At 68.9% G+C, this 222,414-nt stretch carries 239 protein-coding genes, 4 tRNA genes and 3 pseudogenes (2 of these 246 running past the window's edge); 87 read left to right on the top strand and 159 right to left on the bottom strand.

Features of this window, described 5'->3' with window-relative positions; translation table 11 throughout:
* The 13 genes from ABD830_RS42180 to ABD830_RS42120 all read right to left on the bottom strand — a co-directional run.
* A protein-coding gene (locus tag ABD830_RS42180) for a phage tail protein (protein WP_345000014.1) crosses the window boundary here: on the bottom strand, nt 1-2,663 show its 5' portion. Its footprint begins 1,255 nt before the window's first position; the window shows 2,663 of its 3,918 coding nt (coding positions 1-2,663); it begins with the start codon at nt 2,661-2,663; its stop codon lies beyond the left edge, outside the window.
* Between the two features lie 44 nt (nt 2,664-2,707).
* A complete protein-coding gene (locus tag ABD830_RS42175) occupies nt 2,708-2,905 on the bottom strand; it encodes a hypothetical protein (RefSeq protein WP_319708270.1) in 198 nt (65 codons plus the stop codon).
* A gap of 32 nt (nt 2,906-2,937) precedes the next feature.
* Entirely contained in the window at nt 2,938-3,429 is a 492-nt protein-coding gene (locus ABD830_RS42170; protein WP_345000011.1) for a hypothetical protein, read from the bottom strand.
* A 3-nt stretch (nt 3,430-3,432) separates the two neighbouring features.
* Nucleotides 3,433-3,987, bottom strand: a complete 555-nt coding sequence (locus ABD830_RS42165; RefSeq protein WP_345000009.1) for a phage tail tube protein — start codon at nt 3,985-3,987, stop codon at nt 3,433-3,435.
* A gap of 2 nt (nt 3,988-3,989) precedes the next feature.
* Nucleotides 3,990-4,247, bottom strand: a complete 258-nt coding sequence (locus tag ABD830_RS42160; protein WP_345000008.1) for a hypothetical protein — start codon at nt 4,245-4,247, stop codon at nt 3,990-3,992.
* Nucleotides 4,244-4,570: a hypothetical protein gene (locus ABD830_RS42155; protein ID WP_345000006.1), complete on the bottom strand. Its 327-nt coding sequence runs from the start codon at nt 4,568-4,570 to the stop codon at nt 4,244-4,246. Before ABD830_RS42155 ends, ABD830_RS42160 begins: the two co-directional genes overlap by 4 nt.
* Nucleotides 4,571-4,572: 2 nt before the next feature.
* Nucleotides 4,573-5,010, bottom strand: a complete 438-nt coding sequence (locus tag ABD830_RS42150; RefSeq protein WP_345000004.1) for a hypothetical protein — start codon at nt 5,008-5,010, stop codon at nt 4,573-4,575.
* A 3-nt stretch (nt 5,011-5,013) separates the two neighbouring features.
* Nucleotides 5,014-5,448 (bottom strand): hypothetical protein, encoded by a 435-nt coding sequence (locus tag ABD830_RS42145; RefSeq protein ID WP_345000002.1) that lies wholly within the window; start codon nt 5,446-5,448, stop codon nt 5,014-5,016.
* Nucleotides 5,449-5,458: 10 nt separating this feature from the next.
* Entirely contained in the window at nt 5,459-5,908 is a 450-nt protein-coding gene (locus ABD830_RS42140; RefSeq protein ID WP_345000000.1) for a hypothetical protein, read from the bottom strand.
* Nucleotides 5,909-5,981: 73 nt separating this feature from the next.
* Nucleotides 5,982-6,335 (bottom strand): hypothetical protein, encoded by a 354-nt coding sequence (locus ABD830_RS42135; protein WP_344999998.1) that lies wholly within the window; start codon nt 6,333-6,335, stop codon nt 5,982-5,984.
* Between the two features lie 6 nt (nt 6,336-6,341).
* Entirely contained in the window at nt 6,342-7,277 is a 936-nt protein-coding gene (locus ABD830_RS42130) for a phage major capsid protein (protein ID WP_319708280.1), read from the bottom strand.
* Nucleotides 7,278-7,295: 18 nt separating this feature from the next.
* Nucleotides 7,296-7,676, bottom strand: a complete 381-nt coding sequence (locus ABD830_RS42125; RefSeq protein WP_344999995.1) for a capsid cement protein — start codon at nt 7,674-7,676, stop codon at nt 7,296-7,298.
* Nucleotides 7,677-7,679: 3 nt separating this feature from the next.
* Nucleotides 7,680-8,975 (bottom strand): head maturation protease, ClpP-related, encoded by a 1,296-nt coding sequence (locus ABD830_RS42120; protein WP_344999993.1) that lies wholly within the window; start codon nt 8,973-8,975, stop codon nt 7,680-7,682.
* 132 nt (nt 8,976-9,107) lie between these two features.
* Here ABD830_RS42120 and ABD830_RS42115 point away from each other — a divergent pair, with 132 nt between their 5' ends.
* Nucleotides 9,108-10,505, top strand: coding sequence for a pentapeptide repeat-containing protein (locus ABD830_RS42115; RefSeq protein ID WP_344999991.1), 1,398 nt, complete (start codon nt 9,108-9,110; stop codon nt 10,503-10,505).
* A 108-nt stretch (nt 10,506-10,613) separates the two neighbouring features.
* Here the strand turns inward: ABD830_RS42115 and ABD830_RS42110 are convergent, their stop codons facing one another.
* From ABD830_RS42110 to ABD830_RS42085, 6 genes are read right to left on the bottom strand one after another with little or no spacing between them, the layout of a single operon-like run.
* Nucleotides 10,614-12,716 carry a phage portal protein family protein gene (locus ABD830_RS42110; protein WP_344999989.1) on the bottom strand — a complete coding sequence of 701 codons (2,103 nt, stop codon included), beginning with the start codon at nt 12,714-12,716 and terminating at the stop codon, nt 10,614-10,616.
* Between the two features lie 46 nt (nt 12,717-12,762).
* Nucleotides 12,763-14,310, bottom strand: a complete 1,548-nt coding sequence (terL, locus tag ABD830_RS42105; protein WP_344999987.1) for a phage terminase large subunit — start codon at nt 14,308-14,310, stop codon at nt 12,763-12,765.
* A gap of 4 nt (nt 14,311-14,314) precedes the next feature.
* Nucleotides 14,315-14,734 (bottom strand): hypothetical protein, encoded by a 420-nt coding sequence (locus tag ABD830_RS42100; RefSeq protein WP_344999985.1) that lies wholly within the window; start codon nt 14,732-14,734, stop codon nt 14,315-14,317.
* A gap of 12 nt (nt 14,735-14,746) precedes the next feature.
* Nucleotides 14,747-15,034: a hypothetical protein gene (locus tag ABD830_RS42095; protein WP_344999983.1), complete on the bottom strand. Its 288-nt coding sequence runs from the start codon at nt 15,032-15,034 to the stop codon at nt 14,747-14,749.
* Between the two features lie 16 nt (nt 15,035-15,050).
* Nucleotides 15,051-16,289 (bottom strand): LamG-like jellyroll fold domain-containing protein, encoded by a 1,239-nt coding sequence (locus ABD830_RS42090; RefSeq protein WP_344999981.1) that lies wholly within the window; start codon nt 16,287-16,289, stop codon nt 15,051-15,053.
* Between the two features lie 11 nt (nt 16,290-16,300).
* On the bottom strand, nt 16,301-16,738 hold the full coding sequence (locus tag ABD830_RS42085) for a hypothetical protein (RefSeq protein ID WP_344999979.1): 438 nt from the start codon (nt 16,736-16,738) through the stop codon (nt 16,301-16,303).
* A gap of 122 nt (nt 16,739-16,860) precedes the next feature.
* On the opposite strand from ABD830_RS42085, the gene ABD830_RS42080 reads away from it, so the two are divergent.
* Nucleotides 16,861-17,202 (top strand): hypothetical protein, encoded by a 342-nt coding sequence (locus ABD830_RS42080; protein WP_344999977.1) that lies wholly within the window; start codon nt 16,861-16,863, stop codon nt 17,200-17,202.
* Here ABD830_RS42080 and ABD830_RS42075 read toward each other — a convergent pair.
* From ABD830_RS42075 to ABD830_RS42065, 3 genes are all read right to left on the bottom strand, one after another.
* Nucleotides 17,199-17,450, bottom strand: a complete 252-nt coding sequence (locus tag ABD830_RS42075; protein WP_344999975.1) for a hypothetical protein — start codon at nt 17,448-17,450, stop codon at nt 17,199-17,201. The two genes, ABD830_RS42080 and ABD830_RS42075, sit on opposite strands and share 4 nt — an antisense overlap.
* Before the next feature lie 186 nt (nt 17,451-17,636).
* Entirely contained in the window at nt 17,637-18,431 is a 795-nt protein-coding gene (locus tag ABD830_RS42070) for a very short patch repair endonuclease (protein WP_344999972.1), read from the bottom strand.
* A 4-nt stretch (nt 18,432-18,435) separates the two neighbouring features.
* The gene (locus tag ABD830_RS42065; RefSeq protein ID WP_344999970.1) at nt 18,436-19,785 is read right to left on the bottom strand and encodes a DNA cytosine methyltransferase; all 1,350 of its coding nucleotides are present in this window, start codon (nt 19,783-19,785) and stop codon (nt 18,436-18,438) included.
* Nucleotides 19,786-20,039: 254 nt separating this feature from the next.
* On the opposite strand from ABD830_RS42065, the gene ABD830_RS42060 reads away from it, so the two are divergent.
* Entirely contained in the window at nt 20,040-20,696 is a 657-nt protein-coding gene (locus tag ABD830_RS42060; RefSeq protein ID WP_344999968.1) for an Eco29kI family restriction endonuclease, read from the top strand.
* Nucleotides 20,697-20,861: 165 nt separating this feature from the next.
* Here ABD830_RS42060 and ABD830_RS42055 read toward each other — a convergent pair whose 3' ends face one another.
* Together ABD830_RS42055 and ABD830_RS42050 are read right to left on the bottom strand one after the other, a co-directional pair.
* Nucleotides 20,862-21,506, bottom strand: a complete 645-nt coding sequence (locus tag ABD830_RS42055) for a hypothetical protein (protein WP_344999966.1) — start codon at nt 21,504-21,506, stop codon at nt 20,862-20,864.
* Nucleotides 21,507-21,788: 282 nt separating this feature from the next.
* Nucleotides 21,789-21,953, bottom strand: a complete 165-nt coding sequence (locus ABD830_RS42050; RefSeq protein ID WP_344999965.1) for a hypothetical protein — start codon at nt 21,951-21,953, stop codon at nt 21,789-21,791.
* A gap of 469 nt (nt 21,954-22,422) precedes the next feature.
* Between ABD830_RS42050 and ABD830_RS42045 the strand changes: the two genes are divergently transcribed.
* Complete coding sequence (locus tag ABD830_RS42045; protein ID WP_344999963.1) at nt 22,423-22,599, top strand: hypothetical protein; 177 nt, start codon at nt 22,423-22,425, stop codon at nt 22,597-22,599.
* Nucleotides 22,600-22,874: 275 nt separating this feature from the next.
* Here ABD830_RS42045 and ABD830_RS42040 read toward each other — a convergent pair whose 3' ends face one another.
* The 37 genes from ABD830_RS42040 to ABD830_RS41860 form a co-directional block, all read right to left on the bottom strand.
* Nucleotides 22,875-23,291 carry a helix-turn-helix transcriptional regulator gene (locus tag ABD830_RS42040; protein WP_344999960.1) on the bottom strand — a complete coding sequence of 139 codons (417 nt, stop codon included), beginning with the start codon at nt 23,289-23,291 and terminating at the stop codon, nt 22,875-22,877.
* Nucleotides 23,292-23,461: 170 nt separating this feature from the next.
* Nucleotides 23,462-23,806, bottom strand: coding sequence for a hypothetical protein (locus ABD830_RS42035; RefSeq protein WP_344999958.1), 345 nt, complete (start codon nt 23,804-23,806; stop codon nt 23,462-23,464).
* A 187-nt stretch (nt 23,807-23,993) separates the two neighbouring features.
* A complete protein-coding gene (locus tag ABD830_RS42030; protein WP_344999956.1) occupies nt 23,994-24,542 on the bottom strand; it encodes a hypothetical protein in 549 nt (182 codons plus the stop codon).
* Entirely contained in the window at nt 24,539-24,841 is a 303-nt protein-coding gene (locus tag ABD830_RS42025; RefSeq protein WP_344999954.1) for a hypothetical protein, read from the bottom strand. The genes ABD830_RS42030 and ABD830_RS42025 overlap by 4 nt, the downstream gene beginning before the upstream one ends.
* The gene (locus ABD830_RS42020) at nt 24,838-25,146 is read right to left on the bottom strand and encodes a hypothetical protein (RefSeq protein ID WP_344999952.1); all 309 of its coding nucleotides are present in this window, start codon (nt 25,144-25,146) and stop codon (nt 24,838-24,840) included. Before ABD830_RS42020 ends, ABD830_RS42025 begins: the two co-directional genes overlap by 4 nt.
* The gene (locus tag ABD830_RS42015) at nt 25,143-25,949 is read right to left on the bottom strand and encodes a hypothetical protein (RefSeq protein ID WP_344999950.1); all 807 of its coding nucleotides are present in this window, start codon (nt 25,947-25,949) and stop codon (nt 25,143-25,145) included. Before ABD830_RS42015 ends, ABD830_RS42020 begins: the two co-directional genes overlap by 4 nt.
* A 54-nt stretch (nt 25,950-26,003) precedes the next feature.
* Nucleotides 26,004-26,249, bottom strand: coding sequence for a hypothetical protein (locus ABD830_RS42010; protein ID WP_344999948.1), 246 nt, complete (start codon nt 26,247-26,249; stop codon nt 26,004-26,006).
* The gene (locus ABD830_RS42005) at nt 26,246-26,437 is read right to left on the bottom strand and encodes a hypothetical protein (protein WP_344999946.1); all 192 of its coding nucleotides are present in this window, start codon (nt 26,435-26,437) and stop codon (nt 26,246-26,248) included. Before ABD830_RS42005 ends, ABD830_RS42010 begins: the two co-directional genes overlap by 4 nt.
* Before the next feature lie 3 nt (nt 26,438-26,440).
* Nucleotides 26,441-26,602, bottom strand: a complete 162-nt coding sequence (locus ABD830_RS42000; protein WP_344999944.1) for a hypothetical protein — start codon at nt 26,600-26,602, stop codon at nt 26,441-26,443.
* 119 nt (nt 26,603-26,721) lie between these two features.
* Nucleotides 26,722-26,934: a hypothetical protein gene (locus ABD830_RS41995; protein ID WP_344999942.1), complete on the bottom strand. Its 213-nt coding sequence runs from the start codon at nt 26,932-26,934 to the stop codon at nt 26,722-26,724.
* Nucleotides 26,927-27,634, bottom strand: coding sequence for a hypothetical protein (locus ABD830_RS41990; protein WP_344999940.1), 708 nt, complete (start codon nt 27,632-27,634; stop codon nt 26,927-26,929). The genes ABD830_RS41995 and ABD830_RS41990 overlap by 8 nt, the downstream gene beginning before the upstream one ends.
* A 6-nt stretch (nt 27,635-27,640) precedes the next feature.
* Complete coding sequence (locus tag ABD830_RS41985) at nt 27,641-28,597, bottom strand: hypothetical protein (RefSeq protein WP_344999938.1); 957 nt, start codon at nt 28,595-28,597, stop codon at nt 27,641-27,643.
* Nucleotides 28,594-29,940, bottom strand: coding sequence for a putative antirestriction adenine methyltransferase (locus tag ABD830_RS41980; protein WP_344999936.1), 1,347 nt, complete (start codon nt 29,938-29,940; stop codon nt 28,594-28,596). The genes ABD830_RS41985 and ABD830_RS41980 overlap by 4 nt, the downstream gene beginning before the upstream one ends.
* Nucleotides 29,941-29,971: 31 nt before the next feature.
* Nucleotides 29,972-30,042: transfer RNA gene (locus tag ABD830_RS41975), tRNA-Gly, on the bottom strand.
* Nucleotides 30,043-30,222: 180 nt separating this feature from the next.
* A complete protein-coding gene (locus ABD830_RS41970; RefSeq protein WP_344999934.1) occupies nt 30,223-30,474 on the bottom strand; it encodes a hypothetical protein in 252 nt (83 codons plus the stop codon).
* Between the two features lie 172 nt (nt 30,475-30,646).
* Entirely contained in the window at nt 30,647-31,063 is a 417-nt protein-coding gene (locus ABD830_RS41965) for a hypothetical protein (protein WP_344999932.1), read from the bottom strand.
* Nucleotides 31,064-31,172: 109 nt separating this feature from the next.
* The gene (locus ABD830_RS41960; RefSeq protein ID WP_344999930.1) at nt 31,173-32,261 is read right to left on the bottom strand and encodes a DUF6744 family protein; all 1,089 of its coding nucleotides are present in this window, start codon (nt 32,259-32,261) and stop codon (nt 31,173-31,175) included.
* Between the two features lie 92 nt (nt 32,262-32,353).
* A complete protein-coding gene (locus ABD830_RS41955) occupies nt 32,354-32,827 on the bottom strand; it encodes a hypothetical protein (RefSeq protein ID WP_344999928.1) in 474 nt (157 codons plus the stop codon).
* A gap of 28 nt (nt 32,828-32,855) precedes the next feature.
* Entirely contained in the window at nt 32,856-34,517 is a 1,662-nt protein-coding gene (locus ABD830_RS41950) for a vWA domain-containing protein (protein WP_344999926.1), read from the bottom strand.
* Between the two features lie 10 nt (nt 34,518-34,527).
* Complete coding sequence (locus tag ABD830_RS41945; protein WP_344999924.1) at nt 34,528-35,757, bottom strand: AAA family ATPase; 1,230 nt, start codon at nt 35,755-35,757, stop codon at nt 34,528-34,530.
* 331 nt (nt 35,758-36,088) lie between these two features.
* Nucleotides 36,089-36,499 (bottom strand): hypothetical protein, encoded by a 411-nt coding sequence (locus ABD830_RS41940; protein ID WP_344999922.1) that lies wholly within the window; start codon nt 36,497-36,499, stop codon nt 36,089-36,091.
* 86 nt (nt 36,500-36,585) lie between these two features.
* Nucleotides 36,586-37,761 (bottom strand): N-6 DNA methylase, encoded by a 1,176-nt coding sequence (locus tag ABD830_RS41935; protein ID WP_344999920.1) that lies wholly within the window; start codon nt 37,759-37,761, stop codon nt 36,586-36,588.
* Between the two features lie 62 nt (nt 37,762-37,823).
* The gene (locus ABD830_RS41930) at nt 37,824-38,666 is read right to left on the bottom strand and encodes a hypothetical protein (protein WP_344999917.1); all 843 of its coding nucleotides are present in this window, start codon (nt 38,664-38,666) and stop codon (nt 37,824-37,826) included.
* Nucleotides 38,663-39,079 (bottom strand): hypothetical protein, encoded by a 417-nt coding sequence (locus ABD830_RS41925; protein ID WP_344999915.1) that lies wholly within the window; start codon nt 39,077-39,079, stop codon nt 38,663-38,665. The genes ABD830_RS41930 and ABD830_RS41925 overlap by 4 nt, the downstream gene beginning before the upstream one ends.
* 63 nt (nt 39,080-39,142) lie before the next feature.
* The gene (locus ABD830_RS41920) at nt 39,143-39,961 is read right to left on the bottom strand and encodes a DUF4192 family protein (protein ID WP_344999913.1); all 819 of its coding nucleotides are present in this window, start codon (nt 39,959-39,961) and stop codon (nt 39,143-39,145) included.
* A gap of 68 nt (nt 39,962-40,029) precedes the next feature.
* Nucleotides 40,030-40,587, bottom strand: coding sequence for a hypothetical protein (locus tag ABD830_RS41915; RefSeq protein ID WP_344999911.1), 558 nt, complete (start codon nt 40,585-40,587; stop codon nt 40,030-40,032).
* Nucleotides 40,588-40,730: 143 nt separating this feature from the next.
* Complete coding sequence (locus ABD830_RS41910) at nt 40,731-41,267, bottom strand: DUF6349 family protein (RefSeq protein WP_344999909.1); 537 nt, start codon at nt 41,265-41,267, stop codon at nt 40,731-40,733.
* A complete protein-coding gene (locus tag ABD830_RS41905; RefSeq protein WP_344999906.1) occupies nt 41,264-42,067 on the bottom strand; it encodes a GP88 family protein in 804 nt (267 codons plus the stop codon). Before ABD830_RS41905 ends, ABD830_RS41910 begins: the two co-directional genes overlap by 4 nt.
* Nucleotides 42,068-42,303: 236 nt before the next feature.
* Nucleotides 42,304-42,855: a hypothetical protein gene (locus tag ABD830_RS41900; protein WP_344999903.1), complete on the bottom strand. Its 552-nt coding sequence runs from the start codon at nt 42,853-42,855 to the stop codon at nt 42,304-42,306.
* Nucleotides 42,856-43,262: 407 nt separating this feature from the next.
* A complete protein-coding gene (locus ABD830_RS41895; RefSeq protein ID WP_344999901.1) occupies nt 43,263-44,363 on the bottom strand; it encodes a ParB/RepB/Spo0J family partition protein in 1,101 nt (366 codons plus the stop codon).
* Nucleotides 44,364-44,526: 163 nt separating this feature from the next.
* Nucleotides 44,527-46,053, bottom strand: coding sequence for a DNA polymerase III subunit beta (dnaN, locus tag ABD830_RS41890; RefSeq protein ID WP_344999898.1), 1,527 nt, complete (start codon nt 46,051-46,053; stop codon nt 44,527-44,529).
* A gap of 359 nt (nt 46,054-46,412) precedes the next feature.
* Entirely contained in the window at nt 46,413-46,790 is a 378-nt protein-coding gene (locus ABD830_RS41885) for a helix-turn-helix domain-containing protein (protein ID WP_344999896.1), read from the bottom strand.
* A gap of 105 nt (nt 46,791-46,895) precedes the next feature.
* The gene (locus ABD830_RS41880) at nt 46,896-47,420 is read right to left on the bottom strand and encodes a hypothetical protein (protein ID WP_344999894.1); all 525 of its coding nucleotides are present in this window, start codon (nt 47,418-47,420) and stop codon (nt 46,896-46,898) included.
* Nucleotides 47,417-47,836 (bottom strand): hypothetical protein, encoded by a 420-nt coding sequence (locus tag ABD830_RS41875; protein ID WP_344999892.1) that lies wholly within the window; start codon nt 47,834-47,836, stop codon nt 47,417-47,419. The genes ABD830_RS41880 and ABD830_RS41875 overlap by 4 nt, the downstream gene beginning before the upstream one ends.
* A 3-nt stretch (nt 47,837-47,839) precedes the next feature.
* Nucleotides 47,840-48,163 carry a hypothetical protein gene (locus tag ABD830_RS41870; protein WP_344999890.1) on the bottom strand — a complete coding sequence of 108 codons (324 nt, stop codon included), beginning with the start codon at nt 48,161-48,163 and terminating at the stop codon, nt 47,840-47,842.
* 243 nt (nt 48,164-48,406) lie between these two features.
* Complete coding sequence (locus tag ABD830_RS41865) at nt 48,407-48,733, bottom strand: hypothetical protein (protein WP_344999888.1); 327 nt, start codon at nt 48,731-48,733, stop codon at nt 48,407-48,409.
* Nucleotides 48,734-48,871: 138 nt separating this feature from the next.
* A complete protein-coding gene (locus ABD830_RS41860) occupies nt 48,872-49,333 on the bottom strand; it encodes a hypothetical protein (protein ID WP_344999886.1) in 462 nt (153 codons plus the stop codon).
* A 424-nt stretch (nt 49,334-49,757) separates the two neighbouring features.
* Between ABD830_RS41860 and ABD830_RS41855 the strand changes: the two genes are divergently transcribed.
* Nucleotides 49,758-51,200: a multicopper oxidase family protein gene (locus ABD830_RS41855; protein WP_344999884.1), complete on the top strand. Its 1,443-nt coding sequence runs from the start codon at nt 49,758-49,760 to the stop codon at nt 51,198-51,200.
* A gap of 196 nt (nt 51,201-51,396) precedes the next feature.
* Here ABD830_RS41855 and ABD830_RS41850 read toward each other — a convergent pair whose 3' ends face one another.
* The 15 genes from ABD830_RS41850 to ABD830_RS41780 all read right to left on the bottom strand — a co-directional run bounded on the left by ABD830_RS41850 (nt 51,397) and on the right by ABD830_RS41780 (nt 64,155).
* The gene (locus ABD830_RS41850) at nt 51,397-52,239 is read right to left on the bottom strand and encodes an LLM class flavin-dependent oxidoreductase (protein WP_344999882.1); all 843 of its coding nucleotides are present in this window, start codon (nt 52,237-52,239) and stop codon (nt 51,397-51,399) included.
* A gap of 468 nt (nt 52,240-52,707) precedes the next feature.
* Complete coding sequence (locus ABD830_RS41845) at nt 52,708-53,175, bottom strand: hypothetical protein (protein ID WP_344999880.1); 468 nt, start codon at nt 53,173-53,175, stop codon at nt 52,708-52,710.
* Entirely contained in the window at nt 53,172-54,521 is a 1,350-nt protein-coding gene (locus ABD830_RS41840; RefSeq protein WP_344999878.1) for a recombinase RecT, read from the bottom strand. Before ABD830_RS41840 ends, ABD830_RS41845 begins: the two co-directional genes overlap by 4 nt.
* A complete protein-coding gene (locus tag ABD830_RS41835; protein WP_344999876.1) occupies nt 54,518-55,462 on the bottom strand; it encodes a YqaJ viral recombinase family protein in 945 nt (314 codons plus the stop codon). The genes ABD830_RS41840 and ABD830_RS41835 overlap by 4 nt, the downstream gene beginning before the upstream one ends.
* A gap of 334 nt (nt 55,463-55,796) precedes the next feature.
* Nucleotides 55,797-56,567, bottom strand: a complete 771-nt coding sequence (istB, locus tag ABD830_RS41830; RefSeq protein WP_344999873.1) for an IS21-like element helper ATPase IstB — start codon at nt 56,565-56,567, stop codon at nt 55,797-55,799.
* Nucleotides 56,567-57,946, bottom strand: coding sequence for an IS21 family transposase (istA, locus tag ABD830_RS41825; protein ID WP_344999871.1), 1,380 nt, complete (start codon nt 57,944-57,946; stop codon nt 56,567-56,569). Before istA ends, istB begins: the two co-directional genes overlap by 1 nt.
* Nucleotides 57,947-58,418: 472 nt before the next feature.
* Nucleotides 58,419-59,372: a hypothetical protein gene (locus ABD830_RS41820; RefSeq protein WP_344999868.1), complete on the bottom strand. Its 954-nt coding sequence runs from the start codon at nt 59,370-59,372 to the stop codon at nt 58,419-58,421.
* Between the two features lie 416 nt (nt 59,373-59,788).
* The gene (locus tag ABD830_RS41815) at nt 59,789-60,847 is read right to left on the bottom strand and encodes a zinc finger domain-containing protein (RefSeq protein ID WP_344999865.1); all 1,059 of its coding nucleotides are present in this window, start codon (nt 60,845-60,847) and stop codon (nt 59,789-59,791) included.
* Nucleotides 60,847-61,146 (bottom strand): hypothetical protein, encoded by a 300-nt coding sequence (locus ABD830_RS41810; protein ID WP_344999863.1) that lies wholly within the window; start codon nt 61,144-61,146, stop codon nt 60,847-60,849. The genes ABD830_RS41815 and ABD830_RS41810 overlap by 1 nt, the downstream gene beginning before the upstream one ends.
* A gap of 7 nt (nt 61,147-61,153) precedes the next feature.
* Nucleotides 61,154-61,504, bottom strand: a complete 351-nt coding sequence (locus ABD830_RS41805) for a hypothetical protein (RefSeq protein ID WP_344999861.1) — start codon at nt 61,502-61,504, stop codon at nt 61,154-61,156.
* A gap of 76 nt (nt 61,505-61,580) precedes the next feature.
* A complete protein-coding gene (locus tag ABD830_RS41800; protein WP_344999859.1) occupies nt 61,581-62,108 on the bottom strand; it encodes a RusA family crossover junction endodeoxyribonuclease in 528 nt (175 codons plus the stop codon).
* Nucleotides 62,109-62,230: 122 nt separating this feature from the next.
* On the bottom strand, nt 62,231-62,800 hold the full coding sequence (locus ABD830_RS41795; protein ID WP_344999857.1) for a hypothetical protein: 570 nt from the start codon (nt 62,798-62,800) through the stop codon (nt 62,231-62,233).
* Nucleotides 62,801-63,008: 208 nt separating this feature from the next.
* Nucleotides 63,009-63,452 carry a hypothetical protein gene (locus ABD830_RS41790; RefSeq protein ID WP_344999855.1) on the bottom strand — a complete coding sequence of 148 codons (444 nt, stop codon included), beginning with the start codon at nt 63,450-63,452 and terminating at the stop codon, nt 63,009-63,011.
* 258 nt (nt 63,453-63,710) lie between these two features.
* Nucleotides 63,711-63,887, bottom strand: coding sequence for a helix-turn-helix domain-containing protein (locus ABD830_RS41785; RefSeq protein WP_344999853.1), 177 nt, complete (start codon nt 63,885-63,887; stop codon nt 63,711-63,713).
* A 10-nt stretch (nt 63,888-63,897) separates the two neighbouring features.
* On the bottom strand, nt 63,898-64,155 hold the full coding sequence (locus ABD830_RS41780; RefSeq protein WP_344999850.1) for a helix-turn-helix domain-containing protein: 258 nt from the start codon (nt 64,153-64,155) through the stop codon (nt 63,898-63,900).
* Nucleotides 64,156-64,414: 259 nt separating this feature from the next.
* Between ABD830_RS41780 and ABD830_RS41775 the strand changes: the two genes are divergently transcribed.
* Both ABD830_RS41775 and ABD830_RS41770 read left to right on the top strand, forming a co-directional pair.
* Nucleotides 64,415-64,900, top strand: a complete 486-nt coding sequence (locus ABD830_RS41775) for a hypothetical protein (protein ID WP_344999848.1) — start codon at nt 64,415-64,417, stop codon at nt 64,898-64,900.
* A gap of 697 nt (nt 64,901-65,597) precedes the next feature.
* Nucleotides 65,598-66,149: an NUDIX hydrolase gene (locus ABD830_RS41770; protein WP_344999846.1), complete on the top strand. Its 552-nt coding sequence runs from the start codon at nt 65,598-65,600 to the stop codon at nt 66,147-66,149.
* Between the two features lie 171 nt (nt 66,150-66,320).
* On the opposite strand, the gene ABD830_RS41765 is transcribed toward ABD830_RS41770, so the two are convergent.
* A complete protein-coding gene (locus ABD830_RS41765) occupies nt 66,321-66,974 on the bottom strand; it encodes a GNAT family N-acetyltransferase (protein WP_344999844.1) in 654 nt (217 codons plus the stop codon).
* 251 nt (nt 66,975-67,225) lie between these two features.
* Between ABD830_RS41765 and ABD830_RS41760 the strand changes: the two genes are divergently transcribed.
* Nucleotides 67,226-67,756, top strand: a complete 531-nt coding sequence (locus tag ABD830_RS41760; RefSeq protein WP_344999842.1) for an NUDIX domain-containing protein — start codon at nt 67,226-67,228, stop codon at nt 67,754-67,756.
* A 66-nt stretch (nt 67,757-67,822) separates the two neighbouring features.
* On the opposite strand, the gene fxlM (ABD830_RS41755) is transcribed toward ABD830_RS41760, so the two are convergent.
* The 8 genes from fxlM (ABD830_RS41755) to fxlM (ABD830_RS41720) form a co-directional block, all read right to left on the bottom strand.
* Entirely contained in the window at nt 67,823-69,052 is a 1,230-nt protein-coding gene (gene fxlM / locus ABD830_RS41755; protein WP_344999840.1) for a methyltransferase, FxLD system, read from the bottom strand.
* 243 nt (nt 69,053-69,295) lie between these two features.
* A complete protein-coding gene (locus ABD830_RS41750; RefSeq protein ID WP_344999838.1) occupies nt 69,296-70,321 on the bottom strand; it encodes a serine hydrolase domain-containing protein in 1,026 nt (341 codons plus the stop codon).
* A 147-nt stretch (nt 70,322-70,468) separates the two neighbouring features.
* Nucleotides 70,469-71,584 (bottom strand): hypothetical protein, encoded by a 1,116-nt coding sequence (locus tag ABD830_RS41745; protein WP_344999836.1) that lies wholly within the window; start codon nt 71,582-71,584, stop codon nt 70,469-70,471.
* Between the two features lie 4 nt (nt 71,585-71,588).
* Nucleotides 71,589-72,557 (bottom strand): thiopeptide-type bacteriocin biosynthesis protein, encoded by a 969-nt coding sequence (locus ABD830_RS41740; RefSeq protein WP_344999834.1) that lies wholly within the window; start codon nt 72,555-72,557, stop codon nt 71,589-71,591.
* The gene (locus ABD830_RS41735; RefSeq protein WP_344999832.1) at nt 72,539-73,714 is read right to left on the bottom strand and encodes a lanthionine synthetase C family protein; all 1,176 of its coding nucleotides are present in this window, start codon (nt 73,712-73,714) and stop codon (nt 72,539-72,541) included. Before ABD830_RS41735 ends, ABD830_RS41740 begins: the two co-directional genes overlap by 19 nt.
* On the bottom strand, nt 73,711-76,761 hold the full coding sequence (locus ABD830_RS41730) for a lantibiotic dehydratase (RefSeq protein ID WP_344999830.1): 3,051 nt from the start codon (nt 76,759-76,761) through the stop codon (nt 73,711-73,713). Before ABD830_RS41730 ends, ABD830_RS41735 begins: the two co-directional genes overlap by 4 nt.
* 81 nt (nt 76,762-76,842) lie before the next feature.
* A complete protein-coding gene (locus ABD830_RS41725) occupies nt 76,843-77,040 on the bottom strand; it encodes an FxLD family lanthipeptide (protein WP_344999828.1) in 198 nt (65 codons plus the stop codon).
* A gap of 55 nt (nt 77,041-77,095) precedes the next feature.
* A complete protein-coding gene (gene fxlM, locus ABD830_RS41720; RefSeq protein WP_344999826.1) occupies nt 77,096-78,328 on the bottom strand; it encodes a methyltransferase, FxLD system in 1,233 nt (410 codons plus the stop codon).
* 2 nt (nt 78,329-78,330) lie between these two features.
* Here fxlM (ABD830_RS41720) and ABD830_RS41715 point away from each other — a divergent pair, with 2 nt between their 5' ends.
* On the top strand, nt 78,331-78,816 hold the full coding sequence (locus ABD830_RS41715) for a hypothetical protein (RefSeq protein ID WP_344999824.1): 486 nt from the start codon (nt 78,331-78,333) through the stop codon (nt 78,814-78,816).
* Nucleotides 78,817-79,157: 341 nt separating this feature from the next.
* Here the strand turns inward: ABD830_RS41715 and ABD830_RS41710 are convergent, their stop codons facing one another.
* From ABD830_RS41710 to ABD830_RS41695, 4 genes are all read right to left on the bottom strand, one after another.
* Nucleotides 79,158-79,460, bottom strand: a complete 303-nt coding sequence (locus tag ABD830_RS41710; RefSeq protein ID WP_344999823.1) for a hypothetical protein — start codon at nt 79,458-79,460, stop codon at nt 79,158-79,160.
* A 313-nt stretch (nt 79,461-79,773) separates the two neighbouring features.
* Complete coding sequence (locus ABD830_RS41705) at nt 79,774-80,598, bottom strand: SAM-dependent methyltransferase (protein ID WP_344999821.1); 825 nt, start codon at nt 80,596-80,598, stop codon at nt 79,774-79,776.
* Nucleotides 80,595-81,095 carry a hypothetical protein gene (locus ABD830_RS41700; protein ID WP_344999819.1) on the bottom strand — a complete coding sequence of 167 codons (501 nt, stop codon included), beginning with the start codon at nt 81,093-81,095 and terminating at the stop codon, nt 80,595-80,597. Before ABD830_RS41700 ends, ABD830_RS41705 begins: the two co-directional genes overlap by 4 nt.
* Nucleotides 81,096-81,204: 109 nt before the next feature.
* Nucleotides 81,205-82,407: a helix-turn-helix domain-containing protein gene (locus ABD830_RS41695; protein WP_344999818.1), complete on the bottom strand. Its 1,203-nt coding sequence runs from the start codon at nt 82,405-82,407 to the stop codon at nt 81,205-81,207.
* Nucleotides 82,408-82,502: 95 nt separating this feature from the next.
* Here ABD830_RS41695 and ABD830_RS41690 point away from each other — a divergent pair, with 95 nt between their 5' ends.
* Both ABD830_RS41690 and ABD830_RS41685 read left to right on the top strand, forming a co-directional pair.
* Nucleotides 82,503-83,219: an HAD family hydrolase gene (locus ABD830_RS41690; protein WP_344999816.1), complete on the top strand. Its 717-nt coding sequence runs from the start codon at nt 82,503-82,505 to the stop codon at nt 83,217-83,219.
* 1,015 nt (nt 83,220-84,234) lie between these two features.
* Nucleotides 84,235-84,993 (top strand): GntR family transcriptional regulator, encoded by a 759-nt coding sequence (locus ABD830_RS41685; RefSeq protein ID WP_344999814.1) that lies wholly within the window; start codon nt 84,235-84,237, stop codon nt 84,991-84,993.
* 18 nt (nt 84,994-85,011) lie between these two features.
* Here the strand turns inward: ABD830_RS41685 and ABD830_RS41680 are convergent, their stop codons facing one another.
* On the bottom strand, nt 85,012-85,407 hold the full coding sequence (locus tag ABD830_RS41680; RefSeq protein ID WP_344999812.1) for a hypothetical protein: 396 nt from the start codon (nt 85,405-85,407) through the stop codon (nt 85,012-85,014).
* A gap of 84 nt (nt 85,408-85,491) precedes the next feature.
* Between ABD830_RS41680 and ABD830_RS41675 the strand changes: the two genes are divergently transcribed.
* Nucleotides 85,492-86,247 carry a GntR family transcriptional regulator gene (locus ABD830_RS41675; RefSeq protein ID WP_344999810.1) on the top strand — a complete coding sequence of 252 codons (756 nt, stop codon included), beginning with the start codon at nt 85,492-85,494 and terminating at the stop codon, nt 86,245-86,247.
* 87 nt (nt 86,248-86,334) lie between these two features.
* Here the strand turns inward: ABD830_RS41675 and ABD830_RS41670 are convergent, their stop codons facing one another.
* From ABD830_RS41670 to ABD830_RS41650, 5 genes are all read right to left on the bottom strand, one after another.
* Nucleotides 86,335-87,693 carry a tyrosine-type recombinase/integrase gene (locus tag ABD830_RS41670; RefSeq protein ID WP_344999808.1) on the bottom strand — a complete coding sequence of 453 codons (1,359 nt, stop codon included), beginning with the start codon at nt 87,691-87,693 and terminating at the stop codon, nt 86,335-86,337.
* A gap of 160 nt (nt 87,694-87,853) precedes the next feature.
* Nucleotides 87,854-87,940: transfer RNA gene (locus ABD830_RS41665), tRNA-Ser, on the bottom strand.
* Between the two features lie 10 nt (nt 87,941-87,950).
* The gene (locus ABD830_RS41660; protein ID WP_345002237.1) at nt 87,951-88,388 is read right to left on the bottom strand and encodes a nucleoside deaminase; all 438 of its coding nucleotides are present in this window, start codon (nt 88,386-88,388) and stop codon (nt 87,951-87,953) included.
* Nucleotides 88,389-88,464: 76 nt separating this feature from the next.
* Nucleotides 88,465-88,941 carry a tRNA adenosine deaminase-associated protein gene (locus ABD830_RS41655; protein WP_344999806.1) on the bottom strand — a complete coding sequence of 159 codons (477 nt, stop codon included), beginning with the start codon at nt 88,939-88,941 and terminating at the stop codon, nt 88,465-88,467.
* Between the two features lie 17 nt (nt 88,942-88,958).
* Complete coding sequence (locus ABD830_RS41650) at nt 88,959-89,474, bottom strand: tRNA adenosine deaminase-associated protein (protein WP_378521118.1); 516 nt, start codon at nt 89,472-89,474, stop codon at nt 88,959-88,961.
* Between the two features lie 184 nt (nt 89,475-89,658).
* On the opposite strand from ABD830_RS41650, the gene upp reads away from it, so the two are divergent.
* The 7 genes from upp (at nt 89,659) to ABD830_RS41615 (ending at nt 94,204) form a co-directional block, all read left to right on the top strand.
* The gene (gene upp / locus ABD830_RS41645) at nt 89,659-90,297 is read left to right on the top strand and encodes a uracil phosphoribosyltransferase (RefSeq protein WP_344999802.1); all 639 of its coding nucleotides are present in this window, start codon (nt 89,659-89,661) and stop codon (nt 90,295-90,297) included.
* A 71-nt stretch (nt 90,298-90,368) separates the two neighbouring features.
* Nucleotides 90,369-90,644 (top strand): hypothetical protein, encoded by a 276-nt coding sequence (locus tag ABD830_RS41640; protein ID WP_378521117.1) that lies wholly within the window; start codon nt 90,369-90,371, stop codon nt 90,642-90,644.
* Between the two features lie 72 nt (nt 90,645-90,716).
* The gene (locus ABD830_RS41635; RefSeq protein ID WP_344999800.1) at nt 90,717-90,899 is read left to right on the top strand and encodes a hypothetical protein; all 183 of its coding nucleotides are present in this window, start codon (nt 90,717-90,719) and stop codon (nt 90,897-90,899) included.
* A complete protein-coding gene (locus ABD830_RS41630; protein WP_344999798.1) occupies nt 90,896-91,429 on the top strand; it encodes a PH domain-containing protein in 534 nt (177 codons plus the stop codon). Before ABD830_RS41635 ends, ABD830_RS41630 begins: the two co-directional genes overlap by 4 nt.
* Nucleotides 91,430-91,524: 95 nt before the next feature.
* On the top strand, nt 91,525-92,868 hold the full coding sequence (locus ABD830_RS41625; RefSeq protein ID WP_344999796.1) for a helix-turn-helix domain-containing protein: 1,344 nt from the start codon (nt 91,525-91,527) through the stop codon (nt 92,866-92,868).
* A gap of 101 nt (nt 92,869-92,969) precedes the next feature.
* Complete coding sequence (locus ABD830_RS41620; protein WP_344999794.1) at nt 92,970-93,644, top strand: FadR/GntR family transcriptional regulator; 675 nt, start codon at nt 92,970-92,972, stop codon at nt 93,642-93,644.
* Between the two features lie 107 nt (nt 93,645-93,751).
* Nucleotides 93,752-94,204, top strand: a complete 453-nt coding sequence (locus ABD830_RS41615; protein ID WP_344999792.1) for a universal stress protein — start codon at nt 93,752-93,754, stop codon at nt 94,202-94,204.
* 139 nt (nt 94,205-94,343) lie between these two features.
* On the opposite strand, the gene soxR is transcribed toward ABD830_RS41615, so the two are convergent.
* Together soxR and ABD830_RS41605 are read right to left on the bottom strand one after the other, a co-directional pair.
* Complete coding sequence (gene soxR, locus ABD830_RS41610; protein ID WP_344999790.1) at nt 94,344-94,892, bottom strand: redox-sensitive transcriptional activator SoxR; 549 nt, start codon at nt 94,890-94,892, stop codon at nt 94,344-94,346.
* Nucleotides 94,893-94,901: 9 nt separating this feature from the next.
* Nucleotides 94,902-95,333, bottom strand: a complete 432-nt coding sequence (locus ABD830_RS41605) for an Lrp/AsnC family transcriptional regulator (RefSeq protein ID WP_344999788.1) — start codon at nt 95,331-95,333, stop codon at nt 94,902-94,904.
* Nucleotides 95,334-95,389: 56 nt separating this feature from the next.
* Here ABD830_RS41605 and ABD830_RS41600 point away from each other — a divergent pair, with 56 nt between their 5' ends.
* Nucleotides 95,390-96,304, top strand: coding sequence for an SMP-30/gluconolactonase/LRE family protein (locus ABD830_RS41600; protein ID WP_344999786.1), 915 nt, complete (start codon nt 95,390-95,392; stop codon nt 96,302-96,304).
* A gap of 2 nt (nt 96,305-96,306) precedes the next feature.
* Here ABD830_RS41600 and ABD830_RS41595 read toward each other — a convergent pair whose 3' ends face one another.
* Entirely contained in the window at nt 96,307-97,035 is a 729-nt protein-coding gene (locus ABD830_RS41595) for an ABC transporter permease (protein ID WP_344999784.1), read from the bottom strand.
* Nucleotides 97,032-97,937, bottom strand: a complete 906-nt coding sequence (locus ABD830_RS41590) for an ABC transporter ATP-binding protein (protein WP_344999782.1) — start codon at nt 97,935-97,937, stop codon at nt 97,032-97,034. The genes ABD830_RS41595 and ABD830_RS41590 overlap by 4 nt, the downstream gene beginning before the upstream one ends.
* A 109-nt stretch (nt 97,938-98,046) precedes the next feature.
* Here ABD830_RS41590 and ABD830_RS41585 point away from each other — a divergent pair, with 109 nt between their 5' ends.
* The 3 genes from ABD830_RS41585 (at nt 98,047) to dnaN (ABD830_RS41575) (ending at nt 101,340) form a co-directional block, all read left to right on the top strand.
* Complete coding sequence (locus ABD830_RS41585; protein ID WP_344999780.1) at nt 98,047-99,477, top strand: sensor histidine kinase; 1,431 nt, start codon at nt 98,047-98,049, stop codon at nt 99,475-99,477.
* Nucleotides 99,477-100,124, top strand: a complete 648-nt coding sequence (locus tag ABD830_RS41580) for a response regulator transcription factor (RefSeq protein ID WP_344999778.1) — start codon at nt 99,477-99,479, stop codon at nt 100,122-100,124. The genes ABD830_RS41585 and ABD830_RS41580 overlap by 1 nt, the downstream gene beginning before the upstream one ends.
* 118 nt (nt 100,125-100,242) lie before the next feature.
* Nucleotides 100,243-101,340 carry a DNA polymerase III subunit beta gene (gene dnaN, locus ABD830_RS41575; RefSeq protein WP_344999776.1) on the top strand — a complete coding sequence of 366 codons (1,098 nt, stop codon included), beginning with the start codon at nt 100,243-100,245 and terminating at the stop codon, nt 101,338-101,340.
* 4 nt (nt 101,341-101,344) lie between these two features.
* Here dnaN (ABD830_RS41575) and ABD830_RS41570 read toward each other — a convergent pair whose 3' ends face one another.
* Complete coding sequence (locus tag ABD830_RS41570; protein ID WP_344999774.1) at nt 101,345-101,812, bottom strand: MarR family winged helix-turn-helix transcriptional regulator; 468 nt, start codon at nt 101,810-101,812, stop codon at nt 101,345-101,347.
* A 58-nt stretch (nt 101,813-101,870) separates the two neighbouring features.
* Here ABD830_RS41570 and ABD830_RS41565 point away from each other — a divergent pair, with 58 nt between their 5' ends.
* Together ABD830_RS41565 and ABD830_RS41560 are read left to right on the top strand one after the other, a co-directional pair.
* The gene (locus ABD830_RS41565; RefSeq protein ID WP_344999772.1) at nt 101,871-102,707 is read left to right on the top strand and encodes an SDR family oxidoreductase; all 837 of its coding nucleotides are present in this window, start codon (nt 101,871-101,873) and stop codon (nt 102,705-102,707) included.
* Between the two features lie 96 nt (nt 102,708-102,803).
* On the top strand, nt 102,804-103,214 hold the full coding sequence (locus ABD830_RS41560) for a DUF4267 domain-containing protein (protein ID WP_344999770.1): 411 nt from the start codon (nt 102,804-102,806) through the stop codon (nt 103,212-103,214).
* Nucleotides 103,215-103,277: 63 nt separating this feature from the next.
* On the opposite strand, the gene ABD830_RS41555 is transcribed toward ABD830_RS41560, so the two are convergent.
* Complete coding sequence (locus ABD830_RS41555) at nt 103,278-105,911, bottom strand: replicative DNA helicase (protein WP_344999768.1); 2,634 nt, start codon at nt 105,909-105,911, stop codon at nt 103,278-103,280.
* A gap of 285 nt (nt 105,912-106,196) precedes the next feature.
* Here ABD830_RS41555 and ABD830_RS41550 point away from each other — a divergent pair, with 285 nt between their 5' ends.
* The gene (locus tag ABD830_RS41550) at nt 106,197-107,498 is read left to right on the top strand and encodes an MATE family efflux transporter (protein ID WP_344999766.1); all 1,302 of its coding nucleotides are present in this window, start codon (nt 106,197-106,199) and stop codon (nt 107,496-107,498) included.
* Nucleotides 107,499-107,562: 64 nt separating this feature from the next.
* Here the strand turns inward: ABD830_RS41550 and ABD830_RS41545 are convergent, their stop codons facing one another.
* From ABD830_RS41545 to rpsF, 7 genes are all read right to left on the bottom strand, one after another.
* Nucleotides 107,563-108,306 (bottom strand): amino acid ABC transporter ATP-binding protein, encoded by a 744-nt coding sequence (locus ABD830_RS41545; RefSeq protein WP_344999763.1) that lies wholly within the window; start codon nt 108,304-108,306, stop codon nt 107,563-107,565.
* Entirely contained in the window at nt 108,303-109,166 is an 864-nt protein-coding gene (locus tag ABD830_RS41540; RefSeq protein WP_344999761.1) for an amino acid ABC transporter permease, read from the bottom strand. Before ABD830_RS41540 ends, ABD830_RS41545 begins: the two co-directional genes overlap by 4 nt.
* Nucleotides 109,167-109,176: 10 nt before the next feature.
* Entirely contained in the window at nt 109,177-110,028 is an 852-nt protein-coding gene (locus tag ABD830_RS41535; protein WP_344999759.1) for an ABC transporter substrate-binding protein, read from the bottom strand.
* A 197-nt stretch (nt 110,029-110,225) separates the two neighbouring features.
* Nucleotides 110,226-110,672: a 50S ribosomal protein L9 gene (rplI, locus tag ABD830_RS41530; protein WP_344999756.1), complete on the bottom strand. Its 447-nt coding sequence runs from the start codon at nt 110,670-110,672 to the stop codon at nt 110,226-110,228.
* A 14-nt stretch (nt 110,673-110,686) separates the two neighbouring features.
* On the bottom strand, nt 110,687-110,923 hold the full coding sequence (gene rpsR, locus ABD830_RS41525) for a 30S ribosomal protein S18 (protein ID WP_020543048.1): 237 nt from the start codon (nt 110,921-110,923) through the stop codon (nt 110,687-110,689).
* A gap of 63 nt (nt 110,924-110,986) precedes the next feature.
* Nucleotides 110,987-111,529: a single-stranded DNA-binding protein gene (locus ABD830_RS41520; RefSeq protein ID WP_344999754.1), complete on the bottom strand. Its 543-nt coding sequence runs from the start codon at nt 111,527-111,529 to the stop codon at nt 110,987-110,989.
* Between the two features lie 77 nt (nt 111,530-111,606).
* The gene (gene rpsF / locus ABD830_RS41515) at nt 111,607-111,897 is read right to left on the bottom strand and encodes a 30S ribosomal protein S6 (RefSeq protein ID WP_080044189.1); all 291 of its coding nucleotides are present in this window, start codon (nt 111,895-111,897) and stop codon (nt 111,607-111,609) included.
* Between the two features lie 265 nt (nt 111,898-112,162).
* Here rpsF and ABD830_RS41510 point away from each other — a divergent pair, with 265 nt between their 5' ends.
* A complete protein-coding gene (locus tag ABD830_RS41510; RefSeq protein ID WP_344999751.1) occupies nt 112,163-112,405 on the top strand; it encodes a hypothetical protein in 243 nt (80 codons plus the stop codon).
* Nucleotides 112,406-112,449: 44 nt separating this feature from the next.
* Here ABD830_RS41510 and ABD830_RS41505 read toward each other — a convergent pair whose 3' ends face one another.
* Nucleotides 112,450-112,629, bottom strand: coding sequence for a hypothetical protein (locus ABD830_RS41505; protein WP_344999748.1), 180 nt, complete (start codon nt 112,627-112,629; stop codon nt 112,450-112,452).
* 152 nt (nt 112,630-112,781) lie between these two features.
* Between ABD830_RS41505 and ABD830_RS41500 the strand changes: the two genes are divergently transcribed.
* Nucleotides 112,782-113,525: a deoxyribonuclease IV gene (locus ABD830_RS41500; protein WP_344999746.1), complete on the top strand. Its 744-nt coding sequence runs from the start codon at nt 112,782-112,784 to the stop codon at nt 113,523-113,525.
* Between the two features lie 63 nt (nt 113,526-113,588).
* Here ABD830_RS41500 and ABD830_RS41495 read toward each other — a convergent pair whose 3' ends face one another.
* The 4 genes from ABD830_RS41495 to ABD830_RS41480 all read right to left on the bottom strand — a co-directional run bounded on the left by ABD830_RS41495 (nt 113,589) and on the right by ABD830_RS41480 (nt 119,056).
* Complete coding sequence (locus ABD830_RS41495) at nt 113,589-114,653, bottom strand: mannosyltransferase family protein (protein WP_344999744.1); 1,065 nt, start codon at nt 114,651-114,653, stop codon at nt 113,589-113,591.
* Nucleotides 114,650-115,972, bottom strand: coding sequence for a glycosyltransferase family 87 protein (locus tag ABD830_RS41490; RefSeq protein ID WP_344999742.1), 1,323 nt, complete (start codon nt 115,970-115,972; stop codon nt 114,650-114,652). The genes ABD830_RS41495 and ABD830_RS41490 overlap by 4 nt, the downstream gene beginning before the upstream one ends.
* On the bottom strand, nt 115,969-118,437 hold the full coding sequence (locus ABD830_RS41485; protein WP_344999740.1) for a transglycosylase domain-containing protein: 2,469 nt from the start codon (nt 118,435-118,437) through the stop codon (nt 115,969-115,971). The genes ABD830_RS41490 and ABD830_RS41485 overlap by 4 nt, the downstream gene beginning before the upstream one ends.
* Before the next feature lie 232 nt (nt 118,438-118,669).
* Nucleotides 118,670-119,056 (bottom strand): DUF5318 family protein, encoded by a 387-nt coding sequence (locus ABD830_RS41480; protein WP_344999738.1) that lies wholly within the window; start codon nt 119,054-119,056, stop codon nt 118,670-118,672.
* 133 nt (nt 119,057-119,189) lie between these two features.
* Between ABD830_RS41480 and ABD830_RS41475 the strand changes: the two genes are divergently transcribed.
* Nucleotides 119,190-119,780 carry a PadR family transcriptional regulator gene (locus ABD830_RS41475; protein ID WP_344999736.1) on the top strand — a complete coding sequence of 197 codons (591 nt, stop codon included), beginning with the start codon at nt 119,190-119,192 and terminating at the stop codon, nt 119,778-119,780.
* A 13-nt stretch (nt 119,781-119,793) separates the two neighbouring features.
* Nucleotides 119,794-120,873 (top strand): inositol-3-phosphate synthase, encoded by a 1,080-nt coding sequence (locus ABD830_RS41470; protein WP_344999733.1) that lies wholly within the window; start codon nt 119,794-119,796, stop codon nt 120,871-120,873.
* 50 nt (nt 120,874-120,923) lie between these two features.
* Here ABD830_RS41470 and idi read toward each other — a convergent pair whose 3' ends face one another.
* Complete coding sequence (gene idi / locus ABD830_RS41465) at nt 120,924-121,508, bottom strand: isopentenyl-diphosphate Delta-isomerase (RefSeq protein ID WP_344999731.1); 585 nt, start codon at nt 121,506-121,508, stop codon at nt 120,924-120,926.
* Nucleotides 121,509-121,615: 107 nt separating this feature from the next.
* On the opposite strand from idi, the gene ABD830_RS41460 reads away from it, so the two are divergent.
* A complete protein-coding gene (locus ABD830_RS41460; RefSeq protein WP_344999729.1) occupies nt 121,616-122,920 on the top strand; it encodes an MFS transporter in 1,305 nt (434 codons plus the stop codon).
* Here the strand turns inward: ABD830_RS41460 and ABD830_RS41455 are convergent.
* Nucleotides 122,871-124,271 carry a CCA tRNA nucleotidyltransferase gene (locus tag ABD830_RS41455; protein WP_344999727.1) on the bottom strand — a complete coding sequence of 467 codons (1,401 nt, stop codon included), beginning with the start codon at nt 124,269-124,271 and terminating at the stop codon, nt 122,871-122,873. The two genes, ABD830_RS41460 and ABD830_RS41455, sit on opposite strands and share 50 nt — an antisense overlap.
* 151 nt (nt 124,272-124,422) lie before the next feature.
* On the opposite strand from ABD830_RS41455, the gene ABD830_RS41450 reads away from it, so the two are divergent.
* From ABD830_RS41450 to trxA, 8 genes are all read left to right on the top strand, one after another.
* Nucleotides 124,423-124,953, top strand: a complete 531-nt coding sequence (locus tag ABD830_RS41450) for an aminoacyl-tRNA deacylase (protein WP_344999725.1) — start codon at nt 124,423-124,425, stop codon at nt 124,951-124,953.
* Nucleotides 124,954-125,003: 50 nt separating this feature from the next.
* Nucleotides 125,004-127,121, top strand: a complete 2,118-nt coding sequence (locus ABD830_RS41445; RefSeq protein WP_344999723.1) for a DUF6049 family protein — start codon at nt 125,004-125,006, stop codon at nt 127,119-127,121.
* Nucleotides 127,118-128,722: a murein biosynthesis integral membrane protein MurJ gene (gene murJ / locus ABD830_RS41440; RefSeq protein WP_344999721.1), complete on the top strand. Its 1,605-nt coding sequence runs from the start codon at nt 127,118-127,120 to the stop codon at nt 128,720-128,722. Before ABD830_RS41445 ends, murJ begins: the two co-directional genes overlap by 4 nt.
* 166 nt (nt 128,723-128,888) lie before the next feature.
* On the top strand, nt 128,889-130,400 hold the full coding sequence (locus tag ABD830_RS41435; protein ID WP_344999719.1) for a protein kinase family protein: 1,512 nt from the start codon (nt 128,889-128,891) through the stop codon (nt 130,398-130,400).
* Between the two features lie 15 nt (nt 130,401-130,415).
* Entirely contained in the window at nt 130,416-131,051 is a 636-nt protein-coding gene (gene sigM / locus ABD830_RS41430; protein WP_344999717.1) for an RNA polymerase sigma factor SigM, read from the top strand.
* A complete protein-coding gene (locus tag ABD830_RS41425) occupies nt 131,041-131,952 on the top strand; it encodes an anti-sigma factor family protein (RefSeq protein WP_344999716.1) in 912 nt (303 codons plus the stop codon). The genes sigM and ABD830_RS41425 overlap by 11 nt, the downstream gene beginning before the upstream one ends.
* Nucleotides 131,953-132,087: 135 nt before the next feature.
* Nucleotides 132,088-133,020, top strand: coding sequence for a thioredoxin-disulfide reductase (gene trxB, locus ABD830_RS41420; protein ID WP_344999714.1), 933 nt, complete (start codon nt 132,088-132,090; stop codon nt 133,018-133,020).
* 14 nt (nt 133,021-133,034) lie between these two features.
* Entirely contained in the window at nt 133,035-133,349 is a 315-nt protein-coding gene (trxA, locus tag ABD830_RS41415) for a thioredoxin (protein ID WP_344999712.1), read from the top strand.
* An 85-nt stretch (nt 133,350-133,434) separates the two neighbouring features.
* Here the strand turns inward: trxA and ABD830_RS41410 are convergent, their stop codons facing one another.
* Nucleotides 133,435-134,052 (bottom strand): GNAT family N-acetyltransferase, encoded by a 618-nt coding sequence (locus ABD830_RS41410; protein ID WP_344999710.1) that lies wholly within the window; start codon nt 134,050-134,052, stop codon nt 133,435-133,437.
* A gap of 176 nt (nt 134,053-134,228) precedes the next feature.
* Here ABD830_RS41410 and ABD830_RS41405 point away from each other — a divergent pair, with 176 nt between their 5' ends.
* From ABD830_RS41405 to ABD830_RS41395, 3 genes are all read left to right on the top strand, one after another.
* The gene (locus ABD830_RS41405) at nt 134,229-135,554 is read left to right on the top strand and encodes an aminotransferase-like domain-containing protein (protein ID WP_378521115.1); all 1,326 of its coding nucleotides are present in this window, start codon (nt 134,229-134,231) and stop codon (nt 135,552-135,554) included.
* Nucleotides 135,555-135,699: 145 nt separating this feature from the next.
* On the top strand, nt 135,700-136,656 hold the full coding sequence (locus tag ABD830_RS41400) for a D-alanine--D-alanine ligase family protein (RefSeq protein WP_344999708.1): 957 nt from the start codon (nt 135,700-135,702) through the stop codon (nt 136,654-136,656).
* A gap of 396 nt (nt 136,657-137,052) precedes the next feature.
* Nucleotides 137,053-138,099: a threonine aldolase family protein gene (locus ABD830_RS41395; RefSeq protein ID WP_344999706.1), complete on the top strand. Its 1,047-nt coding sequence runs from the start codon at nt 137,053-137,055 to the stop codon at nt 138,097-138,099.
* A 211-nt stretch (nt 138,100-138,310) separates the two neighbouring features.
* On the opposite strand, the gene ABD830_RS41390 is transcribed toward ABD830_RS41395, so the two are convergent.
* The 8 genes from ABD830_RS41390 to rpmH form a co-directional block, all read right to left on the bottom strand.
* Complete coding sequence (locus tag ABD830_RS41390; protein WP_344999704.1) at nt 138,311-139,273, bottom strand: ParB/RepB/Spo0J family partition protein; 963 nt, start codon at nt 139,271-139,273, stop codon at nt 138,311-138,313.
* A 1,068-nt stretch (nt 139,274-140,341) separates the two neighbouring features.
* The gene (locus ABD830_RS41385) at nt 140,342-141,268 is read right to left on the bottom strand and encodes a ParA family protein (protein WP_378521114.1); all 927 of its coding nucleotides are present in this window, start codon (nt 141,266-141,268) and stop codon (nt 140,342-140,344) included.
* 137 nt (nt 141,269-141,405) lie between these two features.
* The gene (gene rsmG / locus ABD830_RS41380) at nt 141,406-142,077 is read right to left on the bottom strand and encodes a 16S rRNA (guanine(527)-N(7))-methyltransferase RsmG (protein WP_344999700.1); all 672 of its coding nucleotides are present in this window, start codon (nt 142,075-142,077) and stop codon (nt 141,406-141,408) included.
* A 315-nt stretch (nt 142,078-142,392) separates the two neighbouring features.
* A complete protein-coding gene (locus tag ABD830_RS41375; protein WP_344999698.1) occupies nt 142,393-142,881 on the bottom strand; it encodes a Jag family protein in 489 nt (162 codons plus the stop codon).
* Nucleotides 142,882-142,901: 20 nt separating this feature from the next.
* Nucleotides 142,902-143,825, bottom strand: coding sequence for a membrane protein insertase YidC (gene yidC, locus ABD830_RS41370; protein ID WP_344999696.1), 924 nt, complete (start codon nt 143,823-143,825; stop codon nt 142,902-142,904).
* A gap of 4 nt (nt 143,826-143,829) precedes the next feature.
* The gene (yidD, locus tag ABD830_RS41365) at nt 143,830-144,111 is read right to left on the bottom strand and encodes a membrane protein insertion efficiency factor YidD (protein WP_344999694.1); all 282 of its coding nucleotides are present in this window, start codon (nt 144,109-144,111) and stop codon (nt 143,830-143,832) included.
* The gene (rnpA, locus tag ABD830_RS41360; RefSeq protein WP_378521113.1) at nt 144,108-144,449 is read right to left on the bottom strand and encodes a ribonuclease P protein component; all 342 of its coding nucleotides are present in this window, start codon (nt 144,447-144,449) and stop codon (nt 144,108-144,110) included. The genes yidD and rnpA overlap by 4 nt, the downstream gene beginning before the upstream one ends.
* Nucleotides 144,450-144,529: 80 nt before the next feature.
* Complete coding sequence (gene rpmH / locus ABD830_RS41355) at nt 144,530-144,667, bottom strand: 50S ribosomal protein L34 (RefSeq protein ID WP_020547366.1); 138 nt, start codon at nt 144,665-144,667, stop codon at nt 144,530-144,532.
* Nucleotides 144,668-145,112: 445 nt separating this feature from the next.
* Between rpmH and dnaA the strand changes: the two genes are divergently transcribed.
* The 9 genes from dnaA to ABD830_RS41310 all read left to right on the top strand — a co-directional run bounded on the left by dnaA (nt 145,113) and on the right by ABD830_RS41310 (nt 156,863).
* Complete coding sequence (gene dnaA, locus ABD830_RS41350; protein ID WP_344999689.1) at nt 145,113-146,690, top strand: chromosomal replication initiator protein DnaA; 1,578 nt, start codon at nt 145,113-145,115, stop codon at nt 146,688-146,690.
* A gap of 533 nt (nt 146,691-147,223) precedes the next feature.
* Nucleotides 147,224-148,363, top strand: a complete 1,140-nt coding sequence (gene dnaN / locus ABD830_RS41345; protein ID WP_344999687.1) for a DNA polymerase III subunit beta — start codon at nt 147,224-147,226, stop codon at nt 148,361-148,363.
* A 45-nt stretch (nt 148,364-148,408) separates the two neighbouring features.
* Nucleotides 148,409-149,356 (top strand): phosphogluconate dehydrogenase (NAD(+)-dependent, decarboxylating), encoded by a 948-nt coding sequence (gene gnd / locus ABD830_RS41340; protein ID WP_344999685.1) that lies wholly within the window; start codon nt 148,409-148,411, stop codon nt 149,354-149,356.
* Between the two features lie 35 nt (nt 149,357-149,391).
* Nucleotides 149,392-150,636 carry a DNA replication/repair protein RecF gene (gene recF / locus ABD830_RS41335; RefSeq protein ID WP_344999683.1) on the top strand — a complete coding sequence of 415 codons (1,245 nt, stop codon included), beginning with the start codon at nt 149,392-149,394 and terminating at the stop codon, nt 150,634-150,636.
* Nucleotides 150,626-151,123, top strand: coding sequence for a DciA family protein (locus ABD830_RS41330; protein WP_344999681.1), 498 nt, complete (start codon nt 150,626-150,628; stop codon nt 151,121-151,123). Before recF ends, ABD830_RS41330 begins: the two co-directional genes overlap by 11 nt.
* Before the next feature lie 315 nt (nt 151,124-151,438).
* Nucleotides 151,439-153,382: a DNA topoisomerase (ATP-hydrolyzing) subunit B gene (gyrB, locus tag ABD830_RS41325; RefSeq protein ID WP_378521112.1), complete on the top strand. Its 1,944-nt coding sequence runs from the start codon at nt 151,439-151,441 to the stop codon at nt 153,380-153,382.
* A gap of 12 nt (nt 153,383-153,394) precedes the next feature.
* Nucleotides 153,395-155,893 (top strand): DNA gyrase subunit A, encoded by a 2,499-nt coding sequence (gene gyrA / locus ABD830_RS41320; protein ID WP_344999679.1) that lies wholly within the window; start codon nt 153,395-153,397, stop codon nt 155,891-155,893.
* Between the two features lie 3 nt (nt 155,894-155,896).
* Complete coding sequence (locus tag ABD830_RS41315; protein WP_344999677.1) at nt 155,897-156,661, top strand: DUF3566 domain-containing protein; 765 nt, start codon at nt 155,897-155,899, stop codon at nt 156,659-156,661.
* A gap of 128 nt (nt 156,662-156,789) precedes the next feature.
* A tRNA-Ile gene (locus ABD830_RS41310) sits at nt 156,790-156,863 on the top strand.
* Here the strand turns inward: ABD830_RS41310 and ABD830_RS41305 are convergent.
* From ABD830_RS41305 to ABD830_RS41265, 9 genes are all read right to left on the bottom strand, one after another.
* A complete protein-coding gene (locus ABD830_RS41305) occupies nt 156,845-157,120 on the bottom strand; it encodes a hypothetical protein (protein ID WP_345002233.1) in 276 nt (91 codons plus the stop codon). The two genes, ABD830_RS41310 and ABD830_RS41305, sit on opposite strands and share 19 nt — an antisense overlap.
* 57 nt (nt 157,121-157,177) lie before the next feature.
* Complete coding sequence (locus ABD830_RS41300) at nt 157,178-158,647, bottom strand: hydrogenase large subunit (protein WP_344999675.1); 1,470 nt, start codon at nt 158,645-158,647, stop codon at nt 157,178-157,180.
* Between the two features lie 14 nt (nt 158,648-158,661).
* Nucleotides 158,662-160,134 carry a proton-conducting transporter transmembrane domain-containing protein gene (locus ABD830_RS41295; protein WP_344999673.1) on the bottom strand — a complete coding sequence of 491 codons (1,473 nt, stop codon included), beginning with the start codon at nt 160,132-160,134 and terminating at the stop codon, nt 158,662-158,664.
* Nucleotides 160,134-160,793, bottom strand: coding sequence for a hypothetical protein (locus ABD830_RS41290; RefSeq protein WP_344999671.1), 660 nt, complete (start codon nt 160,791-160,793; stop codon nt 160,134-160,136). Before ABD830_RS41290 ends, ABD830_RS41295 begins: the two co-directional genes overlap by 1 nt.
* Nucleotides 160,794-160,807: 14 nt before the next feature.
* Nucleotides 160,808-161,749 (bottom strand): respiratory chain complex I subunit 1 family protein, encoded by a 942-nt coding sequence (locus tag ABD830_RS41285; protein ID WP_344999669.1) that lies wholly within the window; start codon nt 161,747-161,749, stop codon nt 160,808-160,810.
* Entirely contained in the window at nt 161,749-163,770 is a 2,022-nt protein-coding gene (locus ABD830_RS41280) for a proton-conducting transporter transmembrane domain-containing protein (RefSeq protein WP_344999667.1), read from the bottom strand. Before ABD830_RS41280 ends, ABD830_RS41285 begins: the two co-directional genes overlap by 1 nt.
* The gene (locus tag ABD830_RS41275; protein WP_344999665.1) at nt 163,767-164,249 is read right to left on the bottom strand and encodes an NADH-quinone oxidoreductase subunit B family protein; all 483 of its coding nucleotides are present in this window, start codon (nt 164,247-164,249) and stop codon (nt 163,767-163,769) included. Before ABD830_RS41275 ends, ABD830_RS41280 begins: the two co-directional genes overlap by 4 nt.
* Before the next feature lie 284 nt (nt 164,250-164,533).
* A complete protein-coding gene (locus ABD830_RS41270; RefSeq protein ID WP_345002232.1) occupies nt 164,534-164,881 on the bottom strand; it encodes an ArsR/SmtB family transcription factor in 348 nt (115 codons plus the stop codon).
* On the bottom strand, nt 164,881-165,081 hold the full coding sequence (locus ABD830_RS41265) for a hypothetical protein (RefSeq protein WP_344999663.1): 201 nt from the start codon (nt 165,079-165,081) through the stop codon (nt 164,881-164,883). The genes ABD830_RS41270 and ABD830_RS41265 overlap by 1 nt, the downstream gene beginning before the upstream one ends.
* 254 nt (nt 165,082-165,335) lie before the next feature.
* On the opposite strand from ABD830_RS41265, the gene ABD830_RS41260 reads away from it, so the two are divergent.
* Nucleotides 165,336-165,509: a hypothetical protein gene (locus ABD830_RS41260; protein WP_344999661.1), complete on the top strand. Its 174-nt coding sequence runs from the start codon at nt 165,336-165,338 to the stop codon at nt 165,507-165,509.
* Here ABD830_RS41260 and ABD830_RS41255 read toward each other — a convergent pair.
* The gene (locus ABD830_RS41255; RefSeq protein WP_344999659.1) at nt 165,506-165,700 is read right to left on the bottom strand and encodes a hypothetical protein; all 195 of its coding nucleotides are present in this window, start codon (nt 165,698-165,700) and stop codon (nt 165,506-165,508) included. The two genes, ABD830_RS41260 and ABD830_RS41255, sit on opposite strands and share 4 nt — an antisense overlap.
* Nucleotides 165,676-167,979: a phosphoketolase family protein gene (locus ABD830_RS41250; protein ID WP_344999657.1), complete on the bottom strand. Its 2,304-nt coding sequence runs from the start codon at nt 167,977-167,979 to the stop codon at nt 165,676-165,678. The genes ABD830_RS41255 and ABD830_RS41250 overlap by 25 nt, the downstream gene beginning before the upstream one ends.
* Nucleotides 167,980-168,347: 368 nt before the next feature.
* Between ABD830_RS41250 and ABD830_RS41245 the strand changes: the two genes are divergently transcribed.
* The 3 genes from ABD830_RS41245 (at nt 168,348) to ABD830_RS41235 (ending at nt 170,644) form a co-directional block, all read left to right on the top strand.
* A complete protein-coding gene (locus ABD830_RS41245; RefSeq protein WP_344999655.1) occupies nt 168,348-168,665 on the top strand; it encodes a hypothetical protein in 318 nt (105 codons plus the stop codon).
* A 322-nt stretch (nt 168,666-168,987) separates the two neighbouring features.
* Nucleotides 168,988-169,281 carry a DUF1330 domain-containing protein gene (locus ABD830_RS41240; RefSeq protein WP_344999654.1) on the top strand — a complete coding sequence of 98 codons (294 nt, stop codon included), beginning with the start codon at nt 168,988-168,990 and terminating at the stop codon, nt 169,279-169,281.
* A gap of 985 nt (nt 169,282-170,266) precedes the next feature.
* Nucleotides 170,267-170,644: a hypothetical protein gene (locus tag ABD830_RS41235; protein ID WP_344999652.1), complete on the top strand. Its 378-nt coding sequence runs from the start codon at nt 170,267-170,269 to the stop codon at nt 170,642-170,644.
* Between the two features lie 125 nt (nt 170,645-170,769).
* Here ABD830_RS41235 and ABD830_RS41230 read toward each other — a convergent pair whose 3' ends face one another.
* From ABD830_RS41230 to ABD830_RS41220, 3 genes are all read right to left on the bottom strand, one after another.
* Complete coding sequence (locus ABD830_RS41230; protein WP_344999650.1) at nt 170,770-171,315, bottom strand: GNAT family N-acetyltransferase; 546 nt, start codon at nt 171,313-171,315, stop codon at nt 170,770-170,772.
* A 130-nt stretch (nt 171,316-171,445) separates the two neighbouring features.
* Nucleotides 171,446-172,798: a M20/M25/M40 family metallo-hydrolase gene (locus tag ABD830_RS41225; RefSeq protein ID WP_344999648.1), complete on the bottom strand. Its 1,353-nt coding sequence runs from the start codon at nt 172,796-172,798 to the stop codon at nt 171,446-171,448.
* A complete protein-coding gene (locus ABD830_RS41220; RefSeq protein ID WP_344999646.1) occupies nt 172,788-173,957 on the bottom strand; it encodes an MFS transporter in 1,170 nt (389 codons plus the stop codon). Before ABD830_RS41220 ends, ABD830_RS41225 begins: the two co-directional genes overlap by 11 nt.
* Before the next feature lie 93 nt (nt 173,958-174,050).
* Here ABD830_RS41220 and ABD830_RS41215 point away from each other — a divergent pair, with 93 nt between their 5' ends.
* The 4 genes and pseudogenes from ABD830_RS41215 (at nt 174,051) to ABD830_RS54485 (ending at nt 179,717) form a co-directional block, all read left to right on the top strand.
* Complete coding sequence (locus ABD830_RS41215; RefSeq protein WP_344999644.1) at nt 174,051-176,846, top strand: helix-turn-helix transcriptional regulator; 2,796 nt, start codon at nt 174,051-174,053, stop codon at nt 176,844-176,846.
* Nucleotides 176,847-177,080: 234 nt separating this feature from the next.
* Nucleotides 177,081-178,169 carry a MerR family transcriptional regulator gene (locus ABD830_RS41210; protein ID WP_344999642.1) on the top strand — a complete coding sequence of 363 codons (1,089 nt, stop codon included), beginning with the start codon at nt 177,081-177,083 and terminating at the stop codon, nt 178,167-178,169.
* Between the two features lie 114 nt (nt 178,170-178,283).
* Nucleotides 178,284-179,177 (top strand): annotated as a pseudogene (locus ABD830_RS54490) (aminoglycoside phosphotransferase family protein); the annotation flags it as partial.
* A 69-nt stretch (nt 179,178-179,246) separates the two neighbouring features.
* Nucleotides 179,247-179,717: a GNAT family N-acetyltransferase gene (locus tag ABD830_RS54485; RefSeq protein ID WP_378521125.1), complete on the top strand. Its 471-nt coding sequence runs from the start codon at nt 179,247-179,249 to the stop codon at nt 179,715-179,717.
* 55 nt (nt 179,718-179,772) lie between these two features.
* On the opposite strand, the gene ABD830_RS41200 is transcribed toward ABD830_RS54485, so the two are convergent.
* The 3 genes from ABD830_RS41200 to ABD830_RS41190 all read right to left on the bottom strand — a co-directional run bounded on the left by ABD830_RS41200 (nt 179,773) and on the right by ABD830_RS41190 (nt 182,214).
* Nucleotides 179,773-180,630 (bottom strand): DMT family transporter, encoded by an 858-nt coding sequence (locus ABD830_RS41200; RefSeq protein ID WP_344999637.1) that lies wholly within the window; start codon nt 180,628-180,630, stop codon nt 179,773-179,775.
* Nucleotides 180,631-180,856: 226 nt separating this feature from the next.
* Nucleotides 180,857-181,699, bottom strand: a complete 843-nt coding sequence (locus tag ABD830_RS41195) for an oxidoreductase (RefSeq protein WP_344999635.1) — start codon at nt 181,697-181,699, stop codon at nt 180,857-180,859.
* 179 nt (nt 181,700-181,878) lie between these two features.
* Nucleotides 181,879-182,214, bottom strand: a complete 336-nt coding sequence (locus ABD830_RS41190; RefSeq protein ID WP_344999633.1) for an alpha/beta fold hydrolase — start codon at nt 182,212-182,214, stop codon at nt 181,879-181,881.
* Here ABD830_RS41190 and ABD830_RS41185 point away from each other — a divergent pair.
* From ABD830_RS41185 to ABD830_RS41165, 6 genes and pseudogenes are all read left to right on the top strand, one after another.
* Complete coding sequence (locus tag ABD830_RS41185; RefSeq protein WP_344999631.1) at nt 182,213-182,380, top strand: hypothetical protein; 168 nt, start codon at nt 182,213-182,215, stop codon at nt 182,378-182,380. The two genes, ABD830_RS41190 and ABD830_RS41185, sit on opposite strands and share 2 nt — an antisense overlap.
* A gap of 24 nt (nt 182,381-182,404) precedes the next feature.
* Nucleotides 182,405-182,956 carry a TetR/AcrR family transcriptional regulator gene (locus ABD830_RS41180; protein WP_344999629.1) on the top strand — a complete coding sequence of 184 codons (552 nt, stop codon included), beginning with the start codon at nt 182,405-182,407 and terminating at the stop codon, nt 182,954-182,956.
* 234 nt (nt 182,957-183,190) lie between these two features.
* Nucleotides 183,191-184,816, top strand: a complete 1,626-nt coding sequence (locus ABD830_RS41175) for an ABC-F family ATP-binding cassette domain-containing protein (protein WP_344999627.1) — start codon at nt 183,191-183,193, stop codon at nt 184,814-184,816.
* Nucleotides 184,797-184,922, top strand: a pseudogene (locus tag ABD830_RS54480) (hypothetical protein); the annotation flags it as partial. The gene ABD830_RS41175 and the pseudogene ABD830_RS54480, both read left to right, overlap by 20 nt.
* Before the next feature lie 46 nt (nt 184,923-184,968).
* Nucleotides 184,969-185,211: pseudogene (locus tag ABD830_RS41170) on the top strand (hypothetical protein); the annotation flags it as partial.
* Between the two features lie 58 nt (nt 185,212-185,269).
* Nucleotides 185,270-185,695 (top strand): Ohr family peroxiredoxin, encoded by a 426-nt coding sequence (locus tag ABD830_RS41165; RefSeq protein WP_344999625.1) that lies wholly within the window; start codon nt 185,270-185,272, stop codon nt 185,693-185,695.
* A gap of 57 nt (nt 185,696-185,752) precedes the next feature.
* Here the strand turns inward: ABD830_RS41165 and ABD830_RS41160 are convergent, their stop codons facing one another.
* The 3 genes from ABD830_RS41160 to ABD830_RS41150 form a co-directional block, all read right to left on the bottom strand.
* Entirely contained in the window at nt 185,753-186,316 is a 564-nt protein-coding gene (locus tag ABD830_RS41160) for a carboxymuconolactone decarboxylase family protein (protein WP_344999623.1), read from the bottom strand.
* Nucleotides 186,316-186,915: a TetR/AcrR family transcriptional regulator gene (locus tag ABD830_RS41155; RefSeq protein WP_344999621.1), complete on the bottom strand. Its 600-nt coding sequence runs from the start codon at nt 186,913-186,915 to the stop codon at nt 186,316-186,318. The genes ABD830_RS41160 and ABD830_RS41155 overlap by 1 nt, the downstream gene beginning before the upstream one ends.
* 79 nt (nt 186,916-186,994) lie before the next feature.
* Nucleotides 186,995-189,784: an ATP-binding protein gene (locus tag ABD830_RS41150; protein WP_344999619.1), complete on the bottom strand. Its 2,790-nt coding sequence runs from the start codon at nt 189,782-189,784 to the stop codon at nt 186,995-186,997.
* Nucleotides 189,785-189,959: 175 nt separating this feature from the next.
* On the opposite strand from ABD830_RS41150, the gene ABD830_RS41145 reads away from it, so the two are divergent.
* The 3 genes from ABD830_RS41145 (at nt 189,960) to ABD830_RS41135 (ending at nt 191,522) form a co-directional block, all read left to right on the top strand.
* Nucleotides 189,960-190,310: a VOC family protein gene (locus ABD830_RS41145; RefSeq protein ID WP_344999617.1), complete on the top strand. Its 351-nt coding sequence runs from the start codon at nt 189,960-189,962 to the stop codon at nt 190,308-190,310.
* Between the two features lie 71 nt (nt 190,311-190,381).
* On the top strand, nt 190,382-190,993 hold the full coding sequence (locus tag ABD830_RS41140) for a VOC family protein (protein ID WP_344999615.1): 612 nt from the start codon (nt 190,382-190,384) through the stop codon (nt 190,991-190,993).
* A 64-nt stretch (nt 190,994-191,057) separates the two neighbouring features.
* Nucleotides 191,058-191,522 (top strand): iron chaperone, encoded by a 465-nt coding sequence (locus ABD830_RS41135; RefSeq protein WP_344999613.1) that lies wholly within the window; start codon nt 191,058-191,060, stop codon nt 191,520-191,522.
* 6 nt (nt 191,523-191,528) lie between these two features.
* Here ABD830_RS41135 and ABD830_RS41130 read toward each other — a convergent pair whose 3' ends face one another.
* From ABD830_RS41130 to ABD830_RS41120, 3 genes are all read right to left on the bottom strand, one after another.
* Entirely contained in the window at nt 191,529-192,137 is a 609-nt protein-coding gene (locus ABD830_RS41130) for a flavin reductase family protein (protein WP_344999611.1), read from the bottom strand.
* 384 nt (nt 192,138-192,521) lie between these two features.
* Nucleotides 192,522-193,475: a CehA/McbA family metallohydrolase domain-containing protein gene (locus ABD830_RS41125; RefSeq protein WP_344999610.1), complete on the bottom strand. Its 954-nt coding sequence runs from the start codon at nt 193,473-193,475 to the stop codon at nt 192,522-192,524.
* Nucleotides 193,476-193,515: 40 nt separating this feature from the next.
* Nucleotides 193,516-193,848, bottom strand: coding sequence for a hypothetical protein (locus ABD830_RS41120; protein WP_344999608.1), 333 nt, complete (start codon nt 193,846-193,848; stop codon nt 193,516-193,518).
* Nucleotides 193,849-194,012: 164 nt separating this feature from the next.
* Here ABD830_RS41120 and ABD830_RS41115 point away from each other — a divergent pair, with 164 nt between their 5' ends.
* Nucleotides 194,013-194,606, top strand: coding sequence for a TetR/AcrR family transcriptional regulator (locus tag ABD830_RS41115; RefSeq protein ID WP_344999606.1), 594 nt, complete (start codon nt 194,013-194,015; stop codon nt 194,604-194,606).
* Nucleotides 194,607-194,678: 72 nt separating this feature from the next.
* Nucleotides 194,679-194,882, top strand: a complete 204-nt coding sequence (locus ABD830_RS41110) for a heavy-metal-associated domain-containing protein (protein ID WP_344999604.1) — start codon at nt 194,679-194,681, stop codon at nt 194,880-194,882.
* Here ABD830_RS41110 and ABD830_RS41105 read toward each other — a convergent pair.
* A complete protein-coding gene (locus tag ABD830_RS41105; RefSeq protein WP_344999602.1) occupies nt 194,864-195,592 on the bottom strand; it encodes a GbsR/MarR family transcriptional regulator in 729 nt (242 codons plus the stop codon). The two genes, ABD830_RS41110 and ABD830_RS41105, sit on opposite strands and share 19 nt — an antisense overlap.
* A gap of 215 nt (nt 195,593-195,807) precedes the next feature.
* On the opposite strand from ABD830_RS41105, the gene ABD830_RS41100 reads away from it, so the two are divergent.
* The 7 genes from ABD830_RS41100 to ABD830_RS41070 all read left to right on the top strand — a co-directional run bounded on the left by ABD830_RS41100 (nt 195,808) and on the right by ABD830_RS41070 (nt 203,085).
* Nucleotides 195,808-197,004: a cytochrome P450 gene (locus tag ABD830_RS41100; protein ID WP_344999600.1), complete on the top strand. Its 1,197-nt coding sequence runs from the start codon at nt 195,808-195,810 to the stop codon at nt 197,002-197,004.
* A 27-nt stretch (nt 197,005-197,031) separates the two neighbouring features.
* Entirely contained in the window at nt 197,032-197,850 is an 819-nt protein-coding gene (locus ABD830_RS41095) for an oxidoreductase (RefSeq protein ID WP_344999598.1), read from the top strand.
* 23 nt (nt 197,851-197,873) lie between these two features.
* Nucleotides 197,874-198,767 carry an ABC transporter ATP-binding protein gene (locus ABD830_RS41090; protein ID WP_344999596.1) on the top strand — a complete coding sequence of 298 codons (894 nt, stop codon included), beginning with the start codon at nt 197,874-197,876 and terminating at the stop codon, nt 198,765-198,767.
* Nucleotides 198,764-200,389: an ABC transporter permease gene (locus ABD830_RS41085; RefSeq protein WP_344999594.1), complete on the top strand. Its 1,626-nt coding sequence runs from the start codon at nt 198,764-198,766 to the stop codon at nt 200,387-200,389. The genes ABD830_RS41090 and ABD830_RS41085 overlap by 4 nt, the downstream gene beginning before the upstream one ends.
* 20 nt (nt 200,390-200,409) lie before the next feature.
* Nucleotides 200,410-200,892 carry a GNAT family N-acetyltransferase gene (locus ABD830_RS41080; protein WP_344999592.1) on the top strand — a complete coding sequence of 161 codons (483 nt, stop codon included), beginning with the start codon at nt 200,410-200,412 and terminating at the stop codon, nt 200,890-200,892.
* Nucleotides 200,893-200,932: 40 nt separating this feature from the next.
* Nucleotides 200,933-202,297: an SUKH-4 family immunity protein gene (locus tag ABD830_RS41075; RefSeq protein WP_344999590.1), complete on the top strand. Its 1,365-nt coding sequence runs from the start codon at nt 200,933-200,935 to the stop codon at nt 202,295-202,297.
* A 62-nt stretch (nt 202,298-202,359) separates the two neighbouring features.
* Entirely contained in the window at nt 202,360-203,085 is a 726-nt protein-coding gene (locus ABD830_RS41070; RefSeq protein ID WP_344999588.1) for a hypothetical protein, read from the top strand.
* Between the two features lie 239 nt (nt 203,086-203,324).
* On the opposite strand, the gene ABD830_RS41065 is transcribed toward ABD830_RS41070, so the two are convergent.
* On the bottom strand, nt 203,325-203,780 hold the full coding sequence (locus tag ABD830_RS41065) for a GbsR/MarR family transcriptional regulator (RefSeq protein ID WP_344999586.1): 456 nt from the start codon (nt 203,778-203,780) through the stop codon (nt 203,325-203,327).
* Nucleotides 203,781-203,844: 64 nt separating this feature from the next.
* On the bottom strand, nt 203,845-204,465 hold the full coding sequence (locus ABD830_RS41060; protein WP_344999584.1) for an FMN-binding negative transcriptional regulator: 621 nt from the start codon (nt 204,463-204,465) through the stop codon (nt 203,845-203,847).
* A 34-nt stretch (nt 204,466-204,499) separates the two neighbouring features.
* On the opposite strand from ABD830_RS41060, the gene ABD830_RS41055 reads away from it, so the two are divergent.
* Complete coding sequence (locus ABD830_RS41055; RefSeq protein WP_344999582.1) at nt 204,500-205,831, top strand: aminotransferase class I/II-fold pyridoxal phosphate-dependent enzyme; 1,332 nt, start codon at nt 204,500-204,502, stop codon at nt 205,829-205,831.
* A gap of 52 nt (nt 205,832-205,883) precedes the next feature.
* Here the strand turns inward: ABD830_RS41055 and ABD830_RS41050 are convergent, their stop codons facing one another.
* Entirely contained in the window at nt 205,884-206,594 is a 711-nt protein-coding gene (locus tag ABD830_RS41050) for a TetR/AcrR family transcriptional regulator (protein WP_344999580.1), read from the bottom strand.
* 102 nt (nt 206,595-206,696) lie between these two features.
* Here ABD830_RS41050 and ABD830_RS41045 point away from each other — a divergent pair, with 102 nt between their 5' ends.
* Nucleotides 206,697-207,605, top strand: a complete 909-nt coding sequence (locus tag ABD830_RS41045; protein ID WP_344999578.1) for an FAD-dependent monooxygenase — start codon at nt 206,697-206,699, stop codon at nt 207,603-207,605.
* 76 nt (nt 207,606-207,681) lie between these two features.
* Nucleotides 207,682-207,951, top strand: coding sequence for a hypothetical protein (locus tag ABD830_RS41040; protein WP_344999576.1), 270 nt, complete (start codon nt 207,682-207,684; stop codon nt 207,949-207,951).
* 100 nt (nt 207,952-208,051) lie between these two features.
* Here ABD830_RS41040 and ABD830_RS41035 read toward each other — a convergent pair whose 3' ends face one another.
* On the bottom strand, nt 208,052-208,510 hold the full coding sequence (locus ABD830_RS41035; RefSeq protein WP_344999574.1) for an SRPBCC domain-containing protein: 459 nt from the start codon (nt 208,508-208,510) through the stop codon (nt 208,052-208,054).
* A gap of 89 nt (nt 208,511-208,599) precedes the next feature.
* On the opposite strand from ABD830_RS41035, the gene ABD830_RS41030 reads away from it, so the two are divergent.
* The gene (locus ABD830_RS41030; protein WP_344999573.1) at nt 208,600-209,301 is read left to right on the top strand and encodes a hypothetical protein; all 702 of its coding nucleotides are present in this window, start codon (nt 208,600-208,602) and stop codon (nt 209,299-209,301) included.
* On the opposite strand, the gene ABD830_RS41025 is transcribed toward ABD830_RS41030, so the two are convergent.
* Genes ABD830_RS41025 through ABD830_RS41015 form a run of 3 tightly spaced genes read right to left on the bottom strand, consistent with a single transcriptional unit; the run spans nt 209,298 to nt 215,341 of the window.
* Nucleotides 209,298-211,901 (bottom strand): LuxR C-terminal-related transcriptional regulator, encoded by a 2,604-nt coding sequence (locus ABD830_RS41025; protein ID WP_344999571.1) that lies wholly within the window; start codon nt 211,899-211,901, stop codon nt 209,298-209,300. The two genes, ABD830_RS41030 and ABD830_RS41025, sit on opposite strands and share 4 nt — an antisense overlap.
* A gap of 48 nt (nt 211,902-211,949) precedes the next feature.
* Nucleotides 211,950-212,111, bottom strand: a complete 162-nt coding sequence (locus ABD830_RS41020) for a hypothetical protein (RefSeq protein WP_344999569.1) — start codon at nt 212,109-212,111, stop codon at nt 211,950-211,952.
* 35 nt (nt 212,112-212,146) lie between these two features.
* Nucleotides 212,147-215,341: an AfsR/SARP family transcriptional regulator gene (locus tag ABD830_RS41015; RefSeq protein WP_344999567.1), complete on the bottom strand. Its 3,195-nt coding sequence runs from the start codon at nt 215,339-215,341 to the stop codon at nt 212,147-212,149.
* A 111-nt stretch (nt 215,342-215,452) separates the two neighbouring features.
* Between ABD830_RS41015 and ABD830_RS41010 the strand changes: the two genes are divergently transcribed.
* Complete coding sequence (locus tag ABD830_RS41010; protein ID WP_344999565.1) at nt 215,453-215,971, top strand: universal stress protein; 519 nt, start codon at nt 215,453-215,455, stop codon at nt 215,969-215,971.
* On the opposite strand, the gene pdxR is transcribed toward ABD830_RS41010, so the two are convergent.
* The gene (pdxR, locus tag ABD830_RS41005) at nt 215,927-217,408 is read right to left on the bottom strand and encodes a MocR-like pyridoxine biosynthesis transcription factor PdxR (protein ID WP_344999562.1); all 1,482 of its coding nucleotides are present in this window, start codon (nt 217,406-217,408) and stop codon (nt 215,927-215,929) included. The two genes, ABD830_RS41010 and pdxR, sit on opposite strands and share 45 nt — an antisense overlap.
* 67 nt (nt 217,409-217,475) lie before the next feature.
* Here pdxR and ABD830_RS41000 point away from each other — a divergent pair, with 67 nt between their 5' ends.
* The 5 genes from ABD830_RS41000 to ABD830_RS40980 all read left to right on the top strand — a co-directional run bounded on the left by ABD830_RS41000 (nt 217,476) and on the right by ABD830_RS40980 (nt 220,481).
* On the top strand, nt 217,476-217,925 hold the full coding sequence (locus ABD830_RS41000; RefSeq protein WP_344999560.1) for a carboxymuconolactone decarboxylase family protein: 450 nt from the start codon (nt 217,476-217,478) through the stop codon (nt 217,923-217,925).
* A gap of 4 nt (nt 217,926-217,929) precedes the next feature.
* Complete coding sequence (locus ABD830_RS40995) at nt 217,930-219,135, top strand: MFS transporter (RefSeq protein WP_344999558.1); 1,206 nt, start codon at nt 217,930-217,932, stop codon at nt 219,133-219,135.
* Nucleotides 219,136-219,529: 394 nt separating this feature from the next.
* Nucleotides 219,530-219,649, top strand: coding sequence for a DLW-39 family protein (locus ABD830_RS40990; protein ID WP_218154143.1), 120 nt, complete (start codon nt 219,530-219,532; stop codon nt 219,647-219,649).
* 15 nt (nt 219,650-219,664) lie between these two features.
* On the top strand, nt 219,665-220,393 hold the full coding sequence (locus tag ABD830_RS40985) for an HAD-IA family hydrolase (protein WP_344999555.1): 729 nt from the start codon (nt 219,665-219,667) through the stop codon (nt 220,391-220,393).
* Nucleotides 220,394-220,408: 15 nt separating this feature from the next.
* Nucleotides 220,409-220,481 (top strand) — tRNA-Ala (locus tag ABD830_RS40980).
* 18 nt (nt 220,482-220,499) lie between these two features.
* On the opposite strand, the gene ABD830_RS40975 is transcribed toward ABD830_RS40980, so the two are convergent.
* From ABD830_RS40975 to ABD830_RS40965, 3 genes are all read right to left on the bottom strand, one after another.
* Nucleotides 220,500-221,279 carry a tyrosine-type recombinase/integrase gene (locus ABD830_RS40975; protein WP_344999553.1) on the bottom strand — a complete coding sequence of 260 codons (780 nt, stop codon included), beginning with the start codon at nt 221,277-221,279 and terminating at the stop codon, nt 220,500-220,502.
* 70 nt (nt 221,280-221,349) lie between these two features.
* The gene (locus ABD830_RS40970; protein WP_344999551.1) at nt 221,350-221,739 is read right to left on the bottom strand and encodes a hypothetical protein; all 390 of its coding nucleotides are present in this window, start codon (nt 221,737-221,739) and stop codon (nt 221,350-221,352) included.
* Between the two features lie 154 nt (nt 221,740-221,893).
* Nucleotides 221,894-222,414, bottom strand: the 3' portion of a protein-coding gene (locus ABD830_RS40965; protein WP_344999549.1) for a DUF6461 domain-containing protein. It continues 304 nt past the right edge of the window; the window shows 521 of its 825 coding nt (coding positions 305-825); its start codon lies beyond the right edge, outside the window; the stop codon is at nt 221,894-221,896.

Below are 222,414 nucleotides of genomic sequence, written 5' to 3'. Positions count from 1 at the left end.
GCCTGCACCAGCTGGAGTAGCGGAGGCAGCACCGCCTGCACGAGCGGCATGAACGCCTGGACGACTTGCAGCAGCAACGGGGCCAGCGGCGTCAGCACCTGCATCGCGAGCTGGATGAGGACGCCGAGGACCGGCGTCAGCGCCGCCAGCAGCTGGCCGACCACGCCGATCACGCCGGTGATGACCGGCGCGAGCGCGCCGAGCAGCTGTGAGAACAGCGGCAGGTACGTGACCGCCAGCGGGACGATCGCCTGCACGAGTTGGGCGACCATGCCGATCAGCGGGGTGAGCGCCGGTAGGAGCCCGACGACGGCCTGGACGATCGCCAGGAGGGCGGGGGCGGCGGCCTGCAGCGCGGCGAGCAGCGCCTGCCCGATCTGCTGCGCCAGCGACACGATGATCGGCAAAACGGGCGTTACAGCCTGGACGAGGGTCGTGATGCCCTGCACGAGGACGCCGCCGATCTGCCCGGCCACCTGCGCCACCAGCGTGATCAGCGGCGCGAGCACCGGCAGCAGCTGCGCGATCGCCTCGGCGACGGCGACGATCAACGGCGCGACGGCCTCGACCGCGTCCGCGAGAACCTGCCCGATCGTCACGGCCAGCTGCCCGAGCGGCCCGAGCAGCGGCGTGACCGCCTTCAGCAGGCTGCTGATGACCGACAGCAGCGTCTGCCCGATCACACCCGCCAGCTGCACGACGATCGGCAGCAGCGGCGCGAGCGCGACCAGCAGCGTCCCGAACACCGTGACGAGCTGGCCGAGCACCGGCACGGCCGCCTGCACCAGCTGCACCATGATCGGCAGCGCGGCCGTCACGACCTGGCCGAGGATCGGTGCCAGCCCGGCGACCGACTGCCCGAAGGCGACCAGGTGCGGCACAATCCCCTGCACGGCTGCCAGCAGCGGGCCGCCGATCTGCTGCCACGCCTGCCCAACCGAAGCAAGGACGGGCGACAGCGCGGATACCAGGCCAGACAGAGCGGCCACGGCCGCGCCGCCGATCGTGGACGCCAGCTGGACGATGACCGGCAGCAGCGGTGTGATGGCCGGCAGCAGCGCCCCGGCGAGCTGGGCGACCAGTTGCGCGAGCTGCGGAAGCAGCGGCGAGATCCCGGCGGCCAGCTGCGCGATCGCGGCCACGAGCGGCGTGAGCGCGGGCAGCACGGACTGCACCGCGCTGGCCAGGCCGCCAGCGGTGATGGCGACGAGCTGGCCCAGCGCCGGCAGAAGGGGCGACAGCGCGACCAGCAGCCCGGACAGCGCCTGGCCGACCGGCAGCAGCGCTGGCGCGATCGCGGCGACCGCGCCGCCGAGCCCCTGAACGACGGCGACGATGCCGGGGCCGAGGGCAGCGATCGCCGGCGCGAGCGCGGCGATCGCGGACGTCAGGACAGGGCCAAGCGCGGTCGCAATGGCCGCCGCCTGCGGGGCGATCGTGGCCAAGGCGCCCGCCAGCGCGGTGATGACCGGCAGCAGCGCGGCGCCGACCTGGTGCAGCGCCTCGAAGACGGAGACCAGCACTTCCTGACCGGCGGCGCTGTTCACCCACGTGTTCAGGGCGCCGGTGAGCTGGCCGAGCACGCCCAGCGCCGAACCGCCCGCCGCCGCTGCCGCGTCGAGCAGCCCTGTGAAGGTGCCCCACACGTCCAGCGCCAGACGGCCCAGCTGCTGCAGCGCGCCGGTGGCTTCCTGCAGCCACGCCAGCGCCTGCCCGCTGGAAGCGATCTGCGACATCCACGCGCCGAACGTCGACAGCACGTCCCGCAGGCCCGTGGAGAACCCTCCGAGCCATGTGCTGCCAACCACGCCGAGATCCGTGAACCCCTGCAGCAGCGGGTTCAGGGAGTCCCGGACCGCGCCGACGAGGTCGCGGGTGACGGCGAAGACACTGTTGAACTGCGCGAGCGTGCCCGCGCTGGTTGCGAACGCGAGGGCTTGGTGGACGATCGCGCCGAAGTCGGCTCCCAGGCCGGCCACGGACGGCCGGAGCGCGTCGAGCGCCGACACGAACCCGGCGAGGCTGCCCGCGAGCTGGCCGGTGAACGCGTCCTGGGCGGCAGCCTGGAAGTCGCGAAGGGCCGGTACGGCCTGCTCAAACTCGCTGATGAATGCGCGGCCGCCTTCGGAAAGGCTGCCCAGTGCGGCGGCGAGCGCCTCGGCGTTGCCGGCGAGGGCAGCGCTCATCGCGTCGGCGAGCCCGCCGGTGGCCAGCCGCCAAGCCGCGAATGCGGCGGCGCCGGTCAAGGCCACGCCCGGCAGCCCAGCGAGAAGCCCCGACAAGGGGGCGATCGCGGCGGCCAGCTCCACCGTGGCCGCGGCGGCGCTCGCCGCAGCGGCCCCGACCGTTGCGACGCCGGCCGCCAGCGTCGACCACTTGGCGACGCCGGCGAGGAGCCCGCCCGCCGCCGTCGCCGCCCTCGTGAACCCGGCGGCGAGGTCGCCCAGCGCTGGCAGCATCGCCGCCAGCGCTCGCCGCCCCACATCGCCGAGCTCGGACAGGCTGCCGCCCATCCCGGACGAGAACCCGTCTCCCCACTCCCGGCCGGCGCGGCGGCCGTGCCCGTCCGCATCGACGCCGTCGAACCCCTTGCGAACGTCGTCCCTGACGGAGGAGGTGTCGGCGCGAACGCGCACGAACGCCTCGGCGAGCGGGGTTGCCATCGCACCCCCCGCCGAGCGGCCCGTCCGTGGCTATGCGGGGCGGCTTATCCGCCGGCGGCTGCTACCAGCTCAGCGATCATGCGGCGACGCTCCTCCGGGTCCTGCCGGTGCGGGGATCCGGACTTGCAGGCCTCGTCGAACGCCTCGTGGGGGTCGGCGGCGACGTCGTCAACACCCGCCAGGGCCAGCAGGGCCTGCGTCTGCACGAGGTCGGTGCGCCACTCAATCCAGAGGGCATGCATGACGTCGAGCGCGTCAGCCAGCGGCAGATCGGTCAGCCGTAGGAGACCATCCGCGGCTGGTCTTCCTGCGTCTGCGGCTCCTCCGCCGTCGGCGCCGGGCTCAGGGATTGCACGCTGACAACGCCCCGCGAGAGCGAAACGACCTTCGACGTAGCCTCCTCGGGCGGCGGCCCATCGAACGAGTCCGAGGGCCTCTGTGTAGGGCGCTGCGCGGCGTCCGAGATCAGGTCGCGCAGGATCTCCACCAGCACCCCGGGCTCTGTGCCGTTCTTGCGGCAGTGCAGCCTGAACCTCTGGTAGTTGTTGCCGAGAAGCCCGGAGAAGACATCGGCGAGGATGGCCGCCCCTTCAGAGCTTTCAGCGGTGACGCCCTGCTGGGCGAGCCGCGCGTACTCGGACAGGTCGAGGACACTGACGTTCGACTCGCACACCCAGGTGATGTCGTCGAGGTCGAACTCCTGCGTCGGCAGGCCAGCTGAGCCGCTCTGCTGGTTCTTCCTGGAGGTGTAGGAGCGTTTCGTCATCGGTTAGGCCCTCCGCGGGTGTTCGAGCATCGCCTTGAAGGGCGTCAGGCCCTCCGGCTTTGTCATGAGAAATTCACAGTTGATCAAGGCTTTTTCGGCCCCCTTGCGACGCGGAATGCCGATCTGGCCCTGGCTCAAGCACTGCCGATAGATCCACCTCTCGCTGTGGTCTTCGCTCTCGAACCCGAGCTTCACGTTGGTTTCCTGACCGAGCTCCGGCGGCTCGAAGGTCACCACACCGGTGCCGATCGTGATGGTGCCGCCGTTCATCGCGACCCGCAGGTTCGTGGCCGTCACCTCCGCGAGGGCGAAGTTCAGGCCCAAGTTTCTGCCGGTCAGCGCGATGGCGATCGGGTCGAGCTCCTCAGCGACCTCCACCGGTTCGCTCGACAATTCGTACGTGAACTCCGAACCTTCGTTCGTATATCCGAGGCCGGTCCATGCTGGATCAACCGCCGCCCACGGCGTGGTCAGATCCATCGGCTCGGCAGCTCCGAGCGTGGCCAGGTACAGATACCCGGGGCCGAGACTGAGTGCGCGCGGCTTGCCACGGGCCATGGTCACCTCTCCTTTTCTGTCGTGGCGGCCTGACCCTCGTCGGTCGCAGGCTGGTCGGAGGGAACGGCGGGCGGATCGTCCGGGGGCCGCACCTTGTCGGCCCAGCCGAACCTGTCGACGTGGGCGGGCAGCACCTGATCTCCCGGGATGTGCGCGCGGGCGGCGCCGATGTACAGGGCCGCTGTTGCGATGTAGTACGGCGGCCGGTCCGACTTCTCCTGCTCGGCGGCCGGCCTCTTGGCCGGGCGGGCGGCCGTCATGACGTGTACCTGAAGACGCCGACCCGCAGGTCCGTCGGCGCGTCGTACGTGATCGAGGCGCGGCCGTTCGCGCCCGCGTAGTCGCCGCTGGCGGGCACCTTCACCGTCGAGTTCGCCGGGATCGGCACTGCGCGGTCGGCGATCGCCAACCCCCGATAGGCGCCGGGTGTCACCAGGGTCACGGTGCGAGCCTGGGCGCCGGCGTTGATGAACTCGATCCAGACGCCGTCTCCGCAGGGGCAGGTGTCACCCCCGCCCGACGCCGGATCGAAGCTGGATACCGATCCCGCCGGGACCAGCACCTGCAGGGGCAGAGCCGCCATGTTCACACTCCAGGGATGAGAGGCACGAGGAAGAAGGTCGCGTCGACCTGGTAGGCGTGCTCGCCGCGGGTGCCGGCCCGGTTGTCGACGAGCTGGGGGCCGACGATGTCGTCGGTGACGAGGCAGGTGGCGACGTCGCCCATCGCCGTCGGCGTCCCGGTCAGGGCGGCGACAGCGTTGGCGTACGCAGTGGCGGCGCGCTCGGTCGCCTCGTCGTCCGGCCCGCACACGAGGCCCCCGATTCGGGCCTCGTCGGCTGGTTCTTCGGCGGTGAGCGCGTCAGCCCCGTCCAGCCGGTACAGCACTAGGTAGCAGCCGGGCGCGGGCGACCGGGGCAGTTCGCGGAACGCGCCGCGGTCGAGCGGCCGGCCGCGGCCCGTCAGCGTCGGATGGCCGTTGACCCACTGGAGCACCGCCGTGACGGCGGCGACCCGCGGCACGGGTCACGCCCCGCGCAGGCTGGCCAACGCCCGCCGTAGGTAGGCTCGCGGTTCGGTGCCGGGATGGCGGGCCACCTCGGTGAAGTGGACGCGCCCGTCGGGCCCCCACCAGCGCAACCACCCGTCAGGGCGGCGCGCCCGGATCGGATGCGGCCTGGTGCCGACCTCCATGAACAGGCCGTACGGGGCGCCGTTGGCGGTGCGAGCCGGTGACGAGATGTCGGCGTACACGCCGATGAGGTCGCGGCCCATGTCCCAGCGGATCTTCGCCCGCAGGTAGCCGGGCGGTCGGCCCGCGCTGCCGTCCGCAGAGACGGGCGCATACCGTTGCGCCGTACGGGTGACCTGGCGTGCCAGCTTGGCGACGTGCAGCCCGACCGGCCCCGTCTCGCTGTGGAACACGCGCTCGAACTCCGGCTCATTCCAGACGATCAGCACCGGGCCTCCCTTACAGCAGGTAGTCGCCCCACCAGGGCGGTTCCGGCATCGACCAGACCGGCAGCAACGACGACCCCGAGGTGCCGTGGCCTTGGTCGTTGATCGCCTGCACCAGCCGTTCGAGCTTGGCGTTCGCCAGCTCGTTGAGCTGCTCGTACACGGCCACGTCGGCGTCGCGGTCGGGGTAGGCGATCTCTATGTCAGCGGCTGCACGCAACGCAGCCGCCTCACGGGCGAGGATGGACAGGAACATGGGTGCGGCCGGGACGACTCCGCCCACCGCCCCGAGCACCGTGACCACGGCGTCTTCGATGTGGCGCTGCGCCTGCACGTCGGTCGGGGTGGTCTCCGACGTGAACGTGTTGAGATACCGGGTCTCGCCCGGCGGTTCGATCGGCCGGGTCCGAGTGGGGATGTGGTCGGCGACCATCTCCAGGCTCGGTGTCCACGGCTCGGCCACCACTGCTCACCTCCCCTTGCGGATCGCGACGGTGGCCCGGCGCGGGCGGGGGGCGAGCGCCGGGCCACGTCGGCTACTGCTTGTCCGGCTGCCGCACGTACTTCGCGATCAGCTGGTCGCGGGTCAGCTTCTCCAGCTCGGCGCGGTCCTCGCCCCGGGCGACGCCGTACGCGACGAGATCCGGCTTGGAGGAGCGGGCGGTCACCGCGGGCTCGGGTTCGCCGCTGGGCGCCGCCGCTGCTTCGGCCGGCTCCGTCGACTCGAGCTCCTTGATTAGGCCGACCGACAGCAGGTGCTGGATCCGAGCCTCGGGGACATCGGCGGGGAGGACCTGGCCCGTGTAGAAGGTCGACAGCTGGGTCCCCTGGCTGGTGGAGACCGGGACGTTGGTGACACATGCCCCGATCACCTGGTACGTCTTCGCCATGATCGGCTAGTCCTTCGTGTTGGTGATGCGGACAGCGGCGCCGGGCTCCTGGACCACGGGCACCGTGAGGCGGCGCGCCCAGATGTCCCAGGCGTTCGCTCTCGCGATACGTTCGGACTGGACCTGCACGCCCATCTCGGCCATCACGTAGCCCGGATCGGCACCGACCTCGTCGGCCATGCCGCCCAGTTGCCGGCTGTCGAGGACCCAGACGTCGGCGGCGGGCAGGCGCGCGGCCGGAGCCTTCACCACGACGAGGTCGTCGATCATCTCGACGTCGCCACCGTAGATCGGGTTGTCGGTGGTCTCCCGTCGCCTGAGGTTGTTGACCCGGTCGTCGCTGACCATGATCGCGTACATCTCGCTGGACAGCAGCACGGTGTCCGGCTCGTACCCCATGTCCAGGTCCGCGATGAACGCCTTCGCGGCCTCCAGGGTGCGCAGGATGTTCGGCGTGGTGCCGTTCCACGCGCCACCGTAGGTGTCGGCGTTGACGGTGTTGGTCACGGCGGACGCCACCGCGGCGATCGCCAGGGCGTCGATCTTGGCGATGACCGTGTTGAGGATCTTCCGCAGCACGCGGTCCAGCTCGTCGCCGCCGCGGACACGCCGCTTGATCGCCGCGTCCGTGAGGCGGGACGCCTGGCCCCAGTCCTGCACGGCCGACAGCCCGGCGGCGCCGTCGGCCGTCGGCGCGTACGGGTAGGTGGAGCCTGGCGACACCGGCTCCACCGGCCGGGACGTCATGATCGGCTCAGACACCTCGAACAGCACCGCGCCGCCGCTGGAGCGCCAACGCTGCGTGAGGATCTGGTCCGCGACGAACCGCATGTCGTCCAGCGTCCGGAGGCGGCGCCGCAGTTGCTCGGGCGACTGGAGCAGCCGGTGGATGGTGAGCAGGTCGCCCGCAAGGGTCGGCGCGCCCGGGGGGTTGACAGGCATGGTGCCTTGTCCTCTCTGTTAGCGGCCGATCCAGCGGGCCTTGGCACCCGCGCCGGCCGTGGTGAGCGCGGTGCCGATGTGGGTGCCCGCAGCGGCGATCGAGGCGAGCGTTCCGGAGTCGATGCCGCCGGACGTCGATGAAGTGAGGGCCGCGCCGGCGGCCACGCCGGCGGGACTGGTGGACTCGTGGACCACACCGGATAGGGGCCACACGGTGACCAACCCGCCCGTGGGGGCGTCGTTCTGGGCGATACCGATCGCGGCACCGCTGGGCCCCGCGGTGGGGGCGACGGTGCCGACGCCGGAGGCGGCCAGGACCTGCCCGCCGGTGACGGGAGCGCTGGCGGTCATCGTGAACGGCTCGACACCGTTGAGGTAGACGGGAAGGTAGTCGGCCATCGGTTACCCCTTTCCGGGGGTCGTGAAGATGCGGTCGTAGACCTCGTCTTCCTCCGTGCTGTGCGGCTCGCCGCCGGGCTCGCCGATCGGGTCCAGAGGGACCAGGCCCTCGGCGAGCGAGTCGAGCAGCTGGCGGGTGCCGTCCGGGTCGGCGTCCCACGCCTTCGCGTAGTGCGCACGCCGGGCGGGAGGGAACTTCCCGAGGCGGATGGCCTCGTTGAGCGCCTGGTCGCGGGCCTCGGCGCGCTGCTGCGCCCGTGCCGCGACGCCCTCGGCGGCGTTGGAGCGCAGCTCGTCGAGCGTGGCCTCATCGATGAGCACCATCCCGTCGGGCACGCGCGCCGCCACCGGCTCCGGCTCTGGGACGGGCGGGGCAGGTTCGTCGTCGGCGCGCTCGGCCAACGCCTCGTCGAGCGCCTCCAGCAGAGCGGCGTCGTCGAGCTCGGCGTCGCTGGCGATGCCGAGCCGCTCACGCAGCCCCTCGGCGAGAGTGGACATGCTGTCCTCCTCCTGTGTTTTCTGGGGCCCCGCGGCCGGCCCGGCCGGGGGAGCATGCTTGGCCTGGCCGATCACCGGCAGGCGGGTGTTGCGGACGGCGGTCAGGTTCGGGGCGGGCGCCTCCGCGCGGCCGGCGTACCGGAACACGCTCAGGTCCCATGCGCGAGCCCTGGCCTTGGCGTCGTCATCGGGGGCGTCCTGTGGGGCGTCGTCGGGGTTGCCGTGCTCGGCCACCTCGTCGGCCAGGCCCGCAGCGACCGCTTCGGCGGCGCTGAACCATGTCTCGGCCTGCATCAGTTCGCGCCAGTGCTTCACGTCGCCGCCGGCGCGTTCGGCGTAGACGGCAGCGAGGTTGTCGGACTGGCGGTCGAGCCGCTCGGCTGCGTCCCGCATGTCGGCGGCGTCGCCGATACACATCGCCCACGGGTTGTGGATCATCATCTGCGAGTGCGGCTGCATGATCACCTGCTCGCCGGCGAGGGCGATCACCGACGCGATTGACGCGGCCAAACCGTCCACCCACGTCGTGACCTTGGCGGGGTGCGACCGGAGCAAGTTGGCAATCGCGATCCCGTCGAACACCTCGCCACCCGGCGAGTTGAGCCGCAGCCGTATCTTGCTCGCGGTGATCTCTTTCAGCTCGCTGATGAAGTCCTGTGCGGAGACTCCCCACCAGGAGATCTCGTCGTAGATGTAGACCTCGGCGGGGGCTCCGTCGTCGCCGGCTGCGTTGCGGATGCGGTACCAGTCGGCGCGCTCCTCCCGCTGTCGGGCGCGTGGCCGCGCGGTTGTATGCCTCACCCGTCAGTCCTCCTTGCTCAGAATCGGGCCCAGCTGGAAGCCAGCAGGAAAGAGGTGTACCGAGGCTCACGGGCCCCGTCACGACTTGATTACTCGGGCTGGCAGGCGGCGCATGGCGCGGTCAAATGAGTCATGGGCTTCCTCCTGCGGCCTTCCAAGTCACCTGCTCGCCCACCCGAGCTGCGTCCGCCGCGCTCGATGTGGTGGTGGGCACTCCCCGCAGCGCTGTTGATCGGCGTGGCAGCTTGGGGGACCACCTCATGGCTGCTTCAGGACCTGGACAAATTGCCGGTTGCCGAGCAGGTGTCCGCCCGGATTGAAGCCGTCCGCACTGCGTTGGCGGCTGCGGCCGGTGTTGGCGCTGCCGTGACTCTGCTGCTCGCCGTACGCCGACAGCGTCACCAGGAATTGGCCGCGGCGCACACCACTCATGACGCCACGGAACGCCGGGTCACCGAGCTGTACACCAAGGCCGCTGAACAGCTCGGCAATGATCAGGCTCCAGTCCGTCTCGCTGGCCTGTACGCCCTGGAACGCCTCGCTCAGGACACCCCGGCACTACGGCAGACCATCGTGGATGTGATCTGCGCCTATTTGCGCATGCCGTACACCCCGGCCTCGGGTCGGACCGAGACTCCCGAGTCCGCCGTCCCACGTGCCGCCGTGGCTGGCATCTCTACGCCCCCGGCCGGACGGGACCCGCGCGAGGAACGCCAGGTCCGACTCACCGCCCAACGCATCCTGGCCGCGCACCTGCGTTATCAGGCCTCACCGCCCAAGTCCCGGTGGCGGCCCGCACGGGCCAAGCCCAACCCGCAGCATTGGCCCGGCATCCGGCTCGACCTCACCGGCGCCACGCTCATCGACCTCGATCTGAGCTGTTGCCGCATCGGCGATGCCCAGTTCGACGGCGCGACCTTCGACGGCGTCGCCAGATTCGACGAGACAGCCTTCACCAGCACCGCGTGGTTCAGCGAAGCGCACTTCACTGGCGCGGCCTGGTTCGCCAAGACGACCTTTGCCACCATTGCCTGGTTCAACAAGGCGATTTTCGACAGCGCAGCCCGGTTCGATGAGGTGGGCTTCAACGGCGATGTCGGGTGGGCTGATGTGACCTTTAACGCTGACGCCACGTTCAGTGATGCCAGCTTCACCGGCAGCAGCTGGTTCGGCGAGACGACCTTCAATCGAGACGCCTGGTTCGCCGGGGCTGCCTTCAACGGAGACGCCTGGTTCGACGAGACGACCTTCAATCGAGACGCCTGGTTCAACAAGACGACCTTCAATCGAGACGTGATGTTCCAAAAGACGACTTTCAATAGAAGTGTCGTGTTCGAGGGAGCAACGGGCCTAGACGGGGCGAATCTCACTGACGTGCGAGCGGCGCCGGCCGAGGGCGCGCAGCGGGAATGGCCGCTGGCATGGCGGGTGAAGATAGGCGCGGACGGGTGGCATACCCTCCGCCACGGAGCCGACACGGGCGAGGACAGCGGAGCGCAAAGAGGGTTCGGCGTCGAGCGATCGACATGAGAACCCACCGGGCAACTCCGCCTGCGAAACGCCCAAGAGATCCTTATCCTGCGGCGCCGTGATCGAGCCGAATCGTTCGGCATGCAAGATCAGGCGGCTCTTGTCTGCCTATGCCGGATCCCAAATGGCGATCACCGTGCCGCGGCACCGCAATCGGCCCTGGCAGTCGATGTAGCCGCCCGGCGCGTAGGCGGCCTTGGCCTCCCCCAGGCCGTCGAACAGGCGGCCGTCAACGTCCCGGCACGGCCCGCACGTGTTGCTGTCGAGCACTTCCAGCCCTTGGTATCGGGCTGGAGGTGCGGCCTCAAGCACGGCGATGCGGCCAGCCATCTGCGCCGTCGACAGCGCGCCGCCGAGCTGTTCGCGCAGGAAGGCGTCAGACAGGCCCTCCAGGTGTTCGATGACGGCGTTGGCGACCTGGTCTCCGCCGACGCCTGGGACGGCCAGCCGCAGCGCTTCCCGGGCGGCGGCCCCGGCCAGCCACGCCGCGAGCAGTACGGAGAGGGCTGCGGCGATCGCGCCCAAGTGGTCCTCATCGACCGGCGGCGGCTCCACCTCCACCTGCTGGGCGGCGGCCTCCGCTGCCATCTGCTCGGCGGACGCCGCTGCGAGGTCGGTCATGGCGTCGGTGAGGAGCTGTTCGGCGTCGCCGGTGTCGAGTTCCATGCGGGCGAGCGATGGCAGATCCCCGGCATCAACGACCGTTTTAACCTGGTCGGCCAGGGCGTCACGCCACGCCTGCGAGACCGCAACCCACGCGGCGATCAACGTGTCCAGAGCCTCCTGCCACAGGGACTGGATCGCGTCGGGATCGACGCCTGAGTCCGCTTCGTCCAAGGTCAGCTGACGCCGCGCCCCGGCCGCGGCCTGGGGCCCGCGCTGACGTGCCAAAGACCGACGCCGCGGGACTGCCCGGCGCTGCTGGTCTTCCTCCTGCTCCAGCCCTGGTTCGGGCTCTGGCTCGTCCGGACCGGGGCGGCGAGGTGGCGGGGGCGCGTCCTCCGCCTTCTCCGGCAGACGCATCGCCTGCCGTACGTACGCCTCCAGCTCGTCATCGGCGGTGATCGCGCCAACGGAGAGCAGCATCTGCAGCGCCTCGGCCGTCACCTCATGCCGCGTGCCGACGTCACTCGCGATCACTCGCGGTGCAGGCTCGTCCTCGCCGAAGTTGAAATCCACCAACTGCGTCACAATGCCGGGCAGCGCCGGATGCCCGGAGGTGGCCACGTCGGCGATCTCGTCGGCGACCGCCTGCAGGGACAGCAAGAACAAGTCCAAGAAGCTCTGGCCGAGCGCCCGGGAACCATTCGGCGTGTTCCCGAGATCCATCAACCCCGCCAAGGCTGACCTGCTCATCTGCTGGTCGAGGTAGGTGATGTACGCCAGTGCGTCCGGCGCCGACCCGGTCATGCCCGTCAGGCTGAGCTTGAAGTTGGGCGGCAGCCCGATCCCGGCCTGGTCGCCCGCCCGCATCGAGGAGGCGAGCCGTTGCGCCTCCGCCACCTGGTTGGCGGTCGCACCGGACGGCGCCTCCACGCTCGGGATGCCCATCCCGAAACGTCTGATGCTGGTCGCGTGAACCCTCCACAGCTCGTGCTTCAGCAGCCACGGCCCGTACGACGCTCGCATGACCGAGCGGCCCGCCCAGTTCGCTCCCTCCCGGGCGTGCACGTACCAGACGAGCCGGTCAGCCGGGATGGGGCGGCCACTGCCAGCGACGTCCTGTGACACCCACCGGACGGTGCCGTCCCGTGCCAGCTCGATTTCGTCGATGGTGTGCGGCATCCGCTCGCCCAGCGACACCAGCCGTGCCTGGCCGCGCCGGATCTCGTACCTCCGCTCGAAGACCATGTGGCCGAACACCAGCGACAACAGCGCCATGCGCACGTGCTCGGACCAGCTGACCCCACGCCGCCGCGCTGGCCCCGGCTTCTCGTCCGCGCCCTTGATCGGCAGGCCCAGGTCGTCAGCCACCATGGCCACGACCTCGTCCCGGCATCCGGCCGGATCCAACTGCCACACCGCCCGCCTGATCGGCAGCGTGTAGGCGGCCAGGACTCCGGCGAGCTGCGGGTCATGACGCATCCGCGCGTAGGTGTGGACGCTGAGCGGCCACGTCAGATCCGGCAGGACCTCCAGCCAGTCGTCGATCCACCATCCGCCGACGATCGAAGCGAGCCCGCCGATGTCGCTGGTCGGGATGCTGGCCATCGCTCACCCCGCTCCGTGGTCATGGCGGGCCGTGGCCGGCCGCAGATCAGTAGTCGAGGGACATGAAGTCGATGCCGCCCGTGTCGCCGCCCGTGGCCGCGGTGTACGCCTGCTCGATCGCCGCGCCCGCGGACGCGGCGGCATCGCCGTCCGGCCCGGCGGCGTCCTGACGCACCCAATGCATCGTCACCACGCGCGCCGCGTACGCCAGGGTGTCCACCTGGTCGTCGTGCTGAGCCGAGGGGAACCCGGCCAGCTCGTCGCACCACTCATCCAGCCACGGCACGCCGGCAGGGAACCACACGCGGTGCGCTTTCACCCTCGACGTTGCGGGCAAGGCACGGGTCAGCTTGTCGGTGTCGGCGGTGAGCGGCTGCACCGGCACGCCGCTCGCGGTCGCGTCGATCACCAGCGTGGTGCCGATCCACCCGGCCTCCACAAACACGGTGTCGGCCGCCCACCGCTCGCGTAGTGGACGGACCAGATCCCAGTGCTCGGCCTCCTCGATCCGGCCGCGCCGCCGGTCCAGCAGGATCAGGTCGCCGTCCGGGGAGATTCCCCACACGCTGGCGACCGTCCAGTCCGCTGACGTTTTTGTCGACGCGGCCAGGTCGACGGTGAGGAACCTCCACAGGTCGTCGAGCGGGACTGCCCGGCCGCCGAGGTCGATTCGGCCGCCGGACAGCGGGCCGTGCCTGGACGGGTCGGCGGGCAGCTGGTGCCAGTACCTGAAATCCGCCCTCCGGAAAAGGTTGCCTTCGGCCACGGTGGGCGCCTGCTGGTAGATGCCGCTGAACACGTACGCGCTCCGCAGCTCCTTCAGCTGGTGGAAGTACCCGCGACGGCGCTGCTGCACCGATGCGAGTTCTTCGCCTGGACGGCGGCCAAGCGGGTCGCCTTCCTCGGCGATCGCCGGGATTCGCAGCACCCGCCACCGGCCCGGCTCCCGCGCCAGCAGCCGACCCGCGAGATCATCTTCGTGCCATCGGGTCATCATCAGCAGCACGCGGAACCGGGATGACTGGCGGGTGGACGCGTTGCTTTCCCACCAGTCCCAGGCTGCCTCCCGGTAGGTGGCCGACTCCGCCTCAGCGCGCCCTTCCACCGGGTCGTCGATCACCATTACGTCCACGGGCTCGCCCGTGATACCGCCCTGGATGCCGACGCAGAACAGGCGCCCGCCTTGTTCGGTCTCCCACCGGCCCGCCGTCTGCGCGTCCTTGCGCAGGACGATCCCGAGTTCGGGGTGCGCGCGGACGTCCCGCAGGATTTGCTTGCCCCACCTGACGGCCTTGTCCGCCGAGTAGCTGACGATGGCGATCCGCAGCGTCGGATCGTGCGCCAGCAGCCATGCCGGTGTCCTGCGGGAGACCCGCTCCGACTTGCCTTCCTGCGGCGGCGTGAAAATCATCAAGCCGCGGTCGTCCTTGCCGTCGAACAGCTCGACCAGCTCCTGGTCGATGCGGGCGAGCATCGCCGTCTGCCGGTGGCCGCGATCGATCGCGGACGCCATCGCGCCTGGACTCGCCCACTTGCGCGGCTTCGGCCGGAAGCGGTTGGCCGCCACCCTCCAGGGCGACAGCGTCGCCGTCACCGGGTCACGGCTCGCTTCCGGGCATCGTGATCGTGCCGGAGTTGATCTGCACGGTCACGCCGGGAGAGATCGTGGCCGTGTTCAGGATGAGCTGCGTCCCCGACGTGCCCGCAGAACCGTCCAGCACCGTGCCGCCGTCGCGGTCCACGATCCTGAACCATCCGGCGGTCCCGGCGGCCAAGCCATCCGTGGTCAGCGGGACGCCGAGCAGCGTTGCCACGCCGTTGCTGGCCGCCGTGAACGCCGGGAGAGCCAACGGCACCTCGGCCAGCAGCGTGCCGGTGGCCGCGCTGTTGGCCGAAGCGGGCTGCGACCCGCTGTAGATGCGCAACCGGCCGGCTGGGTTGGTCGTCCCGACGTCGACCCGGTCCACCACCGCGTCGCAGGCGGCCGAACGGACGCCGTCGGGGATGCGTGTAACCATCGTCGGCCCTCCTTAGGTGATGTGCAGCGGGAAAGGCCCGAGGACGGGCATCTCCGGAGCGGACGTGACTCTGACCCAGATGCCGTAGGTGAGCCCCTTCTCCAGCGGCAACCCCGTCCCGGGCCCGATCAGCACAGACGCCCTGATGCCGATCCACGCCGCCGGCTTCCAATCACCGGGGCTGGGATCTTGGCCCTTCGGCAGGATCGCCATGTGCACAGGCAGGTCGGTGAGCTCGGGCGGCCCCGTCGTGATCGGCACCTTGACGAACTCGACCGACAGCCACGGAATCCGCAGCACGCCGTCCCCCTCCCGGTCAGGTCGTAGGCCGGCCTGCGACCCAACCACGGGCGACGCCGCTGGTATCGATCGGCCGGGCAGGCGGTAAAGCCGACCAGCCCTGGTCAGGCCCCGGCGTGTCCACGGTCACGTCGTAGATGACGTCGGCCGCCATCTCGGATGAGAAGCCGGGGAGGGCGGCATCCGCCGCCCCCTCCACAACCGCGGCACCGGCCAAAGCAGCGTTGAAGGGCGACAGCGTGGCATCGACGGCGCCGAACAGGACTTCGCCTTCCGCCGCCGCGCCGAGCGGCGGCAGCGTGCCGACCAGCTCTCCCGGCAACGGGATGAGGCCCTCCGCCACGGCGGAGAGCGCGGGCAGCGTACCGGCCAGTTGCCCCGGCGAGTGGGTGAAGCCGTCGACCGCAGCCGAGAACGCGGGCAGCGCGCCATCGACGTCGCCAGAGACCTCGACCGAACTCTGAACGGCCGCGGACATGCTGGGCAGCGCGGACGCGGCCTGGCCGGACACTCGGGCGGCCCCAGCCGCCGCCCCGCCCAGCGGCGGCAGGCTGCCAGCCACCTGCCCGGCGATGCCGGGGCTGGCGGCGCTGACGACGATTCGACGTCGTCCTCGCTGCCACGGGATCGGCGGCCCGTCTTCGAGTGTTGCCCCGCTGCCGCCCGTCAGGACCTGACTCTGGCCCGAGTAGTCCACAGTCTCGACCCGCGTGAACGGATACCAGCCGCGAATGCCGGTTGTCCTTTGCGGCATGTACGTCCACGATTCCAGTTCGAGTTCCTCTAGCGTGAGCGGCGCGTTCCACACCTTGACTGCCGCCAGCGACCCGTTGAGGAACTCGTTCGCGGCCTGCCCATCGCCGAGCCGCAGCGTGTTGGCGCTGATCGTCACGTTGGCCTGGGCCGGGTTCCCTCCGCCCCACGTGGCGCTTCCCGCCGCCCTTACTCGGACTCTCACTAGGCCCGGGTTGGCGTCGGCCGAGATGCCGATGTAGTACCAGGTGCCAACCGTCATCGTCTGCCCGGCCAGCCCGAACCAACCGCCATCGTCGGTCTGATACGTCAGCGCTGCGCCATCCCAGGCGTTACATCGCAGCCGGCTGGTCCCCGTGCCGTTGTCGATCTGCCACAGCACGGTCGTCGTGCCGCGGTTGACTGCCAGCCGCGCCCAGCAGGTGACTGTCCAGCTCGCCACACCGGCCAGGCCCGTGACCCGCGTGTAGCTTTCGCCGTCCACGTCGAACCGGACCGACACGAGACCGCCTCCTACGTGTCCGGGTAGGAGATCCGGACGCTCGTGAGGATCGCGTCGGCAGTCAGCGTGTCCACCGCGGGATTGCGCATGACGCGCAGCCAGCACTCATCGCCGACGGTCATGCCGTCCTGGTCGGTGATCGTGACGACGGTTCTGTGCAAGCGGCGCGCCGTGGTGCCGAGATGGCTGCTTGTCACTGTTGGCATGCTGGCGAACGCGGCGGTCTCCACGTCTTCGGTGTCCACGCCTGGCGTGATAGAGGCGATGGCCGCCCCCCAGTTGACGGTGCCGCTGGTGCCGGAGGCGGCATACCAGATGATCTCCACGGACACGTCCGCGTCGGTCACGTACCCGAACGGCGTGAACTTCCAGTACGCGTACTCCTGAGCGGTGCCAGCGCCGTCGAACGCCAGACCGGTGACCGGGAAGACCGATCCCTGATTGATCACGAACTGAGGGAAGCCAGCCGTGGTCCGGAGAGCCGCCTCCTCCGGAGGGAGGTATTGGAAGACGATCCCCACATCCACCCCCCGACCTGACAGACATCGAACGCACGTACGAGAATCGGGGCATGGAGGAGTCGCACGTCGTACTGCAGAACTGGCCCTACGACAAGGGCGCTGGCGGCTGGGTGGCACCCCATGGCGACCCGATCCGGCACTGGGTCGTCGCCAAGGTGTACGCACGCTACGAGGCGCCGCGCGTACCGTTCGACGCCGTCGACGACAACGGCCGTCCGCTCAAGCGCCGGCCGGAGCTGCACGCCTATCTCGTCGATCTGACGGGCGACTTGGGCCTGCCCGATCTCGACCACGTGCTGCTCCACCAGGTGCCGCCCGTCGCCACCTGGATGATCAAACCAGCCGACGACGAGATCCTCGCCAAGATCGAGCGGTACCGGGTCGGCGACTAGGCCGCACCCTGCCAGCGTTCACGCAGAGACGCGCGCAGCGCGTCACGCTGCTCCGGTGTCGCTGGCACCTCCTCCCCACGAGCGATGCAGCCGTCGATCGTCGCCAAGTCGTGCCAGTCGAAGTAGTCCCGCCGCTGCTCGCGGCCGACGATGCGGGCGCCGTAACGCTCGCGCCACTTCCGGACGGTGGCTGGCCGACGGCGAAGACGGGCTGCGGCGTCTTGCGCGCTGATCGGTTCGGGGTCCATGCTCACCCCCGAAATGCGCGATGCCCCCAGCCGGCCTGGCTGAGGGCATACGTGATCTGCCTGCGGGAAGTGTGACACGCCGCTGATCAGGGGCGCAAGCCGAGCCATTCGCGAACCGTTAGGCCGAGCGCGATCTCGGGGATGTGGAGGGGAGGATGTGAAGGGCCTACTGGGGAGAGCGTCGCCTCAAGTGGACGCTGTAGCAGTCGTAGCAGCGTCCAGCCTCAGTCGTGTGATCACGTGACCGACTTTGTCTGCGGCCGCAGCAGGGTCTTCATGCTCCCAGATCCGGATGACCGTCCAACCAGCTGCCACTAGTTGCTCGGTGGTCTCCGCGTCTCGGGCCTTGTTGCCTTCGATCTTTTCACGCCAGAACTCCGCGTTCCTCGTTGAAGGACGATAGTGCTCTGGGCATCCGTGCCAGAAGCAGCCGTCCACAAAGACCGCGACTCGATCGGCAAGGAAGACTACGTCCGCCTTGCGTCGAATCTCGGCGAGCGGCTGGGCGTTGACCCGGTAACGCAGGCCACGCTGATAGAGCAGCTTGCGAAGGGCCAGTTCCGGCTCCGTATCCTTGCCGCGGTTGCCCCGCATGGAGGCACGGACCTCTGGTGAAGAAGCTGTTGACTCAGGTGGTAGGGGCTCTTCAGCCAAGAATCCCTGCGCCCAAGCTTGTCGCCATGCCTCGACAAGGTTCTCCCGACGGGAATCGCGCTCCACTTCACAGACGTACCTCTCCTCCGTCTTGCCGTTCTGCGACCAGCGCAGGTATGCACGGATGCGCCGTGTGCGCTTGTATAGCCGAAGCGTGATTGAGGCTCGCGCGAAGCGGCCGCCGCTGAGGGCGACGCTGCGGCGGCTGCGGCCACCAGCAGCACGATCCTGCTCCACAGATGGAGCTACGGCACCAGCGCGACGCTTGTACGCACGCTCTGCGGGCAGCCGTTCCTTCCAATGTCCCTCGTCGCCTTTCCGCGCCATGACATCAGTGTCCTGCGGCTGCGAGCGCTTCGGCGACGGCGTTGGCGAAGAACTCGCCTAGGACGACCGGAACCGCGTTGCCCAACTGCCGCATCTGCTCCCCCCGTGGACCGGCGCCGAGCCACGCGTCGGGGAAGGTCATCACGCGAGCAGTCTCACGAACGGTCATGTAGCGATGCCGATAGGTCCACCCATCAGGAGAATTGGAATCACGGTACCTGCTGTCCAACAGCATCACCGATTCGCCGCCTGGCACACCGTGCACGCCAGCCTTGACTGTTTTGGCAGGCCGGTCGAGCTCGTTCGGGGTATGCCCCTTGTAGATCCGGGCACCGGGCCAGCCGATGTGGTCGGTGACGTCGATCCTCTCGCCGAAGTCGAACTTCTCGTCGAGTCGTTTCAGATTCACTTTGGGCAGCGCCGGCAGCTTCGCATCTGTGCCGTAGCCCTGAATCGCGTCGCGCAGTGTTCGCCAAGGCTGGCAGTCGTCCTCTTTGATCACCTTAGGGAGGCGGGCCCGGACTCGATCGCGCACATGACCTGGCACCCTATGGCGTTGCCAGTACGGACCATCCTCGTCGCGCATGGAGCGGAACAGGGCGTCTTCAGAGAATCTCGGAGTCTTGACGTACTTCTCGAATGCCTCGACGTCGACGCCGAGGTCAGCTCTGAAGGCGACGATGACGACGCGGTTGCGCACCTGAGGAACGCCGTAGTCAGCAGCGTTAACCGGAATCATCACGACTTTGTAATGGTCAGGATCACTATCATCATCGGAGAGCTTCGCGAGGATGCTCGTCAGATGATCGTTATGATCCTGCCACCTCACTTCGTCGTTCCGCTTCTCGAACGGAAGCCGCAGTTCGTTCTGGATGTACTGGAAGTAATCCCTAAAAGACGGCCGCAACAGGCCCCGCACGTTCTCGCAGATTACGGCTTTCGGCCGAATCTCACGCACCGCCTTGAACATGGCGGGGAACATGTTGCGCTTGTCCTCGTCGCCTTTGGCGACGCCGCCCGCGCTGAACGGCTGGCAGGGAGGACCTCCTGCTAGGAGGTCGACCCTGCCCTTTAGGGCACTCATATCCAGATCGCGCACGTCCCCCGGATACAGAGGCGCGGGCTTACCTGGCTCTGGCGGCTCAGGCCGCTTCTCTTCAGTTCGCACCAAGCCGTCGACCCCGAGGGTCTTCTTGGCGCTGGCCACAAGCGTCTCGCAGGCCCGGTGGTCGAACTCGTTGAACAGAAGAGGACGAAAGCCCGCTTGGTGGACCGCCATGGCGAGGCCACCCCCACCCGCAAACAGTTCAACACTGGTGCGCGGTTCTGTTGTCTCTTGCGGCTGGTCAACCATGCGAGAACCATACCGCGGAGTTGGCGATCTTGGGGGTAATTCACTCGAACGAGTGGCCCAAAAGTGATCGAGACCATAGGGTCCGTACTGATCAAAGCCTGGATCCAGACAAACCTCCGGAGGGGTGCCCTCGGACGAGCCCTTGTCCTCGACGGGCAACGCCAACTGGCCGATGTCTGGCCGGGTCCGGCACACAGCTCCACCGTTGTCCCAGTGGCCTGGGGTCGACGCCCCCCAACCCAGATCAGGAAGCCATGCCCTCCGAGTACACCCCCGCGTCGTTCGACCCGCTGTCGACCGAGCAGATCGCAGTCACCATCTGCGAGAACTTTGAACGTCAACCGCTGGTCTCCATGACGCATGAGATCCCTCGATTCGAGGGCTCCGGACTGTATGCGCTGTACTACCGGGGCACCAGCGTGCATCTCTACCTGCCACTAGCGAACCTGCAGATCCCCGTATATGCAGGCCAAGCGCTCTCGAGTAACAGCGCGACCGGGGAGAGGGTGCGGGAGCGCTTCCCTCTTCACAGTCGGCTCAAGCAGCACCGGCTCTCGATCATGGAGGGCGGCCTTTCCATAGCCGAGTTCCGGTTTCGCGCTTTGCTGATGCCAGACGTGCACGCCGATCTAGGTGAAAACGGACTGCGTGTGGGCTACCAGCCGATCTGGAACAGCAAACTCAAAGGCTTCGGCAGCAAGGAGCAGGGGTCCACCACTCGCCAGAGCAAGAAGAGCAAGTGGGACACCGTCCACGACGGACGCAGGCGCACCCACGGTGGAGTGGTTCATGACATCGAGGCGCTGATCACGGAAGCGAAGGCTCATATCGAGCAGCAGGTCAGTAACTATTACTCGCTGCCCTGGCCGCACCCAACATCCGAGATGTTTCTAGATCTCGATGCAAGCTGATCCCAGCCACCCACCGCTGTGGTTCCCGTGTCTCGTTATGGCGGTGAGCCTGCCAGCGCCCCGGCGCCGACGGCAACCCCCGCGCGGGGTCAACCCGGCTCGGTCAAACGGGCATTTTGGGCCTGCTCGGCTTCGTCGACCCGCGCCTTCAGGAGCGCGATCAGCTCATCCACCGTCAGTGTCCCGGCCGGCGGCGTAGAGCCGGCCTTCTAGTGGTGTGCCCTGGACTGTCGGTACCTCGTGGTACACGGTCCACGGATCGTCGTCCCCACTTGTGCACCGCAGCCCGACGCGGACAGGCGCGTACTTGAATTCGTCGCGCCACCACTCCTCCCTAGTCCACGAAGGGGCGATGGTCCGCTGCAGCGAGAACTGGCGTCCGTCTCCAGGCAGAAGCTTGATCGGTGCCGCCGCACGACCATGCTGGTCTGCGCCATCCACATGCGGGACGAACCGGTACGGCCCCCACACTTGCGCGTCGATCTCCTCCTGGGAAGGCGAGCCAGCCAACGTGGAGTTCCTCGGCTTGTCGTTGCGGATGGTCACGCTGACAGTGAGTTCCCCCAGCGCGGCGGGCCCGTTGAACCACACTTTCAGTGTCGTACGATCTCCCGCCTCCGGGCCGAGCTCGAAGGTGAATTGAGGGGTCAGATCGTGATGCCAGCGACGAGCTTCGATCTTGGTGAGGTCGGCCGTGGCCTTGGCAGCGTTTTTGGTCGCCTTCCAGGCGAAGAAGGCCACGACCACAGCGACGATTGCAGCGAGCGCCGAGACGGCGGCGGCGACTGCCGACCAAGCTTCCACACTCACCTGGTGCTCAGCTCCTCGTCGGCCAGAGCGGCTAGCGTCGAAGCGGCGGACAGTTCGCGCTGCTGCTCGGGGCTCATGGTGCCGTTCCTCCGCAGGTGCCGCACCTGGTCTTGCCTGCAGCGATAGCCGAACTGAGGTCTATCTCGACTATCTCGCGTAGTTCGTAGCCCTGGGCTTCGCCACCTTGTTGCCCTGACTGGAGTCCTAGACAGTCTCGTGATGCGTGGTAGCGGTCTCCAGCACCCGTGACATACACAATCGTCATGACGTCCTTTTCCGCCGTTAGCCGCGTCTCTTGCTCATGATGTCGTCGATCGTGGACCGCTTCCACCGCTTCACGCCGTGCTCCGCGTTGTTCGGGCCGGGGATGCGGCCCGGACAACGCGGAATGTCGATCGTCCCTCTTGTGAGCCCGGTGTAGGGGACGATGTCGTTGATCGTCAGCAAGTCGTCCGCCCAGCCCTCTATGGGTGCCGGCGGGCGGAGAAACGCGCCGCACTAGGTCGTCGACGGCCTGGGCGTCGTACTCGTTCCACTGGACGGTGAAGGGCCCGAACCGGCAACCCTATGCGTACACGTGTTCTACTGAAGAGGATCGAGGGAGTCCCCTTTGCCCCGAATCGGCCCGGCGTCGCACTGAGGACCCATGTGCCGCACGCCGCCTCCGACGCTCGGCACATCGCGTGACCCCTAACCAGTAGAAAGGGCCTGAACCCATATGGGGTTCAGGCCCTTTCTGGGTTTTCCAGTGGGAGGAGCAGTGTTGCTCCTACTATGACCACATCCACCAAGAACGACCGGCAGCGCCGATCGGCGCAAGCAAGGGAGATGACCCCTCAAGAGAGGAGGAGAGCCAGGAGGGGAACCCGAGTGCTTTCTCTTGCCCATATACGACCCGGTGATTCTGGTGGGATCTATGAGTTTGGAACGTGGTTTTCTGGTTGCGCTGGCTGTCGTAACCGCTACCAGCATCGCGACCGCGCTGCTCCGGGCGGACGGCACGACATGGCCGGCCGCACTCCTGGGCGGGTGCGCCGCAGGCGGCTTCACCCTGTGGGGGCTGCTCGGCTTGTTCGTGCGGCGCAAGGAGTAGATGGTTAAGGCCCGAACCCAAGCTTGGGGTCGGGCCTTTCTTCACGCCTACCAGCCGCCCATGTGGCGGACGCCGCCGCCCACGCTCCGAGCTGTCCAGCCGCCCGAGTCGCTCGCGGCCCAGCCGCCCTCGTTTCCGTGTCTCGTCATAGCGGCGAGCCTGCCAGTGGCTCGAGGCTGGCGACAACCCCTAGGATCGACGCGGCTCAACGCGGCGCCAGTAGAACGGCCGTTTTCGCTTGTGGGGCCGGGAGGCGACGTCGTACGGCGCTCCGATCACACTTCCGGCGCTTCCTTCCCGGTGCCGGCCCGGCGGTAGCCGTGCCGCCTACTCATGACGCCGTCGATGATGGAGCGCCTCCACCGCTTCCCGTCCTCGGTGTTGTCCGGGGGCGGGATGCGGCCTCGCGAGATGTCGGCGTCGATCGTGCCTCTCGCTAGCCCGGTGTAGGCGGCGATGTCGGCAATTGTCAGCAGATCGTCCGAGCTGCCCTCCTCGGGTGCCGGTGGGCGGAGGAACGCGCGCCGGATCAGTTCGTCGACGGCCTGGGCGTCGTACTCGTTCCACCGGCCGCGCCGGCCGGTGGCGGCGGGCCAGTCGGGGTGCTTGCGCCAGACGTCCGTCACGGTGGTCAGGGCCCGACCGTACCGCTCGGCGATCTCTGGGGCGATGACGTTGCGGTGCTCTACCATGTGGGTGAACTCCTTCTGGGAGATCAGTCTGCGGGCCTGGCAGGGCTGCCAATCTTCGGATCTTCGGATCCGTCCCTGCCAGGCCCTCATCGTTCTGGGTGGCGGCGGGTTTCCCTCTGCCGCCGATGGGCCCCGGGCTGGCCTGGCTGCCCGGGGCTGGTAGGCCGGTATTACCTTCTGCGTGGCTTGCGCAGGTCCTGCTCGGCCAGGCGCGCGGCGATGACCGCCGTGGTGCAGATCATGTGCACGGCGTCGTACCTCCAGTCGATCTCGTCAGCTGCGGCGATCTGGGTGAGTTCGATGGATGCCAGGATGCCGAGGGCGGCTTGGTCGATCCGGGCGATCACCGTCTCGGGGATCGGCTCGGCTTCGAGCATGGTGCGGAGCCCCTTGATCGGGTCGATGAACTCGTGGGCGGACATGCCGGATCTGAGCTTGGGGAGAACGATCGGAAGTGGGAGGCGGCGGGCGGCCTCTTGCAGGGCGGTCAGTGACCGGACGATGGCGTCCGCCATATCTTCGAAATTCTGTTCGGGCGTTTGGCCCATGGGGGTGAACCCTTTCTCTGAGTGATCGGTCTGCTGTCGATTCGGACTGCCATTTCCTTGTCGACATGATCATTCTATGAGATTGGGACGGTATTTTACAAGATCATTTAGTGCGTATCTCACCCATAATCGCAGGTAAAACGCCTGTCCCTGATCAGCAGATCAGTTCCGCGTTCACCACCCGGTCGTCAACGATCTCCCCGATGAACCGGCTACCCGGCAGCTCCTCAATTCCGACACCCAGCTGCTCAGCGAGCCCGGCCGCCGACACGTGCAACGGGTCGCCCTCCGGGTGGTAGGCGGTCACCACCACGGCGAAGGCCCCGAACAGCAGCAGGACGCGCCCCTCGACGCGCGCCGGTGGCTCGCCGCCGCCGCTGGCCGCGTCCGGGCCGCTCTCCCACTCCTCCACCGACGGCTCAGCCGGACGGTCTCCCCCCGGCCGCTCATGCCTGCCACCCCCGGCCTCACCCGCCAGCGCATCGTCCGCCACGGCGGCCAGAACCGAGGCTGCGGCGGACAACTCGCGCAGCTGCTCAGCGCTCGCCCCGGCGAGCGCGGCCCGGGTGGCGACGAGGTCGCCGCGGAACGCCCACCCCATCGCAGTCTGAGCCCTGAGGATGTCTCCCACATGGTCGAGGCCCTGCTTCAGGTTGGCCGCAGCCTGGCTGAGGTTACGCACCCAGTCCGGTTGCTCGGTCATCCTCGTCTCACCCTCCTGCGTCGCCGTCTGGCGTAGTTGCTCTTCATCATCGATCGTGCTCGCTGGCGGGCGACTTCCAGCTCCCGCATCTCGGGCGTATTCACCAGCGCGGCGAACACCTCGCAGACCGAAGCGACGTCGCGGAGCACCTGCTCGGCGATGGGCCGCATCGCGTCAACCAGCGCCCGCAGTTGCTCGCCCAACGTGGCGAACGCCTGCTGCGCCCGTTCAGTGTCGATCATCGGCAGCGGCGGTGCGAGCGGCTTGGGCGGCCAGGCCGGCGGGGTGCCGTCGCTCACGGGGCCGTCCACACATGCCGCCGGCCTCGCAGGCTCACCCGAAGCGAGTCTCGCCGCACTGCGACGCCGTCCACCGCGACGGGCAGGTCCTCCTTGCTGCCCTCCACGCGCAGGGCTGCTGTGCCGAGGACCACGCCAGCAGGGACCAGGCCCTCCACATCCGCGGTCGCCTCCCAGACCAATTTCACGCCGCCGAGAGGATGCTCTTCGCCGGCGAGCTGGATCGTGGCGTGGGCCCCGGTGAGGCGGCCGTCGCCGGCGGCCAAGAGCGCTGGACCTTCGTACGATCCGTCGACGTTGATCATGATGCGTGTGCCTTCTGCTGCTCGTGGTCGTGCTCGTCGACCTCATCGGCGTAACGGCGATCGTGCTCCTCCTGTGTCAGCAGGCATTCGCACGACCTGCACTTGAAGTAGCCGTCGTCTTCCCTGTACAGCTCCCTGTCCCGGCAGCGTGGGCACCGGATCGGCGACCGGCGGCTCGCCGGGTCTGCCTTCGCCGTGTCCAGCAGCCTCCGCTCCCAATACAGCACCTTCAGCCCGAACTCCACCGACGCGTGGTGCAGCAGGATGTCGTCGAGCTCCCCCAGCAGGTAGGAGATGGTGATGTTGCGGGCGTGGCTGCCGCGCGACTGTGGCGGCCGGAACGGATGACCGCGAACCTCCGCCCACTGGCCCGCCACCTCGACAAGATCCCCGTACACGTTGTCGAGCAGCTCGATCAGCTCCCTGGGGTCGAGAGACCTCCTGCCAGTCGGGCCCGTGATCACCGCGCTACGGTGGCCGGTGATATCCGCGTAGAGGACGGCCGCCGTCTCATTGATCTGGTACAGCGCGCCGCGGATGGCGCGGGGGCAGCGGCAACACCACACCGGATTCGCGCGGAGGACTTGGACGGTGGGCTGCTCAGGTTCGGCTGGCTCGCGAGGCTCGACCGGCCATGCGAGAGGGGGATGCCAGGCAGCGAGGGCGGCCCGGTACTTCGGGTATTCCCCCGTGTAGATGTCCATGGCGATGGCGTGAGCGATGACCGCCTGGTCGTACTCCTCCCACGCCCGACGTGCCCTGCGGTTGCACACCCCTGGGCACGCCTGCGGGTCGATCGGCAATGTACTACTCCCCGTGATAAACGGCCGCTACGGCCAGGACGATTCGGAAGACGGTCATCTGCGTCTGCGTCGGTACTCGGCTTTCACCCGCGACGCGCCCGGCCCGGGCCGGCCGGTCGCCAGCATCCACGGCCACCAGGTCAGGCGGGACCTCGGAGCGTGCAGGACGAGGGTTGCCGGCACCGGCCACAGCACGGGAGGCGAGACGCGGGGCAAGTCGTCAAGGATCACGAGGCCGTCGTCATGGGCATGGCCGAAGTGACGCCGCTCGGAGGCATCCACGATCCACATGCGGCTCATGTCCGCGCCTTCCGGTAGCGGAAGACGAGCTGATCTCGGTCACCCATCGTGACCTTGACGGTTTCGCGGTACTCCCAGCGATCGGGCAGCTCGGCGCGGAGCCGGTCGAGGATCTCGACGATGTCGCGCTGGTCGGCGGGCAGATCGACGCTGTACTCGACCAGCTCCCAGCGTTGGATGACGGCCACCGGCTACTCCTCCACGTCGTCCAGGTCGAAGCTGTGGCAGGAGGTCCCGGTCAGCTCGTACGGCATCGACGACCGGTTGACGGCCGCCACCACGTGCTCCATCACCACGGCGGCAGCGGCAGGCCTCCTGAAGTCCAACGTGATCGACACGTGCGGATCAGGCATGCAAGCCTCCAGCGCGGGCGTGCTGGGTGGGTTGGACTGCCGGTCTCAGGTCGAATCGGTTCATGCTGCCTCGTTTCGTAGTGGTGCCGGTCGTGGTTGGCGTGGCGCGGGCGGGCCGTTCATGGAAGCGTCATCGCGGTGTACGGTGACCAGCCGCAGCTCTGGCAGACGGCCATCCCGCCGATGACGCGGCTGCCCGACCCGGCCAATCCGTAGATCGTCGCGGCGACGAACTGCTCGTCGGCGCCGCAGCGGACGCAGCGGGCTGGGCGCAGGTCGCCCAGGTGCAGGGTGAGCGGCTCGTGGGTCGGCTGATCCCCGTCGTCACTCATCGCTCCCTCCTTCGCCGGTGACTGCTGCGATCTGCTCGGGCACGATGCGAGACAGCCAGGTCGGCCACTGCGCTTGCACTGCGGTGGCCACCGCGGCGGCGAACTCCTCTACGTCCTCGTGGCCGCCATCGCGGGCCTGTCCGGCGACCAGGTCGAGCACTTCGGCCTGCAACGCCTCGCAGGTGCGGCTGATCACGTCGGCCAGCATCATGCCCTGTTCCGTCGTGATGCGGGCCTGCCGCTCGGCCTCCTCCGGGCCGGTCGCGAGCGTGGCGGCCGGGTCGCCGAACAGGGTGCGCCGGTGCCGCATCGTCACGTCCATGAGCCTGATCACGTCGCTCGGGGACAGCTCGGCAGGGTTCATCGTGGGGAGCCGCTGGGCGATCTTGCCGATGCCGGCGCCGAGGATCCGCGCGTCGGCTTCGGCGGCCTTGCGCCGCTCCTCGACCCACGTCGCCTCGTACAGCTGGTCCATGTGCCGGTCCCACGCCTCGGCCCTCTCTCGCCATCGGAGGGCCGCCGCCACGTCGCGCACGTAACGGTCGTTCTTGGTCAGCATCTCGGCAGCTTTCCGGAGGCTGCGGGATCGGCCCATGTCTCGGTACGTGCAGAACTGGGCGTGGCGGGTGAGGGACTCGTCCGGTTGTCGTTCCCAGGGGTCGAGGTTGGGGTCAAGCTTGAGCGGCCTGAGGTTGCCCATGGAGCGTTATCTCAGGTCAGCGGGGTTGTGGTTGGGGCCGCTGAGGTATTCGCCTGTGAGTCGCTCCAGGAGCTGCCAGCCCTGGCCAGGGTCGATCTCGCCGCGACCTTCGGCTGCCGCGATGGCCTTGTTGATGGTGGCGGCTGCGGTCGCTGGCAGCATGCGGGCGCCGAGCACGGTCTCCAGGCCGACGCGGCCGGTGTGGAGGGCGCTGCCGTCCGGGGCGGTGTAGCCCTCGCGCAGTTCATCCAGGTGCCGTTCGGCGATCGTGAGGATGATGTGCAGGGCTGTGGCGACGTTGCCGACCTTGTGTGCGGCGTGCGTCGAGGCGAGCGTGTCGAGGGTCTGCTCGTAGTCGGCGCGGGCCGCCAGCCAGCTCTCGTCCTGGCCGAAGCGGGAGTCGTCGAACGCCTGGCGTGCGGCCTCAAGTTCGGGCGGCAGGAAGATCAGGCTCACGGTGGCGAAGTCCAGGTTCGCTTCTGACAACCCTTCCGGTTGTACCTCGGCGAGCAGGCCCAGCTGCTCGTCGTCCAGGCCGGAGTAGGCGCGCCAGTCGACGTCGTCGAGCTGGTCGTACAGGTGCTTCAGCGTGGCCGGGTCGTCCTCGCCGGCGATGCTGTTGTGGGACAGCTGCAAGGCGACCAGTTGCTGCGGCGACAGGTGCTCCTCGATGAGCATGCAGTCGATTTCGTCCAGGTCGGCGTCAACGGCGGCGTCACAGCGGTGGTTGCCGGACAGGATGAGTTCGTGGCCTTCCTCGTACTCGCCGCCGGAGTAGATGAGCGGGACGCTGGTGAGGCAGCCGTCGCGGCGCACGTTGGCCACGAGCCGGTCGTACTCCTCCTTGCGCATGAAACGGGCGTTCACCGGCAGGCGGGTGAGGGTGCGCGGGTCGCGCGGCACGAGCCTCGGCCGGAATCTGGTGGCGGTGGCGCTGACCGTGGGGCTGGTGGTGTCCGTCATCGCTGGTCCTTCCCGTGCTTGCGCTTCCACAGGTCCAGGACCTCAAGGAGGGTCCGCTCCCCCATGGGGCCGCCGTACTGCAGCTGGTATCGGTGGATGCCGTCGGCCGCGGGCTCCGTGCGCTTCTGCAGCCGGACGCCGGGGATGCCTCGCCCGTACTTCGCCGAGTTGGGGTTGTCGGTGAACGCTGTGGTCGACCAGCCGGTGACCCTGCGCGAGAGCGAGCGTTGCAGCAGAAGCTGGGCTTCCTTGGTGGTGGCGGCCATCACGATCAGCTTGGCCAGGCGCCGGTAGCGGGACCAGGAGACCGGGAAGTCGGACATGAGGTAGGCGCAGTCGGGGTCGAACTTCGGCGGTAGGTAGGCGAACGCGCCGACCAGCAGCCCATCGACGGCGACACCGCACGCGAGCAACGGCGTGCCTGGCTTGATCGTCTTGGACATGAACTGGCTGCGGATCGCTGCGAACTGGCCGCCGCTCAAGACGTGCAGGGTCATCCGGTCGCCCAGCTCGTCGGCGGGGCCGATTTTCGGCATGGGGATCGGCTGCGTCGGCTGGCGCGGGCGGACGATGCGTCGGGGCCCGGATGCGGCGTACACGTAGATGGGCAGGCCGCGGTTCGCGGTCTGCACTACACCGGCGAGGTGGGGGCGCAGCTCGGGCCGCTCAATGTGCAGGCCGAGCATCCAGTGCGGCCGGTCCCGCACCTGAGTGATGATCTGTTCCTTGCCGTTCTCGTCCAGGTCGTCGAAGGTGGGGGCTGGCCAGTTGAAGCATTCGTCCAGAGCGGCGAACTGCGCCTGGTAGTCCTTGCTGTAAAAGGGCGGGAACATCACCACCGGGGCGTTGCCCGGGACCACCGTGGACAGGTAGTCGCGCACGTCGCCGGCGTAGAAGGAGCCGAGTCGCACAGTCAGGTTCCGCAGCTTGGCCGCCGTCTTGTCGTGCATGCGGGGCCACTGCTCGCGGGTCGCCTCGATCATCCGTCGGAAGTACGGGCCTTCCTTGCCGACCCACTGGAGGAAGCGTGTGCCGAGCATGAGGGTGGCGAGGAGGTCTGTGGGGTCGTCCAGGAAGGGCCTGAGCCAGCCTAGGACGTCCTCGTACTCGTCGCGGAGGGTGAAAGAGAAGGGCTGGCCAGCGAGCCACCAGCCGAGCGCGCAGGAGTACGCCTGGATGTCGTTGCCATGCACTTGGCGGTTCGCGCCGAAGCGGGCGTGCAGGACCCGTTCCAGGGTGAAGTTGCCGGAGCAGCCGACGTAGATGTCCTGGTCGGTGGGCCATCCGCCGGCGTGCTCGTAGACGATGGACCGCATCGCGGCCGGGATCGATCCGTGGAACATGTCGGCCTCCCTGGCGTGAGGCGGGGCGAAGAGCGCCGGCCAGGAGTCGAACCTGATCCTCCCCGCCGGGAGCGGGGTGTGCAGCTGTTACACCTCCGGCGCCTGTGAACGACTGTGTCACGCGTAGCCGATCAGGGCCGATGGTAGCCGATCTTGGCAAGATTCGGCATGTCCTGATGTGCACGTGTTTGCCTTGTGGTGGCGGTTCACCAGGTGGCGGGCACTCGAGGGGGCCTTCACAACGCGGAAGGCCCGCACCGCCTGGTGCGAGCCACTCCTTGTTTAGAGATCCTCGCCTAGCTCTCGCAGCTTCGCCCCCAGCCTGTCGATCTCGGCCTGCGCGTCGTCCGCATCCTCGATCCGTCCGCTCTGGACCGCCTCGGTGTACGCGCCAGCCAGTTCTGTACGCTCGTTGTACAGATTCTCGATCAGCTGCTCTTTCGCGGCCTGGTCTGTCATCTTCGCCTCCAGGGTCTGTGGTGAATCGCAAATTTCTATATCAAAATCATAATATTTAATGATCTTGCCGTACATGGTTTGGGTCTGTGAGCTGCAGAAATGTCGCCAGATTGGAGGGGCTCGGATCGGCGCAGGGAGCGGTTCGGCTCCGCATGGCAAGCGAGGTAGAGCCGCTGGACGGCAGCGCAATGGCCGCAGCGTGCGAGAACCCCGCACCGGACGGTGTGGGGTTCAGTGATCGCGTCCGTCAGCGGCCGGCCGGCAGGTTGCTCTGGTTGGCGGCCCAGAGGCGCTGTGAGTTCTGCACGCGCTCGATCACGGCTTCCAACGTCATCGCATCAGCGTTGGCCAGGAACTCCTGGCGGAGCTGACGGTATCGGCCGGTCGCCTGGTGGTGCAGCCGTTCCCTGAGCTGCAGCTCAGGGGTCTCGGTCTTCATGGCCAGGAGGATCAAAGCCTCGTGGGCGGTCTCGGGTAAGCCCTCAGGGGCGGGTACGCCGAGCACACGGCACAGCCGGATCATGGCGGTCGCCTCCACATACGTCTCCCGTGCGGTGCGCACGGCCAGGTTGGCGGCCAGCCAGTTGAGCAGTTCCGCGACAAGCCGCGCGGGGGCGATGCCGAGGTCGGCGGTGGAGGCCGCAGCGGTCGGTTCGGGTGTCATGGTGTGCTCCCTCTGCGTCGGTCACGGTTACGGGCACGGACTTGTCGTTTGGTCGGGGCCGTTCGTGTCGGGTGACAGGGCGGCGCCCTGTCACCCGACGTTGGCGAGGTCACCCGGCGTTGGCGAGCAGGCTGGCGACCTGCGCGTGGACGAGCTGCAGGGCGGCCTGTGTGTCGTCCAGGCTGGTGGACAGCAGTTTGGCGTGCTCGGCTGCGGAGTCCTGCAGGGCGCGGAACCGCTTGTACAGGGTCTGCACCTGCGCATCGGACACGCCGTCGGCTCGGGCCTTGCTGATGTCGAGCGCGAGCTTCTCCAGGTCCTCGCGCGCCTCCGTGGTGAGCGCGGCGACCACCATCTCGCGCATCTCCTCCTGGTCGGGGAGCGGGACGCGCGCCAGCTGGCTGCCCTCGCCGAAGTGCTTCACCAGGCCGCGCAGCGCCACCAGCCGGTCGGCGTACGTGCTGTGCACGAAATACACGCCCCCGCCGCTGCGGACCATGACGGCGTTCAGCGCTTCAACGTAGGTGCGGACGAGCGTGCGCAGCCGATCGCTGCTGTAGTAGCGGCAGTATCGCTGATAGGTCTTCTCCACCTTTCCCAAGGTCTCCCGCACCCGCTCCTGCTCGTCGGACGACAGCTTGGCGATCTCGGCCTCGTCTGGGGTCACCTGCAGGACGCCTCGGCCCGGCTGGCCACTTCCCAGTGGGTCACGCCAGAATGTGAGCTCCGCCATCCGGGGGGCGTACTCCAGGCGCGTCCGGCTCTCATCGCGGACCTCTCGGACCATGTGCCGCACGACCTTCAGGTTGTCGCGGGACACGTGGCGGATCATCAGCGTGGCCTCGGTGACCTTCTGATCCGGCGCCTTCTGCCCGGGCACGCGGTGCCGGGCCGCGTCCTTGTCGAGCCGGTAGGAGGCCCGCACGCCGGCCTGGCCGGTGACCCGCTCGAACGCGTCATGCTCGCGGATCGGGGGCGGTAGGAACGTGTCATCCAACCCGAGCGCTAAGAACCATCGGTGGAGGTCGTCGCGGGTAACCTCCGACTCAAAGACCGAGTACAGGACCAGGTAGCCGATGATCGGCGTTTCGCCCTGTTCCATGGCGGCTGCGTATCCGGCGAGGGCTTCCATTGTGCCGCCATGTCCGACGGGGTGCGCGGGGGTCGCAGGAGTGGGGGTGGGGTCCTGGCTGGTCATGGGAGCTTCCCTCCTGTCTTTTCAAACGGGCGTTTTTGTCGGTGTGGTGGGGCTGGCGCGGCGGCGTCGGGATGACCGGCGCCGCCGCCCGCTCACCGCAGCGCGGTGATCGTGATCGTCTGGTAGCCGTTGGGGTCGTCGGTCGGGTCGGATTGCACCTCGAATTCCTGGCCATGCAGGAGCCGCACCAGGTCCGGCCCGACAGCGCCGAAGGGCTGCCCGGCCTGGGCGAGTAGCTCCACGGTGATGACGGCCTTCGCGCGCACAGCGGGGCTGTCCGGCTCTCCCGCGGGCTGCCAGCGGCCGATGGTCACGTCCGGGCGGACTCTCCTCCAGTCGGGCCAGTCCGGCACGCGCATGCCCAGCATGTTGGGGTTGACCAGGAGCCCACCTGCGCAGCTCACGGCGACGTAGCCGCGCAGCATGACGTGACCGGGGTCGTCGACGGGCGGCTCTTGGTGGCACTCGGGGCACCTGGCGGTGAGCCACTGTTTCAGCGGGTACAGGTCTCTGGCGGCCAGGACCAGTCCCACATAGGTGAGGGTGACAGAGTCGAAGCGGATCATGACGGGTCTCTTCCTGCTCGTCGGGGGGCTAGATGACGCGGAACATGTCGCGGGTGGCGTCGAGGTCGAGCAGGTCGCTGATCTCGCGCAGGTTGTCGCACAGCTCCTCCAGGACCTTGGTGGGGCGCTGGGCGATGGACACGCCGAACACCCTGAAACCGAGCAGGTGCTTGCGCTGCCGCCACTGCTCCAGCCACTCGTCGGTCACACGGGCGTCGCCGTCGGTTACGAGGACGATGTCGCCGCGGCGGCTGCCGTCGGCGTTGTACTGGTCGGACAGGACGTCGGCCGCCTGGCCGAGTGGCACCTGGAAGTCGGTCCAGCCGGCGAAGAAGTGCTCGGCGAACTCCAGCACGTCGACCAAGTCGGCGCGGCCCTTCGGGAAGTGGAACGCCTGCTGCTGGTCCTCGCTGGAGAACAGGATGCCGACGAAGTCACGGCCGGAGGCGCGGGCCTGGTCCAGCAGGGCGAGCGACAGAGCTTTCGCCCACGCCTCTCGGGTTACCTCGCTGGGTTCGAGAGGTCTGGAGCCGTCGATTCTGCGGCTCATGGAGCCGGAGCAGTCGACCAGGGCGATGATGGCGCCCTGCCCGGTCTCCTCTTCGTCGCGCGACTCGTACACCATCAGCCTGCCTTCGGCGAGGCGTACGGCGAAGTCTGCGCGCAGCGTGGGCACAGCGAGCGCGGCCAGCTCGGACGGCACGAGCCGCGACAGGTCGTCGCCGACCGTGACGCCGACGAGTTCGCCGGTGGTGTGCTCGACGCGGCGGGCTCGTTCTCCGCCGGCCATCGCCCGGAACCGGCCGATCAGCTGCGCGTACGCGGCCAGCCGGTTCCCGGTGAGGCGGCGGGCCAGGTCGGCGCGTGCGGCGAAGCTCATCCGCTGGAGCCGCTCGGGTTCGACACCCCACGCGGCCATCAGCTCGGCTTCCTCGCGCACCTTCCCGGCCGCCTCCTCGGCGGCGGCCCGGGCGGCCGTGCGGATGGCCGGCCCGGCCTGGGCGAGCGCCAGCTGGGCGGCTGCGTCGGCCTGGGCTGCGGCCTGGTCGGCGGCTTCAGCCGCTGCGACGGCTTCCGCTACCTGGGCTTCGGCGGCGCCCGGGACGCTGCCATCCGGGTCGGCTGCGGCTGCTGCCGCTTCCATCGCCGCCTGCACCTGCTGTGCCGCCTGCGCGGCCTGCTCCTGCGCCTCCTGCGCTGCCTTCGCTGCCTGCTGCGCCTCGCGGGTCTCTTCGAGCATGCTGCGCAGTGCGCTGCCCTGCGCCAGCACCGCCATCGCTGCGGCGTAGGGGTCGCCGACGGTGTCGCGGCGCAGCTCGCGGAACCCGGGCGATTCCACCAGCGAGGACACAACCTGGTGGTTCACCGCCCGGGACGGGTCCATGTCGGCAAGCTCGTGCAGCTGCGGCACCGCCTTGTAGGCGCCGGTCCACACGTCGCGGAGCAGGTCAGTCGTGTAGTCGTGCCGGTCGGCCAGGTCGTCGGCCATGTCGCGGAGGGCGCGAGCCTGGTTGTAGATGTCGGTCCAGGTCCTCTCGTCCCACCGGTCGGAGTCGACGACCTTGGTGTGCTTGGCGGGTGCGGGAGTCGCGGCCAGGCCGAGCCAGCGCCCGGCTCTGGCCGCGAGGTCCTTCAGTGCCGCCAGCGGCTTCTTCGCCTTCTTCGTGTTCTTCGCGTTCTCCGCGGCCACGTCGGGCTCCTCAGATGCCGGTGGGCTGCATGTTGAGCGCTTCGGTCATCACGCGACTGTTCACGGCGCGGTGGCGGGCGATGACCTCGTTCAGCGTGTCGGTCGACCGGCCGGCCGCGGTCGACTGCTCGAGCAGTTCCTTCAGCTTCCTGGCGGACCTGGCGAGCTTGGGGTTGGCCTCCCTGATCCCCCATTCGGACAGCTTTTCGCGGGACTGCCCGGCCAGCTTGTTGAGCTCGGCTTCGATCGCGTCGAGCATGTTGAGCATGTCCAGGGCCTCCTTGGCGTCCGGATTGACCAGCTGGAGGACCTGCTCTTCGACGGTGGTCTTCTCGGCGGGGCTGTCCCACAGGACGTGTGTCAGGAGCGCCATGTCGTTCGAGGTGACCGCGCGGCGGCCGTCCAGGAAGGCGGCGGCTTGCAGCAGCCGGATGGACTTCTTCCAGCGCCGGTCTGAGGCGATCAGCCCTTCGTGGTGCAGCGCCGTCCGCAGCGTGCACACGGCGTCGATCAGCGGGTCGGGCACCTCGATGCGGGGCACGTGGACGCGCACGGCGTTCTCCACATCGGCCAGTAACACCGTGGTCGGCGCTGCCGGCGGTACGGCCGGGGCGGTCGCTGAGCGGATCAGCGTGGCGAAGTTGCTCACGTCGGCGAGGTAGCCGACTTCGAGACGGACCAGCAGCCGATCATAGATCGCGGCAGATTCCTGGCCTTCGAGCACCTCGTTGCTGGCGCAGATCGCAGACAGCAGCGCGCAGCGGATGGGCGAGCCGCCCGCCTCCGGGTGGTACAAACGCTCGTTGAGGTAGGTCAGCATCCCGTTGAGGGCGGCAGGGCCGCACTTGCCGATCTCGTCGATGAACGCGATGTTTGCCGTGGTGGCGCGCCCGTCCCACACCTGCTCGTAGCGGCCCTGCATGAGCGCGGCCACGTCGATCGGGCCGAACAACTGCTTCGGGTCGGTGTGCTTCGTCATCTGCACCTCCCACAGGCGGGCGTCCTGGATCCGGCCGGTCAGGTCTCGGGCCAGCTCGCTCTTGGCAGTACCGGGCGGGCCGAGCAGCAGGGAGTGTTCGCCGGCCAGCATGCAGGCGACGAGAGCCTTAATGACGCTGCTGCGCTCCAGGTAGCGGTCGCCGAGTTCGTCGACGATGGCCCGGAGCCGGGTGGAGGTGAGGAGGGCTGCCGGGTCGCTGAGCGGCTGAACCGCTGTCGGGTGAGGGGTCGTGGTGGTCACGCACTTCTCCTTATTGGTCACAGACTGTTGTTATATCTCTATCATATCTTTTTATGATTTTGATAGCAATGCGAGGCGGGTAGGCCCGATGTGGGACCGCCCACCTGCTGCTATCTGAACACTTGGCTGGCCAGGTGAGTGTCGGCCTGGTGGTCCACCTCAGGTAAGGCTGAGATGGCCTGAGACGGCCGATTGGTCCTCGGCGATGAAGGAGGGGACGTCCCTGCCGTCCGACTCTGGGATGCCGTGCGGGGCCGTCCACTCGTCGAGCCCGAGCTGGATATGAGCGGGGCGGCGCCGGGTGTGCCGCCCCGTGATGGCAGGTTCTTGATCACAGGTCGAACAGGCTGGGTGGCAACTGGGCGCCGAGCTCCGGCACCTCGATGCCAGCGTGCTCTCGCAACCAGGCGGCGGCCATCGTCCGGTGGCACCATGCGCCGGGCTTGTTGAGCCGGTCGAAGCACAGCAGCACCAGCGGTCGTCCGCTGGAGAGGCCGTTGCCGATCTCGTCGAGTTCGGCGGCGATGGCGTCGAAGCCGGCGCTGCCCAACAGCTGGAGGTAGCGCGGCTTGTAGGCCTCGTAGGACAGGCCGAGCATCTCCCGTCTGGGGGTGAGGAGGGTGGCGTGGCCGGCCAGGTCGTAGGGCAGGGGCCCCCGCGGGGCGCCGACGGTGGTACGGACGGCGTAGCCCATGGTGGGAGTGAACTCCTGATAGGTGCAGGTTGCGAGCGCGTGTTTCATATCGTGATCATATTCTTCTACTTGTTTGATAACAATGTGTGACGGGTTGGGCACGTCAAACCTTCAAGGTGGGTCCGTCCTTCTGCTCAGGGCCGGACGATGCGCGCCTGCACGGCCGCTCCAAGATGACCTTCAGGGCCTGTCCGGTGAGGGTGTTGACGCGACTTCTCCACCGTGCCCATGAGCGTCTTGGCCTTGCGGAGGGCGGCGATGAATCGCGCTGCCGTGGTGGCGCTGTCCATCACCTTCTCGTAGTGGGCTTCTACCGCCTTGCGGTGCTCGTAGGCCCGCGACGGTCCGTTGCCGGTGGCCAGGGTGTCACCGACGTGGATGAGGACATTGCCACCGAGGTCCCACACGACCGCGTTGACGGCTGCGCACGCGGCCGCGATCGGATCGATCTCCCCCAGCGACCATCCGAACTCGTGAGGGTTCATGCCCTGCATGCGCATGAGCAGCGCGGTCGAGCGCAGCAGGCCGCCGGTGCCGGCGGTCGGCTCGTCGATCCACTGACCTGGCTTCAAGTTGCCGCCGCGGTCGAACAGCACGCGGACGATCAGATCGGCCATGTCGGGCGGGGTGTGAACCTCAGCGAGCGCGAGGCGCGCTCTCTCCGACCGCATCTGGGTGAGCACCATCCCCAACAGATCGGCTTCGCAGCGCATCATCGGGTCGGGGTCTCCGGTGATGTCGAGGAGCCCGTTGCGAATCATGGTGTGGGTGAGAGCGTGAACGGCATCGATCGCTTTCGCGGGCGGGTCCTCCTCCACGCTGAGCCACTCGTGGATCGGTCTGGCGATCTCCACCAGGTACGGGTGCCGGATCCACACGTAGCCCCAGATCCGTTGGTGGAACTTCAGCAGGGCTCGTTTGTCGAGGCCGAGGACGAAGCGGGCCGTGTCGGTGCCGTCTGTTCCGGTCTTCCGCAGCAGGGTCAGGCCGGCGACGATCCCCATCGGGATCGCGATATCGCTGCCAGCGCGCCGTTGATGCCATGCCTCGGCGGCACGCTCGGCGAGGTCGGCAGCTGATCGGCGGGAGAGCCTGTACCTGCGGTCGCCGTCGACCAGGTGGGCGTCGGGCGGGGCCTGCCTGGCCGCCGCGGTGGTGAGCGCGGGCTGCGGGGTTGGGGAAGGTGTGGGTAGTTGCGTGGTTGTAGCCGGCGTGGGCGTGGACAGTAGAGGGGCCGTCGACTGCGGCGCCATCGTGAACAGGTCGAACTGGCGCGCATCGGGGCCGGCCTGGCGGCGGCGCCGGGCCATCACTTCGTCCTGCCTTCCGCGTGGTCGTGCACGATGTGAGTCACAGATCAGGTTCCTTCCGGTCAGAGGGCGAACAGCTCGTATTGCTGCTTGGGGTACCTGCGATGCCAGCTGTGGTTGCGGACGGTGCACCCTTCGTGGCCGGTCGGCACGATCGCGAGAACGGCGTGGACGGTGACACCGGACGGTGTGAACGCGTCCCGGGGCAGCGGCACGAACTCGCCTTCGTTGCCTTCCACGTGCCACCGGAACTTCTTGGTCGTAAGGTCGCTGCGCCAGAGCACGTATTCCGGCATGACCGACACCAGAACTGCGTCGTCGCCGAGGAACCCCAGCGCGTGCTCGACATGGGCGACCGCGTCGTTGAACGGCGGGTTCATGACCACACGGCTGAACCCCTCCGGGTAGTCGAGCGGGTGCACATCGGTCAGGAAGTCGCCGTGGACGACACGGCGGGCGAAGCCCTGTCGGTGCAGTACTTCGACACGGCGGGCGTCGATTTCGACGACATCGACCACGGCGCCGCGGGCGGCGGCTGGTCCGGCGATGCAGCCGGTCCCGGCGGACGGCTCCAGCACGGTCAGTCCCGGGCGTTGGTCGCTGATGCCGGCGTGCTCCAGGAGCTTCTCGACCACAGGCGGCGGGCTCGGGTACCAGCCCTGCTCGTACCGGGACGGGAACTCAGCCGACGCGATCGCCTGCCGCATGAACTCCTCGACCTGGTGGCCGAACACATGAGCGCGGACCCTCTTGCGGCGGTCCCACCTGCCGCCCGCCATCCGAAGGATGTGGTCGACACGTTCGTACAGTGGCCTGTCCAGCTCGAATGGAATCCGCACGCGGTCGCCAGCGATGATCACGCGCGGGTCGGCCAGCACGGCGAGCACGTCGTCGGGGATCTTCACCTCTTGCCGCCTTCCACCCGCTGGAGGAGGGCGCGAACGACGTCGGCCAGATCGGCTGCGGCGGCGTGCTCGTCGCCGCACGCGCTGTCGGCGGCGTGTTCCCAGGCGGTCAGGCGATCCTCGGGTTCGGCACGGGTGGCGTCCGGCAGGACGGCTTCCCGCACGGGACTCGGCTGGACGTGGCTCCCCGCGGTGAGCGTGCCGTCGTCCCAGACTTCGGCCAGGGTGGCGCGTCCTCGCGAGCTCAGGACGACCAGCTCGATCTGCCAGTAGTCCCCGCTTTCGCCGTCGATGGCGCGGGTCTCGAAACGCGCCTCCTTGTCGTCGTCGTTGATCCTTTCGGCGGCTTGCTCTCCGTCGGCCGAGAGCTTGATGGTCGCGGTGGCGGGCACGTCGAAGACGAACTTGAGCATGTTGGTCCTTCCATGTGGGTGGTGTGCCTCGGGGCGGGTTCACCCGCCCCGGAGGGCGGGCGGTCAGGCGGGCGGGATGTCGGCCGGGCTGGAGGTCATCGCGTCGAGGGCGGCCAGGACGTCGGCCAGCGAGTCGAGCCGCCGTCCAGGCTGGGATCTGGCGTGGATGTAGAACGCGTGGACGAGGCCGCCGTCGCTGTCGTAGGTGATGGTCAGCGCCTTCCCGCCTCGCTCGTAGTGGGCGGAGTCGGTGGTGGTGAAGCTGACGGCGAGGCCGCTGTCGTGTGCGGCTTGGGCGACGGCAGTCCGGGCGGTGAACGGGTCGTGTCCGGTGTTCGCGGCAGGGCCCCTCTCGGTCAGCGCGTGGTACAGGCGGACACGGCGGAGCAGCGGGATTGCCCAGATGTGGCGCGGTTGGACGTCCGGTAACGGGATGTTGGACACGTCGAAGTCGGCGTGAACGGTGCGGACCCGCAGCATCCCCTGCAGCAGGTGGGCGACCCGGTAGCCGGGGTCGCAGATGAGCGCCGTCTCCAGGGCTTCGGCTCCCTGCCTGCTGTCGCCGGCGACGAACGCAGCGCAGGCGGCCAGGGTGGCGACGGGTGCGACGAACACCGGCTCGGTGCGCATGGCCAGGTTGGTCCACGCGTTCGATCGGTTCGCCGCGTTGGCGGGATTGATGGCCTGCAGAGCCATGTCGCGGATCCGGTCGATGTGGAGGGCCAGAACGAGGGGCAGCTCGTACGGCTTGGCCAGTTCGCCAGCGTGGAAGGTGTCAAGCAGGCGCAGGCCCTCCTTGACGAAGGCGTCGATGTTGGTGGTCGCGGCTCGCGTTGCGGCGTCCACGGTGGCGGTGATCTGGGCGTGGTTCGCGGCGGTCATGGGCGGGGCCTCCTTGAGGCATGGGTGGGAGCCCCGGGGCGGGTGCCCCGGGGCCGGAGGAAGGAAGGTCAGATGAGGCCGCCGCGGATGGCGTACCAGCGGCCGAACGTCTCGCCGTACTCGTTGTGCTGGCCGTTGTCGACGATCTCGACGTCCGGGGAGTAGCCGCTGTCGGTGCGGACGGCGACTGCGGTGACGGTGGCGACGTTGCCGCCGCGGAGCTCGGCCTTGGCGGGAGCCATCACGTAGCCGATGTAGCCGCCCTTGAGGTCGCCGACGGTGCGCGCGGCGTCGGCGGCGCGGGCGCGGCGGGCGTCGCTCGCCTTGGAGGGGGTGAACCACTGGCCGGTGATCCGGCCGCGCTCGTCGAGGAGCGCGAAGTAGGCGCCCCACTGGCCGTGCATCAGCTTGGCGCGCACCAGGTTGCCGTTCAGGTCGAACAGGGCGGGGAACAGGGCGACGCCGCCGGCCTCGGTGATGTCGGCCTGCAGGCGGGCCTCTTGGGCGTTCAGGCTGTGGGCCCACTGGCTGAGAGCGCCGTCGGTGTCGCAGCGCTCGAAGGAGTCGTAGGCGGCCTGGTCGTCGCGGTTGGCCTGGTCGCGGAGGGCGGTCGCGCTGGCGGACATTCGGGCTCCTTCGGGGTTTGTGGGGCTTATTGGTTATAGTGATCATCATAACTTTTTATGATTTTGATAGCAATGTAAATAGGCCTGAGAAACGGCTGTTTTTGCAGGTCAGAGCAGGTGAAGAGCCTTCGCCTGTCGGGGCGCTAGAACAGCGACGTCTGGATCGCGGGCAGGCTCCTCGACTTCTTGGGGTCCGGCCGCATTACCGCCATCAGGTAGCCGCCGCCTGGTGCGAGGCCGGGCACATGCCGGCTCCCCAGGCCGTGACGCAGTTCGCGTACCGGCCCCTGCCGATCCAGCCACCCGGCTGGGTACACCGCGCGCACCTGCTCCTTCCAGCGGGCGAGCGGCTGCGGCTTGTCGGTGTAGGGCCGGTGCACTACGACCGGCATAGAGCGCCACCCGGGATAGGCGTGATCGCAGCCGTCCTCCACCGCGAGGCTCTCGTCCTCCCGAAGCGGGCCCTCCTCACCGCACCCGCCGCAGTACGACCTGTACCGTGGCCCGTGCCTTGGCCCATCGTCGGTGTCCGTCGTGGGCAGCCGGCCTTCGGCATTGCCGCGCTGGGCTCGGGTGGTGATGTTCCGGACGGTGACGCGGCAGTCCCCGCCCTCGGGCGGGTCGGGGTGGGTGATGGCGATGCGGATGTGCTGCTCGTGATCAGGGGCGGGCTGGGTCATAGCGGTTTTCCTCTCCGTGAAGCCCTGAGTGCGCGCTTGCGGCGGTCGCTCTCCTGTTGCATCTGGCCGAGCGTGCGGTTGCCCAGGAGGCGCACCGCCGTCGGGATTCGATTGACGGACATCCCGACTGGGCTGGGGCCCCGCACCGCCAGGAGGTCGGACGGCGCCTGCGAATGCCAGCCGGCCTCGGTGATCGCCGCTTCGGTGGGGAACACGTCGGCGACCCGGTCGGTGGCGAGGTCCAGCATGGCGTCGTGCTTTCCGCCCAGGGAGTAGACCCAGGCCAGGTTGGGCGGGGGCTGCGGCTCCACCATTCGCTTGAATCTCCTCACTTCCTTCGTATAGGCGTAGAAGAACACCTCGCGTCGGGCGTCGATGATGCGCAGCCAGGCCGCAAGGTAGGCGTCGCTGAAGAAATCGCCGGCGTCGTGGATGCGGACCGCCGCGCCGCGGAAGCGCCGCGCGCCGAGTTCCGCTCGCATCACGCGCTCCCACCCTTCAAGGTCCTCCACGACGAAGCGGAGGTTGGCCACGTGCCGCTCGAGCACATTGCGGAAGCGGTACGTCCCGAAGAGGGCGTAGCAGATGTCGGCGCAGGTGCCTGCGGACGGGCACGTCACGATCTTCCGCCCGGACGGCAGTTCGGCGGCCAAGGCGGGTAGCGTCCAGTTCCAGATGCGTTCAGGGTCGCGTCTCAGCCGCGAATTGCGCATGAGCAGCCTGCTCGGGCGCTCGGGCGCCGGTCGGGCCGGTGGGAGTTCGAACAGCGCGCCTTGAACGCGGTTCACCTGCCCACTCACGGCCTGTCCCCTCGTGCGCAGTGCGGAGCGAAAGCCGGGAGCCTCTTACCGCTGCTCTGCCGAGGGCTCCGGGGCGCGGGCTGGTGTGCGGGCATTGCGGCGCCTTTCGGTGGGCCGGAGGGTTGGGGAGCAGACGCCGCAGTTCGTATCGAGATCGCAAGATGTGGCGCCTTTGATATGGCAGTGGAGGCAGGAGGCGGCTGTGAGGAGCCGCCCGCGTAGTCAAGGGCGGCGCGTCACGACGCGTTGAGCCGCCCGGCCAGGGTCTCCATCTCGCTGCGCGATCCCTGCAGCGCGGCCTGCCCCGGCTTGGCGCGGTAGGCCAGACCAGTCTCCAGGTCGAGCAGGTGCCAAGGACCGGGGCTGGTGTAGCACATCACCTTGTATCGTTCGGGCACGTCGTACGGCGGCTTCCGCTGGTCCAGCGTTGGGTTGCACGTCATCAGCCATCCCGACCGCTGGCGGTGGCTCCTCGTCAGGTACAGCCTCTTGCCGCCTTCGGCGAGACAGCCGCGCATGAAGTCCAGGTCGCTGATGTCGTTCCTGCTCTCGACGCTGGTTACGGGATCGTTGGGCGTGAAGGTCAGCGTCATCCGCGTACCGATCGTGCGGCCTTCGTCTCCGAGGGCGGCGAGGATGGTCTGCGGGCCCGCGTTGAATCGCAAGCGGCTGCCGTCCTGTGATATCTCCATGGCGGCGGTCGACTCGGCCGCCACTGCAAGTTCGGCCAGAGCGATGACCTGGGCCAGTTCGTAGGCCACGGTGTAGCCGGGTTCCACGGTCATCATTGGAATCTCCTTTCCGCGCGTGGGCGGTGAGCCGGCCGCGCGTCGCAGTCGTGCGGTCTGGCACTGGGGGGCGTCACACCAAGGGCTCTCGCGGCGGACGGTTCCGGTCCAGACGAAGGCGCGGGGCCGTGCGAGGCACCAGGCGCAGGCGAATGCGGCTTGGTGGACAGTGAACGGTGTGACGGTGATGGGGAGGGACCAGCCGCGGGCGGCACGGAGCAGGCTCACCACGCGGGCGTTGCCGACCGGGTCGGCGGACAGAGTCCATGTCGTGTCGAGGTATGTGACGCGGTAGAAGCGGTAGAACCGGCGTGTCAGCGTGGCGGCCCTCACGGCTTCCTCCTTCCTGGCGGACCTTCGGGGGCGACCATGTCACCCCCGAAGATTTTTATGATTTTGATACTCTTCTATGCGTGGTTGATCGCGGTGGAGTCCTGCGCGTCTTCCGTGGAGGTCTCAGGCGCGACCTGCGTGCCGCCCGCGCGGACGGCAGCCGCCATCTGCGCGTCGCGCAGGGACTTGTTGGCCTTGACGGCCAGGCTCTGCAGGTGCGTAATGCGCTGGCGCTGAGCGGCGAGCCCGCCGGGGGCTCCCGCCAAGAGCAGGGCCAGCTCGCCGGGCTCCATGGTGGCGATCTCGGACAGGACCGTCCCAATCTCGGACATCCGGTCGATCTTGCCGAGGAGCTTCTTGCGCTCTACCGTGATGCGTTCCTGCTCGTCGTCCGACAGCTGGGCGAACAGTGGCTCCTGGCCGTCGTCGGCGAGCGCCTGGGCTGCCTCTTCGGCGTCGGCGAGGACGAACATGGCGCCCTGCTCAGCCTGGCGCTTCTCTTCGGTCGCGCACGCCTGGGCGAAGGCCTCGGCGTCCCGTGCGGCCGGGAAGTCGCCTCGCACCCATCGAGACAGGAACCGGACCTGGTTGTCGTGGGCGAGCTGGGCGACGTACCAGGCGAGGTTCACCGGCAGATGCCCCTTGGCCACCGCGTCCTGGACGGCGGGGGCGAGCTTGAGCAGGTCGATGCGCCAGCCGACGTAAGCCGCCGACTTACCGCACATCTCGGCGACTTCTTCCACCGAGTACTCTGCGTCGACCAGGCGCTTGAACGCCTTGGCCTCCTCCATCGGGGTCATGTCGGCCCTCGCGACGTTCTCGGCGACCTGCTTGGCGAGCGTCATCGGGTCGCCGTCGGCGACGCCGAGGTGGACGTTGGCGCGCAGCTTGGTGATGCCGGCGATCTGGGCGGCGCGCCAGCGGCGCTCGCCGGCGATGAGGAGGTACGTGCCTTTGGGGCCGACTCGCACGGCGATCGATTCGAGCTGGCCGAGCTTCTTCATCGAGGCAGCCAGTTCGTTCAGCTTCTCCTCGTCGAAGTGCTCGCGCGGCTGGTCCGGGTCGGGGAGGATCGCGGAGACGGGGATGGTTCTGGCGACGATCTTTCCGGCGTCCTTCGTGGCCTCCGGCGCTGTGGTGGTGGCCTGGCCTTCGGTGGTCGGGCTGGTGCTCACAACTGTCTCCTTGGGTGGGTGGCTTGTACTGATTGAACTATCATTATCATAACTTCTTACGATCATGACGTACAGAGTTTTCGGGGGTTTGAGCTGCGAAAACGCTGGAGTTGCGGAGGTGCGCGCCCTCCCGATGGTTACCGGGCGGGCGCGCACTCGACAGTCAGGCGACCCGCATTGGCATGATCAGGTACGTGTAGCTGTCCATGACGTGCTCCGGTATCTCACCGCCCTTCTCCGCCGGGACGACGCCGACGAGCACGGTGGGTTTGGTCGGCTCCGTCATTCGGAACCTCGTTACCGGACACCGGACGGCGGACAGGCCCTCCAGCAGAAGCTCGTAGTTGAACGCGATGGCGAAGGTCTCCTCCGGCCACCCCACCGGCAGCTTCTCGAAGGCGTGCGAGTCGCCGTCGCCGGCCGACACCAGCAGGCTGTTGTCCTTGTGGAAGGCGAGCCGAACCGGTGAACCACGACCGGCGACCAGCGTTACCCGCTTGACTGCTGCCAGGAGCTGAGCGGTATTCAAATCCGCTTCGTACGGAAACTCGGGCGGCACGAAGTTCCGATACTTCGGGTATTCGGGTTCGAGGAGCCGGACGGTCGTGCGGCGGCCTCCACCCGAGATGCCCAGTAGCTGGCCGCCGTGCTCGGCGTCACGGGTCACCCCGATCTCCACATCGTGCACTGCTGCGAAGCTCTTGGATGCGGAAGCGAGCAGCCGGCTCGGAACCACCACCGCGGTGGTGATATCGGGCTCTGCTGACCGCCACGCCAGCTGGCTCACCGCCAGGCGGAAGCGGTCGGTTGCCGCCATGGTGACCGCGTCACCTTCGATCTCGAAGCGCACGCCCGTGAGCATGGCCAACGTCTCGTCCTTCCCTGCCGCGACGACGGTCTGGCCGACTGCGGTGGCGAAGGCATGGCCTGCGACGCGGCCTGCCGGGGGCGGCATCTCGGGCAGATCCGGGTAGTCCTCGACCGGCATGGTCGTCAACGTGAAGTGGGCGTCCCCGCAGGAGAGGGAGACCTTGACGCCGTCGATGCTGCCGTACACCTCGTAGTCGGCGAGCGCTTTCGTGATCTCAGCGAGGAGGTGGCCGGGCAGGAGCAGTTCCGCGGGGCGATCAGTCGACACGTCGATGATCGCCTCGGCTGAGGCCTCGTAGTCGTACGCCGACAGCTTGAGCTTGCCGCCCGCGAGGTCGAGACGGATTCCAGCAAGCGCTGGCACCACTGGGTTCTGCGGCAGGCAGCGGGCGACCCACGACACCGCCTGGGCCAGCTCCTCCCGCACTGCTCGGAAGTGAACGGGTGGCGGTGCGTCCTTCTTCCTCCTGGGTCTCGGCCTCGTGGGCTTCGCCTCGACATCTGTCTCCGGTTCGGACTCGGCCTCGCCTACTTCGGGCTCAGCCGTAGGCTCGGGCTCAGGTGCGGTGGCGGTCGCCGCCTCGGCCTGCGGCTCGGATTCGGCCCCGGGTTCGCCATCCGCGTTGGCGGCCGGCTCGTCCTCAACCTCAGGTCCGATCGCCGTCTCCGGTTCGGTCTCGAGCTCGGCCTCGGGGACGAGTGGGTCCTCCTCCGGTTCGGGCTCTGCTGTGAGCGCCGACTGCGGCTCGGATTCCACCTCGACCTCCGGCGTGGACTCCGCGCCGGTGTCGACGTGTGGCGCGGATTCAACCTCCGGCATGGGCTCGCCTTCGGGTGATGGCGCCGTCTCTTCGGTGGCCGCGGTCTCCGGCTCGGGCTCGCCCTCCTCCGCTGGGGATGGGGGTGTGGCCTCCGGGGCAGGCTGCTCCTCGGGGACGGATTCGGCCGTGGCCGCCTTCTCCTTCTTTCCACTTCTGGGCCGAGGGCTGCGTCTGCGACGCTTGGTCTCGGCCGCGGCGTCGGGCGTGGGCTCGGCGTCCGGTACGGGTGGCGCGGTCTCGGCTGGGGCCTCCGTGCTGGGGTCCATGTCGGTGGGAGCATTCGCCGTTGGGGGCATGTCAACCTCCTTGAGAAATGCGGGAGCGGCTGCCCGGGTGGGCAGCCGCTGTGGGCGGGCCGTCAGGCGGCCCGTGCGGTGCGGGCGGCGCCGATGAGCGCGACGGCCGCCCGGTGGTAGCAGGGCCGCTGCTTGCGGCCGGCCGGGCAGGTGCAGTTGGTGCGGTGCACCAGGTAGGTGCAGCTGCCGTCGCTGGATACGGCGGTATACATGCCGGGCCTGGAAGTGGCCAGGATGCCGCCGAACTCCAGCAGGTCGCGTGCCTTGCCGACGGCGGTGGACGGGAAGTCGGCCAGGTCGGCGAGGAAGGAGATGACCCACCGGCCTGCCCTCTTGACCGCCGCGAGGGTGCCGTTCTTGGCCCAGCGCTGAACGGTGCGAACGCTGACGCCGAAGGCGGCTGCCGTCTCGGAGGTGGTGAGCGTGATTTCGGTGGCCATCTCGGACTCCTTTCACTTAATTGATCATGTTCCAACCATAACATTTTATGAATTTGATAGCAAGTTGAATATGGCTCTGACCTGCGGAAATAGCACGCTGGAGCTCTATCGCTCTCCGGCCGGCTTTGCCGCATCCGATTGATGGAGATCATCTTGGTTCCGGCGAAGTGGCCGATGCTGGAGGTCAAACAAGTCGAGCTGGCCAGTTCGCGCCTGCCCTGGAAAGTCGGGGTCGCCGGGCAGCACGGCCCCCGGGTCGAGGGTCGGATGAGGGCGAAATCTCTCCCAGGAGCGGTCTGCGTGGTGGACGCAGCACGAGCCGAGGTGCCACTGGCAGCCGTCGATGAGGCGTCCGCCCGCCCGCCGGGCGAGATACCAGCCGCGTTGGTGCCTGGAGGCGAATATCCGTCCCTCGGTGATGCTGTCGGCGGGGAAGGACAGAAGGTTTCCGCAGCCCGCGATCTCACAGCCGAGCCTCACCCGGGCCAACTTGGTGTCGGCCTTGTTCGGGTGCCTCGCCGCCCACAGGACGCGAGCAGCCGAGACGGTCTCGACGGCGAACGCTTTGTCGTCGTCGCACCCCATCACGGTGGGGTGCTTCTCGCATGTCAGGAGAATCAGGGCGGTCATGATCGCGCCGCCTCCGGTCCGCCGTTTCCGGAGGCCACCCACCCGTACCCGTGCTCCTTCTTGCGAGGGTCGCGGGCGATGAGAACGAGCGGCGCCCAGAACATCGGGGTTCCGTCGGGGGTCTCGAATGTCGAGGCCCTGTCCGCAGCCCAGTTGTATGTGATCTTGATCATGCCGCTGACGTCGATCTTTCGGTCGATCGACACCACCGTGCCGAGCACCCACGCGTGGACCGTTCGATGGCCACGCCGGTGCGAGTCAGCCCGGCCTGGCGCGGAGACCCTGAAGGTTACGCCGGCCAGCGTCACGTTGTCGGCTTTCCCAACCACCCGGCCCTTTCGGTCCCCGCGGAGCGCGACGATCGACCAGGCGTGAGTGTGCAGGTCCCAGTACAGCTTGATCCGGTCACCGAGCATGGCTTAGCCCTCCTGTCCATCGTCGCTGCGGCTGCAGTCGGAGCCGCGCGGCCCGAGCTGCCAGGGGTCGTTCGGGTACGGGTACAGCGGCTCCTGGTCCAGGTCGTAAGCGGTGTGCTTCAGGGCGTCACGGCGGAAGACGCTGACGAGGCGGTAGTCGTCGCGGTCGGCGCCGATGGCGTATCGGTAGTGGCCGTCGTTGACGCGCTTCTTGCCGGGCAGGACGTGGCCCTCGTAGGCAAACCTTGCCCACCTGACCAGGGCTGCGCGGGTCGGCTCGCGACGGACGATCCCGTCGTCTTCGTTGACGATGTACCAGTGCGTCATGTCACGCTTCCTCGCGGCGGCGTGGCGCGTCGCCCACGACGGCGATCACTGCGAGCTTCCTCGTGCCGTTTCTGCTGCATCCGTTGCAGAAGTTGGTCTCGAAGGGGGTCCGATCCCGGCCTCGGCGCCGGGCCACGCGCACGCGCTTGTCCGCATGGCCAGCGCACTGCGGCACCTGGCACCAGGTGCGGCCCTGTTGGTCGCCGCATGGTCCGCTGCACGCGAGCCAGTACCTGGCCATCGTCACACCGCCTTACGGAACACGAGTCGCCGGATCTCCGACTTGCGGTACCGGTACTGGCCGTTGGTGATGGCTTCGTCCTCGTAGTACTCCTTGTCGAGTTGCTCCATCGCGGCGACGTAGTAGGCGGCCAGCACTTCGCCGATGGTGGGGGTGCGGCCGTGGCGGACGGCCCGACGGAACGTCAGTTCGTGCTCGCTGATGTCCTCTGGCGTGTTCTCCAGCAGGCTGGTCCAGCGCTGGCGCTTGAGCGATTCGACGGCTTCGGCCAGCGTCCATTCGCCGAGGGCGTGGGGAATCGTCATATCGAGGGTGATCGAAAGATTCATAACTTCATCATAGGATTTTATGATATTGATATCTATAGTGAACGGGCACGGATTGGACAAAAATCGCAGGTCAAGACATAGAGTCGACGACGCCCCTGCGCCTGGCAGGCTGCAGGGGCGTCGATGTCGCGGGCGACGTCACTCCGCTGGCGGTTCGCCGCGCACCGTTACAACGCGCTTCTCCTCCAGGAGGGCGGTGTACTTAACGAACGCGTTCGGCTCCGCCATCTTCACCGCCTCACCGATCTCTTTCCACGTCACCTCGAGGGCGCGGGCGGCGGCCACGGCGAGCAGCTCGGCCCGCACCGCCTCCTTGTGCTTTCTGACGGCGTCCCGGACAGCGGCGAGCGCCAGCAACTCAGGGTCGGGCTCGTTCTCCCACGTGTTCGCCGGCTCCATCTTGTCAACGGACGGCTTGTACTTGCGGGTCGCGTTGGAGGGCTCCACGCCGAGCTCGTCGGCAATCTTCTTCCAGGTGACCCGCACACCGCGTGCATCGACCACGGCTTGCGTGACGGCGGCCTTAGCCGCCTCCTTCTTGTCGTAAGCCTCCTTGAGGCCCACCCGTGCGGCTTCCCTCTCCGCCCATGCCGTCGCCATATCGGCAGCGTCACACAATATGATGTTGATATCAAATCGGCGATCGTCAAACGGACGTTTTCGGGGCGGCAGGTCACGTGTGCGCTCGCCGCGGGCTGGGCGTCTCGTGGCCCGAGCCATCGCGGCCACCCTGTTCGTTGCGGGTCGGGCCGCTGGCGGGGGTTCAGGTAGGGGAGCGCCACGGGGCGTCCAGGAAAAACTCCGGCGCCTTCTGGCCCATCTTGAGAACCATGTCCCCAGCGTGGTCGTCGAAGCCCGTTCACCCGGGACAGGACCGGAGGGCCGTGCCGCGCGCCCTGTAGCACAGCCTGCTCCAACGGCGGTCGGGACCGGCCAATCTTTGTGAAAATGCGGGTCAGCTCCAGTGTGGGCGGGCCGACGCCGGGCATCCACGTGGCTGTCCACGTCGTTGACAAGGAGCGCCATGGCCCTGTCCAGAGCCGTCCTCTTGCTGGGGCTGGCCCTGCTGGTGGCGACCGGCTGCGGCACCGCCGCCACGATGGAGGCCGTCCCCGGCGGTCCTGCCGGTCCGGCGAGTCCGGCCACCCCGACCGCGCAGGCGCAGCCGGCCTTCCGCCAGCCGCGCGAGTTGTCGAGCCGCAACGGCCGCCTGCACGTGCGGCTGGTCGTGGAGCAACGCGTGGTACGGCTCGCAGGCCAAGACATCCGCGCGTTGACCTACAACGGCGACTACATGCCGCCGACGCTGCGCCTGTTTCCCGGCGACCGCCTCGACCTGGAGCTGGTGAACCGGCTGGGCGAGCACACCAACCTGCACACGCACGGCTGGCACGTCTCACCGAGGGACAGCTCCGACAACATCTACCTGCACATCATGCCGGGCAAGACCTACCACTACACCTACCGGCTGCCCGAGGACCTGGCACCGGGCACGTACTGGTACCACTCCCACGCGCACCCGCTCTCGGAGGCGCAGGTGTTCGCCGGGCTGTCGGGCGCGATCGTGATCGAGGGGCTGAACCGGTACCTGCCGTCCGACCTCCATGACACGGCCGAGCTGCTCATCGCGCTGAAGGACTTTCAGGTGCACGCGGGGGCGATACCGACGGCGAACATCGACAGCAACGCTCCGACCACCCGGACCGTGAACGGGCTCATCAATCCGATCATCCACATCCGGCCCGGCGAGACGCAGATGTGGCGGCTGGCCAACATCGGCGCCGACATCGCCTACAACGTCCAGCTTCAGGGCGTGCGCTTCCACGTCATCGCCCAGGACGCCAATCCCGTTGCCAGGGTTTGGAGCACCGACATGCTGCTCATGCCTCCTGGCAGCCGGTGGGACGTGCTCGTGCAGGGGCCGCCGGCCGGCCGTACCCGCCTGGTGACCCAGCCCTACAGCACCGGCAAGGACGGCGACTCCTACCCTGAGGCGACCCTGGCCACCCTGGTGTCCGCGGGGCGCGCCGTGACGCCCGCACGCCTGCCCACGACGTTCGCGGCCCGGTACTTCGACGACCTGAGGAAGGATCCCATCGCCCAGCGGCGGGTCATCACGTTCTCGGAAAACACCCGCGCCGACCAGTTCTTCATCAACGGCAAGTTGTTCGATCCGAACCGGATCGACGTGCGGGCGAGGCTGAACACCACCGAGGAGTGGCGGGTGCGCAACCTCGCCAACGAGGAGCACACCTTCCACGTGCACGTCAACGATTTCCAGGTGATCAGCGTGAACGGCAGGCCGTACGACGCCCGTAACTGGCAGGACACGGTGCAGCTCCCCGCACGCGGCGAAGTGGTGATGAGGACGAGGTTCAGGGATTTCGTCGGGAAGTACCCGCTGCACTGCCACATCCTCAACCACGAGGACCGCGGCATGATGGCCAACATCGAGGTCGTCCGCTAAGGGCGGTTACCGGGTCGGTTGATCTGGTAGACCCGGCGGCGGTAGGTCTGCGGCATGCTTCGGCCATAAGGGCCGCCCGATGGCCGCCATGCCGGGACTCCCTCAGGCGAGGCGAGAGACGCCTCCGGACGGGCCGTTCACCGCCTCCAGCCTGCAGCGGCCACGCAGGTCGTTGCGGGATGTCGCCGGTGGCGGGTCAGGCCACGAGGTCGGCCAGGCGATCGACTTGATCCGGGTCGTGAGCCCAGCAGTAGAGCATCACCTCGTCGGCGCCGAGATCGGCGAACCCGCTGATCGCGCTGCGGATCTGGTCCGCAGTCGTCACCATATGGACCTCGTACGAGCCGGCCAGGGACGCGTAGTAGGAGTCGATCGCCTGCTTGGCGTCCTCGACCACGCTCTGCGGCCCCAAGACCACGTTGACCTGGCCGACAAGGCGCGGCCTGCCCGCACGTCCGGCCGCGGCCCACTCCTTTTCGGCCGTGCGGAACAACTGGTCGGTGCGCTCGACGGGCGTGGCGCTGAGATAGCCGTCGCCCCAGCGCGCGACGCGCTTGAGAGCAGCCGGGACGAAGCCGCCGAACAGGAGCTCCGGACCGTTCTCGCGGGCGGGGGCAGGGCCGATGGGACCCACCTGATCACCGTAGGGTCGACCCGACCAGATCCGCTTCAGGACCGGCATCATCTCATCGACCCGGCGGCCCCGCATCGCATACTCCGCGCCCACCGCCAGAAAATCCTCCGGGCGTGCGCCCACGCCGACACCAAGGGTGAGACGCCCGCCGGACATCCGGTCCAGGGTCGCGCTCTGCTTGGCCAGCAGCACCGGCTCGCGCACTGGCGCGAGCAACACCTCGGTCTGCACGCGGATCCTGGTGGTGGCTGCGGCGATAGCGGCCAGAGTGACCAGCGGCTCGGGGTTGTCATAGACGATGCGATCGAGCAGCCCCAGCGTGGTGAACGGCCCGGCTTCCGCGCGCCGCGCCCAGGTCAGCAACGACGGAAGGTCGCTGATCGGCAGGCCAAGACCAACCTTCATGGCTTCTCCACCTCCGCGACAGCGCCACCACACGGGTTCTCGTCGTATGGGTGTGCGCCTGTTCGCAGGGGTCCACCCGACTTGAACTCTAAGTAGTCTATCAGTTGCATATTGTGACATCAGTTCAGGCGGGCGCTAAGGAGTCGGGAAAGGCGCGACGTTCGTCTTCACCTTGCAGGCCACGGAATCCGTCAGGTTGAGGTGAACAACTGGGACCGGCAGCGTGCACACGTACTTGTCAAACCACAGCTCAGTGCATACCGCCGCCGACAGGTTCATCCGGAACGGACAGTGGTTCCTGTCCGCCCGTGAGGCGTCTCGTGGCCCTGGCCATCCCGGTCACCCGTTCGTTGCGAGTCGGCCGCTGGTAGTGGTGGGTGCTCTTCGTCGCGAGGCTGCGGTCGGCGAGATGCGGCGGCCCCGGGGCGGGGCCGAGGCCGCCGATCGGTCGTCCGCTTCGGCCGAGCGTCAGGGCTGACAGGCGTCCCTGGCGTGCGCGTACGGGGGGCAGAACCGCTCGTCGCGGGGCACAATGTGGATCGTCGCGTCAGGGCCGATCGCCATCTCCCAGGTGCCACAGACGGCAGTGCGGGTTTCATGGCCGAGTTCGTTGCGCAGGGACCCGAAGTAGGCGTCGAAGCGCTCCACCGGGTAGTGCCGTCCGACGTGGACGATCACGTCGCCCTCCGTCAGCTCCCTTCCTTTGATCGGCGTGCCGAGTGCTGGGCTGTCCTGGGCGGGCGCCCACAGGCCGGGCGGCGGTGTCAGCTGCGGTGGTGGCGGCTGGTTCGCTGCTTCCAGCTTCCTGGCCTGGTCCGCCTGCCGGCGGGCCTCCCGGCACCCGCACTCGTCGTTCAGGGGTATCCGGCGTCTCTGGTGCTGCCGCCAGCCCCGCACCGTGCCGTGCTCGATGCCCGTCCGAGCCTTGGAGGTCATGTCACGCCTGCCTTTCGTTGGTCGGCCGCCGCCTTGACCGCGGCGTCCCATTCGGCTGTCTGGCCCTTGCACGCGGTCAGCACGTCGGCGATGTCGCCCAGCTCCCCGTGGGTGACATCCGCAGGGGTGCGAACGTCCCGCCCGAGCAGCGTCGATAGGTCGCGCACCCGGCGCTCAGCGCTGAGCAGCGAGTCAAGGCCGTCGAACAGGGCGACGATGCGCTGTTCGGCCTCTTCGCGGTCCGGAGTGAGGACTGCGCCATCGATGGGCAGTGCCTCAATCGCCGCGATCACCTTGGCCGCCTGCTCTTCGGACAGCTGCCGGGCCGACCGGCGCTCGCCGATGGTCCGCTGCACCAGGTCCAGCGCGGCCTCCTTGGTCATGCCGCGCTGGCGCATCAGCCGGGCGATGCGCCGGTCTTGGTCCGGGGTGATGCCGCCGTCCCGCTTCGGAGGCCGGATCACGGCCGCTTCGCGGACGGGGGTCCGCGGGTCGATTGGTGGCGGCTCATCGGACGGATGCCTGGTGACGCGCGCCGGGTCCGCGTCAGGGTTGAGGTCGGTTCGGAACCCCTCGTCGACGGCCAGCGCCGTGGCCAGGTCGAGAGCGATCGGGATCTCCTTGACAAGCCGCGCCCGGATCATGGTCTTCTTCCCCATCGGGATGAAGTGCCTGATCCAGGTTCCAGCGACGACCCGACGCCCGTTCTCCCACCTTCGGTGCATGGCGTAGAGGTCGCGGTGCTCCTCCATTTCGGCAAGGCTCATCGGCTCGGTGAGGATGCGTTCGGTGCCATACGGGCCTTGGATCTTCGCCAGCGCGTAGAAGCCGATCACGGGACCGCGCGGTACTCCCAGCGGCGGCGGCTTGTGGGTCAGCAGGTTCTCGCCTATGTCGATGTCGAACGTGTCGGCCGCGTGGACGACTTTCGACTCGACGGCCACCACCTTCGGATGCCGGTATGCGAGATCCTTGTAGCCCTGATAGCCGATGATCAGCTTGGCGTCCAAACGGCCGTTTTCCTCGCCGTTGCGGAACGGGAGCAGCCACGCGTGGCCGAGTCCGGGGACGCCGGGCCGTAGGCCGAGGCTTGCGCACGTCATCATCGCGCCCACGAACGTCGGCCGGTGGACCAAGGCCAGGTCCTTGGTGTCGCGCAGGCAGTTGAGGGCGTCCTGCATGATCTGCTGCAGCGTCGCGCCGCGCGGCAGCACCGCCGCCAGGTGGTCGCGGTGGCGGCGGACCTCGGCCGTCATCTCCTCGATCAGTTGCAGCTCCTGCCCGGTCGGCTGGCCGGGCCGCTGCGGTTGGGCTTGCTCCCAGGTCTCCTCGCGGTAGCCGCTCATGCCGCGCACTCCTGCGGCGCGGGGATGGGGATGCCGGCGATCTTCTCGTCGGGGCGCAGGTACGGGGTGCGGGCAGAGGACAGCTGGCGGCGGGCCACCCGGTAGCCGTCCCACAGCGCGCGGCGGGCCTGCCCCATGAACGCGGCCACCTCGGTGTTCGCGGCCTGAACGCGCTTCTCGGCCGCCTCGAGGCCGAGGTGGGCGTCGATGTACTTGTAGGCCAGCTCGTGCGGCAGGATCACCGAGGCGTTCCGGTCGATCTCGGGATGCAGCTTGAGCACCGCCGCGTAGGTGGCAGGGTGGTCGTCCAGCTCCGGCATCTCATCCCAGAAGAGGGAGGCCAGGAAGTCTTCGGCGGCGTCGCGCAGGATCGCCGCCTCGACGGGGTCGTGCTCGATGACGTATTCGCGGAACGTCAACCGGTCGTCGAGGAGGACGACCCGCCAGCGGGGCAGGCCGAACACGTCCATGTACCACCGCACCTGGGCGCGGTAGTAGACGGGCACCTGGCTGGGGTCGTTGCCAGGGCGTCCCCAGCCGGAACCGGCAGCGTCGGCGTCAGTTTTGAACTCGGCGCCTTCCACCAGGGCACCGTCCTGGTAGCAAAGCGCGTCGGGATTGGCGAGCTGGTAGTCCCGCTCCTGATGCACGTACGTCCCGGCGGTGCGAACTTTCCATTCGGGATGCTGGGCGGCGAACCACCTCCGTACGGTGGACTCCAGGAGGTGTCCTCGGGCCTGCGCCTTGGTCTCTTTGCTGGCGGGGATGAGTGCGGCCATCTCGCACCAGATGGAGAATTGCGACTGCCACGGGGACAAGCCCGCGATCCCGGCGATCGTCGATCCTCCGACTCGGCCTTCGCGGGCGTTGCGCCAGTTGCGGCTGCCATGCCGGAACCGGCCGAGCAGCCGTGCCGTACCGGCCTCTAACGTCGCGGTCATCGCTTCTCCCCGCGCGGCGCCTCGCACAGCCTCTCGACCGTGACAGCTTCCGTTCCTGGCATCTCGGCTTCCTTTCCTTCCCGGGATTTATATCTTGATCATAACTAATTATGACTTCGACATTCCAGGTTGGCAGAGGCCGAGCTGTCCTCGGCGAGCGATGCGACGGTGGTTCGACTTGGGGGTGCGCCGGTGCTGGCCCGGGCGGGTGTGTGCTGGCAGCCGATCCGAGCAGTCCGGCTCCACGCAGGCTGGTATCGCTCCGCAGGTGTCCGGGTACGACCTCATCTGGCGAGTCGCGTACGACCTCACGTCCTGAGTTCGGCTGGGTTGATCATGCCACTTCTGAACCTCCCTTGATGGTGGTGAGCCGGTTCTTCAGCCGGTAGCTTGGCCCGTTAATGGAGACGACCTCACAGTGGTGCAGGAGCCGATCCAAGATTGCGGTGGCCAGGACGTCGTCTCCGAACACGCTTCCCCACTCGCTGAAGGCTTTGTTGCTGGTCAGCAAGATCGTCCCGGTTTCATATCTTTTCGAGATGACTTGGAAGACCAGGTTGGCTTCGTCCCTTTCCAGGGGCAGGTAGCCCACCTCGTCCAGGACCAGGACGTTGGGGCGGGTGTAGGTCTTCAGCTTGGCGGCCAGACGGCCGATGGCGTTGGCCTCCTTGAGCTGGCGGACCATGTCGTCCAGCGTGGTGAAGTAGATGGAGAAGCCGGCCTTGCAGGCCGCGACGGCCAGGCCGACGGCGAGCATGGTCTTGCCCACCCCAGGCGGCCCCAGGAAGGCGGCGTTGGCCTTGGCCTCGACGAACGACAGCGCGGCCAGGTCCTTGATCTTGCGCGGGTCGAGGTCGGGCTGGAAAGAGAAGTCGAACTCGGTGATCTCCTTGTGGTGGGGCAGCTTCGACAACCTGAGCGCGGCGCGGAAGCGGCGACCGTCGCGGACGCCGTGTTCTTCTTCCAGGATCAGGTCCAGGAAGTCGAGGTAGCCCATCTTGTCGGCGTTGGCGCGGGCGATGAGCTGGTCGACGCTGGCGGCCAGGTGGGGCAACCCGAGCCGGGTGGCGTGCGCTTTGATGCGGTTGGTGACCAGCTGCGACATCAGTTCAGTCCTTCGGTGATCGGGGTGGAATTCAGGCCCGCGGCCAGGTCGTAGGCGGCCAGCGGGCGCCGGGCGACGGGGATCTGCGCGGCGGCCGAGCGTTTCAGCAGCGCGGCCAGGCCATCCGCGTCCTGCTCGACGGGCTGGCCGGTGGCGAGGCTGGAGGGGACGGGACCGCTGGTCGTGGCGCGGGTGTGTCCGTCGGGCAGGCCGTCCCAGTGCTTGGGGTCGACGACCCACGTGCCGGAGACGGTGGCGCGCTGGTGGATGGCCAGCAAAGCGTCCGCGGCGCTGACGGCGGCCGGGTCGCAGATGGTCACCTCGCTGCCGGTGACCCGCAACTCCACCTGCTGGCCGGCGCGCACCCGGCGGGCGGGAACGGAATACAGACAGCCGTCGAAGGAGATCAAGCAGTCCTTGCCGACCCGCCGCAGATGCCGCTCGGCCACCAGATAGGAGCTGGCGGGCAGGGCTGCGAGTGCATCATGATCGCGGACGGCGCGCGTTCCGATGACCTCGCCATGGGTGCGGTGCACCGTGCCACGCCGGATCGGCACCCAGGCGGCGAAAGCGGTGTCCAGTTCGCCGATCGAGGTGAAGCTCCGTCCGGCCAGTACGTGATCGCGCAGGATGTCGACCTGCCGCTCGACGCGGCCCTTCCCAGTGGGCCGGTGAGCAGCCAGCACATCGATGTCGAAACCGTAGTGCCCGGCAAACGCCACCGCTTCGGGATGCAGCGGGACCGCTTTGCCCGGGGCGACGTGCTGACGGACGACGGTCTTGGTCCGGTCGTAAACGATCACGCCTGGGACGCCGCCGAAGTGGTCAAACGCGCGCCGGTGGCACTCCCAGAAGGTGGCCAGGTCCATGCTGGTGGTGAAGCAGCAGAACGGGTCGCGTGAGTAGGACAGCACCATATGGAAGGAGTAGACCTTCGCGATGCCCATGTGGGCCAGGATGCCGCCCTCGTCGCCCCAGTCGACCTGAGCTTGGGCGCCGGCGGTCACCTCGAAGCGACGGTGCAGCCCGGCCAGGTCGTCGAGGCTCAGCCCGAGCTCGGCCCGGATGCGGGGTCGGGCCTCGGCACAGAACATCTTGATCCGCTGGTAGTGACCGTTCCAGCCGTACTCGGCCTGGAGCCGTTCGTGGATCACCGACGCTTTCAGCCCGATGTCGGCCCGCAGCCAGCTCTCCACCACGCCTTCCAGCGGCTCGAGCTTGCGCGGCTGGGTCCCCTTGCGTGACGGCGCTGAGGGCGGGACCGCACCCTCAGCCTGCAGATACTTCTTAACGGTCTTCCAGTCGTGCCCGGTCTCCCGAGCTATCGCGGCGATACTCACGCCCGCTTCATGCAGGGCGCGGAAGCGACGGATATTCATCCAATCCCTCGAATCCAGGATCATTGAGCGTGGTCATCCTTCGATCTCGTCTGCTTGCCGGCTGACAGATCGAAGGATGATCACTAACTCAGCTCGAACACGTCAATGACATGCCGACCCTCTGGACGTGAGGTCGTACCCCGTTCGGGAGATGAGGTCGTACGCGGACAGCAGGTCCCGCTTGTCGCAAGGCTTGAGCGCAGAGCTTCGGCGTCGGGATCGGGGATGCTGTCACCCGCGTCAGCGCTCTGCAGACGTTGGGCCAGGAGCTCGCGCGCCAGGGCCGCCCCTCGGACGTAGTCGCCTTTTCGGCTGGGTTTGGGAGGGCGATCGAGAGGCGGTCGCCAGCCACGTGCAAGGAGGTCGGTCACATAATCGGCGCCGATGGACCAGGCGCGTTCGGTTGCGATGTACGGGGTGAGCCGACGGGTGAGCTCGCGCTTGGCCAATTCGATCTCGTCAACGCGTTGGTTCATCGTCTTCTCCCCGGATGGCAGGTCGGGCAGGGGCCAAGGTCGCGGCCGTCGGCGTCCTCAAGTCGGCGCGCGGGAGAGCATTGGCCGCAGCGCGGACTTGGCTGCTGCGGCGGAGGCTGCTGGGACCACCAGGGGCCGTCGTACAGCACTCGGCCCGGACCTTGCGTTGAGGGGTCGGCCGCCACGGCGAGCAGTGCGCGCTCCAGCTGCGGCCACACGGTGCTGGCCAGCTTGGGGTCGTTCAGCACCCGGTGGATCGAAGATGCCTGCCATTCCGGGCGAACGCGCAGCACCTCGGCCACCAGCGCATCCCGACGTGCGGCCTGCGCCTCTGCTGGCGCTGCGTCGCCGGCAGGCGATGGGGGGTTGGGGGGAGGGGGATTCTTCGGAGAAGAATCCAACCCTGTCTGTGGCTCTGTCTGTGACTGTGTCTCTGTCTCTGTCTCTGTGCGATCCGACCCAGATCCGAGCGAATCGCTGGCTGCGATCGCCCACCGATCACGTCGAGCGATCGCATCCCGACAATGGACACAGCCCTCCAAGTCGAGCTTGCCCCGCCGCTCGTGCCAGCGCCGGTGGTTGCCGACGGTGGCGGCGCGGGCGGTGCGATCGGCCTTGTCCTCGACCGCTGCTTGAACCTGGGCTCGGGACTTGTTGCGCTTGAGGTAGGCGGGCACGTACCAGCCGCCGTCCACAGCCTTGATGAGGCCCACCTCGACCAGCCGGTCAGCGTCCCTCTTACTGCGGGCCGGACTGTCGGGGTAGGTGAGGATGCCGAGTTGCTCGGTGGGGACGTGTCCGTCGGACAGGTTGCGCTTGGCGTAGCAGAGCATCTGCACGTAGAGATCGCGGATGCTGCGGGCGTCGCGGCCATAGCGGGCGAGGGCGCGAACCTTGGGGTCGTCCGCGAAGTCCACGTTGAGCTGGATGTGGATCTCACCGCGTGCCATGAGTGTGGATCTCCCGGGTCGGTTGAGGCGGAGGCGAGGGGTCAGGAGGTCGCGCGGGCACCACGCCGCGGCCGGCGGAATTCGCTTAAAGCCGCTGCGGGGGCGATCTGCCAGGGCGCGATCAGGCCCCAGGCGTCGATCGGGGCGGGCGGGTCGGCGAGGGGGTTCCAGGAAGGACATGAGCCGCAGTAGCACCGGGCCGGCGCGCAATATCCGCCGGACGGCTCAGGGCGGCCGGCTATCGCCGCTGGGGTGTGCTGGGGGCAGCGCCACCCGATGATGTACGGCCGCGCGGGGCGGTCACCGCACCGGCGGTCACCGCCCCAGTGGCCACATGCCTGCTGTCTATCCCTCATCACGGGCAACGTCGCCGAAGCCGCGCTCGCCGATGGCGCACAGGGCGCGCTCAGCCAGGGTCACGGGTCGGCCCGATGCTCAGCCGGTGTGTCGTCGTCGGCCTGGTCGACCGCCGCGGTGGCGGCCGTTAGGCGCGGCCGGTGGAACATCTCGGCCACCCGGCCCGTCCGCGTGGTGCACGGCTTTCCGGGCTCGGCGCTGCAGCTGGTGCACGGCTGGCGGGCGGCCTCCTGCTGGATAGCCAGGGCACGTTCGGCGGCGCGCCGGTCGGTGGCGCGGGCTGACTCCCACCGTTCCAGGCCGGGCAGCCCGGCGATGCCTGTCAGGTACGGGATTCCCGGCTCCTCAGGCTCGCCCCAGCCCGCCGGCCTGGCCAGCGAACAGATCTGCCAGTTGGACAGCACGGTCGGGTTCCGCTTGCCGGAGGAGTCCAGCGGCGTTTCCAGCGCCCGTAGTCCCCACGGGCGACCAGGGGAGAAGGCGGGGCGTAGCGGCCGGTTCTCACTGATGATGGCGTCGGTCTCAGCCAGCGATTCGGCCAGGCCGTTGACGCCCGTGGCGTAGCTGTCGAGCTGGTCGCAGAGCTTGCGCAGCTCGACTGGCACGGTGGGCCGCTCGGCGGCGACCGAGAGCTCGCGCAGCCGTAAGGCGATGGCGTCGAGTTCGACAGCGATCTCGTCGAGGCGGAACCGGCCATCCGCGGCGGGCGAGGCGTCAGCGGACGCGCCGATGGCGATGGTCAGCGCCTCGGCCACTTCCCTGCCGACGAGCTCCTCCTGGAGACGTCGGCGCTCGTCCAGCCCGTTCAGCCCTTCGGCACCGAACAGCATGAACGCGGCCACCTCATCCTGCTCAGCCGGCCGCAGGGCAAGGGATGTCTGCGGGTGCGCAAGCAGGGCGAAACCGAGCTCGCTCAACAATTCCTCGCTGTCGAGCACCCGAGCCTCCTCGGTTCCGCCGAGGGCGAGCCGCCATTGCCGCTCATCGCCGACCAGATGCGGAACTACATCGAGGTCCTGCTCCCACAGGGCGGTATCGAGCGTGTCGGTCGGGACGCCGACGGCGGCTGCGGCACGGCGGTATGCATCGCGCAGCGCCTCGCTGGTGGTTGGGGGCATCAGTACGGAGCCTCCTCCGGCTCGTAGCTCTGGGGCGGCTCAAGCTCCCATCGCTGGACCGGTCGAGGACGGCTGCGGGCCGCGGCCGTCCTGGCGATCTCCTCGGAGGTGGGGGTGATGGCGTAGACGGCGCTCGGCCCGTAGAACTGGGTGATCGGCGGCTCATCGGCAGCGCCCGCGATGTCGATCCGCAGGAACGACGCACCGGCGATCTCCTCCGTTGTCACGTGCCCAGCCAGGCGGCGATGGCCGAGCAGTTCGAGGATGACCCAGCCGATGTCGGCGCTTGGGTTGGTCATGGGCGTGTTACTCCTCGGGCTGCACGATGCGGTTGGGCAGTCTGGCTATGTGGCGCGTGACCTGCTCACTGTCGAGTTCGGCGAGCGTGCCGCTCGTGGTGCGCAGCTGGAACATCGCCTGCTGTGCGCGGCGTAAGGCGTCCTCCTGGTCGCGGGTGGCGATCTCCAGGCCCGTGACGCGCAATTTCACGGTCGGCGCCTTCTCTTCTTCGGCGGCAGTTTCCGCGCGCTCGACCGAGGTCAGCTCGACGATGGCGACGACCGACGAACCGAGGCGGTCGTACAGGGATCGGGTGTGCGGCAGGAAAGAGTCCTCCAAACGTTTGAGGATCTTGCTGTCGAGTTTGGGTACTGGCATCGGAACTCGTCTCTTGATGGGATTTCCCCTGGTGGGGCGACCAGAACGCGCGTTCGGTTCAGCGGTTGCCTGAGCGTCACGGGGCCCGCCAGACACGGATCACCGCGCCGGGCGCAGGCAAGGCGCCAGGGTCGCCGGCGTAGCGCTTGTGGCAGTCGTGGTAGCCGACCACGCGGGCGTCGTCGGCCCACACCTTTGCCGCGGTGAGTGCGTCCTCGCTCGACCGGACGAGCTTGCTCAGGTCGGGATAGACGGTGGGTTGAGGGCGTTTCACGCTTGCGCCTCGCGGCAGCGAGAACACGAACTGGGCCACCAGCGCCTCGTCGAGTGGCTGCCAGCGAGGCAGATCCAGCGCGGCCGCCGCCGGGGCCATGGCTTCAGCCGCTGCTGCTGCTACAGCATCCCGCCACGGCTTGACCTTCGCCGAGGACTCTTCCATGGCGACTCGTCCGGTGAAGACGCGTTCGCTGCCTCGCCCACCGCGGTAGATGGGGTGCGCCTTCTTGCTGCCCTGAGGGCCTGGCGTGCCGTAGGCCACGATCGTGATCAGGGGACGCCCCAGGCCGGGAGCGGGCGTGTCGGTGGGATACGCGTCGGCGAGCACGGCCAGGACGTGAGCGCGGCAGCGAGGGCAGCCAGCCGACATCGGTAGCGGACATTCGGCAGCGTGCTCGGCCAGCTGTTCTCGGAGCTGGGCGGCATACGGTTGGTGCCCGGTAGGCGGCATCATCCGGCATCACGGCCCAGGGGTGCGGCCGTCATGCCGAGCTGCCGCAGGAGGTCGCGCAGTTCCCGGGCGGCGGATGGCAGGCTCGCGGGCACCTCGCTCAGCCGCTCCCAGGACTCGGCCAGTCCGGTGGTACCGGTGATCAGTAGTTCCAGCCGATCGCCGACCGTGTCGCGTTCGCGGCACGCCCTGTCGAGTTGGGATTGCAGCACCGCCGCTGCGTTCTCAGCTGTGGCGGTTGTGGCCGTAGCGATGGCCAGCTCGAAGCCGATGTGGTGCAGCTGGTGCGCGAGCTTGCCGAACTCAGCCAGCTGCGTCGAGACAATCTGGCGGGCGTCGTCGCGTTCGGCTGTCAACCGCTCGACCTGCCAATGATGATCCAGGATCAGCTGGAGCTTGGGTTTCCACAGCAGGGCAGGTAACCGCTTGTGCAGATTGCCTGCGGCCCGTGGGTTGCCGTCGGACCCTTGTGGGGCGCCGGCGAACAACCCGAGGAGGAAGGACGCGACGCCGGTGACCACCAACACGACGAACAGCACCCCGAGGTCAGCCTGTTCCAAGGCGATCATGACGTACGCCTCCGGGTGATCGCCGCTATGCGGGCTCGTTGCTGCGCTGGCGTCGGACGCTCGAACGTGTGTGGGTGGGCGCGACCGTGCAGGAGCGCCAGGTCGTGTGTGGCGGCGCGGTGGCCACAGCGACGGCAGCCGTCGATGGGCGGTGGGCAGCCGTTCGGCCAGCGCAGTCGTGTCGGCAGCGACCGAGAGGTGTAGGCGCTCACGCTGCCGCCAGGATGTCGGCGACGAACTGGTCGTCACGGTCGGCCCATCGGCAGCCGTCCATCAACGACTCCTCGGTCGACCAATACGGCCTTTGGTCCTTGACGGCGAGCCGGTACACGGGCGCGAATCCGTAGTGCTCCTCTTCGACGTGGTATACGCCGGTGGCGTCGACGACCTCGAGCACGTCGATGCGTGTCCAGCAGGTGTCGCCGTGCTCCCATGCCACATTCACGAGGCCGCCCAGGTCCTGGCGGTCGCGGTAGGGCAGCAGTGAGACATGGCCGCGCCCGCTGTTGTGCCAGCGCGCCGCGATCTCGTCGGCCGCGGTGACGATGACGCCTCGCCGGTGGGCACCGTGGTGGCGGACCAGCGCGCCGACCGGCCAGCGTGCGGCCAGCCGGGAAATGCGGGCTTCGGTAGTCGTGCGGTGTCTCGTCACGCTGGCCCCTGGTATGGGTGCGGCTGTCCAGCAGGGTGCGCGTGCACATCTGGCCGTTCGATCGATGCGGCCTGTCGGGCACTGACGATGTCGTCGATGGCTTCGCCGCGGAGCTGGTCGAGGAAGGCGAGGATTTCACCCCGCGATGGAGGCTGGAACTCGTTGCCCCCGGCGTGATGGAGAATAGACATTGCGAGATTCCCTCTTTCGGGGATCGGCCCCCACGAGCCCGGCACGGCCTGTGGGGGTTTCTGCGTTTCAGGCCAGGCCCAACATGGCCAGGAGCTTTGCGGTAGGCACGCGCAGCTGGCGGCCGACCGGGATGGTGGGGATGTCGCCGCGGTGCGCCGCCTCGTATGACGACGACCGTTTCAGGCCCAGCAGCTCGCCGGCCTCCGGAACGGAGATGGTCGGCCTGGCCAGCGGATCTGGCACTAACGGCCGTTTAGACCTGGGCGGCATCGGACACCTGGGCTGACTCTGTGGCGATCTTGTCCCGGCAGATGGCGGCCAGGCTGATCCCGAGGTGAAGCGCAATGCGGTTCAGGGTGTGCGCACTGCCCGGGCGGTGCTCCAGCTCGATGTTGCTCAGTGACTGCGGCGTGATGCCCACCCGCCGACTCAGCTCGGTCACGGTGAGCCCTTTCGCCTGACGTATCGCGCGAATGGCATGACCGTTGTGCGAGAAGGGCGAATGTGTCATGACGCCACATTAGGCGTTGACGCCACTTTCGGCAAAATCGAACACATGCATGAATCAACGATGACTGGGACCGCTCCCATGCTTGGTGCCGCTGACCAGCCCATATGCTCTTGCCCAATTGGGCATTGACGCCTGATTTTGATTCGAGAAAGATCGGGGCATGCATGCACCTGTAGGCACAGCCGAACCTGTTGACACAGATCGGCCATGCGGACAGCAACCCTGCACGGTGCGCCCGGACGAGAACTGAGGAGTGAGTGTGGTGGCCAACGACCCGGCCTGGGTGCGGCTTGGTGACCTGCTCCAGTCGCGCCGCAAGTCGCTGGCTCGTGCCGTGAATGCGGACTGGCGCTTCCGTCGACGCTTCGTCGACGATCATCTGCTGGATTACCGGACCACTAGCGACCTTGAGCGGGGCGATCGCGACAACTATGACGCGAGGACCTATGCCCGGATCGAGCGGGCCTACATGCTCAAGGAAGGGGCGATCGAGTCCTTCCTGGCCAGCGAAACGGAGGCCCTGGAGGAGCAACCGATTGTTGAGGTCAGCGAGAGCCGGGCTCCTTTGGCAGGCGAGGAGCTTGCCGTTGAGCGGGTGGCCGTCACTCAGGACTTCGAGGTGGTCCTTGCTGCCGTCCGCTCCCAGTATGAGCAGATGACGGACGAGGAGCGCGATGCCGCTCGCCGCCAGATGATCGAAATCTTGAACGAGATCGACGACAGCTCCGACCAGACGCCTTCATGACCGGTTTGGTTTACTTCGAGATGAAGATCGCGTTTGTGTCCGGCTTGTGACCGCGAGGCGGCTTATTACCCTTGACGGCAGTTCATAGCTCGTCCATATGATGCTCATTCGCGATCATTCTGGGCTGTTCCGGGTGGACCGTTACACGGGTGGCAGGTGCCTATTTTGACCACGTCCCGCTCCACCGTGCCCGGCCTCGTTGTTGTGAGGCGGGCGCTCCCTTCGCCCTACATATTCGCCTGGTCGGTCCGTAACGGAGTGCTTACTGGAATCGTTATGGACCCGCTGTGCGATCCACTGTACGTAGCCGCGGAGGCCGCAAAGGAGCGTCCCTCGCACGAGCATCAGGCAATCCGGCGCTCACTGGGGATGTCTGAGCCGTTACCACCTGTTGTAGCGGCTCGCCGGGCGTTGGAAGCGGCCATCCAGCGAGACGGTAGGGCGTCGTAGTAACGGCACCCCTCCTGAGGGGTGCCGTTCGATGGAGAGATCACTTGGGGCTGGAGGGAGTGTGGGCACCTGCCCGTGTCTCTTCGGCGTGGCATGCGCGCACCGGTCGGGTCCCAGCTGTAAGGTGCGAACCTCCTTCCTCAAGGCCACGCGCTTCCATAGGAGCCGACTGTGTCAGTGCTCGTCGCGAACATCCGAGGAATTGGTTACGGGGAGCTTTGCTCTCGGGCTGGTGTGGGGGTGCCCCGTGGCGATCAGTGACTCCGACATCTCAAGCACGCTTTCCGCCTACCTTGAGCGCTACCCGGACGAGGTCGCCCTGCTGTCTGAGCCGGTGCAGCTGCTGTCTCAGGGAGGGGATTTCGCGTCGCGGCGGAACTTCCGGATGCACGCGACCGTAGGCGCGCTGCTTGTCCGCGGCGGCGTCGAGGTCCTGCTTGTCGAACACCTCGCGTACGGGATCCCGTTGCAGCCTGGAGGTCACCTCGAACCGACCGACGTCTCCTTGATCGACGCAGCGCTGCGGGAGTTGACCGAGGAGACCGGTGTCGACCCCGGCAAGGTCGTCCCAGCGTCGCAGAGCCCCGTATACATCGAGTACGGCAGGGTGCCGGCACGACCGGCGAAGGATGAACCGGAGCACCACCACCTCGACATTGGGTATGCGTTCGTGACAGATGCGGACGTGGGGCGCATCCAGGAGTCCGAGGTGAGGGGTGCCGCCTGGTATCCGCTCGCCGAGGCCGAGCGCCTTGTTGGGCACCGCATTGCGCGAGCGGTACCGGCCCGCATCGGTTGACCGCACCCGTCGAATGCTTCCAGTCGGCAGAGGCGCCAGTTCAAGGTGCGCGCCGGGTGAGGGCATGATCTGACCCCAGGACTCAACCATCAGCCCAGGCGGCGGGACTGCTCACCCATCGGCGGCTACCGGACACCGAGTCCGCCCGAACAGCCAACCCGGTAGCTCCCATTAGGCGGCGCCGAACAGCTCCAGGCAGGCAGGGGTGATTCCCCCAACTGAGATGCCCGGCGCGCGGTACGTCTCCCACGTCGCAGCCTCCAGCAGCATGCAATGCTCGACCGTGCGGACACCGTCGCGCTCGTAGGCGCGGCGGCCGTTGTAGATGTAGCCGAGCCGGCGCGACACGGTCTCGGAGGCGACGTTGCCGTCCACGTACGAGGTGTGCGCTTCCAACGCACCCAAGTGAGCGAACGCGAACTCGAGGACGGCGGCGCGGGCCTCGGTGCCGTACTCCCGCCCCTGGCGACTGCGGGTGATCCACGATCCGGTCTCCACAACGCGAACGGTCCCGAAGTTGCTTGCCCACATGTTCTGAACGCCGATCGCGACGCCGCCCACGCGGATGGCCAGATGGAGGTCCCAGCTTTCCGGCCGCCAGTGAGCCAAGGCCCGCCAGTGCCGCTGCAGCAGGTGCCGCTCCCTGTCGGGTGACGGCTCGTACAGGTACGCCTTTTGGTAGCGGGCTTCGCCGGCGGGTTGGATGTCGCCGGACGCTTGGGCCAGGTTGAGCAGGTCCGGGGTGTCGGGAACAGCGAGCTCCAGCCGCGGGGTTCGCACGCGGAGCCCGAACAACGGCCACAGCCCAGCAAGGTCCTCACTCACGGGATCACCGTCCCCTCGGGGTCAGCTGAAGACGAGCGTGCGGAAGGCGTTACGGATGGCCATCAGAGGGGTCGCGGTCGCGCATGACATCAAAGGTCTCCTCCAGGATCGCGCTGCCCCACCGTGCGGGCACGGTGGTCCATGCCTTTGGTTTGGCCGTTTCACGATGCATGGCGGGTCTCCCTTTCCGGAGCCGGGTTCGTGTCGGTGGCTGGCATCTCATAGGGAGGCGGCGACGTAAAGTGTGCGGGGTGAGCCACCGCGAGAACGAAGAAGCGATCTTGAATGCTGTGGCCGTCGATGTCGGCTTGGCGGCCCTTGAGTTCGACGGTGCGCGGGCCTGGCTGGAGCAGGCGCGTCAGCACCCGATGGAGCCGCTGGCGGCGGATGTCTGGGTGACCGATCCGGACTTCGGACATGTCCTGCTGGTGAAGCATCGGGTGCGGGGCTGGGTGCCTCCCGGTGGCAAGGTCGAGCCGGGAGAGGCTCCCCGCGCCGCCGCAGCACGCGAACTGTTCGAGGAGACCGGGCTGCACGCGGAACTGCTGGAAGTGCCGGCTGCGGTCTGTGTGCGTTCCTACCGCTCGGACTGGTCGCCGACGCTTGGCCTGTCGTACGCCGCGATAGCCGATCTCGATGTGCCGCTGGGTGGGGAGACCGGGCAGCCGCCGCGCTGGTTCGCCCTCGATGAGGAGTGGGACTCGGTGTTTCCTGAGGATCGCGCCCGGATCCGGGCTCACGTGGCCCGGCTGGTGGCCGCTCGCGCTGTCGAGGCGCGCTGACCATCGGCTGCGGGCATGGTCAGATCACCTCGTCGATCTGGTCGAGGGCCTCGCACTGCTCCTGTTCTACGGCCAGTCAACAACGAGTCGGCTGTTGGGCTTGTCGATGACGAAGCGAGGGTCGGCGGCCTTCAGCAGATCGCGGTGGGCGGCTGTGGCCATCCGGAAGCCGGGGGCGGGGGCGTCGTTGCCGTGGTCACGGTCCCACTCCTGGATCGCGGTGACAACCTGCTCGGCGTGGGAGGCGGCGCGCGGGCCGTGGCCGATGACGCCGATCTCCCAGAACCGGCCGTCCACGTCGTCGCCCTCGCGGACGGTCAGGTAGGCCAGGCTGTCGCCGTCGAGCGCCGCCATGGAACCCCACCCGAAGTGCGGGGTGAACCCAGGTCGCTGGCCGGGCATTCGGGACAGGCCGTTGGGCAGGACACACGCCAGCCACAGGTAGACCCACTCGAAGGGCGAGCCCTGCCGGAACTTCACGCCGGTGTAGAGCTTGTGGGACGGCTCGTCCAATACGGTCCGCATCGCCTCCCGGTCCACGAGCTGCTCGCTGTAGGTTTCCAGCCGGACGTTGCCCTCCCCGGCCATGGAGATCAGGATGCGGACGTCGTCGCAGATGCCTTTGCGCAGCGGGACGAACGTGGCCATCTCGCAGGAGACAGTCTTCCAGGTCTCGCCGTCGCGCTCCCACGCAAAGGAGCGGGAAATGCTGCCGCGAATCCGCATCGGGATGACCAGGCGGCCGCCCGGGGCGAGCTGCTCCAACACGGGGAGGGGGATGTCGCCGGCGCCCACGGTGAACTGGACCCGGTCGAATGGGGCGTGCTCGGGGAGCCCTGCCGCGCCATCGGCCAGCAGCACGGTCACATTCGACACACCAGCGGCCTCCAGATGCTTACTGGCGGTGTTGACGAGATCCTGGTCGACGTCCACGGTCCACACGTGCCCGCCAGGGGCCACGAGCCGCGACAGGAGGGCGGCGTTGTAGCCGGTGGCTGCCCCGGCCTCCAGAATGTTGTGGCCGGGTTGTGCGCCGAGCTGCTCCAGTTGGGTGGCGACGATGGACGGCGCGGAGATGCAGGAGATCATCTCGCCGTCCTCGTTGTGTTTGATCGGCACGGCGTCATCGACGTAGGCGGCCTCGACGTCGGCGTCGGGGATGAACCGGTGGCGCTCGACTCGCCGGAAGGCGTCGATGATCGCGGGGGTGCGCAGGTGGCGGGAGCCGGTGAACTTGTCCACCATGGCGTTGCGCAGGTCGGCGGGGTCGGTGGTCGTAGTGATGGTGCTCTCCATTCTCTGGAAGGTAGGGGTTGCTGGTGCGGACTGGCGGGTAGACACGGCGGCTAGCTCGTCGTCTCCGAAGGCGACGGGCCTGCCCAGCCAGGCCACCCAACGCCAGCGCGGTGAACCTTCAGCCGGCGCCCAGCCGTAGAAGCCGCCGTCAGGGGTGAGGGGGATTGTCATCGCCTTGTCCTTCGGCTTGGGGGTGTGCCGCCGGGGAGGAAGGGCCGTCTCGGTCCCTCAGCTCAGGCGCCGTTATCCCAAGGCGAGACGGCAGAAGGTGTCACGGATGGCCATGAGCGGGTCGCGGTCGCGGCTGTAGTAGAGCTTGTTCGTCAGGAGAACGCCCCATCGTTCCCGCTTGGGCGATGTCCACATGCCTGTGCCGGTGAAGCCGTAGTGGACGTAGGTGTCGTCGCTGCCGGGGGCGGGGTGCCAGAACAGGCCCCGGCTGGGCGTGAGGCTCCCCGTGTGCACCTGCAGGGACTCGGTCACCCAAGCAAGGCCGAAGCTGGTGTGAGCGGCCGGATCGAGGAGGTGGCGCTGGAATAGCGCCAGATCGTCCAGGACGGAAAACACACCGGCGATGCCGCACACCCCGCCGAGCAGGCGTGCGGAGAAGTCGTGGGCGATGCCCTTGAGGTGGGTGCCGGTGTCCTGGTCGAGTTCAGTGGGGGCGCAGTCGGCGGCGAGCTCGGACGGCAGGGGACCGAAGCGGGTGTGGTTCATACCGAGGGGCTGCCATACCCGCTCATGGGCAAGCCGGTCGAGCGGGCGGCCGGAGACGTGCTCGGCGAGGTAGCCGAGCACGAGGGCGGCCCGGTCGGTGTACTTGACCGCCCGCCCCGGCAAGTCGTGCGGCTTCTCGTGTAGGACGCCAGCGCGGATGGCGCCCGGGTCGGTGCCGTACTGGTTTCTCAGGTTGGCGCGGAGCGGCAGCCCCGCGGTGTGGGTGAGCAGGTGCCGCACGGTGACGTTTCCCATGGGGTGGCCAGCGACCTCGGGCCAAAATCCGTCCAGGGGTACGTCGAGCGGCAGTCGCTCCTCCTCCCACAAGCCGCCGATGACGGCCCAGACCGCGACGATCTTGGTGAGACTGGCAATGTCGAAGATCGTGTCACGCCGCATCAGAGAGCCGGGAACGGCGGGATCGGCCACTCCGCAGGTGCCCCACTCGCGCACGCCGTCGCGGTCACCGATGGCCCAGACAGCTCCGGGGAACACGCGCTCACGCACCCCCCGATCGAGTAGCTCTGTGATCGACTCGTGGGTGTCGCCCATGATGCGTCCCCCTATGGTCCGGGCCCTCAACGCTGGCCAATGTAGTGATCATCTGGTGTCTGCAGGCGTTCGGTCATCGTGTCAGGTGATCTTGTGACTGAGCTTTCCCAACGCGACCGCAGTGGCGGACAAGCCGGAGTTTTAAGGTCAGGAGCTTCGCACCGCAGAGGCAAGCATCTCGCCTGCAGTCTTGACGGAGGTGGTCAGCGTGTCGAGCAGCGGCGCCGGTATTGTGCCCGCCCTCAGGCCAGAGGCGGCCACGATGCCGGTCAGGGCCCGGCGGTGAGCCTCGGACACCCCCGCCAACGGGCGGGGGTTTGTGAGGACGTCGCGGGCGGCGTACCCGTTTCCGCTCTCGATCACCTCGGCGGCCACCTGGGCATGAACCTGGTCGGCCGTGTGCGGGTGGCTGCTGCTGGCGATGGTGGCCACGGTCAGGCCGAGCCGGGCCCGGAACACCATGAAGTCGGGCGCGGGCTTCGCCGAGAGGAACAGTTCGACCATCGACCGCACGTACTGGCTCGCCGCCGTGTCCGGGTCGGCGCACATCACGCGCAGGCAGGCGGCGACCTGCCGCTCCCACGGCTCCGTGATGGTGCTCTCCCCCAGCACGTCGTGCGCCGCGCGGGTGGCGCCGCGCAGACAGTGGGCGACGATCACGGCCTGGCGCCCCTCCATAAGGTGGTCGCCCACCCCTTTGTGCGCTCGGGCATGCGTGACCGCTTCATCCCAGCGGCCGGCGAGCGCCAGGGTGCGGATCCCGTCCGCGACGTACTGCCGCCACGCCCATTCGCGTAGCTTGTGACGCTCGTCTCGGCCGCCGGTGAGGCTGGCCAGCGGAAGCGTGTGCCCTTCGATCAGCAGGTCAGTGCTGGTCATGACCGCCTGGTACATCGCATCCAGCAGCCGCATCGCGGGCTTTCCGGCGTCGGCGCGGATCTGCAGCCGGGCGAGGTTGTGAACGGGTTCGAGCATGTACCTCGCTTGGCGCGCGGTGAGGGGATGGCATGCCTGCCGGTAGATGTTGATGTGCTGCCAGCACAGGTCACGGGCCAGATCAGGCATGCCGCAGTCGCTGGCCAGTAGCGCGGCCTTGTTGAGCGCGTGGGCCCCCTCGTGCAGCCGATCGGCGCCTGGCCGCCCGGCGGCGTCGGCGATGCCGGCGATCTCGGCGACGCGGTCAGAGAGGCGAGGGTAGGCGGGGCGGGCCCAGCCGACGAGCGGGAAGTATCGGGCGGCGGCCGTCAGCGTTGAGCGGTCCATAGCGTCAGCTCCCGGGCAGGAAGGCGGCCGTGGCCGCGCGGGCGAGGATGCCTTGCGTGGCGGCCGACAGGCCGAGCCGGTTCCAGTGGAAGATCACGACGTGGGTGAGGAGGGCGCGTAGCCCGCGGTCGAGGCGGCCTTCGGCCGCCGCGCAGCCGAGTTGGTGGCCAGCAGCCTGCCACGCGGTGAGCCACGGTGCGGCGAACGCGGCGGGCCCGCCGGGGGCGAACGGCTCGCTGTCGGCCTGGGCGGGGATGGCCAGCAGCGTTCGCACGTTGGCGGCGAGCTTTTCGACGCGGGCGGCGTCGGCGTCGGAAGGCGCGGGCCGCATCTGGGCCACCCGGGCGAAGACGTCGCCGCGCTCGAACCAGTCCAGGCCCGCGGCCCGGAGCAGGGCGTTGATGAGCACGATAGACAGTTCACGGCGACCGAGATCGGGAGCGGCCTGGCGGGCGTAGTCGAGGACGCCGAGGCTGTCGGCGTAGAACAGGTCATGCGCGGCCTGCATCCCGGCCGGCCCGCCGAACGCGGCGGTCTCAGGCTCGTACACGGTCGGCCACCAGCGGGTGAGCGCCCCGGCGGCGGTCAGCTCATCGAGCACCTGATCTACGGCCGGAATCTCCGCGTCGCGCAAGCGCAGCCGCCAGCCCGGGGGTTTGCGCAGGAACCACCACCCGGCGATCGCGCCGCCCGCCTGGAGTTGCTCCAGGCACGGCCCGAGCAGATCGGCGCCGATCTGCTCGGGGTTGTCCCAGTCGGGGAACTGGACGCGTAGCTGGTACCAGCCGGCCTCAGCGTGTCGTTCGAGCGCCGCGAGCCCGGCAGCCTGGTACACGATGCCGGCTTCGTCGAGGTCGGCCGGATCGACGCCGATGTTGGCGGCGGCGGCGTGCAGGTCTGCCCCTGCGAGGAGAGCGAGGACGGCGGCGGCGAGCTGGTGCGCCGGGGCGGTGGTCAGGTGATGAGGAGGCATGCGTCCCATCCAGAGCGCGGGGGTGTGGTGTGTCGTGCGGTTTCCAGGGCCAGGCCCACCCCGGCGGCTCCGGTCAGCAGCCCTGCGGCGTCGTCTTGGTCGGTCGCTGCGTGCTGTGTGAGCGCGGCTGCGAGAGCGGGGAGCCGGTGCCCGATCGCCGGGGTGGCGGCGTCGAGGGAGGCCCGGTAGGCGGTCTGATATACGCCGGCCATGCCGTGGCACAGCCCCGCGTCGGTGATGTTCTGAAGGTGCTGGCCGGTGAGGCATTCGGCCATGGCCTTCTCGGCGATGCCTCGCCGGACCGGGTCGTTGGTGGCGAGGGCGGCGAGTTGCTGGGCGCGGGCGATCCCGGCCGTGCCGTAGCACCACGACGGCCGACCCGGGCCGGGCTGGGCGGTGTGGCCGGTGCGGAGGTCATCGCGGGTGAGCCACTGCGGCCACCAGGTTCCGTCTGCCGAGTCTTGCCGCCACTGGTCGAACCATCCGCCCAAGGTGTCGATCGCGTCGGTTTGGCCGGGCACCGTGCAGCCGCGCAGAGATGCGAGGGAGAGCAGGGCGAGCAGCCCGGCCGCGCCGTGCGCGAGGCCGAGGTTGACGTGCCCGCCGGGGGTCGGCATGAGCGGGTCGGGGTCGTGGTCGACCCACCAGCCCGGCAGCTCCACGCCGTCCACGCGGCGCGGTTTGGTCAACGCGGCTAGGTAGCTGAGGACGGCGCCGAGTAGGTCGCTGCCGGGCGCCCGCAGGAGCAGCAGAGCGCCGAGTCCGGTCAGTCCGCGGAACAGGTCGTACTCGGCGAACGCGGCGGGTACTCGTCGCCTCATCCGTTCCGCAGCGGTGGCCAGGCGGCGTTGGGCCAGCCGGGCGACGTGCTTGTCCAGGGTGCGGGCCGCCGCCTGGTAGCGGGGTTTGCCTGTGTTGGCGGCGTGCAGGACGAACGCGATGGCCGGCGCTCCGTAGTAGAGCCCGGTGTGCGGTGCGCTGTCGATGGGTCCGGCCGCGGCCTGCCGGATGTGCGCGTGGGCGCTTTGCCAGTCTCCGGTGCCGGACAGGGCTCGCTCGATGTGCAGGAGCGCGGCCGCGGCGGTCGGCTTGGTGAGGGATTGGCTCGCCATCTCGTGTTCGCTGAGCTGCACCGGTTCGGGTGCCGGGCTGTTCATAGGGCGCCTGCCAGGGCGAGGCAGCGCAGGGCGGCCGCGCGGGCGAGGCGGCCCGTGATCTTCTCGAACTCCGGGTCGACGCCGAGGGCCCGCACGTGGTGGTCATGCAGCAGGGTTCGCAGCACGGTGGCCGGGTCGCGCTGCTCGGCAAGCGCGCGGTGGTAGGCAGTCAGCGCCGTATCCCGGGCCCGCCAGGCGGCGGCGACGGTTTCGCCGCCCGGGATGGCGCGCACAGCCTGGTAGTCGTTGGCGGGGTCGCCCCAGCGGAGCGCATGGTCGCGCAGCGTGCGATCCAGCGGGCCGGTCTGCTGCTCCAGGCAGCGGAGCAGCGCCTGGTAGCCGGCGATGGGGTCGGGGGCGAACGTTGCGGCGAGGTGCGCCATGGACGCGGCGGCCAGCGCCTGGCCAGGCAGCCGGGCGGCGTCGGCCACGCTGATCTGCGCGATGGCGGCCTCGGTGTCGGCGGCGAACGCCTGCTCGGCCGCCGCCAGTGCCGCGGCTTCGCCGTACCGGCCGGGCTGCTCGTGGGCCCTTGCGATGGTGAGTTGCGCGGGCATGCCGAGCGTCTCCAGCCGGGCGGCGAACGCGGCCAGGCGTGCCGCGACCGGCCCGTACTGGCCGGGGTCGGCCAGACGCAGGAACACGGCGAGATGCTGGTCGGCGTCGAGCCGGATCATGTCGCGATGCCTGCGCACCCACCAGGAGGTGACCAGGTCGGCAAGCTCGTCAGCGAGGAGCGGCAGGTGCCGGGTCAGGATGTCGTCGAACCGTGCCGGGTTGCCGACCAGGTGGGCGCACACCAGCGTGGCGGCGCCCGGGGCCGCAGTCGCCGGGAGGCGGCGCTGCGGCGGGTTGAGCGCGGTCATGGGGATCAGCAGTTCGGCTGGTCGGCCGATCCAGTCCAGCCCGTGCGGCGGGTGGTCTTCTTGCAGCTCGATCCGTCCGGCCTGCTCCAACCGCCTCTGAAGGACCGCGCGGTCCATCGGCTGATCGAGGTCGAGCGGGAGACGCAGGTCCTCATGGCAGAGCAGGACACGCGCTGGTGTGCGCCACCGCTGTCGCCACGCCTGCAGCGCCGCATCCCAGCCCTGCCCGGTGCCGGGTACGTCGGTGGTGGTGAGGAGCCAGCGGGCGGCGGCCAGGATGGTGCGCCGGTAGCGGATGCGCGGAAGGTACGGCAGGGTGCGGGCGGCGCCGTAGTTGAACGGCTTGTAGACCGCGCTGCGGGCGTCGGCGACTTCGGCGAGGAACCGGGCGAGCGGCGGAGTCTGGACGGTGGTGTCCAGCGCGTGGGGGATGCGGGCTATGACGCGCCGACCGGTGGAGCGCTGCACCAGGTACATGTGGGCGGAGTCGGCGGTGACCGCCAGGTCGTCGACACCGATCGCGCCGCTGCCGGGGTGCTCGCCCAGGTGTACGACGTCGGGGACGAGCGACGGGACCCGCGTGAGGTTCTCGTTGCGGGGGCGGCGGGGCGGGAAGGAGAGCTGAACCACCACGGCATCGTCGCTGGTGTGCTCGCGGCCGGTGCCGTAGGAGGCGGCGAGGCGGGCGCGGTCGTCCTTGTCCAGCAGGTAGGTGAACCGCCCGGTCATGCTGGTGTGGGCGCGCGGGTTGGCGGTGATGTGCAGGTCGAACTCTCCGCGATCAATCGCTTCGGTGGAGGAGGCGGTCACGGCGACGCCGAGCTCGATGCGGTGGGGCAGCACCACGGTGTCGTGGTCGCCCACGGTCAGCGCGGTGACGTCCGCCTCTGTGAGCGTGACCTCGTCGGCTCCGGTCAGGGCGGCTTTCTGGATGAGGGCCAGGAGCGCGGCGTCTCGCTCGGTGAGCGTGCGCCAGGTGGGCCGGGCGCGGAGGGCGCCGAGATAGCCGCCGGGGAAGCCGAGCCCAGAGTCGGCCACCAGCTCCTTCACCGGGACCAGAGCGCCGGGGCCGTAGCGGGTGAGGAACCGGGCGTGGTAGTCCATCCATGCCGTGCGGCCGAAGGGCTCCGTGGAGAGGCGCAGCACGACGGTGGCGGCTCGGGCGGCCTCCTTCAGCACGACCTCGGGGACGGCGACCCGGGCGTCGAGGGTCACGTCGGTGACCAGCCCGGCGCCCGGGGCGAGCGCGGCCATCTCCACGCGTGTCGCGGTGCGGAGCGCGGCGGCCCGCTCGGGGGCGGTGGTGTTGTGGCGCGTCAGCAGGTCGCGGATGCGTTCGAGGTGGCGCAGCAGCCCTTTGACGTCGGCCAGGTCACCGCCGCCCGCGTCATGCAGGACGCCGATCAGGTGTTGCAGCGGGTCGGCGACTGTCATCGGCGGACGCAGGTTGGTGATCAGAATGCGCTGGTCCACCAGCGTGTGCAGCAGAGCGCGGATCTTCCCCGGCGCGGTATCTGGGAAGCGCGCGGTCAGCTCGGCGGCGAGCTCGTCGAACTTGACCGGTGTCGCGGCCGCGGCCAGAGCGATTTGCACGGGCCGGGTCAGACGCACGGATACCTCGCGCATAGGGCCGGGGTGCCGAGCGCCGCTTTGTGCCCGGGTGGCGACGATGAAGCGGCCGTCGCGGGCGATCCCAAAGCTGTCGGCGATCACCGTCAGGCGTGGCCGCAGGCCCTGATGCCGCTCGATCTGATCGGTCAGGTGGGTGACCCAATCCGCGTTCACCCGCGCGAACGCGCGGTGCTGTGTGCCGATGTCGGCTCTCGCGGGCCCAATAGCGGCTGTGGCGACTCCGGCGAACAGCCCGAACGGGGTCGGGCGGCGCTGCCAGCGCAGCAGGTAGGAGACGGTGGCCATGACGGCGCGGCGCACGTCGCTGCCGGGCGCCATGGTAGAGCCGAGCAGGTCGTCGACGCGCGTACCAAGATCGGGACTGGCCATCTGCAGGGCCTCGCGCACTTCGCCGCGGGTCCACACCCTCGCCAGCCATGCCCGGCCTTCCTGCTGGATGGCGGCGGGGTCGCGCAGGTTGAGGCGGGTGGGTAATTCGAGGTCGCCCGGGTCGGTGCTCGCTCGCACCATCACCAGGCCGGTGTGCCGGTAGCGCGGGGGGACGCTCATCGTGATCCCTCTGCTGGGTCGGTAGTGAGCCGCGCCGCCGGCGCCCACACGAGATCGTGGGCGCCGGCGGCTGAGAGTGTTTCAGGAAGGGTCGTTGGAGCTGGTGGTGCACGCGCTGGTGCTGCACGAGGTGCCGCACCCGTCGCTGGTGTCGCACATCATGATCACCAGCGGCGTGCTGGCCTCCACGACGCGCATGTCCAGCTCGAACTCCTCGTCGGCGACGACGCTCCCCAGGTTTAGGACGTCGGTGGCGTCGAGGGTCAGCGTTGGAGCCATCGGATCACACTCCTCATCGGGTTGGGTGTGGGGCATCCTGGCCCGTGAACGGTCTTCAGCCGGTGGGCCAGGAGATCGTGACAAGACCGTGGGTCTTGTTGAGGGCCGCCGTACCCTCGGGTAGGTCGGCGGGGATGTGGCCGGTCGGCCAGTAGGCGAATGTGGGTTCTGGCCGGTTCCTGGCCTGCTTGTCCCACGCCTGGATCTGCTCGACCATGGCAGTCGCTGCCTCCTGGCCGTGCGGTCCGTAGGCGCGGGCGCCGAACTCCGCGCCTGCGCCGTCCATTGCTGGCCGCACCGACAGGTAGGCGAAGGAGTCGCCGCGCACCCCGGCGAACGGGAACCAGGTCTTGCGCTCCTGGGCGAGGTCAGTTCCCTCCTCGGCGGCCAGCTTGCAGAAGCCAGGCAGGAAGCACGCGAACCACAGGTGCAGGTCGGCGAACGAGACACCGTGCTTGACGGTGACGCCGGACCACACCTCGCTGCGGTCGCTGGCCAGGACACCGTTCAGCAGGCTGGGATCGTCGGGTGCTCCGCTGTCGAACCGGAGCGTGACGGCGTGCCCGTGGGCGTCGGGCAGCCGGAACTCCCTTTCGATGTGCTGACCGGCTCCCTGCATGGGGACGAACCCGGCCACCACGGCGGACGTACTGGTCAGGTGGTCGTTCGCGCGGCGGAACGCGATCGAGCGGCTGACACCGTTCATCCGCAACGGCACCACGAGCGTGCCGTCAGGGGCCAACTGGCGCCGCCACGCCGGGGCCAAATCCCACGCGCCGACCGTCACGATGATCGCGTTGAATGGCCCGAACCCGGCAATCTCGTGCTCGGCATCGGCTGTGATCACCTTGACCCGGTCGCCGTAGCCGGCGGCGTCCAGCAGCTCGGTGGCGCGGGCGGTCACCTCCGGGTCGATGTCCACGCTGAGCACTTGCCCGTCCGGCCCGACGACTTCGGCGAGCATCGCAGCGTTTACGCCACCTGAACCGATCTCCAGCACGGACATGCCCGGCTCCAGCTCGGCCTGCTCGATCATCGCTACCTGGATGTACGCGGCACTGACGGAAGAGATGGCGACGCCGTACTCGTCTCGCTTGGTGACCACCGCGCTGTCGGCCTGGTAGGTGACTTCCAGCGGGGTGTCGGCCGGCACGAACGCGTGCCGGGGAACCGCGCGGAACGCCGCTTCGACCTGAGCCGACTTGATGTATCCGGCCTCCTTGAGCTCGTCCGCGAGCTTGTCCCTCAGCTCAGCGGCCCGCGCCTCGTCGATGGTCGTGTCATTCACAGATGATCTCCTTGTTGTTCATCGGGTCGGGGCATAACGGAGGGGTCGGTGCGACGCGGTTCACGCTGGCCGGGGCTGTCCTCACTGTCCACTGGACGCGCCGGGAGCTGGGATATGCCATGTACCGCACGGGCGCCGTCGAGGAGAGCGTCGTACTCCGGTTCTTCTCCCCGGCTCCGATGCTCTTCGCGATGCTCTGCCACGAGAGCCACGTAAACCGTGACTGCGGCGCGGTAACGGCCGCGTCGGGTCTCCTCGTAGCCGTCAGCGGCGCGGCGCAGTACCACGTATTGGCCGCCCTCCGACGCAAGCTCGTACCTGCCACAGCAGGAGGTGTGGCCGACTCGGAGATTGGCGCCGGACGGCGTGTACGGCGTCCACTCGAACGTGTCGGTCGTCTGCGTGCTAGGTCGTCGCGAGCGGTCGGCTCGCTGGTTCATCTGCTGTCTCCGTGCTCGATTCGGGTGGTGTGGGCGATCGAGCGGTAACCGGCGCGCGGGATGCTTCCCCGGGTACCGGCCGGCGGTAGGCATACAGGTAGCCGCGTTGGAGCACGACCAGCATGAGGGCATCCATCTGTGGTGACCTTCGGTTGGTTGCCTCGAATTCGTGGAGCTCGTGCCCCACGCCGGACAGGGGCTCCGCCGTGGGGCACGAGGGGTAGGCGGCGCGAGCCAGGAAGGAATGGACTTCCGGGGTGGGTTAAGCCCGCGCCGTGGTGCGCGGCCGGCAAGGGGAGCACCGTCCCTATCCGCGGGCCGGGCCGCGCCAAGACGTGGCGTGGCACTCCCGCCTGCGCGCGGGGTTGCCTGCCGAGCCACGTCTCGCTTCATCGTCCGCCGCCCACACCATGCCCGGAAAGATTCCCCGTACGGGCGGGCGGTTGGGCTGGTTGGTCAGCCGGCGACCGCCACAGCGCAGTTGCTCCGAGGCTCATGAGCTTGAGCAGCTCGTCGGGGTGCTCAGCCTCGACGACGAGGCCCGGCGGCGGGCAATTCCCCTGGTAGAACGCGACGAGACTGCGCTTGCGGCGGGAGTACATCAGCCACCAATGGGGCACACGCGGCTGGAAGCGTTTGACGAACTCGATCCCCGCAGCGTCGGCGGCAGCGTCGCCGCTGTCGATGAGCATGGTTCCTCCGGGCAAGGCAGAGCATCGAGGCACCCGTGAAGGCGACGCGGGCCGGGACAGCTTCTCCAAGTCGAGAAGGTCTTTCACTGTGCCTCCGTTGAGGGGTGGGACTTGCGTGGTGTCTCTCCCCCCAGAGAGGAACGTGCTCGTCCTTGGGGCTAGAGACGCTTGAGGGTGTGGCTGGCGCGTGTCCACGTCGGCCCCGAAGGGTGCGGGACGCCCGTACTGGGGGCATAGCTGCGCAGCCAAGTGTGCGGCTGGGCTGCTCTGCCACACGAGGATCATGTGATGCCTCCAAAAGGGGAGGTGCGGGTTAGTCCGGAAGCCGCTCGGCCATCCACATGAGGAAATGCGGCGCTTCCTTCGGTGCCAGTTCGTCAAGGCTGGGCATGAAGTCGACCGTGGCGACGACGCCGGGTTCGCGGATGACGAACCTTCCAGCCAGCCCCGTGATCTCCTCCTCAGTGCGGGGGTAGATACGGATGCTGTGCCGGGCCTCGTAGGAGGCCTTGCCACGCGCGACCATTTCCGGTTCTACGCCGGTGCTGGTCACGTGCGTGACCAGCACCATGCTGCCCGTCGGTAGATCACCCCACAGGGCGGTCATGAGCTGGGTCGCTTCCCAGTCGGTCAGGAAGTGCAGTACCGCTCCAAGAATCACGATCACCGGTCGGTTCAGATCCAGGTGCACGTCGAGCGCTTTGAGGACCTTGGTCGGGTCGCGCAGGTCTACCTGCTCGGTCTCAGCTATGCCGCGCAGGATGGCCCGGCCTGCCGTAATCGCAGTGATGTCCGAGTCGATGAGCAGCCACCGCATCCCCGGCCGCTCCTGTGCGGCGACCGCCGCCAGGTCGGGAAGCTTACGGGCGTCCAAGCCTTGCAGGGGGCGGCCGCCGCCGAGATCGGCGAACTGGTCATAGCCAACGCTGGCCAGGTAGCGGACCGCCCGCACGAGCGCCTCAGCGTTTTCCCGGACGACTTCGTCCACCTTCTCGATCGCGTTGCGCAGTTCCGCGACGGCTTCCCGGTCGGCGGCGAGCGCGTCATTCGGGGCGCCTCTCAGGGACGCGTACGTGCGGGAAGGCGTGGCGGTGGACGGGTCGAACGTGCTTCCCGGTCCTGTGGATTGGGTCGTCATATGAGCCTCGGCTGGATACGGAGAGCGGGACGGAGTACGGCAGGACCGGCACCAGGCTGAGCGATGTCTCGCATGCCATCGGCGTACGCGCCGGCGGTCACGCTTACTGGCCTCGTGTCCGTTCGCGAGACAAGCAGGACGTTCCAAACGCCCACCAGCGCCGCGCGTAGCGATCTCAGTCCGGCGCGTCGCGCTGAGCACCCCGGCACCGTGAGCCAGTAGCGGCCAGGCGGCATCTGCCGCTGCGTAGGAGGGAGGTTGATGTGACGCGTGATATCGAGAATCCGCCGGTCAGGTAGTTCCCAGTCGTCGGCGGTGCCGACAGGCACCAGGAAGTACAGGGCGCGTTCTGCTGGATCGACGATGACCGGCAGCCTGGCATTGGGCAGGCGCTCGAGCACGGCCAGGCCGACGTGCCTCGGCACACGGATGCCATCCCATTCAGCCGCCATCGGCGCGATTTGCATGCCAGCGGCAGTCTGGACCGCGTCTGCCATCCCTTGCATTGGTCACCATCGCTGTCCGTGGAGTGACGTTTCCAGCGACGGTAGGGAAGGCGAGAGAGGTTCACCCGAACTGACAGTTCGGGTAACCAGCAGCTAGGGATCAAACAGAGCTAAGGCGCTCAGCCAGGGCATCAACCTGTCGGCGATACGTAGGACGTACACGACGGCGGAGACGGGTAACCATGTCTCGGGCGAGCGGGTTCCTGGCCAGGTCCTCGGGTGCCATCTGCTCCAAGTCCAGGAGGTGTACCAGCACAGCAGGATCCTCGCGACGCAAGTCGTAACAGCGAGCAACTTCCAGCAGGAACGTAAAACGACGCTCCATCGACGGTAGGTGGCTGGTGTCGATCTGATCCGCAACACGTAGGGCCTCTGCGGCCTCGCCAGCCTCCATTTCGATGCTCACCGCATGGAGCTCGACGTTAGTAGGACCGAAGACCGTCCACATCGTGTTGCCCTCGCCAACCTGCTGGGCCCGCGGCGTGGCATTGCCGGAGAGGCGTTCGCGTGCTTGCCACCACTGCTTGCGCCGAGCGTCAGCGACGACCGCCACCAGTTCCAGCGCGCCCGCCATCGCGATCATGTCTGCGTCCTGTGGCAGGGCACGCAGACCTTCAATGCCTTGGAGCGCGACCTGCTTGGCTCCCTCGTACTCGCCATCGGCGAGAAGAACATGTCCGAGATTCCACTGCGCCGCACCCAACCGAATTGGATCATCAGCGTCCTCGGCTGCGCGCAATGCTCGGTCCGCAACCATGAGGGAGAGCTCAACCCGCCCAGCACGGCGACAATACGAGCGAAGCATGAAATAAAGGTCTGCGGCCGTTCTAAGAACATCCCGCCGCGCCGCGCTGTCAGAGCCGAGGCGGTGAGCTCGTATGGCGTTCTCAATATCGACGATGAGAGCAGGAAGAACGGAGGCGGCCTCGGTGAAACGTTTCGGACTGGTTTGCCAGATTCGCCATGCCGACTCCACACGTTCGCGTAGCTCAGCTAGCGTCACGGGCTGGGCGCTGCCAGTCGGCCCGTACCCCATCAGAGCAGTGACGACGCTGTCGGCAACGTAGGCATTCTCTGCCAGGAGTTCGTTTCGTTTCTCACCCAGAAGAGCCGAAATCGGGACTCCGAGTTCGGCCGCGAGAGCCTGGAGCACTGGTAGAGAGGGGATCTTCAGGCCACGCTCGATTTGGCTCAAGTACTCCTCGGTGATACCGCATAGTCCGGCGACGGCCGCCTGTTTGCGTTGCTTCTTTTCTCGCCAATAGCGGATACGTTCGCCGATGGGAAGCGCAGATACGCTCATCCGACCCCCCTTCCTATTGATGCATCGAGCGTAGACGGGCCCGGCCCCACAGGGCCAGATCTACACGAGTGTGTGACAGTCTGGAGCAGCGATGGGTGACGTTGGAGGAATCAATGATGGATCGCCGAATCGTGCTGTGGGACATCGACCATACGCTCATCGACACAAGGGGCGTCGGTCGCGAACTGTCAGCCCAGGCATTCGAGCAGGTGACAGGCGTACCCATGCTCAAGCAGGCGAAGATCGACGGCATCACCGAATCTGTGATCTTCCGGGAGACCGCAAGGCTCCATGGCCTCCATACCGACCGACATGACTTCGAGCGGTTCGCTTCAGCGCTCACCAAGGCGCACCTCGCGCGGGCTGCGGAGTTGCGGGAACGCGGCCACGCACTACCTGGCGCCGCCGCAGCTCTGGACGCCCTGGGCGCGATACCCGGAGTCATGCAGACCGTTCTGACTGGAAACGTGCGAATGGTCGCGGAAATCAAGCTCCAAGTCTTCGGCCTTGACAGGCATATCCGCTGGGACATCGGGGCTTTCGGGGAGGACAATGATCTGCGCGCCGAGCTGGTGCGCATCGCATTAGGACGAGCTGCATCCATATTTGGGGAACCGATCGCGGCCAGCGATGCGATGCTCATCGGAGATACGCCGGCCGATGTCGAAGCCGCCCTTGACAACGGCGTACCAGTGATCGCGGTGGCATCAGGGCGAAGCTCCGTTGATGACCTGCGTGACGCCGGGGCTGTCCGCGTCCTGCCCAGCCTTGCGAATACGGACTCAGTCGTGGCCATGGTCCAAGACGTTTAGCCGTTCGGCGCGGACTGTACGCATCGCTGGATACGCTTTGCGGCTGCGTCAGCCGGGACGAGGTGGAGCGGATGGGCGATGCGGTGGTCGAAGGGGTGAAGGATCGGGCACGGGACGCGGAGCTACGGCAGGCCCCTGATGGGGCGGACGCCCGCCCTTTGCACCGTCTCGTGAACGGTGAGTAGATCTGTGTCGTCCCTTCTCGTCATACGGGCGGGCCGCCTGATGGGTGGCAGGGAGTCCATGTAGCGGCCTCCTTGGCCGCCGCCAGCCGGAACGGCGTGTGTCGGCCGCATGTGGCTGTGTCGGGCGCTGGACGGGCTGTGGGACGCTCTGGAGCCCGGTTGGCGCAGTGGCTGGCGCCATCGGCGCGGGCGCACTGTCTGGCACAGAGTCGATGAGTACTTCGGTCATCCCTTCGTCGTGGAGGACCAAAGCGCATGGACGCGCGGGAGACCATTGCGCGTCCGACATTCGGCGCCGATGTAAACCGTGCGCGACATATAGATCAAGGCGCGCGGCCATCTGCTCGGCGGTGGGAACGATGTACTCGTGGGGGCCCATGGCGTCGCAGCCGTGCCCGTACGGTGGATGACCGCATACGCCGCATCCCATGGCCAGCGGCGGGTCCTGGCTGCTGTAGCAAGGCGCGGGAACCACGGCAGCGGTCGTTGCCCGTCGCCTGCGCGGCGGCTCGGTGCGCAAGCCGAAGGCACTCACGCCGCCCCCTCATCAGCAAGCCCCGCGCCGCCGCTCAACCCCTGAAGGCGATTGCAGCCGGAAGACGATGAAGGGCCCTCATGCGGCGGTAAAGCCGATACGACTCTCATGGTTCCAGACCTCCTGGATAGGTCAGGTGATGAGGACAGCGGGCACAGTGCCAGGTCATGCGGAATTGCAGTTGCCGATGGCCGTCTCTACATACGGCAATTCATTAACGTATACGACAATGACGAAAGAGTATGGTGCATGTCAACCGGACCGGGAACATCACCACGCGAGGAGAAGCCATACTGTGCCGGGCCACGCCTACGAGCACGTCGCCAAGGAACTACGTGAGGCGATCGTGAGCGGCCAATACGCGCCCGGGGATCGCCTCCCGAGACAGGAGGACCTGGCCGCGCAGTACGAGGTCTCCGTGATCGTCATCCGCCAGGCGATCGGCCTGCTCAAGGGGCAGGGGTTCGTGGACACCTCCGGCCGAGGCGGCACCGTCGTGCGCGAGCGGCTGCCCGTCCGCCGGATCACCATGGACCGCTATTTGGTCGATGCCGGCCCGCAGGAGGTCCCTCAGACGAGCTTTACGAACAACGCCGGGATCACCTGGTCTCAGTACAGGCTCGACAAGGCATTCCGGTGGATCGCAGCCGATGAGCACCTGGCCAGGCTCTTCGGCGTCGAGGCCGAGACGCGCGTCCTTGAGCGCCGGTTCGTCTTCTACGCCGGCGAACTCCCGTCGCAGATGTCCCGCTCGTGCCTACTCGCTGAAGACGTGGAAGGCACGCCGGTCGCCGACCCTCACAACGAACCCTGGCCAGGCGGGAACATCGGGCAACTGCGAACGCTGGGCATCGAGATCGACCGCGTCACAGAGGAGACTGCGATCCGCATGCCGACCCCGGACGAGGCATCGACACTCAAGCTCGGGGCCGGAGTCCCGGTGTTCGCAATCACCCGGCTCATGTACGCGGGTGACCGCGTTGTCGAGGTGGCGGATCCGATCGTCATCCCCGGCGATCGTGCCGTCCGCTTCGATGAGATCACTCTCACATAGAGGCGTTTGACCGAATCATCATTGCTTTGGACAGGGGACTTCCACCCAACGGACCAGCTCGCCCGCCTGAGTAGTGTCTCGGCCCCAGCGGTACTCGCAGCCGCTCATGAGCATCATGCTGTACTCCTGGACATCCCGCGGGCGGCGGTCAACCAGGGCGACCTCTCCCCCCTCGGTGACCTCGATCCGGATGCGGTCGTCGCGGACTGAGGCCCGGATGTGCAAGATGCCCGGAGACACGCCTTCGGGAAGAGCAGCCAGGGCGCTTTCGGTCATCTCGGTGATGACCAGTTCGAGCTCGCCTGCGGCCTTCGCATCCACGAGGTAATCGACGAGGCCGCGAGTGAATTGCCTAGCGACGGGCGCCATGGCGGGAATTGCGGGCAGCGTGAGTTCGAAGGGCTGCTCGCTCATTCACCCCCTCCAACCTGTACCAACAGAATCCTATTCTGTCCCGACACCTTGAAACCTGTCGGGACAGGCCGTCAAGCTGTCGCTGTGGAAGACCCGCTGTACGTCCAGCTGGCGCAAGAGCTCAGGGAAGGCATCCTGAGTGGACAGCTTGCCCCTGGCCACAAACTACCTTCGCGGCCTCAGCTCGTGCGTGATCGAGGAGTATCCTCAAACGTAGTGAATGCAGCCTTCGACCAGCTTGAGCGAGAAGGGTTGATCGAGCGTCGGCCAGGCTCCGGCACGTACGTCAAGGAGAGGCCGCGGTTGCGGCGCCTGGTGCGAGCGAGCGGGGGACGCGTATACGGGGCGCCGCCGTTCTTGCCGGATCTGCGGCCGACCGATGGCAAGGCCAGCTTCCGCTGCATGGGCGAGACCGGGCCAGCCCCGGTGATAGTCGCCGAGCGCCTGGGGATGCCCGTCGGTGCCGACGTGGTGCGGATCGAATACGTCTGGTACGTGGACTCCGAGGCTGCCGCCGTGGCCTCCTCATGGGAACCGGGCGATCTGGTGCGCGGTACGCCGATCGCCTTTCCAGAGGAAGGCCCACATGCGCTGTCCGGCGTGGTGGCTCGGATGCATGTGATCGGCGTCCAGGTCGACCGGGTCGTCGAGTGGGAGACCGCGCGGCCAGCGACCGCAGACGAGGCCGTCAAGCTGGCGTGCCCGGAGGGCACCCTCATGCTGGTGATCTGGCGCACGTACCTCGCCGGCGAGCGGGCCGTGGCCACGGCGGAGATCGCCATCCCAACTACGCGTTGGGTGGTCGAACGCGAGCTTCAGATCCCTGAGGAGAGCGCCTGAGCAAGACGGGCCGTGAGCCCTCGGCAGAGGAACAAGGAACGCGCCCTGCCGCTTCGTGCGGCTGGGGCGCGTTCGGCGGAGTCGGCGCTAGGCCGGGATAGCGTGGAGGAGGTTGGCCACGGCCTTCTTCTCCTTCTTGTTCTTCTTCTTTCGCTTCTTCGGCTTGCCGCCGCCCATCACAGCATCCAGGACGTTGGCGGCACGCTGATCTGCCTCCGGCGTCAGGTGCCCGTAGATGGCGCTGGTGACGAGTACGGAGGCGTGGCCGAGGCGGCGGCTGACGGTGTCCATGGAGACGTTGGCCGCCAGGAGTTCGGTGGCGTGGAAGTGGCGCATCTTGTGAAGCGTGGCAGCGGTGAGGATGCCTGATTCTTGTGCCAGGTCGACGACCTTGGCCCAGGTGCGTGACCAGCCGTTGGAGTGCAGGATGCCCCCTCTGGGAGCGGTGAACAGCAGGCCCTGCGGCGGTAGCTTCTCCATGCGGCGCTGCAGCATGAACAGCGCGCTCTTGGGGATGCGGATGGTCCGCAAGGCAGTGTCGGTCTTGCCGTAGTCGGCTCGGTACAGCTCACGCGGCTCACGCCGCTCCTTGATCGCACCGGCCACGGTGAGCAGGCGCCGCTTGAGGTCGATGTCGCAGCGACGCAGCGCGGTCAGCTCCCCGAAGCGCAGACCCGTGGCGATGGCCAGCGTGACCAGGTCGCCGGCGAGCTCGCTCACCTGGTAGGCGAGAGCGATCCAGAACGCGATCTCCTCGGCGGTCGGCACCTCGTCGCGCGTCACGGCGCGCACCGACTTGTCTGGAAGCCGAACGCTGTCGCAGGGGTTGCCTTCGATGAGCCCCTTGACGCTGGCGTAGGCCAGGGTCGGGGAGATGATCCCGCCGTGGATGTTGTGGATGGTCTTGGCCGAGTACGGGACCAGTTCCCCCCTGACCATGTGCTTGCGCCCCTGCATCCAGGTGACCCATGCCTGGTCGACGTCGGCGGTGTACTCGGTGACGGGCAGCCCGCCGAGCGGGCCAACTCTGGTCCCGTCCTCCAGGGTCAGGATGGCCGTGCGGACATGCCGATTGAACTGGCGCCGGTAGCCGATGCGTTGGACTTCCTCTGCCGGGTGGTTCGGCTGGTTCAGGTACCGGTCGAGGGCCTCGCCCAACGTGGGGACCTCGGCGGCGGCATGCGGGCTACTCCCGGCGTCCGCAGCCGCGGGGGGCGGCTCGGACTTGAACTGCCGCTCGTCGATGCCTATGCCCCTGCAGCGCTTGGGATAGCCTGCCGGGCGGTTATCGCCAGCGAGCTCGACAAGGTTCTTGAAGCGCTTGGCGATGGCGTGTGAATCGCACGTTTCGGTGTCGCGTCCGTTCTCACGCTTGCCGTCGATGTACCAGACGACGCGGTAGCTCACGCGTCCTTTCACGCCCTTGCGCGGTTCGATCGATGCCATTTTCTGGCGTTCCTTCCGGGTCGGAAGGTGAGCGACCACCGCCACCGGAAACCGTCTGCGTGATCATGGCTGAGGGCTGATGCCCCCAAATGACCCCCATGATCTTGACAGACGAAGGGCCTCCGACCTGTTAGTGCAGGTCAGAGGCCCCAATTAGCGGCGGTGGTGGTGGGATTTGAACCCACGGATGAGTTGCCCCATCACACGCTTTCGAGGCGTGCGCCCTCGGCCACTAGGCGACACCACCGCGCATGAGCTTACCGGATCCGCCGAGTAGCGAAGAACCGCTTTAGTACGGAGGAGCTCTCATCGGCGAGCAACCCCATGACGACCTCGGGCCGATGGTTGAGCCGGCGATCGCGTACGACGTCCCAGAGCGAGCCCACGGCCCCGCCCTTCTCGTCCACGGCGCCGTACACGATCCGGTCCACCCTGGCCTGCACCGCGGCGCCCGCGCACATCGTGCAGGGCTCCAGCGTCACGACGAGCGTGCAGCCGCTCAGCCGCCACTGCCCGCGCCCCATGGCCGCCTGCCTGAGCGCGAGCACCTCGGCGTGGGCCGTCGGGTCGGCCGAGGACTCGCGGTCGTTGCCCGCCATGGACAGGACCTCGCCGAGCGGGTCGAGCACGACCGCGCCCACCGGGATCTCCCCTCTGGCGCCCGCCGTGACGGCCTCCGCCAGCGCCAGGCGCATGGCCTCCTCGTACGTCACGGCGAGGGCCGAATCACCGAGGGCCGGATCACCGCGAGCCAGACCACCGAGAGCCGGATCACCGCAGCCGGTCGAGCTCGTCGGCGAAGGAGAGCCGCTCGGCGATCACCGACAGGATGTCGGCCGGCAGCACGCCCTCCTCCATGCTCAGCTCGAGCAGTTCCTCCGAGCTGACTCCGAGATCGCTGAGCAGCTCGAAGTCACCCGCGGGGCGCACGCCGAGGCCGTTGCCCTCCTTGTCGGGCGCCACGCCGGCGAACTCGGCGAACAGCTCACCCAGGCTGTCGGAAAGCACCGCGTGCACGTCGGACAGGAACACGCGCGGCTCGTCCTCGTCCCGGTATCGGACGATGGCGAACCACTCGTCCTCGACCTCCACGCAGAGCAGGGCCAGCTCGTCGCCGGCGAGTCCAAGCGCCTCCGTGACCGCGTCACCGAGGTCGTCGACGATCTCGGCGTCGCTCAGATCGACCTCGGCACCGCTCCAGCCGTCGGAGGTCCTGACGAAAGCCGCAGAGAAGGTGTTGGACGCCATGTCCGCGCTCCAGGGGGTCAGCCGAAGACCGATTCGATGGCACGCTCGAACGGCTCGGAGAAGCCGAGCCGCGCGGCGATGCTGGACAGTACATCTTCGGGCAGCAGGTCAATGTCGCCGGAGAGGATGCCCAGCTCCATCTCGTCCAACCCGAGATCGGCGAAGATCGACAGATCTCCGGCGGGGAGCACGGTCTCCTCGTCCTGGAGGATCTCATCGAGCTCCTCCTCGTCCGGCACCGGCACGTCGAGGTAGTCGAGAACCTCGCGCGCCAACGGGAAGTCCCAGGAGGCGGCGATGTCGGACAGGAAGACGTCCACCCGCTCGCCGAGGACCCGCAGCGCCACGAAGAACTCATCCCCCACGGCGACCAGGCCGATCGTGCCGCTCTCACTCGGCTGCTGACGCAGGGCGTGGATGAGCCCCTTCAGGTCGGACGTGAGCGTGACCGGCAGGAGCTCGGCATCCCAGCGATCGTCCTCGCGATAAACCACGATGGCGAAGTCAAGAGCGTCTTCGTCTGTCATCGCCATCTCCACCCGACCTCTGACCCGACAGATATCACCAGCACCCAATCGTTCCAGAACCGGCCACTGGGCGTGTGCCTCTCCGACCAAATTGTGATCAAAACCAATGACCTCGGGCCGCCGCAGTCAGTGATCGACCACGGTTGTCAGGGGTCGGCAGCATTGTCCACCACCAGATACGTTGTCCTTTATGGAAACCCTCGTCGTAGATCATCCGCTCGTGGCGCACAAGCTGACCACGCTGCGTGATGTGCGCACCGACTCGCCGACCTTCCGCAGGCTCGCGGATGAGCTGGTGACGCTGCTCGCGTACGAGGCCACCCGCGACGTGCGGGTCACCGACGTCACCGTCGAGACGCCGGTCTCCCCGGCCCACGGCGTGCGCCTGGCCAAGCCCCAGCCGCTCGTTGTGCCCATCCTGCGCGCGGGGCTCGGCATGCTCGACGGCATGACCAGGCTGCTGCCCACGGCCGAGGTCGGGTTCCTCGGCATGATCAGGAACGAGTCCACGCTCAAGGCGGAGACATACGCCACGCGACTGCCGGACGACCTCTCGGGACGGCAGTGCTTCGTCGTCGACCCCATGCTGGCGACCGGGGGCACGCTGGCGGCCGCCGTGCAGTTCCTGTTCGACAGGGGCGCCGTGGACGTCACGGCCATCTGCCTGCTGGCCGCCCCGGAGGGGCTGGCCTACATGGACAAGGTGTTCGCGAACTCGGGCAAGCCCATCCGCGTCGTGACCGCCGCTCTCGACGAGCGGCTCAACGAGAACGGCTATATCGTGCCCGGCCTCGGTGACGCGGGAGACCGCCTCTACGGCGTCGTCTGATCCTGCGGCGTGTCCTGAAAAGGCCCCTCCCTGTTACGCGCAGTCATCCCTTCGTTACATACTGTTGTCAGGTGGGTACGAAGAGGCAGGAAGGCAACTTCCGCATGCTCGTGGGGAGCACGATGAGCGATCACACCGAGGCGGATCCGACTCCGTACGCGGAGGTGGAGACGGTGCTGTGCGACGAGTTCGCCGGCATTCACTCCGCGACCACCGTAACCCGGTGCGTCGAGGCGGCGCACTACGGCGCGCTGGAGGTCACCGGTTACGCCCACCCGAGCCTTGTGGAGCGCATCGCGCGCAAGCACCTTCACGTCCTGGCTCTGGTGGCCAGCGAACGAGGCTAAGCAAGATCAAAACTATCCCGTCAAGTCACCTTTACCCGGGCACTCGGGTGGGTAATGTAGAGGGCGGGTGGAGTGGGTAAGGGCACGGAGGCGACGGTGCAGGTCAAAAAAGTCCTCACATACGGTGGCATCGCATTTGTGGCGTACTACCTGTTCGCGCGGCCATCTGACGCCGCGGACTCGGTGAAGGGGGCGTTCGACACGGTGTTCAACGCGGCCGACTCGCTGGCGCAATTTGTGAACAGCCTGTCATGAGACTTGTGACCCACGGGGACTCCGCTCCGTCGTCGGTCAACCGATACCTCCTCCCCCAAGAACAACAGTTCATCATGGTGCGACGGCACCCTGCCATCCTGCTGCGTCCGGTCGCCGAGGTTCTCGGCGGCCTGATCCTCGCCGGACTGCTCAGCAAGTTCTTCGGCGGCAGCGAGCAGGGCGGCACGGCGCTGGTCGTGGTGTGGTGGCTGTGGCTCCTGCTACTTGTCCGTTTCGTATGGAAAGTCGCGGAGTGGTCGGTCGATTACTTTGTGGTGACTTCCAAGCGCATGCTGCTGACCACCGGGCTCATCACCCGCAAGGTCGCGATGATGCCATTGGGCAAGGTCACCGACATGAGCTTCCAAAGATCTCTGCTTGGGCGCATGCTCGGTTACGGTGAGTTCATCCTTGAGTCAGCCGGTCAGGATCAAGCACTGTCCACGGTTGAGTACATTCCGTATCCGGAGACCCTGTACCTGGAGGTCTGCGGCATGCTTTTTCCGAGCAAGGACGAGAGTGACGATTAATCTCCCGGCGGGGAATTCTTCAGCAGGGATACCCGATTCGGCTACTTCATGCAATCATTGCGTGTTGTTGACCCTTCCCCGCCTTGAGAGATGAGATGCCGAGTCAGGGAACCATCGGTGACCGCGTCCGCGGATTGCGGCTGAACAGGCGGATGTCCCAGGCCCAACTGGCCGGACCCGACCTGTCTGACAGTTATGTCTCGCTCATTGAGTCGGGCAAGCGCACGCCGACTCCTGTCGTGGCTCGGCTGCTCGCCGAGCGGCTGGGGTGCACGACCGAGTTCCTCCTTCACGGGATCGAGCCTCGGCAGCGCATCGACACCGAGCTCGGGCTGCGCCACGCCGAGCTGGAGCTGCAGCATGGCGACCCGGCCGTCGCCGCGGACCGTTTCACGGAGATCGTGAAGGCCGCCGACGAGGAGAACGCCATGCTGACCGCGCACGCGCGGTTCGGCAGGGCACGCGCGCTCGAGGCCCAGGGGCGCCTCGGCCAGGCGGTGGAGGCGTTCGAGCGTCTGCGCAGGGAGGCCGCGGCCCACCCCGAGCGCCTGGCGGACCTCCCGCTCACGATCGCGCTGAGCCGCTGCTACCAGCGGGCGGGCGACCGGCTGCGGGCCCGTGACCTGGCCTCCGCCGCGCTCAAGCAGGCCGAGCGGCTGTCCATCACGCAGGGCGAGATCGCCATCGACCTGGCCGCCGCGCTGGTCGAGGCGCGCAGCGAGCGCGAGGGCGGCTCCCCAGAGCTCGAATACGTCAAGAGGGTGCTGGGCCTGACCGGCGTACCTGAAGTTGTGGACCGTTCCGGAGAGATTCACGCGCTGTGGCACGCGAGCGCCGCCGCCGCGGCGGGCGAGGACTCCGCGCTGGCCGTGCGCCTGGCCGACGACGCGATCATGGCGGGCCGCCAGGTCCGGCTGTCGCTGCAGCTCGCCAGGACCGCCATGCACTGGTCCCGGCTGGCCACGGTGCCGCTCGACGAGGCCGAGTGGCTCGTCTCGGCCGCGTCCAAGGCGTTCGCCGCCTCCCCCGCGACCAAGAGCGAGTACGGCGAGAGCCTCATCGTGCACGCGCGGGTCAACCTGCGCGCCGGCAAGCCGGCACGCGCGGGCGAGCTGGCCGCCGCTGCTCTCTCACCGGCGGACGACCGCACGGGCACGACGGTCGCCGAGGCCCACCTCGTGCTGGCCACCGTGGCGATCGACCTGGGCGGCGACGCCTCGGCGCACCTGGGCGACGCCCACCGGGTGCTCGACACGCTCGACCGTCCGGTGTTCGGCTCGGACCGGCAGGCCGCCCGTTGCTGGCGTGAGCTCGGCGACCTGTACGGCGTGGTCGGCTCCAGAGCACAGCAGACCGCCGCATATCGTAAGGCGCTCGAAGCCGCCGGAGTCCGCTCTGCCCTGGCAGGAGTGACGGTCGACGCCACAGTTCCTCGCTGAAGCCTCCCGGAGCTCCAGATTTGGCGTTTTGAGTCTGGAATAATTAGGGTCTACCAGTCATTGACTCATAGGATGATTGGTTTCCCCGGAGGAGGCGGACTGTGAGTCTGCGTACGGCGCAGCGGGCTTCGCTCGTCGATCAGGTGATCGATCAGCTCAAGGAGCAGATCACCTCAGGATCGTGGCCGATGAACGGCAAGATCCCGACCGAGACGGTGCTCGCGGAGCAGCTCGGAGTGGGTCGCAACACCGTTCGAGAGGCCGTACGCGCTCTCACGCACGCCGGGCTGCTCGAGTGCCGTCAGGGGGACGGCACTTACGTCCGCGCCACCAGCGAGCTTTCCGGCGCCATGCTGCGCCGGCTGAGGCAGGCCGAGCAGCTGGAGATCCTCGAGGTGCGGCGTGCGCTCGAGGTGGAGTCGGCGCGCCTGGCCGCTACCCGACGCACCGATGACGACATCAAGCGCATCGAGGCGGCACTGGCCGAGCGGGACCGGGCCTGGGAGCTGGACGACCCCGACTTCTTCGTGGAGGCCGACCTGGCCTTCCACATGGCCGTGGCGCACGCGACGCACAACCTGGTCCTGATCGACCTGTACGAGGACTTCTCGGCGGCTCTGCGGGCCAGCATCACGGCGGCGGGCACCTCGCTCAACAAGAGCTACATCCCGCATGACGCCATCGCGCGTGCCATCGCGTCAGGCGATGCGGCGGCGGCCGAGCGGGCCGGCCACGCCTGCATGGAGCACATTCTCATCGCCCTCACCGAGTCCTGACTGCCTGCCGCCGGTAAAGGGTGTGACAAAGCAGACAACTCCCCCAGGAATGGCGCCTGATCGCTTCAGTGCTCTAACGAAAGAGTGAATAGCGAAGGGAAAACGCCATGACCATTCTTGTCGCCTACGACGGCTCCGCTGATTCGCGTACCGCCATCGAGTTCGCGGCCAAGCACCTCACCGCCGGGCCCACCGTCGTCATCACGGTGTGGGAGCCGCTGCTCGTCCAGCTCAAGAAGTATCCGCTGGCCGCGGGCGCCATCGACCCGGCCACCGAGGACGAGGCGCAGGCCCTGGCCGAGCATCATGCCAAGGAGGGGGCGGAGCTGGCGATCGCCTCCGGGCTCACCGACGTCACTTTCCGGGCGGTGGCCGACAACGAGTCGATCTGGAAGACGATTGTGGACGTGGCGGACGAGATCGACGCCTCGTTGATCGTCACGGGCTCGCGCGGTCTGGCCGGGGTCCGGTCGGTGCTGCTCGGCAGCGTGTCCAACCACGTGCTGCACCACGCGCACCGGCCGACCCTCATCGTGCCGCCCGCCAAGACTTCCCGCTGATTTCCACCCGCCGTCCTGGAGCGACGCGCGCCACGGTAATCGGCTGGGCTCTGCTCGGAGCCGTCAGGCCAGGAGGGCGCGCGAGCGACCGTCTCCCCACGCTGCGCCTGGCCGTACCGGCGGCCGAGCAGCCGGGACGCTAGGAGGCTGCGGGGAGCGGGGCGTCCGGCGAAGAGACGCAGCCGGTCTCGGGGGCACAACCGGCGGGGGTGCCGGAGGCGGGCGGCGGGCACAGTCGGGTGTCGATGCGGCGCGCGCCCGGCCCCTCGTCACCCAGCCGGTCCTGCGGGTTGGCCACCGGGCACCGGTCCAGCGACAGGCAGCCGCATCCGATGCAGTCGGTGAGGTCGTCACGTAGCCGCTGGAGCTGCTCGATCCGGTCGTCCAGCTCGCCGCGCCAGGCCGCCGACAGCCGGGCCCAGTCCGCGCGGGTGGGGGTGCGCTCGTCCGGCAGCTCGGACAGGGCGTCCCTGATGGTCTTGAGGGGGATGCCGATGCGCTGGGCCAGCCTGATGAACGCGACCCTGCGCAGAGTGTCGCGGTGGTACCGGCGCTGGTTGCCCGCCGTACGACGGCTCTTGATCAGGCCCTTGGTCTCGTAGAAGTGCAGAGCGGACACGGCCACCCCGCTGCGCTCGGCGAGCTGGCCGACCGAGAGTTCCTTGGTGTTCCAGGCGACCTTCGTCATACCTGGAGATTACTTGAGAGTTCGCTCGAAGAACGTCTCCAGGACCACGACGGTCTGCGTCCCCGTGACGCCGTCCACGCCGAACACCCGGCGCAGCACGTCCTGCAGCTCCGCCGTGCCGGGCGTACGGACCTTGAGCAGCACCGACGCGGGACCCGCGATGACGTGCGCCTCCTCGACCTCCGGTATCGCCGCCAGCCGGTCCGCGCTGTCGCCCATCCACGTGCTCCCGTCCACGAGCACGTACGCCGTGACCGTGCGTCCGAGCGCCGCCTGGTCCACCTCGATCGTGGTGCGCCTGATCACTCCGCGCTCACGCAGCTTGCGCACCCGCTCGTGCGCGGCCCCGCTCGACAGCCCCACCGCCTTGCCGAGCACCGCGTATGACTGCGTCGCGTCCTCCAGCAGCAGCCCGATCAGTTTTCTGTCGATATCATCCACAGCAAGATGATATCTGGTGGTATGCCCACTTAGCCGAACAGCGTATGGTAGGCGGCATGACGGACATGATTGCCACTGAGTTCGAGGTGCTGGACGAGCGGTTCGCCGCGATCGGCGGGGACGACCAGCTCGAACGGCTCCACACCGGCACCCGCTGGGCGGAGGGCCCTGTCTACTTCGCCGCCGGCAGGTTCCTGGTCTGGAGTGACATCCCCAACGAGCGGATGCTGCGCTGGGACGAGATGACCGGCGCGGTGGGCCCGTTCCGCCAGCCGTCCGGCTACACCAACGGCAACACCCTCGACCGCGAGGGCCGCCTGATCTCCTGTGAGCACGGCCACCGCCGCGTCACCCGCACCGAGCACGACGGCTCGATCACGGTGATCGCCGACCGCTGGCAGGGCAAGCGGCTCAACAGCCCCAACGACGTCGTGGTCCGCTCCGACGGGTCGATCTGGTTCACCGATCCGCCGTACGGGATCATCAGCAACTACGAGGGCTGGGCCGCCGAGCAGGAGATCGACGGCTGTCACGTCTACCGCGTCGACCCGGTGACGGGCGAGGTCCGGATCGTGGCCGACGACTTCGTGCGCCCCAACGGCCTGGCGTTCTCGCTCGACGAGAGCCGCCTGTACGTCGCCGACACGCGGATGAAGCACCTGCGCGTGTTCGACGTGCGGGAGGACGGCACGCTGGCGGGTGGCAAGGTGTTCGCCGAGGGCACGGAGCAGGACAACTTCGACGGCCTGCGGCTCGACGACACCGGCCGGGTCTGGGCCGCGGCGGGCAAGGCGGTGCTCTGCTACGACGCCGACGGCACGCTGATCGGCCGGCTGAAGCTGCCGGAGTCCACGTCCAACCTGGTGTTCGGCGGGCTCAAGCGCAACCGGCTGTTCATCACGGCCTCGTCCTCGCTCTACTCCCTGATGACCAACGTCACCGGTGCGCCCCCCGTCTGGGCCAGGCGCTAGCCTCACTCCCATCTGAACAGCCGCGCGGCCAGCCCGCCGAAGAGCAGGAGAGCGGCGCCCACGACCGCCAGGTGCACGGTCTGCGGCGGGTGACCCGCCCAGGTTTCCCTGAGCGCCTCGGCGAACGGTCCCGCGACGGAGTAGTCGCTGACCGCCCGCAGCGCGTCGGGCATGATGTCGCGCGGCACCCACATGCCCGCCAGGAACATCAGCGGGAACATCACCACCGACCCGATCCCGGACGCCACCTTCGGGTTGGGCGCCAGCGCGGCGATCACCAGCCCGATGGCCTGCAACGCGGCGCTGCCGAGCAGGAAGACCAGCACGAACCCCACCCACTGCCGCGGCGCCGCCGAGCCGAAGACCAGCGAGCCTGTCACGATCAGCACGGCCGTCGAGACCGCTCCGACCACCAGGTGGATCAGGAGCTGCACGGCCAGCAGCCGTCCGGGGTGCACGGGCGTGGTGGACATCCGCCTGAGCACCCCTTGCTGGCGGTACGCGCTCAGCACCGCCGGCATGACGTTGCAGGCCAGTATCAGCAGCGAGAGCAGCGTCATCATGCTCGGCATCTGCGTGTCCACGTACCTCTCTCCGGACGCCACCCGCTCGGTCATCGACGGGACGCTGAGACCCAGCACGACCAGGAGCGCGACCGGCAGACCGATCGTGAAGATCAGGAACGGCCATTCGCGCAGGTGCAGCTTGGTCTCCACGAGGAGCAGCTTCATGACAGCTTCCTTCCGGTGAGCGCGAGGAACGCGTCGTCGAGCGTGGCCTGCTCCATCCGCAGGTCTCCTGGAACGATCTGGTGCTGGGCCAGGATGAGCGTGACGGCGGCGGCGAGGTTGCCCGTGCCGCTCACCACGACCTGGTCGCCGCTCCTGGCGACCTCGCGCACCTCGGGCAGGGCCAGCAGCAGCCCGTCGTCGACGGGCGCCGACGGCCGGAACCTCACCCGCTGCTCCCCGCCCACCTGGGCGATGAGCCCGGCGGGCGTGTCAGTGGCGACCACCTTGCCCTTGTCGATGAGGGTGAGCCGGTCGCAGAGCCGCTCGGCCTCCTCCATGAAGTGGGTGACCAGGACGATCGTCACGCCGGAGTCGCGTACGTCCGCGACCAGCTCCCAGGTGTCCCTGCGGGCCTGTGGGTCGAGCCCGGTGGTCAGCTCGTCGAGCACCGCCACGCGCGGCCGGCCCACCAGGGCCAGCGCGACCGAGAGCCGCTGGCGCTGGCCGCCGGAGAGGTTCTTGAACGCCGTGTCGCGCTTGTCGGCGAGTCCGACCCGTTCGAGCAGTTCGTGCCAGTCCGCCGGGTTCGGGTAGAAGGAGGCGTACAGGTCGATGGCCTCCCACACCTTGAGCTTCTCCGGCAGCGCCGCGCTCTGCAGTTGCATGCCGAGCACGTGCCGCAGCTCGCCCCTGTTCAGCTGCGGGTCCAGCCCGGCCACGCGTACGGTGCCGCCGTCCGGCTTGCGGAGGCCGGCCACGCATTCCACGGTGGTGGTCTTGCCCGCGCCGTTCGGGCCGAGGATGCCGAAGATCTCACCCTCGGCGACCTCGAACGACACGTCCTCGACCGCCAGGTGGTTCGGGTACTGCTTGCGCAGGTTCCTGACTTCGATGACTTTCATGCTGTAGACGCTAGGAAGGGCGGAATTGTCGGGGAATCCGGCTGGATGCCGCGCAAGGGTGTAGTTAGGTGCAATGGTGGGACCGGCCCCGCTGGCTCAGACTGGGGGCATGCTGGTGCGAAGGTTCGGTCAGGTCGTGGCGCTGCTCGCGCTCCTCGTCATCGAGGTGCCCGCGATCGTGCTGAGCTTCGGCATGCTGCTGCTGTCGCTCGCCATAGGAATGATCTTCCTGTTCCCGCCGCAGGTCAGGATGGTCAGGGGGCTCGCCCGGCTCAACCGGCGGCTGATGCGGAAGTTCGCCGACGTCGACATCGAGCCGCCGTACCTGCCCGCACCCCCGCCTCCGGTGCGCCAGGCAGACGGCATGTACCGCTCCGACCGGACCCTCTACAAGACGCCGCGGATACCCGCCTGGAACAACCGGTGGAAGTGGCTGGTCAGCGACCCCGCCACCTGGCGTGACGTGCTCTGGCTGGTGCTCGACCCGGTGGTGAAGGCGGCGCTGGTGCCGGTGTTCGTCCTGATCCCCGGGCGCGGCCTGCGGGTCTACGCTCTCTGGAGCGACCTGCTGCTCGGCGCGACCGCCGCCAGCCGCCTGGCGAGCCAGGTGAGCCATCTCAAGCGGACGCGTAACCTCGCCGCCGACTCGCAGGCGGCCGAGATGCGCAGGATCGAGCGCGACCTGCACGACGGCACACAGGCCAGGCTGGTGGCGATCGGCATGACGCTGGGCGCGGTCGAGCAGCTCGTCGACGACGACCCCTCGGCGGCCAAGGCGCTGCTCTCCAAGGCCAGGGAGGCCTCGTCCGAGACACTGACCGACCTGCGCCGCGTGATCCGCGGCATCCACCCGCCGGTGCTGGCCGAACGCGGGCTCGCCGACGCCGTACGTGCCCTGGCCCTCGACAGCCCGATGCAGGTCACCGTGGACGTCGACCTGCCGCACCAGCCGGAACCTCCGGTGGAGGCGGCGGTGTACTTCGCGATCAGCGAGCTGCTGTCGAACGCCGCCCGGCACGGCGACGCGCGCTCGGCGACGGTGGACATCAGCTCCAACGGCCCCGACCTGCGCGTCACGGTCACCGACGACGGCATGGGCGGCGCCGACCCGGACAAGGGCAGCGGCCTGTCCGGCATCGAACGGCGGCTGGCGGCCTTCGACGGCGTGCTCGCCCTGAACAGCCCGCCCGGCGGCCCCACCACCGTGACCATGGAACTGCCCCAGGTCCTGCCCGACCACCTGGCGGGCAGCCTTTCCCGGATGCCGCGCTGGAAGTCGGTCACGGTCATCCTGCTCTGGGCCACGGCCTGGTGTCCGACGTTCCCTCAGGGAATCGTGGCGAGCATCTTCAAGATCTTCGACATTGACGAGAAGGCCTGGTTCCTCGCGCTGTACATGCCCGAGGTCTGGCAGTGGCCGGTCATCCTCGGCATGATCACCGTGGGCGTTCTCATGTACATCTTCGCCATCTGGCTTCCGTCCACCCACAACCGCGAGCGCTGGTTCGAACGCGTCAAACCGACCAGACTGTCGTGCTGATGAACGTACTGATCGCTGAAGACCTCTACCTGCTCAGGGACGGGCTCGTGCACCTGCTCCAGGCCCACGGCTTCTCCGTCGTGGCGGCCGTGGAGAGCGGGCCCGAGCTGCTGAAGGGTCTGCTGGAGCTCCGGCCCGACGTCTCGATCGTGGACGTACGGCTGCCGCCGACGTTCACGGACGAGGGCCTGCGGGCCGCGCTCGCGGCCAGGGAGAAGGTGCCGGGGCTGCCGATCCTCGTGCTGTCCCAGCACGTCGAGCAGCTGTACGCGCGCGAGCTGCTGGCCGACGGCTCCGGCGCGATCGGCTACCTGCTCAAGGACCGGGTCTTCAACGCCGGGCAGTTCATCGACGCCGTACGCCGGGTCGCCGAGGGCGGCACGGCCATGGACCCCGAGGTGATCGCCAAGCTGCTGGCCAGCAACGCCAGGCACGAGCCGCTGGCCGCGCTCACACCGCGCGAGCGGGAGGTGCTCGAGGCCATGGCGGAAGGGCGCTCCAACGCCGCCATCTGCCAGCGGCTCTACCTCAGCGAGAGCGCCGTGGCCAAGCACACGGCCTCCATCTTCGCCAAGCTGGGGCTCGCGCCGTCGGACGACGACAACCGCCGCGTGCTCGCCGTACTGGCCTATCTCAACAGCCGCTAGCTCTCCCATCCGGTACGGTCCCGCACCAGGCGATGGTCATCCGCCGGAGACCGCCCGGACTTGTCAGTCGCACCGGATATTTTCATAGAGGGACGGCGCGACGAAGGGGTGGTAACAGGTGAAGATCCGGGTTAACCGCGATGTTCTGGCAGATGCGGTGGCGTGGGCTGCCCGAGTGCTCCCTGCCCGGCCTGTGGTGCCTGTCCTGTCCGGGCTGCTGCTGGAGGCGGGCGGCGAGCTGACCCTGTCCGCGTTCGACTACGACGTCTCGGCCAGGGCGGCGATCGACGCCGACGTGGCCGAGGAGGGCCGCGTTCTCATCCCGGGGCGGCTGCTGGCCGAGATCAGCAGGAGCCTGCCCGCCGACGACGTGGAGATCGTCACCGAGGGCCCCGAGGCGGTCCTGACCTGCGGCAGCGCGGAGTTCGGGCTGATCACGATGCCGGTCGAGGACTTCCCGACCATGCCCACCATGCCGCCGAGCATCGGCGCCATCGGCGGCGGCGTGTTCGCCTCCGCCGTCGGCCAGGTCGCGCCCGCCGCCAGCCGGGACGACACGCTGCCCATGCTCACCGGCATCAGGGTCGACATCGAGGGCGAGTCCGTGGCGATGGCGGCCACCGACCGCTACCGCATCGCGGCCCGCGAATTCACCTGGCGCCCGGCCGGTCCCGACCTCGCCGTCTCCGCCATGGTCCCGGCCAAGGTGCTGGTCGAGGTGGCCAAGTCGCTGCGGGGCGGCGAGGTGTCGATCGCGATGGGCGACGGGGTGGCCGGGTTCGAGAGCGTCGGGCGCAGCACGACGGTGCGGCTGCTCGACGAGCAGTTCATCGACTACCGCGCCCGGCTGACCTCCGACTGGTCGATCAGGGCCGACGTGGCGGTGACGCCGTTCGTCAACGCGATCAAGCGGGTGGCCCTGGTGGCCGAGCGCAACACCGCGATCCGGCTGTCGTTCAGTCAGGGCCAGGTGCTCATCCAGGCGGGCGGCGGCGACATCGGGCGCGGCGCCGAGGTGGTCGACTGCGAGCTGCGCGGCGACGACATCCAGATCGCCTTCCAGTCGCAGTTCCTGCTCGACGGGCTGACCGGGATCGAGAGCGAGCTGGCCCGCATCAACATGGAGTCGCCGACCAGGCCCGCCCTGATCCAGGACGTGCCCGGCGACGCCCAGCCCGCCTTCCGCTACCTCGTCATGTCCCTGCGCCAGGCCTGAGCCGTCACTTCCGCCGGCCCGCGTCCGCCTGGCGCTCGGCGACCAGCTTGAACACCCTCTTGAACTCCGCGTACGCCTCCTCGCCCACGGCACTGGCGTGCTCCGCCTCCATGGCGGCGATGATGGCGTCCGACTTGACCATGTGGTCGCGCCCCTTCTCGGTGGGCACGATGAGCTTGGCCCGGCGGTCGGCCGGGTCAGGCTGCCGTTCCACGTAGCCGAGCTCCACCAGCTCGTCCACCAGCGTGCCGATCACCTGCTTGTGCTGGCCCGACTGCGCGGCAAGGTCCGTGGCCCTGCTGCCCTCCTCGTCCAGGTACGCCATCACCGCCCCGTGCCGTGGCCTCAGCCTGGGATGTCCCTGCTCGGCCAGCGTCTCGACCAGTTCGTGTTGCAGGCCGAAAAGAGTCCTGCTCGACAGGATGCCGAGATCGGGCTCGTCCTGCTTGCGCCGGCTCCTGCGCACCGTCACACCCTCCTTTTAGTCATCAATCTTGATTGTCACTGAATTTTACTATATCGTCGGCTGCATGAGCATCTTGATCACTGGTGCCAACGGCACCGTTTCCAGCGCTGTCCTTCGTTCCCTGACCGGCACCCCGGACGTACGGGTCCTGGTGCGTGACGCGGCCAAGGCGCCGTCGGGCGTGGAGGTGGCGGTCGGCGACCTGGACGACCCCGCCACGCTCGACCGGGCTTTCGAGGGCGTGGACACCCTGTGGCTGCTGACCGCCATGGGCCCGCAGGCGCCGCACGCCAGCATGAACGCCGTCTGGGCCGCCCGGAAGGCAGGGGTGAGCCACGTCGTGCGCATGTCGGCCATCGGCGCCGCCCATGACGCACCGACCCGCAACGGCCGCCTGCACGCCCTGTCGGACGTCGAGCTCGCGGCCTCGGGCCTCGACTGGACCGTCATCCGCCCGGCCTTCTTCATGCAGAACCTTCTCGGCTCGGTCAACGGCGACACCCTGTACGGCGGGACGGGCGAGGGCCGGCTCGGCATGATCGACGTACGCGACATCGGCGACTTCGCCGCCGCGGTCCTGCGCGACCCCGCACAGCACAGGGGCAGCACCTACACTCTCACGGGTCCGGCCAGCATCTCACTACGAGACGCCGCCGCCGAACTCACCAGGACGTACGGGACGCCGATCGCCTACCAGCCGGTCACGCCCGACGACGTTCGCCGGTCGATGCTGGACGCGGGCCTGCCTTCGTGGATCGCCGCGGTCACCCAGGAGTACATGACGGCGTACTCGGCGGGGTGGGGCGACTACACGACCCCCGACTTCGAGAAGGTGGTGGGCCGCCCGGCCCGGTCGTTCGCCGACTTCGCCCGCGACCACGCGGCCCAGCTCCGCGCATGACAGGTGCGTCGCATGCGAACAACTGAGCGGCGGATCCGGACCGATCCGCCGCCCTGTCCCACACCAAGCTCACGAACACTCGCAAGGAGAAGAACAATGTCACTGAAGAAGATCAACACCGTCCTGGCCGCCGCCTTCATCCTCTTCATCCTCTGGTTCGGGTCGCAGTACATCCTGAGCCCAGAGACGACAGCGCCGACCTTCGGCCTGCCGAGCTGGCCGTCCGGCGACGGCGGCGGCTTCCTGATCACCAAGGGAATCCGCGACGTCGTCATGGGCCTGGTCCTGGGCATCCTGCTGGTGACGGGCCACCGCCGGGCGCTGGGCTGGGCACTGCTGGTGGAGGCTCTCGCCGCGTACGGCGACATGACCACCGTGCTGGCCCACCACGGCTCCGTGGCCACCGCGCTCAGCGTCCACTGTCTGACCGCGACGCTGATGGTGGTCAACGGCCTGCTGCTGATGCGCGAGACCCGGGCGGTCACCGCGGCCCTCGACGCCGCCTGACGCCTGTCACGGGCCCCTGCCCGGACCCCGGCTCATCCCCGTCGACCTGGCGCAGGAGCCCGATCAGTGCTGAGCCATGTCCACGAAGCGGCTGTAGTGTCCCTGGAACGCCACCGTGACCGTCGCCGTGGGACCGTTACGGTGCTTGGCCACGATCAGGTCGGCCTCGCCCGCCCGCGGCGACTCGCGCTCGTACGCGTCCTCCCGGTGCAGCAGGATGACCATGTCGGCGTCCTGCTCGATGCTGTTGTGAACCGATATACCGTTGGCGACGAAGTTGTGGGTCCCCAGCACTGTGGCGTCATAGACCGGCTTCTCGCCCAGGCTCTCGACTGATGCGACTTCGTCCCAGAAGACGTCGTTCGTGGCCAGCATCTCCATCTGAGCGTCGTTCAGAATCGCCGCCACCCGCCCCAGGCGCTCCCGGCTGGGTGCGTGCTTCCACAAGGTGCTGCCGCAGAATTGGGTCCCCAGTTCGGCCGAGAACGCCCGATGGGTCATACCCTTCTCTGTCAGCACGTCACGAACACGGTCCCAGACCTCGCGGGGGACCGTGTCGAGGTTGGTGTTGCCCTTGGCTGCTCGCAGCGCTGGAAGGCAGCGAGCAGCATGCTTTGCCCGTTCGCCGTGCACGCCCACCTCCTCCAGGAACCGGAGCTGGTTCTCTGCGCCGTAGACATGCAGTTGATATCCCGGCCGATAGTTGCCCTTCTGTGTCGTTTTGACGCGAGTCATCACGTTGAACCGGAGTAGCAACCGCGCGATGTCGTCGATCAGACGCCGGCTCGTCGAAGCGTAGTAGATCCGCGGCTGGCCGAGCTTTTCGTCCCACCAGACGCACCCGTCGGTCGCCCACAGGTGTCGCAGAAATAGGGCGATCTGCTTTTTTGGCAGAGAGAAGACTCCCTGGGGGACGAACTTGTCGTGACTGCGAAGACCGAACAGACCCAGGCTGTCGAGCCAGGCTGCGATGGGGTTGCGCTTGCCGTGCGTGAGCCGGTAGGGGGCAGGCAGCCGCAGCGTGGTAACCCGCGCGGCGGCGTAGTCGTCCCGGACTGCGCTCACTCCGAAATGTGTGGCGGCCTCCGTCACCGCTTCCAGGCAAGCCTCGTCCTTGCTCGCATACCGAATGGGCTGGTTCCTGACGAATGAACCATCTCCGATCATGTGCCCCAGAAGGATGACCTCCTTTTCAGGCCACTCATCGAGATCCTGAGGTGCGGGGACATGGCGGGGAACGGCGAGGCGAGTGCCCGGGCCGATCTCACTCAGGGGGCACCAGCCGTCGTAGGTCATGAAGGGATGGTTGGCCGTCGCCTCGATCTCCCGGCCCGACGTCAGCCGTAGCCTGAAGACCTCCTTCGTACCACTGGGGAAGACATGCGTCATGGTGCGCTGCACCAGCCGCAACTTCTCATCCAGAGACCACACGGGGATGTCGCGTGCACCGGAATTCAGCAGCTCGCCGAGCGACACCTCCGCCCCTGTGTCGGCCCGAAGGACTCGGGTGCCCGCCGTCAGACATCCACTTTCGCGAAGGTCGCTGACTTGGGGGCGCTTGTCGGTGCGCTGCTCCGGCCCACGGTTGAGCTGGGAGATCGCGATGACCGGGACCTCGAGCTCCTTGGCCAGCAGCTTGATCGCACGAGAGATCTCCGAGACCTCGTTCTGCCGGCTCTCGGTCTTCTTCGGCGAGCTCATCAGCTGGAGGTAGTCGATGACCACGAACCGCAGGTCGTTGCGCTGCTTGAGCCGCCGGCACTTGGCCCGGATCTCCATCATCGACATGTTGGGCGAGTCGTCGATGAACAGCGGCGCCTCCGCCACCTCGCTCATCCGCCGGGCCAGGCGCGTCCAGTCGTCGTCGCCCATCATGCCCGAGCGCATGGCGTGAAGGGCAACCCGGGCCTCGGCGGACAGCAGACGCATGGTGATCTCGTTGCGCGACATCTCCAGCGAGAAGATGACCGTGGTCATCCCGTTCTTGATCGCCGCCGAACGAGCGAAGTCCAACCCCAGGGTGCTTTTCCCGATGGCGGGCCGGGCGGCCACGACGATCATCTGGCCTGGGTGGAGGCCGTTGGTGAGCTGGTCGAGGTCCTGGAAGCCGGTCGGCACGCCGACCATCTGGCCGCCGCGGCTGCCGATGGCCTCGAGCTCGTCGAGGGCGCCGGGCATGATGTCGGCCAGCGGCGCGTAGTCCTCCGAGGTGCGGCGCTCGGTGACCTTGTAGATCTCCGCCTGGGCGCGGTCCACGAGGTCGTCGACCTCTTCGTTCTGGCCGCCGTAGCCGTAGGAGACGATGCGGGTGCCGGCCTCGATGAGGCGGCGGAGGATGGCCTGCTCTCTGACGATCTTGGCGTAGTAGCCCGCGTTGGCCGCCGTGGGGACGACGGCCGTGAGGGTGTGGAGGTAGGCGGCGCCGCCCACTCTGGCCATCTCGCCGCGCTTCTGCAGCTCGTCGAAGACGGTGACCGCGTCGGCGGGCTCGCCCCGGCCGTAGAGGTCGGTGATGACGTCGTAGACCATCTGGTGGGCGGGGCGGTAGAAGTCGTCGGAGCGCAGGATCTCGACGACGTCGGCGATGGCGTCCTTCGACAGCAGCATGCCGCCGAGCACCGACTGCTCCGCATCGATGTTGTGCGGCGGGGTGCGCTCGAAACCTGGGCCGGCGCCCGTCTCCTCGTCAATGCTCACCGCGCCCCCTCGAACACCTTGCAGGCGGTCGCACCACCCCCACTTGTAGCCGACCAGTCTGACAGTTTCCCGGAGTCGTGTGCCGACTGGCAACGCGGCCTGTGGACAACCCTGTGGTCAAGCTGTGGACTACTCCGCTCAAGGTGTGAAAGGCCTGTGGACACAGACTGTGGATAACTCTGCCGATCTTCGGCGGAATGGCATCTGACCTGCGCAAACAATATCCACTGGCTGTGGAGGAAAGAAAGTTTCCCCGACAAGTCACGTAATGGCCATAATGGACAAATGCTCATTACCCCCAGGGACCGGGAGATACTCCGGCTGGCCGTGCCGGCGCTCGGCGCGCTGGTGGCCGAGCCGCTCTTCCTGCTCGCGGACTACGCCATCGTGGGGCATGGGCTGGGCACCACGGCGGTGGGCGCGCTGGGCGTGGCGGGCGCCGTTCTGTCCACAATGGTGAACCTCTGCGTCTTCCTCGCGTACGGCACCACGGCCTCGGTGGCGCGCCAGACGGGCGCGGGGAACCACACGCGGGCCATGCGCAGCGGTGTGGACGGGATCTGGCTGGCCCTGGCCATCGGCGTCGTCCTCATTGCGGTGTGCTGGCCATCGGCCCCGGTGATCGTGGAGCTGTTCGGAGCGGGCGGGGACCAGACCGCGCAGGCCGTGACGTACCTGCGGATCAGCCTGCTCGGCGCGCCCGGCATGCTGGTCGTGCTGGCCGGTACAGGGGTGCTGCGCGGGCTGCAGGACACGGTCACGCCGCTGGTGGTGGCCATCGGCTCGTTCATGCTGAACGCCGTACTGAACGCCTGGTTCGTGCTGGGCCTGCAGTGGGGCATCGCCGGGTCGGCCTGGGGGACGGTGCTGGCCCAGACGTTGGGCGCGGCCGTCTACCTGGCGGTGGTGGCCAGGGGCGCGATCAAGCTGGGCACGCCGCTCACGCCGGGTCTCGAAGGGGTCAAGCAGGCGGGCACGGCCGGGTTCGCGCTGCTCGTGCGCACTCTCTGCCTGCGGGTGGTGCTGCTCGCGGCCACCGTGATCGCCACCAGGATGGGCCAGGCCGAGCTGGCCGCGTACGCCATCGCCACCCAGGTGTGGACGCTGCTCGCCTTCGCCCTGGACGCCATCGCCATCGCCGGGCAGGCCATCACGGGACGTTCGCTCGGCGCCGGGGACGTCGCGGCCACCAGGGCCGCCACCAAGAGGATGGTGCAGTGGGGCATCTGGTCGGGCGCCGTGCTCGGCGTGCTGGTCGTCGCCGCCAGGCCGGTGCTGCCCGGGCTGTTCGACGCGGATCCGCAGGTCACCGAGCTGCTGCTGGCCGTGCTGTGGCCGGTGGCGGCGTTCCAGCCGGTGTGCGGGGTCGTGTTCGTGCTCGACGGCGTGCTGATCGGCGCGGGCGACCAGCGTTACCTGGCGTGGGCGGGGGTGTGGACGACGCTGGCGTACCTGCCCGCCGCGTTCCTCGCCTCCGGTTTCGGGGTCGTCGCCCTATGGTGCGCGCTCGGGGTGTGGATGGTCGCACGTCTGATCACTCTCGTACGCCGGGCCGCGGGCACCGAGTGGCTGGTGACGGGGGCCTGACCGCACCATCCCCGCAAACGCGGCCCCGCGACCCGGTCGAGCCGGCACGCGGGCTCCACCGGCGCTAGAGCCGCCTGGTCTCCAGCACGCTCCGCAGGAACTCCCTGGTCCTGGCGTTCTCCGGATCCGTGAAGATCTTCTCTGCGGGCCCCTTCTCGAGCAGCACGCCGCCGTCGAGAAAGCAGACCGTGTCGGAGATCTCCCGGCAGAATCCCATCTCGTGGGTCGTGAGGATCATCGTCATGCCGGACTCCTTGAGCTCCCTGATGATCCCCAGCACCTCCGTGACCAGTTGGGGGTCGAGGGCCGAGGTGACCTCGTCCAGCAGCATCAGCCTGGGCTGGGTGGCCAGCGCCCTGATGATGGCCACCCGCTGCTGCTGGCCGCCCGAGAGCTGGTCGGGGTACGCCCTGGCCTTGTCGGCCAGCCCGAACCTGACCAGCAGGTCATGCGCCTGCTCCTCGGCCTCCGTCCTGGCCACCTTGTGCACCTGGCGCGGCGCGAGCGTGATGTTGTCGAGCACGGTCATGTGCGGGAACAGGTTGAACGACTGGAACACGATGCCCAGCCGCTTGCGCACGTCGTCCACGTTCGCGCGTGGGTCGGTGATCTCCTCCCCGTCGAGCAAGATCGCGCCGTCGTCCACGGTCTCCAGCAGGTTGACGCAGCGCAGGAGCGTGGACTTGCCCGAGCCGGAGGCCCCGATCAGGCTCACCACCTCGTGGGGATGCACCTCCAGGTCGATGCCGCGCAGCACGCTGTGGCCGTGAAAGTTCTTCCACACCCCCTCTACGGTCAGAAGACTCATGCTCCGCGCCTCCTGCGCGTACGGGCCGCCAGATGGTCGGTGAACCTGGCCATGGGGATGGTGAGCAGGATGAACAGCAGCGCCGCCACCAGGTAGGGCGTGTAGTTGAACGTGCTGGCCGCGTGGATCTGCGCCTGCCTGAGCGCGTCGAGAGGCCCGATGGTGGCCACCAGCGCGGTGTCCTTCTGCAGCGAGACGAAGTCGTTCAGCAGCGGCGGCACGACCCTGCGGGTGGCCTGCGGCAGCACCACGAACCGCATGGTCTTGCCGTGGCTCAGCCCCAGCGAGCGGGCCGCCGCGAACTGGCTCGGGTGGATGGACTCGATGCCCGAGCGGAACACCTCGGCCACGTAGCCGCCGTACGAGAGCGTCAGCGCGATGATGCCCAGCGTGGCCAGGTCGGACGGGATGCCCTGCAGCCGGAGCGCGGGCAGCCCGAACCCGATCAGGTAGACCACCAGGATCGTCGGCACGCCGCGGAAGATGTCGGTGTAGACCGTGGCCAGCGCCCGAATCGGGAAGAACGCGGGCGTCCTGATCCCCCTGGCCAGCGCGACCAGCAGCCCCAAGATCAGAATCAGCGGCTCGGCGATCAGGAAGATCTTGATGTTGAGCAGGAAGCCGCTCAGCACGTCGGGCAGCGCCTTGGCGAACTCCCCGGGATCGAAGAACGTCTCCCGCACACGGGGCCAGCCGGGCGAGTTGGTGACGACCCAGACGACCAGCACGAGAAAGACGATCGTCGAGCCCGTCGCGATCGAGGCGGAGCGGCGGGCGCGCGACCTGCGTACCCGCTCCCGCTCGAGCTGCCGCTCTGACTTAACCCATTCGCCCGATGTAGCCTGGGCGCTCTCGTTCACCTCGACCCGCTCACTTCAGCTCTGGCGCGCCCGCGGCGGAGCCGAGCCACTGCTGCTCGATCTTGGCCAGCTCGCCCTTCGACTTCAGCGCGTCCACGGCCTTGTCGACGCACGGCTTGAGCGCGCTGCCCTTCTGCATGACCAGCCCGAACTCCTCGGGCGTGCCGCCCGTCGAGCTGAACTGCCCCACGATCTTGGACTTCTCGACCTGGGCGGCCGTCACGTAGAACGCCGTCGGCAGGTCCACGACCAGCGCGTCCACCTGCTTGTTCTTCAGCCCGTTCACGGCGTCGATCTGCTCGTTGTAGACGTTGGGGTCGGCGGTGGGCTGGATGATCTTCTTGACCGCGTCGAGCGAGGTCGTGCCCACCTGTACGCCGATCTTCGCGTCCTTGAGCTCGGCCAGGCTCTTCGCACCCGCGTACTTGCTCCCGTCAATGGCGACGATGGCCTGCTTGACGGTGTAGTAGCCGTTGCTGAAGTCCACGGCCTTGGCCCGGTCGGGCGTGATGGACACCTGGTTGACGTCGAAGTCGAACTGCTTCTCCCCCGGCGCGAACGCCGAGTCGAACTTCACCGTGCTCCACTGCACCTCGGTACGGTCGAAGCCCAGCTCGCCCGCCACGGCGAAGGCCACCGCGCTCTCGAACCCCTGCCCGTTACTGGGGTCGTCGTCCTTGAACCAGGGCTCAAAGGCGGGTTTGTCGGTCCCGATGGTCAGCTTGCCAGGGGTGATGAGCTTGAGCTGCTCCTTGGTGCACGCGGTGGACGGGGCAGGACCGGCCGTGGTGGCCGTGTTGTCAGCAGGCGCGCAACCGACGAGCGCCACGGCCAGCGCGAGCAGCATGAGGGGACGGGCCATGGCCAGAGCCTCCAGGGGGAAAACGCGAAAGAACGAAGGCATTCTACGCTGACCGAATAGGAAAATTACTCCCGAGGGGCGCCGCTGACCACGGCAATCGCCCCATATGCGGCCCGCGTAACGGCAGACCGGTCACCTGGGGCGGGCAATGCGAAAGCCCCCTCCGCAACGGAGAGGGCTTTCACCAATCGCGGTCGTCAGCCGGCCACAACCTCGATGTCCACCGGAGCGGACACCTCGGGGTGGAGCTTGACGGTGATGCGGTGGGAGCCGGTGCTCTTGATCGGGTTGACGATCTCGATGCGACGGCGGTCGAGGATCGGGCCACCGGCGGCCTTGACGGCGTCGGCGATGTCGCCCGTGGTGATCGAGCCGAACAGGCGTCCGGACTCGCCGGCGCGCGTGGTCAGGCGGACGCGCAGCGCGCCGAGCTGACCGGCGACCTCCTTGGCGGTGCCGAGGTCGCGGATCTCGCGGGCGTCGCGAGCCTTCCTGATGGTCTCGATCTGCTTCTCGGCGCCGCGCGTCCAGCGCATGGCGTAGCCGCGCGGAATGAGGTAGTTACGGCCGTAGCCGTCCTTGACCTCGACGACGTCGCCAGGGGCGCCGAGGCCGGAGACCTCGTTGGTGAGAATGAGCTTCATATCGACAGGCCTCCTTAGCGCGCGGTGCTCGTGTAAGGCAGCAGGGCCACCTCACGCGCGTTCTTGATCGCGGTCGCCACGTCGCGCTGGTGCTGGGTGCAGTTGCCCGTCACCCGGCGCGCACGGATCTTGCCGCGGTCGGAGATGAACTTCCGCAGCAGCGCCGTGTCCTTGTAGTCGACGTAGGAGATCTTGTCGTGGCAGAACAGGCAAACCTTCTTCTTCGGCTTGCGCAGTGCCGGCTTAGCCATCGTGGTGCTCCTTTCAGAGCCCCGCCTTCCGGGCGGGAATGGACTCGGGCTTGTGGACAGGATTTAGAAAGGCGGTTCGTCGCTGAAGTCGCCGCCGCCGCCGCTCTGCTGGCCGCCGCCGCCGAAGCCGCCGCCACCGCCGTAACCGCCGCCGCCCTGGGGCGGAGCGGGCGACGCGGAGGCCCACGGGTCGTCGGCCGGACCGCCGCCGAAGCCGCCGCCACCGCCACCGCCCTGACGGGAGGTGCGGTTGACCTTGGCGGTGGCGTTACGCAGAGACGGGCCGACCTCGTCGACCTCGACCTCGTAAACGGTGCGCTTCTCGCCTTCCTTGGTCTCGTAAGACCGCTGCTTGAGCCGCCCCTGCACGATGACCCGCATGCCGCGCTGCAGGCTCTCGGCGGCGTTCTCCGCCGCCTGCCGCCACACGTTGCAGGTCAGGAAGAGGCTTTCGCCATCCTTCCACTCGTTGGTCTGGCGATCCATGAACCGCGGAGTGGACGCGATGCGGAATCGGGCCACGGCTTGACCCGTCGGGGTGAAGCGCAGCTCCGGGTCGTCGACGAGGTTGCCGACGATGGTGATTACGGTGTCGCCTGCTGCCATGGCTAGCGCTCGCCTTCCTGCACGCCTTCGCTTGGGTTACGGCTCAATGTACGGGGCACCCCCGACAAAAGCCGGGGTTAATGCACGTCCGGACGCAGAACCTTGGTGCGCAGGATGCCCTCGTTGAGGTTCATCTGCCGGTCGAGCTCCTTGACCGTCGCGGGCTCCGCGGACAGGTCGATGACGGCGTAGATGCCTTCCGACTTCTTGTCGATGTCGTAGGCGAGACGGCGACGGCCCCAGACGTCGACCTTCTCCACGGTGCCGCCGTCGTTGCGGACCACGGAGAGGAACTGGTCGAGGGACGGCGCGACAGTGCGCTCATCGAGCGAAGGGTCCAGAATGACCATTACTTCGTAACGACGCATGCGGGACTCCAACCTCCTCTGGACTCTTGCGGTCACGACACTCTGCCGTGACAGGAGGACGCTGACGCTTGTGCCCGGGCGCCCCTTTCGGCAGCCGGGGTGATGGATCACCCATCACAACGCAGCGTGCCCCAGGTTACCAGCCGCGAGTACGTGGGAAGGCCTTTAGGAAACCTAGGGGGTGGTGACAGTGCCACACGTGCTTCAACCCTCCGAAAGGGAGCGGTTCAGGCTCACGCTCAACACCGACGGACATTCTCACCCTGTGGAAAACGCCCTGGCCGTGGCCGCGCTCGCGTGCGGCGTGGTGGCGTTCATCTCGACGTTCTGGGTATCCGCGCACATGATCTCGTCGTGGTTCGGCACGCTCGGCTTCGGTGTCGGCCTCTATTCCCAGTACGTGTCGGTGACCACGCCGCAGCGCTCGCTCAATATCATCGGCCTCGTGGGGTCGTTCGTCGGGGCCGCGCTCGGCATCGCCCACGGCGGTTTCCTTCCCCATCCATGAGCGACGGCCCCGGCGCACGTACTCCGGGGCCGTTCGATATGGGCTCACCTGCCGATGTGCAGGTTTATGCCGAGCAGGACCAGGAACCAGAGGAATATCGCCAGCAGCGCCTCCGCGACGTCCCTGAGCAGTCCGGGGGTGATGTAGTCGTACACCCAGGCCACGTAGATCCCGATCACCACGTAGATCAATAAGATCAGGCCACGCCAGCGCCATCGTGCCATGTCGCTTCTCCTCGCGTAGGGGGCGTCAGCCGACTTCCCGAACAGGCCCCCACCAAACCGCGTTCGATGGTCGCGCTCGCACGGGGCTACGTTGGTCACGCAAGCTGCCGCCCTCCGCCCCAGGCTCGCCGCTCCGGCGTAAGCTCGGTGACATGCTGCGCATCGGAGCCCACGTCGATCAGGATGATCCCGCCGCCCACGCCGCGGAGGTGGGGGCCGAGGTGGTGCAGTTCTTCCTCGGGGATCCCCAGGGGTACGACAAACCGGTGCTGCCCGCCAAGCCGGTCGAGGGCGTCGACATCTACATCCACGCCCCTTATCTGATCAACGTGGCCACGACGAACAACCGCATCAGGATCCCCAGCCGCAAGCTGCTCGAGCAGCACCTCAAGGCGGCCGCGGGCCTCGGCGCCAAGGGCCTGATCGTGCACGGCGGCCACGTCAACAAGAACGACGACCCGCAGACGGGGTTCGACAACTGGCGCAAGGTGTTCGAGCGCATGGAGTGCCCGATCCCCGTGCTGATCGAGAACACCGCGGGCGGCGGCAACGCGATGGCGCGCAAGCTGGAGCGCATCGCCCGCTTGTGGGACGCGCTCGACGGGTTCGACGTGGGCTTCTGCCTCGACACCTGCCACGCGCACGCGGGCGGCGAGGAGCTGGTCGACCTGGTCGAGCGGGTCAAGGCGATCACCGGCCGGATCGACCTGGTCCACTGCAACGACTCGCGCGACGACTTCGACTCCGGCGCCGACCGCCACGCCAACCTGGGCAAGGGGAAGATCGACCCCGACCTCATCCTGGCGGTCTGCCGGGCGGCCGGGGCGCCGATCGTGGTGGAGACGCCCGGCGAGGGCCAGGCCGACGACATCGCGTTCCTGCGGAAGAACCTCTAGGAAATACACACAGCCTGTGGATAACTTTCCTGGATTACTTAGACGAAAAAGCGGGTATAGAGATCAGCCTGCCCACGCGCCACTCAGGAACCGTCCCGTGTTGAGCAGCATGAGCGGCCCGAAGATCAGCGCGTACACGACCAGCACCCACGGCTTCCTGGTCGCGACCTTCGCGACCAGCACCCACAGCGGAAACCACAGCAGCAGCGAGCGCGGGATCGACAGGTAGTACGCCGACGTCATCAGCGCCGCCGCCTGCAACCCCGTGTAGACGAGCTCGCTCCACCTGCGCAGCAGGAGCAGCCAGATGAGCACCGCGAACGCCACCACCGCGCCCGCGATCTCCATCCGGAAGGCCACGGCGAAGTCGTCGGAGCCCATGGCCGAGCGCCAGGTCGTCTTCCACGCCTGCCACGGCCACGCGAAGTCGCGCCCCCATCCGGCTTCCTGCGCGTGCTTCCAGGCCAGCCAGTCACCCGAGCGGCTGTAGTGGTAGTACGAGTACGCCACCAGCGGCACGAAGGGCACGGCCAGCCACCCGGCCCGCCGTACGGGCTCCTTGTGCGTGAAGAACTCCACGACGAGCGCGACGGCGAGGAACAGCCCCGTGATCCGCACGCACGAGGCCCCCGCCGCGAGCAGCGCGGCGGCGGACCAGAGCCCCCGCCGGGCGGCCAGCCACGCCGGGATCGCGAAGGCCAGGAAGAGCGACTCGCTGTAGCCCGCCGCCAGGAACACCGCCATCGGGAAGAGCAGCAGCGCCAGCACCGCCATCCAGCCGGACGCGCCTTCCGTCTCGGCCAGCCGGGCCAGCGCCACCATGGCCACCGCCCCGGCGACCAGCGAGATCAGCAGCCCGGCCGCCGCCCAGTCCGGCACGAGGACGTGCACGGCCCGCAGCACCACCGGGAACCCCGGGAAGAACGCGGGCAGCCCCTCGTCCACCGGCCGGCCGGGCTCGCCGTCGTAGCCGTACTGGGCGATCGTGATGAACAGTCCGGCGTCCCACTGGCGCCACTTGCCGGCGTACGCGGTGAGCGCCGTCCCGAGCACCGTCGCCACCAGCAGCCCGGCCCGCGAGCCGAGCCAGAGCAGCAGCGCGTCCCGGGCGGCCGAGCGGGTGATCATCGGACGGCGGACGTCAGCGTGAACCGGTCGGGCGCGTCGTCGAAGACTCCGCCTCCCTGATCGTCGATGTCCGCCTGGCGCACCCGGTCCTTGTGGGGACGGAGGATGTCCCGCACCACGAACGCCATCATGATCCCGATCGTGATGACCCGCCCCCATACGGCGGTGAAGTACGTGTCGTCACCGATGCCCAGGTCGTTCCGGCTGAGCGGCGGCTGGGAGAGCAGGTAGAGCCAGATGGCGGCGAAGTACCAGACCTCGGCGAGCTGCCACAGCGCGAGCGGCTTCCAGTTGGGCCTGGCCAGCACGGCGAACGGCACCAGCCAGAGCACGAACTGCGGCGACCACACCTTGTTCGTCATCATGAACGCGGCCAGCGCCAGGAAGCAGATCTGCGCCAGCCTGGGCCGGCGCGGCGCGGCCAGCGTGAGCACGGCGATGCCCAGGCACATGATGGCCAGGGCCGCCATGCCGAGCTTGCTCACGTCGCCCTCGCCGAGGATGGCCCAGCCCTTGCTCTGGAAGAACAGCCACGGCGAGCCCCAGTCCACCCCGCGCTCCTGGGAGAAGACGTAGAACCTGCGCCAGCCGTCCCACGCCAGAATCATGAACGGCACGTTGACCACGAGCCACGTGCCGACGGTCGAGGCCAGCGTGACCAGGAACGGTCGCCATCGTCCGGTACGCCAGGTGAGCAGGAACAGTGCGCCCACGAACATTAAGGGATAGAACTTGGTCGCGATGGCCAGCCCCAGCAGCACTCCCGCCAGCGCCTGCCTGCGCCGTGCCCAGGCCAGCAGCATGCCCATCGACAGCGCGCCCGCGACCAGGTCCCAGTTGATGTAGGCGGCCAGCACCACGGCGGGCGAGACGGCGTACCAGAGCGCGTCCCACCGCCGCGCCGGCCCGGCCACCGCGGCCATCAGCAGGACGCCGGCGACCAAGGAGACACCGAGCAGGATGACCGTCAGGTCGTAGAACCTGACCGCCTGCGCGACCCTGTCAGGCGTGAGCGCCCTGGCGATCCAGCTGATCACCTGCATGACCTCGCCCAGCACGACCGGGTACTCGACCTGCTTGTCGAACGGCACGTGGGCGAAGTAGGGGTTCTGGGTCGCCAGCTCCCTGTCGAAGTACAGGGGGTAGATGTCGGTGTAGCAGAAGTTCGTGTACGTCGAGACCTGGTCGTTCCAGCCGCCGGCGCGGCACGGCAGCCGCACCACGTACGCGAGGGTCGCCCCCAGGGCCGCGATCACGGCCAGGGGGAGGTACGGCACGGCGCGCGCCACGAAGGGGGCGCGCGCCTCCGTGCTCGTCACCGTTCCTCGGACCTGGACATCGACGCCCACCCCGTGGGCTTCGGCGCGGGCAGGCGGCCACCACCGTTGCCGTTGCCGTGACCGTTGCCGTTGTTGCCGCCGGCCACGTCACCGTTGGCGGTCTGCGGGAACCCGGTGTCATCGCCGCCGTCGTCGATGGTGGGCTCCTCTGTGGGGGTGACGTCGTCGTTGCACGGGTTGACGAAGCAGTCCTGGTTGCCCTGGTCGCCCAGCGGGTCGTCGCCGGTGTCGAACGGGTCGTCCTCGGTCGGCTTCGGCGTGGGTGTCGGGCTCGGCACGATGTTCTCGGGCACCCCGATCTCGGCCCTCTTCGGGAACTGCTCGATGGGCAGGCCCTCGTGGGCGAGCGTCATGAACTTGTGCCAGGTGGCCGTGGGCGGACCGGCGCCCTCGAAGCCCAGGGACACCTCGTACGCCCTCGAGTAGGGGTTGTCCCTGTTGTACTTCGTGCTCGGCTTGCCGCGGGGCGTCTCCGGGCAGCTGGAGTTGATGGGCTGAACGACCGTGCCCTTCTTCGTCTTGCACTGCTCGCGGTAGAACCCGACAGCGGCGGAGATCTGCGGCGTGTAGCCGACGAACCAGGCCTCTTTCTCATTGTTGTTCGTGCCGGTCTTGCCGGCGGCCGGCCGGTTGCCCAGGCCCTGGCCCGCCGCGGTGCCGCTGCGCAGCACCTCCTGCATGGCCACCGTGGCGTCGGCGGCGACACCGGGATCGACGACCTGCTTGGAGGCCCGCTGCTCGGGGTAGACGACCTGCTTGCCCCGCCTGACTTCCTGCACCACGTGGTACTTGGTGTACTTGCCGCCGTTGGCGAAGATGGAGTAGCCGGCGGCCTGCTCGACCGCGCTCACCGGAGCGCTGCCGATGGCGAACTGGTAGCTGTGCTCCTTGACGTCCGCTTCCATGCGGTCCTGGTTGAACCCGGCCGACTCGACGAGGTTCTTCACTTCATCGATCTTGCCGGGCAGCGCGAATGCCATCGACACGTACGCCGTGTTGACCGACTGGGCGGTGGCCTTGATCACATCGATGGATTGGCCGACGTTGTGGCTGTTCCTGATGCCTTCCTTCTGGATGCCGGGGATCTCCTTCGGCACCGTCTCGTTGCCCGGCACGTAGCTCTTGAGCGAGTAACCGGCCTGCAGCCAGGCCGCCAGCACGTACGGCTTGAACGCGGAGGCGGCCTGCTTCTTGGCGTCGAAGGGCTCGTTGAACGGGTCCTTGACGTAGTTGCTGCCGCCGTAGAACGCCAGGATCCGGCCCTTCTTCGGGTCAACGGCCGCCAGCCCCGCGTGGTACTCCTTGCTCATGCTACGGGTCGTGCTCTGCACCGCCTCCTTGGCGGCCAGCATGAGCTTCCGGTCGAAGGTCGAGGTGATGTGGTAGCCGCCGCTCCTGACCGCGTCGGGAGTGAGACCGCGCTGCTTCAACTCCTCGAGGACCTGCATCACCATGTAGCCCTTGAGCCCGCCGAGCTCGTTCTCGTTGCTGTCCTTGCGAAGCTTGGGCCACTTGGCGGTCTGCGGAAGCTGGCCGTACCTGTCGGGCCACTGCTCGGCCATGTACTTGATGGTGGTGTTCCAGCGAACCTTGAGCGCGGGGGCGTCAGGCTCCCAGTTGGGCTGCTGGATGCGCGCGGCGAGATAGGCACCCTGCTCGGGAGTCAGCTTCGCGGCCGTGACGCTGTCACCGAAGTACGCCTTGGCGGCGGCCTCGACGCCGTAGGCCCGGCCGAAGTTGACGGTGTTCAGGTAGTTCTGGAGGATGTCGTCCTTGGACAGCTTGTCGTTGAGCTTGACCGCGACGAAGATCTCCAAGACCTTGCGCTTGAGGGAGACTTCCCTGTTGAGGCCGTCGTAGTAGTTACTGGCCATCTGCTGGGTGATCGTCGAGGCGCCCTGCAGCTGCTGCCCGGTCGCGGTCATGTAGAGCGCGCGGGCCATGCCGGAGATGGAGATGCCGGAGTCCTCGTAGAACGTCTTGTTCTCGATGGCCACCGCGGCGTCCCTGACCGTCTGGGCCATCTTCGAGATCGGAACGATCTCGCGCTTCGTGCCGAGCTTGGCGATCTCTTTGCCGTCCCGGTAGTAGATGGTGCTCTGCTCTGCGAGCGCCTCGGCCTTGGCCTGCTCGGCGTCCGGCACCGGCGTGTTGGCGTACGCGATCATGATCATGCCGAAGAGGCCGGCCGCGAGCACCACGACCCCGGCCACGACGATCTTCCAGCTCGGTATGAACCTGCGCCAGCCGCCCTTGCCGCCCTTCTCGGTCGGCGGCCCCGGGGGTTCGGGAGGCCCGCCCTCGCCCCGCCTGCGCGAGCGCCGCGGCGCGTCGCTGACGATCGTCTCCTGGTTACTCAGCGTGCGCGGGTCCTGGCGGGCGCGCGAGCGCGGCGGCGGCTGGTCGCCGCGTCCGGGCGACTCGTCGTACGGCTGCGCCGCCATGGCCCCGGTCTGCTCGTAAGCGGCTTCCGGACGACGCGGCGGCTCCGCCGCTCCCCATGCCGGTTCGCCGGTTTGCGGGGGAGAGCCGGCGGGCACAGAACGGGATGAGCTGGAACGACGGCGCCTTCCCGGGCGGCCCGTCCCCTCATTCATGCTGTTACTCAACACGTCCTCGCATCGTCGTCGGAACATAAACGGCGGTTGGGCGTGAGGTTCTCGCCGCCCTCGGTCATCACGCTTGGCCGGCTGGATCAGGCGGTCCGTTGCCAAGGACGTACGAAACCGTCAGGTGGTTCCAGGAACAACCTTGGCAGACCTCGACCACGTACACCCGGAACTCATCGTAATCATGAGCCATTGCGATGAGTTCTGACGCGACCTTTGCCTCACCGGCATGCCGTCCAAGCGAATCGCCGTAGACATAGGTCACGTTGGTGACGTTCTCCCTCTCGCAGACCGGGCAGAGGCGTTCGGTCGGCTCGCCGAAATAGCGCGCCGCGCGAAGGAGGTACGGCTGTGCGTCACAGACATCGCCGCGCGAGGATCGCCCCGCGCGTAGAGAGCGGACCACCGCCCGTTTCGCCAGGCCGTAATCCACCACCCTTCGCTGTGACCACATGAGCGCCAGACTACGGCGTTTTGCGACTCCATCCCAACGGCTTGGCATATTCGGAGATTGCAGCCATATAGCGGGGCGACGTATCCTCAGGATGTATCGGCTCGATACATCGACGCGAGAGGGGGCGGTTCCGGTGGGCGGCGGACAGGGCAGGGTCTTGGAACTGGCCGTGCTCGGGTCACTGCACGAGACTCCGCTACACGGCTATGAGCTGCGCAAACGGCTCAACGCCCTGCTGGGGATGTTCCGCGCGTTCTCCTACGGTTCGCTGTACCCCTGTCTGCGGTCACTTCTGACTCAGGGCCTCATCGCGGAGGAGCAGCCCGCTCCTGCCACGATCGTCGGCGGCCGGTCGAAGATCGTTTACAAGCTGACCGCCGAAGGCAAGGAACGGCTGCAAGAACTGCTGACGCAGGCCGGTCCTTCCGCCTGGGAGGACGAGAGCTTCGGTGTGCACTTCGCGTTCTTCCGCCACACCGAGGCAGAGGTCCGCCTGCGCATCCTCGAAGGGCGCCGCAGCCGGTTGGAGGAGCGGCTCGACGCGGTGCGCACGGCGCTGGCGCGCACCAGGGAGCGTCTCGACAGTTACACGCTCGAGCTGCAGCGTCATGGGCTCGAGTCGGTCGAGCGCGAGGTGCGCTGGCTGAACGAGCTGATCGCAACAGAGCGTCGGGCCTCGTCTGAGGAGAGGCCCGAAGGAGATACCACGTCAACTGATGAGTAAGGGAGCGAGTGCGATGGGTTCGGTTCGCGTGGCCATTGTCGGTGTCGGCAACTGCGCGTCGTCGCTGGTCCAGGGCGTTCACTACTACAAGGACGCCGACCCGGACGTACGGGTCCCTGGCCTGATGCACGTGAAGTTCGGCGACTACCACGTCGGCGACGTCGAGTTCGTCGCGGCGTTCGACGTGGATGCCAAGAAGGTCGGCCGGGACCTGTCTGAGGCGATCGTCGCCAGCGAGAACAACACGATCAAGATCTGCGACGTGCCCCCCACGGGGGTGACGGTCCAGCGCGGCCATACCTTCGACGGCCTGGGTGAGTACTACCGGGAGATCGTCGAGGAGTCCGACGAGGCGCCCGTCGACGTGGTCCAGGTGCTCCGTGACAACCAGGTCGACGTCCTGGTCTCCTACCTGCCGGTGGGTTCGGAGGAGGCGGACCGCTTCTACGCGCAGTGCGCCATCGACGCCGGTGTCGCCTTCGTGAACGCGCTGCCGGTCTTCATCGCCTCCGACCCGGTGTGGGCGGAGAAGTTCACCGAGGCCGGCGTGCCGATCGTCGGTGACGACATCAAGTCGCAGGTCGGCGCCACGATCACGCACCGCGTGCTGGCCAAGCTGTTCGAGGACCGCGGGGTGGAGCTGCTGCGCACGTACCAGCTCAACTTCGGCGGCAACATGGACTTCATGAACATGCTGGAGCGCAAGCGGCTCCAGTCGAAGAAGATCTCCAAGACGCAGTCGGTCACCTCGCAGATCCCGCACGAGATGGGCAAGGCCGACGTGCACATCGGGCCGTCGGACCATGTGCCGTGGCTGGACGACCGCAAGTGGGCGTACGTGCGGCTCGAAGGGCGCTCGTTCGGCGACACGCCGCTCAACCTCGAGTACAAGCTCGAGGTCTGGGACTCGCCCAACTCGGCGGGGATCATCATCGACGCGGTGCGGGCGGCCAAGATCGCCCTCGACCGCGGGATCGGAGGTCCCATCCTCTCGGCTTCCTCGTACTTCATGAAGTCGCCGCCGGAGCAGTACTCGGACGACGAGGCCCGGGAGTACGTCGAGAAGTTCATCCGGGGCGAGGTCGAGCGCTGACCCCTCGCTGACGTGGCGCCGGGCCCCTCATCGCGGGGCGCGGCGCCACGCTACAGGCGTGCCGCAGGGGGCAGCTCGGACGGCGAGGCAGGCTCCCAGGACGTCGGGTCGGAGCCGAGCTCGTCGAGCAGCGGCACCTGCTCCCGGCACCAGGGCGAGATCGCCAGCAGCCCGTTCAGCACCCCCTCGGTGAAGTCCTTCCACGGCATCCACCGCGTCTCCCCCACCTCCTCGGGGTTGGGCACGACGGGCGAGGAGACCGTGACCCGGTAGACCGGGCAGAGCTCGTGCTCGACGATCCCGTTGGCCATGACGGCGCGGTAGGCGAAGGTCGGCAGCATCAGGTCGATGCTCTTCACCGCGAGCCCCAGCTCGTAGGAGAGCCGGCGCTCGACCGCCCGGTCCACCGGCTCGCCCGGCAGCGGGTGGCCGCAGCAGCTGTTGGTCCAGATCCCCGGCCAGGTGACCTTGCGGTCCGCCCGTCTGGTGAGCAGCACGCGGCCTTCGTGGTCGAAGACATAGCTGGAGAACGCCAGGTGAAGGGGCGTCTCGCGACCGTGCACCTCGGTCTTGGGCGCGGTGCCGAGTGCATGGCCGGCGCTGTCGACCAGCACAACGTGTTCCTCAATCGTCACGCTATGAAGCGTACGAGATCATGCCGACCGCTCGTAACCCATGAGCCACCTGCAGTGCGAACATCTCCCGGCATCGTAGGCGACGCGCGGAGGACTAGGCTTGCGGCGTGTCGTTCGTCGCCGACCTACGTGTCGTCCTGCGGGGGAGAGATTTCCGCCGGTTGTTCGCCACCCGGCTGATCTCCCAGTTCTCCGACGGGATCTTCCAGTTCGGCGTGACGGGGTTCGCCTTCTTCAGCCCCGAGAGCCAGACGACCGCGCTCGAGGTGGCCGCGGGGCTGGCCGTGCTGCTGCTGCCGTACAGCGTGCTCGGGCCCTTCGTCGGCGTGTTCATCGACCGCTGGTCACGACGGCAGATCCTGGTGGTCGCGCCCATTGTGCGCGGCGCGCTCCTGCTGGTGACGGCGGGGCTGGTGGCCGCCGACGTGCCGGATCCGGTGTTCTACGCGGCGGCGCTCGGGGTGCTGGGAGTCAACAGGTTCTTCCTGTCCGCGCTCGGCGCCTCACTGCCGCACGTGGTGCCGGCCGACCGGCTGATGGCGGCCAACGCGGTCGTCCCCACCTCCGGCACCGTGCTGACGTTCGTGGGCGCGGGCGTGGGGTTCCTGCTGCGCGAGGTGTTCGGCGGCGCGGACCGGGGCGTCGCGCTGCTGCTGGTGGCCTCCGGCGTGGTGTTCGGGCTGAGCGCGCTGGTGGCCAGGACGATGGCACGCGACCTGCTCGGCCCCCAGTACGACCCCAGGAAGCCGCAGGCGCGCGAGGCCATGCGCAACGTGCTGATCGGGCTTGTGGACGGCGCAGGGCACCTCGTACGCCACCGCGTGGCCGCCGCCACCGTGGGGGCGATGGCCGCGCACCGCTTCCTCTACGGCATGGCGACCGCGCTCGGCATCATCCTCTACCGCTACTACTTCACCGACGGCGACCCCGAGGCCGCCCTGCGCGGGGTCAGCCTGGTCGTGGCCACGTCCGGCTTCGGCTACTTCCTCGCCGTGATCATCACCCCGTACGCGACCGCGCGGTTCACGATCACGCGGTGGGTGTCGATCGCGCTGTCGGCGGCCGGGGTGCTGACGGCCGCGCTGGTGCTGCCGTTCCAGGAGTGGGGGCTGCCGGCGGCCGGGTTCGTGCTCGGGGTGGCCGGGCAGAGCGTCAAGATCTGCGCCGACACCACGGTCCAGCGCGACGTCGAGGACATCTACCTGGGCCGCGCGTTCTCCATCTACGACATGCTCTTCAACGGCATGTACGTGCTGGCCGCGGCCCTGGCGGCGGTGATCCTGCCCGCCAACGGCAAGTCCTACCTCGCCGTCGCGATCATCTCCGTCGGCTACCCCGTGGCGGCCGTCGTCTACCGGATGATCATCCGCCAACGCCGTTCGACCGAGCCCACTCCGTCAACGCCTCGGTAGCCGCCTCCTTGCCGATCATGCCCTTGTCGAGCCTGAGGTCGAGCAGGAACTTGTAGGCCCGCCCCACCACCGGCCCGGGACCGATGCCGAGGACGCGCTGGATCTCGTTGCCGTCCAGCTCAGGGCGGATCTTGGCCAGCTCCTCCTCCTCGGCGAGCCTGGAGATGCGCTCTTCGAGGCTGTCGTAGGTGCGTGACAGAGCCGCCGCCTTGCGCTTGTTGCGCGTGGTGCAGTCGGCCCTGGTCAGCTTGTGCAGCCGGTCCAGCAGGTGACCGGCGTCTCGCACGTAACGGCGTACGGCGCTGTCGGTCCACTCCCCCGTGCCGTAGCCGTGGAAGCGCAGGTGCAGCTCCACCAGCCGCGCCACGTCCGACACCACGTCCTTGGGGAACTTCAGCTCCGTCATGCGCTTCTTGGTCATCTGCGCGCCGACCACCTCGTGGTGGTGGAACGACACCCGCCCGCCCGGCTCGTGGCGGCGCGTCTTCGGCTTGCCGATGTCGTGCAGGAGCGCCGCCCAGCGCAGGGGCCGGTCGGGCTTACCGTCCTCCTCCTGCGCGATGGCCTGGTCGAGCACGGTCAGCGTGTGCTCGTAGACGTCCTTGTGGCGGTGGTGCTCGTCGATCTCCAGGCGGAGCTTGGGCAGCTCGGGCAGCACGTGCGCGGCCAGCCCGGTCTCGACGAGCAGCCGCAGGCCCTCGCGCGGGTTGGCACCGCAGATGAGCTTGTCGAGCTCGTCGCGGATGCGCTCGGCCGAGACGATCTCGATGCGCTCGGCCATCTCGGTCATCGCCGCCACGGCCTGCTCGTCCACGTGGAACCCGAGCTGCGAGGCGAACCTGGCGGCCCGCAGCATGCGCAGCGGGTCGTCGCCGAAGGACTGCTCGGGGGTGCCCGGGGTGCGCAGCACCTTGGCCCGCAGGTCGTCGAGCCCGCCGTAGGGATCGACGAACTCGTGCCCGGGCAGGCGCACGGCCATCGCGTTGACCGCGAAGTCGCGCCGCTCCAGGTCCTCCTCGAGCGTCTCGCCGTACATGACCTCGGGTTTGCGCGACTTCGGGTCGTACGACTCGCTCCGGTACGTCGTCACCTCGATCAGCCAGCTGCCCTTGCGCAGCCCCACGGTGCCGAAGTCGATGCCGATCGTCCACACGGAGTCGGCCCAGTCCCTGACGATCTCCAGCACCCGCTCGGGGCGGGCGTCCGTGGTCAGGTCGAGGTCGTTGCCGATGCGGCCGAGCAGCAGGTCGCGTACGGGGCCGCCGACGAGGGCAAGCTCGTGCCCCTGCGCGGCGAAGAGGCGGCCGAGCTCGTCGGCCACCGGTGCGATCTTGCGGAACAGGTCTGTCATGGCCCGTCGCTGGCTGTCAGTCAGAGTTGAGTCGGACAAGCGGATTGGTCCTTCTTGTGCTGCCGAAACATATCCCCCGAGCCACACCGGGTCGGGGTTACCGTCGGTCTTGGGACCGTCGGGGGCCATGGAACAAGGCAAGGAGGACTATATGAAGGACGCCCTCGCGATCCACCGCTGGCTCCTCGCACACCAGGTCCATCATGAGATCGTACGCCTTCCGCGTCCCATGACTTGCGCGGAAGACCTGCCGGAGGCGGTCTCGGCGGCACCCGACAGGTGCCTGATGGTCACTGTGCTCGAAGTCGCCACGAGGGTCGGCCGCGAGGTCGTCATCGCGTTCACCTCCCCCGTGTCGGCGCCGCCACCGCTGGGAGCCGTCGGCGGAGTGCTGGGTGTACGCCGGGTGCGACCGGCCCCGGCCCACGTGGTCAACGCGGCCACCGACTACGCGAACGGGCTGGTGTGCCCGCTGCTGCTGCCGGAGTCGCTGCCCATGTTCGTCGACGACCGGCTGCTGGACGACGACGATCCGGTCTACGACGATCCGGTCTACACAGCCACCGGCGAACGGCACACCGCGCTCGGCTTGCGCATGCCCGACCTGTTGGCACTCCTGCCAGGCAAGATGGTCGACCTGCGCGCAAAAGGATCACGTGAGGCGGTCGCGCGGCGGCACTGAGCCCGTACCATTGCGGGCGTGCGTCGTCGTACTCCAGCTCGGGCATTCGCGTGATCCGTAAGGCCACGCTGCTCTTCGCGTTGCTCGCCTTCACCGTGGTGGCGACCGCGCCGGGCGCGGCTGCCACGAAGACCGCGAAGGCGAGCAGGCAGAACATTTCCCTCTCGATTTCGTCGATCTCGCCACAGCCGGCGACCTCGCGGGCCGATGTGATCAAGTTCACCGGCACACTGCGCAACAACTCCGGCGCGCCGATGAACGGCCTGAGCGTACGCCTGCGTTACTCGCCGCAGAGGTTCACCAACCGCGCCAGCATGGCCGCCTACGAGAGCGACCAGAATCCCACGGCATTCCTGGGCAACCTCTCCCCCACCTCCCGCTTCGACGTCCAGGCGCTGGCCGCGGGCGCCCAGGTGACCTGGGAGTTCATCGCGACGCCCGCGCAGCTCACCTACCCCGCGATCCCCTCGTTCGGGGTCTACCCGGTGGCCGTGGAAGTGTCCCAGTTCGACACGGGGATCACCGCGCAGCGCACGTACGTCACCTACGCGCCGCCCACGGTGCCGAAGCTGCCGCGCAACAAGCTCGCCATCGCCCTGCCCGTCATCGACCAGCCGCACCGGGCGACCGACAGCCCCCTGTTCCTGGACGACAAGCTGAGTCAGTCGGTCACCGGCAAGGGGCGGCTCGCCGATCTGGCGCGCATCGCGCAGGGGGCGTCCGAGAAGATCAGCTGGTTCGTCGAGCCCGGGCTGCTCGACGACCTCACCACGATGTCGAAGGCGAAGTACCAGGTCAAGACCAAGGACGGCGTCCAGGACAGACCGGCCAGCGCCGAGGCCGCGAGCTGGCTGACGACCATGCGCACCGCGCTGGCCGCCTCTTCGGTGTTCGCGGTCCCGTACGCCGATCCCGACGTGGCCGCGCTCGCGCACCAGGGGCTGGACGCGCAGCCCGGCAAGGCGATCGCGCTGGGCAAGCAGCGGCTCGGGGCACTGCTCGGCCACGAGGTCAAGACGGACGTCAACTGGCCGCCCGCGGGCGTGCTCGACGCCGACGCGCTCGACCTGCTCTCCGTCAGCACGGACAAGGTCGACAAGGTCCTGCTCAACCCGACCACCCTGCCGCCGCAGCCGCCCGTGCCGTTCACGCCCGATGCCGCCGCCACGCTCGACTCGGTGAACGGGCCCGTCACCGCATTGGTGGCCGACGCCGGGCTGAGCAAGCTGTTCGAGCCGGCGGCCGGCACATCGACGCTGCTCAGCACGCAACGCTTCATCGCCGAGACCGCGATGATCGCCGCGGAGCCCGGCCAGACCTCGCCCAGGTCGATCGTCATCGCCCCGTCGCGCCGCTGGGACCCCAACCCGAAGCTCGTCACCGCGCTGCTGAAGGCCGCCGACAAGCTGCCCTGGCTGCGGCTGACCCCGCTGGACTCGCTGAAGGCGACGAGACTGGCCGTCCCGCGCGCCGGGCTGACCTACACCGATCAGGACCGCAAGAACGAGCTGACCGCGAAATACCTCGCCCCGGTCACGGACGTCACCGCGAAGGCGCAGCTCACCTCCCTGATCACGGAGAACAAGGCGCCGTCGGCCTTCGACGCGGCGGTGCTCAGGCTGACCTCGTCGGCCTGGCGCAACAACACCCGCGCGGGCCGCTCGGCGTACAAGCTGGTCAGCACCGCGGTGACAGATCAGATCAAGAAGATCCAGATCACCGGGTCGGGCCCCAACCGGACGCGGACGCTGGCGGGCAGCAGCGGCGCGATCCCGATCAGTGTCAAGAACGAGCTGGGCGTGCCGATCGCCCTCTACATCGACGTCACGTCCAACAACCCCGAGCTGTTGCAGGTCAACTTCGCGCAGAAGGAGCCGATGACGATCGGCCCTCGGCAGAGCGGCATGGTTCAGGTGCAGATGAACGCCGCCCCCGACACCAGCGGCGACGCGATAGTGACCGTCCAGCTCAAGACCGCCGACGGCCGGCCGTACGGCGAGCCGCAGCGGCTGACCATCCGCACGACCGGCTATACCGGGATCGCCTCGGTGATCGTGGGCGCCGCGCTGACCGTGATGCTCGCCGCCGTGGTGACGCGGGTGCTGCGACGCAGGTCGGAACGGAAGCTCGCGCGCGCAGCCAAGACCCGGGAGAGTGAGACCGTATGAGCCGCATGCTTCGGGCCAGCGCCATCATGGCGGCGGGCACGATGGTGTCCAGGGTCACGGGGTTCGTGCGGACCATGGTGCTGGCCTACGCCATCGGCACGTTCGCGCTGGGTGACGCCTACAACGCGGCGTACGCGATCCCGTACAGCATTCTCGACCTGCTGCTCCTCGGCGTGCTGAGCAGCGTCGTGGTGCCGATGATCGTCCGCGCGCAGCAGCACGACCCCGACGGCGGCCGGGCGTACGAGCAGCGGCTGCTGACGCTCTCCGCGGTGGCGCTGATCGCGGTGGCGGTGGTGGCGGTGTTCGCCGCGCCGCTGCTGATCGATCTCTACACCGACTGGGCTCCGACCAGCGACAAGTACGTGGCCGCGGTCACGCTGGCCCGCTTCATCCTGCCGCAGCTCGCCTTCTTCGGCGTCGGCGCGGTGGCCGGCGCCATCCTCAACACCCGCGACCGCTACGGCGCCCCCATGTGGGCCCCCGTGGCCAACAACCTGGTCGTCATCGGGGTGTTCCTGATCTACGCCCTGCTGGGCATCGGCGGCGACATCAGCAAGGTCGGGACCGGCGGTCTGGCGCTGCTCGGCCTGGGCACCACGGCGGGCATCGTGGCCCAGGCGGTCATCCTCATCGTCGCGCTCAAGCGGGTGGGGTTCGCCTTCGTGCCCCGCTTCGACCTGCGCAACGCCCGGCTGGGCGAGATGGGCAGGGCGGGCGTCTGGACGATCGGCTACGTGATCGTCACCCAGCTCGGCTTCATGCTGACCACCAACCTCGCCAGCGCGGCGGGAGACGTGGTGGACGGCCACGGCATCAGCCCGTACACGCTGGCTTTCCAGCTCTTCCAGCTCCCGTACGGCGTCATCGGCGTCTCGGTGATCACGTCCATGCTGCCCAGGATGAGCCGGGCCGTCGGCGAAGGGCGGCTCGACGACGTGCGCAGCGAGTTCGGGTCGAGCGTGCGGCTGATCTGCTCGCTCATGGTGCCGGTGTCGCTGCTGCTCATGGTGCTCGGTCCGGCGATCACCGTGCCCATCTACGGTCACGGCACCAACAGCGTCGCCAACGCCGTCTACATCGGCAACGTGCTGCAGGTGTACGGGCTCGCGCTGGTGCCGTTCGCGCTGTTCCAGCTGCTGCTCCGGGTCTTCTACAGCTTCGGCGACACCCGCACGCCGGTGTTCATCGGCGCGGGCACGACGGCGGTCAACGCGGTTTTCATGCTGCTGTTCAACGCGCTGCTGCCGGCCCGCTACACCGTGATGGGGCTGGCCCTCGCGTACGCCATCGCGTACGCGCTGGGTGGGCTCGCCGCCTGGTGGCTGGCCAGCCGCCGGGTCCGAGGGCTGGGCGGCTGGACCATCGGCATGGCGCTGACCAGGATGTACCTCGCGGCCATGCCCACCGCCGCGGTGGCCCTGGCGGCGGTCTGGGTGGTCACGGGAGTGTTCACCGGGCTAGGGTTCGTCAACTCCCTGATCGTGCTGGCCGTGGGCGGGGGCCTGGGATTGCTGCTCTATCTCGGCGTCGCCCACAGAATGCGCATCCCGGAGGTCAATTCCATCGTTGGGATGGTCGCGGGGCGGGTAGGTCGGTAAAGAACGCGGGCCGATTCCACTCGGCACTACCATGGAGCCCGACACGCGCGAATGGAAGCAGGAGGGGCGTGGGCGGATCCACCCGGCATAGCGTGCCTTCGTGGGACACCACCACGCAGGTGATTCAAGTCATGACCACGCCCGATCGGCCAAGCGGAGTGAGCCTGTGAGCACGTCGGCCGTCGAACCCGGCACCCGTCTGGCCGAGCGTTTCCGGCTCGAGGACCGCGTCAGCGAGTCCGACGGCGCCACGCTGTGGAAGGCCATCGACGAGATACTCGCGCGTCCCGTGGCCGTCCACACGTTCTCGCCCGACTTCCCCCGCGTCCACGAGGTCGTCACGGCCGCCCGCGCCGCGAGCCGGCTGACCGACCCGCGCCTGACGCAGGTGTTCGACGCCGCCGAGGAAGAGAAGGCCGCGTACGTCGTCAGCGAGTGGGTCACCGGCGAGTCCCTGACCGACCTGCTCGCCTCCGGCCCGCTGGAGCCCGAGCGGGCCGCCGGGCTGGTGGCCGAGGCGGCGGAGGCGCTCGCGCACGCCCACGAGGCGCAGCTCTACCACCTGTGCCTGCGCCCGTCCCACCTGGTGTGGACGACCGGCAACACGGTCAAGGTGCTCGGCGTGGCCGTCGACGCGGCGCTGTCCGGGCTCACCACCGACCAGCCGGCGCTCGACGACGCCGAGGGCCTCGGCCGGCTGCTGTACGCGGGGCTGACCGGCCACTGGCCGGGCGACGAGGAAGAGGGCGGGCTGCCCGCGGCCCCCATGACCGACGGCCACTTCTGCACGCCCCGCCAGGTCACCGCCGGGGTGCCGAGCTACCTCGACACGGTCACCGTACGCGCGTGCCTGCCCGAGGCCCGCAAGGGCCAGGGCGCGCTGGCCAGCCCGTCCCAGGTCGCCGAGGCGCTGGCCGACGTGGCCAGGCCCATGCCGATCCCGATCTCCTACCCCTCGACCCCCGCGGTGGCCTCCGCCTCCCAGACCGAGGGCCTCGACATCGCGCACCGCCAGCAGCTCACGATCCCGCCGCTGCCGCCCACGCCGCGTCCTCCGCGTAACGGCGGCGGCAGCACACTCAACCGGGTGCTGATGACGCTGGTCGTGCTGCTCGTCATCGCGGCCGTCGGAGTCGGCGCCTGGACGATCGGCCGCAGCCTGGGCAGCCCGACCACGCCCGAGGCGAAGGGCGGCACCCCCAGCTCCTCCACGTCGGCCTCGGCCGAGACCCAGGTGGTCAAGCCGAAGAAGGCGCAGGGGTTCGACCCGCTCGGCGACAAGGACGAGAAGTCCGACATGGCCGGTCTGGCCATCGACGGCAAGCCCAGCACCCTGTGGAAGACGGAGGGCTACACCAGCGCGGACCTGGGCAACCTCAAGGAGGGCGTCGGCCTGCTGCTCGACATGGGCAAATCCATGCAGATCAGCGATGTGGTCGCTACGCTGTCCGATGCTTCGGGTGCGACGGTCGAGCTCAAGGTGGGCGACTCGCCGGAGCTCGGCTCACTGAAGACGGTGGCCACCGAGAAGAACGCGGCAGGCAAGACCACACTGACCCCTGATCAGCCGGCAACCGGTCAGTACGTTTTGATCTGGTTTACTCGTGTTCCGGCAGATGCGGGCAACTTTCATGGCACCATCTATGAAGTAGTGGTGCATTCTCCCGGATCGGCATAATCAGGAATCCCTCTTGTGAACTCCCCACCCGAGACACCCTCAGCAGCGGAGCGGCCGGCGGTCACAGACGCCGAGCTGCTGACCGCGCATATCAACGGGGATCCACACGCCTTCAGCGAAATCGTCAAGAGACACCGCGACCGTATGTGGGCGGTCGCCCTGCGTACGCTCGGTGACCCTGACGAGGCCGCCGACGCCGTGCAGGACGCCTTCGTCTCCGCCTACCGCAAGGCCGCCACGTTCCGCGGCGAGGCGGCCGTCACAACCTGGCTCCACCGGATCGTGGTCAACGCCTGCCTCGACCGGATGCGCCGTAAATCGGTCCGACCCGTCGCGGACGACGAGTTGATCGAGGCCGCCGAGCGGGATTCCCCGCTGCCTGACCAGACCCTCGAGCGCGAGGTCTCGATGGAGGTTTCGGCCGCGCTCAAACTGCTGCCCAGCGACCAGCGGGCGGCGCTGGTGCTCGTCGACATGATGGGCTACTCGGTCGAAGACGCAGCTCAGGTGCTCCAAGTGCCGAGCGGCACGGTGAAGAGCAGGTGTGCGCGAGGGCGCGCGAAACTTGCCCCAATTCTTTCGCATCTGCGGAACCGATCGGACCTCAATCGCGTCTCATCCGCGAAGGGAGCAGAACTTCGTGACGGGTGATACGCACTACGATCTGGAAATCCTGGCCGAGTTGGCCGAGGGTCTCCTAGACGTCGACACGGCGCGCCAGGTCCGCGGGCATCTCGCGGTCTGCGACCCCTGTGGGGAGCTTCTGGCAGACCTGGCGGCGGTTCGCGAGGTGCTCGCGGCGACCCCCACACCGGCTATGCCGATGGGTGTCGCACTGCGCATCGACAAGGCCTTGGCCGCCGAGGCGGAGTCCCGGCGGGGAGGTGTCGGCCTCGTGGAACCACCCGACTGGGATGAGCTCATGCGGGACTCCCCGTGGGAGCGACCAGTCGAGGTCGCCGCTGAAGAGGCCCCCCAGCCAGCCCCAGAGCCGGTACGCCTCGGAGTGGTCTCCGACGACGGCACGATCGTCCCGGCCAAGCGCCGGGCCTCGCGGCGGCGCCGATGGGCGATGCCCGCGATCGCTGCCGCGGCGGCCGCCGCGGTGGTGGGCGCGGTCGTGACCTCGACCAGCCTGCTGGTAAGCGCCGGCGGTGGCACGGGAGCTCGCAACGGTGGTGTCCAGGCGCAGCCCGCGCCCCCCACCACGTCCGCGACTCCGTCCCACCAGCGGGCCACGTCGTACGGGCTGACCGACAGCGGCCACAACTACAGCGACCAGGACCTGCGCCAGCCGCTCGAAGGCATGTTCGGCTTCCAGCGCATGGTGCTCGACGGCTCCGACGACGCCGGCAAGGTCGACAAGTGCGTGAGCCGGGTGGCGAGCCGGTCGAAGCTGCCGACGTACGCGGTGGACCAGGGCCAGTACAACGGACAGGAGGCCCTCATCGTGGCTTCCTGGAAGGACAAGGCCACGCAGAAGCTGCGCATCGACATCGTGGACCCGTTCAACTGTAAGAACCTCCGAAAGCCCGCTCTGGGCCACTGGTAGGCAGAACACGCGTAAAGAGCCCGCCTCGGCGGGCTCTTTCGCTGTGTAGGGGACCGGCGTGTGCAGGGCAGGGAATCACGGCGGCCTAGGATCTGTTGAGGCGGGTGCAACAGCAGACGAGGAAGGCGTGGAGCGTTGAGCGACGTTCGTAACGTGATCATCATTGGATCCGGCCCAGCTGGCTACACCGCGGCCGTCTATTCCGCGCGCGCCGAGCTCAAGCCGCTGGTCTTCGAGGGCTCCGTCACAGCCGGCGGCGCTCTCATGAACACCACCGACGTGGAGAACTTCCCCGGGTTCCCCGACGGCATCATGGGCCCCGATCTCATGGACAACCTGCGCAAGCAGGCCGAGCGGTTCGGTGCCGAGTTGGTGGCCGACGACGTGGTCGAGGTTGACCTGGAGGCCAACCCCAAGGTCGTCAAGACCCACACCGACACTTACTACGCCAAGTCCGTCATCCTGGCGATGGGTTCCGGCTACCGGGAGCTCGGCCTGGAGAACGAGAAGCGCCTGTCGGGGCACGGCGTGTCCTGGTGTGCGACCTGTGACGGCTTCTTCTTCCGCAACAAGGACATCGTGGTCGTCGGCGGCGGCGACACGGCGATGGAGGAGGCCACGTTCCTGACCAGGTTCGGCCGCATGGTGACGGTGGTGCACCGCCGCGACGAGCTGCGGGCCAGCAAGATCATGCAGGAGCGGGCGTTCGCGAACGACAAGATCCGCTTCGTCTGGGACTCCGAGGTCGTGGACGTGCTCGGCGACACCCACGTCGAGGCCGTGAAGCTGCGCAACGTCAAGACCGGCGAGGAATGCGAGCTGGCCACTGACGCGTTGTTCCTGGCCATCGGGCACGATCCGCGTACCGAGCTGGTCAAGGGGCAGATCGATCTCGATGAGGACGGCTACGTCAAGGTGGCCTCGCCGTCCACGGCGACCAACATCGACGGCGTGTTCGCCGCGGGGGACGTCGTCGACCACACCTACCGCCAGGCCATCACCGCCGCCGGCACCGGCTGCGCGGCCTCGCTCGACTCCGAGCGCTGGCTGGCCCACACCGAGAAGTAAGTAAGGAGCGCACCGTGAAGGCTGTCACCGACGCCTCTTTCGCAGCTGACGTACTCAAGAGCGACAAGCCCGTGCTGGTCGATTTCTGGGCCGAGTGGTGCGGCCCGTGCCGTCAGGTCGCGCCCATCCTCCAGGAGATCGCCAACGAGCACGGCGACAAGCTGGAGATCGTCAAGCTCAACATCGACGAGAACCCGGAGGTTCCGCGCCAGTACGGTGTGCTCCAGATCCCGACGATGAACGTCTACAAGAACGGAGAGGTCGTGAAGCAGATCATCGGCGCCAAGCCGAAGGCCATGCTGCTGCGCGAGCTCGACGGCATCATCTGACCCGCTCTCCCGCGGTCGCGCCCGGCCCCCCGCTCTCTGTGGCGGGGGGCTTTCGCGTTGTCTGTCGTACGGCGCTGAGTGGTCGTCAGACGGGACGTAGGGCGCGTTCCGGACTCATGGAGCCCAGGAGCCGCTCCAAGGCCACCTCGACGTCCTCACGCCACGAGACGGCGGTCTTGAGCTCAAGCCGGAGCCGAGGGAATCGCAAATGAGGACGAACCGTCTTAAAACCAACAGAAAGGAAGTATTCCGCCGGAACTAGGCAACTAGGCTCTTCCCACTTGAGGTCGCCAAAAGCTTCAATGGCTTTCACCCCGCGCCTGGTCAAGTCTTTGGCCACCCCCTGGATGAGCATTCGCCCCAGCCCGCCACCCGAGAACTCCGGAATGATGTGCGCCGTCATGAGCAGCACCGCATCCGCGCTGACCGGCGAGGTGGGGAAGGCCACGGAACGAGGGCTGTAGAGCGGCGGGCTGTAGAGCACGAACCCCGCGGGGACCCCGTCGACGTACACGATTTTCCCGCAGCTGCCCCATTCGAGGAGTGTGCCGGAGATCCAGGCCTCCTTCTCCAGCGTGGGATCTCCTGACTCCACTGCCCGCTCCCCGCTCACCGGATCGAGCTCCCAGAACACGCACCGTCGGCAGCGCCGAGGCAGATCTTCGAGATTGTCCAGGGTTATGTTGACCAGCCGGCGCGACAACTACGGCCCCCTGTCGTTGACCCGGAAAAACGCGCGAAAACCGCGTCCACAGGTGGCATCGTAGCCCAGTGGAGATGCCGCCAGCGGACACCACGACGGTCGAGCCCGTCACGGGCGACATGTCCGGTTAGCGTAATCTGGTATTTCAGTCCGATATGACACCTAGGAGGTGGGCCGTGACAGGAGAGCTGGATCACGGTCAGACACCCGCGACTCAAGGGTCGCGCATCGACGCATACGTCGATCGGTACGCCGCGCGAGCTACCGGGATGGTCGCCTCCGAGATCCGAGCTCTTTTCGCCGTCGCGTCGAGGCCCGAGGTGGTCTCGCTCGCGGGCGGCATGCCGTACGTCACGGCTCTTCCCCTCGACATGGTCGGCGAGCTGGTCTCCGACCTCGTCACCAGACGCGGCCCCGTCGCGCTGCAGTACGGTTCCGGCCAGGGAGACCCGCACCTGCGTGAGCAGATCTGCGAGGTCATGCGGCTGGAGGGGATCCACGCCGGGGCGAACGACGTGGTCGTCACCGTCGGGTCGCAGCAGGCGCTCGACCTGATCACCCGCATCTTCATCGACCCGGGCGACGTGGTGCTCGCCGAGGGTCCCTCGTACGTGGGCGCGCTGGGCACGTTCGCCGCCTATCAGGCAAAAGTCGTTCATATCGCTATGGACGATCAGGGCATCGTGCCCGAGTCGCTGGCTCAGACCATCTACGCGCTGGAGACGGCCGGGGCGCCCATCAAGTTCCTCTACACGATCCCGACCTTCCACAACCCCGGCGGCGTCACCCTGAACATCGCCCGCCGGCAGCAGGTGCTCGACATCTGCCAGCGGGCCGGGGTCCTGATCATCGAGGACAACCCGTACGGGCTGCTCGGGTTCGACGGGGAGCCCATGCGGGCCCTGCGGGCCGACAATCCGGACGGCGTGGTCTACCTGGGGTCGTTCTCCAAGACGCTCGCCCCCGGCTTCCGCGTCGGCTGGGCGCTGGCCCCGCACGCCATCCGCGACAAGCTCGTGCTGGCCATGGAGTCGGCCGTGCTCTCGCACTCCTCCTTCACCCAGCTCGCCGTGGGCCAGTACCTCGCCACGCAGCCGTGGCAGGAGCAGATCAAGACGTTCAGGGAGCTCTACCGCGAGCGCCGCGACGCGCTGCTGGACGCGCTCGACTCCCTGATGCCCCCCGAGGTGACGTGGACCCGTCCCGCCGGGGGCTTCTTCGTCTGGGCGAGCCTGCCTGAAGGGCTCGACTCGAAGGCCATCCTGCCGCGGGCGGTGGCCGAGCGGGTGGCGTTCGTCCCCGGGACCGGGTTCTACTCGGACGGGAGCGGCGCCCGGCACATGCGGCTCTCGTACTGCTACCCCGAGCCTGACCGGATCCGGGAAGGGGTGCGGCGGCTGGCCGGCGTGATCGAGCAGGAGATGCAGCTGCGCGACACGTTCGGCACCGGCTCGGTCCGCGACCACCTGGGCGTCGACACTCCCGGCCCCGATCTGGCCTAGCGCCGCTTCTCGGGCGGGGCCTGCCGGCCCCGCCCCTCTCCGCATGCCGCTGGGCGGACGCGCCATGGCCTCGGCACCGTGCCTGGCGACGACGCCATGGCGGTACGGTTGGACAGCGGCGCGTGCGATCAGCGGAGGAGAAGTGATGAGCGATCTGGGCCACGTGCTCGTGCTGGCCGGAGGTCTCTCCTACGAGCGAGAGGTGTCGCTTCGCTCCGGTCGCCGAGTCAGCGAGGTGCTGCGTGCGGCGGGCGTCGATGTGGAGACCCGCGACACCGACGCTTCCCTCGTGCCGTCGATCCTCGCGGACCCGCCGGACGCCGTGTTCGTGACGCTGCACGGTGGCGCGGGCGAGGACGGCGCGATCCGTTCCGTCCTGGAGCTGCTCAACGTCCCGTACGTGGGCGCCGACCCGGACGCGTGCCGGGTCGCGTTCGACAAGCCCACCGCCAAGGCCGTCGTGCGCTCCGTCGGCCTGCGGACGCCCGAGTCGGTCACGCTGCCGAAGGAGACGTTCCACGACCTCGGCGCCACGGTGGTGCTGGGCCGCATCGTGGAGCGCCTCGGCCTCCCCCTGTTCGTCAAGCCCGCCCGGGGCGGGTCGGCGCTGGGCGCCTCCATCGTCCGCACGGCGGAGGAGCTGCCCGCCGCGATGGTCGGCTGCTTCGCATACGGCGACACGGCGCTGATCGAGCGCTACGTGGAGGGCGTCGAGGTCGCGGTCTCCGTCGTGGACCTGGGCAACGGCCCGGTGGCCCTGCCGGCCGTGGAGATCGTCCCGGACGAGGGCGTCTACGACTACGCGGCCCGCTACACGGCCGGGCACACGGAGTTCTTCGCTCCTGCTCGCCTTTCGGCCCAGGCGGCCGCGGCCTGTGCGGAGACGGCGGTGACCGCCCACACGGCGCTCGGTCTCCGTGACGTCTCCCGTACGGATCTGATCGTCGACGCGTCCGACATCCCGCATTTCCTGGAGGTCAACGTGGCACCGGGGATGACGGAGACGTCGCTCCTGCCGATGGCCGCCGAAGCCGCGGGCCAGGACCTCGGCGACCTCTGCCGCACCCTCCTCCAGAACGCGGCCTCCCGCTCCCACGCCTGACCCTCTCTCACAGCGCGGCGCGGTGCGCCCCGGCCGATGGCGCCGGTCCGCCAGCACGACCTCGCCGCAGCGGGCACTTTGGCGCTTCTGCCGCCTGCTTCCAGTGAGCGACCCGATGCGGCACCACGCAGCCGGTCCGACGCCACAGTGCCTGGCCGAAGACCGCTCCACGCAGCCGGCCGACGCGGCTCGGGCAAGCAGTGCCCCTGCGCGCCATCCCCCTTCCCTCAGCAGAGGGGGCACTCTGTCGTCGGACTCTCTGGTGCTGCACCGCCCGATACGACGGCACAGGGCGCGGTAGCGCGTGGCACGCCCACCCCTTGCCCCCTCGCGCCCGCAGGCCGGACGGACGACGGGGCCGGACGTCTGTCGAGAGCGAGTAAGTAGCCTTACCGTGTGCTGATCGATTCGATGTACCCGAAGAGCTTCGCCAGCGACAACCACGCAGGCGTGCACCCGGCCGTCCTGGACGCCATAGCCGCCGCCAACCGCGGAGACGCGCCCGCCTACGGTGACGACCGGTGGACGGCGGTGTTCGAGGACAAGATCAAGGAGGCGTTCGGCCCGGGCGCCGAGGGGTTCGCGGTGCTCAACGGGGCGGGCGCCAACATGGTCGGGCTGTCCTTGACGCTCGGCCGCTACAGCTCGATTCTCTGCGCCGACAGCGCCCACATCGCCACCCATGAAACGGGAGCGGCAGAGCGCCTGCTCGGCGTCAAGCTGGTGACGATCCCCACCGAGCACGGCAAGCTCCGCCCGGACGACATCAAGTCACAGCTGGACGTGATCGGCAATCCGCACATCCCCCAGCCCTCGGTCGTCTCCATCTCTCAAGTCACGGAGCTCGGCACCTGCTACTCCCCCGACGAAATCGCCACTCTCGCGGAGACCGCACATGAGGCAGGCCTGCGCCTCCATGTGGACGGCGCCAGGCTCGCCAACGCCGCCGCCTACCTCGACTGCGACCTGAAGTCCATCACTGCGGACGTCGGCGTTGACGTGTTCAGCTTCGGTGCCACCAAGAACGGCGCCCTTGCCGCGGAGGCGGTGGTCGTCCTCGACTCCTCGCTGGCTCCTGGCATCCCGTACCTCCGCCGCCAGTCGCTCCAGCTCGCCTCGAAGATGCGTTTCATCTCGGCCCAGCTGTCGGCGCTGTTGACGGACGGGCTCTGGCGCGAGAACGCGTCGCATGCCAACAAGATGGCCGCCCGGCTCGCGGACGGCATAGCTGATCTGCCTGGCGTCTCCCTGACCTACCCAGTCCAATCCAACGCCGTCTTCGCCACCCTTCCGCCCGCCCTCGCGGAGAGCCTCAGGGGCCGCTACCTCTTCCACTACTGGGACGAGCCCGCCGGCATCGTCCGATGGATGACCGCTTTCGACACGACCCCGGAGCACGTTGACGACTTCCTGAGCGACATCCGCAAGGCCGCCCTCACATAGACACCGCGACCACACCGGCCGCTGTTTCACGTGAAACACGCGCCCTCGCACGGCTCCCTGTTTCACGTGAAACAGGGGCCGAGAACGGATGCCTCGCGCTATCGACGGCGGAAGCGCGGGGAGAGAGGGCGGGCGGCACGTTTCACGTGAAACATAGGTGCCGAGTCTGCAGCGGCACTGGTTTCACGTGAAACACGGAACCAAAGGACGGTCAGTCTTCGGCTTCTCGCATCGCGCGGACGGCCTCCGGTGCCATGGTGCCGATGATGCGCTCAAGGTCGTCGATGGTGGCGAACTCGACAACGATGCGGCCCTTGCGCCGCCCCAGGTCCACCTTCACCTTGGTCTCGAAGTGGTCCGAGAGGCGGTCGGCGAGGTGCGTCAGGCCGGGGGCCGTAGGCTTGGCCACCTGGCGTTCGCGAGCGGGCTTCCCGGCCGCCTTGGCGCTCCCCATCGCGACGATCTCCTCCACCGCACGCACCGAGAGGAGCTCCGCCACGATGCGCTTGGCCAGCTGTATCTGCTCTTCTGGGCTGCTGAGGCCGAGGAGCGCCCGGGCGTGACCCGCGCTGATGACGCCGGCGGCCACCGTGCGCTGGACTTCGGGAGGGAGATTCAGAAGGCGGAGGGTGTTGGTGATGTGAGAGCGGGAGCGGCCGACCTTCTGGGCCAGCTGCTCGTGCGTCGCCTGGAAGTCATCGAGGAGTTGCTGATAGGCGGCGGCTTCTTCAAGAGCGTTCAGTTGCTCACGCTGAAGGTTCTCAATGAGCGCGTCCCGGAGCAGATCGGTGTCCTGGGTGTTGCGGACGATCGCCGGAACTGCGTCCAACCCGACCTGCTGACACGCTCGCCAGCGCCGCTCCCCCATGATCAACTCGTACTGGCCGCCTCCGACGGGCCGGACCACGATCGGCTGCAGGAGACCGACCTCCCGGATGGAGGCCGCCAACTCCTCAAGACGCTCATCGTCAAAGACCTCACGCGGCTGGCGCGGGTTGGGGACGATCGCGTCGAGCGCGACCTCCTTGAAGTACGCTCCGGCGATCGGCTTCGGACCCGTCTCCCCCGTTGAACCGTTCGACGAGGCCGGCGCCGTCCCCGAACCGTCAACGATGGGACCGGTCGGGATGAGCGCCCCGAGCCCCTTGCCCAATCCCCGCCGCTGCTGACTCACTGCGTCTCCTCATCCACCCGGTCGATTCCGGTCACTCCAGGAGAGGTTACCGTTGCGCGCCCTGCGCGGTGCCCCCTCGCCACACACGGACCCGCGGTATTTACACCGACACGGCCACAAACCCACCAACCAGACCGACCAAGCTGACCCAACGGGCGACTACCTCCGGACACATCCGCCGGGGAAGCCCTCACTCCTCCGCCACCCAGCCGGGCGGCCACCTCGCCGCCCCGCCGTGTCACGAGCCCGCCCTGCCGTCTCACGAGCCCACTCCTTCGGCTCAGGGGCACGTGGTGTTGCGGACCGCAGTGTCACTGGCCACCGCGCCACATGGCATTGCCCCACCACCCCACCGCGCCAGGTGGCATCGCATCGCGGCGCTGTCGCACCGCAGGTCCAGCGCACCGCAGGTCCAGCGCATCGCGGGCCCAGCGCACCGCAGGCCCAGCGCACCGCGTGGCATCGCATCGTGGCCCGTCGTATCGGGGGGCATCGCATCACAGGCCCGCCCTTTCACAGGCGCGCCATTTGGCTGTGCCACGATCGTGGTGCGGGCGCCGGTGGCGTGGAGCAGCGCAGCGCCGTCTCAGCGGCGGCGGGGCCGGCACTGTCAACGTGGCGGTGCACCGGCGTCGTCTCCGGGCCGATAGGCCGACGCCGTCATCATGGTGACGGCGGGCGCCATCTTTGTAGTCGTGGGCGGGCGCCGTCTGCGTAGTCGTGGGCGGGCGCCGTCTCTGCCCGTGTGATAAGCCAGCACCGCCATCGTGTCGATGGCCGACGCCATCTCACCGACGGCGAGCCAACGCCATCTCGCTGACGGCGGACTGGCTCCATCTCACTGACGGCGGGCGGGCGCTGTCTCCGTGGTGGCGATGGGCCGTTCGTTGGCGAGGTGAAGGCTTCTCGTCGGGACCGCTGCGGGATGCCTACCCGCACGCGAAAATACCGCGACGGCATGCAGAGCATCCGTGGCGGCATACAGGCGGACCCGGCGGAACGAACCGGGGCTGGGTGTGCTCTCTCGGCCTTAGTTCAGAGTCGAAGAAGGGCGTCGGCGAAGGCCGGTCAGGACACGGTGGCGCGGTGGGCGATTTCGCGGGCCGCGTCCATGTACGCCATCGCCCCGCTCGACCCCGGGTCATAGGTCATCACCGACTGCCCGTAGCTGGGCGCCTCGGACAGGCGGACGCTGCGCGGGATCACCGTGTTGAGCACCGTGTCACCGAAGTGCGCCCGCACCTCGTCCGCCACCTGCGAGGCCAGACGGGTGCGCCCGTCGTACATCGTCAGGACGATGGTCGAGAGCTTCAGCGTCGGGTTGAGGTGGGCCCGGATCAGGTCCACGTTCCTGAGGAGCTGCCCGAGCCCCTCCAGGGCGTAGTACTCGCACTGGATGGGGATCATGACCTCGTCCGCCGCCACCAACGCGTTCACCGTCAGCAGGCCGAGCGACGGCGGGCAGTCGATCACGATGTAGTCCAGCTCGACCGCCTCGTACGCCGCCAGCGCGCGCCGCAGCCGGGCCTCGCGGGCCACCAGGGAGACCAGCTCGATCTCCGCGCCCGCCAGGTCGATGGTGGCCGGTGCGCAGTAGAGGTTAGGCATGTCGGGGACCTGCTTGACGATGTCCGCCATCGGAAGGTCGTCGACGAGGACCTGGTAGACGTCCGGCACGTCGCCCCTGTGCTCCGTGGCCAGGGCCGTGGAGGCGTTGCCCTGGGGGTCGAGGTCCACCACGAGGACGCGCTGGCCGTGCATGGACAGCGCGGCGGCGATGTTCACCGACGTGGTGGTCTTGCCCACACCGCCCTTCTGGTTGGCAACCGCGATCACCCTGGTCTTGGGCGGGCGAGGCCAGGTGCCGTCCCCGTCGCTGGGGGTCTGGGCGGCGGTGGGGGTTGCAGATGTTTCACGTGAAACCACTGAGCTGAGCGCCTCTCGTACCAACGGCGAATCGCCGGGGTTCAGGGGGGTCTGGGTCACGATGGCCATCCTTTCAACCAGTGGTGTGCCGGTGTCGGGAATTGACTGTCGCGACACGCCCTTTTCGGGCCAGCCAACCCCGTTTGGACTCTCGGACGGACGGCTGCCCGGCCAGCCCAGACCGCTTGACGCGACTGGCACAACCGTCACCTCCCTCGTCGCCGCCTGGCCCGCTCCGGCGCGCGACCCGCTACCACCCGAACCAGTGTTGCCGGCGGCTCGACCTTACCGCGCCCGACCGTCACGAGCTCGGCCGATCGGGCTCCGATGGCCCGCAATTGGGGCTCCGCCTCGGCGAGCTCCTCGGCGGCGCGCTCCCCCTTCATGGCGATCAGCTCGCCACCCTCGCGAAGCAGCGGCATGGCCCACTTCAGGAGGCGGTCGAGCGGCGCCACCGCGCGGGCGCTGGCGACGTCGAACTCGCGCTTGCCCGCCAGCTCCTCCGCCCGCCCGCGCAGCACCTCGACGTTGTCGAGCTTGAGCGCCTCGACGCACTCCTCCAGGAACACGGTACGGCGGAGCAGCGGCTCGAGGAGCGTGACCGTGATGTCCTGACGGACGATCGCCAGCACGAGCCCCGGCAGCCCAGCGCCGGAGCCGATGTCCACCAGGCGTACGTCCGGGGGCACGGCCTCGGCCACGACCGCGCAGTTGAGCAGGTGGCGGTCCCAGATCCGGGGCACCTCACGCGGGCCCAGCAGCCCGCGGACCACGCCGGGTCCCACCAGCAGCTCGGCGAACGCGTTCGCGCGATCCCAAGCCTCCCCGGTGAAGACGTCCCGCGCTATGTCCGGCGGCGCCGGAAGCTCATCGCTCACTGGTCGGTGGCCCTTTCTGGGACTGATCCGTCCTGGTAGGCGGGCAACAGCCCGATGTTGATCTACTGCGGGGTGGTCTCTACCCAAGGCTAGAGGTGAGATCACAGTGGAAGACTAGCGGGCCGGTCTGAAGGCGACCTTTGAGCACGCCGCCGTCGGTATGGCGAGGACCGAGCCGGAGAACGTTAACAAGGCGCATACGCGCCGGAACCACGGTTTCGGTGGACGTACAGGGATAAAGGTGTACAAATGCGAAACGGCCGTCCACCTCGCATACGAGCGGGCAGACGGCCGGATCGGATGGCGTAACACTCCTCAGGCGGGGAGGACCACCACGTAGCGGTGCGGCTCCTCACCTTCGGACTCGCTCCGGAGCCCGGCGGCCGCCACCGCGTCATGGACGATCTTGCGCTCGAAGGGCGTCATCGGCTGCAGCGACTTCGGCTCGCCCCGGTCCTTGACCTGGTTGGCGACCTCGGTGCCGAGCTTGGTGAGCTCGGCCCTGCGCCGCTCGCGGTAGCCGCCGACATCCAGCATCAGCCTGGAGCGCTCGCCGGTCTGCCGGTGCACGGCGAGGCGGGTCAGCTCCTGCAGCGCCTCCAGGACCTCTCCCCCGGGGCCCACGAGCTCGTTGCCCTTGAGGCCCACGACGGAGACCATGGCGCGGTCTCCCTCGACGTCCATGTCGATGTCGCCGTCGATGTCGGCGATGTCGAGAAGGCCCTCGACGTAGTCGGCAGCGATCTCGCCTTCCTGCTCCAGCGCGTTGAGATCCGGAGCCTTCTCCTGCTCGGCCTCGGTCATGGCCGGCCTCTCCTTCGTGTTCAAGACTTCTTGCTGCCGGTGCGCTTGCTGCGGGACTGGCGGCTTGGCTGCTGCCTGACGATCTTAGGCTCAGGCGGGGGCGGAGGGGCCTGCTCTTCCGGCGTGGTCTTGCGGAGCTTGTTGATCAGACCCGGCTTGGCCTGCACGGGGATCTCGTTGCCCTTGGCGTCGAACTGCGGCATCGGGTGGCGGCTGTAGAACCAGTGCTGCTGGCCGAGCGTCCACAGGTTGGTGGTGACCCAGTACATGATCAGACCGAGCGGGAAGTTCAGGCTGAAGAAGGCGAACAGCGGCGAGATGTACATCAGGATCTTCTGCTGCTGCGCCATCGGGTTGTCCGGCATCTGGGCCATGGAGCGGGTGACGCTCTGCCGGACGGTGAGGAAGGTGGTGCCCGAGCTGATCGCGACGAAGATGCCGATGACGATCTTCTCGCTGACGTGGGCCGCCTGGAAGAAGCTGGCGGGAAGCGGGGCTCCCAGGATGAGGGCCTGCTTGGCGCTGTCGACCAGCTCCTGCGTCATCCCGAACTTCGGCTGGTCCGCCGCGATCGCCCGCAGCACCGTGAACATCGAGATGAAGATCGGGAACTGGGCCACGACGGGGAGGCAGCCGCCCAGGGGGTTGGCGCCCGCTCCTTGGTAGAGCGCCATGACCTCCTGGTTCATGCGCTGCTTGTCGTTCTTGTAGCGCTTACGGAGCTCCTGGACCTTCGGCGCCAGCTCCTGCATCTTTCGCGATGAGCGCATCTGCTTGAGGAACAGCGGGAAGATCAGGATCCTCATGCAGATGGTCAGCGTGATGATGGTGAGCGCCCACGTCAAGCCGCTGTTAGGGTCGAGGACCGTGCTGTACGCCTGGTGGATCCAGGTGATGACTTGGGCGACGGCTGTGTACAGCCAGTTGAGCCAGGACAGCTCCACCGAGCTATCTCCCTTGCGTTTCGTGGGACCGGACCGGGCGTGGGGGCACCGGGTCTATACCTCCGGGATGGAATGGGTGGCACCGCCCGATGCGCCGGACAGTCAGCCAAGTGCCGCGCAGTGCTCCGTGCGTGGCGATCGCCTCGAGCCCATACGCACTGCACGACGGGTAGAAGCGGCAGCGTGGACCGAGCATCGGGCTGATGAAGGCCCGGTAGAACCGGATCGGGATGATCAGTGCCCGAGCTGCGAAGCTCGGCGCCACCCCTTGCGGTTGCTCCGTCATTTCTGTCCACCCGTCGAGGACTCGCGCCGCCTGAGCAAACGTTCCAGCGCGGAGTCGAGCTCGGCGGCCAGGTGCTCGAATCGCGCGGACGCGGCCGGTGGGTTGGCGCGTACCACCAGCAGGCTACCTCGCGGCAGCCGGTCGAGACGGTCCCGCATCAGGTGTCGGAGCCGTCGCTTGACCGTATTACGGGTCACGGCGCCACCGACGGCCTTGCTCACTACGAAACCCACCCGAGGGAACTCTTCCCCCGAAATGGCAAAATGCACCACCAGAGTCGGGCGACCTGCGCGCTTGCCGCGCCTGACGGCCGCCTCGAACTCCTCCCCGCGCCGCATGCGGGATTGACGGGACAGCACCGTATACGCCTATCGCCCGCCGGCGAGATCCACCGGCGGGCCGAAAACGCGTGGGGCGGTCAGGCCGACAGCTTCTCGCGGCCCTTGCGGCGACGGGAGGCGAGGATGGCGCGACCGGCCCGGGTGCGCATCCGCAGCCGGAAGCCGTGGGTCTTCGCGCGGCGACGGTTGTTCGGCTGGAAAGTACGCTTGCTCACGGGTGGGCTCCAGGCTTGATGGTGCGCCGCAAGGACGCTTATACACACATGGATGGCCTGCCAGGGAAGCGAGGGCACGCGAAATAGCCGTCGCGTGACAAGCCGACCGTCGTACGTTACGGGGGAAGCACCGTCCAGGTCAAACTGAACGGGTTATCCACCTTTCCACAGGCGACTTTTCCACCGCCAGACCACCGTCCACAGTATGTGCACCCAGGTACCACTAGGCTGTGGACAACGCTTGAACACAGCTGTGCACATGGATACTGTCGGCCCTTCCGGACCCGCTCAAAGGCTGTGCACAACTTGTGGATCTCCTGTGGAGGACCTGGGCACGGGGCCCGGCCTCCACGCTGTGGACGAAGGGGCCGCCGATCACAGCGGGCGGCCGCGCATGTGGATAACGATCGCGGGGGGCCGCGAGAGGAAGGAGGGGAACCGCACCATGAACGGTGTCGACCTCGGCACGGTATGGGCGAGGGCCCTGAACAACTTCCTCAACGAGAACGTGCCGATCCAGCAGCGCACGTGGCTGGCCATGGTCCGGCCGATCGCGCGGGCCAACGACACCATCGTGCTCGGCGTCCCCAACGACTTCCTCAAGGACCTCATCGAGGGCAAGCTGCGCCCGCTCGTGGCGCACGCGCTGTCGCAGGAGCTCGGCCAGAACATGCGGCTGGCCGTGATGATCGACACCACAGCGCCGGAGCCGCCGTCGCGCGACGCTCATCAACAGCCTGTGACTCAGAGTTATCCCCAGAATGTGGAGAGCCAGCCGCGTTACGCACAGCCCGCGCAATCGCAGCACCAGCAGGCTGCCGAGCCGCCTCAGTTCTATTCTCCACAGCCTGAGCAGCCCCAGATATCCACCGAATATCCACAGCCCGGCTTCTCTTTTGAACAGGCGCAGCCGTACACACCGCCTGTGGAGAAAGAGCCGGAGCCGGCGCCGAACCGGTGGGAGGCGAAGAGCACCAAACCCAGCGAACCGGCTCGGCTCAATCAGAAGTACACATTCGAGACATTCGTCATCGGGGCCAGCAACAGGTTCGCTCACGCGGCGGCCGTGGCAGTGGCCGAATCCCCCGCAAAGGCGTACAACCCGCTCTTCATTTACGGCGACTCCGGGCTGGGGAAGACGCACCTGCTGCACGCGATCGGGCATTACGCACAGAGCCTGTACGACGGCGCGCGGGTCAGATACGTGAGCTCCGAGGAGTTCACCAACGACTTCATCAACAGCATCCGCGACCACAAGGCCGACGGCTTCCGCGGACGCTACCGGGCGATCGACATCCTGCTTGTGGACGACATCCAGTTCCTGGAGGGCAAGGAGCAGACGCAGGAGGAGTTCTTCCACACGTTCAACACGCTCCACAACGCCAACAAGCAGATCGTCATCTCCAGCGACCGCGCGCCCAAGCAGCTGACCACGCTGGAGGACCGGCTGCGCAACCGGTTCGAGTGGGGCCTGATCACGGACGTGCAGCCGCCCGAGCTGGAGACCCGCATCGCGATCCTCAGGAAGAAGGCCATCCAGGAGGGCCTGGCCGCGCCACCCGAGGTGCTGGAGTACATCGCGAGCCGCATCTCCACCAACATCCGCGAGCTCGAGGGCGCCCTGATCAGGGTCACCGCGTTCGCCAGCCTCAACAGGCAGGGTGTGGACCTGCAGCTGGCCGAGGTGGTGCTCAAGGACCTGATCACCACGGAGTCCGACACCGAGATCACCATCGCCGCGATCATGACCGAGACCGCCCAGTACTTCGGCATCAGCATCGAGGACCTGTGCGGAACCTCGCGCAGCCGGGCGCTCGTCACCGCCCGGCAGATCGCCATGTATTTGGCGCGTGAGCTGACCGAGCTGTCGCTGCCCAAAATCGGCCAGCAGTTCGGCCGCGACCACACCACCGTCATGCACGCAGAGCGGAAGATCCGCTCGCTCATCGCCGAGCGCCGGTCGATGTACAACCAGGTCAACGAGCTGACTTTGCGTATCAAGCGGACATCCCGCGGGGCCTGAGCGTCATGCACAGCCTGTGGAAAACACTGTGGATCTGCGAAAACACCAAAACCCGCCGGCTCTTCGCCACACAATGCCCGAAAAAATCCCCCACAGGTCCTGGGGACAACTCTGGGGACACCCTGGGGAGAACCTGGGGACTACTCGTGGATAACGTGTGGACGGCCTGTGAACAGGCAATCTGGGACTCCAGGGGTGTCCGTTTTACCCCGTGGACAACCTGTGGAAACCTCGTGGATAACCCGCCGATGCCGGTGGATGAAGGCACCAAGATCTGGGGACGGCCTGTGGGTGAAGTTTCTCTGTCCCCAGGCGCGCGAGTTCTCCCCAGGCGTCACCCACATCCCCAGTGGATGAAAACAGGGCCGCTGACCAGCCGGAACGCTGGTTGTCCCCAGTTTCCACAGCCCCTAGTGTGATGACCTCTTCTATCTCTAACTAAGAAACTCAAAGACCCATAGAGGGTTCTCCCGGAGCTCAGGTGCGGGAGAGTGAAGACTTGAATCAACGACGAACCCAGGAGGCTGATCACCGTGATGTTCCGAATCGAGCGAGACGTCCTCGCTGAGGCGGTGGCATGGACGGCACGCAGCCTCCCGGCGCGCCCGTCGGTGCCCGTGCTCGCGGGCATGCGCCTGGAGGTCACCGACGAGCAGCAGCTGAAGCTGTCCGGATTCGACTACGAGGTCTCCGCCGAGGTGACGCTCGAGCTGCACACCGGTGAGCCCGGCGTCGTGCTGGTCTCCGGCAAGCTGCTCGCCGAGATCACCCGCTCTCTTCCTGCACAGCCTGTGGACTTCGTGGTGGACGGCGCCAAGGCGGTCGTCACCTGTGGCAGCGCCCGATTCACACTCCTCACCATGCCTGTGGAGGACTACCCGTCCCTCCCGGCCATGCCGCCGGCCGCCGGCCGGGTGGGCAGCGACGTGTTCGCCTCCGCCGTCGCCCAGGTCGCCGTCGCCGCGGGCCGGGACGACACGCTGCCGATGCTCACCGGCGTGCGGATGGAGATCGAGGGCGACACGGTGACCCTCGCCGCGACCGACCGCTACCGGCTCGCCGTACGCGAGCTGAAATGGCAGCCGGGCCAGCCCGACTTCGCCGCCATCGCGATGATCCCCGGCAAGACCCTCGCCGACACGGCCAAGGCGCTCGGCACGACCGGCGCGGAGGTGGAGATCGCGCTCAGCTCCGCCGGCGGCACCGGGGAGGGCATGATCGGCTTCTCCAGCGCCGGGCGGCGGACCACGACCCGGCTGCTCGACCCCGAGTTCCCCAAGTACCGCTCGCTGCTGCCCACGGAGTTCTCCGCCCGCGCGGACTTGTCCACAGGGCCGTTCGTCGAGGCGGTCAAGCGCGTCGCCCTGGTCGCCGAGCGCAACACCCCGGTGCGGCTGGCGTTCAAGAGCGGCGAGGTGGTGCTGGAGGCGGGCAGCGGCGACGAGGCGCAGGCCGTCGAGGCGCTCCCGGTCGACTACGAGGGCGAGGAGATGAACATCGCCTTCAACCACCAGTTCCTGCTGGAGGGGCTGGGGGCCATCGACTCCGATGTCGCGCGGCTCCAGATGACCACATCGACGAAGCCCGCTATCCTCACGGGTGGCAAGCCTGTGGAGGACGGAGCCGCTCCGGACTACCGTTACCTGATCATGCCCATCCGCCTGTCAGGCTGAACCTGTCATCGGGGATGATGGAAGTCTGACAAGGGGGTAGACAACATGCAGATCGGCATGGTCGGACTTGGCAAGATGGGCGGCAACATGGCCGAGCGCCTGCGCCGCGGCGGCCACGACGTCATCGGCTACGACCGCGATCCGGCGATCAGCGACGTCTCCAGCCTGAAGGAGCTGGTCGAGCGCCTGCAGGCACCGCGCGCGGTCTGGGTGATGGTCCCCGCGGGGAAGCCCACCCAGTCCACGATCGACGATCTCGGCGAACTCCTCGACACGGGCGACATCGTCGTCGACGGCGGAAACTCCCACTACGTGGACGACCAGAAGCACGCGGCCGAGCTGAGCGAGAAGGGCATCGGCTTCGTCGACTGCGGCGTCAGTGGCGGCGTGTGGGGCCTGGAGAACGGGTACGCGCTCATGTGCGGCGGAGCCACGGCCGACGTCGAGCGGCTGATGCCGCTCTTCGAGACGCTCAAGCCCGAGGGCGAGGACGGCTTCGTCCACGCCGGCGACGTCGGCGCCGGGCACTTCGCGAAGATGGTCCACAACGGCATCGAGTACGGCATGATGCAGGCGTTCGCGGAGGGCTGGGAGCTGCTGGAGGCCTCCGACGTCGTCAAGGACGTCAAGGGCTCCTTCAAGAGCTGGCGCACGGGCACCGTGATCCGCTCCTGGCTGCTCGACCTGCTGGTGCGTGCGCTCGACGACGACAAGCACCTCGACCAGCTCCGGGGTTATGCACAGGACTCCGGGGAGGGCCGGTGGACGGTGCAGGCGGCTGTGGACCACGCGGTCCCGCTGCCGGTCATCACCGCCGCGCTGTACGCCCGGTTCGCCTCGCGGCAGGACGACTCCCCCGCGATGAAGGCGGTCGCGGCCCTGCGCAACCAGTTCGGCGGCCACGCGATCACCTCGGCGGAGGGCAGCACCGGCAAGGGCGCCGACTCGCCGGGCGCCGACGTGGTGCCGCCGCGCGAGACCGAGCGTCGGTGACCACACCGATCCCTGAGGCGCACTAACCTCGTGGGGTGCATGTCGCCCACCTCTCGCTGACCGATTTCAGGTCGTACGCGTCCGTGGAGCTCGGCCTGGAGCCGGGCGTCACGGCGTTCGTGGGGCCCAACGGCCAGGGCAAGACCAACCTGGTCGAGGCCCTCGGCTACGTCGCGACGCACTCCAGCCACCGGGTGTCGAGCGACGCGCCGCTTGTGCGCAAGGGCGCCACGCGGGCGATCGTGCGCTGCGCCGTCCACAGGGACGACCGGCGGGCGCTGATCGAGCTGGAGATCAACCCGGGGCGGGCCAACCGCGCCAGGCTCAACCGCTCCCCCGTCTCGCGGGCGCGTGACGTGATCGGCCTGCTGCGCACGGTGCTGTTCGCCCCGGAGGACCTCGCGCTGTCCAAGGGCGACCCCGCCGAGCGCCGCCGCTTCCTCGACGACCTGCTGGTGGCCAGGACGCCCAGGTTCGCCGGTGTGCGCGCCGACTACGACCGCGTGCTCAAGCAGCGCGGCGCGCTCCTCCGTACGGCCGCGCAGGCCCGCAGGGGCAGCAGGAGCGGCAGGCGGGCGGAGAGCGACAGCGCGTTCGCGGCGGCGGGCGCGGGCGACGTGCTGAGCACGCTGGAGGTGTGGGACGCCCACCTCGCCAGGCACGGCGCGGAGCTGTTGCGGGCGCGGCTGGAGCTCATCGAGGCGCTGCGCCCGCTGGTGGCCGGCTCGTACGCCGCGCTCGCCCCGGGCAGCGCCCCCGCGACGCTGGCGTACCGCAGCACGTTGTCCACAGGTGGGGACACAGATGAGGACGGCCGGAGTGGTGAAGTCCCCGGTGAGCGGGGATCTTTCGATACACAGACGTTATCCACAGACTTGGGGAAAACCCTTGAAGAGCGGCTGCGGGAGCGGCTATTGGAGGTCCGTTCCGCAGAGCTGGAGCGAGGCGTCACGCTCGTCGGCCCGCACCGCGACGACCTGATGCTCGGCATCGGCGACCTGCCCGCCCGCGGCTACGCCAGCCACGGCGAGTCCTGGTCGTTCGCGCTGGCGCTGCGGCTGGCGGCGTACGACCTGCTCCGGGCCGACGGCGGCGACCCCGTGCTGATCCTCGACGACGTGTTCGCCGAGCTCGACAGCCAGCGCCGGCGCCGGCTCGCCGAGATCGTCGCCCCCGCCGAGCAGGTGCTCATCACCGCGGCCGTGCCGGCCGACGTCCCCGCGGAGCTGGTGGGGGCGAGGTTCGACGTCGCAGAAGGGAGCGTGACCCGTGTCCGCTGACGACAATCCCGCGGCCAGGGGCGCCGCGATGGCCAGGGAGAAGCTCGCCCAGGCCAAGGCCGACGCGGCCAAGCGCGGCCAGCTCCCCCGGCGCGAGCCCAGGCGCAAGGCCGGGCCGCGCAGGGAGGCCGGCGACCCGCAGCTCTTCGGACGCGCGATAGCCGACCTGCTGGCCGACCGCGGCTGGGAGCGGTCGGCGGCCGTCGGGGGGGTTTTCGGACGCTGGATCGACATCGTCGGTCCTGACCTGGCCGCCCACACCAAGCCGGAGTCGTTCGAGGACGGTGAGGTGCTGATCGCGGCTGACTCGACGGCGTGGGCGACGCAGGTGCGGCTGCTCGCCCGCACCCTCGTACGCAGGCTGAACGAGGAGCTCGGCGACGGCACAGTCACGAAGGTCAAGGTCAGAGGCCCGCAGAACGCGCCGAGACCGTCCGGCGGGTTGAGAGTGACCGGAAGCCGGGGCCCCGGCGACACCTATGGATAGGACGTGGGGTTAGGCTCCAGGGGCGATCAGAAAGCCACAGACGCGATAAGCCCCCTTTCCGGAGGGGGGATGCTGGACTGGGGGCAAAACGAGCTAGAGAGCATCACAGGCGCGTTCCTTGCCACTATCAGGCTCCGGACCCGGTAGAATGAAGACGGATTCCGGACACGTCCGCTTGCGTGTCACCCCGGCAGCAAACCGACTCCCCTGGGTGACCGCGCATCGGGGCACTCACGACGGTGACGGGCACGGTAGGGGCAGCTTTGCATTTGATCGCCTCCCCCGCCGCGTGTCCGCGGCAGGAGGATTTTGCAGTTGTCCTACGACGCTAGCTCTATCACCGTACTCGAGGGGCTTGAGGCGGTTCGCAAGCGCCCGGGTATGTATATCGGCTCCACCGGTGAGCGCGGCCTGCACCACCTCGTCTACGAGATCGTGGACAACGCGGTCGACGAGGCTCTCGCCGGTTACGCCACCAGGATCGACATCACGCTCCTGGCCGACAACGGCGTACGCGTGATCGACGACGGCCGTGGCATCCCCACAGGCATCCACCCGGTGGAGAAGCGCTCCGCCGTCGAGGTCGTGCTGACCACGCTCCACGCGGGCGGCAAGTTCGACAGCCAGTCCTACGCGGTCTCCGGAGGCCTCCACGGCGTCGGCTCGGCCGTCGTCAACGCGCTGTCCACCGCCATGGACGTCGAGGTCAAGCAGAACGGCCACTACTGGCGCCAGCGCTACGAGCACTCCAAGCCCGTCGCGCCGCTGGCCAAGGGCGAGGGCACCGACGAGACCGGCACCACGATCACGTTCTGGCCCGACCCCGACGTCTTCGAGACCACCACGTGGAACTACGAGACGCTCTCGCGCCGCTTCCAGGAGATGGCCTTCCTCAACAAGGGCCTGACGATCACGCTGACCGACGAGCGGCCCGACCACGTCAACGGCGAGCCCCTAACGGTCGAATACCACTACGAGGGCGGCCTGGCCGACTTCGTCCAGCACCTCAACACCAAGAAGGAGCCGGCGCACGCGTCGATCATCTCCTTCGAGGAGGAGGGCGACGGCATCGCGGTCGAGATCGCCATGCAGTGGAACAACTCCTACTCGGAGTCGGTCTACACGTTCGCCAACACGATCAACACCGCGGAGGGCGGCACTCACGAGGAGGGCTTCCGCGCGGCGCTGACGACGATCGTCAACCGCTACGCGCGTGAGCAGAAGTTCCTCAAGGAGGGCAAGGACGACAACCTCAGCGGTGAGGACGTCCGCGAGGGGCTGACCGCGATCATCTCGGTCAAGCTGTCCGACCCGCAGTTCGAGGGCCAGACCAAGACCAAGCTGGGCAACACCGAGGCCAAGTCGTTCGTGCAGAAGGCCTGCAACGACCACCTGCGCGACTGGTTCGAGCGCAACCCCGGCGAGGCCAAGGACATCATCAACAAGTCGCTGCAGGCCTCGCGCGCCCGCATCGCCGCCCGCCAGGCCCGCGACCTGACCAGGCGCAAGTCGCTGCTCGAGTCGGGCAGCGGCCTGCCCGGCAAGCTGGCCGACTGCCAGTGGAACGACCCCGAGCGGTGCGAGCTGTTCATTGTCGAGGGCGACTCGGCCGGCGGCTCGGCCAAGGGCGGCCGCGACTCGCGCTTCCAGGCGATCCTGCCCATCCGCGGCAAGATCCTCAACGTCGAGAAGGCGCGGATCGACAAGGTCCTGAAGAACAACGAGGTCCAGGCGCTGATCACCGCCCTGGGCACCGGCGTACACGACGAGTTCGACATCGCCAAGCTGCGCTACCACAAGGTCATCCTGATGGCCGACGCCGACGTCGACGGCCAGCACATCAACACGCTGCTGCTGACGCTGCTGTTCAGGTTCATGAGGCCGCTGATCGAGGCCGGCCACGTCTACCTGTCGTGCCCGCCGCTCTACAAGATCAAGTGGGACCGCAAGGGCGAGGACGCCTCGTACGCCTACTCCGACAGCGAGCGTGACGCGGTCATCGCCGAGGGCATCGCCAACGGGAAGGCCGACCCCCGGCCGCGCGACAACGTGCAGCGCTTCAAGGGCCTCGGCGAGATGAACGCGAGCCAGCTCTGGGAGACCACGATGAACCCGGAGACCCGGCTGCTGCGACTGGTCACACTCGACGACGCGGCGCAGGCCGACGACCTGTTCAGTGTGCTCATGGGCGAGGACGTGGAAGCCAGACGCGAGTTCATCATCCGCAACGCCCGCGACGTGCGCTTCCTCGATGTTTAAGGACATTTACCTGTGACGGACGTGAACACCACTCCCCCGGCTGAACGCATCGAGCCGGTGGACATCCAGTCCGAGATGCAGCGCAGCTACATGGACTACGCGATGTCGGTCATCGTGTCCAGAGCGCTGCCGGACGTCCGCGACGGTCTCAAGCCGGTGCACCGGCGGGTGCTTTACGCGATGTACGACGGTGGCTACCGTCCCGACCGCGGCTACTTCAAGTGCGCCCGCGTCGTCGGTGACGTGATGGGCACCTACCATCCCCACGGCGACACCTCGATCTACGACGCGCTGGTACGCCTGGCGCAGCCGTGGTCGTTGCGGTATCCGCTGGTCGACGGGCAGGGCAACTTCGGCTCGCCCGGCAACGACCCGGCGGCGGCGATGCGGTACACCGAGTGCAAGCTCGCGCCCATCGCCATGGAGATGCTGCGCGACATCGACAAGGAGACCGTCGACTTCCGTCCCAACTACGACGGCAAGTCGCAGGAGCCCGACGTCCTGCCGGCGCGCTTCCCGCAGCTGCTGGTCAACGGCTCGGGCGGCATCGCGGTCGGCATGGCCACCAACATCCCGCCGCACAACCTGCGCGAGGTCGCGGCGGCGGTCAAGTGGGCGCTGGAGAATCCGGAGGCCGGCGACGAGGAGCTGCTCGAAGCGGCGATCAGGCTGGTCAAGGGCCCCGACTTCCCCACCAAGGCGCTGATCGTCGGCCGGCGGGGCATCGAGGACGCCTACCGCACCGGGCGCGGCTCGATCACCATGCGCGCCGTGGTCGAGGTCGAGGAGGACAAGGGGCGGCAGGCGCTCGTCGTCACGGAGCTGCCGTACCAGGTCAATCCCGACAACCTCGCCCTCAAGATCGCCGAGCTGGTGCGTGAGGGCAAGCTGGCCGGCATCGCCGACGTACGCGACGAGAGCTCCTCGCGAGTCGGGCAGCGCCTGGTGATCGTGCTCAAGCGCGACGCGGTCGCCAAGGTCGTGCTCAACAACCTGTACAAGCACACCCAGCTGCAGGACACGTTCGGCGCCAACATGCTGGCGCTGGTCGACGGCGTGCCGCGTACGCTCCGGCTCGACCAGTTCATCCGGCACTACGTGGCGCACCAGGTCGAGGTCATCGTCCGCAGGACCCGCTACCTCCTGCGCAAGGCCGAGGAGCGCGCCCACATCCTGCGTGCGCTGCTGAAGGCCCTGGAGCGGCTCGACGAGGTCATCGCCCTCATCCGGGCCTCCGAGTCCGCCTCGCACGCCCAGCAGGGCCTCATGGCGCTGCTGGAGATCGACGAGGTGCAGGCGCAGGCCATCCTCGACATGCAGCTGCGCAAGCTGGCCGCCCTGGAGCGGCAGTCCATCCAGGACGAGTACGACGCCCTGATGACGCAGATCGCCGAGTACAACGCGATCCTGGCCAGCGAGGCCCGGCAGCGCGAGATCATCGGCGAGGAGCTCGGCGAGATCGTCGGCCGCTACGGCGACGAGAGGAAGACCGAGATCATCGCCTACGACGGCGACATGTCGATCGAGGACCTCATCGCCGAGGACGAGATCGTCGTCACGATCACCCGGGGCGGCTACGCCAAGCGCACCCGTACCGACCTCTACCGGGCGCAGAAGCGCGGCGGCAAGGGCGTGCGGGGTGCCCAGCTCCGCCAGGACGACATCGTCGACCACTTCTTCGTCACCACGACCCACCACTGGCTGCTGTTCTTCACGAACAAGGGCCGGGTGTACCGGGTCAAGGCGTACGAGCTGCCCGACGCCGGGCGCGACGCGCGTGGCATGCATCTCGCGAACCTTCTGGCGATGCAGCCCGACGAAACAGTCATGGAGGTTCTCGACCTACGCGACTACGACGTCGCCCCCTACCTCGTCCTCGCCACCCGCAGCGGGCTGGTCAAGAAGACCCGCCTGTCCGAGTACGACTCCCCCAGGACCGGCGGTCTGATCGCGATCAACCTGCGGGAGGACGACGAAGTCATCGGAGCCCGCCTGGTCTCCGAGCACGACGACCTGCTGCTGGTCTCCAAGGGCGCCCAGTCGATCAGGTTCACCGCCTCTGACGAGGCGCTGCGGCCCATGGGCCGCGCGACCAGCGGTGTCATCGGCATGAGGTTCCTCGATGGTGACGAACTTCTCGCCATGAATCGGATGGCCGATGGTCAAGATGTGCTTATCGCCACGGAGGGTGGGTACGCAAAACGGACGCCAGTGGAGCAGTATCCAGTTCAAGGACGTGGCGGTAGGGGAGTGCTTACTGCGAAAATCGTGTCTTCCCGTGGCAAGCTGGTCGGAGCCGTCATGGTCAACCCAGAGGACGAGGTCTTCGCGATCACGTCCGCCGGTGGGGTGATCCGGACGAGTGCCGGCGAGATCAAGCAGTCCGGCCGCCAGACCATGGGAGTGCGATTGATGAATCTCGCTGAAGGCGACAGCGTGGTGGCCCTCGCCCGGAACGCGGAGTCGATGGAGACTTCTGTGGAAATTGAGGAAAACGGGGGAGGAGAGTAGTCCATGAGCGCCCAGGGTGGCCCCGCCAGGACAAAGGCGGCTTCGGGTAACGGACAGCAACCGAAGAAGCCCAACCAATCCGAGACATTCGGCGCGGTCGACGACAGCAAGGACACGAAGCCCGCGCAGCCTGCGCCGTCCTCGCAGCCTGCACAGCCCAGGCCGTCCGGTCCGTCCGGTCCGCCTGCGCCGCCCGCGTCGTCTGCGCCGGGCAAGCCGGGCCCGGCCAAGGAGGACGCGCGGTCGTCGGCTCCCACGCCTGCGCCCGCTCCCCCTGCGGAGGGTGGCAACGAGACGGTCCGCCTGCGCCCTTCGCTGGCCACGGAGGCACCGCCTGCGATCGAACTGCCCAACAAGAAGAAATCGTCCAGCAGCTCGGGGGCCCGGCTCCCCCGCAAGGCCCACCTGGTCCTGCGCCGCGTCGAGCCGTGGTCGGCCATGAAGTTCAGCTTCGTGGTGTCCCTGGTCTGCTTCGTGGTGCTGTTCGTGGCGGTGGCCGTCCTGTACGGCGTGCTGTCGGCCTTGGGGGTGTTCGACTCGCTGGTCGACCTGGTCAACCAGCTCGGCCAGGGCGAGCAGGGGCAGAACTCGATCCCCATCAACATCGCCTCGTGGTTCGAGCCTGTGCGGATTCTTGGCTACACGGCATTGATCGGGGCTGTGAACGTCGTACTGATCACGGCGCTTTCGACGTTGGGGGCGGTCATCTACAACATCGCCTCTGACCTGGTCGGAGGCGTCGAGGTCACCTTCAGCGAGGCCGAGTAGGCAAGGCTGCTCGCGCCGGGACCGATGACGGGAACGGCGCGAGCAGCACTCCGGACACGGTAAGCTTTTTCTCGTCCGAGCAACCGGTTCGCCTCCTTCCTGCGGATGCGATAACGTTCGGTGTGCGCGGGGCTATAGCTCAGTCGGTTAGAGCGCTTCCCTGATAAGGAAGAGGTCCCAGGTTCAAGTCCTGGTAGCCCCACCCGGTTTCACCAGTTCAGAGGCTAGATCCCGAGATCGCGGATCTGGCCTCTTGATCGTTTGACCGTCATTTGACCGCCGTGCCGAATCCCTGCGGCCTTCTGGTGCTCTTGCCGTTGCCTGCGGGACTCGAAGATCGGCACGTGGTGCCGTACGGTGTCGGTCTCCCGCCGCGGGGCAGTGGGTGTGGCGCAGGACGCCCCGACTGCCGGAGCCGAGCACTGTCGAGCCCAGGGCGCCGCGGCCGTGTGAGCCCACCACCAGCCGCGCGTCACGTCCACGGTGGTGACGTTGGCGTGCAGGCACATCTTGCTGTCAGAGGTCGTTGCCGGCGTAGGACAGGTTGAAGCTCTTGTTGACCAAGGGAAAGTCGGGGACGATCGCGCTGTCGAGTGCTACCGGAAGAGCAGGCCAGTTGAAGAAGGACGGATCGACGACCTTCACACGGGTGAGGGTCCCGTCGGGGGCCAGTTCGACGCGGTGGGCGATCGTGCCGCGCCAGCCTTCGACGAGTCCCACGCCCGAGGAAGATCCTTCGGCTTGAGGTGAATCCGCCGGTGCCGCAGGCGAGTCGGCCAGGTGAGTGATCAGAGCGATGGAAGTGGCGATCTCCTCCGCCCGGATCTGGAAGCGGGCCAGCACGTCGCCACTGGTGCGGCGGGCGGGGGTGAATTCGCCCAGGTCGGTGAAGGGGTGGTCGCGGCGGGCGTCGAGGTCCAGGCCGCTGGCGCGGGCCACGTAGCCCAGCGTGCCGAGGTCGCCGGCGGCGTCGCCGGACAGGACGGCGGTGCCGGTGAAGCGGTCGGCGACCACGGTGTGCCGCAGGGCGAGTTCGGCGAGCTCGGCCACGTCGGTGCCGATGGCGCGCAGCCGATCGGGGTCGGGGGATGCCTTCAGCTGGACGCCGCCGAGGCGGACGCCGCCGCGCAGCAGCCGGTGTCCGGTGACCTCAGCGTTGATCCGCAGGAGTTGTTCGCGGATGCGCCCGGTGTGCGCGTGCAGGATGCCGAAGGCCACATCGTTGCAGAGCGCGCCCAGGTCGGTGACGTGGTTGTAGAGGCGTTCCAGCTCCAGCAACATGGCTCGGTCCCGCTGTGCCTGGGCGCTGACCGGGGTCGCGGTGGCCTCTTCCACAGCCAGGCAGTAGGCGAGCGCGTGGCCGACGGAGGTGTCGCCGCTGACGCGCTCGGCCAGTTCCAGCCCGTCGGCGGGGTGGCGGCCCTCGAAGAGCTTTTCGATGCCCTTGTGCACGAACCAGAGCCTGGCCTTGAGCTTGATGATGGTCTCGCCGACCACGGAGAAGCGGAAATGCCCCGGTTCGATGAGGCCGGCGTGGACGGGCCCGACGGGGATCTCGTAGACGCCCTGGCCCTCGACGGTGACGAATGGGTAAGGACCCTCGGGGTCGCCGAAGGAGGGCGGTGGCCCGGCGTCGGTGCGCATCGGGTACCAGCCGCGCGGCCAGTGGTGGTGGCGCACCAGCCGCCGGGGGAGCGGGTGATCGAGCGGGGTGATCCCGTACAGATCGCGGATCTCCCGCTCGAACCGGCCTGCGGGGAAGGAGAGGTGGGCCAGGCTGGGTACGGCCGGCCGCTCGGAGGGGAGGCGGAGCCGCAGCTCGGTACGGCGATCCGGGCTGCCGGCGACGAACAGGTACGCCAGGCCGAACCCGTCGGCCCCTTGGCGTGCGGAGACCAGCGCCAGCCGGTGGCCGTCGGCCAGCAGCCGGGCGGCGTGCGTGGGCAACTCGGCGGGGCCGATGTCGGCGATGGTGCGCGTGCTCATGGCGTTGCTCCGGCTCATGGCGTTGCTCCGGCGATGGTGGCGGCGGCCTGCAGCAAGGAGTGCAGCGGCCCGAGAGTGATGCCCAGGGCGGCGCAGGCGGCCAGCCCTGCGAGCAGCGGGACGGCCACTCCGCGCGGCAGCGCGATGGCCTCGCCCGGCCCGCCGCCCAGCAGCATCTGCTGGCCCTGGCGGCCGACGGCGGCGACGATGACGAGCATCAGCACCAGGGCCGCCGCGATCGCCCAGCCCAGCCCGGCGGCGAAGCCCGCCCGCGCGATGCCCAGCTCGCTGGCGAACAGGCTGAACGGTGGGAGGCCGAGCAAGGCCAGCAGCCCCAGCGCGAACGGCCCGGCCAGCATCGGCGCTCTGGTCACAAGACCGTGTACCGCGTGGATCCGGCTGCTCCCGAGCGCCTGGTGCAGCTGTCCTGCGGACAGGAACAACACCGACTTGCCGAGCCCGTGCCCGAGGATGTGCAGCAGGACGGCGACCAGGGCGAGGGTGTTGCCGATCGCCGCGCCGAGGGCGACCAGGCCCATGTGCTCGATGCTGGAGTAGGCCAGCAGCCGTTTGTAATCGCGCTGCCCGAGCAGCAGGAACGCGGCCACAGCCAGAGAGGCCAGCGCCACGATGACGAGCAGCGTGCGGGTGAACCCGGCGCCGAGCGCCACATCGGCGATGACCTTGACGCGCAGGATGGCGTAGAACGCCACCGACAGCAGAACCCCTGACATCAGCGCCGACACCGGAGCCGGGGCCTGGCTGTGCGCGTCGGGCAGCCAGGCGTGCATCGGCGCCAGCCCGGCCTTGGTGCCGAACCCGAGCACGAGCAGCATGACCGCGATGCGCATCACGCCGGGGTCGAGCCGGTTCGCGTGCTCGGCGAGCTCCGCCCAGTCGAGGGAGGCCACGCCGACGTGGTCGCCGGCGTAATGAACCAGCACGATGCCCAGCAGCGCGAGCGCGATGCCGACCGAGCAGATGACCACATACTTCCACGCGGCCTCCGTGGCCTGGCGGGTGCGCCGGTGCCCGACCAGGAACGCCGTCAGGATGGTGGTCGCCTCGATGGCGACCCACAGCAGGCCCAGACTGGAGGCAAGGACGGCCAGCGCCATCGCGGCGATGAAGGACTGGGTCAGCACGCCGTAGCGGCGCATCGCGCGAGGCCCGGTGTGCCCGGCGGCGAGCTCGGCAGCGAGGTAAGCGGGGCTGGCCAGCATGGCCAGCAGCGCGACCGTGCCGATGACGATCAGCATGAAGGCGCTCAGCGCGTCGCTGTGCAGCAGTCCCGCGAGTGCTTCCCCCAACGCGTGGCCGCCGCCGTAGAGCTTCTCCGTCGTGGCAAGCGCGACGGCACAGGTCAGCAGCCCGGCCGCAGCGAGCGCGCCCAGCCAGGCGGTGATCCGGTTCCAGCCGAGCACGGCGTAGACGCAGGCGGCGGCCGCGGGCACGGCGACCGGAGCGATCAGCAGCAAGCTGGCCATCAGTCGTGCAACTCCCGCAGCTCGTCGAGGTCGGTGCCGCCGAAGGCGGCCCGCATCCGGGTGGTAAGTACCTGCAGCACCAGCACGGCCAGCAGGAGGTCGAGGGAGATCCCGAGCTCGACGACGAGCGGGACGCCGCTGGTGGTCAGGAATGCGGTGGCGGTGATGGCGTTGTCCATCAGCAGGAAGCCCACGAGCTGTGACAGCGCCCGCCGCCGGGTCACCAGGACGAAGAAACCGATCAGCAGCACGGTCAGCGCGATCGGCACGGCCTGCGTCGCCGGCGTGGGCGACAGCCGTACCAGCGGCTGGGAGACCGCGTACGCCAGCATCGCCAGCACCGCCGCCACCAGCAGCGAGGTCGCCACATTGACCAGGGGCTGCGTCTCGCGACCCGCGCCGCTCGCCACCAGCGCGCGGCGCATCAGGTACGGCAGCAGCCCCGCACGCAGGGCGCCCACCCCGAGACCGACCAGAATCAGCTCGAGGTCTGCCTGCCAGACGCCCAGGACGACGATCAGGGCGGTCAGGGCCACCCCTTCCAGGGCGAACAGCCACACGATCGCCGACAACTCGCGCCGCCACAGCACCAGCACACCCGTGAGCAGGAACGCCCCGCAGGCCAGGTCCAGCAGCTGGACGTACATCGCATCAGTCATGTTCACCCCCATGTTCAGGCCAGGAAGAAGGAAGCGCCCACAGCCAGCAACGCCAACAGGAACGACCCGGCCAGCAGCTCGGGAACGCGGAACAACCGGAGCTTGGCCATGAACACCTCACCAGCCGACAGCAGCACTCCCAGCAGCCCCACCTTCAGCACAAGAGTGATCACCGACAGCGGCAGCGCGAGCACTCCCGCGCCCGCGCCTGCGATACCGAGAGGGAAGAACAGGCTGCTCAGCAGGCCCAGCAGCACCGACAGCCGCATCGCCGACGCCCACTCGATCAGCGCCAGGTCCGGCCCGGCGTACTCCAGCACCATCGCCTCGTGGATCATCGTCAGCTCCAGATGCGTGGAGGGATTGTCCACCGGGATCCGGCCGGTCTCGGCGATCGTGACGATCGCCAGCGCGGCCGCGGCCAGCACGCTCACCGGGGAGATCACCGACAAGGGATCCTCCACCGTCGCCGTCACGATCGACCCCAGGCTCGTGGAGCCGACTCTGATCGACAGCGCGAAGGTCGACACCAGGATCGTCGGCTCCACCAGCGCAAGCACGGTCATCTCCCGGCTGGCGCCCATCCCGCCGAACGCCGTGCCGGTGTCCAGGGCGCCCAGCGCCAGCGCCACCGACCCCAGCGCCAGCAGCGCGGTCACCGCGAACAGGTCGGCGACCCCGTCCAGCGGCGAGGCCGTGGTCACCAACGGCACCACCGCAGCCACCACCAGCGCCGTGCCGGCCAGCAGCAGCGGCGCCGCGCGGAACACCCAGCCGGTGCCGCGCGGAGTGATCGCCTCCTTGCGCATCAGTTTGCGCAGGTCTCGCCACGGCTGCAGGACTCCGGCACCGGCACGTCCTTCCAGCCGGGCGCGAACCTGCCGCATCAACCCCAACAGCAGCGGCGAGCCGACCGCGACGGCAATCACCTGGAGCACGGCTCCGATCACGCCCATCACCACAGCACCACCAAGACGATCAGCATCGCGGTCAGCGCCCAGAACCCGTAGCCGAGATAGCGGTGCACGCTGCCGGAGGCCAGCCCGCGGGCGCCGCGTCCGACGGCCGACACGGCGGCAACCAGCGGAACGTAGAGCCGGCGCTCGATCCGGTCCGGCACCCGCGCGTGGAAGTGCACGCGTTCCACCAAGTAGGCCGACTCCTTCACCGGGGTGACGTCCACGTCGCTTTCGGGGGCCAGCACGTCGTCGAAGACCCGCTGCAACGGCTCGGCGAACGACGTCGCGGTGTACTCCATCCGGGCCGACATCGGTCCCGCGCCGCAATCCCAGAGCCGGGCGGCGCGCCGTGACCGCCGCGCCGCGGTCAGCCGTACCAGACCGAGGACGGCCACGACCGCGATCACCAGGGCAGCGGCGATCAGCAGCGGCGAGACCATCCCTGAGATCCCTGCCAGCCGCAGCGTCAACTCTCCGCTCACCACGTCCCGTGCCGGGAACACCACGCCCACCGCCCGGCCGAGCGCGGGCACGACCAGTGTGGGGGCCAGTGCCAGAGCCACGCAGCCCGCCACCGCGAGCGCCATCGCGCCCAGCATGGCAGGCGGGCTCTCACCGGCCCGCTCGGCCTCCGCGCTGCGCGGCCGAGCCAGAAACCCCACGCCGAACGCCTTGACGAAGGTGGCGACCGCCAGCCCTGCCGACAGCGCGATCACCGCGACGGCCAACGGCATCGTCACCGCACCCGCCACCCCGGAACCGGGCAACGCGTGGATCAGGCTCTGCAGCAGCAGCCACTCGCTGACGAAGGCGTTGCCGGGAGGCAGCGCCGAGGCGCACAACGCGCCGACCGCGAACACGACGGTGGTGTACGGCAGCCGCGTGCGCAGCCCGCCTAGGGCGTCCAGATCGCGGGTGCCCGTGGCGTGCAGCACCGAGCCCGCCGACAGGAACAACACCGTCTTGAACGCGGCGTGGTTGACCACGTGCAGCAGTGCCGCGGCCAGCGCCAACGCCGCCGGCACCGGCAGCTTGGACGCGGCGAAGAAGCCGGCCGCACCCACCCCGACCAGCACCAGGCCCAGGTTCTCCGTTGTGGAGTATCCCAGCAGCCGCTTCAGATCCGAGGCCACTACCGCCTGCAAGATCCCGAACAGCGCCGACGCCGCGCCCGCCGCCAGCACCAGCAGCCACCACCAGGCCGGGCCGCCGTGCAGCAGATCCAGCCCGACCCGGACGACGCCGTAGGCGCCCATGTTCACCATCGCCGCGCTCATCAGGGCCGACACATGACTCGGAGCCTCCGGATGCGCCCGCGGCAGCCACACGTGCAGCGGCACGATGCCCGCCTTGGAGGCGAACCCGGCGAACGTCGCCAGGAACACAACGGTCTTGGAAGCCGGCGACAGCGCGGCGGCGCGCAGCTGGTCGAAGCTCTCCCCACCGGCTCCGGCGGCGAACACGACCAACCCGGTCAAAATCGTCACCAGGCCGAGGTGGGTCATGACCGCGTACCACAGCCCGGCCCGGCCCACCGCCGCCCGCCGCCGGTGCTCGGCCAGCACCAGCAGCAGCGACGACACGGCCATCAGCTCCCAGGCGAGCAGGAACGTGCTCACACTGGCCGCGGCGGGCACCACCAGCATGGCCGTCACGAACAGCGGCAGCACGGACTGGAACACGCGCCCGTCCAGGCCGTGGTCGCAGTAGCCGATCCCGTAGATCGCGGCGCATACCGCCACCACCCCGGTGACCGCGATGAACACCCCGCCCAGGGGGTCGACCGTCAGCCGTACCCCGGCCAGCGGCAGCAGCTCCGGCAGCCAGGCCGACCAGCTCTGACCGGCCCCGCCGGCCACCACCGCCCCCACACCCGACGCCGCCGCCAACCCGCCCGCGCCTGCCGTGCACCAGCCCGCCAGATGCAGCCGCGCCCGTGGCGGAGCCAGCAAGGCGGTCACAGCGGCGATGGCGCAGCCGGACAGCGCCGCCACATATAGCGCGCCGACCAGGTTCATCGGCCGGTCAGCCCGCGCAACGCCGCCACGATCGCCTCAGGCTCCGGCGGGCACCCCGGCACCTCCACGTCCACCGGTACCACGTCGCTCACCGCCCCGGCCACCCCATAGGCTCCGGCGAACGCCCCGCAGTTGCGCGCGCAGTCACCCAGCGCGATCACCAACCGAGGCTCGGGAACCGCGTCATGGGTACGGCGCAGAGCCACCTCCATGTTGCGGGTCACGGGCCCGGTCACCAGCAGGGCATCCGCATGCCGCGGCGAAGCCACCAGCCGCGCACCGTATCGCTCGGCGTCATACACCGGGCCGAACGCCGAGGCGATCTCCACCTCGCACCCGTTGCACGACCCTGCGTCCACATGCCTGATCTGCACCGATCCGGCAAGCTCCGCAGCCTTCGCCGACGGCTCACCCGCTTCGCGCTCTGGCGCGGGCTCAGCCACCCGCCCCGTCTTCGCGATCTTCCGCCACAACCCCATCGTTGCCCCTCCCGCGACTCACCAGCCTCGACCCAGACGACCAGCAGCAGATCACCCGGGTCGAGGCTGATGCGGTAGCTGCCGCACCCCGGCCGGCAGCCGTCGAACCACGCCCTCGGGCTCGACCACCTCACGGCTCCCGAGCGCGTACAACAGGGCCTCGCCCTCCCGGGGCGCCGCCGGCCCGGCCAACAGATCTCGGTACGGACAGTGGCCGACGGCAGACAGATTGGCACGTCCCAGCGGCGCACGCAGGCGGAAACAGTTCACCGAGGTCAACAGGCTCACGAAGTGCCGCTTCCGGCGTTGTCCTCCAACAGTTCGCTGAGCAGCTCGCTTTGTCCTGTCAGCTTCTCGGTCAGCAACTCGCGGGCCGCGCGCAGCAGCCCGGCCACCCGGCCACCTGCCAGCGCGTAGACCACGGTGGCCCCCTCACGCTGCGCGGTCACCATGCCCGAGCGGCGCAGCACCGCCAGATGCTGCGACAGCCCGGTCGGCTCCACTTCAATCGAGGCCAGCAGCTCCCGCACCGGCATTGGCCCATCCTGCAGGAGCTCCAGCACCCGGATCCGCACCGGATGGCCCAACAGCCGAAACAGCTCGGCCTTCGCCTCATACAGCGGTACCGACATCATGCCCATGATTCCCCCTGCGCACGTGGCCGGCCCTTCTCGATGGCGATCCCGTGCGCCTGGGCCAGCCGCTGAGCATCTTCCCACTCGGCCTCGGCCACCAGCACCGCGTGCGCGTCATCAGCGTCACGGGCGGCCTGCAGCGCCCGCCAGGCCAAGCCGGCCCGTTCTCGCACCGCAGCAGCAAACACCGTGCTCATCTACACCTCTCATCCTCCCGCGCGACGCAGCCCGCGAACAACACGATCGAAGCAATTACGCATCTTCGCAATTACGATATCGCGAGAGGGACATGGACGGTGACTCGCATCGTGTTCTGACCGCGCTGGAGGCCCACATCCAACGACAACGCCGCCACTGCCCGACCAGTTCGTCTTCGAGCTGTCCCGGGGCATGCTCTGCCGACAGCTGCGGACTTCCTGGTCCGGGCCCAGTCCACAGCTCGGCCCACCTGATGCGCCGGCAGTGCCGCTGCGCGCAAGGACGCATCGTCGCGGCCGGCGCCCCCGACAACCTGCGCAGGCTCCTCCACCGCGCGGGCCTGCTCGAACGCCTCGATCAACTCTCCACACGGCAGCAGGCCATCACCGCCCTACAGGGCAACGGCCCGGGCGACGGCCCTGCCTAGCAGTGCGCCCGTCCGCCGGGGCCGCTCCGCACGTATGGCGGCCCGTCCCCGGTCCGGTGGATGAGCCGCCCGGTCTCCTCGCCGATGCGTTCGACCAGGCCGCCGGCGGTGCGTTCGCGGGTCTCGACGTCCACCAGCTCGTACTTGATCGACGAGGATCCGGTGTTCAGGACGAGAATGGGGCCGGCCATGTCCACGAGCCTGTTTCCAGGGGGTCCTCGCCGTGCTCGCGGGTGTAGGCACGGGCTTGGAGCCGGGCGTCGGTCATCCGCTGGCGCAGGTGCGCGGCGGTGGTGCCGAGGCCGGGGACGCGGTCGATGACGTCCATGACGAGGTGGTAGCGGTCGATGTCGTTGAGCATGGCCATGTCGAAGGGCGTGGTCGTGGTGCCTTCTTCCTTGTAGCCGCGCACGTGGAGGTGGTGGTGGCCGTGGCGGCGGTAGGTGAGGCGGTGGATCAGCCATGGGTAGCCGTGGAAGTTGAAGATGATCGGCTTATCCGTGGTGAACAGGGTGTCGAACTCGGCGTCCGGCATGCCGTGCGGGTGCTCCGACGGCGGCTGCAGCCGCATCAGGTCCACGACGTTGACGACGCGGACCTTCAGGGACGGCAGGTGCTCGCGCAGGATGGCCGCGGCGGCGAGGGTCTCCATGGTGGGGACGTCGCCGGCGCAGGCGAGCACCACATCCGGCTCCCGGTCCTGGTCGGTGGAGGCCCACGGCAGGATGCCCAGCCCGCGGGTGCAGTGGGCGATGGCCTCGTCCATGGTGAACAGGTCCAGCACCGGCTGCTTCCCGGCGACGATCACGTTGACGTAGTCGCGGGAGCGCAGGCAGTGGTCGCCGACGGAGAGCAGGGTGTTGGCGTCCGGCGGCAGGTAGACGCGGACGACCTCGGCCTTCTTGTTGACCACGAGGTCGAGGAAGCCGGGATCCTGGTGGCTGAAGCCGTTGTGGTCCTGGCGCCACACGTGGGAGGAGAGCAGGTAGTTGAGCGAGGCGACCGGCCGCCGCCACGGGATCCTCTTCGAGGCCTGCAGCCATTTGGCGTGCTGGTTGAACATGGCGTCGATGATGTGGATGAACGCCTCGTAGCAATTGAACAGGCCGTGCCTGCCGGTCAGCAGGTAGCCTTCCAGCCAGCCCTGGCACAAGTGTTCGGACAGCACCTCCATCACCCGCCCGCCGGCGGCCAGGTGCTCGTCGGTCGGCTCGAGGGCGGCGTTCCACGCCCGGTCGGTGGTCTCGAAGACGGCTTGCAGCCGGTTGGAGGCGGTCTCGTCCGGACCCATCACCCGGAAGTTGTGCGGGTTGGCGGCGATCACGTCGCGTAGGAAGGCACCGAGCACGCGGGTGGGTTCGCTGGTCTGTTGCGCAGGTGATTTGACCTCCACGGCGTAGTGGCGGAAGTCCGGCAGTCGTAGCGGCTTCAGCAGTTCGCCGCCGTTCGCATGCGCGCTGGCGCTCATCCGCAGGGGGCCTTCGGGCACCGTCTGCAGCAGCGCGGGCACCGGCCTGCCATCGGCATCGAACAGTTCGTCGGGCCGGTAGGAGCGCATCCAAGCTTCCAGCATGGCCAGGTGTTCGGGGTTGTCGCGGACGCCGGACAGTGGCACCTGGTGGGCCCGCCACGTCCCTTCCACCGGCACTCCGTCGACCTCGTGCGGTCCGGTCCAGCCCTTGGGCGTGCGCAGGATGATCATCGGCAGGCGGTCCGCGCGTCCGTCCTTGTAGGCGGCGATCTGGTCGAACACCTCGTCCAGCGTTCGCGCCATCTGCTCGTGGTCGGGGCCGACGATGTGCGGGCGGTAGCCGTACCCCTCCATGAGCTTGACCAGCTCCGCCTCGGGTATCCGCGCGAGCACGGTCGGATTGGCGATCTTGTAGCCGTTCAGGTGCAGGATCGGCAGGACGACGCCGTCGAGGTAGGGGTCGAGGAGCTTGTTGGAGTGCCAGCTGGCGGCGAGCGGGCCGGTCTCGGCCTCGCCGTCACCGACGACACAGGCGACCACGAGATGCGGGTTGTCGAACGCCGCGCCGAAGGCGTGCGCGAGCGAATAGCCGAGCTCGCCGCCCTCATGGATGGAGCCGGGCGTCTCGGGGGCCACATGGCTGGGGATGCCGCCGGGGAAGGAGAACTGCCGGAACAGCCGCCGCATGCCGGCGGCGTCCTGTGAGATGTCCGGATATTTCTCGCTGTAGGTGCCTTCCAGCCACGCGTGGGCGACCGCCGCCGGGCCGCCGTGGCCGGGGCCGGCGATGTAGATCATGTCCTGGCCGCGTTCGGCGATGATCCGGTTGAGGTGGGCGAAGCAGAAGTTCAGCCCCGGCGTGGTGCCCCAATGGCCGAGCAGGCGCGGCTTGATGTGCTCGGGCCGCAGCGGCTCGGTCAGCAGCGGGTTGTCGAGGAGGTAGATCTGGCCCACGGACAGGTAGTTCGCGGCACGCCAGTACGCATCGATTCTCTGCATGGGTGTCATGAGCCCGAATATCTCGGATCTGCCGGGACCGGCCTAGGGACCTTGGTCCCGACCTTGCAGAGCGGATTCCCCATGTAGTCGATGCGTCTTGGCGACAACGGTCCATCGGACACGCCCTGAAGGACTTTGGTCCCTGCTGTGAACATGGTGCAGCGCGAGATCTTGGGTTCATGTCCGTTCTTACCTCTGCGCTCGGAATGGCCCTATGACGGGCACCGGCGCCGCGCCCTATGCCGTTCCGCAGTCCGCGGGCGGGAAGAAGCCCTTCGCCACGCGAGCCGGCGTGCGCAGGCTGGTGCACGCCGCCGTCGCGGCGCCCTCAGTGCACAACACCCAGCCGTGGCGCTTCCGCCGTGTCGATGACGCGACCATGGACCTGTACGCCGACCTCGACCGGCTGCCGGCCGTCACCGATCCCCATGGGGCGCGGGCTCGGCATCAGTCGCGGGGCCGCCCTGCTCAACCTGCGGCTGGCGATCCGGATGACGGGGCACGATCCCCAGGTCCTACCGCTGCCCGACCCCAGTGAACGGCCCGACCTGCTGGCGACCGTACGCGCCACCCCGGGTACCCCGCCTGACCAGGACGAGCGGCTGCTGTACGGCATGATTCCGCACCTGCGTACCAACCGCTTCCCCTTCGACGGACCCCCAAGAGCGAGACGTCGAGCGCCATGAGCTTCAACTACGTCGTCCGCGCGTCGGGCACTCCCGTGGCATTTGTCACATATGTCCCCCACCGGATGATGTGCCATCATGGGTATCGTCACTTCGACGATAAGGGGTGCCATGACCGCGCAGCGCCATCGGCGGCCTGATCCTCGCCGCGGGCCCCGGCCCCGGCCACCTCTTCCCCGACGACAGCGCCTACACCACCGCGGCGCTGGTCGGCATCGGCGCCATGGCGATCACCACGCTGACAAGCCTCGCCCTCGCCCGCCGACGCTCGTCCGAGACCAACCCGTAAGTCAATTGCACTCATCCCAACACTGGAGGTTCCATGCCCAAGGGCTACTGGGTCAGCGTCTACCGCACCATTTCAGACCCTGAGAAGCTGGCTGCCTATAACGAGCTGGCGCGTCTGGCCGTCCAGCCTGCGGGCGGTCGGACCCTCGTCCGTGGCGGTCGGGTCGTCGCGCACGACGCCGGAATCGCCGAGCGCACCGTCCTGGTCGAGTTCGACAGCTTCGAGCAGGCCGTCGCGGCGCACGAGAGTGCGGCCTACCAGGAGGCGCTGGTCGCCCTCTCCGACGGTGTCGAGCGCGACTTCCGCATCGTCGAAGGCATCGACTGACCGAGGTCCAGCCGGATCTTCACTGAAGATCCACCATCTTGGTTTTCGCTGGTGCGGCTGCTGTGGCGGGGCTCGTGCGGAGCTTGGTGAGGATGCGCCAGGTCTTCAGGTGGGCGAAGCCGTGCTCGACGGGGGCGCGGCCGGCAGCACCGCTACTTCTAGCTCAACCTCAACGACGGCAGCAGCCACGTCGCCAACGTCACATTCAGCTAACCACCACACCTGCCGCCGGCCTCGCCACAACAGCGGGGCCGGTCCCATGCCCACAGCCAGAGCCTCCAACAGGCTGTTGACCATCTTGATGCACAACGGCTGACGTCAGTGGTCGACCATCCTGTGCGGTGCCGGGCGCGACGTGGAGGCCATGGCCGGCAGTTGCGAGCCCGTCGGGACACTCCGTCCCGCGTTGGGGTCGGCTGTCGAAGAGGACACGTCCGTAGTCCACACCCTTGCTCTGATCGAAGCTCATCCAGGTGGTGACTTCCTGGCTTGATCCCCACACCACCTGTCGCCCCGGCGCTACGATTGATGTGCCAAGAGTGATTGCCTGTAGCGGCTCGACTCTCATCAACGGAGCCGTGGCACTCGAGATCGTGGCGGCGCTGAGATGCGCGTATGTCTGATCGTCGTGCGGCCGGTGTTCCGGGGGTCGGCCGCTCCAGGCGGTTCATCGAGCCTGCGGCCGCGACACCACGCCCGCAGGAGAACCAGGAGCTCGCCTATGGCCGGCTGAAGGTGTGCTGGCCCCGAATGAAGCGACGATCGCCAAGGTCCCGTGGCTGGTAAGGATCCGTCCGAGACATCTGCGCAACACCTGGGGCGTCACCGCCAGGCACTTGGGGGCCACGTTATCGAGTTCTAGATCGTCGGTACCGCTCCCGCCGTTCATGGCGGAGCTGAGGCCGACCGCCAAACCATAGTGGCCGGCGGCCATCGATGACATGGCCGAGTCCCGGCTCGAAAGGCCAGTAACCAGGAGATCGACGTGCTGAAGAAGACCTCTGTCGGCCTAGCGACAGTCGCGGCGGCCGGAGCTCTTCTCACGAGCTCGCCTGCATCAGCGCAGATGATCCCCGCGTCCACACAAGCCAACGTGGCATATGTCCAGACGGCGGGGACGTCCATGGGGAGCGGCTGGGGTGACCCCTGGGTTCCTCACTGCCGAATCCACCACCACCGATTCCATCGCTTCGCCTGCTTCCACCACCGCTTCCGTCACTTCCATCGCTTTGACGGATTCCACGGGAACAGGAACTTCGGCTTCCACGAGAACAGGAACTTCAATTTCCAGCGGAACGCCGACTTCGGTGCCATCGGAGCGGTGATCAGCAACACCAACATCAACACCAACTTCGCGCGCTGATCACAGCACGGCGCGCCATCTCAGAGACGCCGCCGTGCGGCGGGTTACAGGTGACCTCGGAGTCGCCGTCCGCCGCTCGGCGGCACAGTTTTCGAGGCAGACCAGTCCACACCCTGACGGGCCGATCACAGCGGTGCCAACATCATGAGGATCTCGTCCCGATCGTCGCTCGCGGACAGGCGCAAGGCGCCCGGACGGCGGCCGATTTCTTTGAAACCCAGACGCCCGTAGCAATGCTCCAGCCCCATACCGGACCGTGCGGCAAGATGCAGCTGCTCCAGGCCCATTTCCTCGCGGGCGACCCGACGGGCGTGGTTCATCAGGGCCGCCCCGATCCCACGGCCTCGAAAGGTCGGGTGGGACTGGACGTGATGCACGGTGCCCCAGTGCGCCACCAGCGGATGCGGGTCACGACGGACATTCAGCCAGCCCGCCAGGACGCCGTCGACCATGGCCAGGACCACGCGGCTCCGGTCGGGATGCAAGTTCGCGATGAGTTGCTCGGCAGCCGGGGTGACCTGCTCGACGGTGACGGGCGGGAACGGAAACCCCACGGCGCCGCCGGCGTTGCTCACCTTGACCCAGCAGTCGATCAGCTCGCCCGACAGTTCGGTGTCAATCTGGTCCTGGTGGCGGATCTGACGAAACTCGGGGGCACGCATGCTGGTCATGGTGCGGATTGTGGCAGATGACCCCGACACGACACCGCCATGCGGTGCCCAGCGTGCGGGGAGTTCTGGTCGCAGAGGTGGAGTTCCGCGAGCTGTCTCAGGTCGGGTGGCAGCGGTGTCGCTGAGATCGTCACGTCCTCGGCCAGTCCGCGAGTTCGGCGAGCAGGAGCGCTTCGGCGAGGCAGGCGCGTTCGAAGTCGGCCAGGTGCAGGTTCTCGTCGGTGCTGTGGGCGCGGCTGGCCGGATCGCCTCCGGGGCTGGTGATGAGGACGGCGGCGTTCGGGTATGCGGCGGCGAACTCCGCGACGAAGGGGATGGCGCCGCCGCCTCCCATGTCGACCACGTCGCGGCCGAAGGCGTGCTGGTAAGCGCGGCGTGCCGCGTCAAAGGCCGGACCGCGGGTGCCGACCGCGTACGGCTGCGCGATCTCCGCCTCGGTGACCTCCACCAGTGCGCCCCAGGGTGCGTGGTCGCGCAGGTGCCTGGCCAGGGCCGCGCGGGCCCGTACCGCGTCGTCGCCCGGTGCGATGCGCAGGCTCACCTTGGCGCGGGCGGATGCGGTGAGGGCGTTGACGGCTCCGGGCACAGAGGGTGCGTCGATGGCCAGGACGGTCGCCGCGGGTACGGCCCAGACCCGTTCGGCGACGCTGCCCGAGCCGAGCAGCCTGACGCCGTCGAGCACGCCTGCCTCGGCCCGGAACCGTTCGGCGGGGTAGTCCGCCTGCGGCGGGCGGCCGGTGGCGAGGCCGTCCACCGTGACGTGGCCGTCCTCGTCGTGCAGGGTGGCGAGCAGGCGGCACAGTGCGGTGAGCGCGTCGGGAGCGGCCCCGCCGTACGTGCCGGAATGCACGCTCTCCGCCAGCGTCCGCACCTCGACGACGCAGTTGGCCATGCCGCGCAGCGTGGTGGTGAACGAGGGGACGCCCACTTCGATGTTCTCCGAGTCGGCGAGCACGATCACGTCGGCGGCGAGCTGGTCACGGTGCCGGTCGAGGAAGGCGCCGAGTGTCGGGGAGCCGATTTCCTCCTCGCCCTCGACGATGACGACGACTCCGACCGGCGGACGCCCGTCGTGCGCCAGCAGCGCGGCCAGGTGGGTGGCGATGCCCGCCTTGTCGTCGGCGGATCCGCGGCCGTACAGTCGCCCATCGCTTTCACGTGGCTCGAACGGGGTGCTCGACCACAGGGCCGGGTCGCCGGCGGGCTGCACGTCGTAGTGGGCGTACAGCAGCACGGTGGGACGGCCGGGAGGTGCGGGACAACTGGCGAGGACCACCGGCCGGCCGCCGGGGATGTCGTCCAGGATCTCCACCTCCTGGGCGGCGCCGGCGCGGAAGAGCTCCGCCGTCAGCTCCGCGCAGCGGCGCAGGTCCTCGGTCGCGGCCGGGTCGGCGCTCACCGATGGGATGCGGATGAGGGCCTCGAGGTCGGCTCTTACGTCTGGCAGCACCTTCTGTACGGCGCGCCGCAGGTCATCGCTCATTGATGAGCTTCCTTTCGGATCGTGTGTCGAGCCAGGAGGGGAGAAGGGCGAGAGCCAGCACCGCGACGATCAACGCGAACCCCGCCGGATACCCCGCGGGCCCGGCCACGAGCCCGAACCCGACGGCGCCGATCCCCATCCCGCCGTCGTAGGCGAGGTTCCACAGCGCGCTCACCTGCCCGAACGCGGAGGAGGAGGATCGCGCGAGCATCAGCACCAGGGTGACGTTCTGGGCGGCGCCGAAGCCGGCGCCGAAGAGCGCCGCCCCGACGATCACCGTGTAGGGGTTGTCGAGCCAGACGATCCCGGCCATCCCGATGACCGCGGCGATCACCGCCGGCACCAGCAGGACCGACTGGCCGTGGCGGTCGCCGTACCGGCCGGCCGCCCACCGTGCGAGCGGCATCGCGCAGGAATGCGCGAGCAGCGCCGTCGCGGCGGTCCCCGGTGAGCCGGCGGGGACGGCCAGCGGCAGGAACGTCAGCAGCACGCCGGCCGCCAGGGTGATCGCCGCGAAGACGATGACAGGCCGGGCGAGCGCGGCGTGGCGCAGCGGGCGAAGGACGCCTCCGTGCTGCTCGACCGGCGCCGCCTCTTGGGGCAGCCAGGGAATCCCGATGAGCGCGAGCAGCGCCAGCCCCGTTCCCGCGAGGAAGACCGGTCCGTGGCCGACGAGTGGAACCAGCCACAAGCCGATCGGCAGCCCCAGGATCGCGGGGATCCCGACGGCCACGCCGTACACGCCCAGCGCCTCCCCCCGACGCTGGACCGGAGCCAGCTCGGCCACCAGGGCGGGACCCACCACGACCACGATGGCCAGGCCGGCGCCACGCGCCAGGCTCGTGGCCAGCACCACCGGCAGCGCGGCGGACAGGACCAGCAGGGCCGAGGGAACGCCGAGGAGGAGGACGCCCAGCGCCATGCTGGCGCGGTAGCCGTACCGGGCCAGCAATCTCGGCATGACCAGTTCCATGAGCACGGTCGCCAGCATGGTGACGCCGGTGGACAGCCCGGCGCCCATGTTCCCCGAACCACCTGATGCCGCATACAGCGGAACGATCGGAACGAGCAGGTAGAAGCTCGTCATCGAGGCGAGTGAGGTCACCCCCAGGAAGACCATCGGACGGCTGAGCAGCGGTTGCGCACCGGTTTCGATCACCGGGCCAGCTTCGCCGTTCCGGCGGCCGGACGGATCGGGCGAATGCCCTATCCGGCATCCCTAGTTCTCGTCCGGATCTGACAGCCTGGACCTATGGTCTTCGTAGGCAGGGACGCGGAGCTGGCCGCTCTGGCTGAGGCCTACGCACATGCCCGAGAAGGCTCCGCCTCCACCGTGCTGCTCGGCGGCGAAGCCGGGGTGGGCAAGACCCGGTTGCTCGCCGAGTTCGCCGCGTCGTCGGCAGGGGAGGCGTGGCTGCTCTCGGGTGACTGTCCCCAGGTGGGGGAGAACGGCCTGGCGTTCGCGCCGTTCACCGCCATGCTGCGCCATCTACTGCGCAAGATCGGTACGGAGGGCTTCCTCCGTCTCCTTCCCCGTGGTGAGCCAGGTGAGCTCGGGAGGCTGCTCCCGCTCCTGGGCAGGCCCGCCGGCGACGGCGATCCCGCACTGACGCAGGCGCGGCTCTTCGAGGAGATCCTCACCCTCTTCGAGAACCTCGCCGAGGACCGGCCCTTGGTGATCGTCGCCGAGGATGTGCACTGGAGCGACCGGTCCAGCCGGGAACTGCTCGACTTCCTCATCAGAAACCAGCAGGCGGCCGCGGCTTTTCTCCTGGTCGTCACCTACCGGAGCGACCACCTGCACCGGACGCATCCACTCCGCCCGGTGCTGGCCGAATGGGATCGCAGGCCGTGGACGACCCGGATGGAGCTCGGCCGGCTCGGCAGGGGCGAGGTGGTCCGTCAGCTTCGCGGCCTGCTCGGCGGCGAGCCGGCCCCCGCCGTCATCGAGGACGTCTTCCGGCGCAGCGAGGGCAACCCCCTGTTCGTCGAGGCGCTGTCAGACCGGGCGGGCGCGCCGGTGCCCGCGTCCATTCGCGACCTGCTGATCACGCCGCTCGACAGGCTGCCGCAGGAAACGCGGCAGGTGGTCCACGCTATGGCCGTAGGCGGCGCTCAGGTCGGCCACGCGCTGCTGCACACCGTCACCGGGCTGGACGACGCCCGCCTCACCGACGCGCTGCGCCCAGCGGTGAGCGCGAACCTTCTCCTGATCGAGGAGGAGGTGTACGCGTTCCGTCATGCGCTGGTCCAGGAGGTGCTCTACGACGACGTGCTTCCCGCAGAACGCGGGCGGCTTCACGTACGGTATGCCGAAGCCCTGGAGCGGGACCCGGAACTCGCTCCGCTGGGCCGGGCGGCGTACGAGTCCGCCCTGCACTGGCACGCCGCCAAGCGCCACCCGTCCAAGACCCTGGCGGCCGCTCGCCGCGCCGCCGCCGACGCCGCGGCGTCCCTGGCGCACGCGGAACAGCTGCACATGCTGCTTCGCGTGCTGGAGCTGTGGGAAGAAGCGCCCGATCCGGCCACGTCCAAGGCCGACGTGCTCGACGAAGCGGTACGCGCCGCCATCGCCGCAGGCGAGAACGCGACCGCCGTCCAACTGGTGGAGACAGCCCTCTCGGCCGAGAGCGATCCTGCGCGTGCCGGCTGGCTGATCGCCCACCGCGGCGAACTGCGCCACCTCCTCGGCATGCCGGGCGACCTGGACGATCTGCGCGAAGCCGCTCGTCTGACGCCGTGCGAGCATCCGGCACGCGCGACCGTACTCAACCTGCTCGCCAATCGCCTCCTCACGGTCCCTCTGGAAGCCGAAGGCCGGGTCGCAGCGCGCGAGGCGCTGAAAACGGCGCAGGCCGCTGGCGATGCCAAGGCCGAGGTCATCGCCACCGTCAACCTGACGTACGCGCAGGCTCGGGCCGGCGATCTCGACACGCAGCTGCCGCACCTGATCGAGGCCCAGGCGACCGCCCGCCGCATCGGCGACCAGGGTGGGCTCCTGCACGCCTATCGCTGTGAGGCGGACGTCCTGCAGGGCGCCGGTAGGTATGCCGAGGCGGCCGAGGCGGCCCGCCGGGGACTCACCGCCGCCACGCGGTCGGGTCTGGCCCGAACGGCGGGCCCGATCCACGCGGGCAACCTCGCGGAGGCGCTGATCGCGCTGGGCCGATGGGAGGAGGCCGCCGAGATCGTCGAGCACGCCCTGCGTGTCACGCCGACGCCCAGTCTTCGCGCGTACCTGATGGTGCTGGCCGGCTCGATCGGGCTGGCCAGAGGCGATCTCGCAGGCGCCGAGAGCGCCGCTGCCCACGCCCGCGAAGTCTTCACCAGAGGCACGTCCTATGCCCAGGACCACCTCTTGCTGGTGCGCATGGAGGTGGATCTCCGCAGAGCGCAGGGGCGCACGGCCGACGCCGCGCCGCTCGTGGAGGAGGCGCTGATCAGCGGAAGAACGAGCCCGCGCTACCTGTGGCCGGTGATCGAAGCGGGCGCGCCCCTGCCCGTGCCCGGCCTGCCCGAGACCGCGGCCGCGTTGCCGGTGATCGGGCCCGTCCAGGAAGCCCACCGCCTGGCCTTCACCGCCGAGACCGGACAGCCGGACCTCTGGCCTCGCGTCGCGGCCGCGTGGGCGGATCTTCGCCAGCCGTACCCTCAGGCTCTGGCCCTGCTGCGAGCCGCGGAACACGCCGCGGAGACGGGAGACCGCTCCGCGGCCTCCTCCCATCTGACCGACGCCGCCCGGGAGGCGGACCGCCTGGGCGCGGAGCCCCTGCGGGCCCGGATCGAACGGCTGGCGCGCCTGGCCCGGATCCCCCTCGCCGTACAGGGCGAGACCGACCCGGCCGGGGAGCGTGACTTCGGCCTCACGCCGCGCGAACGGGACGTGCTGCGCCTGCTCGCCGACGGCCGCACCAACCGGCAGATCGCCGAGGAACTGTTCATCTCGGTCAAGACGGCGGGCGCGCACGTGAGCAACATCCTCGCCAAGCTCGGCGTACGCAGTCGCGTCCAGGCCGCCACGGCTGCACACCGGCACGAGTTGATCTAGTTGTTCTGAAGTACGGCTCGTCACCAGGCGGCGGCTGGGGCGCCGGGGATGACGTCGTGGCATCGAGCACAGTCGCTGTCTGCTTCTCTGAACTGGACCGTCGCTCTGGCTTGCAGGAGTCGCCTCGGATCGCTGGTTCGCGTTCGGCTGGCCGCCGTGAGCAGGGCTCTTGACCCTCACGTGGCGTCAGGCCGCATAGTCGGTGGCGTGGAGGAGCACTGGACCGTGGGACGTGTGGCCGAGTTGGCCGGCGTAAGCGTCCGCACGCTGCATCACTATGACGAGATCAGGCTCGTTCGGCCTTCGGCGCGGACCGCGGCCGGGTACCGGGCCTATTCGGCGGGCGACATTGAGCGACTGCGGGAGGTGCTGGCCTACCGGCGATTGGGCTTCGGGCTGCGGGAGGTTGCGGAACTGGTCGGCGATCCGTCCACCGACGCGATCGCGCACCTGCGCCGACTGCGCGGCCTGTTGCTGGAGCGGCGTGATCGCGCTGACGCCATGGTGGCGGCCATCGACAGGGAACTTGAGGCACGGGCGAAGGGACTGAAGGTGACACCGGAGGAGCAACTGGAGGTACTCGGTGCACGGCTGTACGACGCGATCGGCGACGCTTACACCGCGACACGGCGTACCGAGCCGCGGATCGCCGCGCAGATCTGGGACGCGCTCGGGGACGCGCGGACGGTGCTGAACGTCGGGGCCGGCACCGGCTCCTATGAGCCTGCTGATCGCGACGTGACCGCGGTGGAGCCATCGGCGGTCATGCGAGGGCAGCGGCCTGCCGGTTCGGCGCCGTGCGTGGCCGCCGCCGCGGAGAGCCTGCCGTTCGAGGACCAGTCGTTCGACGTCGCGATGGCCGTCTCCACCGTTCACCACTGGGGGGACCCGATAGCGGGGCTGCGCGAGATGCGGCGCGTGGCCCGCCGCGTGGTGGTGCTCACGTTCGACACCGACGAGCCCGGATGGCAGGACCGGTTCTGGCTTACCCGCGACTACCTGCCCGAGTTCGCCGCCGTCCTCGCAGAATTTCCCTCGCTTGCTGGGATGGCCGACGCGATCGGCGCTCGCGCTGAGCCGGTGCCCATCCCGTGGGACTGCGCTGACGGCCTGTTCGAGGCGTACTGGCGCCGACCGGGGGCGTATCTGGAGGATCACGTGCGCCGTGCGACGTCGGTGTGGACGAGGGTAGGGCCGGAGGCCGAGCAGCGGGCGGTGCGGAGCCTCAGCGACGACCTCGGCTCCGGTCGGTGGGCCGAACGCAACAGCGAACTCGCCGATCTCGATGCGGCAGATCTCGGCCTTCGCCTGCTCATAGCTTGAACGCCTCTGATCGGCAGCTCTCTGAAACCGAATCGGTGATGCCAGAGGAATCACAGCGAGACGTCCCGGAGAGCGAGAGCCGCTCCGCCTGCCGCCTCGGTACTGTGACTTCGCATGACCGACACCGAGATCGAGATCACCGCAGACCTGGTCCGCGACCTGCTGCAGGAGCAACATCCGGACCTCGCAGGGCTGGCCATCCGCGAGGTGGCGGGCGGCTGGGGCAACCAGATGTGGCGCCTCGGGGACGAGTTGGCCGTGCGCATGCAGCGCATGGACCCCACCCCGGAGCTCCAGCTCAAGGAGCGGCGGTGGCTACCCGTGCTGGCCCCGAGCCTGCCGCTCCCGGTGCCGACCCCGGTGCGGTTCGGCGAACCGTCCGAGCGCTTCCCCAAGCACTGGACCGTGATGACGTGGGTTCCCGGCGAGCCGCTGGACCACGGCTCGATCACCCGCGGCGCCCACGCGGCCGACACGCTGGCGAGTTTCCTCCAGGCGCTCCACGTGGAGGCGCCCGCCGAGGCGCCGGCCAGTTCGGACTTCGGCGCTCACCCCAAGAGGTGCACGGGCGGCTTCGAGCAGTTCTTGCAGGCCATTGACCCCGACGCCGTCGGCGATGTCAGCGCCGTCCGGGCCGTCTGGGCCGATGCCGTCGCGGCCCCCGAGTGGGAGGGCCCGCCGATGTGGGTGCACGGTGACCTCCATCCCGCGAACGTCGTCGTCTCGGACGGAACGCTCTCGGGCATCGTCGACTTCGGTGCCTTGTTCGCCGGCGATCCGGCGTGGGACCTCGCCGCCGCCTGGGTGCTGCTACCCGCGGGCACGGCCGCACGGTTCTTCGACGCGTACGCGCACGCGGACGAGGCAACGATCAGGCGCGCCCGCGGGCTGGCCGCTAAGAAGAGCCTCTTCCTGATGCTCATGGGGCAGAACGGAGATCGGGGCCTTGCCGGCGGCAAGCCGCACTGGGGACCTGCGGGCCGGGCGGCACTTGATCGTGTTCTGAAGGACGATTCCTTGACTTTCTCGATCTTGGTTGAGGATCATCACGCGCGGTGGGACGCCAAGGCCTGCAGGATGGGCGCCATGATGGAGATCAACTTTCTGACCGAATCCGACCGCGCCTGCTGGGAACTGCTGGCCCGTGGCAAAGACACGTACTTCAAGGTCGAACGGAGCGACGACGACTACGAACGGACCTGGCGACGCTTGCTCGACGACGAGCAGGTACGCGGGATCGCCGCCAGGCTGGACGGCAAGATGGTCGGCATCGCGCACTACCTGTTCCACGCCAGTGTCTGGTACGCCGGGAGATGCTATCTGGCGGACTTGTTCGTGGACGAGGAAGTCCGGCGGCGGGGTATCGCGACGGCAGTGATCGAGTGGGTGGCGCGGGACGCCAAGGAGCACGGCTTCCCAGGTCTCTACTGGAACACGTTGGAAGACGCCCCGGCTCGCGCGCTGTACGACAAGGTGGGCAAGTTCCACAACGGGCTCATCCTCTACACCTACCGGCGTGACGCGAACCAGACCTCCACCCAGCGCTGAAGGGCGGCCGGCCACGAACGTGGAAAGACCGGGCTCCCGACACTCCTCCCGCCGCCTATCGGCGACGGAGGTGCGCGGGCTTGGCCAGGAACCGGGATCGGCCGAGGATGACGATGCCCGTCACCATTGCGATCAGACCGGCCACCTCGCCCACGAGCGCTTCCGGAGTCACCCGTAGATGCTCGGAGAAGATCGCCGCTCCGAGCACGATCCCGATGATCGGCTCGGCGGCCGTGGTGGCCGGCAGCGAGATCTGCAGCGGAGCGGCGTCGAACGCGCTCTGGTTGAGGAGCAGCCCCACCACGGCGACGCACGGCAGCACGTACGGCTGCCAGGTCGCGAGCACGCTCGGCCCGTTGCCGAGGGTGAGCAGGGTGTTGCGGGTCAGCACGTCCTGCAGCCCGTACAGCACTCCGGCCGCGGCGGCCAGCGACATCGCCTTGACCTTCAGGGAACGCCGCAGCCCGAAAAGAACCAGCGCCCCCGCGGCCAGGACCACCGGGAGCGCCGCGAGCCACCGCGTGGAGAGCGGATCCGGAAGCCGGCCGCCCTGAGGCCGCCCGGCGAAAAGGAAAAGAGCCACTCCTCCGCTCACCAGCACGGCACCCAGTTGTAGCGCGCGGCCGAACGGTTCCTTGTAGACGACATGGGCCGTGGTCAGGGCGAACAGCAGGTTCATCGAGAGAAGCGGCGTCACCTGCGCCACGTCCGCCTCCCGCAGAGCGACGGCGCCGAGGATCTGGCCGCAGAGCATCAGCCCCATCCCGGCCAGCCACAACGGCATGCGCATCAGGTCCAGCAGCAGGCGCGCGTGCAGAATCTCCTCAAGGGGTTCGCGATACGCGGCGTGCTGCTGGGCGACGAAGCCGATGCCGAGAAAACAGGCCGCCCCCAGAGAGATGATGATGATCACCAATGGTGTTGCTCCCCGATGTCCTGTTCGACAGGGACGGGTGCCGGGGCGGAAAGGTCTTCCCCCACGTCTTGATCGCCCATGCGTACTGTTCGAGGCATTCTCGGATGGGCTTCGACCCAGCAGCCTCTGCGTTCCGCCTTCCCCGAAATGCCTGCTCCGTAACTGTGAACGGGCTCCCCAAGGGTGCCGCCACGGTCGGGACGGCTGCGCGGGGGTCTGGAGCCTAGCGTTCGTCGGCGGGGTAGTCGGCCGAGCGGCTCACGTCGGCCCACTTCTCGGTTTCGGCGGCACGGATCTCGGCAGCCTTCTGGGCGGCGGCGACGGCGTCGCTGCCGAGAAGGAGGCGCCGGGGCGGGGAGTCGTCGCGGACGACGTCGATGATGATCTCGGCGGCGCGGGCGGGGTCGCCGGGCTGGGCTCCGTCGGTGTCGCGTCGGTAGCGATGGATGGCGCCCACCGTCTCCTCGTAGTCAGGGCCGACGGGGTGGATCTCCATGGAGGAGCCCTGCCAGTCGGTACGGAACGCGCCCGGCTCGACGATGACGACCTTGACGCCGAAGGGTGCGACCTCGCTGGCGAGAACCTCCGAGAAGCCTTCGACGGCGAATTTCGCGGTCTGGTAGGCCCCCATTCCGGGGGTGCCGCCGACGCGTCCTCCGACGGAGGAGAACTGTACGAAGACTCCTGATCGCTGGGTGCGCAGGACGGGCAGGGCGGCCCGTGTGACGTTCACGACGCCGAACAGGTTGGTTTCGATCTGGGCGCGGAAGTCGCCTTCGGCCATCTCTTCGATCGGCGCGCTGTTGCCGTAACCGGCGTTGTTGACCACCACGTCGAGGCTGCCGAAGGCGTCGGTGGCCTCCTTGACCGCTCGGGCGGCCGCGGCGGCGTCGGTGACGTCCAGCGCGACCGCCCGCATCCGGTCGCCGTGGCGGACCACCAGGTCGTCGAGCTGCTTGGGGCTGCGTGCGGTGGCGATGACCTGGTCGCCTGCTTCGAGGACGGCTTCGGTGAGGTGCCGTCCGAAGCCGCGTGATGCTCCGGTGATGAGCCATGTCTTGGCCATGGGTGTTCCTTCGATCAATGCTCCCGGTAATTGTCTCATCAATGTAGCACTTGGAGAGTTAATATACTCATTTATGTGACAGATGTCTCTGGTGGTGCTGGCCCCGGTATGTCTCGAGCAGCCGTAGCCGCGCCTCGCTGATGGTGGGGGCGGGGACATCCTTCTTCCGTGTCGTGGGGCTATCGGGTGGCTCGGGCGGCCTTCTCGATGACGCCGGCCACGGTCTTGGACTGGGAGACGGCGACGGAGTGGGAGGCGCGTACTTCGATGGAGTGCGCGTGGGCGCGCTTGGCCATGTAGCGCTGGACCTCGGCAGGGATGTTGAGGTCCTGGGTCGTGATGACGGCCCAGGTGGGCTTGGCCTTCCAGGCGGCGGTCTCGGTCTTCTCCTCCAGGCCGGCCCGGGCGATGGGCCGTTGGGTGGCGGCCATGAGGGCCGCGGTGCCGGCGGGTACGTCGGCGGCGAACTGGTGGTGGAACTTGCCCGGCTTGATGTACAGGTCGGTTCCCGCCATGCCGTCGGGGAGGGTGAACGGCGACTCGACGGCCACCAGCAGCCTCAAGCAGTTCCCGGACCGGGCCCATTCGCCGGTCATCGACGGCGGCTGGCGGGCGGTCGCCGACCACGTGCTGGTGTGGCTGGCCGAACGGGAAGTGCGCACCGGGCCGTCGAAGTGGTGAAGGGGGCTCACGTATCTTGGGCGCGTGAGAGCAGACGCGACACGCAACCTGGAACGCGTCCTGAGCACGGGCGCCCGCATGCTCGCCGACGACCCCTCGGCGACCATCGCCGCCATCGCCGCCGCGGCAGGAGTGGACCGCCGCACGGTCTACCGCCGCTTCGCCTCCCGCGAAGACCTCATGGCCGCCGTCTACACGGCACGCTACGACGCGGTCGAGGAGGCCGTCGAGGCCGCCAGGCTACGCGAGGCCCCGGTCGCGGTCGCGCTGCATCGCTACGTCGAAGGCATCATCGCCGTCAACCGCGAATGGCCCGTGGAGACGAGCCGCATGCTCCGCGAGGTCACGCTCCGCGAGCGCCGCCGCCGCCTGATCGACGAGGTCGACGCCTTTTTGCAGCGCGCCACCGACGAGGGCCTGCTCCGCTCCGACCTGCCGCCCGGCTGGGTGGCCGCGGTCCTGTCGCCGCTGATGGAGCACGCCGCCGAGGACCTGTCCGAGCTGAGCGCCGCGCAGGCCGCCGACGTCGTGGTCGACACACTGCTGCGGGGCGTCGGCACTCCGCAGGCGCGCTGACCGCGCGGTAGCCCGCACGCCGGGCTGCTATGGTGTAAGGCCCTTGAGATCGGAAGCCAGGAGACCAGACATGGCAGGTGACGACGACATTTCCGGGTGATACCGGAGATTGACCGGCCCCGGCAGGCGCACATGACCGCCGCCGACGTGGCCTCTGGTCGTCGTTCCCCGAATCCCTGTCCCCTTTGCCGGGCGGCTTCGGCGCGCCCGCGTTCTCGTACGAGGTCTTCTCGCATGTCCGCTGCTTTCATCGTCTGTTCCGACCTGTCCTTCTCCTGGCCTGATGACACGCCCGTCTTCAGCGATCTGTCCTTCACCGTGGGCGGCGGCCGTACCGGTCTCGTCGCCCCGAACGGCGCGGGAAAGAGCACGCTGCTCAAGCTGATCGCCGGCGAACACCGGCCCCGTGGCGGCAGCGTCTCCGTCGAGGGCGTGCTCGGCTACCTGCCGCAGAGCCTGCCCCTCACCGGCGACCTGACCGTGGCCGAGGTCCTCGGCATCGCCCCGGTGATCGCCGCGCTGGACGCCATCGAGTCGGGCGACGCCGCCGAGGAGCACTTCACCACCATCGGCAACGACTGGGACATCGAGGAGCGCACCCGTGCCCAGCTCGACCGGCTCGGACTCGGCGAGCTCGCGTTCAACCGCACGCTGGCCACGCTGAGCGGCGGCCAGGTCGTCTCGCTCGGACTGGCAGCCCAACTCCTCAAGCGGCCCGACGTCCTGCTGCTCGACGAGCCGACGAACAACCTCGACCTCGGCGCGCGCCGCAGGCTCCACGACGTGCTCGGCGACTGGAACGGCTGCCTGCTCGTGGTCAGTCACGACCGGGCCCTGCTCGACCGCATGGACCGCATCGCCGAGCTCGACCGGGGCGAGGTCCGCTTCTACGGCGGCGGCTTCACCGCGTACGAGGAGGCCGTGCGTACCGAGCAGGAGGCCGCCGAACGCAACGTGCGCAGCGCCGAGCAGGAGCTCAAGCGCGAGAAGCGGGAGATGCAGCAGGCCCGCGAGCGCGCCGAGCGCCGGGCCGGCACCGCCGCCCGCAACCTCAAGAGCGCCGGCCTGCCGCGGATCTTCGCCGGGAACATGAAGCGCGGCGCGCAGGAGTCGGCCGGGCGGGCGGGCCAGATGCACGCCGCCCGCGTCAGCGACGCCAAGGCCAGGCTCGACGAGGCCGGGCGGGCGCTGCGCGACGACCAGAAGATCGCGCTGGACCTGCCGGGCACGAATGTGCCCGCCGGCCGCACGGTCTTCCACGGGGAGCGCCTTCAGGCCCGCGGCCTGTTCGCCGAGCCGGGCATCGACCTGACCGTCCGCGGACCGGAGCGGATCGCGCTGACCGGCCCCAACGGCGCGGGCAAGTCCACCCTGCTGCGCCTGATCAGCGGCGACCTGGAGCCCGACGGCGGCACGACCAGGCGGGCCGACGGCCGGGTCGCCTACCTGTCGCAGCGGCTCGACCTGCTCGACGTCGAGCGCACCGTGGCCGAGAACCTGGCCGCGTTCGCCCCCGGCATGCCGGCGGCGGAGCGGATGAACCTGCTGGCCCGCTTCCTGTTCCGTGGCGCGCGTGCGCACCTGCCGGTGGGTGTGCTGTCGGGCGGCGAACGGCTGCGCGCCACGCTGGCCTGCGTGTTGTGCGCCGAGCCTGCGCCCCAGCTCCTGCTGCTCGACGAGCCCACGAACAACCTCGACCTGGTCAGCGTGGGGCAGCTGGAGAGCGCGCTCGGCGCGTACGAGGGGGCCTTCGTGGTGGTCAGCCACGACGAGCGGTTCCTCGCGGAGATCAAGGTGGAGCGCCGGCTGGAGGTGTCCGGCGGGCGGCTGCTGGAGACCGGTGGACCCGCCGGTGAGTGATGTGCTGCTCGCCCGCGATCTCGTACGGACGCTGAGCGCGCGGCGCGTGCTCGACGGCGTCTCGCTCACCGCCGCGCCCGGCCACCGGATCGGGCTGATCGGCGAGAACGGTGCGGGCAAGTCCACCCTGCTGAGACTGCGGGCCGGAGCGACTGCTGGTGGGCGATCCACCCGAGGTGCTCCTGCTCGACGAGCCCACCAACCACCTCTCCCCCCGCCTGTCCGACGAGCTGGAAGAGGCCCTGGGCGCCGACGGGCCAGGCGCGATCGTGATCGCCAGCCACGACCGCTGGTTGCGCGCCCGCTGGCAGGGCCACCACCTCGCCTGGCGTAACCGCCAATGCGTCACCGGCTTGACCGGTGACGCATTGGCTGCCAATATCGTCACCAGTTGAACCGGTGACGCGAGATGTGTTCCCGGGCCTGTTTTCACCTGCTCAGAAGGGAAGAGCCATGGCTGCCAGCTACACCGGGGTCGTCACCGTCACGGGGGAAGGCCGCAACGGAGGCCGGATCCAGGCCGACGACGGTCTCCTCGACACCACGCTCGCCATCCCGCAGGCGTTCGGGGGAGCGGGCGGGGCCACCAACCCCGAGCAGTTGTTCGCCGCGGGCTGGGGCGCCTGCTTCCTGGGCGCCGTCAGAAGGGCGGCGGCGCAACGCAAGATCAGGCTGACCAGCACGGCCATCACGGCGGAGGTGACCCTGCACCACGGCGACGACGGCGAGTTCGGCCTCAGCGCCGTGCTCAACCTGGAGCTCGGAGGCGTGGACCAGCAGACGGCTCACGAGCTCGGCGCCGCGGCCCACCGGATCTGCCCGTACTCCAAGGCGACCCGCGGCAACATCTCGGTCGCCATCAACGCGAAGGCCGCCTGAGGTGCGACCGGAGCAGGACGCCGCCGAGGCCGCCCGGAGACGGACGCGGGATCAGACTCAGACCTGTGGCTGATCGCGGGTCCATTCCTGGCCCTGCCAGGCCGGGTCCAGCGGGGTGTGGGCGATGTGGTTGGTGTAGTTCGACAGCGTCTTCATCCCCACGCCGAGGACGATGTCGAGCACGTGGCGACGCGTGTAGCCGGCGGCCAGGAACGCCTCGATCTCCGCGTCGTCCACCCAGCCGCGCTGGGCGACCATCACCTGGGTGAGGCGCCGGGCCGCCTCCAGCGCGGCGTCCGGCAGCGGCTTGCCCGTCCGTAGGGCCTCGACCACATCGGCCGGGACGCGGGCGCGCAACGCCAGGGTGGAGTGCGCGGCCACGCAGTACTCGCAGCCGTTCTCCACGCTGGCGGTGATCCACACCACGTGCTTGGCCGGTCCGGGCAGGGAGGACTTGCCGAACTGCTCGGCCAGGGCGTTGTAGCCGGCCAGCAGCTCGGGCGATTCGGCCATCACGCCGTTCAGCGTGGTCACGAACCCCATGCGCTTCTTGGCGGCCTCCAGCATCGGGCGGGCCGCCTCGGGGGCGTCGCTCTCGTTGTAGACACGGAAATCGATCATCATCTCTCCTCGGTGTGGGTGAAACCATCCAGTACGGCGCGGACGCCCGCCAGCAGCCCGGCCGCGTCGGCTCCGGCCCGCGAGCGCAGGTTGACCCCGTAGGCCAGCAGCGCCAGCGTCTCCGCGCCCGCCTCCAGGTCCGTTCCGGGCCGTACTTGACCGCGATTGCGTGCCGCCTCCAGCGCGGCGCGCATCGCCGCTCGCAGGGCGGCGTGGTGGGCATCCAGGACCTGCCGGACCTCGGGAGCCTCGCGGGCGGCGCCGGTGTGCGTGTTGGTGACCAGGCAGCCCCAGCGGGCGTGCTCACCGGTGCAGCGTGCCGCCACCAGTCGCTCGAAGAAGCCGGCGACAGCAGGCAGGCCACGTTCGTCGGCGGCCAGCGCGTCGAACACCGGCCGTGACTGCCGCTCCAGGTAGCGGCGCAGCGCGGCGGCCTGCAGCCGCTCCTTGCCCCCGAAGGTCGCATACAGGCTGGAGCGGCTCAGCCCGGTGGCCTGCGTGACCTCGGCGATGCCGGTGACATCGGCGCCGCGTTCCCAGAACAGGCGCACCACCTGGTCCAACGCCACGTCGGGATCGAAGTGCTTGACGTCCGGCATCCGCCGACCTCCTATCTTGGAACGACCATTCCAAGTTAGCGGTATGCGCCATGAAGCGCAATCCATCCGCTTCAAGAGGTCAGGTCAGGGCCATCGGGGTGAGGCCGAGCTCGGCAAGAGCGGCGGCGCCGCGGGCGGCATGGTCACCGCCCGCGAGCACCAGGGTCCGTGCCGACTGGTACCGGCAGCCGGCGGCGTCGAAGACGTCCGCCGTGGCGAGCAGTCGCTCCCGGTCGTTGTCGAGCAGGGCTTCGGCACGCTCCACGATGGCACGGGCGACCGGGTTGCCGGCCGTGACGGTCCGGGCGTCGGCCAGACGGGCGCGCGCGTCGATGCTCCCGGCGAGCACGGTGGCCTCCGAGCGCAGCGCCACGTACCAGTGGAGCCAGATCCAGGTGACCCATTTCCACACCTCGCCGGCCTCAGAGGCCATCCGCTCCAGAGCCTCCGATGCCTGCCCGTGGTGGAGCAGCAGCATCGCGTCGAAGACCGCGCCGTAGCCGTAGGCATGTTCCGGCGTGGTGCCGAACTGGTCCAGGACCGTCCCCCACTCGCGCCGCGCGTCGTGGTCGTCGCGGAGGCTGTGGATCATCACCACCGCGGCCACCGCCGGGCCGAGGGCTGACGTGGGAGGGCTGCCGGCCCGCCGCCACGCGTCGAGGAACCGGATGCTGCCGCTGAGCACCTGGTCGACGTTGCCCGCCAGCGCGTCGGCGACCAGCAGCCAGCTCGTGGCGCGGTGGCCGACCTCGGCCAGCAACGGATGATCGGCGAGTTGCCGTGCCCACCGGCGAGCCCCGGGTAGATCGCCGGTGCCGAGGCCGGCCTCGGCGGCCTCGCCGAGCGCCTCGATCAGCTCGTGGGTGGCGGCCGGCGTGTTCGGTGCGGACGACAGCAGCGCGATCCGGCGCCGGGCCGTGGCGGCGGCGGCGAACGCGTCACCGGCCCAGCTCAGGGCGCCGGTCAGCACATCGAGCGCGGCGGATTCGGCGAGCGGATCACCCGCACGGTGGGTCAGTTCGACGGCCCGTTCGGCGCGGGCGATCTTCTCCGGTCCGGAGTCGTCGGGCTGGCCGTGGGCGGCGCCGATCGCGTCGTTGAGCTCCCGCGCGGCCTCGGCCAACGCCACCGCGGCCTGTGCCGCCGGGTCCGCGCCGGCCAGTTCCCGCGCCTGGGCGATGAGCGCGGCCGTCTCCTCCGCAGGCAGCTTCCTGGCGAACTTGCTCGCGAACCGGTACGCGTTGGTGGCGATGGTCGCCAGGTCACAGGCGGCGACGGCGGTGTCCCCGGCGCGGCGGGCGGCTTCCGCGGCCGCGAGATGCAGGCGGTACATGTCATCACCGCGCATCCGGCAGCCGGCCACGGCCGCAGCATGCCGGAGCATCGACGCGGTGGCGGCGGGATCGTCGGCGAGCGCGGCGGCCTGCTCATAACGCCCCTGGGACTCGCCGACCAGGTGACGGGTGAACGTCAGCTCCGCCAGGTGCCGGGCGAGGCGGCGGGCATCCGCGCGCTGCTCCGGCTGGTCGGCCGCCCACGCCAGGGCGGCGCGGAGGTCGTCCGCGACCGCGTCGAACCGGGCCCGCCAGTCCGCTCCCACCACCGCCAGGCCGGCGGCCTCGGCCAGGCACCAGCGAAGGTGGCGGGATCGGGTCTCGGCCAGCTCACCGGCCTCGGTGAGCCGTTCCTTCCCGTACTGCCTGATGGTCTCCAACGCCCGGTACCCGGTCCCGCTCGGGCAGGCCGTCACCACCAGCAGGCTCTGTTCGGCCAGCCGGGCCAGCCCGTCGGCGACCAGACCTTCCTCGGACCCGGACACCTCCGCCGCCGCGGCAGCGGTGAACGGCGCCACGAACACCGACACCTGGCGCAGCAGCGCCCGGTCGGCCGGCTCCAGCAGGGCGTGGCTCCAGTCCAGCGCCGCCCGTACCGAGCGATGCCGGTCTTCGGCCCGGGAGCCGCCGGTGAGCATCCGGAGCGGGTGGGACAGGGCAGTGGTGATGCCATCCAGTCCGAGGGTGGGATACCGGGCGGCGGCCAGCTCGATCGCCAGCGCCATTCCGTCCAGCCGCTCGCAGATCTCGGCGATGTGCTCGAACAGTGGAGGGTCCAGCGGCCAGCCGACCGCCGTCGCCCGTTCCATGAACAACGCGACCGCGTCCGATTCGCCGTCGACGGCCAGCGACAGCGGCGGGACCGGATACACCCGTTCGAACGGCACCATCAACCGGGCCCGGCTGGTCGCCAGCACCGTCACTCGAGGGCACGTCGCCAGCAGCCGCTCGAGAAACAGCGCCACCCCGTCCACCACTTGCTCGCAGTTGTCCAGCACCAGCAAGGTATGACGGTCGGCCAGCGCGGCGAGCACGGACTCGGTCATGCCATGGCCGGGCTGCTCACCGAGGCCGAGCGCACCGGCGACCGCGGCCGCGACCATGCCCGCGTCGGTGACCGGGACGAGGTCGACGAACCACACCCCGTCGGAGTACTCGCCGGCCGCTTCCGCGGCCACCGCCAGCGCGAGCCGGGTCTTGCCCACGCCGCCGGGACCGACCGCGGTCACCTGGCGGTGCTCCTTGAGCATCTCGGTGAGTACGGCCCGCTCGCTCACCCGGCCGATGAACGAGGTCAGCGGGGCCGGGAGCACCGGTGCCGGGCGAGACGGGCCGGTGCCGACCGGCTCGGGCGCACGCTGGGCGAGCGCCCGTCGATCCGGCACCTCCAGCTTGCGCAGCAGCGAGGAGACGTGACTCTCCACGGTACGCACGGAGATGCACAGTCGTGCCGCGATCTCGGCGTTGCTGAGATGGGCCCTGACCAGCTCCAGTACCTCGGCTTCCCGAGGAGAAATGTCCAGCACTGCGGTCACTGTCACAGTTTGCCGTATCTCCGCCGGGCTCCATCCGTAGTGGCCGTCGTGCGATCCGTGCCGTCGATCCGTGGACGGTTCCGTGGTCGCCACGGATGCGGGTCAGTGGGGCCGGCAGGAAAGCTGTGCATACGAACACAGCGGGTCGATGGGGCCCACGACCACAGGAGCGACCATGTCTTCCAACCTGGGAATCAAGACGGTGCTGCACCCGGTGTCCGACCTGGCGAAGGCCAAGGCGGTGTACGCGGCCCTGCTCGGTATCCCGCCGCATGTCGAGTCTTCCTACTACGTCGGTTTCGAGCTCGAGGGCCAGCACGTCGGACTGGTGCCGGGCGGTGGGCCGCAGGGCATGACCTCGCCGGTGGTCTACTGGCACGTACCGGACATCGAGGCGAAGCTGGCCGAGCTGACCGCCGCGGGGGCCACCGTGAAGGAGGCCGCGCACGAGGTCGGCGCCGGTCGCGTGGTGGCCACCGTCATCGACCCCGACGGCAACGTCCTCGGGCTCCTGCAGGACCGGTGAGCGCCGGCCCACCCTGCCAGGTCCGCCGCCTACAAGACGACAAACCCACTTCGTTCATAAGGAAAACCGCTATGACCTCCTTCGGCTCAGTCATCCTCGAAGTTCCGGACCTCACGGCCGCCGACGCCTTCTACCAGGCCTTCGGGCTGGACTCTTTTGTGAACGTACGTGCCTCGGACGCGCCGACGACCGGCTTCCGTGGGTTCGCGCTGTCACTCGTGGTGTCCCAGCCGGGCAACGTCGACGCCTTCGTCGGCGCCGCCCTCGACGCCGGCGCAACGACGCTGAAGCCGGCCACCAAGAGCTTCTGGGGCTACGGCGGCGTCGTACGCGCCCCGGACGGAACGATCTGCAAGATCGCGACCTCGAACAAGAAGGACACCGGCCCTGCCACCCGGCAGGTCGACCAGGTGGCGCTCCTGTTGGGAGTGGCGGACGTCAAGGCGAGCAAGCGGTTCTACGTCGACCGCGGCCTGACCGTGGCGAAGAGCTTCGGCGGCAAGTACGTCGAGTTCGACACCCCGTCGTCGGCCGTCACGCTGGCCCTCTACCCTCGCCGCGCCCTCGCCAAGGACACCGGCATGCCCCAGGAGGGCACCGGATCGCACCGCATCGTGATCGCCGGCGCTGCCGGGACCTTCACCGACCCCGACGGGTTCGTCTGGGAGACCGCAACCGTCTGATGCACGCGGCGGGACCACCAGGTCCTTCGCTGAATATCCAGGATCTTCAAAGGAGAACTCTGTCATGAGCAACACCGAGAGCAGCACGTACGAGGGATTCACGGCCGAGGAGCGGGCCGCGATGAAGGAGCACGCCCAGGAGCAGAAGAAGGCGGTGCGCCGCAGTTCACGCGCGGACAAGGCGGCGGACAAGGCCGCGGAGGAGGCGCGGGACGTGCTCGCGAAGATCGCCGAGATGCAGGACTCGGACCGGATCATGGCCGAGCGCGTCCATGCCGTCATCACCGCGAGCGCCCCGGTCCTTGCGCCGAAGCTCTGGTACGGGATGCCCGCCTACGCGATGAACGGCAAGATCGTCTGCTTCTTCCAGAGCGCGGCGAAGTTCAAGTCGCGCTACGCGACGCTCGGGTTCAACGACTCGGCGAAGCTGGACGAGGGCACGATGTGGCCGGCCGCTTTCGCCCTGACCGAGGTGACGCCCGAGGTGGAGACCCGGATCAGCGAGCTGGTGAAGCGGGCGGTGAGCTGAGGACGCTCATGCGGGCTGCGGCTCCTCGTAAGGGATGCGGCTCAGATGCAGGATCGAGCCCAGCGTTCCCCACTCGTCCGCGCCGAGCTTGGTCAGCGGACGCAGTCGTTCGGCGTCAGGTCGGCCCCCGACGACGTAGTCCTCGTGCACTGCCGCGAGGAACACCCGGCCGAAGACCAAGGTGGAGTTGCCCATGCGCAGGGTGGTGTGCGAACGGCACTCCAGGACGACGGGGGAGGCGGCCACTCTGGGCGGCCGCACATGACGGCTCGCCTCGCGTTCGATTCCGGCGAAGTCGAATTCGCTGACGCTCCGCGGGAAGTCGGTCGCGGTGGAGTTGATCAGGTGCAGCAGAGGTTCGGCGGAGAAGTTGACGACGAACTCCCCGGTGTCCTCGACGTTGCGCAGGGAATCCTTGCGGCCGATCGAGGTGAACTGCACGATCGGCGGGTCGGTGCTGGCGATGCTGAAGAAGGAGTGCGGGGCGAGGTTCTCGACGGCTCCGTCCGGTGTGACGGTGGAGATCCACGCGATCGGGCGCGGGATGACGACCGAGGTCAGGAACCTGAAGAAGGCCGTACCGCCCATGGCCTCGGGATCGAAATCGACGCGCATGACGATCAGTATTCATCGCATCCACGGTGTGTGGTGGTCGCCGCGCCCACACGGGTCAAGGGGCCCGGTGCGGCGGACGCGAGTCGGCAGGCGGACCCACAGGTGGAGCCCGCCCGCGGGGACACGGGTGAGGGTCCAGTCGGGAAGCTCGCGCGTGACCGCGGCCGCCAGTGCTCCGCACCGCTCCCGCAGTGCCGCGGCCAGGGTGCGGACGTGCCGTTCCCAGGTGGGGGAGCTGAGGAGCTCGACCACTGCTTCCTGGAGCGGGCGGGTGACGAAGAAGTCGCCGACCTCGGCAGAGCGGCCCTGCGGCCGTGACGAGCGCCGGACCCGGGCGCGGCTCGGCAGCCGCGTCCGGCCGGCCGGTACGAAGGCGGGTTGCCGTCAGCGCTCGATGAACACCGGGTTGGAGTAGAACCACAGGTCGGCCCACGGGTCGGAGCCGTGCGGGTCGGGCTGGGGCTCGAGCTCGGCGGTGTTGGTGCCGCGGACGCGGACGTACATGGGGCCGTCGATGTCGCGCAGCGTGTGACGGACGACGATCTCGTCGCCCTGGCGCCGCCACTGGCTGGGGCCGTAGCGGGCCTCGACCTTGGTGGTGGGGTTGGTGTCGGCGGAGCGGTCCTGGACCGGCCCGGTGATCCGCCCGGTGATGATGTCGAGGCGGTTGACCTGCGGGCGCTCGCCCTTGGCGTTGGGCGTACGCGGCACCCGGAAACGGACCTCGACCTCGGCGTCACGGTCGCCGCCGCGCATCCGGAGGGTCTCGCCGACGGTCGCCGTGTTGCCGTCGGCCTGGCCCTGGGCCTCCCCGGTGCGGGACACCGTCAGGTCGAGCTGGTCGATCAGGTCGCCGATGACGACGAAGATCCGGCCGCCGCGGAGGCCGTCGAGGATGTCGGCGTAGTCCCAGCCCGCGTACACGTACGTCTTGGAGTATTCGCCCGGCCAGAAGTCGCTGCCGCCGTCGCTGTAGTGCCTGTGGGAGTCGGAGGTGGAGGTGATCCACCAGCGGCGGCCCTCGCTGAGCAGCGAGTCCCACAGACCGCCGAGCCGCGCGGTCATCTGGTCGAAGCCGCCCATCGTGGGGTAGTTGCCGTAGCCGCCACGCTCGCCGTCCGGCTTGACGCTGCCGTCCTTGTTGAGCGATCCGGCCTGGTGGCCGGGTGCGCCCTCGAAGCCGTGCGCGATCTCCGGCGCGGTGTCGTGCCAGTTGCGGAACTCCGCCGGGGTGTCCTGGCCGTAGACGCCCAGCCCGGTGGCGGAGCGGGCGGGGTGGTTGGCGAACAGCAGCGGCTTGTGCGGGAGCTGCCGCATCACCCGCAACGCCTCGAGCATCTTCTGCTCGGTGTCGAAGGTGGGGTCGGCCGGGAACGGGTCACGCTTGGAGAAGCGGGCCGCCGTGGTCGGTGGACACGATCCAGGCCAGCCCGAACTGCTGCGCGTGCGACGCGTTGACCGACAACGGGTAGATCGCGTCCCCGCCGAGGATCGGCTTGGGCGGGGTCGTGGAGTTGTCGTAGCCGACGCTGAACTCGCTGTGCACATGGTGGTCGCCGGGCAGCCAGCGCCGGCGGCCACCGCCGGGGCGCCGGTCGTCGGCCCAGGCCGGACCGGTCAGGCCGCCTACGGCGACCGCGCCGACCAGCCCACCGGTGACGGCCAGCAGCCGCCGCCGCGTCACGACCTCGGGTTTCTCAGAAGCGGACATCGAGGTTGGTTCCTCTCCAAAGGGCGCTATACATCCGCCCGAGTCCATCGATGCCGCGTGACAGGCTGTTGACCGATCACCGACCGCGAGGCGAACAGTCGAAATCCGGCGGCCGACTCACACACGCCACAAACGCAAGTATGAACTGCGTTAATCTAAGGGGCATGGAGACGGACCGAGAGCGGACCCGACGGCCGGGAGGCCGCAGCGCCCGCGTCCGCGCGGCGGTGCACCAGGCCGTCACCGACCTGGTCGCCGAGCGCGGGTACGGCAATTTCACCGTCGGCGAGGTGGCGAACCGCGCCGGTGTGGCCGACACGAGCATCTACCGCCGATGGGGCACCCTCGAGGCGCTGACCATGGACGTGGCGATCACCTGGCTGACCGCCACGTCCCCGATCCCCGACACCGGAAGCCTGGAAGGCGACCTGCGCGCCTACGCCGCCAACGTGGCCCGCGACGTCACCGGGCCCGACGGGCCGGCCGTGCTGCGCCTGGTCATCGCCCTGTCCACGGCAGGTCAGGACGGCATGCGGGCGCGCGACGCGTTCCTCGCCGAGCGCTCCAGCCAACTCCAGACCATGCTCGACCGGGCCCGTGCACGAGGCGAACAGCCGCCGGACGTCCTGGAGGTGCTCGACCACATCCTGGCCCCCATGTACATCCGCATCCTTTTCGGCGCGGGCCCCCTCACGCACGACTACGTCGACACGCTCGTGGACCGCCTGCTCCCCCTCACGGGACCCGCTGAAGGCTGAACCCGGAAGCCCTGGATCGCGTATCTCCATCCACAGGCGGCGCTCGGCCGTTCCAGGGAAAGGTTCACGTCAATGACCCTGTCCGTCGCGGTATCGGGAATGAGTTGCGGGCACTGCGCTTCGACGATCCGGCAGCAGGTCCTGCCGTTGCGGGGCGTCGAGCGGGTGGAGGTGGACGTGACCGGCGGTCGCGTCACGGTGAGCGGAGGGCCGCTGCTTCAGGAGTCGCAGGTCCGCGAGGCGATCGCGGAGGCGGGTTACCAGGTGCTCTCCTGACCCTGCGGCCGCCCGCCGTCGCCGGAGAACGTCCGCCGGTAGTGCTCGGCCGCCTGGGCCATGTCGGAGCTGATGAGGTCGAAGAACCGGCTGGCCGTCCGGAGCCGGATGCCGGCCGGGGTGTGGGCACCGAGGACGTCGACGCCGTCCCGTACGGTGTCGGCCCACAGCGTCATCGACCGCATGCCCACCAACCACGCCCGATACCAGACGTCGGCGTCGATGGTGTACCGCTCACGCCGGTTGTCGCGCTCGCGTTTGACGAGTCCCACCTGCTCCAGCCAGCCGACGCCCTTGGAGATCGACGCGGGGCTGACCCCCAGCCGCTCGGTCAGCTCGGCGACGGTCATGTGGCCGGTATCGCTGACGAACAGGCAGGCCATCACCCTGGCCGCCATCGTCGGTATCCCCCCGAACCTCGCAGTGAGTCTCTCCTCGAGTTCCCGTACCGCCTGGGGGTCGCGCCCGTCGACATCCGCGCTCGCCGGAGCGGCCGACGGCGGGTTCGGCCGACGGCGGGCGCGCCATTCGGCCGCCTGCTGCGCCCGGGCCGCGTGGTAGCCGTGCGGGCCGCCGTTGCGTGCGATCTCACGGCCGATGGTCGACCTAGGCCGCCCCAGCCGACGGGCGATCTCCGCGTAGGGGAGCTTCCCCGCCAGCCCTTCGGCGATCTTGCGGCGGTCCTCGTACGTCAGGTGGCCTCGCGGCATGCGCCCTCCCTGGTCTCGGGGCGCACAAGTATGCCTTCAGGCATACGTCATCGCTACACGCCGAACCCGGGTTGTTGCATTTGCCAACACTGTTATTGCGCCAGTCTCTCCGGCCTGAGCTGCGCTGACATGGTTTCCTGCTTGCTGAATTCTCAAACGCATCCGTAACTTTCCCTGGTGCGTGAACGATCGCCGTTCTCGCGGAGGGAACCGAGATGACCCTGCCGAACCCCGTGCCCGCGCTGCCGACAGAGCGCACCACGGAGCGCCCCTTCGATCCTCCGTCCGGACTCGCACAGCTCCGGGAAGAGCGTCCGCTGAGCCGGCTGAGCTACCCGGACGGGCACCTGGGATGGGTGGTGACCACCCACGCCCTTGGCCGCCGCGTGCTCGCCGACCCACGGTTCAGCGTGCGCAGCGAGCTGCAACACTCACCGCTGACCGCCGTCGCCAGGTCCAATCAGCCTGCTCCGCCGGGCGTGTTTGCCTTGATGGACCCACCTGACCACACCCGGTACCGTCGCCTGCTCACCGGCGAGTTCACCGTGCGTCGCATGCGCGTGCTCGCCGAGCGGATCCAGGAGATCACCACCGAGCGCTTGGACGCCATGGAAGAGGCGGGCCCTCCGGTGGACCTGGTGAAGACGTGGGCACATCCGATCCCGGCCCAGGTGATCTGTGAGCTGCTCGGCGTGCCCTACGCCGCCCGGGCCCGCTTCGAAACCCACGCGCTGGGCCTTGCCCGGCTGGACGCCTCCCGCGAGGAGATCGGAGCGGCAGCCGCGGCGATGCGCGGCTTCATCGGCGAGCTGGTGACGGAGAAACGCGCCGACCCCACTGACGACATCCTCAGCGGCCTGACCAGGAGCGACCTCACCGATGAGGAGCTGATCAACTTCGGCTTCATGCTGCTGGCGGGCGGGCTGGACACCACGGCCAACATGCTCGCCCTGGGCACCTACGCCCTGCTGCAACACCCGGAACAGCTGGCCGCTCTGCGGGCCGATCCTGGAATCGCCGAGAGTGCCGTCGAAGAACTGCTGCGTTATCTGAGCGTTGCGCCGTTCACCTCCCGCACTGCTCTGGAGGACGTAGAACTGGGTGGCGAGCTGATCAAAGCGGGCGAAACGGTGACCGTTTCGATCCCGGCGGCCAACCGCGACCCGCAGCACTTCGCCGACCCGGACACCCTCGATCTGCTCCGTCCGACCGGCGGGCACGTCGCGTTCGGCCACGGCGTCCACCAGTGCATCGGCCAGCAGCTGGCCCGCGTCGAACTGCAGGTCGCGCTCCCCGCCCTGGTCAGCCGATTTCCGACCCTCCGCCTGGCCGCCTCGCCGGAGGACCTGGCCCTGCGCACCGACATGATCGTCTACGGCGTCCACCAGCTCCCGGTCGCCTGGGACGCGTAGCCCGCGAATCTTCAGGAGAACCCTGACATGGCTGCCAAGATATGCCTCGTAACCGGCGCCTCATCCGGTATCGGCCACGCCACCGCACTCGAGCTCCTGCGCGCAGGACACATCGTGTACGGCGCGGCGCGGCGGGCCTACCGGATGGGGGCGATCCGCGAAGCGGGCGGTCACTCCCTCCCGATGGACGTGACCAAGGAAGAAGACCGCCAGCGGGTCGTCCGTACGATCCTGGACGAACACCAGCGGATCGACGTCCTGGTGAACAACGCGGGAGCCGTCGTGCACGGCGCCGTCGAGGACACGCCGCTGGAGATGGCGCGGGACGAGTTCGAGATCAATCTGTTCGCGCCGGCCCGGCTGATCCAGCTCGTCCTGCCGCAGCTGCGCCGGCAGGGATCGGGCACGATCGTCAACGTGTCCTCGATCGGCGGGGAGCTCGCCTTTCCGCTCGGCGCCTGGTACTACGCCTCCAAGCACGCCCTGGAGGCGTTCTCGGACACGCTTCGCATGGAGACCAGGCAGTTCGGCATCGACGTCGTCGTCATCCAGCCCGGCATCATCAAGACCGATTTCGAGGCCGGGACCGCGCGGCAACTGCGGGAGATCTCCGGGAACGGGCCGTACGGGCTGATGGCCGAGGCCATGGCACGCGCGGCCGAGACGCCGATGGACGGCGGCCCGGCCTCCGACCCCGGCGTCGTCGCGGCGGCGATCCGGCAGGCGGTCGAGTCGGACCGGCCGGAGACCCGCTACGTCGTCGGCTGGCAGGCCGAAGCCCTCCTGCAGCTCAACAGGTCCCTTTCCGACCGAGAGTTCGACGCACGGGTCACCGGCCTCGCATGAGCAACCGCAACTCGGAGAAACCCATGACTCCTGCCATCGCCATTTCCGGGCTCGTCAAGGCGTACGGGCCGACGCATGCCCTCGACGGGCTCGACCTCACCGTGAACACCGGAGAGGTGCACGGCTTCCTCGGCCCGAACGGGGCGGGGAAGAGCACCACCATCCGCGTCCTGCTGGGCATGATCCGAGCCACCTCCGGCAGCGCCAGGCTGCTGGGCGGCGACCCCTGGGCCGACGCCGTCGCGCTGCACCGGCGGCTGGCGTACGTGCCGGGCGACGTCGAGCTCTGGCCCAACCTCACCGGAGGCGAGGCCATCGACGTGCTCGGCCGCCTGCGCGGCGGGCTCGACGACCGGCGCAGGAACGAGCTGATCGAGCGGTTCGAGCTCGACCCGAAGAAGAAGGCGCGGACGTACTCCAAGGGCAACCGCCAGAAGGTCGCACTTGTCGCCGCACTCTCCGCCGACGTGGAGCTGCTGATCCTCGACGAGCCCACGAGCGGGCTGGACCCGCTCATGGAGGCGGTGTTCCAGCAGGTCGTCGCCGAGGTGAAAGCCGCCGGCCGGACGATCCTGCTGTCCAGCCACATCCTCTCCGAGGTCGAGACCCTCGCCGACCGGATCACCATCATCCGGGACGGAAAGGCCGTGGAGTCGGGGACGCTGGCGCAGATGCGGCACCTGACCCGGACGACGGTCGCGGCCGACACCGCCACCCCGGTCACTGGCCTCGAGCGGCTACCCGGCATCCACGACGCGAAGGTCGAGGGGGTGAGCGTGCGGTTCGGCGTGGACGCCGAACACCTCGACGCCGCCATCAGGCACCTCACCACGTTCGGCATCACCTCGCTGGTCAGCCACCCGCCGACGCTCGAGGAGCTCATGCTCCGGCACTACGAGCGCAAGGAGGCGGCATGACCGCCACGGTTTCCCCGGCGCGCGGCCGTACCGGAACGAGCCCGGCGGGCAGCCACCTGACCGGCACCGGCACCATGGTACGGCTGGCGCTGCGCCGCGACCGGATCAAGCTCACCATCTGGCTGGTCGCCATCACGGTCATGGTCCCGCGCTTCTACAACGCCGCCGTGAGCGCGGTCGTCCCGACGCCTGAGGCCCTGGCCGAGGCCTCGCAGATGATCCGCGTCTCCTTCATGAGGGTGCTCGGCGGGCCGCTCTTCGGCGACGTCACCACGCAGAGCTACTTCCTCGCCGCCTACTGGGTCGAGTTCCTGCTGGCCGCCGCGATCATGAACATGATGCTCATCACCCGGCACACCCGGGCAGAGGAGCAGACCGGCCGGGCCGAACTCATCCGGGCGGCCGTCGTGGGCCGCCACGCGCAGCTCACGGGGGCGCTGATCACCGCCTTGATCAGCAATGCCGCGCTCGCGGTCCTCACCACTGCCGCGACGATCAGCATCGGGTTCCCCGTCGGCAGCGCACTGCTGTTCGGCGCCTCTCTCGCCGCGGTCGGGCTGGTGTTCGCCGGGGTCACCGCGGTCGCCGTGCAGGTCACCGAGCACCCCAGAGGCGCCAACGGGCTCGCGGGCATCGCGCTCTTCACCGTCTGGCTCCTGCGCGGCGCGGGGGCGCTGCAGAGCCAGGAGGGCGGTCCGCTGTTCTGGCTGTCCCCGATCGGCTGGTCACAGCAGACCCGGGTGCTGGCCGACGAGCGATGGTGGCCGCTCGGCCTTTCGCTGCTCTTCGCCCTACTGCTGATCATGGGCGCCTACTCCCTGTCGAGCCGCAGGGATCTCGGCGCCTCCTTGATGGCCCCGCGTCCTGGCCGGCCCTCGGCGCCTTCCTGGCTGCGCACGCCGTTCAGGCTTGCTCTGCGACTCCAGCAGGGGGCCATCGCCGGGTGGGGAGCCGCGTTCCTCGCCATCGGTCTCGTCCTGGGCGCCATGACCGGGGGAATGGAGCAGACCAATCTCCCCATCTTCTCCGCCGACGCGGACTTCGGGCGAGCCTGGATCAGTCTCATGGTGTTCACCGGCTCTCTCTACACCGGCGTCTTCGGGGTCCTGTCGGTCATCCGGCTCCGGGCGGAGGAGGTGCGCGGCCGTATCGGCCCCGTGCTGGCCGGACCTACCGGAAGATCGACGTGGTACTGGTCGTCCGTGCTGGTCACCGCGCTCGCCGTGGTCGTCCTGCCGGCGGTGTACGGTGGCGCGCTCGGCATCGGCGCCGCCCTGTCGACCGGCGATACCAGCCTCGTGGGGGAGGCCTTCTGGGCGAGCCTGATCCGCGCCCCGGAGGTGCTGGTGCTGCTCGCCATCCCCGCCGCGCTGCTCGGGCTGGCCCCAAGGGCCATGGCCGCGGCCTGGGCCGTGCTCGTGTACAGCGGATTCGTGCAGGTCCTGGGGTCCTACATGAACATGCCGGAATGGGTGGTGAACACGTCGGTGCTGTCCCACCTTCCCTGGCACCCGCTGGGGGCCTTCGCCCCGGTGGCCACAGTGGTGCTGACCGCGATCGCCGCGGTGCTGATGATCCTCGGTCTGTACGGCCTGCGCCGCCGCGATCTCGCCTCCGGCTAGTCGGTGAATATCGTGGCCGGGTGGACCGTATTGAGACCCCCGCCTTCGTACTCCTCCCGTTGCGCCCGGAGCACGCCGGCGAGATGGCGGGCGTGCTGTCCGACCCCGCCCTGCACACGTTCACCGGCGGGGTCCCGCTCACCGCGCAGGAGCTGCGCGCCCGCTACGAACGGCTGGCCGCCGGGCCACCCGGCTGGCGCAACTGGGTGCTCTGGTCACGGGAGGAAGAGTGCCTGGTCGGGTACGTGCAGGCGACGATCGAGGGCGGCACCGCCGAGATCGCCTGGGTGATCGGGACGCCCTGGCAGGGCCGCGGGCTGGCCACCGCGGCCGCCAAGGCCCTGGTCGCGCACCTCACGGACGAGGGGATCGGCACGGTCATCGCGCACATCCACCCTGACCACGCGGCCTCGGCCGCCGTCGCCGGCTCGGCCGGCCTGCGCCCCACCGACCGATGGCACGACGGGGAGGTCCGCTGGGAGCTCAAGATCCCCTACGCTTAGGGGCTCTTGAGTGACGTCCTCGACGACAAGGTGCTGAATCGTGGTCACGCACGAAGAGATGGTCGAAGCGTTCGGTGACGAGGGCCTGCTGCTGATGGACGCGGAGCGGTGCCGCGAGCAGGGACTGTCGGAAGCGGACGTGCGGATTCTGTCCGAGGTCGGGCTGCCGGTACGGGCGGATCTGGCCTTCACCACCTTCATCGCCGCCGAACCGCGGGTGGGCTCGCTGGTCGTGTTCAGGACGGGCCACGGCGATGTCAACGTCCTCACGCTCGGCGGGACCTCCGGCGACTCGGGCATGCGCTACTTCCTCGACATCCGCAACGGCGTCGTCGGGCTGCTCTCGATGGACGACGAGCCGCAGGCGGAGAAGGTCAACAGCTCCCTGGAGCACTTCGTCGAGTTCCTCTACCGGCTCAGACTGCGCCAGCAGGCACTGAACGGGGAGTCCCTGGAGGTCGGTCAGAGCTACACGCAGGACTTGTGGCTCTCGCTGAAGGAGCTCGATCCGGACGCCTTCAGCGAGGCCGAGGCCTGGTGGTCCATGGTCATGGACACCTTGCTGAGCCGGAGCCACATCGCCGAGACACGCGCGTTCCTCGAACAGCGCCGCGCGGAGATCGCCGACACACTGGCCGACGCGCTCGAAGAGGCCTCCCAGCAGCGGTCGCAGCGAGACTGCTTCGACCAGGCTCTCAGCCGATTGGAGCACGAGGGCTGGCAGATCGTCGACGCCAAGCTCTTCGCCTCCGACACCGAGACCAGCGGCCTGCTGAGCCCGGCCGCCGACCTCGACGGCTACTTCACCCCGGACGGCGCGCTGGTCAGGGACGTGCCCATCGCGTGGCGGGGCGGGCTGTCCTCGAACATCCAGGCGTCGTTCGCCCGGGAGGGCCTGGTGGTCTCCGTTCCCGGACAGGCGGACCGCGAGGACTACGACGCGCTGCTGGACATGGACGCCGACGAGCTGGGCAGGCAGGCCGACGCCGCGATGGACGCGCTCTTCGCCGCGGTCCACGGCCTGAACAAGCCGGAGGAAGGCGTCGTGACCTGCCTGGCCGGCGACCGGTCCTCCGACCTGTGCCGGATCGTCCGGGCATTCGACCGGCTCGCGGCGCGCGGCTACGTCGCCGAGCCGGACCTCTGGCCGACCGCCTCCGGAGCCTGGCAGCAGGTCCACGAGGCGACCCCGGACGGCCAGGAGCCCAAGGCCGTCTTCTGGACCACCCAGTCGCACACGTCCTGCTTCGACGCCTACGGCGACCTGGTGGACGAGCTTGCGCTGCAATGGTCCGGCGACCGGGACCTGATCGCGAACGCGCTGGCCGGCACCGGACTCGTGGTGGAGACCCCACAGCACGACGGGGTCGCGTTCCTCCTCCGCCCGGCCCCGAAGCCGGAATAGGACGCTTCGAAGATTTTCGATCTGAGCTCGACCTCCGCGTCGGGCTCGATACCGTGCTGCCGGTGAAGATCCAGAAGGTAGGGGCGAGGCCGTTCCTCGTCGCCGGGACGGCGATGATCACGGCTCTCGCGGGGATGACCGGTCCGGCCCGCGCGGGGGAGAACTACGGTCAGTACTCCCTGTTCGCGGAGCGCAGTGCCGGGCAGCACTGGGCCGACGGGCAGGTGGGCGGGCAGTGGGCGTGGAAGCCCCTGTCGTCCACGACATCGGAGATCAGCTGGGGCGACCCGAAGGCATGGCCGCCGGACTACGCGGAGAAGTTCGTCCGCGACGGCGACTGGCTGATGCTGGACGGGTGGCGGGGCAACGGCACGTACTACACGGTGAGGGTCACCGAGGAGCAGATCGGCGACGCGACGTGCGGCAACCTCCGTACGTTCGCCACCTCCGGACAGCAGCACTACGTGAAGTGGGACATCCCCGCGCAGGGATACTGCCTGAAGGCGTGGGGGACGATCACCGAGCAGTCGTCGGGCAAGGTCGTCGACTTCGGCCACACCCAGATCTGGTCGCCGCCCGCCCCCTGCTCCAACCGGTATCTCGGCGCGAAGACCTGCGTCAAGCAGTGGGAATCCTGGTGGGACAACCAAGGCGAGCCGGGCAAGCCGATCACCAGGAAGCTGGAGCGTGACCAGTACATCGCCCGCGGCCTCGGCATGGCGTTCAAGATCCAGCAGTATTTCCCCAAGGACTGGCTGTCCGAGGCCCGCTCGTACTGGCACTGGTGATCCACAACAAGCCGTCTTCATCCACAGGGTGTGGGTAACGGTTTGTGTATCGGAGCGTGGAGGGTTCCCGGGTGGCACGAGGAGTCCGTCAGGCCCTGCTTTTACGGCATCTGCCGGGGTTGGAGCCTCGTGGGGCCATCAGCGGGCGGGCGTCGGGCGGCGCGGATACGGGCCGCGCGCGGCTGAAGTTATCCACAGGGCGAGCCGGTTATCCACAGTTGTGGAGCCCGCTCAGGGCGTCAGCCGGAGGCCTGGTCGAGGACCTTGGCGAGGGAGGCGATGGCCTCCCTCGCCGACTCGATGCGCCTGGCCTGCGCCTCGTCGGTCCAGCCGAGCCGCAGGCCCTCCTCCGCCAGCTCGTCGAACGCGGTGAACGCGGCGAGCTTCTGCCGGATGACCTTGGACCAGGCGTCGTCCTCGATCTGGTAGTAGACGTTCCGCTCCCCGGGCTTGCGGAAGCGCCGGATCAGCTTGACGGACGTCAGGAGATGCATGTTCGTCGTCAGCGACGCGCGGCTCGCGCCGATGGCCTCGGCGATGTCGCTCGCGGTCTGCTCCGGCGGGTCGCAGGCCATGAGCCAGCCCAGGACGCGGCCGGTGATCGGGGCGAGCCCCCACTCCTGGGAGACGAACGCCGCCACCCGCTCGACCCACGCGAGCACCTGCTCGCGATCGGGGCCGTCCTGCGCAGTCATGCCGTCATCTTAACGTTCAGTCTGGTGACCAGCAATTTCACATGAAACTAAATTAATTGGCACTTTACCGGGTCATCCGCCTGATCAGCTGCGCCTTCGCTCCCTCGTCCCCCGGCAGGCCCCGGCCGGTGAGCGCGTCCCTGATCCGCTCGCGGAGCTCGACCGGCCGACGGTCGTCGTACTTGAACTTGGCCCGCACGTCCACCACCTCCAGCCGCAGCCCCCGGATCGCCGAGAGCATCCTGCGGTACGGCCCGGCGTCCGCGGCCATCTCGCCGTACCCGCCGTCGGGCTGGTGGTGGGCCAGTTGGCGGCGGAGGATGTCGGCCTTGCCCTCCCTGTCGTCCACGATCCGCGCCCGGCACGTGAGCTGAACCGCGGCGTAGTAGCTGGTCGGCACGCCGTCGTCGGGGGAGTCGGAGCGCCAGGTCGAGGGGATGTAGGCGTAGTCGTCGTGCACGCTCACCACCGTCGCCGGGTTGGCCTCCAGCGCCGCCCAGATCGGATTGGGCCTGGCCAGGTGGAGCACAATCTCCTCGTCGCCGTCGAACAGGAAATGTGTCGGCACCACGACCGGCGGGCCGCCGTTCACGCCGTTGGCGGTGAGCTGGCCGAAGTCACGCGTACGCAGCCAGGTCTGCCATTCGCCGGTGTCGTCTGCCGCGTCCCAAGGATGAATGAGCATCCGTACCTCTTTGTATTAGTACATAATGGATTTTGTGTCAGAAACGTACCTGATTAGCGGTGGGACGGCCAGCGAGATAGCGGCCGGGGTCGAGCTCGCCGTGTCCGAGGGGCGGCTGCCACCAGGCGCGATGCTCCCCCCGGTGCGCGAGGTGGCCGCCGGCGCCGGGGTCAGCCCCGGCACGGCGGCGGCCGCGTACCGGCTGCTGCGCGAGCGAGGCGTCATCGAGACCGCCGGGCGGCGGGGCACCCGGGTCAGGCCGCGCCCGGCCAGCACGTTCCGGGAGGAGATCCGCATCGAGGTGCCCCCGGGCGTGCGCGACCTGTCCAAGGGCAACCCGGATCCAGCTCTCCTGCCGCGGCTGGGCGACGCCCTCGCCGCCGCGGCCCGCGCACACGAGGAGCGGCCCGCCATGTACGGCACGGGCGACGACGAGGAGCTGCTCGCCCTGGCCGGGGAGCGCATGCGCGCGGACGGCATCCCGGACGCGCCGGTGGCGGTCACCTCGGGCACCCTCGACGCGGTCGAACGCGTGCTGGCCACCTACCTGCGCCCCGGCGACGCGGTGGCCGTGGAGGATCCCGGCTGGACGGCCCTGCTCGACCTGGTCGCCGTCATGGGGCTGCGTCCCGTGCCGATGCGGCTCGACGACGAGGGTCCCCTGCCCGCGGAGCTCGCCCGGGCCCTGCGCGCGGGCGTCCGCGCCGTGGTGATCACGGCCCGCGCCCAGAACCCGACCGGCGCCGCCGTCTCAGGCGAACGCGCTCATGCCCTGCGCGAGCTGCTGGCGGCCTATCCGGACGTGCTGCTCGTCGAGGACGACCACGGCTCCGGCTTCGTGGACCTCCCGTTGCACCCGCTGGCGGGCATCACGCAGCGCTGGGTGGTCACCCGCTCGACGGCCAAGGCCTTCGGCCCCGACCTCCGCGTCGCCCTGATCACCGGTGACCCGGTCACGCTCGACCGCCTGCGCGGCCGCCAGCGGCTCGCCGCCGGCTGGGTCAGCCACCTGTTGCAGCGCGCCGTCGCGTACCTCTGGAAGACGGGCGCGGTGGACACGGCGGCGGTGGCGGCCTCGTACGCGCGGCGCCGGGACGGACTGGTGACGGCCCTCGCCGGGCGCGGCATCCGCGCGCACGGGCGCAGCGGGCTCAACGTGTGGGTCCCCGTCGCGGACGAGGCCACCGCGATCACCCGCCTGCTGGCCCGCGGCTGGGCGGCCGCACCCGGCGCGCGCAACCGCATCGGCACGCCACCCGCGCTGCGCGTCACCGTCGCGCTCCTGCGAGCCGACGAGGTGGACCCGCTCGCGGACGCCCTCGCCGAGGCCGTACGGCCTGGCTCACGCGGCGGCCCGTACGGCTGACCGGCGTGGCCTCAAGCGTCGCCTGACGGGTCGGGGATGCCGGCCTCGGCCCTCAGGCGTCGCCTGCCGTCTCCGGGATGCCGGCCTCGGCGCGGTCGGCGTCGACCACGTCACCGAGGAGGGTGGCGACGGCGGTGGCGAGATCGCGCAGCGCGGCGTCGGAGGGAGCCGCCTCGCTCTCGAACGCCCGCAGCACCGTGCCGGCGAGCAGGTCGGCCCGCTGCTCGCGCCCGTCCTCAGGGGCGCCGCCCTCCGCTCGCAGGAAACCCTCGAAGGTCGCCTGGTAGGCGTAGCCGAGCTGGTCCAGGCCCAGGTCGTCGCGGAGCAGGCCGTGCTCGGCGAGCAGCTCCAGATAGCCGCGCGCCATCTTGACGTGCCGCTCCTCGCGGTCGGGGGAGCCGGTGAGCTTGCCGAGCAGCTCGGGATCGGCGAGGAGGAAGCCCAGCAGCAGCCGCCTGGAGGCGATGGCCAGGAAGTAGGCGCGGGCGAAGCGGTGCAGCCGGCATGCCTGGGGGTCGTCGGCCAGCACCTGCCGTACCTGATCGATCGCCGAGCCGACCTCGCGCGTGAGAACGGCCCCGAACAACTGCTCCCGCGTCTTCCAGTGCAGGTAGACGGTGCCCTTGCCGATGCCGGCCCGGGCGGCCACGTCGTCGATCGTCACCCGCCGGTAGCCGTGGAGCAGGAGCAGGTCGGCGGCCACATCGAGGATCCGCTTCGCGCGTTCGGCCCGCTGGCGCGGGTCTCGGAGTCGTTCGCTCACACTCAGCATTATGACACATAAGAAGTAGTTGACGAATTTTCATAATCAGTCATAAGTTGAGAGCCGTCACCGAGACGAGAGGAGCACGTCAACACCCGTGCCATGCAGCGGGCCGGCGGCAGTCGCGAGGTCGAGGTGACGCGTACCGACCTGGCTGCCATCCTGTACGAGGCCGGCCGCGACTCGGCCGAGTACCTGTTCGGCGACACCATGACCGCCATCCGCCAGGACGAGACCGGCGTCGAGGTCATTTTCGACCAGGCCGCGCCGCGCCGGTTCGACCTGGTGATCGGCGCCGACGGGCTGCACTCGATGACGCGCCGGCTGGCCTTCGGCCCCGAGAGCGCCTTCGTCCGCCACATGGGCCTCTACGTCGCCACCATGCCGCTGGACGGCCCGGCCGAACAGCAGAGCGAGGTGGTCATCCACAACTCTCCCGGCCGCATGGTCGCCATCCATCCGGTCCGTGGCCGCGCCCTGGCCGCCTTCATCTTCCGCGCCCCGGCCGTCGAAGGCTTCGACCACCGCGACACCGAGCAGCACAGGCGCATCCTCGCCGACGCGTACGCCGACGCCGGCTGGCAGGTGCCGGAGCTGCTGGAGCGGGCACGGAGCGCCGAGGATCTGTGGTTCGACTCGGTCAGCCAGGTGCGCATCGACCGCTGGCACGACGGGCGCGTGGCGCTGCTGGGCGACGCCGCCTCGTCGGTGTCGCTGTTCGGCGACGGCTCCACGCTGGCCATGGCCGGCGCCCACACCCTGGCCGAGGAACTGGCGGCCACGCCCGCCGATCCCCAGGCGGCCTTCGCCCGCTACGAGGCCGCGCACCGTACCCTCGTCGGCCCCAGACAGGACAACGTCGCGGCGGCGGCCGCGCTGATGGTCCCGGCCACCCGGATCGGTATCGACACGCGTAACCTGGCCTCCCGGCTCTGGCCCGCCGCTGCCGCCGTGAGCTGGGTGCGCAACCGCCTCACCCCGCGCCGGGAGCTCGAGGCCGCCGCCGCCTGATCCTGGCTCGCGGATCTTAGATCGGTGTTATGCCCGACCTTTTATGGTGACGCCCAAAGAGATTCCGGGAGCTGCCATGTCACAGCGGAAGGTGAAGCGTAGGCGCGCCGCCCTGCGGCGCGAAGAAGCGGTGCGGCAGGAGCACCGCAGACGTCTGAGACGAAGGCTCTGGTACGGCACCGCCGCCGTCGTCGTGACGATGGTGATCGCCGTGGCCGGAGGGCTATGGCTCACCTCCGTCGACACGCCGAACAAGGCCTCGCCGGCCGCGACCGTCTCCATCACCCCTACCTCGGCCTCGCCCACCGCCAGCCCGTCGCCAAAGGCGACGACGTCCAAGCGGTGAGGCGTCCGCACGCCGCTGCTTGATCTACGCAATGGCCGTTCGGCAAATTCAGGGCCTGGGCCGTGAAAGGCGGAGAATCCCGCGGTGGCGACGGCTGAAGTCATTCAGCCTCGACGAGCGCGGCCAGGTTCGCCAGTGCCATCCGCGTGCCGCTCTCGTTGTCGGCGGCAGGGACGACGTCAGGGATCCCGTCGTGCACGATGACGACCTCGGTGCCGCCGTCGGCGTCGGTGAGCGTCGTCGTCATCGTCATGGTCCCGCCCAGCGCGGGATCCGCTGTCTCGAACTCGAACACCTCGACCACCCGCTCGCCCGGAACGAGCTCCGCGAAGTGGCCGTGGTAGGTGTCGGTGTGCGATCCCGACTTGCCGGCCGGTCCCGGCGCGTCGTAGGTGAGCGAGACCCGGAACGAGCCGCCTTCGCGCGCGTCGAACTCGTGGACCTGGCTGCTCATACCCGTCGGCACCCGCCATTTCGCGATCGCGTCCGCGTCCACGAGCGCCTGGTAGACGTCCGAACGCGGCGCGTTCACGTACTGAGAAACCCGCGTCGAGTACATGTCGCCGACATTACCGGCGAACCGCCGTCACGTCCCGCCAGGCGAAGGCGGATAGACCATAATGGCGGCCGATGCCGAAAATTCGGGAATTGTCGGAATATGCGGCGGCGATCGCGCCCGTCATCGACGCGGCCCACGTCAACGTGCATGCCTCGGCTCGCAGAGCGGTCACCGAACTGTCCGAGTCCTCCGGTGTGAGCCTTGGATTCCTGTCCGACCTGCGGTTCACACTGCCGCTCCGCTCACTGACCCGGACCGACCTCGCCACGATCTACCGGTACGGGGACGCCGGCGGGCGCGAGCCCGGCATCCAGGAGCACCTCCGCGAGGGCACCCTGGCCGAGGACGGTGACGGGGTGCTGCGGGCGACGACGGCGGGGCTGGAGTTCATCCGGCGCCTGTACGAGGTGCACGGCGCCGTGGCCGAGCGGATCTGGGCCGGGCACGACCTGGCCAAGCTGGCCGGGCTCACGGGCCGGGTGCTCGATCATGCCGAACGCGTGCCAGGAGGCGCCCTGGCGCTGATGGCGCCTCCCTATGAGCCCGCCGGAGCCGCCCCCGGCGTGCTGCTGTTCAACCGGCTCGCCGCGCTCCGGTATCACCGCGCCGACGCGCATGCCGTGGCCTGGCAGGCGGAGGGCCTGTCCGCGGCCGGGATCGTCGGCCTGCGGGACGGGCCCGTCCGTGCCCGGATCGAGGCGGACACCAACCTGCGGGCCGCCGCGCCGTACGAGATCCTCTCCGAGGACGAGCGGCAGACCCTGTACGACGGCCTGCTGAAGCTCATCTAGAGCGACGCCAGGAGCCGGCCCACCTGCGTGCGGTCGTTCACCCCCAGCTTGTCGTACGCCGCCTGCAGGTGATTGGCCGCCGTGCGCGTGGACAGCGTCAGCCGGTCGGCGATCTGCCGGTTCGTCAGGCCGGCCGCCGCGAGCTGCACGATCTCCCGCTGGCGTGGCGTGAGCTCGGGCGTGGCCAGCTCCACCAGCGCCGGGGTCGTCACGCCCGGGCAGCGCTTGGCCAGCGCCCACGCCCTGGTCTGCGCGCCCCTGGCCAGGGTGCCGCGGCCCTCGTCGCGGTACGCCGCCGCCTCCTGCGCCGTGGCCTCGGCCGCGTACAGCAGCATCCCCGACCGCTCGAACTCCCCGGCCACCGCCCGCAGCGAAGCCGGATCGCCGACGGCACGCGCGTGCCTCGACAGGAGACCGGGCAAGGGCCCGTCCACCCGGTCCGCCAGCGAGGACAGCCGGTCCGCCGACGAGGGCAGGTGGTCCGCCGCCGGAGCTCCCAGCCGCGCCAGGTCGTGCAGCGCGAACATCAGGCTCCCGTACAGTTCGTGCCGCTCCGCGTGCTCCGCGGCTTCCAGACAGAGCCGTACCGCCCCGTCCAGGTCGCCGTCCGCCGCGGCCACCCACACCGCGGCCTGCATCGCGTGCTGCCGGGTGAACGCCCACCTGGACGCCGCCGCCGAGGCCTCCGCCAGCACCTCCCGAGCCTGCGCCGTCCGGCCCAGCAGCGCCAGCGCGTGCGCCTGCTCGGCCAGCACCCGCCCCAGGTACGGCTCCCGGGCGGGCATCCTGGCCAGGTCGTCCCCGCACCAGCGCAGCGCGCCCGCGACATCGCCGCGCAACCGGCTGACCATCGCCCGGTGGGCCGCGAACCCCGACACCGACAGCTCCGCCGCGGGCAGCTCCATCCCCTGCTCCGCGGTCCTGGCCGCCGCGTCCAGCCGCCCGGAGAACGCCTGCGCGGCACAGAGCGCGTCCAGGAAGCTCGGCAGCGCGTGCGGCGCCTCGTCCCGCCAGCTCTCCAGCCCGCCCAGCGTCCGCTCGGCGATGGCCAGGCCGGCCTCGGCACGCCCCGAGTACCCCGCGACCCACGCCTCCATGGACGCCGCGTGCGCCTCGGCGCGCACCGTCATCGGCCCGAACGTACGGGACCGCGCCAGCGACCGCGCCGCCCCGGTCAGCCGGCCGGCGAAGCAGTCGGCCACGGCCCGGTACACGTGGGCCTCCTGGAGCCAGGCAGGCTCGGTCAGCGTGCGCGCGGCCGCGTCGAGCACCTCGCACGCCTCGGCGTCCGCGCCCGCCCACGCCAGATTGATCCCCAGGCTGAAGGCGTACTGGGCACGGTCGGCCTCGGTGACCGCGTCGCGTGCCGCGCGCCGCAGCGTCGCCAGCGCCGAGTCCGCGTCACCCAGCACCATGAGCACCTCGCCGAGCAGCGCGACCGCAGCCACGCCCGCCCCCGCCTCGATCGCGGCCCGTGCCAGGCGTTCGGCCAGCCGGGGGTCCTGCCTGCCCCAGGCCAGCCGGGCGGCCGACACGAGCCTCTCCGGGGCGGTGGCCGAACCGCTGTCCAGCCGCCACACGGCCGCCCGCAGCTCGTCCTCGCGCCGCCGCAGCCCGCTGGCCTCCAGCGCGTCGGCCAGCATGCGCAGCCGCCGCCGCGTCCGCAACGTGCCGCAGCCGCCGCGTACCACCTCGCCGTAGAGGGGGTGGCCGAGCCGCAGCTGCTCGCGCCTGCCGTCGTCCACGGCGACGATCAGGCCGCGGTCCTCGACCCGCTCGACCGCCCGGGACGAGGTCAGCGACGCCAGCAGCTCCGTGCCCAGCGGCTCCCCGAACGCCACCAGCTCCAGCACCTCGCGCTCGTCCTCGTCGAGATGGCCGATCCGCTCGCCGACAAGCTCGCGCAGCCGGGTCGTCATCGACAGCTCACCCCGCCAGCGCCACTGGCCGTCCCGTTCGGCCAGGCAGCCGCTGCCCAGCCCCGCCTGCACGACCTCGCGCAGGTAGAGCACGTTCCCCTCGCTGACCCGCGCGAGATGACGTACGGTCTCCGCGGCCACCTCGCCGCCGAGCGCGCCCGCGAGCACCTGCCCGACCTCGTTCCCGGTCAGCGGCGGCAGCTCGATCCTGTCGAGCAGCTCGTCCTTCCACAGCGCGGCCACGGGGGCCGGCTGCGGCTCGCCGGAACGTACGGTCACCACGACGCGTGCCGTGCCGCTCTCCACCAGGTAGTGCACCAGCGCCGCCGAGGCCGGGTCCAGCCGGTGCGCGTCGTCCACGCTCACCAGCAGCTCGCTCCGCCGCGCGCGGTCGCGCAGGTGGCGGGCCGCCCAGTGCAGCAGGTTCTCGCCGCCTTCCGGCGGCCCCGTCAGCACGTGCGCGAACGCGCCGAACGGGATCATCGACGCGGTCTCCGTGCCCAGCGCCCGCACCACCACGTACCCCGGCATTCCGGCCAGCGCCTCCGCCGCCAGTCTGCTCTTACCGACCCCGGCCGCGCCGGCGATCATCATGCCCGCTCCCGACCGCACCGCCCCGCGCACGGCCGCCAGCGGCTCCCCTCGCCCGACGAACGGCCAACCGCTCCCCTGCTCGCTCATCGCGCCTCCTCTCGACACCCATCGTCGGGACGGAGGTTTGGGGATGGTTCAGGCCGAATCCCGCTTCAAACCGGCGGCGGTACGCAGCAGCTCCATGAGCGCGTCCGTGCCGACGAACGGCACCGCCTCGCCCCCCACCTCTTCGAGCAGCCCGCGGAGCTGGCCGCCCGATTGCTCGGGCTCGACCAGCCGGACGATGACCGTTCTCATCTGGAAACCATCTCGCCGCCCGGTTCAGGTCTGGTTCAGGCGGGGTACGGGGCGGGCTCGACCTCCAGCTCGCGCATGCGTTCCGCATAGAGGTGATAGCGCCGCCGCGCGTCGCCGCGGCGGCCCGCCCGGTCGAGCACGCGCACCAGGCCGAGGTGGGCGCGCTCGTCGTAACGGTCCCGTTCCAGCAGGCGCAGCCAGTAGCGTGCGGCCTCGTCGTAGCGCCGCTCCTCCGCGCGCGCCGTGGCGAGCCTGGCCGCCGCCTGCGTGTAGGCCAGCCGGGCCTGCTCGCGCAGCCCCACGGCCCAGTCCGCGTACGGGTCCTCCTCGCAGAACTCTCCGCCGTACGCGCTCTCGGCCGCCGCCCACCGCTCCAGCGCCTCGGCCGTACGCCCTGCCTGATCGAGCCGTACGGCCTCAGCCACCAGATCCAGAAATATCTCGACATCGACGTCGACGTTCGACAGGTCCAGCCGCAACGTGCCCTCATCCGAGACCACGATCTCGTCCGCCGGCCTCTCGTGCGCCGGATCCAGCACCGCGCGCAGCGTGGAGACCATGACGTTCAGCCGCCGCAGCCCGACCGCCTCGCCCTCCTGATCCGGCCAGAGGATCTCGACCAGCCGCTCCCTGGCGGTCCCGCTCCCCCTGCGGCTGACGAGGATCTTCAGCAGGTCACGGGCCTTGCGCGACTGCCAGGCCGTACGGGGGACCGGCACGCCGCCGCGCAGCACCCGGAACGTGCCCATGGTCTCGACGACCACTCGGGCGCCCGGCGCGGGAGCGGACCGCACGATCAGCGCGTCGATCCGGTGGTCGAGCGCCCGGCAGCCGATCGCGTGCATGCGCTCGCGCACCCTCGCGGCCACCCCGCCGCCGGTCGCCGGGTCGGTCAGAGCGGCCCTGACCAGCTCGGCCCTGGCCTGCCCGATCGGGTCGCCCAGCATGCTCCACCTGCGTACCGCCTCGTCGGCCAGCCGGGCGTCGCCGTCCAGCTCGGCCCGCAGCTCGGCGACGGCGGCCTGCGCGACGTGGTCCCTGCGGCTGACCGCGACCGGTTCGGCCTCGTCGAGCAGCGCCCTGGCGGCGTCGGGCCGCCCGCCCGCCAGCGCCGCGCGGGCGGCCGAGACCCTGGCGGTCACCCCGGCGATGCCCTCGGTGTGCCGGAGCGCCTGCTCGGCCACGCTGGCGGCCTCTTCGGGGTCGTCGTCGGCGAGGAGCTCGGCCAGCGCGTTGAGCGCGTTGGACACCACCTGAACATCGCCGGGCGGCGCCTCGGCGACGATCCGGCGGTAGATCGCGATCGCCGCCCCGCGGTCGCCGCGCAGCGCCTGGACCTCGGCCAGCCGGAGCAGCCCATACGTGACCAGCCTGGAGCCGATCGCCTCCCACCCGGCCACCGCCGCGGCGGCCTCGGTGGCGGCCTCCTCCAGGCGGCCGAGCCCGATCAGCGCCTTGGCCCGGTTGGCGGCGCTGAGCGCGGCGAAGGGCGCGAACGACACCAGGCCCGACAGCCTGCCCGCCTGGTCCGTCTCGGCCAGGGCCTCGGCGTACGAGCCCTCGTCAAGGTAGCGGGAGGCACGGTTGGCGTGGATGCGGATGAGCTGGACGATGTCGCCCGCGCGTTCGGCGTACTCCAGCGCGCGCAGATAGTGGGCGTCGTTGGCGCGGCGGTCGCCGTCGAGGGAGGCGAGCATGGCCAGCACCGTGTTGGCCTCCGCCAGGGCGCCGGGGTCGCCTAAGGCGGCGGCCTGCTCCATCGCCTTGTCGGCGAGCTCGGCGCAGCCTGCCCGATCGCCCTTCAGCCAGAGCACGGAGGCGGCGGAGGCCGCGCACATGGCGGCGTCGGCGGGCGGGAAGCCGTACTTGTGGCCCTTGTGGTACATGGCGAGCGCGACGTCGTACTCGCCGCGCCGGTGGTCGATGAAGCCGAGCCGCCTGGCCACGGACGCGTCGAACGCCGGGCCCTCGGCGGCCTGGGCGAGCAGCTCGCGGGCGCGGGTCCAGTGGCCGCGGTTCTGCTCGGCGACGCCGGCCAGCTTGACCATCGGGGGCGAGTGCCTGGCGGCCTCGGGCAGCAGCTCCAGTGCCGCGAGCACGTCCCCGCGCTCGGCCAGGCGCAGGCCGTACGAGTCGAGGAGCGCGGCCGCCAGGCCCGCATGCTCGGTCGCGACGGCCGCGCGCAGGGCCAGCTCGGGCCGGTCGCGCTCGACGTACCAGCGGGACGCGACCGCCGCCACGTCGTGGGCCTCGTTCCTGTCCAGCGGGGCGTGCTTGGTCAGCACGTGCCTGCTGGTAGAAGTCAGGCGGTGGCCGTCCTGGCCGGCTTCGAGGAACAGGCCGCGGCTGGTCAGCGAGTCGAGCGTGTCGGGCGGCGCACCGAGCGCGGCCGCCAGCTCGGCGGTCAGCACGGGCAGGACGGTGGCGGCACGCAGCAGCTCGCGCATGGCCGGCGGCAGGTCCCTGAACGCGGCGAGCGTGAGGCGTTCGAGCGTGGCGGAGTTCGCGGCCAGGCCGGCGGCCGTACGGGGCCAGCCGGAGGGGTCCTCGCGGGCCAGTGTGTCGAGGGCGGCCCGCACGGCGGCCGGCCAGCCGCCGCAGGCGTCGTGCAGCGTGGCGGCGACAGCCGTGCCCTGCTCGCCCAGCCGGTCGTGTGCCCAGGCGGCGGTCTCGTCCGGGGTGAGCGCGAGGTCCGTCGCGTCCAGGTCGAGCACCTCGTGGTCCTGACGCAGCCGGGCGGTCGGGAACGGCAGCGGCGTCCGCGACGCGGTGACCAGGTGCAGATGTCTGGGTGCGGCGCGGACCAGCGTCTCCACGTAACGGACGGAGCCCGGCGCGCCGGCGATGGCGTCGACGTCGTCGAAGACCAGGGCGAGCCCGCGCCGCAGCCGCCTGGCCAGCGCCTCTGCCAGCGCGCCCGCCAGCGCCGACGCCCTGGCCAGTTCGTCGGCGTCGGGACCGAGCGGGGCCCCCGCGGCGGTCACCAGGTCGGCGGGCAGACCGGGCACCTTCTCCGACAGGGCCGACGCGACCGCTCCGGCCAGCGTGGGCAGGTCGCGGTCGGCGGGCCCGAGCCGGTGCAGCACGGCGCCGACGGCCTGACTCCAACCCGCCAGAGCGGTCGACTTCCCGTAGCCTGTAGTTGCGACGAGCGAGGTGAGCCTGTACGTAAGTGCCCCGTCGAGCCGCCGGTCGAGGGCGGGACGGGGTCGCACCCACCCTCGGTCCACCCCCGCATGCTACGCCGGGGGTTCGCCAGGGACTCCATAGTTCGGAAAGTGCCACCTCCCGGTAACAAGCCGGCGGGCGCACTATGGTCGTACTTCTTAACAGGAGGCACCGTGGAACAGGATCTGCCCGGCGGTGCGAGGCTGATAGTGGGGGTGGACGAGTCCCCGGCCTCGCGTTGGGCGCTGGCCTGGGCCATCGGGGCGGCCAGGCTGCACCGGATGGCCCTGGTCGCCGTGCACGTCAGCCGCGCGCCCGTCCATCCCTTCCCTGAGGCGCTGCCCGTCCAGCACGCGCTCAAATCCGGCGAGGAGGCCCGCTGCACCGAGGTGGTCGCCGGCGTGTTCGACGACGTCGCGGGTGGCGTGCCCGACGACATCAGGACGGCCGTGGTCGGCCGGGTCGGCGATCCCGGCTACCATCTCGTCGACCTGGCCCGCGAAGGCGACCTGCTGGTGCTCGGGCGGGGGCGGCGCGGGCTGCTCAGCCGCATCTTCCTCCCCTCGACCAGCATGTACTGCGCCCGCCACGCGAAGACCACGGTCGTCATCGTGCAGCAGCCGTCGCCGCCCGACGATCCGGAGCTGTCAGGGGAGCGGGCCCGCCGCTTCTGGAGCCGTCGCCATCCTTGATGCGGGGCCGTTCTTAATGCGGGGCCGTTCTTGCTGCGGGGCCGTCGCCATCCGCAGCCGCCGTAGCCCTTCGGGGATGTCGTCCCTGGTGATCCCGCCGTAGCCCAGGACCACGCCGGGCCGGGCCGGGCTCTCGTCGCAGTACGCCTCCAAGGACTCCACCGCCAGGCCCGGCACAGGGCGTACGGACACCCCTGGGGCGAGGTGGGCACACAGGTGCAGGCCCGCGGAGGACGGGATCAGGAGCAGGCGCTCGTTTCCGGCCAGCATCTCGGCGATCATGGCGTGCCTGGCGGCGTACTCGCGGGTCGCCTTCCTGATGTGCCTGGCCAGGAGCCCCTCGTCGATGAAGCGGGCCAGCGCCGCCTGCGTGGGGACGTCGCTGTGCCAGTCGGAGAGCTGCTTGGCCGCGTGCATCGCGGGCGCGAGCGAGGCGGGGGCGACGAGGAAGCCGAGCCTGAGCATGGGGAGCAGGGTCTTGGAGAACGAGCCCACGTAGATGACGCGGCCCGCGCGGTCGAGGCTCTGGAGTGGCTCCAGCGGGCGCTCGCCGTACCGGAACTCGCTGTCGTAGTCGTCCTCGATCACGACCGCCCCGCGGCGCTCCGCCCAGGCCAGGAGGGCGGCGCGGCGGGCCAGCGACATGGGCGTGCCCAGGGGGAACTGGTGCGACGGCGTGACGTACACGATGCGGGCGGCGCCGGGGATGGCGCGGACGTCGATGCCCTCCGCGTCCACCGGCACCCCGGTCACGCGGGCGCCGAGCGAGCGGAACAGCAGGCGGGCGGGCGGATAGCCGGGCTCCTCGACGGCCACGCAGGTGCCGGGCTCGATCAGGACGCGGCCGATGAGGTCGAGCGCCTGCTGGGCGCCGTTCGTGATCAGCACGTCGTCGGGGCCGGCGTGGACGGAGCGGCTGATGCCGATATGCCGGGAGATGGCCTCTCTCAGCGGTTCGTATCCGGCAGGGCTGTGGTACGTGGCGGCGCTCACCCGCAGCTCGCGGGCCACCAGCCTCCGCCATGCCTCCATCGGGAAGAGGTGAGGGTCCGGCACGCCGACGCGGAAGTCGTACCGGACGCTCTGTACGGCCTCGGGAGCGCCGATCTCCCGCCAGAACGAGCGCGGGCGCACGACGCCCTTCGGGGCCGCCCTGCCGCGTGCCGGCCCCTGGTGGAGCGGCGCGGCCTGGTGGAGCGGCGCGGCTGACACGAATGTGCCCGCGCCCGCCCGCCCCACCAGGAACCCGTCGGCGACCAGCCGGTCGTAGGCCACCGCGACCGTGTTCCTGGAGATCTCCAGCCTCCGCGCCAGCTCCCTGGTCGGGGGGAGCCGCTCGCCCGACCTGAGACGGCCGTCGAGTATGGCGTCGAGGAGCTGCCGGTAGACCTGTGCGGCCAGGTCACCTCGGCCTTTCAGGGTGACGTGGACGTCCATCTTGGCCCAATCAATTAGTCGGAAATTGGAGCTTATCTCGGGACAAAGGGGGATCCAAGATGGGCTCATGACACCACGAATGAAGCTCGGACCACTGGTCGGCGACGTTTACCGGCACGCGGGCGCCCTGGACGGGTTCGTCGAGGAGAGCGCGCTGCCCAAGCCCCTCCTCTACCTGGTGCAGCTGCGCGCCAGCCAGATCAACGGCTGCGTCTACTGCGTGGACGTGCACAGCGCCGACGCGAGGCAGGCGGGGGAGAGCGACGCCCGGCTGCACTCGGTCGCCGTCTGGCGGGAGTCCCCGTTCTTCACCGAGCAGGAACGTGCCGCCCTGGCCTACACCGAGGCCGCCACCCGGCTCTCCGCCGATGACGTCACGGACGAGATCTGGGAGCAGGCGGCGGCCCATTTCGCCGAGAAGGAGCTGGCGGCGCTGATCGTGGCCGTGGCGACCATCAACTTCTGGAACCGTCTGGCCGTTTCCACCCGGATGACCCCGCCTTCGTACAAGGCGTGAAAGCATGAACAATCGCCGCATCCTGGCCCTCGCCCAGCTCGCGAACTCCATCGGCGACGGTGTCTACCTCGTCACCTCCGCGTTCTACTTCGCCAGGATCGTCGGCCTTTCGGCCACCGAGATCGGCCTCGGCCTCACCCTGGGCTGGGCCGTCGGCTCGGTGGCCGGCGTGCCGATCGGCCATCTGGCCGACCGGCGCGGTCCCCGCGGAGTCGCCGTGCTGCTCGCGCTCACGACCGCCGCGGCGGTCGCCTCGTTCATGTTCGTCCGCTCGTTCGCGCTGTTCGCGCTGGTGGCCTGCGTGTACGGCACGGCGCAGACCGGCCTGTCGGCCGCCCGCCAGGCCCTGCTCGCCGGGCTGATCGCGCCCGCCGAGCGCACGGTCGTACGGGCCGTACTGCAGTCCACGCTCAACGGCGGCCTGGCCGTCGGCGCCGCCCTGGGCGGGCTCGCCCTCCACCTCGACACGCGCCCCGCTTACCTCGCGGTCTTCGCACTCGACGCCCTGAGCTTCCTGGTCGCCGCCTTCCTGCTGCTCAGACTGCCTGCCGTGCGGCCCACCCAGGTGACCTCCGCCGGCCCTCGGCTGGCGGTGCTCAGAGACCGCCCTTACGCTCTCGTCACGCTCATCAACGCCGTGATGCTCTTCTACATGCCGCTGCTCAGCCTGGTCGTGCCGCTCTGGATCGCCTCGCGTACGAGCGCGCCCACCTGGATGGTCTCGGTGCTGATGGTGATCAACACCGGCACGGTCCTGCTCTTCCAGGTGAGGGTGGCCAGGGGGGTGAAGGGCCTGCGCTCCGCCTCCCTGTCGGTGCGGAACGCCGGGTTGGTGATGTTCGCGGCCTGCGCCGTGTTCGCGCTGAGCCCGTACGGGTGGCCGTTCCTGCTCGTGGCGGCCGGTCTGCAGGTCCTCGCCGAGATGCTGCTGGCCTCCGGGTCCTGGGAGATCGGCTTCGGCCTCGCCCCTGACGACAAGCAGGGCCAGTACCAGGGGTTCTTCGGGACGGGGGTGGCGGTGGCGAGGATGCTCGGGCCCGTCGTACTCACCACGCTGGTGCTGGGGGGCGGCACGGTCGGGTGGCTGGTGCTCGGCGCGGCGTTCGTGGCGGCCGGCGCCGCGATGGCACCGGCCGTTCGATGGGGGCAGCGCTCGGGCGAAGCGGCGGCGCGGTCGCAGGCTGACGCAGCTCACCGCGAATACGCGTGAGACCGCCGCAGCACGGCTGACAAGGGACAGCCGCCGGGGCACGCCGGATGCGACACATACAGGCGTACAGACGACACATACGCAAAGTAGAGCCGTGCCCTGCCACACGCACAGGCGTGATATTTGGCATGATCGAGCTGTTGTCCGAGTTAGCGGACAACAGACACCAGAGGCGGGCGGCAGACGAGCGCCCACGACGGACGGAAAGGGGATCCAAAGGCCGTCGGCGGCGCGCGTACCGGTCCTCACCTGGGGCTGAACACTCGTTCCCCGCACATTCCGCACATCTGGCCCGTGCGCAACACCGGGAGCGCAGCCATCCCTTGCTAGGCTGCATGTCAACCGTTGGGTCTCACCCCGGCAGGTGAGGCCGTCGAAGAAGTGGGGTCACACCGTGAAGAAGCTGCTTGTTCTGGCGCTGATCGCCCTTGGGGGGCTGCTGATCTGGCGTAAGGTGCAGGCCGACCGCGCAGAGCTCGATCTCTGGACCGAGGCGACCGGCACCGAGAACTAACCGACCGGCGAGGCGATGAGTGACGTCGTCCCCATCAAGCTGGTGTGCCTGGACCTGGCAGGCACCACAGTCGGTGACATCGCCATGGTCGAGCGCGCCTTCGCAGAGGCGATCGCGACCCAGGGCATAGTGCCCGGGACCGGAGCGTACGCGCGTGCCATGGTTCACGTGCACCGGTCCCGGGGCTGTCCCAAGATCGATGTCTTCCGTGGGATCTTCCCCGGGAACGAAGCCCAGGCGCAAGCGGCGAACCTGACGTTCGAGCGCTCCTATGAGGGCACCCTCGAGCGGGCAGGTCTCGAACCCATGCCCGGAGCCCTGGAGGTCCTCGACAAACTCCGCGGCACCGGCATCAAGCTCGCCCTGATCACCGGCTTCAGCCGCACCACCCTGAGCCGCGTCCTCAGCGTGCTCGGCTGGCACGACAAGATCGACCTCGCCATCTCCCCCGAAGACGCCGGCGGCCGCGGCCGCCCCTGGCCGGACATGATCCTGCACGCGGTGCTGCGCCTGGGGGTGGAGGACGTACGCCATGTGGCGGTCATCGGCGACTCGGAAAGCGACATGCTGTGCGGCAAGCGCGCGGGCGCCTCGATCGTGGCGGGCGTGATGACCGGCGTCCACAGCCGCGAACGCCTCCTCAAGGGCGGCGCCACCCATATCCTCGACTCGATCGTGGACTTCCCGAGTTTGGTGTTGAGCGATGACCTTGGAACGACGCAGGTAGCTTCGTCCGCCCGGTAAGCTATCTTCGTCGAAGGGGCCTTAGCTCAGTTGGCAGAGCGCCTGCTTTGCAAGCAGGATGTCAGGAGTTCGAATCTCCTAGGCTCCACACATACAAAAGCCCAGGTCAATGGCCTGGGCTTTTGATCTTTGTTGGGGCTGTCTTCAGGGCCGTGCCCGTTGGGTCCTTGTCAAGCGCTCCGTGTGCCAGGGCGTCGAGCTTGCGGGCGACCTCGCGTTGTCTCTCGTCGGTGGAGTGTTGGTAGATGAGGGCGGCCCGGGTGCTGGAGTGGCCCATGCGTGCCATCAGCTCGCGGATCGAGGCGCCGGCGCTGGCGGCGAGGGTGTTGCCGGTGTGTCGGAGGTCGTGGAAGTGGAGCTTCGGTAGGTCGGCGTCCTGGAGCGCCTTGGCCCAGACACGGCGGTTGAAGTTGGTGTTGCGCAGCGGGCCGTCATCCGGGCCGACGAAGATCAGGCCCTCGTTACCATCCTGGGCGAAGTCCTTCACGTGTGCCTTGAGCTCGTCGAGAATCAGCGCGGGGATGGCGACAGTGCGCTTGCCGGCCGCGGACTTGGGGTCGGTGAAGACCAGGCCCTTGCCGGTGATCTGGATCAACTGGCGTTCGACCTTGACGGTGCCGGCGTCGAGGTCGAGGTCTCGGCGTCGGAGTCCGGTCAGTTCGCCCCATCGGGGGCTGGCGAACGTGCCGAGGAGGACCAGGGCGCGGTAGCGGTGTTCGATGACGTCGACGAGCCGGTAGACCTGGGCGACCGTGAGTACGGGCCGTTCGGGTGACTTCTCCTGGCCTGCGCCTTTGATCCGACACGGGTTGCGCTTGATGAGCTGGTCATCCACAGCTGTGGACAGAATCGCATTGAGGAGCCGGTAAGCCTTGGCGACGGTCACCTCGCTGACGCCGTGCTGTCTAGATGATCAATTCCAAGGGGTGCCTGCGGAGGGAGTGGGGGGTGGGCGGTCAGGCGTCGGGGTCTACTTTGGGGTGCGTGAACCGCACAGGCTTGCCCAGCGACCGGGCGTAGGCGATTTCGGCTCGGGTGCTGTCTCCGATGTAGTCGCCGACTACGAGCACCTCATCAGCGAGCCGGATCTTCGCTCGGTGCAGATCGTCGAGTCGAACCTTCAGCGCCTCGGCCTCGACAGGATCGGACCAAAGTTCGTGCGGCGACTTCATGTCGCAACCCGGCTTGACGACAATCTTTCCGGCTTTGGTCTCCCGCAGATCGGCCTCGGTCATCTCGGTCATGAAACGGGTGGAGCCACAGATCACGACGATACGCGGGAGGCTCAACTGCTTCTTCGCGTCGGCGAGTTTCTCCTCGGGGGTGAGCGGTTGCGGGTATGACACTGGTTCCTCCTGGTGGTGTGGTCCAAGGGGTGCCTGCGGAGACGAGAACGAGGGTGTCCAAGATCGTCTTATGGCGAACGACGCGGACACCCTCGCGACAGCACTCCAGGAGACGACCGACGACATGCTGAAAGAGCATCCCGACCTGGCGCCGTCATTGACCGGAGACAGCAGCCCCCAGTCTGGAAGAATCGCGATTGAGGATCTTCGCACCGCTGAACCTGTCGGCGAAGTGCGGAGGGAGGTCGATACCACCGTTATCAATAATCACCACGCCGCTGATCCTGCTTGCGAGAGCTAGAGCCGCAGGGACGGCATTGTCCACTATGTCGTCCCTGGTAGGGTCGATGCCCACCATGCGAAGGCAACCGTTCAACCTGTCCGGGTCGTTGCCCTGGCGATCGAAGGGGCGAGACGGCGTGAAGCTGGTCATCACTTGCCCGTCCAATGTGTAGATGAATCGGTCATGTGCGCCGCGGTCACGTTGTACGGCGACGGCCTCGCCTCCGCCGATGGACAGCGCCTTGACGTGTTCGGATCGGCTCCCTCGACGCCCCTTGCACTCGGCGACAACCCAATCCCCGAGACGAGCAACCGTGATGATCTCTTCAGGATTCTCCGCTCCCTGATGTTCGGCGACCTCTTCATCGGAGATGAGCCGAATGTCCTGCTCTT

The sequence above is a fragment of the Nonomuraea helvata genome (assembly GCF_039535785.1).
GTDB lineage: Bacteria > Actinomycetota > Actinomycetes > Streptosporangiales > Streptosporangiaceae > Nonomuraea > Nonomuraea helvata.
The sequence above is the reverse complement of the archived record's forward strand: the minus strand, read 5'-3'. Positions and strand labels throughout refer to the sequence as shown.

Bases quoted from the DNA above. Each gene is read 5' to 3' on its own strand.
- ABD830_RS42175 (WP_319708270.1), bottom strand. From the start codon at position 2,905: ATGCATGCCCTCTGGATTGAGTGGCGCACCGACCTCGTGCAGACGCAG.
- ABD830_RS42170 (WP_345000011.1), bottom strand. From the start codon at position 3,429: ATGACGAAACGCTCCTACACCTCCAGGAAGAACCAGCAGAGCGGCTCA.
- ABD830_RS42165 (WP_345000009.1), bottom strand. From the start codon at position 3,987: ATGGCCCGTGGCAAGCCGCGCGCACTCAGTCTCGGCCCCGGGTATCTG.
- ABD830_RS42160 (WP_345000008.1), bottom strand. From the start codon at position 4,247: ATGACGGCCGCCCGCCCGGCCAAGAGGCCGGCCGCCGAGCAGGAGAAG.
- ABD830_RS42155 (WP_345000006.1), bottom strand. From the start codon at position 4,570: ATGGCGGCTCTGCCCCTGCAGGTGCTGGTCCCGGCGGGATCGGTATCC.
- ABD830_RS42135 (WP_344999998.1), bottom strand. From the start codon at position 6,335: ATGGCGAAGACGTACCAGGTGATCGGGGCATGTGTCACCAACGTCCCG.
- ABD830_RS42130 (WP_319708280.1), bottom strand. From the start codon at position 7,277: ATGCCTGTCAACCCCCCGGGCGCGCCGACCCTTGCGGGCGACCTGCTC.
- ABD830_RS42125 (WP_344999995.1), bottom strand. From the start codon at position 7,676: ATGGCCGACTACCTTCCCGTCTACCTCAACGGTGTCGAGCCGTTCACG.
- ABD830_RS42115 (WP_344999991.1), top strand. From the start codon at position 9,108: ATGGGCTTCCTCCTGCGGCCTTCCAAGTCACCTGCTCGCCCACCCGAG.
- ABD830_RS42110 (WP_344999989.1), bottom strand. From the start codon at position 12,716: ATGGCCAGCATCCCGACCAGCGACATCGGCGGGCTCGCTTCGATCGTC.
- ABD830_RS42100 (WP_344999985.1), bottom strand. From the start codon at position 14,734: ATGGTTACACGCATCCCCGACGGCGTCCGTTCGGCCGCCTGCGACGCG.
- ABD830_RS42080 (WP_344999977.1), top strand. From the start codon at position 16,861: ATGGAGGAGTCGCACGTCGTACTGCAGAACTGGCCCTACGACAAGGGC.
- ABD830_RS42075 (WP_344999975.1), bottom strand. From the start codon at position 17,450: ATGGACCCCGAACCGATCAGCGCGCAAGACGCCGCAGCCCGTCTTCGC.
- ABD830_RS42070 (WP_344999972.1), bottom strand. From the start codon at position 18,431: ATGGCGCGGAAAGGCGACGAGGGACATTGGAAGGAACGGCTGCCCGCA.
- ABD830_RS42065 (WP_344999970.1), bottom strand. From the start codon at position 19,785: ATGGTTGACCAGCCGCAAGAGACAACAGAACCGCGCACCAGTGTTGAA.
- ABD830_RS42060 (WP_344999968.1), top strand. From the start codon at position 20,040: ATGCCCTCCGAGTACACCCCCGCGTCGTTCGACCCGCTGTCGACCGAG.
- ABD830_RS42045 (WP_344999963.1), top strand. From the start codon at position 22,423: ATGAGTTTGGAACGTGGTTTTCTGGTTGCGCTGGCTGTCGTAACCGCT.
- ABD830_RS42040 (WP_344999960.1), bottom strand. From the start codon at position 23,291: ATGGTAGAGCACCGCAACGTCATCGCCCCAGAGATCGCCGAGCGGTAC.
- ABD830_RS42035 (WP_344999958.1), bottom strand. From the start codon at position 23,806: ATGGCGGACGCCATCGTCCGGTCACTGACCGCCCTGCAAGAGGCCGCC.
- ABD830_RS42030 (WP_344999956.1), bottom strand. From the start codon at position 24,542: ATGACCGAGCAACCGGACTGGGTGCGTAACCTCAGCCAGGCTGCGGCC.
- ABD830_RS42020 (WP_344999952.1), bottom strand. From the start codon at position 25,146: ATGATCAACGTCGACGGATCGTACGAAGGTCCAGCGCTCTTGGCCGCC.
- ABD830_RS42010 (WP_344999948.1), bottom strand. From the start codon at position 26,249: ATGAGCCGCATGTGGATCGTGGATGCCTCCGAGCGGCGTCACTTCGGC.
- ABD830_RS42000 (WP_344999944.1), bottom strand. From the start codon at position 26,602: ATGCCTGATCCGCACGTGTCGATCACGTTGGACTTCAGGAGGCCTGCC.
- ABD830_RS41995 (WP_344999942.1), bottom strand. From the start codon at position 26,934: ATGAGTGACGACGGGGATCAGCCGACCCACGAGCCGCTCACCCTGCAC.
- ABD830_RS41990 (WP_344999940.1), bottom strand. From the start codon at position 27,634: ATGGGCAACCTCAGGCCGCTCAAGCTTGACCCCAACCTCGACCCCTGG.
- ABD830_RS41985 (WP_344999938.1), bottom strand. From the start codon at position 28,597: ATGACGGACACCACCAGCCCCACGGTCAGCGCCACCGCCACCAGATTC.
- ABD830_RS41980 (WP_344999936.1), bottom strand. From the start codon at position 29,940: ATGTTCCACGGATCGATCCCGGCCGCGATGCGGTCCATCGTCTACGAG.
- ABD830_RS41970 (WP_344999934.1), bottom strand. From the start codon at position 30,474: ATGTACGGCAAGATCATTAAATATTATGATTTTGATATAGAAATTTGC.
- ABD830_RS41965 (WP_344999932.1), bottom strand. From the start codon at position 31,063: ATGACACCCGAACCGACCGCTGCGGCCTCCACCGCCGACCTCGGCATC.
- ABD830_RS41960 (WP_344999930.1), bottom strand. From the start codon at position 32,261: ATGACCAGCCAGGACCCCACCCCCACTCCTGCGACCCCCGCGCACCCC.
- ABD830_RS41955 (WP_344999928.1), bottom strand. From the start codon at position 32,827: ATGATCCGCTTCGACTCTGTCACCCTCACCTATGTGGGACTGGTCCTG.
- ABD830_RS41940 (WP_344999922.1), bottom strand. From the start codon at position 36,499: ATGAAACACGCGCTCGCAACCTGCACCTATCAGGAGTTCACTCCCACC.
- ABD830_RS41935 (WP_344999920.1), bottom strand. From the start codon at position 37,761: ATGGCCCGGCGCCGCCGCCAGGCCGGCCCCGATGCGCGCCAGTTCGAC.
- ABD830_RS41925 (WP_344999915.1), bottom strand. From the start codon at position 39,079: ATGCTCAAGTTCGTCTTCGACGTGCCCGCCACCGCGACCATCAAGCTC.
- ABD830_RS41920 (WP_344999913.1), bottom strand. From the start codon at position 39,961: ATGACCGCCGCGAACCACGCCCAGATCACCGCCACCGTGGACGCCGCA.
- ABD830_RS41915 (WP_344999911.1), bottom strand. From the start codon at position 40,587: ATGTCCGCCAGCGCGACCGCCCTCCGCGACCAGGCCAACCGCGACGAC.
- ABD830_RS41910 (WP_344999909.1), bottom strand. From the start codon at position 41,267: ATGACCCAGCCCGCCCCTGATCACGAGCAGCACATCCGCATCGCCATC.
- ABD830_RS41900 (WP_344999903.1), bottom strand. From the start codon at position 42,855: ATGATGACCGTGGAACCCGGCTACACCGTGGCCTACGAACTGGCCCAG.
- dnaN (WP_344999898.1), bottom strand. From the start codon at position 46,053: ATGCCGGAGGTTGAATCCGCGCCACACGTCGACACCGGCGCGGAGTCC.
- ABD830_RS41885 (WP_344999896.1), bottom strand. From the start codon at position 46,790: ATGGCCACCGAAATCACGCTCACCACCTCCGAGACGGCAGCCGCCTTC.
- ABD830_RS41880 (WP_344999894.1), bottom strand. From the start codon at position 47,420: ATGACCGCCCTGATTCTCCTGACATGCGAGAAGCACCCCACCGTGATG.
- ABD830_RS41875 (WP_344999892.1), bottom strand. From the start codon at position 47,836: ATGCTCGGTGACCGGATCAAGCTGTACTGGGACCTGCACACTCACGCC.
- ABD830_RS41870 (WP_344999890.1), bottom strand. From the start codon at position 48,163: ATGACGCACTGGTACATCGTCAACGAAGACGACGGGATCGTCCGTCGC.
- ABD830_RS41865 (WP_344999888.1), bottom strand. From the start codon at position 48,733: ATGAATCTTTCGATCACCCTCGATATGACGATTCCCCACGCCCTCGGC.
- ABD830_RS41860 (WP_344999886.1), bottom strand. From the start codon at position 49,333: ATGGCGACGGCATGGGCGGAGAGGGAAGCCGCACGGGTGGGCCTCAAG.
- ABD830_RS41855 (WP_344999884.1), top strand. From the start codon at position 49,758: ATGGCCCTGTCCAGAGCCGTCCTCTTGCTGGGGCTGGCCCTGCTGGTG.
- ABD830_RS41850 (WP_344999882.1), bottom strand. From the start codon at position 52,239: ATGAAGGTTGGTCTTGGCCTGCCGATCAGCGACCTTCCGTCGTTGCTG.
- ABD830_RS41845 (WP_344999880.1), bottom strand. From the start codon at position 53,175: ATGACCTCCAAGGCTCGGACGGGCATCGAGCACGGCACGGTGCGGGGC.
- ABD830_RS41840 (WP_344999878.1), bottom strand. From the start codon at position 54,521: ATGAGCGGCTACCGCGAGGAGACCTGGGAGCAAGCCCAACCGCAGCGG.
- ABD830_RS41835 (WP_344999876.1), bottom strand. From the start codon at position 55,462: ATGACCGCGACGTTAGAGGCCGGTACGGCACGGCTGCTCGGCCGGTTC.
- istB (WP_344999873.1), bottom strand. From the start codon at position 56,567: ATGTCGCAGCTGGTCACCAACCGCATCAAAGCGCACGCCACCCGGCTC.
- istA (WP_344999871.1), bottom strand. From the start codon at position 57,946: ATGAATATCCGTCGCTTCCGCGCCCTGCATGAAGCGGGCGTGAGTATC.
- ABD830_RS41820 (WP_344999868.1), bottom strand. From the start codon at position 59,372: ATGGCACGCGGTGAGATCCACATCCAGCTCAACGTGGACTTCGCGGAC.
- ABD830_RS41815 (WP_344999865.1), bottom strand. From the start codon at position 60,847: ATGCCCCCAACCACCAGCGAGGCGCTGCGCGATGCATACCGCCGTGCC.
- ABD830_RS41810 (WP_344999863.1), bottom strand. From the start codon at position 61,146: ATGACCAACCCAAGCGCCGACATCGGCTGGGTCATCCTCGAACTGCTC.
- ABD830_RS41805 (WP_344999861.1), bottom strand. From the start codon at position 61,504: ATGCCAGTACCCAAACTCGACAGCAAGATCCTCAAACGTTTGGAGGAC.
- ABD830_RS41795 (WP_344999857.1), bottom strand. From the start codon at position 62,800: ATGATCGCCTTGGAACAGGCTGACCTCGGGGTGCTGTTCGTCGTGTTG.
- ABD830_RS41780 (WP_344999850.1), bottom strand. From the start codon at position 64,155: ATGACACATTCGCCCTTCTCGCACAACGGTCATGCCATTCGCGCGATA.
- fxlM (WP_344999840.1), bottom strand. From the start codon at position 69,052: ATGGAGAGCACCATCACTACGACCACCGACCCCGCCGACCTGCGCAAC.
- ABD830_RS41750 (WP_344999838.1), bottom strand. From the start codon at position 70,321: ATGGGCGACACCCACGAGTCGATCACAGAGCTACTCGATCGGGGGGTG.
- ABD830_RS41745 (WP_344999836.1), bottom strand. From the start codon at position 71,584: ATGGACCGCTCAACGCTGACGGCCGCCGCCCGATACTTCCCGCTCGTC.
- ABD830_RS41740 (WP_344999834.1), bottom strand. From the start codon at position 72,557: ATGCCTCCTCATCACCTGACCACCGCCCCGGCGCACCAGCTCGCCGCC.
- ABD830_RS41735 (WP_344999832.1), bottom strand. From the start codon at position 73,714: ATGAACAGCCCGGCACCCGAACCGGTGCAGCTCAGCGAACACGAGATG.
- ABD830_RS41730 (WP_344999830.1), bottom strand. From the start codon at position 76,761: ATGAGCGTCCCCCCGCGCTACCGGCACACCGGCCTGGTGATGGTGCGA.
- ABD830_RS41725 (WP_344999828.1), bottom strand. From the start codon at position 77,040: ATGGCTCCAACGCTGACCCTCGACGCCACCGACGTCCTAAACCTGGGG.
- ABD830_RS41715 (WP_344999824.1), top strand. From the start codon at position 78,331: ATGATCTCCTTGTTGTTCATCGGGTCGGGGCATAACGGAGGGGTCGGT.
- ABD830_RS41710 (WP_344999823.1), bottom strand. From the start codon at position 79,460: ATGCTCATCGACAGCGGCGACGCTGCCGCCGACGCTGCGGGGATCGAG.
- ABD830_RS41705 (WP_344999821.1), bottom strand. From the start codon at position 80,598: ATGACGACCCAATCCACAGGACCGGGAAGCACGTTCGACCCGTCCACC.
- ABD830_RS41700 (WP_344999819.1), bottom strand. From the start codon at position 81,095: ATGGCAGACGCGGTCCAGACTGCCGCTGGCATGCAAATCGCGCCGATG.
- ABD830_RS41695 (WP_344999818.1), bottom strand. From the start codon at position 82,407: ATGAGCGTATCTGCGCTTCCCATCGGCGAACGTATCCGCTATTGGCGA.
- ABD830_RS41680 (WP_344999812.1), bottom strand. From the start codon at position 85,407: ATGAGCGAGCAGCCCTTCGAACTCACGCTGCCCGCAATTCCCGCCATG.
- ABD830_RS41670 (WP_344999808.1), bottom strand. From the start codon at position 87,693: ATGGCATCGATCGAACCGCGCAAGGGCGTGAAAGGACGCGTGAGCTAC.
- ABD830_RS41660 (WP_345002237.1), bottom strand. From the start codon at position 88,388: ATGCGCCTGGCGCTGGCGGAGGCCGTCACGGCGGGCGCCAGAGGGGAG.
- ABD830_RS41655 (WP_344999806.1), bottom strand. From the start codon at position 88,941: ATGGCGTCCAACACCTTCTCTGCGGCTTTCGTCAGGACCTCCGACGGC.
- ABD830_RS41650 (WP_378521118.1), bottom strand. From the start codon at position 89,474: ATGGCGATGACAGACGAAGACGCTCTTGACTTCGCCATCGTGGTTTAT.
- upp (WP_344999802.1), top strand. From the start codon at position 89,659: ATGGAAACCCTCGTCGTAGATCATCCGCTCGTGGCGCACAAGCTGACC.
- ABD830_RS41630 (WP_344999798.1), top strand. From the start codon at position 90,896: ATGAGACTTGTGACCCACGGGGACTCCGCTCCGTCGTCGGTCAACCGA.
- ABD830_RS41625 (WP_344999796.1), top strand. From the start codon at position 91,525: ATGCCGAGTCAGGGAACCATCGGTGACCGCGTCCGCGGATTGCGGCTG.
- ABD830_RS41615 (WP_344999792.1), top strand. From the start codon at position 93,752: ATGACCATTCTTGTCGCCTACGACGGCTCCGCTGATTCGCGTACCGCC.
- soxR (WP_344999790.1), bottom strand. From the start codon at position 94,892: ATGACGAAGGTCGCCTGGAACACCAAGGAACTCTCGGTCGGCCAGCTC.
- ABD830_RS41600 (WP_344999786.1), top strand. From the start codon at position 95,390: ATGACGGACATGATTGCCACTGAGTTCGAGGTGCTGGACGAGCGGTTC.
- ABD830_RS41595 (WP_344999784.1), bottom strand. From the start codon at position 97,035: ATGAAGCTGCTCCTCGTGGAGACCAAGCTGCACCTGCGCGAATGGCCG.
- ABD830_RS41590 (WP_344999782.1), bottom strand. From the start codon at position 97,937: ATGAAAGTCATCGAAGTCAGGAACCTGCGCAAGCAGTACCCGAACCAC.
- ABD830_RS41585 (WP_344999780.1), top strand. From the start codon at position 98,047: ATGCTGGTGCGAAGGTTCGGTCAGGTCGTGGCGCTGCTCGCGCTCCTC.
- ABD830_RS41580 (WP_344999778.1), top strand. From the start codon at position 99,477: ATGAACGTACTGATCGCTGAAGACCTCTACCTGCTCAGGGACGGGCTC.
- ABD830_RS41565 (WP_344999772.1), top strand. From the start codon at position 101,871: ATGAGCATCTTGATCACTGGTGCCAACGGCACCGTTTCCAGCGCTGTC.
- ABD830_RS41560 (WP_344999770.1), top strand. From the start codon at position 102,804: ATGTCACTGAAGAAGATCAACACCGTCCTGGCCGCCGCCTTCATCCTC.
- ABD830_RS41550 (WP_344999766.1), top strand. From the start codon at position 106,197: ATGCTCATTACCCCCAGGGACCGGGAGATACTCCGGCTGGCCGTGCCG.
- ABD830_RS41545 (WP_344999763.1), bottom strand. From the start codon at position 108,306: ATGAGTCTTCTGACCGTAGAGGGGGTGTGGAAGAACTTTCACGGCCAC.
- ABD830_RS41535 (WP_344999759.1), bottom strand. From the start codon at position 110,028: ATGGCCCGTCCCCTCATGCTGCTCGCGCTGGCCGTGGCGCTCGTCGGT.
- rplI (WP_344999756.1), bottom strand. From the start codon at position 110,672: ATGAAGCTCATTCTCACCAACGAGGTCTCCGGCCTCGGCGCCCCTGGC.
- rpsR (WP_020543048.1), bottom strand. From the start codon at position 110,923: ATGGCTAAGCCGGCACTGCGCAAGCCGAAGAAGAAGGTTTGCCTGTTC.
- ABD830_RS41520 (WP_344999754.1), bottom strand. From the start codon at position 111,529: ATGGCAGCAGGCGACACCGTAATCACCATCGTCGGCAACCTCGTCGAC.
- rpsF (WP_080044189.1), bottom strand. From the start codon at position 111,897: ATGCGTCGTTACGAAGTAATGGTCATTCTGGACCCTTCGCTCGATGAG.
- ABD830_RS41505 (WP_344999748.1), bottom strand. From the start codon at position 112,629: ATGGCACGATGGCGCTGGCGTGGCCTGATCTTATTGATCTACGTGGTG.
- ABD830_RS41500 (WP_344999746.1), top strand. From the start codon at position 112,782: ATGCTGCGCATCGGAGCCCACGTCGATCAGGATGATCCCGCCGCCCAC.
- ABD830_RS41495 (WP_344999744.1), bottom strand. From the start codon at position 114,653: ATGATCACCCGCTCGGCCGCCCGGGACGCGCTGCTGCTCTGGCTCGGC.
- ABD830_RS41485 (WP_344999740.1), bottom strand. From the start codon at position 118,437: ATGGCGGCGCAGCCGTACGACGAGTCGCCCGGACGCGGCGACCAGCCG.
- ABD830_RS41480 (WP_344999738.1), bottom strand. From the start codon at position 119,056: ATGTGGTCACAGCGAAGGGTGGTGGATTACGGCCTGGCGAAACGGGCG.
- ABD830_RS41470 (WP_344999733.1), top strand. From the start codon at position 119,794: ATGGGTTCGGTTCGCGTGGCCATTGTCGGTGTCGGCAACTGCGCGTCG.
- ABD830_RS41455 (WP_344999727.1), bottom strand. From the start codon at position 124,271: ATGACAGACCTGTTCCGCAAGATCGCACCGGTGGCCGACGAGCTCGGC.
- ABD830_RS41450 (WP_344999725.1), top strand. From the start codon at position 124,423: ATGAAGGACGCCCTCGCGATCCACCGCTGGCTCCTCGCACACCAGGTC.
- murJ (WP_344999721.1), top strand. From the start codon at position 127,118: ATGAGCCGCATGCTTCGGGCCAGCGCCATCATGGCGGCGGGCACGATG.
- ABD830_RS41400 (WP_344999708.1), top strand. From the start codon at position 135,700: ATGAGCGATCTGGGCCACGTGCTCGTGCTGGCCGGAGGTCTCTCCTAC.
- ABD830_RS41385 (WP_378521114.1), bottom strand. From the start codon at position 141,268: ATGGCCATCGTGACCCAGACCCCCCTGAACCCCGGCGATTCGCCGTTG.
- ABD830_RS41375 (WP_344999698.1), bottom strand. From the start codon at position 142,881: ATGACCGAGGCCGAGCAGGAGAAGGCTCCGGATCTCAACGCGCTGGAG.
- yidD (WP_344999694.1), bottom strand. From the start codon at position 144,111: ATGACGGAGCAACCGCAAGGGGTGGCGCCGAGCTTCGCAGCTCGGGCA.
- rnpA (WP_378521113.1), bottom strand. From the start codon at position 144,449: ATGCGGCGCGGGGAGGAGTTCGAGGCGGCCGTCAGGCGCGGCAAGCGC.
- dnaA (WP_344999689.1), top strand. From the start codon at position 145,113: ATGAACGGTGTCGACCTCGGCACGGTATGGGCGAGGGCCCTGAACAAC.
- gnd (WP_344999685.1), top strand. From the start codon at position 148,409: ATGCAGATCGGCATGGTCGGACTTGGCAAGATGGGCGGCAACATGGCC.
- ABD830_RS41315 (WP_344999677.1), top strand. From the start codon at position 155,897: ATGAGCGCCCAGGGTGGCCCCGCCAGGACAAAGGCGGCTTCGGGTAAC.
- ABD830_RS41300 (WP_344999675.1), bottom strand. From the start codon at position 158,647: ATGAGCACGCGCACCATCGCCGACATCGGCCCCGCCGAGTTGCCCACG.
- ABD830_RS41295 (WP_344999673.1), bottom strand. From the start codon at position 160,134: ATGGCCAGCTTGCTGCTGATCGCTCCGGTCGCCGTGCCCGCGGCCGCC.
- ABD830_RS41290 (WP_344999671.1), bottom strand. From the start codon at position 160,793: ATGACTGATGCGATGTACGTCCAGCTGCTGGACCTGGCCTGCGGGGCG.
- ABD830_RS41285 (WP_344999669.1), bottom strand. From the start codon at position 161,749: ATGGGCGTGATCGGAGCCGTGCTCCAGGTGATTGCCGTCGCGGTCGGC.
- ABD830_RS41280 (WP_344999667.1), bottom strand. From the start codon at position 163,770: ATGAACCTGGTCGGCGCGCTATATGTGGCGGCGCTGTCCGGCTGCGCC.
- ABD830_RS41275 (WP_344999665.1), bottom strand. From the start codon at position 164,249: ATGGGGTTGTGGCGGAAGATCGCGAAGACGGGGCGGGTGGCTGAGCCC.
- ABD830_RS41270 (WP_345002232.1), bottom strand. From the start codon at position 164,881: ATGTCGGTACCGCTGTATGAGGCGAAGGCCGAGCTGTTTCGGCTGTTG.
- ABD830_RS41265 (WP_344999663.1), bottom strand. From the start codon at position 165,081: ATGAGCACGGTGTTTGCTGCTGCGGTGCGAGAACGGGCCGGCTTGGCC.
- ABD830_RS41260 (WP_344999661.1), top strand. From the start codon at position 165,336: ATGCGCCGGCAGTGCCGCTGCGCGCAAGGACGCATCGTCGCGGCCGGC.
- ABD830_RS41255 (WP_344999659.1), bottom strand. From the start codon at position 165,700: ATGGCCGGCCCCATTCTCGTCCTGAACACCGGATCCTCGTCGATCAAG.
- ABD830_RS41250 (WP_344999657.1), bottom strand. From the start codon at position 167,979: ATGCAGAGAATCGATGCGTACTGGCGTGCCGCGAACTACCTGTCCGTG.
- ABD830_RS41245 (WP_344999655.1), top strand. From the start codon at position 168,348: ATGACGCGACCATGGACCTGTACGCCGACCTCGACCGGCTGCCGGCCG.
- ABD830_RS41240 (WP_344999654.1), top strand. From the start codon at position 168,988: ATGCCCAAGGGCTACTGGGTCAGCGTCTACCGCACCATTTCAGACCCT.
- ABD830_RS41230 (WP_344999650.1), bottom strand. From the start codon at position 171,315: ATGACCAGCATGCGTGCCCCCGAGTTTCGTCAGATCCGCCACCAGGAC.
- ABD830_RS41225 (WP_344999648.1), bottom strand. From the start codon at position 172,798: ATGAGCGATGACCTGCGGCGCGCCGTACAGAAGGTGCTGCCAGACGTA.
- ABD830_RS41215 (WP_344999644.1), top strand. From the start codon at position 174,051: ATGGTCTTCGTAGGCAGGGACGCGGAGCTGGCCGCTCTGGCTGAGGCC.
- ABD830_RS54485 (WP_378521125.1), top strand. From the start codon at position 179,247: ATGGGCGCCATGATGGAGATCAACTTTCTGACCGAATCCGACCGCGCC.
- ABD830_RS41195 (WP_344999635.1), bottom strand. From the start codon at position 181,699: ATGGCCAAGACATGGCTCATCACCGGAGCATCACGCGGCTTCGGACGG.
- ABD830_RS41185 (WP_344999631.1), top strand. From the start codon at position 182,213: ATGCCGTCGGGGAGGGTGAACGGCGACTCGACGGCCACCAGCAGCCTC.
- ABD830_RS41190 (WP_344999633.1), bottom strand. From the start codon at position 182,214: ATGGCGGGAACCGACCTGTACATCAAGCCGGGCAAGTTCCACCACCAG.
- ABD830_RS41175 (WP_344999627.1), top strand. From the start codon at position 183,191: ATGTCCGCTGCTTTCATCGTCTGTTCCGACCTGTCCTTCTCCTGGCCT.
- ABD830_RS41165 (WP_344999625.1), top strand. From the start codon at position 185,270: ATGGCTGCCAGCTACACCGGGGTCGTCACCGTCACGGGGGAAGGCCGC.
- ABD830_RS41160 (WP_344999623.1), bottom strand. From the start codon at position 186,316: ATGATCGATTTCCGTGTCTACAACGAGAGCGACGCCCCCGAGGCGGCC.
- ABD830_RS41155 (WP_344999621.1), bottom strand. From the start codon at position 186,915: ATGCCGGACGTCAAGCACTTCGATCCCGACGTGGCGTTGGACCAGGTG.
- ABD830_RS41145 (WP_344999617.1), top strand. From the start codon at position 189,960: ATGTCTTCCAACCTGGGAATCAAGACGGTGCTGCACCCGGTGTCCGAC.
- ABD830_RS41140 (WP_344999615.1), top strand. From the start codon at position 190,382: ATGACCTCCTTCGGCTCAGTCATCCTCGAAGTTCCGGACCTCACGGCC.
- ABD830_RS41135 (WP_344999613.1), top strand. From the start codon at position 191,058: ATGAGCAACACCGAGAGCAGCACGTACGAGGGATTCACGGCCGAGGAG.
- ABD830_RS41130 (WP_344999611.1), bottom strand. From the start codon at position 192,137: ATGCGCGTCGATTTCGATCCCGAGGCCATGGGCGGTACGGCCTTCTTC.
- ABD830_RS41125 (WP_344999610.1), bottom strand. From the start codon at position 193,475: ATGCTCGAGGCGTTGCGGGTGATGCGGCAGCTCCCGCACAAGCCGCTG.
- ABD830_RS41120 (WP_344999608.1), bottom strand. From the start codon at position 193,848: ATGTCCGCTTCTGAGAAACCCGAGGTCGTGACGCGGCGGCGGCTGCTG.
- ABD830_RS41115 (WP_344999606.1), top strand. From the start codon at position 194,013: ATGGAGACGGACCGAGAGCGGACCCGACGGCCGGGAGGCCGCAGCGCC.
- ABD830_RS41110 (WP_344999604.1), top strand. From the start codon at position 194,679: ATGACCCTGTCCGTCGCGGTATCGGGAATGAGTTGCGGGCACTGCGCT.
- ABD830_RS41105 (WP_344999602.1), bottom strand. From the start codon at position 195,592: ATGCCGCGAGGCCACCTGACGTACGAGGACCGCCGCAAGATCGCCGAA.
- ABD830_RS41100 (WP_344999600.1), top strand. From the start codon at position 195,808: ATGACCCTGCCGAACCCCGTGCCCGCGCTGCCGACAGAGCGCACCACG.
- ABD830_RS41095 (WP_344999598.1), top strand. From the start codon at position 197,032: ATGGCTGCCAAGATATGCCTCGTAACCGGCGCCTCATCCGGTATCGGC.
- ABD830_RS41090 (WP_344999596.1), top strand. From the start codon at position 197,874: ATGACTCCTGCCATCGCCATTTCCGGGCTCGTCAAGGCGTACGGGCCG.
- ABD830_RS41085 (WP_344999594.1), top strand. From the start codon at position 198,764: ATGACCGCCACGGTTTCCCCGGCGCGCGGCCGTACCGGAACGAGCCCG.
- ABD830_RS41065 (WP_344999586.1), bottom strand. From the start codon at position 203,780: ATGACTGCGCAGGACGGCCCCGATCGCGAGCAGGTGCTCGCGTGGGTC.
- ABD830_RS41060 (WP_344999584.1), bottom strand. From the start codon at position 204,465: ATGCTCATTCATCCTTGGGACGCGGCAGACGACACCGGCGAATGGCAG.
- ABD830_RS41045 (WP_344999578.1), top strand. From the start codon at position 206,697: ATGCAGCGGGCCGGCGGCAGTCGCGAGGTCGAGGTGACGCGTACCGAC.
- ABD830_RS41040 (WP_344999576.1), top strand. From the start codon at position 207,682: ATGTCACAGCGGAAGGTGAAGCGTAGGCGCGCCGCCCTGCGGCGCGAA.
- ABD830_RS41035 (WP_344999574.1), bottom strand. From the start codon at position 208,510: ATGTACTCGACGCGGGTTTCTCAGTACGTGAACGCGCCGCGTTCGGAC.
- ABD830_RS41025 (WP_344999571.1), bottom strand. From the start codon at position 211,901: ATGAGCGAGCAGGGGAGCGGTTGGCCGTTCGTCGGGCGAGGGGAGCCG.
- ABD830_RS41020 (WP_344999569.1), bottom strand. From the start codon at position 212,111: ATGAGAACGGTCATCGTCCGGCTGGTCGAGCCCGAGCAATCGGGCGGC.
- pdxR (WP_344999562.1), bottom strand. From the start codon at position 217,408: ATGGACGTCCACGTCACCCTGAAAGGCCGAGGTGACCTGGCCGCACAG.
- ABD830_RS41000 (WP_344999560.1), top strand. From the start codon at position 217,476: ATGACACCACGAATGAAGCTCGGACCACTGGTCGGCGACGTTTACCGG.
- ABD830_RS40995 (WP_344999558.1), top strand. From the start codon at position 217,930: ATGAACAATCGCCGCATCCTGGCCCTCGCCCAGCTCGCGAACTCCATC.
- ABD830_RS40985 (WP_344999555.1), top strand. From the start codon at position 219,665: ATGAGTGACGTCGTCCCCATCAAGCTGGTGTGCCTGGACCTGGCAGGC.